At 65.0% G+C, this 210,271-nt stretch carries 182 protein-coding genes and 3 pseudogenes; 114 read left to right on the forward strand and 71 right to left on the reverse strand.

Features of this window, described 5'->3' with window-relative positions:
* A pseudogene (locus H8B02_RS01130) lies at window positions 1-137 on the reverse strand (enoyl-CoA hydratase/isomerase family protein); the annotation flags it as partial.
* A gap of 259 nt (window positions 138-396) precedes the next feature.
* On the opposite strand from H8B02_RS01130, the gene H8B02_RS01135 reads away from it, so the two are divergent.
* The gene (locus H8B02_RS01135) at window positions 397-1,614 is read left to right on the forward strand and encodes an NAD(P)/FAD-dependent oxidoreductase (RefSeq protein ID WP_229164240.1); all 1,218 of its coding nucleotides are present in this window, start codon (window positions 397-399) and stop codon (window positions 1,612-1,614) included.
* A gap of 45 nt (window positions 1,615-1,659) precedes the next feature.
* Here the strand turns inward: H8B02_RS01135 and H8B02_RS01140 are convergent.
* Both H8B02_RS01140 and H8B02_RS01145 read right to left on the reverse strand, forming a co-directional pair.
* A pseudogene (locus tag H8B02_RS01140) lies at window positions 1,660-2,591 on the reverse strand (ribokinase).
* Between the two features lie 21 nt (window positions 2,592-2,612).
* A complete protein-coding gene (locus tag H8B02_RS01145) occupies window positions 2,613-3,506 on the reverse strand; it encodes a sugar kinase (protein ID WP_229164241.1) in 894 nt (297 codons plus the stop codon).
* Between the two features lie 222 nt (window positions 3,507-3,728).
* Between H8B02_RS01145 and H8B02_RS01150 the strand changes: the two genes are divergently transcribed.
* From H8B02_RS01150 to H8B02_RS01195, 10 genes are all read left to right on the forward strand, one after another.
* Window positions 3,729-4,586, forward strand: coding sequence for a VOC family protein (locus H8B02_RS01150; RefSeq protein WP_229164243.1), 858 nt, complete (start codon window positions 3,729-3,731; stop codon window positions 4,584-4,586).
* A gap of 337 nt (window positions 4,587-4,923) precedes the next feature.
* The gene (locus H8B02_RS01155; RefSeq protein WP_229164247.1) at window positions 4,924-5,580 is read left to right on the forward strand and encodes a TetR/AcrR family transcriptional regulator; all 657 of its coding nucleotides are present in this window, start codon (window positions 4,924-4,926) and stop codon (window positions 5,578-5,580) included.
* Window positions 5,581-5,940: 360 nt separating this feature from the next.
* A complete protein-coding gene (locus H8B02_RS01160; protein WP_229164248.1) occupies window positions 5,941-6,750 on the forward strand; it encodes an ABC transporter permease in 810 nt (269 codons plus the stop codon).
* Window positions 6,751-6,809: 59 nt separating this feature from the next.
* A complete protein-coding gene (locus H8B02_RS01165) occupies window positions 6,810-7,802 on the forward strand; it encodes an ABC transporter substrate-binding protein (RefSeq protein ID WP_376711583.1) in 993 nt (330 codons plus the stop codon).
* Window positions 7,803-7,971: 169 nt separating this feature from the next.
* Entirely contained in the window at window positions 7,972-8,820 is an 849-nt protein-coding gene (locus H8B02_RS01170) for an ABC transporter ATP-binding protein (RefSeq protein ID WP_229164250.1), read from the forward strand.
* Window positions 8,821-8,834: 14 nt separating this feature from the next.
* Window positions 8,835-10,238, forward strand: a complete 1,404-nt coding sequence (locus H8B02_RS01175) for an enolase-like domain-containing protein (RefSeq protein ID WP_229164252.1) — start codon at window positions 8,835-8,837, stop codon at window positions 10,236-10,238.
* Window positions 10,235-11,386: a Gfo/Idh/MocA family protein gene (locus H8B02_RS01180; RefSeq protein ID WP_229164254.1), complete on the forward strand. Its 1,152-nt coding sequence runs from the start codon at window positions 10,235-10,237 to the stop codon at window positions 11,384-11,386. The genes H8B02_RS01175 and H8B02_RS01180 overlap by 4 nt, the downstream gene beginning before the upstream one ends.
* Window positions 11,387-11,401: 15 nt before the next feature.
* Window positions 11,402-12,595: a dihydrodipicolinate synthase family protein gene (locus H8B02_RS01185; RefSeq protein WP_229164256.1), complete on the forward strand. Its 1,194-nt coding sequence runs from the start codon at window positions 11,402-11,404 to the stop codon at window positions 12,593-12,595.
* Window positions 12,595-13,458: a sugar phosphate isomerase/epimerase family protein gene (locus H8B02_RS01190; RefSeq protein WP_229164258.1), complete on the forward strand. Its 864-nt coding sequence runs from the start codon at window positions 12,595-12,597 to the stop codon at window positions 13,456-13,458. The genes H8B02_RS01185 and H8B02_RS01190 overlap by 1 nt, the downstream gene beginning before the upstream one ends.
* 113 nt (window positions 13,459-13,571) lie before the next feature.
* The gene (locus H8B02_RS01195; RefSeq protein WP_229164260.1) at window positions 13,572-14,717 is read left to right on the forward strand and encodes an alpha-hydroxy acid oxidase; all 1,146 of its coding nucleotides are present in this window, start codon (window positions 13,572-13,574) and stop codon (window positions 14,715-14,717) included.
* 147 nt (window positions 14,718-14,864) lie between these two features.
* On the opposite strand, the gene H8B02_RS01200 is transcribed toward H8B02_RS01195, so the two are convergent.
* The gene (locus H8B02_RS01200) at window positions 14,865-15,542 is read right to left on the reverse strand and encodes a potassium channel family protein (RefSeq protein WP_224942983.1); all 678 of its coding nucleotides are present in this window, start codon (window positions 15,540-15,542) and stop codon (window positions 14,865-14,867) included.
* 141 nt (window positions 15,543-15,683) lie between these two features.
* On the reverse strand, window positions 15,684-16,865 hold the full coding sequence (locus H8B02_RS01205) for a Spy/CpxP family protein refolding chaperone (RefSeq protein WP_229164262.1): 1,182 nt from the start codon (window positions 16,863-16,865) through the stop codon (window positions 15,684-15,686).
* A 30-nt stretch (window positions 16,866-16,895) separates the two neighbouring features.
* On the opposite strand from H8B02_RS01205, the gene H8B02_RS01210 reads away from it, so the two are divergent.
* On the forward strand, window positions 16,896-17,096 hold the full coding sequence (locus tag H8B02_RS01210; RefSeq protein ID WP_229164264.1) for a hypothetical protein: 201 nt from the start codon (window positions 16,896-16,898) through the stop codon (window positions 17,094-17,096).
* A gap of 545 nt (window positions 17,097-17,641) precedes the next feature.
* Here H8B02_RS01210 and rocD read toward each other — a convergent pair.
* Window positions 17,642-18,856: an ornithine--oxo-acid transaminase gene (rocD, locus tag H8B02_RS01215; RefSeq protein WP_229164531.1), complete on the reverse strand. Its 1,215-nt coding sequence runs from the start codon at window positions 18,854-18,856 to the stop codon at window positions 17,642-17,644.
* A 118-nt stretch (window positions 18,857-18,974) separates the two neighbouring features.
* On the reverse strand, window positions 18,975-20,198 hold the full coding sequence (locus H8B02_RS01220) for a cytochrome P450 (protein ID WP_229164266.1): 1,224 nt from the start codon (window positions 20,196-20,198) through the stop codon (window positions 18,975-18,977).
* A gap of 205 nt (window positions 20,199-20,403) precedes the next feature.
* On the opposite strand from H8B02_RS01220, the gene H8B02_RS01225 reads away from it, so the two are divergent.
* The 6 genes and pseudogenes from H8B02_RS01225 to cnbZ all read left to right on the forward strand — a co-directional run bounded on the left by H8B02_RS01225 (window position 20,404) and on the right by cnbZ (window position 27,694).
* Window positions 20,404-20,937 carry a thiamine pyrophosphate-binding protein gene (locus tag H8B02_RS01225; RefSeq protein ID WP_229164268.1) on the forward strand — a complete coding sequence of 178 codons (534 nt, stop codon included), beginning with the start codon at window positions 20,404-20,406 and terminating at the stop codon, window positions 20,935-20,937.
* Window positions 20,934-21,524 (forward strand): thiamine pyrophosphate-dependent enzyme, encoded by a 591-nt coding sequence (locus H8B02_RS01230; protein ID WP_229164270.1) that lies wholly within the window; start codon window positions 20,934-20,936, stop codon window positions 21,522-21,524. Before H8B02_RS01225 ends, H8B02_RS01230 begins: the two co-directional genes overlap by 4 nt.
* 64 nt (window positions 21,525-21,588) lie before the next feature.
* Window positions 21,589-22,290 carry a TetR/AcrR family transcriptional regulator gene (locus H8B02_RS01235; protein WP_229164272.1) on the forward strand — a complete coding sequence of 234 codons (702 nt, stop codon included), beginning with the start codon at window positions 21,589-21,591 and terminating at the stop codon, window positions 22,288-22,290.
* A gap of 1 nt (window position 22,291) precedes the next feature.
* Window positions 22,292-23,485, forward strand: coding sequence for an efflux RND transporter periplasmic adaptor subunit (locus H8B02_RS01240; protein WP_176532714.1), 1,194 nt, complete (start codon window positions 22,292-22,294; stop codon window positions 23,483-23,485).
* Between the two features lie 174 nt (window positions 23,486-23,659).
* Window positions 23,660-26,760: pseudogene (locus H8B02_RS01245) on the forward strand (multidrug efflux RND transporter permease subunit).
* 190 nt (window positions 26,761-26,950) lie between these two features.
* Entirely contained in the window at window positions 26,951-27,694 is a 744-nt protein-coding gene (gene cnbZ, locus H8B02_RS01250) for a 2-amino-5-chloromuconate deaminase CnbZ (protein ID WP_229164273.1), read from the forward strand.
* 172 nt (window positions 27,695-27,866) lie between these two features.
* Here cnbZ and H8B02_RS01255 read toward each other — a convergent pair whose 3' ends face one another.
* The 12 genes from H8B02_RS01255 to H8B02_RS01310 all read right to left on the reverse strand — a co-directional run bounded on the left by H8B02_RS01255 (window position 27,867) and on the right by H8B02_RS01310 (window position 41,600).
* A complete protein-coding gene (locus H8B02_RS01255; RefSeq protein ID WP_229164274.1) occupies window positions 27,867-28,757 on the reverse strand; it encodes an ABC transporter permease in 891 nt (296 codons plus the stop codon).
* 4 nt (window positions 28,758-28,761) lie between these two features.
* Window positions 28,762-29,703, reverse strand: a complete 942-nt coding sequence (locus H8B02_RS01260) for an ABC transporter permease (RefSeq protein WP_229164275.1) — start codon at window positions 29,701-29,703, stop codon at window positions 28,762-28,764.
* Window positions 29,704-29,734: 31 nt separating this feature from the next.
* A complete protein-coding gene (locus H8B02_RS01265; protein WP_229164276.1) occupies window positions 29,735-31,246 on the reverse strand; it encodes an ABC transporter substrate-binding protein in 1,512 nt (503 codons plus the stop codon).
* A gap of 32 nt (window positions 31,247-31,278) precedes the next feature.
* A complete protein-coding gene (locus tag H8B02_RS01270) occupies window positions 31,279-32,361 on the reverse strand; it encodes an ABC transporter ATP-binding protein (RefSeq protein ID WP_229164282.1) in 1,083 nt (360 codons plus the stop codon).
* The gene (locus tag H8B02_RS01275) at window positions 32,358-33,347 is read right to left on the reverse strand and encodes an ABC transporter ATP-binding protein (protein WP_229164283.1); all 990 of its coding nucleotides are present in this window, start codon (window positions 33,345-33,347) and stop codon (window positions 32,358-32,360) included. The genes H8B02_RS01270 and H8B02_RS01275 overlap by 4 nt, the downstream gene beginning before the upstream one ends.
* A complete protein-coding gene (locus tag H8B02_RS01280) occupies window positions 33,344-34,054 on the reverse strand; it encodes a DUF1028 domain-containing protein (protein ID WP_229164285.1) in 711 nt (236 codons plus the stop codon). The genes H8B02_RS01275 and H8B02_RS01280 overlap by 4 nt, the downstream gene beginning before the upstream one ends.
* 9 nt (window positions 34,055-34,063) lie before the next feature.
* Complete coding sequence (locus tag H8B02_RS01285) at window positions 34,064-35,869, reverse strand: gamma-glutamyltransferase family protein (protein WP_229164287.1); 1,806 nt, start codon at window positions 35,867-35,869, stop codon at window positions 34,064-34,066.
* Between the two features lie 100 nt (window positions 35,870-35,969).
* The gene (locus H8B02_RS01290) at window positions 35,970-36,965 is read right to left on the reverse strand and encodes an ABC transporter ATP-binding protein (RefSeq protein ID WP_207836230.1); all 996 of its coding nucleotides are present in this window, start codon (window positions 36,963-36,965) and stop codon (window positions 35,970-35,972) included.
* Entirely contained in the window at window positions 36,962-37,945 is a 984-nt protein-coding gene (locus tag H8B02_RS01295) for an ABC transporter ATP-binding protein (RefSeq protein WP_229164289.1), read from the reverse strand. Before H8B02_RS01295 ends, H8B02_RS01290 begins: the two co-directional genes overlap by 4 nt.
* Entirely contained in the window at window positions 37,942-38,904 is a 963-nt protein-coding gene (locus H8B02_RS01300; RefSeq protein ID WP_229164291.1) for an ABC transporter permease, read from the reverse strand. The genes H8B02_RS01295 and H8B02_RS01300 overlap by 4 nt, the downstream gene beginning before the upstream one ends.
* Window positions 38,905-38,915: 11 nt before the next feature.
* Window positions 38,916-39,896 (reverse strand): ABC transporter permease, encoded by a 981-nt coding sequence (locus H8B02_RS01305; protein WP_229164293.1) that lies wholly within the window; start codon window positions 39,894-39,896, stop codon window positions 38,916-38,918.
* A gap of 105 nt (window positions 39,897-40,001) precedes the next feature.
* Window positions 40,002-41,600 (reverse strand): ABC transporter substrate-binding protein, encoded by a 1,599-nt coding sequence (locus H8B02_RS01310; RefSeq protein ID WP_229164295.1) that lies wholly within the window; start codon window positions 41,598-41,600, stop codon window positions 40,002-40,004.
* Between the two features lie 421 nt (window positions 41,601-42,021).
* On the opposite strand from H8B02_RS01310, the gene H8B02_RS01315 reads away from it, so the two are divergent.
* The 15 genes from H8B02_RS01315 (at window position 42,022) to H8B02_RS01385 (ending at window position 60,014) form a co-directional block, all read left to right on the forward strand.
* Complete coding sequence (locus tag H8B02_RS01315; protein ID WP_038383850.1) at window positions 42,022-42,276, forward strand: DUF6489 family protein; 255 nt, start codon at window positions 42,022-42,024, stop codon at window positions 42,274-42,276.
* A 65-nt stretch (window positions 42,277-42,341) separates the two neighbouring features.
* Complete coding sequence (locus H8B02_RS01320) at window positions 42,342-43,076, forward strand: esterase/lipase family protein (protein WP_229164532.1); 735 nt, start codon at window positions 42,342-42,344, stop codon at window positions 43,074-43,076.
* Window positions 43,077-43,134: 58 nt separating this feature from the next.
* Window positions 43,135-44,685 (forward strand): WS/DGAT/MGAT family O-acyltransferase, encoded by a 1,551-nt coding sequence (locus H8B02_RS01325; RefSeq protein ID WP_229164296.1) that lies wholly within the window; start codon window positions 43,135-43,137, stop codon window positions 44,683-44,685.
* Between the two features lie 11 nt (window positions 44,686-44,696).
* Window positions 44,697-45,692: an alpha/beta fold hydrolase gene (locus H8B02_RS01330; protein WP_229164298.1), complete on the forward strand. Its 996-nt coding sequence runs from the start codon at window positions 44,697-44,699 to the stop codon at window positions 45,690-45,692.
* Window positions 45,693-45,853: 161 nt separating this feature from the next.
* On the forward strand, window positions 45,854-49,087 hold the full coding sequence (locus H8B02_RS01335) for a bifunctional cytochrome P450/NADPH--P450 reductase (RefSeq protein ID WP_229164304.1): 3,234 nt from the start codon (window positions 45,854-45,856) through the stop codon (window positions 49,085-49,087).
* Window positions 49,088-49,354: 267 nt separating this feature from the next.
* Window positions 49,355-50,029 carry a polyamine aminopropyltransferase gene (locus H8B02_RS01340; protein WP_229164307.1) on the forward strand — a complete coding sequence of 225 codons (675 nt, stop codon included), beginning with the start codon at window positions 49,355-49,357 and terminating at the stop codon, window positions 50,027-50,029.
* Between the two features lie 147 nt (window positions 50,030-50,176).
* On the forward strand, window positions 50,177-51,040 hold the full coding sequence (locus tag H8B02_RS48345) for a helix-turn-helix domain-containing protein (protein WP_229164309.1): 864 nt from the start codon (window positions 50,177-50,179) through the stop codon (window positions 51,038-51,040).
* Window positions 51,041-51,224: 184 nt separating this feature from the next.
* Window positions 51,225-52,346: a maleylacetate reductase gene (locus H8B02_RS01350; protein WP_229164533.1), complete on the forward strand. Its 1,122-nt coding sequence runs from the start codon at window positions 51,225-51,227 to the stop codon at window positions 52,344-52,346.
* A 25-nt stretch (window positions 52,347-52,371) separates the two neighbouring features.
* A complete protein-coding gene (locus H8B02_RS01355; protein ID WP_229164311.1) occupies window positions 52,372-53,274 on the forward strand; it encodes an intradiol ring-cleavage dioxygenase in 903 nt (300 codons plus the stop codon).
* Window positions 53,275-53,309: 35 nt separating this feature from the next.
* The gene (locus H8B02_RS01360) at window positions 53,310-55,100 is read left to right on the forward strand and encodes an FAD-dependent oxidoreductase (protein WP_229164313.1); all 1,791 of its coding nucleotides are present in this window, start codon (window positions 53,310-53,312) and stop codon (window positions 55,098-55,100) included.
* An 80-nt stretch (window positions 55,101-55,180) separates the two neighbouring features.
* Window positions 55,181-56,524, forward strand: a complete 1,344-nt coding sequence (locus H8B02_RS01365; RefSeq protein WP_376711584.1) for an ABC transporter substrate-binding protein — start codon at window positions 55,181-55,183, stop codon at window positions 56,522-56,524.
* 56 nt (window positions 56,525-56,580) lie between these two features.
* Window positions 56,581-57,348 (forward strand): ABC transporter ATP-binding protein, encoded by a 768-nt coding sequence (locus H8B02_RS01370; protein WP_229164315.1) that lies wholly within the window; start codon window positions 56,581-56,583, stop codon window positions 57,346-57,348.
* Entirely contained in the window at window positions 57,345-58,049 is a 705-nt protein-coding gene (locus H8B02_RS01375; protein WP_229164316.1) for an ABC transporter ATP-binding protein, read from the forward strand. The genes H8B02_RS01370 and H8B02_RS01375 overlap by 4 nt, the downstream gene beginning before the upstream one ends.
* 7 nt (window positions 58,050-58,056) lie before the next feature.
* Window positions 58,057-58,923: a branched-chain amino acid ABC transporter permease gene (locus H8B02_RS01380; protein ID WP_229164318.1), complete on the forward strand. Its 867-nt coding sequence runs from the start codon at window positions 58,057-58,059 to the stop codon at window positions 58,921-58,923.
* Window positions 58,920-60,014: a branched-chain amino acid ABC transporter permease gene (locus tag H8B02_RS01385; RefSeq protein WP_229164320.1), complete on the forward strand. Its 1,095-nt coding sequence runs from the start codon at window positions 58,920-58,922 to the stop codon at window positions 60,012-60,014. The genes H8B02_RS01380 and H8B02_RS01385 overlap by 4 nt, the downstream gene beginning before the upstream one ends.
* Window positions 60,015-60,260: 246 nt before the next feature.
* Here the strand turns inward: H8B02_RS01385 and H8B02_RS01390 are convergent, their stop codons facing one another.
* Both H8B02_RS01390 and H8B02_RS01395 read right to left on the reverse strand, forming a co-directional pair.
* On the reverse strand, window positions 60,261-60,656 hold the full coding sequence (locus H8B02_RS01390) for a nuclear transport factor 2 family protein (RefSeq protein ID WP_376711586.1): 396 nt from the start codon (window positions 60,654-60,656) through the stop codon (window positions 60,261-60,263).
* A gap of 190 nt (window positions 60,657-60,846) precedes the next feature.
* On the reverse strand, window positions 60,847-61,767 hold the full coding sequence (locus H8B02_RS01395) for an alpha/beta fold hydrolase (RefSeq protein ID WP_229164324.1): 921 nt from the start codon (window positions 61,765-61,767) through the stop codon (window positions 60,847-60,849).
* Window positions 61,768-61,948: 181 nt separating this feature from the next.
* On the opposite strand from H8B02_RS01395, the gene H8B02_RS01400 reads away from it, so the two are divergent.
* The 16 genes from H8B02_RS01400 (at window position 61,949) to H8B02_RS01475 (ending at window position 76,779) form a co-directional block, all read left to right on the forward strand.
* Window positions 61,949-62,332 (forward strand): hypothetical protein, encoded by a 384-nt coding sequence (locus H8B02_RS01400; protein WP_229164326.1) that lies wholly within the window; start codon window positions 61,949-61,951, stop codon window positions 62,330-62,332.
* Window positions 62,329-63,411 carry a PHA/PHB synthase family protein gene (locus H8B02_RS01405; RefSeq protein WP_229164328.1) on the forward strand — a complete coding sequence of 361 codons (1,083 nt, stop codon included), beginning with the start codon at window positions 62,329-62,331 and terminating at the stop codon, window positions 63,409-63,411. Before H8B02_RS01400 ends, H8B02_RS01405 begins: the two co-directional genes overlap by 4 nt.
* On the forward strand, window positions 63,408-64,004 hold the full coding sequence (locus tag H8B02_RS01410; protein WP_176532683.1) for a GNAT family N-acetyltransferase: 597 nt from the start codon (window positions 63,408-63,410) through the stop codon (window positions 64,002-64,004). The genes H8B02_RS01405 and H8B02_RS01410 overlap by 4 nt, the downstream gene beginning before the upstream one ends.
* A 181-nt stretch (window positions 64,005-64,185) precedes the next feature.
* Entirely contained in the window at window positions 64,186-64,662 is a 477-nt protein-coding gene (locus H8B02_RS01415) for a phasin family protein (RefSeq protein ID WP_229164330.1), read from the forward strand.
* 204 nt (window positions 64,663-64,866) lie between these two features.
* Window positions 64,867-66,150: a DUF445 domain-containing protein gene (locus tag H8B02_RS01420; RefSeq protein ID WP_229164337.1), complete on the forward strand. Its 1,284-nt coding sequence runs from the start codon at window positions 64,867-64,869 to the stop codon at window positions 66,148-66,150.
* Window positions 66,151-66,354: 204 nt separating this feature from the next.
* Window positions 66,355-67,125 carry an esterase/lipase family protein gene (locus tag H8B02_RS01425; RefSeq protein WP_229164339.1) on the forward strand — a complete coding sequence of 257 codons (771 nt, stop codon included), beginning with the start codon at window positions 66,355-66,357 and terminating at the stop codon, window positions 67,123-67,125.
* Window positions 67,126-67,343: 218 nt separating this feature from the next.
* Window positions 67,344-68,213: a phenylacetic acid degradation operon negative regulatory protein PaaX gene (paaX, locus tag H8B02_RS01430; RefSeq protein ID WP_229164341.1), complete on the forward strand. Its 870-nt coding sequence runs from the start codon at window positions 67,344-67,346 to the stop codon at window positions 68,211-68,213.
* 76 nt (window positions 68,214-68,289) lie between these two features.
* Complete coding sequence (paaA, locus tag H8B02_RS01435; RefSeq protein WP_229164343.1) at window positions 68,290-69,282, forward strand: 1,2-phenylacetyl-CoA epoxidase subunit PaaA; 993 nt, start codon at window positions 68,290-68,292, stop codon at window positions 69,280-69,282.
* Between the two features lie 12 nt (window positions 69,283-69,294).
* Window positions 69,295-69,582, forward strand: a complete 288-nt coding sequence (gene paaB / locus H8B02_RS01440; protein WP_021076231.1) for a 1,2-phenylacetyl-CoA epoxidase subunit PaaB — start codon at window positions 69,295-69,297, stop codon at window positions 69,580-69,582.
* A gap of 144 nt (window positions 69,583-69,726) precedes the next feature.
* Window positions 69,727-70,503, forward strand: a complete 777-nt coding sequence (gene paaC / locus H8B02_RS01445; protein ID WP_229164349.1) for a 1,2-phenylacetyl-CoA epoxidase subunit PaaC — start codon at window positions 69,727-69,729, stop codon at window positions 70,501-70,503.
* A complete protein-coding gene (paaD, locus tag H8B02_RS01450; protein ID WP_229164350.1) occupies window positions 70,497-71,000 on the forward strand; it encodes a 1,2-phenylacetyl-CoA epoxidase subunit PaaD in 504 nt (167 codons plus the stop codon). The genes paaC and paaD overlap by 7 nt, the downstream gene beginning before the upstream one ends.
* Window positions 71,001-71,002: 2 nt before the next feature.
* Complete coding sequence (gene paaE, locus H8B02_RS01455) at window positions 71,003-72,079, forward strand: 1,2-phenylacetyl-CoA epoxidase subunit PaaE (RefSeq protein ID WP_229164352.1); 1,077 nt, start codon at window positions 71,003-71,005, stop codon at window positions 72,077-72,079.
* A gap of 213 nt (window positions 72,080-72,292) precedes the next feature.
* Window positions 72,293-72,763 carry a hydroxyphenylacetyl-CoA thioesterase PaaI gene (gene paaI, locus H8B02_RS01460; RefSeq protein WP_229164354.1) on the forward strand — a complete coding sequence of 157 codons (471 nt, stop codon included), beginning with the start codon at window positions 72,293-72,295 and terminating at the stop codon, window positions 72,761-72,763.
* A gap of 19 nt (window positions 72,764-72,782) precedes the next feature.
* Window positions 72,783-74,114, forward strand: a complete 1,332-nt coding sequence (paaK, locus tag H8B02_RS01465; RefSeq protein WP_229164356.1) for a phenylacetate--CoA ligase PaaK — start codon at window positions 72,783-72,785, stop codon at window positions 74,112-74,114.
* Window positions 74,115-74,150: 36 nt separating this feature from the next.
* On the forward strand, window positions 74,151-75,581 hold the full coding sequence (gene iaaH, locus H8B02_RS01470) for an indoleacetamide hydrolase (protein WP_229164357.1): 1,431 nt from the start codon (window positions 74,151-74,153) through the stop codon (window positions 75,579-75,581).
* A gap of 142 nt (window positions 75,582-75,723) precedes the next feature.
* The gene (locus H8B02_RS01475) at window positions 75,724-76,779 is read left to right on the forward strand and encodes a YeeE/YedE family protein (protein ID WP_229164359.1); all 1,056 of its coding nucleotides are present in this window, start codon (window positions 75,724-75,726) and stop codon (window positions 76,777-76,779) included.
* A gap of 408 nt (window positions 76,780-77,187) precedes the next feature.
* Here the strand turns inward: H8B02_RS01475 and H8B02_RS01480 are convergent, their stop codons facing one another.
* Window positions 77,188-77,955 (reverse strand): DMT family transporter, encoded by a 768-nt coding sequence (locus tag H8B02_RS01480; RefSeq protein ID WP_229164361.1) that lies wholly within the window; start codon window positions 77,953-77,955, stop codon window positions 77,188-77,190.
* Window positions 77,956-78,048: 93 nt separating this feature from the next.
* Here H8B02_RS01480 and pdxR point away from each other — a divergent pair, with 93 nt between their 5' ends.
* Window positions 78,049-79,503, forward strand: coding sequence for a MocR-like pyridoxine biosynthesis transcription factor PdxR (pdxR, locus tag H8B02_RS01485; RefSeq protein WP_376711587.1), 1,455 nt, complete (start codon window positions 78,049-78,051; stop codon window positions 79,501-79,503).
* Between the two features lie 210 nt (window positions 79,504-79,713).
* Here pdxR and H8B02_RS01490 read toward each other — a convergent pair whose 3' ends face one another.
* The 5 genes from H8B02_RS01490 to H8B02_RS01510 form a co-directional block, all read right to left on the reverse strand.
* Window positions 79,714-80,934: a bifunctional alpha/beta hydrolase/OsmC family protein gene (locus H8B02_RS01490; protein ID WP_229164364.1), complete on the reverse strand. Its 1,221-nt coding sequence runs from the start codon at window positions 80,932-80,934 to the stop codon at window positions 79,714-79,716.
* Window positions 80,935-81,090: 156 nt separating this feature from the next.
* On the reverse strand, window positions 81,091-81,753 hold the full coding sequence (locus tag H8B02_RS01495; RefSeq protein WP_229164366.1) for a sulfite oxidase-like oxidoreductase: 663 nt from the start codon (window positions 81,751-81,753) through the stop codon (window positions 81,091-81,093).
* Between the two features lie 14 nt (window positions 81,754-81,767).
* On the reverse strand, window positions 81,768-83,090 hold the full coding sequence (locus H8B02_RS01500; protein ID WP_229164368.1) for an MFS transporter: 1,323 nt from the start codon (window positions 83,088-83,090) through the stop codon (window positions 81,768-81,770).
* An 84-nt stretch (window positions 83,091-83,174) separates the two neighbouring features.
* The gene (locus H8B02_RS01505; RefSeq protein WP_229164376.1) at window positions 83,175-84,401 is read right to left on the reverse strand and encodes a cytochrome P450; all 1,227 of its coding nucleotides are present in this window, start codon (window positions 84,399-84,401) and stop codon (window positions 83,175-83,177) included.
* Between the two features lie 75 nt (window positions 84,402-84,476).
* Window positions 84,477-84,683, reverse strand: coding sequence for a ferredoxin (locus tag H8B02_RS01510; RefSeq protein WP_038387982.1), 207 nt, complete (start codon window positions 84,681-84,683; stop codon window positions 84,477-84,479).
* A 177-nt stretch (window positions 84,684-84,860) separates the two neighbouring features.
* Between H8B02_RS01510 and H8B02_RS01515 the strand changes: the two genes are divergently transcribed.
* Complete coding sequence (locus tag H8B02_RS01515; RefSeq protein WP_092125037.1) at window positions 84,861-85,493, forward strand: TetR/AcrR family transcriptional regulator; 633 nt, start codon at window positions 84,861-84,863, stop codon at window positions 85,491-85,493.
* Window positions 85,494-85,499: 6 nt separating this feature from the next.
* On the opposite strand, the gene H8B02_RS01520 is transcribed toward H8B02_RS01515, so the two are convergent.
* Together H8B02_RS01520 and H8B02_RS01525 are read right to left on the reverse strand one after the other, a co-directional pair.
* Window positions 85,500-86,921 (reverse strand): amidase, encoded by a 1,422-nt coding sequence (locus tag H8B02_RS01520; RefSeq protein WP_229164378.1) that lies wholly within the window; start codon window positions 86,919-86,921, stop codon window positions 85,500-85,502.
* Window positions 86,914-87,165, reverse strand: coding sequence for a hypothetical protein (locus H8B02_RS01525; RefSeq protein WP_229164379.1), 252 nt, complete (start codon window positions 87,163-87,165; stop codon window positions 86,914-86,916). The genes H8B02_RS01520 and H8B02_RS01525 overlap by 8 nt, the downstream gene beginning before the upstream one ends.
* 71 nt (window positions 87,166-87,236) lie before the next feature.
* Between H8B02_RS01525 and H8B02_RS01530 the strand changes: the two genes are divergently transcribed.
* Window positions 87,237-87,863: an alpha/beta hydrolase gene (locus H8B02_RS01530; protein ID WP_229164380.1), complete on the forward strand. Its 627-nt coding sequence runs from the start codon at window positions 87,237-87,239 to the stop codon at window positions 87,861-87,863.
* Window positions 87,864-87,969: 106 nt separating this feature from the next.
* Here H8B02_RS01530 and H8B02_RS01535 read toward each other — a convergent pair whose 3' ends face one another.
* A complete protein-coding gene (locus tag H8B02_RS01535; protein ID WP_229164382.1) occupies window positions 87,970-88,746 on the reverse strand; it encodes an SDR family oxidoreductase in 777 nt (258 codons plus the stop codon).
* A gap of 170 nt (window positions 88,747-88,916) precedes the next feature.
* On the opposite strand from H8B02_RS01535, the gene H8B02_RS01540 reads away from it, so the two are divergent.
* On the forward strand, window positions 88,917-89,996 hold the full coding sequence (locus tag H8B02_RS01540) for a tartrate dehydrogenase (protein WP_229164384.1): 1,080 nt from the start codon (window positions 88,917-88,919) through the stop codon (window positions 89,994-89,996).
* 197 nt (window positions 89,997-90,193) lie between these two features.
* On the opposite strand, the gene H8B02_RS01545 is transcribed toward H8B02_RS01540, so the two are convergent.
* The 3 genes from H8B02_RS01545 to H8B02_RS01555 all read right to left on the reverse strand — a co-directional run bounded on the left by H8B02_RS01545 (window position 90,194) and on the right by H8B02_RS01555 (window position 93,426).
* Window positions 90,194-91,105, reverse strand: a complete 912-nt coding sequence (locus H8B02_RS01545) for an NAD(P)-dependent oxidoreductase (protein ID WP_229164385.1) — start codon at window positions 91,103-91,105, stop codon at window positions 90,194-90,196.
* A 30-nt stretch (window positions 91,106-91,135) separates the two neighbouring features.
* Window positions 91,136-92,386 carry a Zn-dependent hydrolase gene (locus H8B02_RS01550; protein ID WP_229164387.1) on the reverse strand — a complete coding sequence of 417 codons (1,251 nt, stop codon included), beginning with the start codon at window positions 92,384-92,386 and terminating at the stop codon, window positions 91,136-91,138.
* A gap of 122 nt (window positions 92,387-92,508) precedes the next feature.
* Window positions 92,509-93,426 carry a LysR family transcriptional regulator gene (locus tag H8B02_RS01555; protein ID WP_176532654.1) on the reverse strand — a complete coding sequence of 306 codons (918 nt, stop codon included), beginning with the start codon at window positions 93,424-93,426 and terminating at the stop codon, window positions 92,509-92,511.
* A gap of 120 nt (window positions 93,427-93,546) precedes the next feature.
* Here H8B02_RS01555 and H8B02_RS01560 point away from each other — a divergent pair, with 120 nt between their 5' ends.
* From H8B02_RS01560 to H8B02_RS01585, 6 genes are all read left to right on the forward strand, one after another.
* Entirely contained in the window at window positions 93,547-94,365 is an 819-nt protein-coding gene (locus tag H8B02_RS01560) for a putative hydro-lyase (protein WP_229164389.1), read from the forward strand.
* 87 nt (window positions 94,366-94,452) lie between these two features.
* Entirely contained in the window at window positions 94,453-95,700 is a 1,248-nt protein-coding gene (locus H8B02_RS01565) for an ABC transporter substrate-binding protein (RefSeq protein ID WP_229164390.1), read from the forward strand.
* Window positions 95,701-95,901: 201 nt separating this feature from the next.
* Complete coding sequence (locus H8B02_RS01570) at window positions 95,902-96,780, forward strand: branched-chain amino acid ABC transporter permease (protein ID WP_176532651.1); 879 nt, start codon at window positions 95,902-95,904, stop codon at window positions 96,778-96,780.
* A complete protein-coding gene (locus tag H8B02_RS01575) occupies window positions 96,780-97,766 on the forward strand; it encodes a branched-chain amino acid ABC transporter permease (RefSeq protein ID WP_229164391.1) in 987 nt (328 codons plus the stop codon). The genes H8B02_RS01570 and H8B02_RS01575 overlap by 1 nt, the downstream gene beginning before the upstream one ends.
* Window positions 97,763-98,497 (forward strand): ABC transporter ATP-binding protein, encoded by a 735-nt coding sequence (locus H8B02_RS01580; protein ID WP_229164392.1) that lies wholly within the window; start codon window positions 97,763-97,765, stop codon window positions 98,495-98,497. The genes H8B02_RS01575 and H8B02_RS01580 overlap by 4 nt, the downstream gene beginning before the upstream one ends.
* On the forward strand, window positions 98,481-99,185 hold the full coding sequence (locus H8B02_RS01585) for an ABC transporter ATP-binding protein (RefSeq protein ID WP_229164393.1): 705 nt from the start codon (window positions 98,481-98,483) through the stop codon (window positions 99,183-99,185). The genes H8B02_RS01580 and H8B02_RS01585 overlap by 17 nt, the downstream gene beginning before the upstream one ends.
* 161 nt (window positions 99,186-99,346) lie before the next feature.
* Here H8B02_RS01585 and H8B02_RS01590 read toward each other — a convergent pair whose 3' ends face one another.
* Window positions 99,347-99,634, reverse strand: coding sequence for a hypothetical protein (locus H8B02_RS01590; RefSeq protein WP_229164394.1), 288 nt, complete (start codon window positions 99,632-99,634; stop codon window positions 99,347-99,349).
* Window positions 99,635-99,667: 33 nt separating this feature from the next.
* Complete coding sequence (otnC, locus tag H8B02_RS01595) at window positions 99,668-100,324, reverse strand: 3-oxo-tetronate 4-phosphate decarboxylase (protein ID WP_229164395.1); 657 nt, start codon at window positions 100,322-100,324, stop codon at window positions 99,668-99,670.
* 174 nt (window positions 100,325-100,498) lie between these two features.
* Here otnC and ltnD point away from each other — a divergent pair, with 174 nt between their 5' ends.
* From ltnD to H8B02_RS01630, 7 genes are all read left to right on the forward strand, one after another.
* Entirely contained in the window at window positions 100,499-101,410 is a 912-nt protein-coding gene (gene ltnD / locus H8B02_RS01600; protein WP_229164396.1) for an L-threonate dehydrogenase, read from the forward strand.
* Between the two features lie 12 nt (window positions 101,411-101,422).
* Complete coding sequence (otnI, locus tag H8B02_RS01605; RefSeq protein WP_229164397.1) at window positions 101,423-102,205, forward strand: 2-oxo-tetronate isomerase; 783 nt, start codon at window positions 101,423-101,425, stop codon at window positions 102,203-102,205.
* Window positions 102,202-103,479 (forward strand): 3-oxo-tetronate kinase, encoded by a 1,278-nt coding sequence (gene otnK / locus H8B02_RS01610; RefSeq protein WP_229164398.1) that lies wholly within the window; start codon window positions 102,202-102,204, stop codon window positions 103,477-103,479. Before otnI ends, otnK begins: the two co-directional genes overlap by 4 nt.
* A gap of 178 nt (window positions 103,480-103,657) precedes the next feature.
* Entirely contained in the window at window positions 103,658-105,349 is a 1,692-nt protein-coding gene (locus H8B02_RS01615) for a methyl-accepting chemotaxis protein (RefSeq protein ID WP_229164400.1), read from the forward strand.
* Between the two features lie 192 nt (window positions 105,350-105,541).
* Window positions 105,542-107,248 carry a methyl-accepting chemotaxis protein gene (locus tag H8B02_RS01620; RefSeq protein ID WP_229164402.1) on the forward strand — a complete coding sequence of 569 codons (1,707 nt, stop codon included), beginning with the start codon at window positions 105,542-105,544 and terminating at the stop codon, window positions 107,246-107,248.
* Window positions 107,249-107,635: 387 nt separating this feature from the next.
* Complete coding sequence (locus H8B02_RS01625; protein ID WP_229164403.1) at window positions 107,636-110,815, forward strand: efflux RND transporter permease subunit; 3,180 nt, start codon at window positions 107,636-107,638, stop codon at window positions 110,813-110,815.
* Window positions 110,802-112,004: an efflux RND transporter periplasmic adaptor subunit gene (locus H8B02_RS01630; RefSeq protein WP_229164404.1), complete on the forward strand. Its 1,203-nt coding sequence runs from the start codon at window positions 110,802-110,804 to the stop codon at window positions 112,002-112,004. Before H8B02_RS01625 ends, H8B02_RS01630 begins: the two co-directional genes overlap by 14 nt.
* A 116-nt stretch (window positions 112,005-112,120) precedes the next feature.
* On the opposite strand, the gene H8B02_RS01635 is transcribed toward H8B02_RS01630, so the two are convergent.
* Together H8B02_RS01635 and H8B02_RS01640 are read right to left on the reverse strand one after the other, a co-directional pair.
* On the reverse strand, window positions 112,121-113,635 hold the full coding sequence (locus tag H8B02_RS01635; protein WP_229164405.1) for an acetyl-CoA acetyltransferase: 1,515 nt from the start codon (window positions 113,633-113,635) through the stop codon (window positions 112,121-112,123).
* A 141-nt stretch (window positions 113,636-113,776) separates the two neighbouring features.
* Window positions 113,777-114,910 (reverse strand): nitronate monooxygenase, encoded by a 1,134-nt coding sequence (locus H8B02_RS01640; protein WP_229164409.1) that lies wholly within the window; start codon window positions 114,908-114,910, stop codon window positions 113,777-113,779.
* A gap of 282 nt (window positions 114,911-115,192) precedes the next feature.
* Here H8B02_RS01640 and yghU point away from each other — a divergent pair, with 282 nt between their 5' ends.
* Window positions 115,193-116,071 (forward strand): glutathione-dependent disulfide-bond oxidoreductase, encoded by an 879-nt coding sequence (gene yghU / locus H8B02_RS01645; protein WP_229164411.1) that lies wholly within the window; start codon window positions 115,193-115,195, stop codon window positions 116,069-116,071.
* A 106-nt stretch (window positions 116,072-116,177) separates the two neighbouring features.
* Here the strand turns inward: yghU and H8B02_RS01650 are convergent, their stop codons facing one another.
* The 5 genes from H8B02_RS01650 to H8B02_RS01670 form a co-directional block, all read right to left on the reverse strand.
* On the reverse strand, window positions 116,178-116,453 hold the full coding sequence (locus tag H8B02_RS01650; protein ID WP_229164412.1) for a GNAT family N-acetyltransferase: 276 nt from the start codon (window positions 116,451-116,453) through the stop codon (window positions 116,178-116,180).
* 9 nt (window positions 116,454-116,462) lie between these two features.
* Window positions 116,463-117,080: a flavin reductase family protein gene (locus tag H8B02_RS01655; protein WP_229164413.1), complete on the reverse strand. Its 618-nt coding sequence runs from the start codon at window positions 117,078-117,080 to the stop codon at window positions 116,463-116,465.
* Window positions 117,081-117,219: 139 nt separating this feature from the next.
* Window positions 117,220-118,494, reverse strand: a complete 1,275-nt coding sequence (locus tag H8B02_RS01660; protein ID WP_229164414.1) for an acyl-CoA dehydrogenase family protein — start codon at window positions 118,492-118,494, stop codon at window positions 117,220-117,222.
* Between the two features lie 174 nt (window positions 118,495-118,668).
* Window positions 118,669-119,046 carry a VOC family protein gene (locus tag H8B02_RS01665; protein ID WP_229164415.1) on the reverse strand — a complete coding sequence of 126 codons (378 nt, stop codon included), beginning with the start codon at window positions 119,044-119,046 and terminating at the stop codon, window positions 118,669-118,671.
* A 503-nt stretch (window positions 119,047-119,549) separates the two neighbouring features.
* Window positions 119,550-120,332, reverse strand: coding sequence for an SDR family NAD(P)-dependent oxidoreductase (locus tag H8B02_RS01670; RefSeq protein WP_229164419.1), 783 nt, complete (start codon window positions 120,330-120,332; stop codon window positions 119,550-119,552).
* Between the two features lie 151 nt (window positions 120,333-120,483).
* On the opposite strand from H8B02_RS01670, the gene H8B02_RS01675 reads away from it, so the two are divergent.
* From H8B02_RS01675 to H8B02_RS01685, 3 genes are read left to right on the forward strand one after another with little or no spacing between them, the layout of a single operon-like run.
* Entirely contained in the window at window positions 120,484-121,278 is a 795-nt protein-coding gene (locus tag H8B02_RS01675; protein WP_229164420.1) for an enoyl-CoA hydratase/isomerase, read from the forward strand.
* Window positions 121,275-122,261 carry a phosphotransferase family protein gene (locus H8B02_RS01680; RefSeq protein WP_229164421.1) on the forward strand — a complete coding sequence of 329 codons (987 nt, stop codon included), beginning with the start codon at window positions 121,275-121,277 and terminating at the stop codon, window positions 122,259-122,261. Before H8B02_RS01675 ends, H8B02_RS01680 begins: the two co-directional genes overlap by 4 nt.
* Before the next feature lies 1 nt (window position 122,262).
* Window positions 122,263-122,637, forward strand: coding sequence for a DUF6285 domain-containing protein (locus H8B02_RS01685; RefSeq protein WP_229164423.1), 375 nt, complete (start codon window positions 122,263-122,265; stop codon window positions 122,635-122,637).
* 97 nt (window positions 122,638-122,734) lie between these two features.
* Here the strand turns inward: H8B02_RS01685 and H8B02_RS01690 are convergent, their stop codons facing one another.
* Entirely contained in the window at window positions 122,735-123,514 is a 780-nt protein-coding gene (locus H8B02_RS01690) for an enoyl-CoA hydratase-related protein (protein WP_229164432.1), read from the reverse strand.
* Window positions 123,515-123,734: 220 nt separating this feature from the next.
* Here H8B02_RS01690 and H8B02_RS01695 point away from each other — a divergent pair, with 220 nt between their 5' ends.
* Both H8B02_RS01695 and H8B02_RS01700 read left to right on the forward strand, forming a co-directional pair.
* Window positions 123,735-125,009 (forward strand): acyl-CoA dehydrogenase family protein, encoded by a 1,275-nt coding sequence (locus tag H8B02_RS01695; protein ID WP_229164434.1) that lies wholly within the window; start codon window positions 123,735-123,737, stop codon window positions 125,007-125,009.
* A gap of 122 nt (window positions 125,010-125,131) precedes the next feature.
* The gene (locus tag H8B02_RS01700; RefSeq protein WP_229164436.1) at window positions 125,132-125,605 is read left to right on the forward strand and encodes a GFA family protein; all 474 of its coding nucleotides are present in this window, start codon (window positions 125,132-125,134) and stop codon (window positions 125,603-125,605) included.
* A gap of 164 nt (window positions 125,606-125,769) precedes the next feature.
* Here the strand turns inward: H8B02_RS01700 and H8B02_RS01705 are convergent, their stop codons facing one another.
* Together H8B02_RS01705 and H8B02_RS01710 are read right to left on the reverse strand one after the other, a co-directional pair.
* Window positions 125,770-127,350 (reverse strand): fatty acid--CoA ligase, encoded by a 1,581-nt coding sequence (locus H8B02_RS01705; RefSeq protein WP_229164439.1) that lies wholly within the window; start codon window positions 127,348-127,350, stop codon window positions 125,770-125,772.
* A gap of 243 nt (window positions 127,351-127,593) precedes the next feature.
* Entirely contained in the window at window positions 127,594-128,469 is an 876-nt protein-coding gene (locus tag H8B02_RS01710) for an SDR family oxidoreductase (RefSeq protein ID WP_229164441.1), read from the reverse strand.
* A 101-nt stretch (window positions 128,470-128,570) separates the two neighbouring features.
* On the opposite strand from H8B02_RS01710, the gene H8B02_RS01715 reads away from it, so the two are divergent.
* The 3 genes from H8B02_RS01715 (at window position 128,571) to ppc (ending at window position 134,104) form a co-directional block, all read left to right on the forward strand.
* On the forward strand, window positions 128,571-129,383 hold the full coding sequence (locus tag H8B02_RS01715; RefSeq protein ID WP_229164443.1) for a crotonase/enoyl-CoA hydratase family protein: 813 nt from the start codon (window positions 128,571-128,573) through the stop codon (window positions 129,381-129,383).
* A 142-nt stretch (window positions 129,384-129,525) separates the two neighbouring features.
* On the forward strand, window positions 129,526-131,070 hold the full coding sequence (locus tag H8B02_RS01720; RefSeq protein WP_229164445.1) for an acyl-CoA synthetase: 1,545 nt from the start codon (window positions 129,526-129,528) through the stop codon (window positions 131,068-131,070).
* A gap of 226 nt (window positions 131,071-131,296) precedes the next feature.
* Window positions 131,297-134,104: a phosphoenolpyruvate carboxylase gene (gene ppc, locus H8B02_RS01725; RefSeq protein WP_229164447.1), complete on the forward strand. Its 2,808-nt coding sequence runs from the start codon at window positions 131,297-131,299 to the stop codon at window positions 134,102-134,104.
* Window positions 134,105-134,239: 135 nt separating this feature from the next.
* On the opposite strand, the gene H8B02_RS01730 is transcribed toward ppc, so the two are convergent.
* The 4 genes from H8B02_RS01730 to H8B02_RS01745 form a co-directional block, all read right to left on the reverse strand.
* A complete protein-coding gene (locus H8B02_RS01730; protein ID WP_229164448.1) occupies window positions 134,240-135,352 on the reverse strand; it encodes an SMP-30/gluconolactonase/LRE family protein in 1,113 nt (370 codons plus the stop codon).
* A gap of 178 nt (window positions 135,353-135,530) precedes the next feature.
* Complete coding sequence (locus H8B02_RS01735) at window positions 135,531-136,445, reverse strand: SDR family oxidoreductase (RefSeq protein ID WP_229164450.1); 915 nt, start codon at window positions 136,443-136,445, stop codon at window positions 135,531-135,533.
* Window positions 136,446-136,619: 174 nt separating this feature from the next.
* Window positions 136,620-137,759, reverse strand: coding sequence for a thiolase C-terminal domain-containing protein (locus tag H8B02_RS01740; RefSeq protein ID WP_229164452.1), 1,140 nt, complete (start codon window positions 137,757-137,759; stop codon window positions 136,620-136,622).
* A 4-nt stretch (window positions 137,760-137,763) separates the two neighbouring features.
* Window positions 137,764-138,177, reverse strand: coding sequence for a Zn-ribbon domain-containing OB-fold protein (locus tag H8B02_RS01745; protein ID WP_024579400.1), 414 nt, complete (start codon window positions 138,175-138,177; stop codon window positions 137,764-137,766).
* A gap of 244 nt (window positions 138,178-138,421) precedes the next feature.
* On the opposite strand from H8B02_RS01745, the gene H8B02_RS01750 reads away from it, so the two are divergent.
* The 10 genes from H8B02_RS01750 (at window position 138,422) to H8B02_RS01795 (ending at window position 148,199) form a co-directional block, all read left to right on the forward strand.
* The gene (locus tag H8B02_RS01750; protein ID WP_092125077.1) at window positions 138,422-139,669 is read left to right on the forward strand and encodes an amino acid ABC transporter substrate-binding protein; all 1,248 of its coding nucleotides are present in this window, start codon (window positions 138,422-138,424) and stop codon (window positions 139,667-139,669) included.
* A gap of 45 nt (window positions 139,670-139,714) precedes the next feature.
* Complete coding sequence (locus H8B02_RS01755; RefSeq protein WP_092125078.1) at window positions 139,715-140,638, forward strand: branched-chain amino acid ABC transporter permease; 924 nt, start codon at window positions 139,715-139,717, stop codon at window positions 140,636-140,638.
* Window positions 140,631-141,551: a branched-chain amino acid ABC transporter permease gene (locus H8B02_RS01760; protein WP_229164454.1), complete on the forward strand. Its 921-nt coding sequence runs from the start codon at window positions 140,631-140,633 to the stop codon at window positions 141,549-141,551. The genes H8B02_RS01755 and H8B02_RS01760 overlap by 8 nt, the downstream gene beginning before the upstream one ends.
* A complete protein-coding gene (locus tag H8B02_RS01765) occupies window positions 141,541-142,272 on the forward strand; it encodes an ABC transporter ATP-binding protein (RefSeq protein WP_038379455.1) in 732 nt (243 codons plus the stop codon). Before H8B02_RS01760 ends, H8B02_RS01765 begins: the two co-directional genes overlap by 11 nt.
* Window positions 142,262-142,981: an ABC transporter ATP-binding protein gene (locus H8B02_RS01770; protein WP_229164456.1), complete on the forward strand. Its 720-nt coding sequence runs from the start codon at window positions 142,262-142,264 to the stop codon at window positions 142,979-142,981. Before H8B02_RS01765 ends, H8B02_RS01770 begins: the two co-directional genes overlap by 11 nt.
* A 110-nt stretch (window positions 142,982-143,091) precedes the next feature.
* A complete protein-coding gene (locus tag H8B02_RS01775) occupies window positions 143,092-144,441 on the forward strand; it encodes an amidase (RefSeq protein ID WP_229164458.1) in 1,350 nt (449 codons plus the stop codon).
* Window positions 144,434-145,120 (forward strand): DUF2848 domain-containing protein, encoded by a 687-nt coding sequence (locus tag H8B02_RS01780; RefSeq protein ID WP_229164460.1) that lies wholly within the window; start codon window positions 144,434-144,436, stop codon window positions 145,118-145,120. The genes H8B02_RS01775 and H8B02_RS01780 overlap by 8 nt, the downstream gene beginning before the upstream one ends.
* Window positions 145,121-145,371: 251 nt before the next feature.
* On the forward strand, window positions 145,372-146,115 hold the full coding sequence (locus H8B02_RS01785; RefSeq protein WP_229164462.1) for a 2OG-Fe(II) oxygenase: 744 nt from the start codon (window positions 145,372-145,374) through the stop codon (window positions 146,113-146,115).
* A 12-nt stretch (window positions 146,116-146,127) separates the two neighbouring features.
* Entirely contained in the window at window positions 146,128-146,781 is a 654-nt protein-coding gene (gene alkB, locus H8B02_RS01790) for a DNA oxidative demethylase AlkB (protein ID WP_229164463.1), read from the forward strand.
* A 203-nt stretch (window positions 146,782-146,984) separates the two neighbouring features.
* Window positions 146,985-148,199: an MFS transporter gene (locus H8B02_RS01795; RefSeq protein WP_229164465.1), complete on the forward strand. Its 1,215-nt coding sequence runs from the start codon at window positions 146,985-146,987 to the stop codon at window positions 148,197-148,199.
* On the opposite strand, the gene H8B02_RS01800 is transcribed toward H8B02_RS01795, so the two are convergent.
* The 6 genes from H8B02_RS01800 to hpaH all read right to left on the reverse strand — a co-directional run bounded on the left by H8B02_RS01800 (window position 148,196) and on the right by hpaH (window position 154,774).
* Window positions 148,196-149,824, reverse strand: a complete 1,629-nt coding sequence (locus H8B02_RS01800; protein ID WP_229164467.1) for a thiamine pyrophosphate-dependent enzyme — start codon at window positions 149,822-149,824, stop codon at window positions 148,196-148,198. The two genes, H8B02_RS01795 and H8B02_RS01800, sit on opposite strands and share 4 nt — an antisense overlap.
* A 24-nt stretch (window positions 149,825-149,848) precedes the next feature.
* Window positions 149,849-150,721: a fumarylacetoacetate hydrolase family protein gene (locus H8B02_RS01805; protein ID WP_229164469.1), complete on the reverse strand. Its 873-nt coding sequence runs from the start codon at window positions 150,719-150,721 to the stop codon at window positions 149,849-149,851.
* Between the two features lie 173 nt (window positions 150,722-150,894).
* Window positions 150,895-151,878, reverse strand: a complete 984-nt coding sequence (hpaD, locus tag H8B02_RS01810; protein WP_229164471.1) for a 3,4-dihydroxyphenylacetate 2,3-dioxygenase — start codon at window positions 151,876-151,878, stop codon at window positions 150,895-150,897.
* A gap of 129 nt (window positions 151,879-152,007) precedes the next feature.
* Window positions 152,008-153,552: a 5-carboxymethyl-2-hydroxymuconate semialdehyde dehydrogenase gene (gene hpaE / locus H8B02_RS01815; protein WP_229164473.1), complete on the reverse strand. Its 1,545-nt coding sequence runs from the start codon at window positions 153,550-153,552 to the stop codon at window positions 152,008-152,010.
* Entirely contained in the window at window positions 153,545-153,943 is a 399-nt protein-coding gene (locus tag H8B02_RS01820) for a 5-carboxymethyl-2-hydroxymuconate Delta-isomerase (protein ID WP_229164475.1), read from the reverse strand. The genes hpaE and H8B02_RS01820 overlap by 8 nt, the downstream gene beginning before the upstream one ends.
* A gap of 21 nt (window positions 153,944-153,964) precedes the next feature.
* Window positions 153,965-154,774, reverse strand: a complete 810-nt coding sequence (hpaH, locus tag H8B02_RS01825; RefSeq protein ID WP_229164476.1) for a 2-oxo-hept-4-ene-1,7-dioate hydratase — start codon at window positions 154,772-154,774, stop codon at window positions 153,965-153,967.
* Between the two features lie 111 nt (window positions 154,775-154,885).
* On the opposite strand from hpaH, the gene hpaR reads away from it, so the two are divergent.
* The gene (gene hpaR / locus H8B02_RS01830) at window positions 154,886-155,419 is read left to right on the forward strand and encodes a homoprotocatechuate degradation operon regulator HpaR (protein WP_229164477.1); all 534 of its coding nucleotides are present in this window, start codon (window positions 154,886-154,888) and stop codon (window positions 155,417-155,419) included.
* A 24-nt stretch (window positions 155,420-155,443) separates the two neighbouring features.
* On the opposite strand, the gene H8B02_RS01835 is transcribed toward hpaR, so the two are convergent.
* Window positions 155,444-156,439, reverse strand: a complete 996-nt coding sequence (locus H8B02_RS01835; RefSeq protein WP_229164478.1) for a GntR family transcriptional regulator — start codon at window positions 156,437-156,439, stop codon at window positions 155,444-155,446.
* Window positions 156,440-156,728: 289 nt separating this feature from the next.
* On the opposite strand from H8B02_RS01835, the gene H8B02_RS01840 reads away from it, so the two are divergent.
* The 11 genes from H8B02_RS01840 to H8B02_RS01890 all read left to right on the forward strand — a co-directional run bounded on the left by H8B02_RS01840 (window position 156,729) and on the right by H8B02_RS01890 (window position 172,588).
* Entirely contained in the window at window positions 156,729-157,874 is a 1,146-nt protein-coding gene (locus tag H8B02_RS01840; protein WP_092125095.1) for an ABC transporter substrate-binding protein, read from the forward strand.
* Window positions 157,875-157,944: 70 nt separating this feature from the next.
* The gene (locus H8B02_RS01845; RefSeq protein ID WP_029082157.1) at window positions 157,945-158,820 is read left to right on the forward strand and encodes a branched-chain amino acid ABC transporter permease; all 876 of its coding nucleotides are present in this window, start codon (window positions 157,945-157,947) and stop codon (window positions 158,818-158,820) included.
* Complete coding sequence (locus H8B02_RS01850) at window positions 158,817-160,589, forward strand: branched-chain amino acid ABC transporter ATP-binding protein/permease (protein ID WP_229164479.1); 1,773 nt, start codon at window positions 158,817-158,819, stop codon at window positions 160,587-160,589. The genes H8B02_RS01845 and H8B02_RS01850 overlap by 4 nt, the downstream gene beginning before the upstream one ends.
* Window positions 160,589-161,317: an ABC transporter ATP-binding protein gene (locus H8B02_RS01855; RefSeq protein WP_229164480.1), complete on the forward strand. Its 729-nt coding sequence runs from the start codon at window positions 160,589-160,591 to the stop codon at window positions 161,315-161,317. Before H8B02_RS01850 ends, H8B02_RS01855 begins: the two co-directional genes overlap by 1 nt.
* A gap of 36 nt (window positions 161,318-161,353) precedes the next feature.
* Window positions 161,354-162,439 (forward strand): malate/lactate/ureidoglycolate dehydrogenase, encoded by a 1,086-nt coding sequence (locus tag H8B02_RS01860; protein WP_229164481.1) that lies wholly within the window; start codon window positions 161,354-161,356, stop codon window positions 162,437-162,439.
* Between the two features lie 39 nt (window positions 162,440-162,478).
* Window positions 162,479-163,255: an HpcH/HpaI aldolase family protein gene (locus tag H8B02_RS01865; RefSeq protein WP_092125098.1), complete on the forward strand. Its 777-nt coding sequence runs from the start codon at window positions 162,479-162,481 to the stop codon at window positions 163,253-163,255.
* A 231-nt stretch (window positions 163,256-163,486) separates the two neighbouring features.
* Window positions 163,487-165,010, forward strand: a complete 1,524-nt coding sequence (locus H8B02_RS01870; RefSeq protein ID WP_229164482.1) for a D-arabinonate dehydratase — start codon at window positions 163,487-163,489, stop codon at window positions 165,008-165,010.
* A 288-nt stretch (window positions 165,011-165,298) separates the two neighbouring features.
* Window positions 165,299-165,751, forward strand: a complete 453-nt coding sequence (locus H8B02_RS01875) for a GDSL-type esterase/lipase family protein (protein ID WP_229164538.1) — start codon at window positions 165,299-165,301, stop codon at window positions 165,749-165,751.
* 143 nt (window positions 165,752-165,894) lie between these two features.
* A complete protein-coding gene (locus H8B02_RS01880; protein WP_229164483.1) occupies window positions 165,895-169,161 on the forward strand; it encodes a transglutaminase family protein in 3,267 nt (1,088 codons plus the stop codon).
* 20 nt (window positions 169,162-169,181) lie between these two features.
* Window positions 169,182-171,713, forward strand: a complete 2,532-nt coding sequence (locus H8B02_RS01885) for a circularly permuted type 2 ATP-grasp protein (protein WP_229164485.1) — start codon at window positions 169,182-169,184, stop codon at window positions 171,711-171,713.
* Entirely contained in the window at window positions 171,710-172,588 is an 879-nt protein-coding gene (locus H8B02_RS01890; RefSeq protein ID WP_229164487.1) for a transglutaminase family protein, read from the forward strand. The genes H8B02_RS01885 and H8B02_RS01890 overlap by 4 nt, the downstream gene beginning before the upstream one ends.
* A gap of 45 nt (window positions 172,589-172,633) precedes the next feature.
* Here the strand turns inward: H8B02_RS01890 and H8B02_RS01895 are convergent, their stop codons facing one another.
* The 3 genes from H8B02_RS01895 to H8B02_RS01905 all read right to left on the reverse strand — a co-directional run bounded on the left by H8B02_RS01895 (window position 172,634) and on the right by H8B02_RS01905 (window position 176,270).
* Window positions 172,634-174,136, reverse strand: a complete 1,503-nt coding sequence (locus H8B02_RS01895; protein ID WP_229164488.1) for a sensor domain-containing diguanylate cyclase — start codon at window positions 174,134-174,136, stop codon at window positions 172,634-172,636.
* A 172-nt stretch (window positions 174,137-174,308) separates the two neighbouring features.
* The gene (locus H8B02_RS01900; protein WP_229164489.1) at window positions 174,309-176,015 is read right to left on the reverse strand and encodes a methyl-accepting chemotaxis protein; all 1,707 of its coding nucleotides are present in this window, start codon (window positions 176,013-176,015) and stop codon (window positions 174,309-174,311) included.
* A gap of 84 nt (window positions 176,016-176,099) precedes the next feature.
* Entirely contained in the window at window positions 176,100-176,270 is a 171-nt protein-coding gene (locus H8B02_RS01905) for a hypothetical protein (protein ID WP_229164490.1), read from the reverse strand.
* 92 nt (window positions 176,271-176,362) lie between these two features.
* Here H8B02_RS01905 and H8B02_RS01910 point away from each other — a divergent pair, with 92 nt between their 5' ends.
* From H8B02_RS01910 to H8B02_RS01925, 4 genes are all read left to right on the forward strand, one after another.
* On the forward strand, window positions 176,363-177,745 hold the full coding sequence (locus H8B02_RS01910; protein ID WP_229164491.1) for an ethanolamine ammonia-lyase subunit EutB: 1,383 nt from the start codon (window positions 176,363-176,365) through the stop codon (window positions 177,743-177,745).
* A 128-nt stretch (window positions 177,746-177,873) separates the two neighbouring features.
* On the forward strand, window positions 177,874-179,460 hold the full coding sequence (locus H8B02_RS01915) for a B12-binding domain-containing radical SAM protein (RefSeq protein WP_229164492.1): 1,587 nt from the start codon (window positions 177,874-177,876) through the stop codon (window positions 179,458-179,460).
* Window positions 179,461-179,464: 4 nt separating this feature from the next.
* Window positions 179,465-180,259: an ethanolamine ammonia-lyase subunit EutC gene (eutC, locus tag H8B02_RS01920; RefSeq protein ID WP_229164494.1), complete on the forward strand. Its 795-nt coding sequence runs from the start codon at window positions 179,465-179,467 to the stop codon at window positions 180,257-180,259.
* A gap of 197 nt (window positions 180,260-180,456) precedes the next feature.
* On the forward strand, window positions 180,457-182,841 hold the full coding sequence (locus H8B02_RS01925; protein ID WP_229164496.1) for an efflux RND transporter permease subunit: 2,385 nt from the start codon (window positions 180,457-180,459) through the stop codon (window positions 182,839-182,841).
* 92 nt (window positions 182,842-182,933) lie between these two features.
* Here H8B02_RS01925 and H8B02_RS01930 read toward each other — a convergent pair whose 3' ends face one another.
* Window positions 182,934-183,437: a hypothetical protein gene (locus H8B02_RS01930; RefSeq protein WP_207836402.1), complete on the reverse strand. Its 504-nt coding sequence runs from the start codon at window positions 183,435-183,437 to the stop codon at window positions 182,934-182,936.
* 405 nt (window positions 183,438-183,842) lie between these two features.
* Between H8B02_RS01930 and H8B02_RS01935 the strand changes: the two genes are divergently transcribed.
* The 10 genes from H8B02_RS01935 (at window position 183,843) to H8B02_RS01980 (ending at window position 194,579) form a co-directional block, all read left to right on the forward strand.
* Window positions 183,843-184,079, forward strand: a complete 237-nt coding sequence (locus H8B02_RS01935; protein WP_097670565.1) for a hypothetical protein — start codon at window positions 183,843-183,845, stop codon at window positions 184,077-184,079.
* Between the two features lie 195 nt (window positions 184,080-184,274).
* Window positions 184,275-185,153 carry a squalene synthase HpnC gene (hpnC, locus tag H8B02_RS01940; RefSeq protein ID WP_229164498.1) on the forward strand — a complete coding sequence of 293 codons (879 nt, stop codon included), beginning with the start codon at window positions 184,275-184,277 and terminating at the stop codon, window positions 185,151-185,153.
* The gene (gene hpnD / locus H8B02_RS01945) at window positions 185,150-185,986 is read left to right on the forward strand and encodes a presqualene diphosphate synthase HpnD (protein ID WP_229164504.1); all 837 of its coding nucleotides are present in this window, start codon (window positions 185,150-185,152) and stop codon (window positions 185,984-185,986) included. Before hpnC ends, hpnD begins: the two co-directional genes overlap by 4 nt.
* Window positions 185,986-187,236, forward strand: coding sequence for a hydroxysqualene dehydroxylase HpnE (gene hpnE, locus H8B02_RS01950; protein ID WP_229164505.1), 1,251 nt, complete (start codon window positions 185,986-185,988; stop codon window positions 187,234-187,236). Before hpnD ends, hpnE begins: the two co-directional genes overlap by 1 nt.
* Before the next feature lie 165 nt (window positions 187,237-187,401).
* On the forward strand, window positions 187,402-189,363 hold the full coding sequence (gene shc, locus H8B02_RS01955) for a squalene--hopene cyclase (protein WP_229164506.1): 1,962 nt from the start codon (window positions 187,402-187,404) through the stop codon (window positions 189,361-189,363).
* A complete protein-coding gene (locus H8B02_RS01960) occupies window positions 189,360-190,115 on the forward strand; it encodes a phosphorylase (protein ID WP_376711585.1) in 756 nt (251 codons plus the stop codon). Before shc ends, H8B02_RS01960 begins: the two co-directional genes overlap by 4 nt.
* A 385-nt stretch (window positions 190,116-190,500) precedes the next feature.
* A complete protein-coding gene (locus H8B02_RS01965) occupies window positions 190,501-191,145 on the forward strand; it encodes a TetR/AcrR family transcriptional regulator (protein WP_229164508.1) in 645 nt (214 codons plus the stop codon).
* Window positions 191,142-192,830, forward strand: coding sequence for an acyl-CoA dehydrogenase family protein (locus tag H8B02_RS01970; protein ID WP_229164510.1), 1,689 nt, complete (start codon window positions 191,142-191,144; stop codon window positions 192,828-192,830). The genes H8B02_RS01965 and H8B02_RS01970 overlap by 4 nt, the downstream gene beginning before the upstream one ends.
* 13 nt (window positions 192,831-192,843) lie before the next feature.
* Window positions 192,844-193,686: a class II aldolase/adducin family protein gene (locus tag H8B02_RS01975; RefSeq protein WP_229164512.1), complete on the forward strand. Its 843-nt coding sequence runs from the start codon at window positions 192,844-192,846 to the stop codon at window positions 193,684-193,686.
* The gene (locus H8B02_RS01980; RefSeq protein ID WP_229164514.1) at window positions 193,683-194,579 is read left to right on the forward strand and encodes a Rossmann-like and DUF2520 domain-containing protein; all 897 of its coding nucleotides are present in this window, start codon (window positions 193,683-193,685) and stop codon (window positions 194,577-194,579) included. The genes H8B02_RS01975 and H8B02_RS01980 overlap by 4 nt, the downstream gene beginning before the upstream one ends.
* A gap of 68 nt (window positions 194,580-194,647) precedes the next feature.
* On the opposite strand, the gene hpnH is transcribed toward H8B02_RS01980, so the two are convergent.
* Both hpnH and ispH read right to left on the reverse strand, forming a co-directional pair.
* A complete protein-coding gene (gene hpnH, locus H8B02_RS01985; protein ID WP_229164515.1) occupies window positions 194,648-195,808 on the reverse strand; it encodes an adenosyl-hopene transferase HpnH in 1,161 nt (386 codons plus the stop codon).
* A gap of 45 nt (window positions 195,809-195,853) precedes the next feature.
* Window positions 195,854-196,780: a 4-hydroxy-3-methylbut-2-enyl diphosphate reductase gene (ispH, locus tag H8B02_RS01990; protein ID WP_092125121.1), complete on the reverse strand. Its 927-nt coding sequence runs from the start codon at window positions 196,778-196,780 to the stop codon at window positions 195,854-195,856.
* Window positions 196,781-197,232: 452 nt separating this feature from the next.
* On the opposite strand from ispH, the gene hpnN reads away from it, so the two are divergent.
* Window positions 197,233-199,848, forward strand: a complete 2,616-nt coding sequence (hpnN, locus tag H8B02_RS01995) for a hopanoid transporter HpnN (RefSeq protein ID WP_229164517.1) — start codon at window positions 197,233-197,235, stop codon at window positions 199,846-199,848.
* Window positions 199,849-199,959: 111 nt separating this feature from the next.
* Here the strand turns inward: hpnN and H8B02_RS02000 are convergent, their stop codons facing one another.
* On the reverse strand, window positions 199,960-200,616 hold the full coding sequence (locus H8B02_RS02000; RefSeq protein WP_212311109.1) for a DUF2147 domain-containing protein: 657 nt from the start codon (window positions 200,614-200,616) through the stop codon (window positions 199,960-199,962).
* 102 nt (window positions 200,617-200,718) lie between these two features.
* On the opposite strand from H8B02_RS02000, the gene hpnO reads away from it, so the two are divergent.
* Window positions 200,719-202,110 (forward strand): aminobacteriohopanetriol synthase HpnO, encoded by a 1,392-nt coding sequence (hpnO, locus tag H8B02_RS02005; protein WP_229164519.1) that lies wholly within the window; start codon window positions 200,719-200,721, stop codon window positions 202,108-202,110.
* 102 nt (window positions 202,111-202,212) lie between these two features.
* Here the strand turns inward: hpnO and H8B02_RS02010 are convergent, their stop codons facing one another.
* The 4 genes from H8B02_RS02010 to H8B02_RS02025 all read right to left on the reverse strand — a co-directional run bounded on the left by H8B02_RS02010 (window position 202,213) and on the right by H8B02_RS02025 (window position 204,915).
* Complete coding sequence (locus H8B02_RS02010; protein ID WP_229164521.1) at window positions 202,213-202,977, reverse strand: anti-sigma factor family protein; 765 nt, start codon at window positions 202,975-202,977, stop codon at window positions 202,213-202,215.
* Entirely contained in the window at window positions 202,974-203,531 is a 558-nt protein-coding gene (locus H8B02_RS02015; RefSeq protein ID WP_173641736.1) for a sigma-70 family RNA polymerase sigma factor, read from the reverse strand. Before H8B02_RS02015 ends, H8B02_RS02010 begins: the two co-directional genes overlap by 4 nt.
* Window positions 203,532-203,625: 94 nt before the next feature.
* The gene (locus H8B02_RS02020; protein ID WP_024579453.1) at window positions 203,626-203,949 is read right to left on the reverse strand and encodes a cupredoxin domain-containing protein; all 324 of its coding nucleotides are present in this window, start codon (window positions 203,947-203,949) and stop codon (window positions 203,626-203,628) included.
* A 12-nt stretch (window positions 203,950-203,961) separates the two neighbouring features.
* The gene (locus tag H8B02_RS02025; protein ID WP_176532574.1) at window positions 203,962-204,915 is read right to left on the reverse strand and encodes a metallophosphoesterase family protein; all 954 of its coding nucleotides are present in this window, start codon (window positions 204,913-204,915) and stop codon (window positions 203,962-203,964) included.
* Between the two features lie 251 nt (window positions 204,916-205,166).
* Between H8B02_RS02025 and H8B02_RS02030 the strand changes: the two genes are divergently transcribed.
* Complete coding sequence (locus H8B02_RS02030; protein WP_229164523.1) at window positions 205,167-205,574, forward strand: GFA family protein; 408 nt, start codon at window positions 205,167-205,169, stop codon at window positions 205,572-205,574.
* Between the two features lie 108 nt (window positions 205,575-205,682).
* Here H8B02_RS02030 and H8B02_RS02035 read toward each other — a convergent pair whose 3' ends face one another.
* From H8B02_RS02035 to H8B02_RS02050, 4 genes are all read right to left on the reverse strand, one after another.
* Window positions 205,683-205,949, reverse strand: a complete 267-nt coding sequence (locus H8B02_RS02035) for a hypothetical protein (RefSeq protein ID WP_229164525.1) — start codon at window positions 205,947-205,949, stop codon at window positions 205,683-205,685.
* A gap of 88 nt (window positions 205,950-206,037) precedes the next feature.
* Window positions 206,038-206,940: an alpha/beta fold hydrolase gene (locus tag H8B02_RS02040; protein WP_229164527.1), complete on the reverse strand. Its 903-nt coding sequence runs from the start codon at window positions 206,938-206,940 to the stop codon at window positions 206,038-206,040.
* 7 nt (window positions 206,941-206,947) lie between these two features.
* On the reverse strand, window positions 206,948-208,567 hold the full coding sequence (locus tag H8B02_RS02045; protein ID WP_229164528.1) for a GMC family oxidoreductase: 1,620 nt from the start codon (window positions 208,565-208,567) through the stop codon (window positions 206,948-206,950).
* A 197-nt stretch (window positions 208,568-208,764) separates the two neighbouring features.
* Window positions 208,765-210,072 carry an MFS transporter gene (locus H8B02_RS02050; protein ID WP_229164529.1) on the reverse strand — a complete coding sequence of 436 codons (1,308 nt, stop codon included), beginning with the start codon at window positions 210,070-210,072 and terminating at the stop codon, window positions 208,765-208,767.
* Window positions 210,073-210,271: the final 199 nt, after the last annotated feature.

Consider the following 210,271-nt stretch of genomic DNA (forward strand, 5'->3'; position numbering starts at 1 on the left):
GCGCCGAGTTGTTCGAGCCTTTTGGCGATCGTCATGTCGATGGCGTTGAACGCGGCCGGCCGGTTCAGCGTGATGGTCGCGATGGCGCCGTCGATGCGGAGCAAGGCGGGGTCATTGGGGGAGGCGGGATCGGGCATTTTAAGGACCTTGGGCTTGTTATTTCCGGACATTTAAGGCCTTGACGGCAGCCGTGGCAATCCGGCCCGGCTTCCGGAGGCGGCTTTCGGGTGCCCAGATTTGCCCGGGACCCCCTTGCATCGGCGCGAGCCATGAGGCCAAATGGCGCGCGCCTTCGGTACGCAGACACGAGCGCTGTGGTGACGGGGCACGCAAGCTAACATCGACAAGAGGAAACGGCATGGGTCACTCCTGCTCGCGCGTATTTGGGTTGTTCCGATGACGGGCTCGGTCATCATCGTCGGCGCCGGACATGCCGGCTTCCAGCTCGCGGCGTCGCTGCGCCAGGCCGGCTTCGCCGAGCGCATTGCCCTGATCAATGACGAGGGCCATTTGCCGTACCAGCGGCCGCCCTTGTCGAAGGCCTATCTGAAGGGGACCGGCGGGCCGGAAACCCTGATGTTCCGGCCCGACAAATTCTACCAGGACAACAAGATCGAGCTGATCACCGATCGCGCCCACGCGGTCGACCGCAACGCACGCAAGGTGATACTCGCCTCCGGCACGTCGCTCGACTATGGCCATCTGGTGTTCGCGACCGGCGCGCGGAACCGGCTGCTCGACATTCCCAACGCAAAGCTCGACGCCGTCCGCTACCTGCGCATCCTGGATGAGAGCCAGGCGCTGCGCGATTTGCTCGCACCCGGCATGCGCGTCGTGGTGATCGGCGCGGGCTTCATCGGGCTCGAATTCGCGGCCACCGCGCGGGCCAAGGGCCTCGAGGTCGACGTGGTCGAACTCGCCTCGCGCGTGATGGCGCGCGCGGTGACCGCGGAGATCTCCGAGTTCTCGCAGTCGCGCCACAGCGCGGCTGGCATCCGGATCCACCTCGGGGTGCAGGTCACGGCGATCGAGGCCGATGGCCCCAAGGTCACCGGCGTCAGCCTGAGCAACGGCACGCACATCCCGGCCGATCTCGTCGTGGTCGGCGTCGGCGTGCTGCCGAATGTCGAGCTCGCGGCGGAGGCCGGCCTGCCGGTCGCATCGGGCATCATCGTCGACGAGCATCTTTCGACCGCCGATCCGAATATCTCCGCGATCGGCGATTGCGCGCTCTACACCAGCAAGCGCTTCGGCGGATCGCTGCGGCTGGAGTCGGTGCAGAACGCGACCGACCATGCGCGCTGCGTGGCGTCACGGCTGACCGGCAAGACCGAGGTCTATGACGGCCTGCCGTGGTTCTGGAGCGACCAGGGCCCCGACAAGCTGCAGATGGCGGGCCTCACCACCGGCTACGACCGCGTCGTGGTGCGCGGCGACCGCGCGCAGGGGGCGTTCTCGGCGTTCTGCTATCGCGGCGACAGGCTGCTCGGCATCGAGTCGGTCAATCGCGCCGGCGATCACATGTTCGGCCGCCGGCTGCTCGGCGCCGGGGGCTCGATCACACCGGAGCAGGCGGCGGATACGAGTTTTGATCTCAAGAGCGCGCTGACGTGACGCCGGCGGTGAGCGGGCCGCTTGCGTGCCGGCTCCCCCCTTGGCTCATCGTGGTCCGTGTCGCTCGGCGGCCAGCACGGACTTGACCTCTTCGACCGTCGGCATGGACGGCGCAGCGCCCATTCTCTGGACACAGATCGACGCCGCGATATTGGCGTATGACATCGCGGCCTGGATCGGCTGTCCGTCCGCGAGCAGGGCCGCGACCGCTCCGACAAAGCAGTCGCCCGCACCGGTGCTGTCGACGGCCTTGACGGCGCGGCCCTGATCGAAGTGCATCTTGCCGTCGACCAGCGCCACAGTGCCGCGTTTGCCCAACGTGACGCAGATCATCTGATCCTCGCGGGCTTGCAGCAATCGCGCGGCTTCCATGAAGGTCTCGTATTTGTCGCCGTCCTTGAGCTCGCGTCCGTGAGGAAGCCTAGCTCGGTCTCGTTGAGGATCAGGACGTCGACGAGATCGAGCAGCGCCTTGTCGGCCTGCTTCGCCGGCGCCGGATTGAGGATCGTGGTGGCGCCAGCGGCGCGGGCGCGTTGGAAGAACGCGGCGATCGACAGCAGCGGAATCTCGAACTGGCTGACCGCGACGTCACCCTTCGCAAGCGCGGGGGCCGCGACATCATCGGCGTCGACCAGCCCGTTGGCGCCCGGCACGACCACGATGGTGTTGTCGGCATTGGCCAGCGTGATGATCGCGGTGCCCGAACGGGTGCCGTCGGTGTCCTTGACCAAGCTGAGATCGACGCCTTGCGCGGCGAGGAACGTTCTCAGCTCCCTGCCGAACGCATCGGTGCCGAGCCGGCCGACCAGCGCGGTTGGTATGCCGAGCTTGGCCGACGCCACCGCCTGGTTGGCGCCCTTGCCGCCGGGAAAATACAGCACGGCCTCCCCGGCGACGGTTTCGCCGACCTTCGGATGGCGCTCGGCGGTCGCCACCACGTCCATATTGATGCTGCCTGCGACGAAGACGCGCCCCATCCCTAACCCCATTCAGCCGTGTCAGGCTTCGGCGCGAAACTCCTGCTTGACCGCCGCGATATCGGCGAGCGTCGGCAGGCCGGCCTCGTTGCCGAGCTTCTGGATCTTGTAGGTCGACGCTGCGCGCGCGAACTCGAAATGCTCATGCCAGGCTTTGCCGGGATTGGCGAGATAGGAATAGATGTAGGCGCCGTGGAAGACGTCGCCGGCGCCGTTGGTGTCGATCACGCGCTTGCGCGGAATCGGCAATGCCGGCAGCGTTTGCACCATGCCCGCCTCGTCGTACCAGAGCAGGCCGCGCTCACCCATGGTGATGCCGCCGACCCGGCAGCCGCGGCTCTTGAGATAGTCGAGCATTTGCTCCGGCGTCTTGTCCATCTGCTCGCACAGCCGTTCGGCGACGATCGCGACGTCGATGAATGCGAGCAGCTCGTGGGTGTTGGTGCGCAGGCCGCCGCCGTCGAGCGAGGTCAAGATACCGTCCTCACGGCAGAGCTTTGCGTAATGGATCGCGGCGTCCGGCTGGTGGCCGTCGATGTGCAGCGCGCGGCAGCCCTTGATGTTCAGCAGCGGAAACGGATGGATGTGCTGGTCGTCGCGGCAGCGGACGATGGCGCGCTTGCCGTCGTTGGGCATGATGAAGGACAGCGAGGAGGAGTTCACCTTGCGGGGATGGAACGAGATGCCGTATTTGTCGGCCATGTCCCAGAACATTCGTCCCAGCCAGTCATTGGCCATGGTGGCGATCAGGTCCGGCTCGACGCCGAGCTTGGCGCAGCAGAACGCCGCGGTCACCGCGTTGCCGCCGAACGACACCGCATAGGCGTCCGCAACGTGCTTCTCGTCGCCGACAGGCATGTGATCCGTGATGAAGGTGACGTCGATATAGGTCTGTCCAATGAAGAGAGCCTGCATTCGCTTCCCGTGATCGCTTGGTGTGGTCCCGGCCGAAGATCAGACTAGCACCGCTGATTGGCCGATATCGCTGAAATTATTCGCAACCCTGCTTGGTTTACAGGTAGAGATGATGGATACCCCGGCCTGTTCTGGTATGCGGCATAATGGCCCGCGGCAGGCCGCGGTTCCGGGATTCGTAAGGAGAAGCACAATGACGGCAGATTCGGGGAGGCCAATGCCATGATTACCGGTCTCGATCATGTCGTCGTCCTCACCGGCGACATTGCTGCCGCCAGCGCCGCCTATGAGACGCTGTTCGCGCGGGCGCCGGCCTGGCGCAATAGCGGCGACGGCGCCGACCGCGTGCTGTTCACGCTCGACAACACGACGCTGGAATTGATGGCGCCGCGCGGCGATGACGATGCCGCCCAGCGCGTCCGCAGCGCGCTCGTCACGCAAGGCGAGGGGCTCGCGAGCCTCTGCTTCCGCACCAGCGATATCGCCAGGACACACCGCAGGCTCGACCGGCTGAACCTGAAGCCCGAGCCCGTCGCCGAGGTCGAGAGCCGCGATGAGACCAGCGGCGCCACGCTGTCGTGGAAGCGGACGCGCGCGGCGACCGATGCGACACGGGGTGTGCGCATGTTCTTCCTGGAGCGGGAGCAGGAGCGGCCGCTGTCGGTGCGCACCACGCCGGCCTCGATCACCGCGATGGATCATGTGGTGGTCTCGACCGCCGACCCGGAACGCGCTGCGGCGCTCTACGGCGCGCGGCTCAGGCTCGACATGGCGCTGGACCGGTCGCATCCCGAGTGGGGCCGGCTGATGTTCTTCCGCTGCGGTGACCTCGTGGTCGAGGTCACGCACCGGCCGGGCAAGGAAAACAAAGCGGAGACGGACGCGCCGGACCGGCTGCGCGGCATCTGCTGGCGCGTCACTGATATCGATGCCACCCGCGCGCGGCTGGTTGCCGCCGGCGTCGACGTCTCGGACATTCGCACCGGCCGCAAGCCCGGCACGCGTGTCATGACAGTGCGCAACGGTACGTGCGGCGTGCCGACGCTCCTGGTGCAGCCCTCGCAGGGAAAGCCAGACTAGGCCGCGTTTCATGCGCGCGTCGTCACGACAGCGTGCACCGCGGGCATTTCCTTGGTCATTCCGGGGCGTGCGTAGCACGAGCCCGGAATCCATCGAGCCACATGTTCTGCGGATGAATGGAATCCGGGCTCGCGCCAAGGGGCGCGCCCTCAGGTGCGCAATTGCGCACCGGGGAATGACGAAAGCTGTCGCTGCGAGAAATATTCCCGCATGGCCGTCACGACAACATTCGTTCTCAAACGCCGCGCGTCATGCTACATTCATTAATCCAGCATCACGGGCGATCGATTTGGCCAAAGCAAAGCGGATACAGAGATGGCAGCGTGACCCCCAGGGGATGCGGCTGCGGATTCTCGAGGCGGCCAAGCAGGAATTCGCCGCCCATGGCCTCGCCGGCGCGCGGGTCGACCGCATCGCGGCCAATGCCGATGCCAACAAGCGCATGCTGTATTACCACGTCGGCAATAAGGAGGATCTCTATCTCGAGGTGCTGGAAGGCGCCTACGAGAAGATCCGCGCCGAGGAGCGCACGCTCGATCTCGAGCATCTCGACCCGTCCGAGGCGATTGGACGCCTGATCGATTTCACGTGGAACTATTTCCTGCGCAACCCCGAGTTCCTGGCGCTGCTGAACACGGAAAACCTCGCCAAGGCAAAACACCTGAAGCGCTCGACCAAGGTCAAGTCGATGCACTCGCCCTTTGTCGAGATGATCCGCACCGTGGTGACGCGCGGGGTCGAGAGCGGCGACTTCCGCGACGCGGTCGATCCGGTGCAGCTCTATATCTCGATCGCCGGGTTGGCGTTCTTCTATCTCTCCAACAGCGCCACGCTGAGCGTGATCTTCGGCCGCGACCTGCTCAAGAAGGACGCCCGCGAGCAGCGCCTCGAGCACATGACCGCGCTGGTGCTGGCGGCGCTGACCGGCAAGTCCACCGCCGCGTTTGGCAGCGCGATGCCGCCGCTGCGCGCGGCGGAACACCGGGTAGTGTGAACGCTGGTGGCCCCGTAGCCCGGATGAGCGAAGCGACATCCGGGACAGACCATCCTCGCGGACGGATTTTTCCCGGATATCGCTGCGCTCCATCCGGGCTACAGCAATCCCTTCGCGACATCGTTCCGCAAAGCGATAGCCTGTAGCCCGGATGGAGCGAAGCGCAATCCGGGGAGCGGCATCCGCGGATAATGCGGTCCCGGATTTCGCTGCGCTTCATCCGGGCTACTGAGCATCAAAAATCTCGCCTGACGAAAGCCGCGTGCCTCTGCGCGATTTTGCTGACTGCGAGGGGCTGGACAGTATTTATCCAACGGGTTAATTTCTGGACGAACAACAGAGACTGCAAGGGAGCGTGACGTGGCGGAGGCAAAGAGCCTTTCGGGCGTGTCGAAGGTGCTGAATGCGGCGTGGGTGCGTCCGTTCCTGTTCCTGGTGGTCATCGTGGTGGCCTGGGACCTCGCGATCCGCCTGTTCCACATCCCGGCCTATCAGATCCCGTCGCCCGGCGACGTCGTCGCGGTGCTGTGGAGCGACTGGCCGGAGCTGCTGCGGCAGTCCTGGCCGACCACCTATGCGACGATCTGCGGTTTCCTGCTCTCGGCACTGTTCGGCATTCCCACAGCGATGCTGATCGCGGGCTCGAAGACGGTCGAGAGCTACGTCTATCCGCTCTTGGTGTTCTCCCAATCGGTGCCGAAGATCGCGATCGCGCCGCTGTTCGTGGTGTGGTTCGGCTTCGGCATCATCCCCAAGGTGATCTCCGCATTCCTGCTCGGCTTCTTCCCCGTCGTGGTCTCGGCGGTGCAGGGCTTCAAGTCGGTCGATCCCGACATGGTCGACCTGGCGCGCGCGATGCAGGGCAGCCGCTTCAAGGTGTTCTGCGCGGTCAACCTGCCGCACGCGATGCCCGCGATCTTCTCCGGCTTGAAGGTCTCCGTGACGCTCGCTGTGGTCGGCGCGGTGGTCGGCGAGTTCGTCGGCTCCAATTCCGGCATCGGCTATGTGATGCAGCGCTCGATCGGCACCTTCGACCTGCCGACGATGTTCGCCGCGCTGGTGATCCTGGCGCTGCTCGGCGTCATCCTGTTCTGGATCGTCGACCGCATCGAGCGGCTGGTGATCCCCTGGCACGTCAGTCAGCGCGACGACATCATCTTCGCGTCCTAGCGCAGCAACCGGACAAGCGGCCCACACAAGGGCCGCGGTACAATAAAGGGAGAACAACCATGAAGCGTTTGATTGCGGTCGCCGGCGCCGCGCTGGCCTGGACCGCGCTTGCGGTGGCTCCAGTGTCCGCGGCCGACAAGGTCGTGCTGATGCTGAACTGGTACGTCTATGGCGAGCACGCGCCGTTCTATTACGGCAAGGCCAAGGGCATCTATGCCACTGAGGGCATCGACCTCGAGATCCAGGAAGGCCGCGGCTCGGCCGCGACCACGCAGGCGGTGGCGGCCAAGACCGCCGATTTCGGCTATGTCGACGTGCCGACGATGATGCGCGCCGCGGTGAAGGGCGCGCCGGTCATCGCCACCGGCGTGCTGCTGCAGACCAGCCCGATGTCGGCGATGGGCTTGGTCGACAAGAACATCAGGAAGCCGGAGGACATCAAGGGCAAGACGGTCGCGATCACGCCGGCGGATTCGATGACGCAGATCTGGCCGCTGTTTCTGAAGAAGACCGGCCTGAAGGAAAGCGACTTCCAGACCGTCGTCGGCGACGGCCAGACCAAGCTCAATGCCGTCATCAACGGCCAGGCCGATCTGTTGCTCGGCTACGTCATGGACCAGTCGATGAAGATCAAGGACGCCACGGGCAAGGACGTCTATCCGATCAAGTTCGCCGACTACGGCATCAACATGGTGTCGTCCGGCATCATCGCGAACTCCGACTATGTGAAGGCCAATGCCGACTTGGTCCGCCGCTTCATGTCGGCGACCACCAAGGCGGTGGAAGCTGCGGAGAAAGAGCCGAAGGCGGCCGCGCAGTCGATCCTCGACGCCAACCCAAAGGGCGGCAAGATCGACACGCTGACGCTGGGTTTTGAGCTGACGATCCCGCTCTATCGCACACCGGAGACCAAGGCCAAGCGGCCGTTCCAGGTCACCGATCAGAACATGACGGAATCGGTCAATCTGATGGTCGAATATGGCGGCCTCGACGCCAAGGCCAATCCGAAGGCGTTCTACACCAATGACTATCTGCCGAAGGGTGACTCGTGAACCGTAAACTCCCGCTGTCGTCCCTGCCGAGTGCGCTATTGCGCACGGAGCAGGGACCCATAACCACCGGCCCTGATTGGTGCGGAAGGTCTCAGCCCGTGTGCCCGAACGAGAGGACACGGCGTATGGGTCCCTGCTTTCGCAGGGACGACGGGTGGAGAGGATTGCGATGAATCCTGCAACCAGACCCGCCGACATCAGCCAGCCCGCCGCGCATCTGCGCCTGGTCTCGGACCGCGCGGCCGGCGCCACGCCGGGCATCAAACTGTCAGGCGTGTCGAAGACCTACCGTTCGCGCGACGGCGATGTGCCGTCGCTGCGGCCGCTCGACTTCACCATCAATGACGGCGAGTTCTTTGTCGTGGTCGGGCCCTCAGGCTGCGGCAAGTCCACGCTGCTCAAGATGATCTCGGGCCTGTTGCCGCCGACGACGGGCGAGGTGCTGGTCGACGGCGAGCCGGTGACCAGGCCGCACGGCAATGTCGGCATCGTGTTCCAGAACGCGCTGCTGCTGCCGTGGCGCAACATCCTCTCCAACGTGATGTTGCCGATCGACATGAAGCAGCTGCCGCGGGACAAGTATCTTGCCCGCGCCAAGGCGCTGCTCAAGCTGGTCGGGCTCGAAGGTTTCGAGAAGAAGCTGCCGTGGCAGCTGTCCGGCGGCATGCAGCAGCGCGCCTCGATCTGCCGCGCGCTGGTGCATGATCCCAAGATCATGCTGATGGACGAGCCGTTCGGCGCGCTCGACGCCATGACGCGCGAGCGGATGAATGTCGAGCTGATGCGGATCCAGCGCGAGACCGGCAAGACCGTGCTCCTGATCACGCACTCGATCCCGGAAGCCGTGTTCCTCGCCGACCGCGTTCTCGTGATGACCGAGCGGCCCGGCGCGATCGCCGCGATCTATGACGTGCCGATGCCACGGCCGCGCTCGCTCGAGACGATGTCCGATCCCGTCTTCACCGAACTGGTGCAGCGGATCCGCAAGCATTTCTTCACGCAGGGGTCGCTGGACTAACACCCGAGTCTCCAATGCCGCTTCGTCTCAAAGTCAACGATATCGCCTTCTTCGAACGGCCGCTGGTGTTCGCCCGGCCGTTCCGTTTCGGCGCGGTGACGATCACCGCGTCGACGCAGCTGTTCGTGCGGGTCGAGATCGAGGTGGAGGGCAAGGGCCGGGCGACCGGCGCCAGCGCCGAAATGCTGGCGCCGAAATGGTTCGACAAGCGGCCGCATCTGACGGAGGCACAGTCGCTCGACGGCCTTCGCCGCTCGCTTGCGGTTGCCCGCGAGCTTTATCTGGCGAACAGGGGCTTTGATACCGCGTTCGGCCTGCACGCCAAGTGTATCGGCCCGCAGGTCGCTGCCTGCGCTGCGGAGGATATTCCACCGCTCGCCGCCGGCTTTGGCCCGGCCGAGATCGACAAGGCGATCCTCGATGGGTTGCTGCGCGCGGCGGGTGTCAACTTCTTCGATGGCATGACCGGCAATATCGCTGATATCGACGCGCGGCTGACGCCGGATGTCGACGACGCGGCCATCGCGCGGTTCCTGTCGACACGTGAGCGGCTCGATCGTGTCGCCGTCCGGCATACGGTCGGGATGGACGATGAGGTTGAAGGTGAGGGCGGCGTCGCCGACGTAGGCGAGAACGCCGGTGCGCGCTATTTCAAGCTCAAGCTGAACGGCGATCCCGCCCATGACGCAGCGCGGCTGGCGCGGATCGGCAGCGAGCTCGCAAGGCTGCCTTACGCCACCAAGGTCACGCTCGACGCCAACGAGCAGTATGCCGACCTTGCCGCACTGAGCGCGCTGGTCGACCGGCTCGACCACGATGCGGCGCTCGAGCCGATCGCGGCGAACCTGCTCTACATCGAGCAGCCGATGCCGCGCGATATCACCAAGGCTTCGCCGCTCGGGGGACTGGCCGCGCGCAGCTTCATCATCGACGAGGCCGACGATTCCTACGATGCATTCCCGCAAGCGCGGGCGCTCGGCTATCGCGGCATTTCTTCGAAATCGTGCAAGGGCATCTACAAGTCGATCATCAATGCGACGCGTGCGGCAGCATGGAGCGCGGATGGCCGGTATTTCATCAGCGGCGAAGACCTGACCTGTCAGGCCGGGCTCAGCGTGCAGCAGGACCTCGCGCTCGGGGCGCTGATCGGCGTCACCCATGCCGAACGCAACGGACATCATTACGTCGACGGCTTTGCCGACACCCCGGCCGATGAGGCCGATGCCTTTCTCGCCGCGCATCCCGATCTCTACACGCGCGCCGGCGGCAAGGTCCGCCTCGCGATCCATGACGGCGACCTGCTGACAGGATCGATCGCCGCCGCGCCGGGCTTTGCCAGTTCGATCCATCCGGACTGGTCCACCATGCAGCCGCTCAAGCGGCCCACACCACGCGTTTCGCAGGAGCAGACAGCATGACGACCAAACGCCTCGGCCTGATCATGAACGGCATTACCGGCCGGATGGGCCTCAACCAGCATCTGATCCGCTCAATCGTCGCGATCCGCGAGCAGGGCGGCGTGCAGCTCGCGAATGGCGACCGCATCATGCCCGATCCGATCCTGGTCGGCCGCGACGCGGAGAAGGTCGCTAGCCTGGCCAAGCGCTTCAACATCGAGCGGCACACCACCGATCTCGATCGCGCGCTGGCCGATGAGGGCGACGCCGTGTTCTTCGACGCCGCCACCACGCAGGCGCGGCCATCGCTGCTGACCAAGGCGATCAACGCCGGCAAGCATGTCTATTGCGAGAAGCCGATCGCGACCAATCTCGAGGAAGCCGTTGCGGTCGTGAAGCTTGCCAATGCCAGGGGACTCAAGCACGGCACGGTGCAGGACAAGCTGTTCCTGCCGGGCCTGAAGAAGCTCGCCTTCCTGCGCGACTCCGGCTTCTTCGGCCGCATGCTCTCGGTGCGCGGCGAATTCGGCTATTGGGTCTTCGAGGGCGGCTGGCAGGAGGCGCAACGGCCGTCGTGGAACTACCGCGCCGAGGATGGCGGCGGCATCATTCTGGATATGGTCTGCCACTGGCGCTACGTGCTCGACAATCTCTTCGGCGAGGTCGAGAGCGTGGTCTGCATCGGAACGACCGATATCCCCGAGCGCTATGACGAGAAGGGCAAGCAGTACCAGGCGACCGCCGACGATTCCGCTTACGCCACCTTCAAGTTGAAGGGCGGCGTGATCGCGCATATCAACATGAGCTGGGTGACGCGCGTCTACCGCGACGACCTCGTCACCTTCCAGGTCGACGGCACCCATGGCTCGGCGGTGGCGGGCCTGACCGATTGCATGATCCAGGCGCGCCAGGCGACGCCGCGGCCGGTGTGGAATCCAGACGAGAAGCGCATGCACGATTTCTATGCCGACTGGCAGAAGCTGCCCGAGAATGTCGTCTACGATAACGGTTTCAAGGAGCAGTGGGAGATGTTCATCCGCCATGTCTGCGAGGACGCGCCCTACAAATACACCCTGCTCGAAGGCGCCAAGGGCGTGCAGCTCGCCGAATGCGCGCTGAAGAGCTGGAAGGAGCGGCGCTGGATCGACGTCGCCCCGATCGTGGTCTGAGAAAGGGCTTTTGTCATGAACAAGCCGGTCCTGCCGATATCGTCGCTGTCGCTGAAGCTGCCGACCGCCGATGGCGGTCTCGAGACCTATCGCGTGGCCGCGTCGCGGACTTTTCCGGCGAAGCTCGAGGGCACGCTGAACCGCGTCGCGTTCTCTGCCGCCCATGTGGTCGCCAATCCGCGCGCCGACGTCGATCCCTGGCTGACGGCCGCGATCGACTGGGACAAGACGATCGCGTTCCGCGAGCACGTCTGGGACCTCGGCCTTGGCGTTGCCGAGGCGATGGATACCGCCCAGCGTGGCATGGGCCTCGATTGGGCGACCTCGCTTGAATTGATCCAGCGCTCGGTGAGAGCGGCGAAGGCAAAAGGCAACGCACTGGTGTTCTCGGGCGCCGGCACCGACCATCTCGCGGTGGAGGACGCCAGGTCGATCGACGACGTGATCCGCGCCTATGAGGAGCAGATCGCGGCGGTCGAGAAAGCGGGGGGGCGCATCATCCTGATGGCCTCGCGCGCGCTGGCAAAGCTCGGCAGGAATGCGGACGATTACGCGAAGGTCTATGACCGTGTGTTGTCGCAGGTCCGCGAGCCCGTGATCATCCATTGGCTCGGCGACATGTTCGATCCGGCTCTGTCAGGCTACTGGGGAACGGCAGACCTCGACAAGGCGATGGACATTGCGATTGCGATCATCAACGCCAATGCCGCCAAGGTCGATGGCGTCAAGGTCTCGCTGCTCGACAAGCAGCGCGAGATCGACATGCGGCGGCGGCTCGATCCGCGCGTCAAGATGTACACCGGCGACGATTTCAACTATGCGGAGCTGATCGCCGGCGACGACAAGGGCTTCTCGCACGCGCTGCTCGGCATCTTCGATGCGATTGCGCCCGCCGCGTCCTACGCGCTGTCGCGGCTGGCTGCGGGTGATGAGGCCGGCTTCCACGACGTGCTGGGACCAACGGTGCCGCTGTCGCGCCACATCTTCAAGGCGCCGACGCGCTTCTACAAGACCGGCATCGTGTTCATGGCCTATCTCAACGGCCATCAGGATCACTTCACAATGGTCGGCGGGCAGGAGAGCGCGCGCTCGACCCTGCATCTCGCCGAGCTGTTCCGGCTCGCCGACAAATCGGGGCTGCTCGCCAATCCGGAAGCTGCGACGCGCCGAATGGCGGCGATCATGGCCACGCGGGGCGTTGACGGCTGATGCGCGACTTTTCCAACGACCACCGCTGGCTGTCGCTCAACACGGCGACCGTCCGCAAGCAGGGCGATCTCTTCGCCATCATCGAGGCCTGCGCGCGCCACGGCATCCGCGCCATCGATCCCTGGCGCGACCAGGTCGCTAGCGTCGGCCTCGACCGCGCCGTGCGTGCAGTGAAAGATGCCGGGCTTGATCTCTCGGGCTATTGCCGCGGAGGCATGTTCACGGCTGACAGCGCGCATCGCAGCGAGCCTCGCGACGACAATCGCCGCGCGGTCGACGAGGCGGCTGCGCTCGGCGCTCCCTGCATCGTGCTCGTGGCCGGCGGCCTGCCGCAATATTCGCGGCCGGGCAGCGCTGCGTCCAAGGACATCGCGACGGCTCGATCCCAGGTGCGCGACGGCATCGCCGAGATGCTGGAGTACGCAAAACAGGCAAAGCTGCCGCTCGCGATCGAGCCGCTGCATCCGGCCTATGCCGCCGACCGCGCCTGCGTGAACACCACGAAACACGCGCTCGACATCTGCGATGCGCTCGATCCCGGCCGCACCGGCGCGATCGGCGTTGCGCTCGACGTCTATCACATCTGGTGGGATCCGGAGCTGAAGACCCAGATCGCGCGCGCCGGCAAGGACCGGCTGCTCGCGTTCCACGTCTGCGACTGGCTGGTGCCGACCAAGGACATCCTCAACGACCGCGGCATGATGGGCGACGGCGTGATCGACATCAAATCCGTGCGCACGATGGTCGAAGCGCAGGGCTTTGCCGGTTATTCGGAGATCGAGATCTTCTCGAATGACTGGTGGAGCCGGCCGCTGGACGACGTGCTGCGGACTTGCATCGCGCGGCACCGCTCGGTGGTCTGACCCAACGACCGGCTCGGTGGACAAGGCGAAGCGTGCCCGTTATTCCGGGTGCTGTGGGTGTGAACGGCACTAGGAGCCGTTTAACTCCGCGGTCCGGACCTTCGGAGCACGACATGCGTTTGAGCGATTGCCACAATTTCCATGACTTCCGCGAACTGGCGAGGCGGCGACTTCCGGGGCCGATCTTCGACTATATCGACGGCGGGGCGGACGATGAGGCGACGCTTCGGCAGAACACCGCGAGCTTCGAGCGTTGCGATCTGGTGCCCAATGTCCTGCGCGGCGTGGAGAACGTGGACCTCTCGGTCACCGTGATGGGCCAGAAGCTTGCGACGCCATTCTATTGTTCGCCAACCGCGCTGCAGCGTCTGTTTCATCATCAGGGCGAGCGGGCTGTCGCCGCCGCGGCAGCGAAATACGGTACGATGTTCGGCGTGTCCTCGCTCGGGACCGTGAGCCTGGAGGAATTGCGCAAGGCCTATGCTACGCCGCAGGTCTATCAGTTCTATTTTCACCGGGACCGCGGCCTGAACACGGCGATGATGCAGCGCGCCAAGCAGGCCGGCGTCGACGTGATGATGCTGACTGTCGACAGCATCACCGGCGGCAACCGCGAGCGCGACCTGCGGACCGGGTTCTCGATTCCTTTCCGGCTGACGCTCGGCGGCATGCTGCAATTCGCCATCAAGCCTGCCTGGGCCATCAACTACGTCACACATGAGAGCTTCAAGCTGCCGCAACTCGACGAGCACGTCGACATGAGCGGCGGTGCGATGTCGATCGGGCGTTACTTCACGGAAATGCTCGATCCCGCCATGACGTGGGACGACGTCGCGCAAATGGTCCGGCAGTGGAACGGCCAGTTTTGCCTGAAGGGCGTCATGTCGGTTGATGATGCCAAGCGCGCGGTTGAGATCGGTTGCACCGGCATCATTCTGTCCAACCACGGCGGCCGGCAGCTCGACGGCTCGCGGGCAGCGTTCGATCAGCTGGCCGAGATCGTCGATGCGGTGGGCGACCGGATCGATGTGATGATGGACGGCGGCATCAAGCGGGGCAGTCATGTGCTGAAGGCGCTGTCGCTGGGCGCCAAGGCCGTCGGCCTTGGGCGCTTCTATCTCTATCCGCTGGCGTCGGCCGGCCAGGTCGGAGTCGAGCGGGCGCTCGGTCTGCTGCAGGCGGAGTTGGTGCGGGACATGCGGCTGATGGGGTGTTCCTCGATCAGCCAGCTCTCCCGCGCAAACTTGCGGTTCAGATAGCCGCCCGATCGCTCAGAGGTCCTGCGTCAACGCGGCGCCGATCTGCTCCAGTGCCCAATCGATCTGATTGCGTGTGGGTTATCGGCCCGGCCGGCTTAAAGGATGCCACGCACCAAATTTGGTCGATCCTGTCAGCGCCGCTGCGCTCTAGGAATCCTGATCGCTGTGCGTGATCTCCAGCGTCACGAGCCGCGCCAGCAGCGTTGCGGGATAGAGCTGGCCGAAGATCGCCTCGAGATTGCATAGGCTGCGTGCGATCGGATGCAGCGGAGCGACGTCGCCATAGCCCGTGGTCGTCAGCGTCATGAAGCTGAAATAGATCAGCTCGTTCGCCAGCGCCGGGCTGTCCTCCATCTTCATCCCGGAAAAGGCTTTCGGCAGCAGCGTGCCGATGAAGGTGTAGAGTGCCGAGAAGATCACGGCAACGGAGAGATAGAGCAAGACGGCGCCGATCACGCGGTGATAGGTCACGCGGCCCGGCGCAAATGTCGCACGAGCCACCGTCACGGCCAGGGTAATGCCGACGATCAGCCACGAGCCCGCGAACAGATTGAGGTCGAGGATCGAGGGCGAGCGCAGCCGCAAGATCCCGCCCGTGACGATCATGGCGAGTGCAACCAGCATCGCGGTGACCGCAATTGCGCTGCCCGACATCAGGAACACGCCGCCGACCAGGAACAGCGCGAGAAACAGCTCGAAGATCTGGAATTCGAACAGGCCGAGCGCCTGCAGGGGCGCCACCACGAACATCATCACAAGGATCAGGATGGTGAGCACGGTCAGCAAGGAATCGCCCCAGCGCTCGCGTAGCTCGCCAGTCCTCATCCAACCGCGCTTCATTCCCGCCCCGTCGTTCGGCATCGCATCAGCATGCTGGTGCCAGACATTGCTGCGCGGCGGCTGCAAAGGCAAGATGGGGGACCGACATCCGGCGCGCCCGGCGATCCAGATCGCCGGACGGCCGTCTCAGGGGCTCGCGACTTGCTGCAGCGTGTTGAAGCGAGCTTTCTGCTCGCTGCTCAGCATGGCATAGAACTTGTCCAGTGCAGGCTCGATCAACTTCGCGGCCTTCTGCATGGCCTCGAGCCGGTGCTGCATCGCCTCCAGGCGGCCGACTGGCGTCAGCGGCACGTCGTTCGGGCAGGCTGCCTGCAGGTCCGCTATGGCTGTTTTGGTCGCATCGCTCAGGCGGTCGAGCGCTTCCTTCTGCTTGCCCGCCGGATGAAGCGAGGCCTCGATCCTGTTGATCGGCAGCTGGGCCAGGTCGGATTTCGAATCGCTGCAATTCCCGGATTGCGCGGTCGTTTGCTGTTGCGGCGAACGCTCGCCGACATGTGGACCGAGCGCATTGAAGCGGGCCTGTTGCTCGTCGCTGAGCGAGCTGTAGAAACTCTCCAGGGCCGGCCGCACGATCTTGATCGCCTCGAGCGTCGCGCTGATGCGGTTTTGCATCGACCGCAAGCGGCCGGCTGGCGTCATGGCATAGCTGTCCGCGCAGGAATCCTTGAAGATATCGGCTGCCTTCGCCGCTGATGTCTTCAACTCGTCGAGGAGCGCGCGCTGCTGCTGGCTCGGCCGTACCGCCCGCGTGATGTCGGCAAGTGGCCAGGCTGTGACGCCCTTGTCCGGCTCTCCGCATAACTGCTTGATTGCCTGCGGACTCGTATCGGCGCGTTGGCGGGACCGATCGCGGCCTGCGGTGGCCGGATAGTCGCCAGGGTTGATGCTGGCATAGGCGGAGTAGGGACTGTTGGTGTCCCAGAACACGGTGTCCACGAAGTCGTCATAGGCGTAGGCCCAATAGCCGGGCTCGTAGGCATAGGACCAGAACGTGTAGTCAAAAATATCCGAATAGGCGTAAGGCAGGAACACCGGGCCAAGCCACGCCACGAACGCCGCGCGGTGGCCGCGTCGCCAGGCATTCCGGGGCGCCCAGCCGCCTTGGCGCATCGCAAGCGCCGCCTGGCTTTGCGCACCTGCCTGGTCGCGGAAGCGTGCGGCAAATCGCTCGCGCTGGGCCGCCTGCGTCGCGGCCGTGGTCGCGGCGGCGGCCCCAACCGTTGTTGCGGCGGACCCAACCGTTGTTGCCGGCGCCAATCGCTGCTGACGGGCAAGGTCGGCTTGCTGTGAGCGCTGCTCGCGCTGCAACAGGCGGCTCTGCGCCTGCAGCGCGCGGTCATGGACACGTTGCGCGCGTGCGCCTTCGACCTTTTGCGATTGCAATTGCTGCACGCGTTGCTGCAGGCGATCGATCCGGGTCTGCCGCTCCGCGGTCTGGTGCGAGAGCGCATCACGCTGCCGCTGCTGCGCCGCCTGCTGGCGTTGCTGGATCAATTGCTGATGCTGCTGCGCGCGCTGTTGAACTCGCTCCGTCGGTGACGGTCGCTCGCTCAAGCGCGACGGTGAGCTCGCGCGTGATGGCGCGGCAATATGCGGAGCCTGACGCTGCAGCGAGACCCCACGACGGAATTCGGGTCGATGCGTTGCGATCCGCGGCGCAGCGATATGGGAGGCTTGGCGCACCGACGGGGCGGCGAAATGCGGTGCCGGGCGCGGCGCCATCGCCGGTCGCTGCGGGGCATGGAACGCGGGTGCTGCCGGCCGTGCCATCGCTGGTGGCCGAGACATTGCAGGTGGTCTCGCCATTGCGGGCGGGGCGGTGTGGACCATCGGCGCGGGACGCGCCATTGCTGGTGGCGCGGCTGGACGTGCGCCGCCGGGCGCTCCACCCTTATGTGGCTGGGCGGCAGCGCCGCTCGCCGCCAGCATCGAGGCACCAACCAAAAGCACAGCAAAACAAATACCGCGGGGAGGCATGAGCATGGCTCTCTGTCCATCCCTGCCCACAAAGCTTCAACGCGCAGACGTCGAAATCGTTCTTGTCGGCCACGGCCGGCGCTGCGGTCTTCCGACGCAGGGAACCGTCAGGAGACGTCCTGCGTAAGGACAGACGCGATCCGCTCCAACGCCCAGTCGACCTGATCGGCCGTGATCACCAGCGGCGGGGCGATGCGAATGGTGTGCTCGTGGGTGTCCTTGGCGAGGATGCCACGCGCCTGCAGCGCCGAGCAGTAGCGGCGGGCACCGCCGGCTTCCGGGTGTAATTCGATCGCCAGCATCAGCCCGCGCCCGCGCACCTCGCGGATCACGTTGGCGCGGATGTCCTGCAATCCGGTGAGAAAGCGCGCGCCCTGTTGTGCCGCGTTCTCGATCATCCCTTCCTCGACGAGCACGCGCAGCGCTGCGCGTGCCACCGCACATGCAAGCGGGTTGCCGCCGAAGGTCGAGCCGTGCTGGCCCGGCCGCAGCGTGCCGAGCACGGCGTTGTTGGAGAGCACCGCCGACACCGGATAGAAGCCGCCCGACAGCGCCTTGCCGAGCAGCGTCACGTCGGCCTCTATGCCCTCGTGCTGCTCGGCGAGCAGCTTGCCGGTGCGGCCGAGTCCGGTCTGGATCTCGTCGAGCACGAGCATCACGTTGCGCGCCGTGCACAGCTCGCGCACGCGGGCGAAATAGCCGGGCGGGGGAATGATGACCCCGGCCTCGCCCTGGACCGGCTCGACCAGGAAAGCCGCCGTGTTCGCCGTGATCGCCTGCTCGAGCGCCGCGGCATCGCCGAACGGGATGATTTTGAAGCCCGGCGCGAACGGGCCGAAATGGTCGCGGGATCCCGGGTCGGTCGAGAAGCCGACGATGCCGAGCGTGCGTCCGTGAAAATTATTTGCGCAGACGATGATCTCGGCCTGCCCGTCCGGCACGCCCTTGACCTCATAGGCCCATTTGCGCACCGACTTGATCGCGCTCTCCACCGCCTCGGCACCGCTGTTCATCGGCAGCACCTTGTGCGAGCCGGTCAGCTCCGCGAGCTCGCGATAGAAGGGGGCGAGCTGGTCGTTGTGGAAGGCACGCGAGGTCAGCGTCAGCCGATGCGCCTGCTCGATCATTGCTGCCAGGATCTTCGGATGACAGTGGCCCTGGCTCACAGCCGAATAGGCGGAGAGACAGTCGAGGTACCGGTTGCCATCGGTGTCCCAGACCCAGACGCCTTCGCCGCGGGACAGCACCACCCCGATCGGCTCGTAATTGTGGGTGCCGAACTGCGCTTCGGTTGCGAGGAAATCAGTGACCGATGCATTCATCATGCGTCACTCCCCCTGCAGCGCACGAGAGCTTACATCAATCCGTGCCTGCAGTTGATTTGGGTATCAGTTCCTCCACAGGGAAGTGGACTTGCCAACCAAATTCGCAGGGGACAATTCATGCGCTGATGCTGCATGGCACGCTGAGGAAGCCACGGAAGCGCACCCGGCCGCCGCGCACCGGCTCGCCGTCGAGTGCGTAGTTCGGGAAGCGCGCCAGGAAGCGCGAGATCGCGATGGCGCCTTCGAGGCGCGCCAGCGCCATGCCTGCGCATTGATGCGCGCCCGTCCCGAAGGCGAGGTGGCGGTTCGGCGTGCGCGCGACGTCGAAGCCTTCCGGGTTGGGGAATTGCGCGGGGTCGCGGTTGGCGGCGCCGATGCACAGCGTGACCAGCGTGCCAGCCGGCATCTTGATGCCGCCGAGCTCGGTCTCCTCCACGATCATCCGGTTGCCGAGCTGGTTCGAGCTCTCGTAGCGCAGCATCTCCTCGACCGCGGTCTTGATCAGCTCGGGTTGCGCGATCAGCCGCTGCTGCTGCTCGGGATATTGGGTGAGCGTCACCAGGCCGTTGCCGATCAGGTTGGTCGTGGTCTCGTGGCCGGCATTGAGCAGGAAGATGCAATTGTGTAGCAATTCCTTCGCGGTCAGCCGCTCGCCATTGTCCTCACCCTGGATCAATCGCGTCAGCACGTCGCGCTCGGGATTGCCCGGCTTGGCGCGACGCCTTTCGACCAGGGTTTCGAGATAGGCCAGGAAGTCCTTCACCGCATCGTTGCCGCGGTCGAACGCGTCCTTTGCGATCACGGGCTCCAGCGCGCCCAGGATCGCCAGCGACCAGTCGCGCAGCGGCTCGCGCTCGTCGTGCGGCACGTCGAGCAGGTTGCCGATCACCTCGACCGGGATTGCAGAGGCGAAGTCGCCGATCAGCTCGAAGCGGTCTTTCGTGGCGATCCGGTCGAGCAGGCTGTCGATTAGCGCGATCAGGTCCGGCTCAATGCCGGCGATCGCTCGCGGCGACAATGCGCCCATGATCAAGCGCCGCACGCGGGTGTGCGCCGGCGGGTCGTTGAAGACGAGGCTGGTCGTGTGGTGCTCGTAGAGCAGCGAGTTGCCGTATTTCGGCAGGAACTCCTTCCTCTTGTCGGAGGAGAAGGTCTTGGTGTTCTTGTAGGCGGCGATGAGGTCGTCGTAGCGGGTGAGAAAATAGCAGCCGTTCGGCAGCCGCTTGACCGGCGCGTGCTCGCGCAGCGCGCGATAGGTCGGGTAGGGGTTCGCGTAGAAGTCAGCCGTAAGCTTTTCCAGGTCGAAGCCGTCAGCAAGCTCTCGCGCGTGCCCGTTCATGGCGGATATCCAACCCACATTAGTTTCATTTGCAACTATCGTAAGCCGCAGGCGGCGGCCGCGCAACAGAATTTGCGTACCGGGAATGGCGCGGCGCACGCCGCGCGATGCGAGTAAATCGCAGAGCCATATGCGGTTTTGCGCTTTGATGAAGCGCGTGCGCCCCTCTACAGTCGCGGCCAAACAATCAAGACCGGAAACGCCGATGCATGCCCGAACCGACACCGCGGCCTCCTGGCCCGAGGAGATCTTTTCGATCTTGCAACGCTTCGAGGTGCGTCAGGTGCCCTACGTACCGGACGCCGGGCATTCAGAGCTGATCGAGCGCGTGCTCGGATCCTCCTCGATGCGCGGTATTGCGCTGACCACCGAGGAGGAAGGCGTGGCGCTGCTCGCAGGCGCCTGGGCCGGCGGCCAGCGCGGCGTGCTGCTGATGCAGTCGAGCGGGGTCGGCAACTGCATCAACATGCTGTCGCTGGTGCAGATCTTCCGCTTGCCGTTCCTCACCCTGGTGACGATGCGCGGCGAATGGGGCGAGTTCAATCCCTGGCAGGTGCCGATGGGCTCGAACACCCAAGGCATTCTCGAATTGGCGGGCATCAAGGTGCTGCGCGCATCGCGTCCGGATGAGGTGCGCGAAGTCGTCGAGGCCGGGGCGGCGCAAGCCTACAACGCCTGCACGCCAACCGCCGTCCTGCTGTCGCAGCGCCTGATCGGGGCAAAGGTCTTCACCAAATGAGCAAAGCCAATCTCCTCGACCGCCGCGCCGTGGTTTCCGAACTGCTCAGGGATCGCAAGGGCGCCTTCGCCGTCGGCGGCCTCGGCGCCTCGACCTATGACATCGCCGCGGCCGGCGACCACGACCGCAACTTCTATCTCTGGGGCGGCATGGGCGGCGCCGTGATGATCGGGCTCGGTCTCGCGCTGGCTCAGCCGACGCTACCGGTCGTCGTGATCACCGGTGACGGCGAGATGCTGATGGGGATGGGGAGCCTCGCGACCGTCGCGCTGCAGCAGCCGAAAAACCTCTCGATCATCGTGCTCGACAACGAGGCCTATGGCGAGACCGGCGGCCAGACCAGCCATACCGGCGGGCCCGCCGACCTCGTGGGTGTTGCCAAAGCCTGCGGAATCGGGGATAGCCGGGCGATCAGCACGATGGCCGAGGTCGAGGCTTTTGCTTCGTCTTTGCAAGACGTTACGGCGGGGCCACGGTTCGCCAGCGCGAAGATCGACGGGGCCAATCTGGAACGCGTGCTGTCCAGCCGCGACGGCACCTACATCGTCAATCGCATCAGAGGGTCGATCGGACACACTCCGATATAAAGTGACTTTCGCGGTGCAATAGAACCTTGACTTTTGGTAAAGTGAGTGATTACTCACGACCCAAATGTCTACCTTACGCATGACGAGTGACTTGCGGCGTCAGTTGATCCTGAGCGCCGCAAAGCGGTGTTTCGCCCGCAACGGCTTTGCCGGCACCACGACAAAGAGCGTGGCGGCTGCGGCTGCCATTTCGGAAGGGCTGCTGTTCAAGCACTTCCCGTCGAAGGCGGCGCTCTACGCCGAAATCCTTGCCGAAGAGTGCGAGGCGGATCCAGATCTCGCGCATCTGCTTGGCCAGGAGCCCTCCACCGCGACGCTGATCGAACTGGTGCAGGGCATGGTCGGCCACTTCATGCAGCTGCGCGACGCGCCCGACCAGGAAGAGGCGCAACGGATGCGGCTGATGGTGACGAGCCATCTCGACGACGGCGAGTTTGCGCGCCTGCTCTACGACAAGGTCGGCAAGCTGATCGGTCCGACTTTCGCCGCCTCGCTCGAGAGCGCGATCGCCGCCGGCAAAGCGACGCGGATCGGTGACGAGCCGCTCAACCTGTTCTGGTTTGCGCACCATACCGTGCTTATGGGCGCGCTGACGCAACTGCCTGCGACACCTTGTCTCCCCTATGGGGATGCCGCGGCGGCCGAACGGCAGCTTTGCCAGTTCATTCTTCGCGGCATCGGACTTACCGAAGCCGCAATTTCAACTCATTTGGGCCGCCAGCCGTCGCCGAGCGCAGGACCGTCGGTAACTGCAGAAAGTGCATGACATGAATATCCAGACCGAAAGCCACATCTCGGGGCAACCGCTCAAGGAAAAGCAAGCCAAGCGCCCCGTCCGCCTGGTGCGTTGGTTCATCATCGTAGGCCTGCTGCTGGCCCTGCTGGTCGGCGCGCTGGTCGGCTTCAACGCCTTCCGCAGCCACATGATCGCGCAGTTCTTCGCCAACAATAAGCCGCCGCCGTCGAACGTCTCGATCGCCGAGGCGAAGACCGAGGTGATTCCGAATCTGCTGACCGCCGTCGGCGATCTCGTCGCCGTGCACCAGGTCAATGTCACGACCGACGTGCCGGGCCGCATCACCGAGATCCTGTTCACCGCCGGCAGCCATGTGAAGGCGGGCACGCCGCTGGTGCAGTTGTTCGACGCACCGGAGCAGGGCGACCTCGCCAGCTTCAAGGCGCAGGCGACCGTGGGCGAGCAGCAGCTCGACCGCGCCAAGCAGCTTGCGTCGCGCCAGTTCGGGCCGCAGTCGACCGTCGATACGGCGCAGGCGACCTACGACCAGGCCAAGGCGGGCATCGCCAAGACTGAAGCGCTGATCTCGCAGAAGCTGGTGCGCGCGCCGTTCGAAGGCGATCTCGGCGTTCGCCAGGTCGAAGTCGGCCAGTATCTGACGGCCGGCACGCAGATCGTGTCGCTGACCGATTTGTCGGTGCTGTACGCCAACCTGACCGTGACCGAGAAGCAGAGCTCGCAGATCAAGGTCGGCCAGGCCGTGCGGGTCGCAGTCGACGCCTATCCGGGCCGCACCTTCGAGGGCAAGATCACCACCATCGAGCCGCAGATCGCGACCGAGACCCGCAACATCCGGGTGCAGGCGACGATCCAGAATCCGGAAAGCATCCTCAAGCCCGGCATGTTCGCGACCACCACGATCGTGCTGCCCGAGAAGCCGCCGGTCGTGACCATTCCCGAAACCGCCGTCGACTACACGCTGTACGGCGACTCGGTGTTCCTGATCACCGAGAAGAAGGGTGAGGACGGCAAGACCAGCCTGACCGCGGACCGCACCTTCGTGAAGACGGGCAACCGTGTCGAAGGCCGCGTCCAAATCCTCAAGGGCCTGAAGGCCGGGGACAGGGTCGTGGCCGTCGGCCAGATCAAGCTGCAATCGGGCATGGCTGTTGCGATCTCGAACGATCCGCAGCCGCCGGTTCCGGCCGAGCCGCCGCGCTACTAAGGCGTTTTCGAGCGAAGTCGACATCGGTTCGCGTGAAGAAAACGCGTCAAGATAAGAAGTTAGAGCTTCGGCAATTCAAGCCGATGCTCTAATCCCGATCATAAAACCCGGAGGGCCGGTTGGCCCTCCGCCACATGTTGCCGCAACCGGCAGACAACACGAATCGAGTTGGCGATGGCCTTCACTGATATTTTCATCAAGCGCCCGGTGCTGTCGGTCGTGGTCAGCCTGCTGATCCTCTTGATCGGCTTGCGCGCGGCGATGGTGCTGCCGATCCGGCAATATCCGAACCTGTCGAATACCGTCGTGACGATCACGACGTCATATCCCGGCGCGTCGCCCGAGCTGATCAACGGCTTCATCACCACGCCGATCGAGCAGGCCGTCGCTTCGGCTGAAGGCGTCGACTACATGACGTCGAACTCGGTGCTCGGCACCTCGACGATCCAGGTCTACGTCAAGCTCAATCACGATCCGAACCAGGCGCTGACCGAAGTGCTCGCCAAGGTCAATTCGGTCAAATATCTGATCCCGAAGGAAGCCTTCGATCCGGTCGTGAGCAAGGCGACCGGTGATACCATCGCCGTGATGTATCTCGGCTTCTCCAGCGAAGAGCTGACCGGATCGGCGATCTCGGACTATCTGACCCGCGTCGTGCAGCCGGTGCTCTCGACGGTCGACGGCGTCGCTTCGGCCGACATTTTGGGCGGCCAGACCTTTGCGATGCGTGTCTGGCTCGATCCGAACCGGATGGCTGGACGCGGCGTGTCGCCCAACGACGTTGCGGCTGCGATCGCCGCCAATAACTTCCAGGCGCCGCCGGCCAGACCAAGGGCTTCTTCATCGTCTCGAACGTCTCGGCCAATACCGACCTTCAGAACATCGATCAGTTCAAGCGGATGATCGTGAAGGCGAAGGACGGCGGCTTCGTGCGCATCGAGGACATCGCGACGGTGGAGCTCGCGGCGCAGTCGACCGACGCGAGCGTCGCCTTCAACGGCGAGCATGCGATCTTCATCGGCATCAAGGCGACGCCGCAAGGCAACCCGCTGACCCTGGTGAAGGGCGTGCGGGCGCTGTTCCCCGACCTCGAGCGCAACCTGCCGCCGTCGATGAAGATGAAGGTGGCCTACGACTCCACCAAGTTCATCCAATCGTCGATCGACGAGGTCCAGAAGACGCTGACTGAAGCGGTCCTGATCGTCGTCGTCGTGATCTTCCTGTTCCTGGCCTCGCTGCGGTCGGTGATCATCCCCGTCGTCACCATTCCGCTGTCGCTGATCGGCGTCTGCATCCTGATGCTGGCCGCAGGCTTCAGCTTTAATCTGCTGACGCTGCTGGCGATGGTGCTGGCGATCGGCCTCGTGGTCGACGACGCCATCGTGGTGGTGGAGAACATCCATCGACATCTCGAGGAGGGCCTGCCACCAGTGCAGGCATCGCTGAAAGGTGCGCGCGAGATCGTGGGCCCGGTCGTCTCGATGACGATCACGCTCGCGGCGGTGTACGCGCCGATCGGCTTCCTCGGCGGCGTGACCGGCACGCTGTTCCGCGAATTCGCCTTCACGCTGGCAGGCTCGGTGATCGTGTCGGGCGTGATCGCGCTGACGCTGTCGCCGATGATGTGCTCGGTGTTCCTCAAGAGCGCGGAAGAGGGGCGTTTCGCAAAACTGGTCAATCGCGTGTTCGGCGCGGTGACGCGTGCCTATGGCCGCCAGCTCGACCGTTCGCTCGACTACCGCCCGATCACGGCGCTGTTCGCCGTGACCATCCTCGGCCTGGTCGGCTTCCTCTATATGCACATCCAGAAGGAGCTGGCGCCGCAGGAAGACCAGGGCATCGTGTTCGCGGTGACCAAGGCGCCGAAATACGCCAACATCGACTACATCGATTTCTACGGCGACAAGATGGACAAGGAGTTCCAGAAGTTTCCCGAGACCGACCTGCGGTTCATCCTGAACGGCATCACCGGTCCGCAGGGCGGCTTCGCCGGCATGCTGCTCAAGCCATGGGATGAGCGCAAGCGCTCGGCTCAGGCGCTGCAGCCGCTGGTGCAGGCCGAGCTGTCGAAGATCGAAGGCGTCAGCGCGTTCGCGTTCAGCCTGCCGCCGTTGCCCGGCGGTCCCGGCGGTCTGCCGGTGCAGATGGTGATCAGCTCGACGGCCGGATTCCAGCAGGTGTTCGACCAGATGAGCAAGCTGAAGGATGCCGCGCGCAAGAGCGGCCTGTTCATCGTCACCGACAGTGACCTCGACTTCAACCAGCCGGTGGTCCGGGTGAAGGTCGATCGCTCCAAGGCGAGCGACCTCGGCATCACCATGCAGTCGATCGGTGGTGCGCTGGCGACGCTGCTTGGCGGCAACTATGTCAACCGCTTCAACCTCGAAGGACGCTCCTATCAGGTGATCCCGCAGGTGCCGCGCGTCAGCCGGCTCGCGCCGGAATCGTTCGACAACTTCTACGTCCCGACCGCGACCGGGCAGCTGGTGCGGCTGTCGACCGTGGTTACGGTCGAGACCGGCGTCGATCCGAACGCGCTGACCCACTACAACCAGCTCAACTCGTCGACCTTCCAGGCGGTGCCGATGCCCGGCGTTTCGATGGGGCAGGCGGTGGAGTTCCTGCAGGGTGAAGCCAAGAAGCTGCCGTCCGGCTTCAGCTACGACTTCCTGGCCGACTCCCGGCAGTACGTCCACGAAGGTAACCAGCTGCTGGTCACCTTCGCGTTCGCCATCATCATCATCTTCCTGGTGCTGGCGGCGCAGTTCGAGAGCCTGCGCGATCCGTTCGTGATCATGATCTCCGTGCCGATGGCGATCGTCGGCGCCCTGATCCCGCTGTTTTTCGGCGTCGCCACCATGAACATCTACACCCAGGTGGGCCTGCTGACGCTGGTCGGACTGATCACCAAGCACGGCATCCTGATGGTGGAGTTCGCCAATGAGCTGCAGCTCAAGGAGGGACTGGACCGCCGTTCGGCGATCGAGATGTCGGCCCGGATTCGTCTGCGTCCGATCCTGATGACGACGGCGGCCATGGTCACCGGCCTGTTGCCGCTGCTCACCGCCTCCGGCGCCGGCGCCGCCAGCCGCTTCTCGATCGGGCTCGTGGTCGTGGCCGGCATGACGATCGGCACGCTGTTCACCCTGTTCGTGCTGCCGGCCGTCTACATGACGATTGCGACCGACCACCAGGCCGCGGCCCGCTCCGAGCGCGCCAAGCAGATCGCCGACTACGAACTCGACGGCCGCGAGGGCGCATTGAAACCGACCTGAGCCCTCCAAGCTCATGCTCGCAGGAAAGGCGGCATTGGCGAAAGCCACTGCCGCCTTTTCTTTGTCTCGCGAGCGCGTTGCCGATGGGCGTGCCGAACACTGCTTGGCTTGACGCGTTTTCTTCACCCGAACCGGGAGACCATTTCGCTCGAAGGCGCTATGCTCCTCACAAGATCTGGAGGAAACAGGCATGGCGAGCGAATTTGCGGCGGGCAATTACCGGTTCATTCCGGCCGTGTTCCAATATTCAAGCGGTGCGCAGGCGAACGCCGGCTATGAGATCGAGCGGGTGCGCTTCGATCGCCTGGTGCCGCTTGCGGAGGGCTTTGCGCGCATTGCGGCCTACATCAAGGACGTCGGCCGGCCGCTGACCTCGTTCTGCGCCTGCGAACTGCGTTCGCCGGCCGCCTTTACCGAGGACGGCTTCCGCGCCTTCAACCAGCACTACGTCAAGACACTCGCCGAATGGGGCCTGTTCGACGGCACGATCAATCCGGTGGCGCGCAGCAATGTCTGTCCCGAGATCGATCCGCCGGCCGAGCCGTCGTTCTACGCGTTCTCGTTCACGCGGCCGAGTACGAGCACGTCGCCGTCCTTCGTGATCGCGGGCGGCGCCGAGGCCCGCAGTGGCACTGCCAGCTATCCCGACCGCATCGTTTGCTACCGCGATCTCAGCCCCGGCGCGTGGCGGGAGAAGGTCCGCTTCACCACCGGCGAGATGGAGCGCCGTCTTGCGGAGTTCAGCTTCGGCTGGGCGGAGACGACAGCGGTGCAGGCTTATACCGTGCACGACATCCATCCCGTGATCGTCGACGAGCTGGTCCGCCGCGGCGCCACGCGCTCCGGCCTGACCTGGCACTTCTGCCGCCCGCCGGTGGTCGATCTCGAATACGAGATGGATTGCCGGCGCGTGCTGCGCGAGGTGGTGATTTAGGTCGAACAGTTTCGCTAGCCGCACGTTGCTTGTCCCGTCATCCTGAGGTGCGAGCGGAGCGAGCCTCGAAGGATGCACGGCCCGGCTGGTGGCCGTCGACCCTTCGAGACGCGCGTTCCGCGCTCCTCAGGGTGACGGGGAAGCATGGCGCGCGTTCGGGACGGCCGACCGGTCACCGCGCCTTCGGATCGAGCGCGTCGCGCAGGCCGTCGCCGACCAGGTTGAACGACAGCACGACCAGGAAGATCGCAAGCCCCGGCCAGACCGCCATCCATGGCGCGCTGGTTAGGAAGCGTTGCGCGGCGTTGAGCATGCTGCCCCAGGACGGCGCCGGCGGCTGCTGGCCGAGGCCGAGGAAGGACAGTGCGGCCTCGGCGATGATCGCGGCCGCGATCGACAGCGTGGCCTGCACCAAGAGAGCCGGCAGGATGTTGGGCAGGATGTGGACCAGCGCGATGCGCCAGCGCGGATTGCCCATGGCGCGCGCGGCTTCGACATAGTCCTCGACCTTGACGCTCATCACCTGGCCGCGGGTCAGGCGGATGAAGATCGGGGTCGCCGAGACGCCGATCGCGATCATCGCGTTGCCGAGGCTCGGGCCGAGGAAGGCGGCGAGCGCAATCGCCAGGATCAGGAACGGGCAGGCCAGCATCGCATCGGTGATGCGGCTGATCAGCGCGTCGATGAAGCCGCCGCGATAGCCGGCGAGCAGCCCGAGCGGCACGCCGATCGCAAGCGCGATGCTGACCGAAATGACGCCGGCAAGCAGCGAGGCGCGGGCGCCGAACACGACGCGGGCGAGCACGTCACGGCCGAGCTCATCGGTGCCGAACCAGTGCTGCATCGACGGCGCTTTGCGGACCAGCGACCAGCTGGTCGCGATCGGATCATAGGGCACGATCAGCGGCGCCAAGACGGCGAGCAGAATGAAGAGCGCGATCACGGCGAGCCCGAGCACGGCACCCTTGCGCCGGATCAGCCGCCGCCCGGCGCGCCGTGCCGGGCTCTCCAGCGTCTCGGCGGCGGCAAGCGAAGCTGATGCTCTGAGTACAGCGTCGGTCATCCGATCAGCCCCTCAGCCGCGGATTGACCAGAATGTAGGCGATGTCGGCGATCAGGTTGAGCGTGATGTAGATCGTCGCCGTGGTCAGTACCACGCCCTGCACGACCGCGTAGTCGCGGTTGAACACGGCATCGACGATCAGCTTGCCGAAGCCCGGGATCGAGAAGATCTGCTCGGTGAGCACCGCACCCGAGAGCAGCGTGCCAAGCTCGAGCGCGCCGAGCGTGATGATCGGCGTCAGCGCGTTGCGCATCGCATGCTTGAGGATCACCGTACGCTCGGACAGGCCCTTGGCCCGCGCGGTCCGGACATAGTCGCTCTCGAGCACCTGCAGCATGGCGCTTCGGGTGTGCCGCATCAGGATCGCGGCGATTGCATTGCCGAGCACGAAGGCCGGCATGACCGATGCGGCGAGGCTCGCGCGCCAGTTTTCGCTGAGCGGCACATAGCCGGAGGCCGGCAGCCAGCCAAGTTCGACCGAGAACAGGAAGATCAGCATGATGCCGAGCCAGAAATTCGGCGTCGAGATACCCCACAGCGCGAACAGATTGGCGCCGTAATCCCAGGCGGTGCCTTTCTTCACCGCCGAGATGATGCCAGCAGGAATCCCGATCAGGAAGGCGACCACGATCGCCATGCCGGCGATTTGCATCGTAACCGGCAGCTTCTGCGCGATCAGGCTCGACACCGGCATCTTGTTGCGCAGGGACTCGCCGAAGTCGCCCATCAGCACGCCCTTGACCCAATAGGCATATTGCACCGGGATCGATCGATCCAGGTGGTATTGCTGGCGGATCTGTTCGATGACGGCCGGATCGCGCTCCTCGCCGGCCATCACGAGTGCCGGATCGCCGGGCAGCAGGTGTTGCAGCGAGAAGATCAGGAGCGAGACGAAGAACAGCGTCGGGATCAGCTGAACCAGCCGCTTGGCGAGGAAGTTCAGCATTGTCGGCCCCGCGTGCCCTGCGCTGTGTCGATCATTTCAATTTCAGCCCGACCACGCGCACCAGTCCATCCGGCATCTGCCGGTAACCCTCGACCTTGGTGGTGTGCGCGATCAGGAGTGTGCGGTGATAGATGTAGATGATAGGCTCGTCGTCGAGCACGATCTTGGTCATCTTCTCGTAGATCGCCTTGCGCTGGACAGGATCGTTGATCAGCCGCGCATCTTCCATCAGCTTGTCAGCTTCCGCGTTGGAATAGCCGCCGTCGTTCTGCGGCGCCTTGGTGTGCAGGAAGACATAGGAATTGCCGTCAGGATCAATCCGGCCGCTCCAGTTGATCTGAAACACCTGAAATTCGCCGGCCTGGGCCTGCTTGAAGGTCGTCGCAAATTCGACCACGCGGATCTTGATGTCGAAGCCCGCTTCGGCCGCCATCGACTGCACGACCTGGGCCACGGCCTCGTTCTCGGCCCCTTTGGGGACCATGTAGTCGATGGCGACGGGCAGCGTGACACCGGCCTCCTTCAGCAGCGCCTTGGCCTTGGCAACGTCGCGTCCCCGAACCGGAAACGCCTTCTGATAGTAAGGATGTACCGGGCTGACCCATTGATTGCCCGGCGTGAACTCGCCGTTGAAGACGACCTGGTTGAGCGCCTCGCGGTCAATCGACAGGTCGAGCGCCTGGCGCACCTTTTCCGACTGGCTGAGCGGCCCCTTGCTCTTGTCGTTGCCGATGTTGATGGTGAGGCCGAGATAGCCGAGTTCGGGTGCGGTCGACAGCACGAGCCGCTTGTCGGCGCGGACGTCCTTGATGTCGGTGGCGAGCACGCGCTCGATCAGATCGAGCCCACCGGATTTCAGATTGGCGAGCCGCACCGTGGCGTCGACGATGGGAAGGAACACGATACGGTCGATGAAGACGCTGTCCTTGTTCCAGTAATCCTGAAATTTCTCGAACACCATACGATCCTGCTGCACGCGTTCGACGAACTTGTAGGGGCCGGCGCAGACCGGATGCAGGCCGAATTTGTCGCCCGCTTCCTTCACCGCCTTCGGCGAGACCATCATGCCGGCGCGGTCGGTCAACTGGGCGATCAGTGGCGAGTAGGGCGTCTTGAGCACCAGTTTGATGGTCTGGGGATCGACGACGTCGACATGGTCGAGCGCGGCCAGTTCCGGTTTGCGAAACGAGGTCGGCAGCGTGAGATGGCGCTCCAGCGAGAATTTGGCGGCTTCGGCGTCGAACGGCTCGCCATCGTGGAACTTGACGCCCGGCCGGAGCCTGATCGTCATCTCCTTGCCGTCGGCCGAGTTCTCGTAGGACATCGCGAGCTGCGGAACGATGTTCAGCTTCGCGTCGATGTCGAACAGCTTGTCGCAGAAGGCCGAAAAGACGATGCGGCCGACATAGGTGCGTCCGACTGAAGGATCGAGGATGTCGGGGTCCTCGGCGAGCCCGATGCGAAGCGTGGTCTCGGCTCGCGCGCTCGTTCCGCACCAGGTCACGAGGGCCGCCATCAGGACCGCCAAGCGCCAAAATTTCATCGCCAACCCCTTAATCCCTGCGCATATGATCCTTACGAAATAACCCCGGGCCGCCCCGAGGCTTCCGCCGCATTGAACGCCGCCACCAGCTTTTCCAGTGTCGGCGAGAACCCGCCATCGGACGGCAGGATCGCTTCCGCGCCGGGCAGCTCGCCCGTCCGGTGACAAGCCGTTGCATATCCGGTGCCATCTTCGCGCAACTGCGGCACTTCGCTGCGGCAGCGCGCGATCACATAGGGGCAGCGGGTATGGAAGCGGCAGCCGGAGGGCGGATTGAGCGCGCTCGGCAGCTCGCCCTCCAGCACGATGCGGCTGCGCCTGGCGCGCGGCTTCGGCACCGGGATCGCCGACAACAGCGCGCGGCTATAGGGATGGCGCGGGGCGGCGAACAGCGCTTGCGCCTCCGCCGTCTCGACGATGGTGCCGAGATTCATCACGGCGACGCGGTCGGCGATGTGCTTCACCACGGCGAGATCGTGCGAGACGAAGATGTAAGCGAGCTTCAGGCGATCCTGCAGGTCACGCAGCAAATTCAGGATTTGCGAGCGGATCGAGACATCGAGCGCCGACACCGGCTCGTCGCAGATGATCAGCTTCGGCTCGACCGCGAGCGCGCGGGCAATCGCGATGCGTTGGCGCTGGCCGCCGGAGAATTCATGGGGATAGCGGCGCGCGAAGCGCGGCTCGAGCCCGACCAGACGCAACAGCTCCTCGACCCGCTCACGGCGGCCCGCCGCCGGGACAAGATTGTGCAGCGCCAGCGGCTCGGTCAGGATCTGGCTCACCGTCATGCGCGGGTTGAGCGAGGCGTAGGGGTCCTGGAAGATCAGCTGCGCGTCGCGGCGGAACGCGCGCAATTGCTCGGCATTGAGCGCGCCGAGGTCGCGGCCCTCGAAGGTGACGCGGCCAGCGTCCGGCTCGATCAGCCGCAGCACCAGGCGGCTGACGGTGGATTTGCCGCAGCCGGACTCGCCGACCAGCGCCAGCGTCTTGCCGGCCTCGACCGTGAAGCTGACGCCGTCGACCGCCTTCACATAAGCGGTCGGCCGTCCGAACACCGAGCGTTCGGCGACGAAATGCTTCACCAGCCCTTCGACCTTGAGCAGCGCGGTCATGACACCAGCCGCTCCAAGGGCGCGCGGATGCAGCGCGAGGCATGGGTCGCGCTCAGCAGCGCGAGCGGCGGCGGCGACCGGGTGCAGGCATCTTCCACGAACGGACAACGCGCGGCGAAACGGCAGCCCGCCGGAGGGTTCGCCATGTTCGGAACCATGCCTTCGATCGTGGCGAGATGGCTGGTGCGGCGGTCGAGCCGCGGGATCGAGCCGAGCAGGCCGACCGTATAGGGATGCTGCGGATTGGCGAAGAGCTCGTCGACCGGCGCGCGCTCGACGATCTCGCCGGCATACATCACCGCAACCTCGTCGCAGACTTCGGCGACGACGCCGAGATCGTGGGTGATTAGGATGATCGCAGCGCCGTTCGCGGCCTTCAGTTCGCGCATCAAATCGAGGATCTGCGCCTGCAGCGTGACGTCGAGCGCGGTGGTCGGCTCGTCGGCGATCAGCAGCTGCGGATCGCAGGCCAGCGCCATCGCGATCATCACGCGCTGGCGCATGCCGCCGGACAGCTTGTGCGGAAACTCGTCGATGCGCTTCTCGGGCGAGGAGATGTGCACGCGGCGCAGCAGCTCGATGGTGCGCTCGCGCGCCGCGCGCCGGGAGCCGCCGCGGTGGCGCAAAATGGTTTCGGCGATCTGGTCGCCGATCGTGAGGCTCGGGTTGAGCGAGGTCATCGGCTCCTGGAAGATCATCGCGAGGCGATTGCCGCGCAGGTCGCGCAGCGTCGCATCCGGCACGTCGAGCAGGTCGAAGCCGTCGAAGCGGATCGCGCCGGAGACCGCGGCCGACTGCTTCGGCAACAGCCCCATGATCGCGAGCGAGGTGACGCTCTTGCCGCAGCCGGACTCGCCGACCAGGCCGAGCGTGGCGCCGTTGGCGACGGAAAGATCCACGCTGTCGACGGCATGCGTCATGCGGCCGTCGTCACTCTGGAAGGTGACACGCAGGCCCTCGATCTCGATCAGCGGGCCGGCGGTCATTCGCGGCTCTTGGATGCCGCTGCGATGCCCGCGTCGATCTTGGTGCGGTCGCTGGTTCCGGCGGGGTTGTTGCGGGTCGGCATGAAGTCCCGGAACGGCACCCAATGTTCGCGGCTGACCGCTTCCAGCCGTTCCAGTTCGCGCAAGGGATCGGCGTGGTCGTCGACCCGCAGGTCGAGCAACGGCCATTGCTCGGTGCCGTGGATCAGAAGGGCCGCCGATTGCTTGCCGCGCTTGTCGCCGCCGGCCGCCTCGCCGGCGAACATCGCCTTGATCAGCCGCTCCGCGAACGGCAGCTTCTGGTTCGCGGCATAGACGCGCGCGGTCTCGTCGAGCACGGCGGGCCCGGCCAGCATGTTGCCGGCGACCGAGAAGCCGTCGCCGGCGATATGGCCGAACCAGTCGATGCAATCCTTGCCGGAATGCGCGGCGATGCGGCCCCCGGCGTCCATGACATGCACCTGCCGGCTCTCGCGGCCGCCGTCACGCGCGAGCAGCGCCGCGATCGCCTCATGCGGGCTCTTGCCGTCGCGTAGCAGTGCGAGGCCGTCGATGCCGTAATAGGGATTGACCAGCGCCTGCGTCGCAATGGCGCCGATCCCCGGTGCAATGTGCGGCACGAGGGCGCCGACCGCGAAGAACCGCGTCGCGACGGCGATGCCGAGCTGGCCGGTGGCGCTGTCGCGGGCGATGATCGACCAGGTCATCCGAAACCTCTAGCGGCCCGCAGCGTAACCCTGCATGCCGCGCGGGTTGGCGGCGGCGCGGCGGCGGGGGCCGACCTTCGAGGCCGCGGTGAGGCGGCCTTCCGACCAATCCGGGCCAATCTCCACCACATGGCCGCGACGTTTCAATTCGTCGATGGTCGATTTCGGCACGCGATTTTCCAGCACCAGCACGCCGGGGCGCGAAGTGCGCGGCCAGAACGAGATCGGGAAATGTTCGGAGTGCCAGGCCGGCGCGTCGATCGCCTCCTGCAAATTGAGCTTGGCGTGGACATGGCGCAGGAAGAACTGCGTGATCCACTGATCCTGCTGGTCGCCGCCCGGCGAGCCCCAGGAAAGATACGGCTCGCGGTCGCGCAGCGCCATGGTCGGCGACAGCGTGGTGCGCGGCCGCTTGCCCGGCGCCAGCGAGGCAGGGTGGTTCTCCTCCAGCCAGAACATCTGGGCGCGGCTGCCGAGGCAGAAGCCGATCTCGGGAATCACCGGCGAGGATTGCAGCCAGCCGCCGGACGGCGTCGCCGAGATCATGTTGCCGGCCTTGTCGATGATGTCGAAATGCACGGTGTCGCCGCGCACCTCGCCGAACCGGCCGACGGTCGGTTCGCCCGCGCCCATGGCGCCGACCGCTTCGCGATGCCCTTCGGCGTGTCGCAGCTTCACGACGCCGCCGAAACCTGTGACCGAGCCGGGGCGGAAATCGAGCGAAGCCTTGTCTTTCGAGATCAGCTTGCGCCGTTCGTTGTTGTAGGCATCGGACAGCAGCGTTTCGATCGGGATGTCCGCGAACTTCGGATCGCCGTAGAATGTCTCGCGATCGGCATAGGCAAGCTTGGCGGCTTCGATCTGCAGATGGATGAAGTCGGGGCCCGCGGGATCGAGCCCGTCGAGCTCAAAACCCTTCAGCAGCGCGAGCTGCTGCAGCATCACCGGACCCTGACTCCAGACGCCGCACTTCTGCACGGTGTAGCGGCCGTAATCGTAGGTCAGCGGCGCCTCGATGGTCGGCTGCCAGCGCGCCATATCGTCGGCCGACAGCACGCCGCGATGCGGCGAGCCGGAGACGTCCATCACCTCCTGGGTGCGGCAGAACTTATCGATCGCTTCGGCGACGAAGCCCTTCGACCAGGCCTGCCGCGCGCGCTCGATCTGCGCCACGCGGTCGCCGCCTGCGCTCTCGGCCTCGGTCAGAATGCGTGCGTAGGTCTCCGCGAGCTTCTTGTTGGTGAAGATGGTGCCGGGTTTCGGCACCTCGCCATCAGGCAGATAGACCTCGGCCGACGTGGGCCAGTATTTCCGGAACAGCTGCTCGACGGTCTTGATGGTGGCCGACGCACGCTCGACCAGCGGATGGCCGTCGCGGGCATAGGCGATCGCGGGCTCCAGCACGTCGCGCAGCTTCATCGTGCCGTAATCGCGCAGCAACAGCATCCAGGTTTCGAACGTGCCGGGCACGCAGGCGGCGAGCAGGCCGGTGCCGGGCACCATTTCGAGGCCTTCGCTGCGATAATGCGCGATCGTCGCCTTGGCCGGCGCCGGTCCCTGGCCGCAGATCACTTCGGTCTTGCCGCGCTTGACGTCGTGCACGATGAGCGGGACGTCGCCGCCGGGGCCGTTCAGATGCGGCTCGACGACCTGCAACGTGAACGCCGCCGCAACGCCGGCGTCGAAGGCGTTGCCGCCTTTCTCCAACGCCGCCATGCCGACGGCGGTCGCGATCCAGTGGGTCGAGGTGACGACGCCGAAGGTGCCTTCGATCTCAGGCCTTGTGGTGAACGGATCGGGGTTGACGTTGCTCATGGGGCTGCGCTTCCGGCTAGGTCTTGTGGCGCGCGCACTTGATCACAGGCCGGCTGGTATGCCAACCGCTTGGTGGACATGGCCGCTCCCATCCGCGTGATCATGCCGGAACGGCGGCGGCAGGGCTGTTGACGGCGTGGCAGGCGACGCCGTCGATCAGTTCCGGCGCCTTCTCGCGGCAGAGATCGAAGGCGAGGGGACAGCGCGGGTTGAACGCGCAGCCCCGTGGCGGATCGATCGGGTTGGGGATCTCGCCCTTGACCGGGATGCGCTGGCGGCCGGACATCGCAAGGTCCGGAACCGCGCCGAGCAGCATCTTGGTGTAGGGCATCCGCGGGTTCTCGAACAATTTCCGGCCCTCGGCGATCTCGACGATGCGGCCGAGATACATCACGCCGATTCTCGTCGCCATGTGGCGGACGACTGCCAGATTGTGGCTGATGAAGAGATAGGTCAGGCCGAACTTGTCCTGCAGGTCGCGCATCAGATTGAGGATCTGCGCCTGCACGGAGACGTCGAGCGCCGAGGTCGGCTCGTCGCAGACGATGAACTCGGCTTCGGACGCCAGTGCGCGGGCGATCGCGATACGCTGGCGCTGGCCGCCGGAAAATTCGTGCGGGAATTTTTGGCCGTCGTCGGGGTGCAGGCCGACCAGCGAGAGCAAGTCGCCGACCCGGGCCTTGATCTCGCGTTCGCCCTCGATCAGGTCGAAGGCGCGGATCGGCTCGGCGACGATGGCGGCGACCCGGTAGCGCGGATTGAGGCTGGCATAGGGATCCTGAAAAACCATCTGGATGCGCCGGCGCAGCCGGCGGCGCGCCTGCGCCTGCCGCGGATCGGTCATCGAGACGCCGTCGATGACGACTTCGCCCGAGCTCGGCGGCAGCAGGCCGACCACCATGCGCGCCACCGTGGTCTTGCCGGAGCCGGATTCGCCGACCAGCGCAAACGTCTCGCCGCGCTTGATGTCGAAGCTGACGCCGTCGACGGCTTTCAGGAATTCGAGATGGCCGCCCTCGATCACGCGGTTGAGCCACGGTTTCGAGACGTCGAAGACGCGGCGCAGGTTCTTGACCTCGATCAATGTCCCGCTCATGCCGCCGTCTCCTTCGCCGGCTCGAACAGATGGCAGGCGACCGATTGGGTGCCCTGCCGGATCGGCTCGGGGCGTTCGACGCGGCAGCGATCGAAGACAAACGCGCAGCGCGGATTGAACGGACACCCGGCCGGAATCGCCGACAGCCGAGGCATCGAGCCCGGGATCTGCACCAGGCGCTTGTCCTCGCCCGCGAGCGTCGGGATCGCGCCCATCAAGCCCCTGGCGTAGGGATGCAACGGGTTGCGCACCACCTCCTGCACCGGGCCGATCTCGGCGATGCGGCCGGAATACATCACCGCGACGCGGTCGCAGGTCTCGGCGATCACGCCCATGTCGTGGGTCACCAGCATCACGGCAGTGCCGTGGTCGCGGCCGAGCCGCTTGATCAGCGTAATGATCTGCGCCTGCACCGAGACGTCGAGCGCGGTGGTCGGCTCGTCGGCGATGATCAGCTCGGGCTCGGCGCAGATCGCAAGCGCAATGACGACGCGCTGGCGCATGCCGCCCGAGAATTCATGCGGGTAGCCGTCGATGCGCTTCTCCGGCGCGGGGATGCCGACCTCGGCCAGCAGATCGATGGCGCGCCGGCGGGCGGCGCTTTCGCTCAGATTGGTGTGGGTGCGAATGGTCTCGATGATCTGGTCGCCGATCCGGTAGAGCGGATTGAGGCTGGTCAGCGGATCCTGGAAGATCATGCCGATCCGCTTGCCCCTGATGCGCCGGATCTCCTCCGGCGGAAGATGGTCGATCCGCGTGCCCGACAGCTCGATCTCGCCGCCGGAGATGCGGCCGGGCGGATCGATCAGCCCGATCACCGCAAGCCCGGTGACTGACTTGCCGGCGCCGGACTCGCCGACCACGCCGAGCACCTCGCCCTTGGCGATGTCGAACGACACGCCGTTGATGGCGCGCAAGGTCGCGCGGCGGGTGACGAATTCCACCTCGAGATTGCGCACGGAGAGAACAGGCTGGGTCATCGGAGCCTTGGGTTCAACGCGTCGCGCAGCCAGTCGCCGAGCAGATTGATGGAGAGGATCAGGCCCGCCAGTGCGATGCCCGGGAAGGCGACGATCCACCATTCGCCGGCAAACAGGTAGTTGTTGCCGATCCGGATCAGGGTGCCAAGCGAGGGCATGGTGTCAGGCATGCCGGCGCCGAGGAAAGACAGCGTCGCCTCGGTGATGATCGCGAGCGCGAGGTTGATGGTGGCGATGACCAGGATCGGGCCCATCGTGTTCGGCAGCACGTGCCGCAGCATGATCTTCGGCGCCGGCAGGCCGATCAGCTGCGCCGCCGCCACATAATCCTTGTTCTTCTCGACCATGACCGAGCCGCGCACGGTGCGGGCATATTGCACCCAGAAACTGAGGCCGATCGCGATGATCAGCACGCCGAACGTGCTCATCTCGTCGAGCCGGTTGCCGAGCAGCGATTTGGCGACGCCGTTGACCAGGAGCGCGATCAGGATCGCCGGGAAGGTGAGCTGGACGTCGGCGATCCGCATGATCACGCTGTCGACCACGCCGCCGAAATAACCGGCGACCAGCCCAAGGGCGATCCCGAGCGCGCCGGCGAAGACCACGCCGGCAACGCCGACCGCAAGCGAGATGCGCAGGCCGTAGAGGATCGCCGAGAGCACGTCGCGGCCCTGCTCGTCGGTGCCGAGCAGGAACGGACTCTGGCCGTCGGCGGTCCACAACGGCGCTATCCGGGAGTTGATCAGCTGCAGCTGCGCCGGATCGAACGGGTTCTGCACCGCAAGTCCTGATGCAAAGATCGCCAGCAGGAAGAACAATAGCGTGATCACGGCGGCGACCATCGTCAGCCTGGATCGGCGGAACGAATAGAGGATGTCGCTGTCGAGCGCGCGCCCGAACCAGCCGGCAGGTGCCTGCGGGTGATCTTCGGAGCGATGGGGGACGACGGCGTCGGACATCGGTTGACCCCTCACGCCGCGCGGCTGATGGTCGAGCGCAAGCGCGGATCGACCACGGTGTAGAGGATGTCGACCACGAGATTGATGGTGACGAAGATCAGCGAGACCATCAGGAGATACGCGGCCATGATCGGGATATCGACGTTTTGCACGGCCTGGACGAATAGAAGTCCCATGCCCGGCCATTGGAACACGGTTTCGGTGATGATCGAGAAAGCAATAACCGAGCCAAACTGCAGGCCGGCGACCGTGATCACCGGAACCAGGGTGTTCTTCAGCGCATGGCCGAAATGGATCGCGCGCGTGGTCAGCCCGCGGGCGCGGGCAAAGCGGATATAGTCGGTCCGCAGCACTTCCAGCATTTCGGCGCGCACCAGCCGCATGATCAGGGTCATCTGGAACAATCCGAGCGTGATCGCCGGCATGATCAGTGCCTTCAGGCCGGAGACGGTGAGCAGCCCGGTGGTCCACCAGCCGAGCTTCACCACCTCGCCGCGGCCGAAGGAGGGCAGCCAGCCCAAGGTCACCGCAAACAGATAGATCAGCAGGATGCCGATCAGGAAGGTCGGCAGCGAAATGCCGATCAGCGATACCGCCTGGAATAATTTGGCGAGCACGGTGTCGCGGCGCAGCGCCGAATAGACCCCCATCAGGATGCCGGCGACCATGGCGAACACCGTGGCGCAGATCGCAAGCTCCAGCGTCGCCGGCAGCCGTTCCGCCAGCAGCGAGGAGACGGGCAGGCGGAACTGGTAGGACACGCCGAACTTGAACTGCAGCGCGTTGATGAAGTAGCGGCCGAACTGCACCAGCACGGGATCGTCCAGGCCGAGCGAGCGCCGGATTTCAGCACGCTGCGCGGCCGAGGTGTCGATCGAGACGATCTGGCTCACCGGATCGCCGGCGAAGCGGAACATCGCGAACGCAATGACGCCTACGGCGAGCATCACGCCGATCGCCTGCAGCACGCGGCGAAGAGTGAAAGCGAGCATCTCTACCTTTCACTGCTTTTGACATCTGGCGCGCGCGGCTTTGCGCGGCCGAAAACCGAGAGGTCCCGGAAGCCTGCGCTTCCGGGACCCAATCCGCTGCAACCACTATTCACCTTGTTTGGTCGCCCAGTAGAGCAGCACCTGGTTGTCCGCGCGCTGGGTCAATTTGACCTTCTTTGACACGCCCCACACCAGCGGTTGCTGATGCAGCGGAATGTAGCCGTAATCCTTGATGACGATCTCGTAGGCCTGCTTGATCAACTGGTCGCGCTTGGCAGTGTCAGTCTCGACCAGAACCTTGTCGGCGATCGCGTCGACTTCCTTGTTGCAGTAGCCGCCGAGATTGGCCTCGCCCCGGGTCGAATCCTTCGGATCGTCACGGCAGCCGAGGATGTCGTGCAGCACGTTGTGCGAGTCGGAAGTCGCAGGCGTCCAGCCCAGCATGAACAACGAGGTCTGGTAGCCGCCGGGCTTCAGCACCTTGGCGAAATACTGTGCCTTCGGCTGCGCCAGCAGGTTCACCTTGACGCCGATGCGGGCCAGCATGCCGACCACCGCCTGGCAGATTGCGGCGTCGTTGACGTAGCGGTCGTTCGGGCAATCCATCGTGACTTCGAAGCCGTTCGGATAGCCGGCCTCGGCCAGCAGCTTCTTGGCGCCATCGGGATCGAGCTTCGGCCGGGTGAACTCCTTCGACAGCGGATAGAGCTCGGGCGCGATCATCAGCGTCGAGGGCGTCGACATGCCGCGCATGACGCGGGTCTTGATCAGCTCGACGTCGATCGTCTTGTAGAAGGCTTCGCGGACCTTGATGTCCTTGAACGGATTCTTGCCCTTGACGTTGGAGTACAGCAGCTCGTCGCGCGCCATGTCCATGCCGATGAAGATGGTGCGGATCTCCGGCGCGGTCATGACGGTGGCGACGCCGCTGGAATTGACGCGCTGGATGTCCTGCAGCGGAACCGGTTCGATGACATCGACTTCGCCCGAGAGCAGCGCGGCAACGCGGGTGGCGTCGGAGCCGATCGGGGTGAAGACGATCTCCTGGAGATTATGCTCGGGCTTGCGCCAATAGCCTGGAAACGCCTTGAACACGGTCTTCACGCCGGGCTGGTGGCTCTCGATCGTGAAGGGGCCGGTGCCGTTCTCGTGCAGCGCCGCGTAGCTCGGCGTGGTCGCGGAGGCCGGCGTCGGTGCGACGGCGTTGTTCTCCTCGCACCACTTCTTGTCCATGATGTACCAGCTATCCCATTGCGAGGTCAGGATGGGATTGGGCGAGTCCAGCGTCACGTCGACCGTGTAGTCGTCGACCTTGGTGAACTTGGCGTCGGCCGGGACATTGCTGAGGAAATTGGAGCCCTTGGCGCGGACGCGGTCGGCAGAGAACAGCACGTCGTCGGCGGTGAAGGGATCGCCGTTGTGGAATTTCACGCCCTTGCGGAGGTGGAAGCGCCATTTGGTCGGGCTCAGCGTCTCCCAGCTTTCCGCCAGTGCCGGAATGATCTTGAGGTCCTTGTCGCGCGCGGTGAGGCCCTCGTAGACGTGGGCGTGGTGCGCGATCGTCGTGGTTTCCTTTAGCGTGTACGGATCCAGCGACTTCAGCTCGCCCTGATTGGCATATTTCAGCGTCTGGGCCGATGCCGGCAAGGCAAGGGCAACCAGCGCGACGGCAGTCGCCGCAAACAAACTCCAACGTACCGACATGTGATCCCGCGTCCCCGTTTTTGTCCGCCGGCTGCTTTGTCCGGCTGGTATTATTGATGCATGTTGCCAGAGTTTACCGGCCGCGCAAGCGCGATTTCCCAAAGGGTTAATCGGTTCGCGCGGGTGCAGCGCAATGAATGCGATAGGAGAGTAGGCGGTTGGTGCGGGCGCCTGACATTCGACTTTCGGAGTGCAGCTTGCCGATCACCGGAATGATCGCCGGCGAGCCGGCAGATGCCGGTCCCGCCAAGCGGTTTGGAGCCGTCGTTCCAAACGGTTTGGAGCCGTCGTTCCAAACGGTTTGGTTGACCATAACGGATGATTGAGGCCGACTATGCATCGGGGCAGGTACGGCTCGCTTGCGTGACCGACCCCGTCCCGGCGATACTGAGGCGGGCCAGGCGCATTTGAGGAGGCGGATATGAAGGTCAACGTCGAGATAGATTGTACGCCCCTTGAAGCGCGGCAGTTCTTCGGCCTGCCGGACGTGGCACCGATGCAGAACGCGGTGATGGACAGGCTGCAGCAGCAGATGCTGTCGAACATCGAGAAGGTTTCGCCGGAAGCGTTGCTGCAAAGCTGGTTCACCTTCGATCCCAAGCTCGCCGAGCGCTTCCAGGACATGTTCGTGACGATGGCCGGCCTCGGCGGCATGGGCAAGAAGGACAAGAAATAGTGGCGGCCGCGAAAGGGAGCGTTGATGCGGCCGAACGCCGGTTGCGTCCACCCAGCCTGTTGCTGATGCTGGCGGAAGCGCGCGGCGTGCTCGAGCTGAATTCGAGCCTGCTGCTGTCGCCGCTGCTGATGCAGGCGCCGAAGGGCGACGGTCATCCGGTGCTGGCGCTGCCCGGCTTCCTCGCCAGCGACCTTTCGATGGCGCCGATGCGGCGCTATCTGAAGGAGCTCGGTTATGACGCCTATGCCTGGAACATGGGCCGCAATTTCGGCGGCATCTCCAGCAGGCGGAGTGCGCTGCGTGACCTGCTGAAACGGGTCCATGAGGCGTCTGGGCGCAAGGTCTCGATCATCGGCTGGAGCCTCGGCGGCGTCTATGCGCGCGACCTGGCGTCGCAGATGCCGGAGCTGGTGCGCTCCATCATCACGCTGGCCAGCCCGTTCGCCGACGATATCCGCGCCACCAACGCGACCCGGCTGTACGAACTGCTGTCCGGCGAGGGGGTGGACGATATTCCCGAAATTCGCGCGGCGATCGCCGGCGACATGCCGGTGCCGGCAACCTCGATCTATTCCCGCACCGACGGCATCGTGAACTGGCGGACCTCGCGGGTGCGGCCGTCGGCGACCGCCGAGAACATCGAGGTGCATTTCGCCAGCCATCTCGGCCTCGGCGTCAACCCCGCAGCGCTGTGGGCGATCGCGGACCGGCTGGCGCAGCCGGAAGGGGAGTTCCGGCATTTTAACCGCTCGGGCCCCTTTGCCATTGCCTATGGGCCGGCAGAACAGGCACTATCCTAATCAGACGACGAGAAGCGCCGCCAAGGCGCCCGCGTGAGTTGGCTCTCGGGAGGAGATCATGAGCGACGCCAAAAAGCTGTCCTCGCTGGACGCATCGTTTCTGTATCTGGAAACTCCGGAAATGCCGATGCATGTCGGCAGCATGGCGATCTTCCGGCTGCCCGACGGCTACAAGGGTGACTTCTTCGAGGAGTTCAAGGCGATGATCGCCTCGCGGCTGCACGTTGCGCCGATCCTCAAGGCGCGGCTGCAGAAGGCGCCGCTCGACATCGATCACCCGTCCTGGGTCGAGGACGACCAGTTCGACATCGACCGCCACATCTTCCGCGCCAGCCTGCCCGCGCCGCGCGACCGCGCGACGCTGGAGCGCATCGTCGGCTGGATGCACGCCAAGCTGTTGAACCGCGCCCGCCCGCTCTGGGAGTTCTACGTCTTCGAGGGCATGAAAGACAACGAGATCGGGCTTTATTCCAAGATGCACCACGCCTGCATCGACGGCGGCGCCGGCGCGGCGCTGACCAGCATGATCTACGACCTGACGCCAGTGCCACGGCAGATCGAGCCACCGAGCGCGAAGAAGGTCGCGCCGGAGCCGCGCGACATCGCGGCCAATTTGATCGACGCCTATCAGCAGCTCTGGACCCAGCCGTTCGAGGCGGCCGCCACCGCGCAAAAGAGCCTGGAACTGCCGCGCTCCGGCAAGAGCGACCTCGGCTCGATCCTGTTCGACAATGCCATGTTCCAGATCGAGAGCGCGGTGAAGTTCGCGGGCTCCATGCCGACCGTGCTCAAGAGCCTGTCCGACGTCGTCGCCAAGATCGCCGATCCGAGGTCGCGCGAGAGTCTGCAAGCGATGTCCTCGCCGCCGACCATCCTCAACAAGGCGATCTCGTCGGAGCGCAGCTTTGCCGGCACCTCGATCTCGCTGTCGCGCGCCAAGGCGCTGGCGAAAGCATCGGGCGGCAAGCTCAATGACGTCGTGCTGGCGCTCGCCTCGGGCGTGGTGCGGCGCTATCTAATCAGCCAGGGCGCGCTGCCGAACAAGTCGCTGACGGCCGGCGTGCCGATCTCGCTGCGCGAGGAAGGCAACGCCGAATCCAACAACCAGGTGTTCGGTATGATCTGCTCGATCGCGACCGACGTCGAGGATCCGAAGAAGCGGCTCGAAACCATCATTGCGCAATCCACCAAGTCCAAGGAGATGTCGCATCCGCTGCGCGCCCTGGTGCCGCAGGTCTCCAACATCTCGCTGCTCGGCGCGCCGATCCTGGTGCAGATCATGGCGCTGCTCTACAGCCGATCCGACCTGTCCAATGTGCTGCCGCCGGCCACCAACATCACGGTGTCGAACGTGCCGGGGCCGCGGCAGACGCTGTACGCGGCTGGCGCGGAGCTGCTGCACATCTTCCCGGTCTCGATCTCGACCCACGGGATCGCGCTCAACATCACCGTGCAGAGCTACCGCGATCAGCTCGATTTCGGCTTCATCGTCGGTGCCAACATCATCCCCCATGTGCAGGTGATGTGCGACATGCTGCCGCTTGAATTCGATGCACTCGAGGCGGCATTCGCGCCTCCGCCTGCCGACATTAAGGGCGCGGCCGAATAGGATTTCCGTCCATGATTGACATGCCACCGCTGCAGTTCGCCGAGACCAACGGCATCCGCATGGGGTTTTACGAAGCCGGTCCCAAGACAGACGCGCCGCCGGTCGTGCTGTGCCACGGCTGGCCCGAGCTGGCGTTCTCCTGGCGCCACCAGATCAAGGCGTTGGGTGAAGCCGGCATCCGGGTGATCGCCCCGGATCAGCGCGGCTATGGCGCGACCGACCGGCCGGAGCCGGTTGAGGCCTACGACATGGAGCACCTGACCGGCGATCTCGTCGGCCTGCTCGACCATCTCAAGATCGACAAGGCGATCTTCGTCGGTCACGACTGGGGCGGTTTTGTCGTCTGGCAGATGCCGCTCAGGCATCCGTCGCGGGTTGCCGGCGTCGTCGGCGTCAACACGCCGCATCTGAACCGCGCGCCGATGGATCCGATCGCGCTGTTCCGCCAGCGTTTCGGCGACCAGATGTACATCGTCCAGTTCCAGGATCCGGCGCGCGAGCCCGACCGCATCTTCGGCAGCCGTGTGGAGCAGACCTTCGACGCCTTTATGCGCAAGCCGGCGGCGCGCCCGCCGGGCATACCGGAGGAACAGCCGATCGCCGGCGTCGGCGCCTCGGCGCGGCTCAACCTGGCGTTCCCGCAGATGATCGCGAACTACGACGCCAAACACGATCCGCGGACGCCGATTCTGTCGGCCGAGGAGAAGAAGGTGTTCGTCGACACCTTCACCAAGACCGGCTTCACCGGCGGCATCAACTGGTATCGCAACTTCACCCGCAACTGGGAACGTTCGGCGGGGCTCGACCACAATGTGCGGGTGCCGTCGCTGATGATCATGGCCGAGAATGATGCGGTGCTGCCGCCCTCGGCGGCCGACGGCATGGAGAGACTGGTGCCGGATCTCGAAAAATATCTGGTCCACGACAGCGGCCATTGGACGCAGCAGGAAAAGCCGGACGAGGTCAGCGCCAAGCTGATCGAGTGGCGTAAACGAAAATTCGGCTAGGCGTCATCCTGAGGTGCGCGCCGGCTTCGGCGCGCCTCGAAGGATGAGAGGGACTGGAGCAAGCGGCCATCCTTCGAGACGCGCGCGGTGCGCGCTCCTCGAGCAATAACGGCAAAGCCGTTATGCAAGATGACGGCGAGTAGTGAGGGGGCACTTCCGAGATGGCGTCCGGCAACAGACTGAGTCCGATTCCGCATCCGCCGACGAAGCCGGTGGTCGGCAACATGCTGTCGCTGGATTCGAACGCGCCGGTGCAGCATCTGGTGAAGCTCTCCAAGGAGCTCGGGCCCATCTTCTGGCTCGACATGATGGGTGCGCCGCTCGTGATCGTCTCCGGTCACGATCTGGTCGACGAGCTCTCCGACGAGAAGCGCTTCGACAAGGCGGTACGTGGCTCGCTGCGCCGGGTGCGTGCGGTCGGCGGCGACGGGCTGTTCACCGCCGACACCAAGGAGCCGAACTGGAGCAAGGCGCACAACATCCTGATGCAGCCGTTCGGCAACCGCGCCATGCAGTCGTATCACCCGAGCATGGTCGATATCGCCGAGCAGCTGGTCAAGAAGTGGGAGCGCCTCAACGCCGACGAGGAGATCGAGGTCGTCCACGACATGACGGCGTTGACCCTCGACACCATCGGGCTCTGCGGCTTCGACTATCGCTTCAATTCGTTCTACCGCCGCGACTACCACCCTTTCGTGGAATCGCTGGTGCGCTCGCTCGAGACCATCATGATGACCCGCGGCCTGCCGCTCGAGGGTCTGTGGATGCAGAAGCGGCGCAAGACGCTGACCGACGACGTCGGCTTCATGAACAAGATGGTCGACGAGATCATCGCCGAGCGGCGCGGCAATACCGACGTGACCAGCGACAAGAAAGACATGCTGGCCGCGATGATGACCGGCGTCGATCGCGCGACCGGCGAGCAGCTCGACGACGTCAACATCCGCTACCAGATCAACACCTTCCTGATCGCCGGCCACGAGACCACCAGCGGTCTGCTGTCGTGCACGATCTACGCGCTGTTGAAGCATCCCGAGGTGCTGAAGAAGGCCTATGAGGAGGTCGATCGCGTCCTTGGGCCCGACGTCGATGCGCGGCCGACCTATCAGCAGGTGACGCAGCTCACCTACATCACCCAATGCCTGAAGGAGGCGCTGCGGCTGTGGCCACCGGCGCCGGCCTACGGCATCGCGCCGCTCAACGATGAGACGATCGGCGGCAAATATAAGTTGAAGAAGAACACCTTCATCACGGTCCTGGTGATGGCGCTGCATCGTGATCCCTCCGTCTGGGGCCCGAACCCCGATGTATTCGATCCCGAGAATTTCAGCCGCGAGGCGGAGGCCAAGCGCCCGATCAACGCCTGGAAACCGTTCGGCAACGGCCAGCGCGCCTGCATCGGCCGCGGCTTTGCCATGCACGAGGCGGCGCTCGCGATCGGGATGATCCTGCAACGCTTCAGGCTGCTCGACGTGCATCGCTACCAGATGCACCTGAAGGAGACGCTGACGGTCAAGCCCGACGGCTTCAGGATCAAGGTGCGGCCGCGCGACGACAGGGATCGCGGCGCGTTCGCGGGCAGCACGGGCGCCGTTGCGGCCGCGCCGAAGGCACCGCGCGCACCGACCACGCGCCCCGGTCACAACACCCCGATGCTGGTGCTGTACGGCTCCAACCTCGGTTCGGCCGAGGAGCTGGCGACCCGCATGGCCGATCTGTCGGAGATCAACGGGTTCGCGGTGCGGCTCGGTCCGCTGGACGACTATGTCGGCAAGCTGCCGGACGAGGGCGGCGTCCTGATCATCTGCGCCTCCTACAATGGCGCGGCGCCCGACAATGCGACGCAATTCGTCAAATGGCTTGAAAGCGATCTGCCGAAGGACGCTTTCGCCAAGGTTCGCTACGCGGTGTTCGGCTGCGGCAACAGCGATTGGGCGGCGACCTACCAGTCGGTGCCGCGTTTCATCGACGAGCAGCTGACCAAGCATGGTGCGCGTGCGGTCTATCCGCGCGGCGAGGGCGATGCGCGCAGCGATCTCGACGGCCAGTTCCAGAAATGGTTCCCGGAGGCCGCGAAGGTCGCGACCAAGGAGTTCGGTATCGACTGGAATTTCACCCGCACCGCCGAGGACGAACCGCTCTACGCGATCGAGCCGGTGGCGCAGGGCGCGGTCAACACCATCTTGACGCAGGGCGGCGCGGTGCCGATGAAGGTGCTCGCCAACAACGAGCTGCAGAACAAGGAAGGCGCCCATCCGTCGGAGCGCTCGACCCGGCATATCGAGGTCGAGCTGCCGGCCAGTCTCAGATATCGCGTCGGCGATCACCTCAGCGTGGTGCCGCGCAACGATCCGACCCTGGTCGATTCCATTGCGCGCCGGTTCGGCTTCCTGCCGGCCGACCAGATCCGCCTGCAGGTCTCGGAAGGCCGCCGCGCGCAACTGCCGGTCGGCAACGCCGTGTCGGTCGGGCGGCTGCTCACCGAATTCGTCGAGCTGCAGCAGGTCGCGACCCGCAAGCAGATCCAGATCATGGCCGAGCACACGCGCTGCCCGGTGACCAAGCCGAAGCTGATGGCCTATGTCGGCGACGATGAAGCTTCCGCCGGGCGCTACCGCACCGAGGTGCTGGCCAGGCGCAAATCGGTGTTCGATCTGCTCGAGGAATATCCGGCCTGCGAGCTGCCGTTCCATCTCTACCTCGAAATGCTGTCGCTGCTGGCGCCGCGCTACTACTCGATCTCGTCATCTCCGGCCGGCGAGGCACAGCGCTGCAGCATCACCGTGGGCGTGGTGGAAGCGCCTGCGAGCTCGGGACGCGGGATCTACAAGGGCGTCTGCTCGAACTACCTGGCGCGCCGCCGTGCCGGCGACACCGTCCACGCCACGATCAAGGAGACCAAGGCCGGCTTCCGCCTGCCTGACGACAACGCCGTGCCGCTCATCATGATCGGGCCGGGCACCGGGCTCGCGCCGTTCCGCGGCTTCCTGCAGGAGCGCGCCGCGCGCAAGGCGCAGGGCGCGGCGCTGGGCCTCGCGATGCTGTTCTTCGGCTGCCGCCATCCGGAGCAGGACTTCATCTATGCGGATGAGCTGAAGGCGTTCGCAGCCGACGGCGTCGGTGAACTCTACACCGCCTTCTCGCGCGCCGATGGGCCCAAGACCTATGTGCAGCACCTCGTCGCCGCGCAGAAGGATCGGGTCTGGGAGCTGATCGAGAAGGGCGCCATCGTCTATGTCTGCGGCGACGGCGGCAAGATGGAGCCCGACGTCAAGGCAACCCTGATGTCGATCTATCGCGAGCGCAGCGGAGCCGACACCGACGCCGCCGCGCGCTGGATCGACGAAATGGGCACCAGGAACCGCTACGTGCTCGACGTCTGGGCCGGCGGTTAGGCTCGGCGCCGGGGACGACCGTGATGCGGTTGAGGGCAGGTTTCTTTCCCCATCGTCGTCCCGGCGAAGGCCAGGACCCGTAACCACGGGGTTGAGTCGTTGAAGAGGGCTGCGGCCCCAGCGGTGCGCAACAATCACCTTCGGTGGTTATGGGTCCCGGCTTTCGCAGGGACGACACTGAGTTTGTTGCGCCATTCGTGAGTCACTATTTCGCATTCTCTGGGCGCTAGCTTCGCCCGCCCTGACGCCCATGTTACAAGCCGCCGCATGATTCCCTGGGAAAAGATCGATACCGCGCGCATTCCCGGCACCGAAGGTGAATTGCGCCTGATGCGGCGCGGCCGCGAATTCTCGATCATGCTCGGCACCAACGAGCTGATGAACAGCCGCCTGTCGGGCTCGGAAGCCGCGCTGGCGACGCTCGCTGCGAAGAAGATCGAGAAGGTCGCACGGCCGCGTTTTCTGATCGGCGGCCTCGGCATGGGCTTTACGCTGCGGGCGGCGCTGACCGTGCTTGGACCCGAGGCGGAAATCGTGGTGGCCGAGCTGGTGCCGGCCGTGGTCGCCTGGGCGAGGGGCCCGATGGCCGAGATCTTCGGCGACAGCCTGACCGATCCACGCGTCAGCATCCAGGAGGTGGATGTCGCCGATGTGATCGAGCGCAGTCCGCGCAGCTACGATGCAATTCTCCTCGATGTTGATAACGGCCCGGAAGGCCTGACCCGCAAGGCCAATGACGCGCTGTATGACATCTCTGGACTGAAGATCGCCCACACGGCGCTGCGGCGCGGCGGCGTGCTCGCCGTCTGGTCGTCCGGTCCGAACGCGAAATTCCCGAAATCGCTGTCCCGCGCCGGGTTCGCCGTCAACGAGATTGCCGTCCGCGCCACCGGCCGTGGTCGCGGCGTGCGCCACGTGATCTGGATCGCGGTCAAGGAGTAGCGGGCGCCGCTATTGCGACGCAGCAAGACCTCCAGCAGCGCCGTTCGGTTCGATTGTGTTGAAAATCGAGGGCCGTTGGGTTTCACTCGATGGCACCGAAGCCTTGAGCCCTTGGTCTGTCGGATGCAGGCGACGTCGAATTTTGGGGTGCAGGAGACGCACGGGATCCTGAACCGCTTCCAGGCCGAATTCCGCGGCTCGAGCGAAGGGCTCGGCTGGTCGACGGCGTTTGCCTCGGTTCAGCGCGAGCGGCCGTTTGACGGGCACTTCCACGCGCTCTCCGACAATCTGATGGTGCTGCACCGGGGTGGCCCGGTCGACATCACCTATGTGATGGACGGCAAGTCGGTTGCCCGGCAGATCCCGCGCGGCGGGGTGTTCTTCCTGCCGGCCGGGCACGCCTGCAACGTGGTGCTGCGCGAGGCGCTGGAATCCACCCACATCTATCTGCGCTCCGATCTGTTCGCGGGCCGGGACGGGGCGGCGAACCTGATCGGCGGGCTCGCGCCGATGCTCGGCGATCAGGATGCCGTGCTGGAGCATCTCGCCGCGGCGATCGGCGATACCATCACCAGCGGCCTGCCGGCTTCGTCGCTGTTCGTCGATCCGATCGCGCAGGCGATCGCCAACCGCTTCGTCGCGATCAATTTCCACAAGCCGAGCGTGGAGGCCGGCAAGCATCCGAACCTGCTGAGCGTCAGGCAGATGGCGCGGATCCGCGAGTTCGTCGACACCAATCTCGATAGCGATATCCGGCTCGACCAGCTGGCGGAGCTGTGCGGCCGCAGCACCGAATATTTCGTGCGCCTGTTCAAGGCGACCAGCGGCGTCTCGCCCTACCAATACGTGCTCAATCTGCGCATCGAGCGCGCACGGGCGCTGCTTGCCGACGAGACGCAGAGCCTGGCGGACATCGCGCTGGCCTGCGGCTTCTCCCATCAGGAGCATTTTACGCGTATGTTCCGCCGCTTCACCGGCGTGACACCGGGGCGCTACCGGCGCAGCCATTAGCTCCCTATTATCGGCGGCCGGGACAGACATGGGCGCCAGCCCGAGCCCGCGGATGATTTTTCCGGTTTCGTGCAGATTTTCTCCGGTTTCGTGCAGGCCCGCCGAGGCCGCCCGCCGCTAGCTTTCTCCCAACAAGACGAGATTGCCGGTTCGCCGGCTTGGGAGAAATGCCATGAGTGTCGCGATGCCGGATGCCGGAGGCGGATCCATTGCGTCCGTTGCGGCCGCCGGTGATGCCGGCCAGGGCGCCTTTGCCTATTGCTCGCAGCAATATCGCGTGGTGTTCGGCACCGGCACCTCGGCGCGGCTTGGCGAGGAAAGCGAGCGCCTTGGCATCAAGCGGGCGCTGGTGCTGACCACGAGCGAGCAGCACGACCTCGGGCGCCGGCTCGGCGCAGGCCTCGGCGACAGGCTCGCGGGGCTGTTTGCCGGCGCGCGCATGCATACGCCGGTCGAGGTCACCAATGAAGCACTTCGCATCGTCGAGTCGCGCGACATCGATGGGCTGGTCGCGATCGGCGGCGGCTCGACGGTCGGGCTCGGCAAGGCGCTGTCGCTGCGCACCGGGCTGCCGCATATCGCGATGCCGACCACTTATGCCGGCTCGGAGATGACGCCGATCCTCGGCGAGACCAGCAACGGCATCAAGACCACGCAGCATTCCCAGGATCTGGTGCCGGACACCGTCATCTACGACGTCGATCTCACCGTCAGCCTGCCGCCGCACATCTCCGCCGCCAGCGGCCTGAATGCGATCGCGCATGCGGTCGAGGCACTCTATGCGCCCGACGCCAATCCGCTGACCTCGCTGATGGCGGAGGAGGGCATCGCCGCGCTCGCCCGCGCGCTGCCGCGCATCATGACGGCGCCGGCCGATCCTGGCGCCCGCCGTGACGCGCTCTATGGTGCCTGGCTGTGCGGCGTCTGCCTCGGCGCGGTCGGGATGTCGCTGCACCACAAGCTCTGCCACGTGCTGGGCGGCATGTTCAACCTGCCGCATGCGGAAACCCACGCGATCGTGCTGCCCCACGCCGCTGCCTACAACGCCGCGGCGGCGCCGGAGGCCATGACCCGCGTGGCGCGCGCACTGCACAGTGCCAACGCACCGCAGGGCCTGTTTGACCTTGCCCGGCAGCTCGCGCTGCCGCGCGCGCTTTCCGACATCGGAATGCCCGAGGACAGCATCGCACGCGCCGCGGAGATGGCGGTGCGCAATCCCTATGCCAACCCCAGACCGATAGATCGCGCCCCGATCGAGCAATTGATCGCGGCAGCGTGGCGCGGCGATGCGCCCGTGCAGCACTGACATCTCAAGATCAAAGGACAACACGATGGCCAATTTCAACGAGCATGACCTCACCGACGAGGTGATCAGCAGCTTCGCCAACACGCCGAACAAGCGGCTGAAGTTCCTCATCGAGGAGACGGTCAAGTCGCTGCACGATCTGGTGCGCCGCACCGAACTCACCTTCGAGGAATGGAATCAGGCGATCGAATTCCTGACCCGCACCGGCCAGACCTGCACGCCGCTGCGCCAGGAGTTCATCCTGCTGTCCGACGTGCTCGGCGTCTCGATGTTGGTCGACGCCGTCAATCACCGCGAGCGCGAGGGCGCGACCGAGACCACGGTGCTCGGCCCGTTCTATGTCGGCGAGCACCGCGTCACACCGCACGGCGCCAACATTTCCGAAGGCATCGACGGTGAGGTGATGTTCGTGCAGAGCCGCGTCACCGACCTCTCTGGCAAACCGCTCGCCGGTGCCGAGATCGACGTCTGGCACGCCGACGACGACGGCTTCTACGATTCGCAGAAGGCGGACTACGCGGCTCACGGCCCGTCGCTGCGCGCGCGCTTCGTCACCGATGCCGACGGCCGCTTCTCGTTCCGCACCATCCTGCCGTGCAGCTATCCGATCCCGACCGATGGCCCGGTCGGCGATCTCATCACGGCCACGCAGCGCCATCCGATGCGGCCGGCGCATGTGCATTTCCTGGTCAAGGCCGAGGGCTATGAGCCGCTGATCACCCACGTCTTCCTCGATGGCGACGAATATCTGCGCAGCGACGTGGTGTTCGGCGTCAAGGACGAGCTCATTGCGCGGGTCGAGCCGCGCAGCGAGCCGATGCTGCCCAACGGCGAGCGCGTCTCCGGCCCATGGCACCTGATGACTTACGACTTCCAGATGAAGCCCGGCGCGGGCCTGGTGCCGAAGCCGATGATGGCCGCGGAATGACGATCGCAACCAACAAGACGACCAAGGAGAGGACCATGACCAGCAAACCGATTGAGACCGACGTCCTTGTCGTCGGCAGTGGCCCGGCCGGCGCGACGGCGGCGGCGCTGCTCGGCACGTACGGCATCAAGCACATCCTGGTGACGAAATATGGCTGGCTGGCTGATACGCCGCGGGCCCACATCAGCAACCAGCGTGCGATGGAGGTGCTGCGCGATCTCGGCCTCGAGGAGAAGGCCGTGGCGCAGGCCGTGCCGCAGCACCTGATGGCCAACAACGTGTTCTGCGAGAGCCTCGCCGGCGAGGAGTTCGGCCGGCTCTATTCCTGGGGCAATCATCCCTCGCGCAAGGCGGACTACGATCTCGCCAGTCCCGCGCGCATCTGCGACCTGCCGCAGAATTTCCTCGAGCCGATCCTGATCGAGGCCGCCGGCCAGCGCGGCACCTCGCTGTGCTTCAACACCGAGTTCGTCGACCTGGTGCAGGATGCCGACGGCGTCACCGCGACGGTGAAGGATCGCCTGTCCGGCGAGACCTACCAGATCCGCGCCAAATACCTGATCGGCGCCGATGGCGGCCGCAGCCGGGTCGCCGAAGTGATCGGACTGCCGATGGAGGGCCAGATGGGCCGCGCCGGCAGCATGAACATCATCGTGCAGGCGGATCTGAGCAAGTACGTCGCGCATCGGCCGAGCGTGCTGTACTGGGTGCTGCAGCCCGGTGCCGAGATCGGCGGCATCGGTGCCGGCCTGATCCGCATGGTGCGGCCATGGAACGAGTGGCTGATCATCTGGGGCTACGACATCGAGCTGGGCGAGCGCAAGCTCTCTAATGACGAGGCGATCTCGATCGTGCGCAATCTCGTCGGCGACGAGACCCTCGAGGTCAAGGTGCGCTCCACCTCGACCTGGACCGTGAACGAGATGTATGCCGGCCATTATTCGTCCGGCCGCGTGTTCTGCGTCGGTGACGCCGTGCATCGCCATCCGCCGACCAACGGCCTCGGCTCCAACACCGCGATCCAGGATTCCTTCAATCTGTGCTGGAAGCTGAAGCTGGTGCTCGAGGGTCACGCGGCGCCGTCGCTGCTCGAGACCTATTCGGCCGAGCGCCAGCCGGTCGGCAAGCAGATCGTGACTCGCGCCAACAAGAGCATCGGCGACTTCCCGCCGATCTTCGAGGCGGTGGGCCTCGTCGCTTCGAGCGACCCGGCCGAGGCGCGCAAGGCGATCGCCGCGCGCAAGGCACCGACCGCCGAGGGCAAGGCGCGCCGCAAGAAGCTCTATGAAGCCATCGCCAACAAGAGCTACGAGTTCAACTGCCACGGCGTCGAGCTGAACCAGCGCTATGGGTCGACCGCCGTCGTGTCGGACGGCACGCCGATGCCGGCCTTTACCAGGGATCACGAGCTCTATTATCAGGCCACCACCTGGCCCGGCGCGCACCTGCCGCATGTCTGGGTCGAGCATCACGGCCAGCGCAAGTCGACGCTCGATCTCACCGGCAAGGGCCGCTTCACGCTGCTCACCGGGATCGGTGGCGACGGCTGGAAGACGGCCGCAGCCGCGGTCGAGAAGGCCTACGGCCTGCCGGTCGATGTGGTGACGATCGGCCCGCAAGGCTGCGATGCGCTCGACATCTATGCCGACTGGTATCGCCAGAGCGAGGTCGATGAGGACGGCTGCGTGCTGGTGCGGCCCGACATGTATGTCGCCTGGCGCGCCAAGGAGGCGGCGGCTGACGCCTCCGATGTGCTGCGCGACGTGTTCGGCCAGATCCTCGGCCGCGGCGCAAAGGCGCAGACGAAGTCCGTCGCCGCCGCGTGATGCGGCGCGACGCTGGTAATTTTCAGAACGGAATGAACGGCAGCCGGCTTGAAAACCGGCTTGCCTCAAGGGAGGGGAAAATGACCAAGGACCATTTGAACGCCAAGGACCACTTGAACGCAATGTCTTTCGATCGCCGCCGCGTGCTGCAAGGTATTGCCGGTGGTTTTGCCGCCGCCGGCAGCACGACGTTGTTCGCGCCTTCCGTGCGGGCGGCCAACAAGCCGATCAAGATCGGCTATGTCTCGCCCAAGAGTGGCCCGCTCGCTGCCTTCGCCGAAGCCGACGATTTTGTGCTCGGCGAATTCAGAAAATTCATCAAAGATGGCGTCAAGGTCGGATCGCAGACCTATCCGGTCGAGGTGGTGACCAAGGACAGCCAGTCGAATCCAAACCGTGCCGCCGAAGTCGCCAAGGAACTGATCACCCGCGACAATGTCAGCCTGATCGTGGTCGGCGCCACGCCCGAGACCAACAATCCGGTGGCGACGCAGTGCGAGCTGGAGCAGGTGCCGTGCATCTCCTCGGTCGCGCCGTGGCAGACCAACTTCATCGGCCGCCAGGCCAACCCCGGCGATCCCAAGAGCTGGAAGCCGTTCGACTACACTTTCCACTACTTCTGGGGGCTCGAGGATGTGATCGGCGTCTTCACCAGCATGTGGAGCCAGGTCGCGTCCAACAAGTCGGTCGGCGCGCTGTTTCCGAACGATGCCGACGGCAACGCCTGGGGCGACACCACGATCGGCTTTCCGCCTGTCATGGCCAAGCAGGGCTTCAAGCTGACCGATCCCGGCCGCTTCCAGAATCTCACCGATGATTTCAGCTCGCAGATCGCCGCCTTCCGTGGCGCCGATGCCGAGATCATCACCGGCGTGATCATCCCGCCCGACTTCACCACGTTCTGGAACCAGGCGCGGCAGAAGGGGCTGAAGCCGAAGGTCGTATCGGTTGCGAAGGCGCTCCTGTTCCCCGCGTCCGTGCAGGCGCTCGGCAAGGGTGGCAACAATATCTCCACCGAGGTGTGGTGGACGCCGACGCATCCCTACAAGTCAAGCCTCAGCGGCGTCAGCGCGGCCGATCTCGCCAAGGGATACGAGCAGGCCTCCGGCAAGCAATGGACCCAGCCGATCGGCTTCGTGCATTCGCTGTTCGAGGTCGCGATCGACGCGATCAGGCGCTCCGGCGATCCGGCCGATGGCGCGGCGCTGGCGAAGGCGATCGGCGCGACCAAACTCGATACGATCGTGGGCCAGGTCGCGTTCGGCTCCAGCGCGGTGCCGCCGTTCGCGGCGAAGAACATCGCCAAGACGCCGCTGGTCGGCGGCCAGTGGCGGCTCAACGGTGACAAGTACGACATGGTGATCACGGACAACAAGCTGGCGCCGCAGATCCCGCTCGGCGGCGACATGCAGGCGTTGAGCTAGCGCAACTCGGCGTTTCATCGCAGGCAAGAATCGAAGGCAAGAATCGCAGGCAGGAGATGCGTGGCATTGCCGCGCATCTTCTCTCCGCCGCAATCATTCAGTGGGCGACCATGCTCGAACTCCATGCCATCTCGAAAAGGTTCGGCGCCATCGTTGTTGCCGACGCAATCGACCTGACGCTCTCCTCCGGCGAGGCGCTGGGCGTGATCGGGCCGAACGGTGCCGGCAAATCGACGCTGTTCAACCTGATCACCGGGCTGCTGCGGCCGGATGCCGGCCGCATCGTCCTCGACGGCGTCGACATCACGGCTCTCTCTCCCGAAGCGCGCTGTCGGGCGGGCATCGGGCGCTCGTTCCAGATCCCGCAGCCGTTCGATCACCTCTCGGTGTTCGAGAATCTTGCTGTCGCGGCCTCGTTCGGTGGCGGCCTCTCGGAGGCCGATGCGGTCCAGCATTGCGGCCGCATGCTTGATCTGACCGGCCTCGAGGCCAAGGCCAACCGGCTCGCCGGCAGCCTGCCGCTGCTCGATCGCAAGCGGCTCGAACTGGCGCGGGCGCTCGCCACCAAGCCACGCACGCTGCTGCTCGACGAGATCGCAGGCGGCCTCACCGATGCCGAATGTCATGAACTGGTCGAGACCATCCGCACCATCCATGCCGAAGGCGTCGGCATCATCTGGATCGAGCATGTGGTGCACGCGCTGCTCGCGGTGGTGCAGCGGCTGGTGGTGCTGAACTTCGGCAAGGTGGTCGCGCAGGGCGTGCCGGCCGAGGTGATGCGCTCGCGCGAGGTCGAGACCATCTACATGGGAGTGCCGGCATGACCGCGCTGCTCAATGTCACGGCGCTCGATGCGTTCTATGGCGACTTCCAGGCGCTGTTCGGCATCGATTTCGAATTGGCGGAGGGCGAGGCGGTCGCAGTGATCGGCGCCAACGGCGCCGGCAAGTCGACCATGCTGCAGTCGCTGGCCGGGCTCGTGAAGAGCCGCCCCGATGCGATCCGCCTCGGCGGACGGGCGATCGGCGATGCATCCGCCGCCAGCATCGTGCGGCTCGGGCTTGCGCTGGTCCCCGAGGGCCGCCAGCTGTTTCCCTCGCTGAGCGTCGAGGAGAACCTCTTGATCGGCGCCTATGGCGGCGAACGCAGCGCGCCCTGGGATCTCGCGGCCGTCTACCGGATGTTCCCGGTGCTGAAGGAGCGGCGGCGCGGCGCCGTCACGGCGCTGTCGGGCGGTCAGCAGCAGATGGTGGCGATCGGCCGCGCGCTGATGTCGAACCCGCAGGTCCTGCTGTGCGACGAGATCAGCCTCGGCCTCGCGCCGATCGTGGTGGAGGACATCTACCGCATGCTGCCGCAGATTCGCTCGGGCGGCACCGCGGTCGTGCTGGTCGAGCAGGATATCGCCCGCGCACTGCGGGCCGCCGATCGGTTCTATTGCCTGCGGGAGGGACGGGTGACGCTGAGCGGACGGCCCAAGGATGTGGATCAGGACACGATCCGCGCAGCCTATTTCGGAGCATGAGGGAGCCATGAGCGGGTTCGATACCATCATCGAGGGCGTGCTGCTCGGCGGCGTCTATGCGCTGTTCGCGCTCGGCCTGTCGCTGATCTTCGGCATCATGCGCCTCGTCAATCTGGCGCATGGCGACCTGATCCTGCTCGCGGCCTATCTGGTGCTTAGCGCGACCACGGCGCTCGGCCTGCCGCTTGCGGCCGCAGCCCTCTTGGTCGTCGTGACGATGTTCGTGCTCGGCTTCGTGCTGCAGCGGCTGGTGCTGGAGCCCGTGCTCGGCGACGACATCCTGCCGCCGCTGCTCGTCACCTTCGGCCTGTCGATCGTGATCCAGAACGGACTGCTGCTCGGCTACGGCGCCGACAGCCGGCGGCTGCAGGCAGGCGCCTTCGAATCCTCGTCGGTGACGCTGGCGCCCGGCCTGAGCGTCGGGCTGGCGCCGCTGACGGCGCTGGTGACGGCAATCGCCGCCGTCGCGCTGCTGCAGGTCATTTTCTATCGCACCTCGCTCGGCCGCGCCTTCCGTGCCACCGCCGACAATCCCGCGATCGCGCAATTGATGGGCGTCAACGAGCGCAATGTCTACGCGATCGCGGTCGGGCTCTCGCTCGCGGTGTCGGTGATCGCCGCTGTCGTGTTCGGCATCCGCGCCAGCTTCGATCCGTCGATCGGCCCGGCGCGGCTGCTCTATGCGTTCGAGGCCGTGATCATCGGCGGTCTCGGCAGCCTGTGGGGAACACTCGCGGGCGGCATCGTGCTCGGGCTGGCGCAGGCGATCGGGGGGCGGATCAATCCGGAGTGGCAGATCCTGGCCGGCCATCTGGCCTTCCTTGCCGTGCTCATGGTGCGGCCGCGCGGTCTCTTCCCGGCGAGGCGGACATGAGCGTCGAAAGCATCCATGTCCCGGCAAGCCGGGAGCAACGTCCGGCGGATCTGCCGGTCTGGCAAGTTCGGATCGGCACGCGGTTGTCACGCGCTGCCGCCGTGGCCGGCATCGTATTGGTCGCGGTGCTTGCCGCGCTACCGGCGATTGCTTCGCGCAATTTGATCCAGGATCTGATCTTCGTCTTCACCATGCTGACGCTGGCGCAGCTCTGGAACGTGCTGGCTGGGTGGGGCGGGCTGGTGTCGGTCGGGCAGCAGGCGTTTGTCGGGCTCGGCGCCTATGCGCTGTTTGCCGCCATCGTGATGGCCGGGCTCGATCCCGTTGCGGCGATTCCGCTGGCCGGGTTGTTCGCGGCGCTGATCGCGGCGGTGCTCGGCCCGCTGCTGTTCCGGCTGGAGGGACCGTATTTCGCGATAGGCAGCTGGGTGGCCGCCGAGGCCCTGCGGCTGATCTGCGCCCAGTTCAAGTCGCTCGGCGGCGGCACCGGGATGTCGATCTCGCCGAGCGAACTGTCGCAGATGTTCGGGCTGAAGGCGGTGCAGGCGCTGCTCGGCCTGCGTCCGGCGGCCGCGCGCGACGTGCTGGTCTACTGGCTGGCGCTGCTGCTCGCCGTGCTGGTCACGCTCGGCATCTACGCCTTCATCCGCTCGCGCCATGGCCTCGCGCTGGCGGCAAGCCGCGACAACGCGGCGGCGGCGCGCAGCGTCGGCGTCCGCACCGCGCGGATTCGCCATCTGCTGTGGATCGCGGTCGCCTTCGCCACCGGCATGGTCGGCGCGGTGGTCTATCTGCAGAAGGCGCGCATCTCGCCCGACGCCGCCTTCAGCGTCACCGACTGGACCGCCTATGTGATCTTCATCGTCGTGATCGGCGGGGTGCGCACCATCGAAGGCCCGATGGTCGGCGTGCTCCTGCTGTGGGGGCTCGTCACCTATCTCGCCCAGTATGGCAGCCTGTATCTGGTCGTGCTCGGCACGCTCGCCATCCTGATCATGCTGTTCATGCCGCAAGGCGTGTGGGGCGCGGCGGCGCGGCGCTGGCAGGTACAACTGTTCCCGACACAGCGCTGGCTCGGTCGCAGTCGGTAGCTCCGGCTGCGCGATCCCACGCCCTCACACCGTCATCCCCGCGCAAAGGCTTTGCCTTTGTCGCTGGAGGCGCGAGCTCTGCGAGCCTCGAAGGATGAATCGGCCCGACTTTTGGCCGTTCATCCTTCGAGGCTCGCCGAAGAGGCTCGCACCTCAGGATGACGGGACTAACGGCGACGCGTCGTTTTGGATTTCGCCAGGGCGACGTCGGACTTTTGTCTCGCTATCGCCTGTGCTCTTGAAGCCTTAGAACATCGTGTTGCTGTTAGCCGGAGTTTCCGGAACCGGCTGCACCACGTCCCAGTGCTCGACGATCTTGCCGTCCTCGAGCTTGAAGATGTCGACGATCGCGTTGCCCCGGGTGCCGGGCTCGCGCACCGCGTGGACGTGCAGGATCACGTAGTCGCCGTCGACGAACGAACGCTTGATCTCGCTGTGCGAGTTCGGAAATTTTTCGCGCAGGAAGCCGATGAACTTGCGGAAGCCGTCGGGACCGTCGGCCGCGCCGGGATTGTGCTGCACATAGCGGTTGCCGACATAGGCGAGTGCCGCGTCGGCGTCCTTCTGGTTCAGCCCCTTCTCGTAGAAGGCCAGCACCGCCTTGCGGTTGGCTTCCTGCTGCGCGTCGCTGGTCGCGGCCATCGCGGCAGAAGACGCGAGCGCGAGGAGGAGAGCGGCGACGGCTGTCCGCGGCCGGAGAAGGGTCTTCATCTGGTGACTCCCGGTGGCTGATGGCGCGCGACCCGCGCAGTGCATCGCGCTGTCTACAGCCTCCGCGCGCCAGCCGGAAGAACGCACCCCTGGCTCACATGGTCACCGGAAGATACCTGCCTCACGCCGCCTTCACCGCCGCCCCATGCGCGTGCTTGTCGATGGCGTCGATGATCTGCGGCCACATCGGGATCGGCAGCGCGTGGCCCATGCCCTCGATCATCAGGAGCTTTGCGCCGGGGATCGAGACCGCGGTGTCCTTGCCGCCTTCGGGATGCACCAGCGGATCGACGGTGCCGTGGATCACCAGCGTCGGTGCCTTGACGCTGCGCAGCCGCTCCTTGCGGCTGCCCGAGGCGAGGATCGCGCGGAGCTGGCGGCCGACGCCCTCCGGATTGAGGCCGCGCTCAAAGGTGCGCCGCGCACGTTCGGGGTCCAGCGCCTCATCCTCAGGGAACGAGCCGTTGCGCAGCACCTTCCAGGTCTGGCCGAAACGCACGAAGTACTCCTCCTTGCTCTTCGGCGGCGGCGCCATCAGCACTGCGGTCGCCTCGCGGGTCGGCCCCGGTATCTTCGGATTGCCCGTGGTCGACATGATCGAGGTCAGGGAGCGCACGCGCTCGGGGAAGGTGATCGCAACCTCCTGCGCGATCATGCCGCCCATCGAGGCGCCGACCAGATGCGCGGTGCGGATGCCGAGCGCATCCATCAATCCGATCGTGTCCCGCGCCATGTCGGCCAGCCGGTAGGGCGCTGCGACCGGAATCTTCAGAAAGCGCAGCTTGAGCAGCTCAAGGGCGGTCAGCCGCTTGCCGCCGCTCATGCGGGAGGACTTGCCGATATCCCTGTTGTCGAACCGGATCACGCGAAAACCGCGCGCGGCAAGCTGGCGACAGAATTCGTCGTCCCAATGGATCATCTGGGCGCCGAGGCCCATGATCAAAAGCAGCGGCTCCGCATTCGCATCGCCAAAAATCTCGTAGCAGATGTCTATGCCGTTGGCGCGGGTTAGTTGCGGCAACTGATGGGCGAGCGTGGTCACGGGCGTCCTCTCCTGGATTCGCGGTCAGGAACCTGCATGCTGCCACGGATTGACGCAGCGCAGAAGAGCGCCAACGTCGCCGGGCGCGCCGCACTGTTGACCGATCAGCGGCAACAGTGTCGTATGGCACAAACAAACGGAAGCGCGACAAGCGCTCGGAATTGACGTGGAGGAGGGCCTCATGGCCGACAAGGGCAACGACCCTGCCGTGATCTGGCAGACGATGATTGGCGAGATGGAGAAGGGGTTCAACTCCTTCGGCAACCAGTTGATGAGCTCGCCTGAATTCTCCAAGGTGATGAATCAGGCCGGCAGCGCCACGGCGGGCGCGCAGAAGCAGCTCGGCGAGCTGATGGAGAAATATCTGCTGGCGATGAACCTGCCGAGCCGCGCCCAGCTCGTCGGCATGGCCGAGCGCCTGCAATCGATGGAGACCCAGCTCAACGAGATTAAGACGCTGCTGCAGCAGGTGCACCACAATTCGCTGGCGCCGGACGACGGCTATGGCGCAACGCCACGGCCGCCGCGCACCAGGCGCCCGCCATCCGAGGGAGACAGCAAATGAATGCTCCCACCGGGTTTGATTTCGCCTCGATCTCCGAGCGAGTCCAGTCCGAGGTGCAGCGTGCGATTCAGCGCAGCATCAAGGGCGTCGAGTATTTCTCCAGCTCCGGCCCCGAGCTCGGCTCGACGCCGAAGGACGTGCTGTATTCGCGCGGCACCATGAACCTCTATCACTACCGGGCGCAGGCCGACGAAGTCTATCGCGTGCCGGTGCTGATCGTGATGGCGACCACCAACCGCGGCTACATCCTCGACCTGGTGCCGGGGCAGAGCTTCATCGAGTTCCTGCTGAAGCGCGGCTTCGACGTCTACATGCTGGACTGGACCGCGCCGAAGCCCGAGGAGAAATCGCTGCGCATGGAGGACTACGTCCTCGACTTCATTCCGGAATCGGTTCGCCGCGTGCAGCAGGATTCCGGCGAAAAGGAAGTCTCCGTGATCGGCTATTGCTTCGGCGGCGTATTGTCGCTGCTCTATGGCTCGATCTTCAACGACGGGCCGATGAAGAACCTGATCTGCTTCACCACGCCGATCGATTTCCGCGAGATGAAGCTGTTCTCGAATTTCGCCGACCGCCGCTACTTCGACGTCGACCGCCTGATCGACAGCACCGGCAACATGCCGCCCGAACTGATCCTGCAATCGTTCGACATGTTGCGGCCGGCCGCGCGCGTGGTCGGCCAGATCCAGCTCTGGGACAACATCTGGAACGACGACTTCGTCAAGTCGTACCGGATGTTCGATCGTTGGGCGACCGACACGCTACCGCTGGCGGGCGAATATTTCCGCGCCATCACCAAGGACCTGATGTGGGACAACAAGCTCTACAACGACACCATGACGGTCGGCGGCCGCGCGGCCAGGCTCGCCGACATCAAGGTGCCGATTCTGCACGCGGTCGCCGAGCACGACCACATCGTGCCGTATGATGCGGCAAAGCACCTGATCACCAAGATCGGCTCCGAGGACAAGGAGGAGGTGATGCTGAAAGGCGGTCACGTCTCGCTGGTCGCCGGCGCCAATGCAATCAAGCGGCTGTGGCCGAAACTGGACTCCTGGTTGAGCAAGAGATCGACATGACCGAACAACGTTCCTATCCGCGCCACGTCAAGACCGAGGCGGGCGACATCGAGTTTCGCCTGATGAAGCGGGCCGACGAGGCCGCGGTGCTGGCCTTCGCGCAGAAGCTGCCGACGCATGATCTGCTGTTCCTGCCGCGCAACATCAGCCAGCCGAAGGTGCTGTCGGCCTGGATCAACGAGATCGAGCGCGGCGACATCACGAGTCTGCTTGCGATCAAGGACGGCAAGGTGGTCGGCTGCGGCACCCTGGTGCGCGATCCGCATTCCTGGTCGCCGCATGTCGGTGAGATCCGGATGGTGGTGTCGCTCGACGTGCGCGGGCAGGGCGTCGGCCGGGCGCTGTCGCAGGAGACCTTCGCCATCGCGCTCGGCGCCGGGCTGGAGAAGTTCTCGGTGCAGATGACAGTCGACCAGCGGGCGGCGATCGCGCTGTTCGAAAGCCTCGGCTTCAAGGCGGAGGCCCTGCTGCGCGACCATGTCCGCGACGTCGAGGGCAAGACTCACGACATCGTCGTGCTCGGGCACAACGTGGCGCAGGTCCGGGCGCAGATGGAGGCATACGGGGTGTCTGAGGCAGTTGGCGGTAATTAGAGACCGTTAGACGTCGGTTCCTTAGGCAATCTGCCGGATATTCTTGCTGTTCACAGGTTCGTGATATCGCGCTGCAGCATTGATGTTGCGGCGCAACATGAATTGTGACACAACAGCCTTGCCCCGGGCCAATCCGGACGGGGTGAGCCCATAGCTCAAACCCGAGGATGGAGAGACCCCAATGACCACCGAAACCAATTCCGTGCTGAACAGCGTCAAGGAAGCCTTCGCGCCCGTCACCGAGGCGTTCACCAAGCTCCAGAACATGGAAGTTCCGGAAGCCGCCCGTGAGTTCGTGAAGAAGCAGGCCGAGGCCGCCAAGACCCGCGCCGCCGATGCGTATGCCGGCTCCGAGAAGGTGACCAGCGTGATCGAGACCGCCGTTGCCGGTTCGGTGACCGAGGCCGCCAAGATCAGCCGCAACATCCAGCAGGCGTTCTACCAGGACGCCGAGGCGTTCTTCGCCGGCATCGACAAGCTCGCTTCCGCCAAGTCGCTGAGCGAAGCCGCCCAGATCCAGTCGGACATGGTCCGTGCGCGTGGCGAACTGTTCGTCTCGCGGGCGAAGGCCACCACCGAGTATCTCGGCAAGCTCGTCACTGACGGTGCGAAGACCGCGCAGGACAACTTCGCCAAGGTCTACAGCAAGACCGCCTGATCGCGCTTGCGCTGACCACTGCCCTTTTCGAAGGCCCGCCATTTTGCGGGCCTTCTTTTTTGGGGCGCACTCCCATACATCACCTCATGGTGAGGAGGCGCTCTTGCGCCGTCTCGAACCATGAGGCCACCATGCGGGCCTCATCCTTCGAGATGCGCTTCGCGCTCCCTGAGGATGAGGGTCGTCGTTCAGTCGAAAGCCCCCATGACCCTTCCCGCCGCCCTCATCGCAACGCCCATCGATGCCGAACGCGCGGCCGAGCTGCGGCGCGTGAAGTGGCTGGCGACCGGCGTGCTGACGGCAACCCTCATCATCTTCATCGCATCGAAGGCGCTGCTGCCGGTGCATCCCGCCTTCGGCTTCATCGCGGCATTTGCCGAGGCCGCAACCATCGGCGGGCTGGCCGACTGGTATGCCGTCGTCGCCCTGTTCAAGCGGCCGCTGGGGCTGCCGATCCCGCACACCGCGATCATCCAGAGCAATCAGGAACGCATCGCCGAGAAGCTCGGCGAATTCATCGAGAACAATTTCCTGGAATCCGGGCCGGTCGAGGCCAAGCTGCGCGAGATCGATTTCGGCAGCTTCATCGCCGACTGGCTGCGCGACCGCAAACGCTCGGAGGATCTTGCCCGCTTCGTGCTGCGGATGCTGCCCGAAGCGTTTGCTGCGACCGAGAGCTCGGGCCTGATGCAGTTCATCAGCCGCCGCGTCACGACGCAGGTGCTTTCGATCGACCTCGCGCCGCTTGCGGCCGGCGCGCTGCGCGGCTTCGTGCAGGAGGGCAAGCATGGCGGCCTGCTCGACGATATCCTGCGCGTGCTGCACCAGACGCTGACGCAGCAGGAGACCATGGCCGTGATCCGCGATAAGGTCCGCGCGGAGATGCCGACGCTGTTGAGGCTCTATCGCGCCGACAAGTTCGTGGTGAACCGGATCATCGCCTCGGCCACGAAATTCTTCGAGGAAGTGCGCAACGATCCGCAGCATCCGTTCCGCGGCGAGTTCGATCGCATGCTGCTGTCGTTCGTCGACCGGCTCGGCAGTGACAAGACATTCGCCGATCGCATCGACGGCCTCAAGCGCGATCTGATGGCGCGGCCGGAGCTCGCCAATCTCGGGCGCACCATCTGGGCCAACGTCAAGGATTTCATCGAGCGCAGCGCCTCGGGCGAGTCGCAGGTGCTGCAGCATCAGCTGGCGCGAATGTTCGTCGAGGCCGGCGACGCGCTCGACGGCGACGCTGAGCTGCGCGCCGAAATCAACCAGGGCCTGGTCGCGGTTCTGCGCACGGTCGTTGCCGAGCAGAAGAGCGGTGTCTCGACCTTCATTGCGGATCAGATGAAGAGCTGGGACATGGAGCAGCTGATCTCGTTGATCGAGGTGAATGTCGGCAAGGACCTGCAATACATCCGCTTCAACGGTTCGCTGATCGGCGGGCTTGCCGGGCTGGCACTTTACACGCTGGAATACGTGCTGCGGCTGCTGTGACCGATTGGGCACGGAGGTCACTTTAGTTGTGGCAAGTGTGACCTGGGCCGCTTGCACGAAAGTGACCGGTTCCCTAGCTTTTCAAGGTTGATTGTTGCGTTGCGGAACGATTCCGCCGGGTTTGCGTCAATCTTGTTGACCCATCCCTGTTGATTCCATTGCCGGCCGCCGAGACGTCAGGGGCCGTGCCGAAGAGGAGTTGAAATGTCCGTTGCTGCGCAGACGCTACGCCCGCCGTCCAGGACACTGATGTTCCTGGAAGGCCGCGCCATTCACGAGCTTGGTGCCTTTCTTGGTGCATTGCCGCTGCTGAGCCTCGCGCCGCGCGGCGATGGGCATCCGGTGCTGGTGCTGCCCGGGCTGATTGCCTCCGACATGTCCACGCGCCCGCTGCGCGACGTCCTCAAGAGCAAGGGCTATGCCGTCAGCGGCTGGCGCCAGGGCCGCAACCTCGGGCTTCGCGCCGGCGTGCAGGACGGGATGGTCGATCTGCTGCAGGAGATGAATGAGACCAGCGGCCGCAAGGTCTCGGTGGTCGGCTGGAGCCTTGGCGGCCTCTATGCGCGCCAGCTCGCCAAGATGATGCCTGAGCGCGTGCGCCAGGTGATCACGCTCGGCAGCCCGTTCGCCGCGGGTCCGAAGGCGACCAACGCCTGGCGCGTCTACGAGATGGCCAGCGGTCGCCGTGCCGACGAAGAGGACCAGCGTTTCGGCGGCTCGCTCGCCAGCGCACCGCCGGTGCCGACCACCGCGATCTTCAGCCGCACCGACGGGGTCTGCGCCTGGCAGGGCTGTCGCGAGCAGGCCTCGTCGATGACCGACAGCATCGAGGTCGAGAGCAGCCATTGCGGCATGGGCCATCATCCGGCCGTGGTTTACGCGGTCGCCGATCGCCTCGCGCAGAAGGACGGCGAGTGGGCGCCGTTCGATCGCAGCGGCTGGCGCAGCTTTGTCTATCCGGATCCCAATCGGTAGCGACGCGCGCTTTCCTTACCTCGCCCCGCTTGCGGGGAGAGGTCGGATCGCATCGCAGATGCGATCCGGGTGAGGGGGAGTCTCCACGCACTCACGTCTGTCCAATTTGCGGAGGCAGCCCCTCACCCCAAACCCTCTCCCCGCAAGAGCGGAGCGAGGCAGCGGAGACACCGCACCCCGCATTGTCGTGAATCGACAAAACGCGCTATGCGTTGGGCATGCCACAGCCGCTTGCCCGCATCGTCGACCAGTTGAAGCGCGAGCCGTCACGCACCGGCTCGATCATCATCACCGTGTTCGGCGATTCCATCGTGCCCCGCGGCGGCTCGGTGTGGCTCGGCACGCTGCTCGAGTTCTTCAAGTCGCTCGACATCGACGGCAATGTGGTGCGCACCGCGATGTCACGGCTTGCTGCCGACGGCTGGCTCGAGCGCAGCAAGGTCGGCCGCAACAGCTTCTATCGATTGAACGCGAAGGGCCGGCAGACCTTCGACACCGCAACGCGGCACATCTACGATCCGCCGCCGTCGGACTGGACCGGCCGCTTCGAGCTGCTGTTGATCGGCAATGCCGAGGACCGCGACGCCGCGCGCGAGGCGTTGAAGAATGCCGGCTTCGGCAGCCCGCTGCCCGGCGTGTGGGTTGCGCCATCGGGCGCGCCGATCCCCGATGAAGCGTCGCGCGCGATCCGTCTCGAAGTGTCGGCGGAAGACGACAGCGGGCGCAGGTTGCTCAGCGAGAGCTGGCCGCTCGATCGCACCGCGGACGCCTATCTGAAGTTCATGAAGACGTTCGAGCCGCTGCACGGCTGGATCACCAGGGGCGAGAAGCTGAGCGATGCCGACGCCTTCACCGCGCGCATCCTGCTGATCCATCATTATCGCCGAGTCGTGCTGCGCGATCCGTTGCTGCCGTATCAGCTGCTGCCGAAGGACTGGCCGGGCAGGGCGGCCCGCAAACTCTGCGGCGAGATCTATCGCGGGCTGCTTCCGTCGTCGGAACAATGGCTTGACGACCGTGCGACCAACGAAGACGGGCCGCTGCCGAAGCCCAACGGGGCCGTGGCGCGCCGTTTCGAGGGCATCTGAACATATTACAAAAACTTCTTGCATTCTGAAATTTATGTTATATATTACTGCCTGACAACACACTGGGAGGTCGGCCATGTATACGCAGGCGCTCAATTCATCCGATGGCGACGATCGTGGCGTCGAGGATGTCGTCCGTGCCAATCAGTTCCAGGCCCGCATCGATGCCGACGAGCGCATCGAGCCGAACGACTGGATGCCTGCGGCCTACCGCAAGACGCTGACCCGGCAGATTTCCCAGCACGCCCATTCCGAAATCGTCGGCATGCTCCCCGAGGGCAACTGGATCACCCGTGCGCCGTCGCTGCGCCGCAAGGCCGCCCTGCTCGCCAAGGTGCAGGATGAATGCGGCCACGGGCTCTATCTCTACGCCGCCGCCGAGACGCTCGGCACCTCGCGCGAGGAGCTCGTCGACGGCATGCTCTCGGGCAAGGCGAAATATTCCTCGATCTTCAATTACCCGACCCTGACCTGGGCCGACATCGGCACCATCGGCTGGCTGGTCGATGGCGCCGCGATCATGAACCAGATCCCGCTGTGCCGCTGCTCCTACGGCCCTTATGCGCGCGCGATGATCCGCGTCTGCAAGGAAGAGTCGTTCCACCAGCGCCAGGGTTTCGAGATCATGGTGACGCTGTGCCGTGGCACCGCGGAGCAGAAGGCGATGGCGCAGAACGCGCTCGATCGCTGGTGGTGGCCGGTGCTGATGATGTTCGGCCCGCCGGACCAGGTCAGCCGGCACAGCGATACCTCGACCAAGTGGAAGATCAAGCGCTTCTCCAACGACGAGCTGCGCCAGAAATTCATCGACGCCACCGTGCCGCAGGCCGAGTTCCTCGGGCTGACGATTCCCGACCCCGGCATGAAGCAGAACGAGAACGGCAATTGGGAACACAGCCCGATCGACTGGGACGAGTTCAAGCAGGTGCTTGCCGGCAACGGCCCCTGCAACCGCGATCGCCTCGCCGCGCGCCGCAAGGCGCATGAGGAAGGCGCCTGGGTCCGCGAGGCCGCGATGGCCTATGCCGAGAAGCGCAAGAGCCGCCAGCTCGCGCAAGCCGCAGAATAAGGGAGCGCCGCCATGGCCACGCCGAACGTTCCGCTCTGGGAAGTCTTCATCCGCAGCCGCAACGGCCTTGCACACAAGCATGTCGGCTCGCTTCATGCGGCGGACTCGACGCTCGCCCTGCAGGCTGCGCGCGATATCTACACCCGCCGCGGCGAGGGGCTGTCGATCTGGGTGGTGCCGTCGAATGCGATCACCGCGTCCGATCCCACAGAGAAGGGCATGATGTTCGAGCCTGCGGAATCCAAGATCTACCGCCACCCGACCTTCTACGACGTGCCCGACGAAGTCGGACATATGTGAATTTCACCCGTCATGGTGAGGAGGCGCGCAGCGCCGTCTCGAACCATGACGCCCCGATCGTAACCGCGGCCATCCTTCGAGACGCCTGCTGCGCAGGCTCCTCAGGATGACGTCGAGCAAGTGGATGCAGGTGGAATAGAGAACATGGCAACCGCCAATATCGAAGTCTCCGAAACGCCGCTGGTGCTCTACGCGCTGCGCCGCGCCGACGATGCGCTGATCCTCGGCCATCGGCTGTCCGAATGGTGCGGCCATGCGCCGGCGATGGAAGAGGACATGGCGCTCGCCAATATGGGTCTCGACCTGCTCGGCCAGGCCCGCGAGCTCTACACCTACGCGGCCAAGGTCGAAGGCAAGGATAACGACGAAGACAAGTTCGCCTATCTGCGTGACGTGAGGCAGTACCGCAATCTGCTGCTGGTCGAGCAGCCGAACGGCGACTTTGCCCGCACCATGGTGCGGCAGTTCTTCTATGCGGCATTCGCCGATCTCTACTGGCGCGCGATGATGGCCTCGTCCGATCCGACATTCGCCGCGATCGCGGCGAAGTCGGAGAAGGAGAGCGCCTATCATTTGCGGCATTCGTCGGAATGGATCGTCCGTCTCGGCGACGGCACCGAAGAGAGCCATCGCCGCGCGCAGGATGCGATCGACGACCTCTGGGCCTATACCGGCGAGATGTTTGTGGTCGACGACAGCGAGCGCGGCCTGATCGACGCCGGCATTGCGATTGATCCTGCCGCTTTGCGCCCCCGCTGGCTCAGGACCGTGACCGGTATCATCAACGAGGCGACGCTGGCGTTGCCGAAGAGCGACTGGATGCAGCAGGGCGGCCGCGTCGGCAGCCATAGCGAGCATCTCGGCCATCTGCTCAGCGAGCTGCAATCGCTGCAGCGCACCTTCCCGGGGGCCACATGGTGACTGTGGCACTCAGCGACGCCGATCTGCGCCGGCGCGCCTGGAGCGCAGCTGCGCAGGTGGTCGATCCGGAAATCCCGGTTCTCACCATCGCCGATCTCGGCGTGCTGCGCGATGTCGCCGTCCATGACGGCCATGTCGAGGTCGCGATCACGCCGACCTATTCCGGCTGCCCGGCGATGAACATGATCGTGCTCGAGATCGAGCTCGCGCTGGAGCGTGAGGGCATTCATCGGCCGAAGGTTCGCACGGTGCTGTCGCCGGCCTGGACCACCGACTGGATGAGCGAGGACGGCCGCCGCAAGTTGAAAGAATACGGCATCGCGCCGCCGCTGCCGGGCTCCTCGCGCCGCGCGCTGTTCGGCGAGCAACAGGTAGCGTGCCCGCAATGTGGCTCTGATGATACCGAGTTGCTGTCCGAATTCGGCTCGACCGCCTGCAAGGCGCTGTGGCGTTGCAAGAGCTGCCGTGAACCCTTCGACTACTTCAAGTGTCATTGACCATGTCGACCCCACGATTCCACCGTCTGTCCGTCAGCGACCTGCGCCGCGAGGCGTCGGATGCCATCTCGATGACCTTTGCGATCCCTGACGATCTGCAAGGCGACTACCGCTTCACGCCGGGCCAGTATCTGACGCTGCGTACCACGATGGACGGCGAGGAAGTCCGCCGTTCCTACTCGATCTGCTCCGGCCCCGACGATGGCGAATTGCGCATCGCGGTGAAGAAGGTCGATGGCGGCGCATTCTCGAACTGGGCCGCCGACGAGCTGAAGACCGGTGATGAGCTCGACGTGATGACGCCGACCGGCCGTTTCGGTGTCGTCCATGCGCCCGGCGAGGCACGGACTTATGTCGGCTTCGCCGCCGGCAGCGGCATCACGCCGATCCTCTCGATCATCAAGGGCGTGCTGGCGCGCGAGCCGGACAGCCGCTTCTTCCTGTTCTACGGCAACCGCTCCACCGAGGGCATGTTGTTCCGCGAGGCGCTGGAGGAGTTGAAGGACCGCTTCATGCAGCGGCTCTCGGTGTTCCACGTCATCTCGGGCGAGGAGCAGGACATCCCGATCCTGCACGGCCGGCTCGATGGCGAGAAGGTGCGGGTGCTGCTGCGCTCGCTGGTGCCGGCCGCGACCGTCGATCATGTCTTCGTCTGCGGCCCGGCCGCCATGAGCGAGACGATCGAGGCGACCTGCCGCGAGATCGGCATCGCCGGCGAGCGCATCCATGTCGAGCGTTTCGTGTCGGAATTCGGCGGCAAGCCGCGTCCGAAACTCATCGTTGCCGCCGGCGCACCGCCGAAGGCGATCGCCGGACTGATCATCGACGGCAAGCGCCGCGAGGTGCCGGTGGCCGACGGCGAGTCGATCCTCGACGCCGCGCTGCGCGCCGGCATGGACCTGCCGTTCGCCTGCAAGGGCGGCATGTGCTCGACCTGCCGCGCCAAGCTCGTCGAAGGCGAGGCGCCGATGGATCTGAACTATTCGCTGGAGCCGTGGGAGCTGAAGGCGGGGTTCATCCTCACCTGCCAGGCCAAGCCGTGTTCCGGCAAGGTCGTGGTGGATTATGATCATGTGTAATTGTCATTCCGGGGCATCGCGAAGCGATGAGCCCGGAATCCATAACCACCATCGTGAGTATGGATTCCCCGATGCGCAGTGCGCATCTGAGGCCTGCGCCTTACGGCGCATCCCGGAATGACGAAGCGAGCGTTGACACCCCCGGTGTCGCGCCCAACACCGATTTAACACCAAGAGGCCCGTGGCAACGGGCCCGCGCACAGGGAGTTCGACGTGAACGTGAAGGCCACGCTATCGCCCGAGGACATGACGCAGGAAGATTTGGCCCGCGCCTGCGCGGATGCGATGTGGAAGGAAGACGACGCCAGCAAGGGTCTCGGCATGGAGCTCGTCGAGATCAAGCCGGGGCAGGCAGTGATGGCGATGACGGTGCTGCCGCACATGGTCAATGGCCAGCGCATCTGCCATGGCGGCTACATCTTCGCGCTCGCTGACTCAGCCTTCGCCTTTGCCTGCAACAGCCGCAACGATCGCGCGGTGGCGGCGCAGGGCAACGTCACATTCATCCGGCCCGGCAAGCTCGGCGATCGTCTGGTGGCCACCGCGCGCGAGATTTCGCGCAGCGGCCGTTCGGGAATCTACGACGTGCGCGTCACCGCCGGCGACGGCGTGATCGCCGAATTCCGCGGACATTCGCGCGTGATACCCGGCAGCTGGCTGCCGGACACGGACATCAAGGCATAAGGCTTCAGGGGAAACGTCGATGGCAACGGCAAAGCTCAAGGTCAAGGACGGCGGTTATCACGCCGAGCTCGATGCGGCCGAACGCGCCTCGCGCGACGAGATCATGGCGCTACAGACCAGGCGGCTCGCCTGGTCACTCAAGCATGCCTATGACAATGTCGCGCACTACAGGAAGGCGTTCGACGCCGCCGGCGTGCACCCGTCCGCTTTCAAGCAACTTGCAGATCTCGCAAAATTTCCCTTCACGGTGAAGACGGATTTGCGCGACAATTATCCCTTCAACATGTTCGCGGTGCCGCGCGAACAGCTGGTGCGGGTCCATGGCTCCTCGGGGACAACAGGCAAACCGATCGTGGTCGGCTACACCAAAGGAGACATCGACACCTGGGCGGACGTGATGGCGCGCTCGATCCGCGCCGCCGGCGGCCGCACCGGCATGCTGATGCACAATGCCTATGGCTATGGCTTGTTCACCGGCGGTCTCGGCGCGCATTACGGCGCCGAGCGGCTCGGCTGCACCGTGATCCCGATCTCCGGCGGCATGACCGAGCGGCAGGTGCAGCTCATCAATGATTTCCGGCCCGACATCATCACGGTGACGCCGAGCTACATGCTGGCGATCCTCGACGAGTTCAAGCGGCAGGGGCTCGACCCGCGCAAGTCGTCGCTGAAGTTCGGCATCTTCGGCGCCGAGCCGTGGACCAACGCGATGCGCGTCGAGATCGAGCAGGCCTTCGACATGGATGCGACAGATATCTACGGCCTGTCGGAGGTGATCGGCCCGGGCGTCGCGCAGGAATGCGTGGAGACCAAGGACGGCCTGCACATCTGGGAAGACCACTTCTATCCCGAGGTGATCGATCCCCTGACCGGCAAGGTGCTGCCCGACGGCGAGAAGGGCGAACTGGTGTTCACCTCGCTCACAAAGGAAGGCTTCCCGATCATCCGCTACCGCACCCGCGACCTGACGCGGCTGTTGCCCGGCACGGCGCGGCCCGGCATGCGGCGGATGGAGAAGGTGACCGGCCGCTCCGACGACATGATCATCCTGCGCGGCGTCAACGTGTTCCCGACCCAGATCGAGGAAGCGCTGCTGGCGACCGACTGGTGCGGCGGCCATTTCGTCATTGAGCTGACCCGCGAAGGCCGCATGGACGAGATGACGGTGCTCGCCGAAGCCCGGCCCGAGAGCTGGGACGGCGAGGGGCTGACCGCGCACGCCGAGAAGGTCTCGGCCTTCATCAAGAACACGATCGGCATCTCCACCCGCGTTCGCGTCGTCGCCCCCGAGACGCTGGAACGTTCGCTCGGCAAGGCGAAACGTGTTTACGACAAGCGGCCGAAAGAATAGCCTCTCGCCCGCAATGCTGGAGGGCGCGGGGTTTCCATGGCCGATACCAATGAAGCAACCGCAGCCGAGATCGTGGCTGATATCCGCGACGGGAAGGTGACGGCGGTCAGCGTCGTCGAGGCGGCGCTCGATCGTGCGGAGCGGCTCAAGCATCTCAACGCCTTCATCGTGCTGAATCGCGACGGTGCGCTGGCGGCGGCGCGCCAGGTCGATGCCGGCACGCGCACCGGCGTGCTGGCCGGGCTTCCGATCGTCGTGAAGGACAACATCAACACATCAGACCTGCCGACATCGGGCGGCACCCCGGCGCTGCAACACGCGCGGCCTGCGCGCAATGCGCCGTCGCTGCAAAAGCTGCTCGATGCCGGTGCTGTGGTCATCGGCAAGACCAATCTGCACGAGCTCGCCTTCGGCATCACCAGCACCAATCTCGCGCCGTTCGCGGGACCAGTGCGGAATCCCTACGACACGACCCGGATCCCGGGCGGCTCGTCGGGCGGAACATCGGCGGCGATCGCCGCACGTATCACTACCTCTGGCCTCGGGTCGGACACCGGCGGCTCGACCCGCGTGCCCGCGGCGCTGACCGGGACCGTGGGCCTCAGGCCTTCGGTCGGCAATGGCGGCGCCGAGCGGCGCTACCACGACGACAACCAGGTGGTTCCGATCAGCCATACGCGCGATACCGTCGGCCCGATGGGACGCACGGTCGCCGACGTCGCGCTGCTCGATGCCGTGATCACAGGCACGCCGCTCGCAACGAGCATTCCGCTACGCGGCGTGCGTCTCGGCATTCCCGCCTGTTTCTGGAGCGGCCTCGATCGCGATGTCGAGGCCGTTGCCCGCGCAGCCGGCGCCCGGCTTATGGCGGCGGGCGCGCTGCTGGTCGATGTCGATATGCCTGACCTGTTCGAGCAGAACGGCAAGGTGTCGTTCGTGGTCGCGCTGCATGAACCGATCGCCGATATCCCGGCCTGGCTGGCCGCCTCCGGGATCGAAGGGATCACGCTGTCCGACATCGCGGCCGGCGTCGCCAGCCCCGACGTGGTCGGCGCTTTCGGTGCCATCACCGCGGACGCCTTTGGTGCCGCCTATGATGATGCGATCAAGGTGCAGCGGCCGGCGTTGCAGGCGATCTATGCGGCGTATCTCAGGGACAACAAACTGGATGCCATCCTGTTTCCGACCACGATCGCGCCTGCGCCTGTGATCGACGAGAAGACCGGGTCCGGCGACATGTCGGTCAATGGCGGCGAGCCGGTGCCGACCTTCGGCACCATGATCCGCAACACCGATCCCGGCAGCAATGCCGGCCTTCCCGGGCTGTCGCTCTATGCCGGCATGACGCCCGATGGCCTGCCGGTCGGGCTGGAGCTCGACGGTCCGGTCGGCAGCGATGCCAGGCTGCTCGGCCTCGGCCTGTCGATCGAAGCGATCCTGGGCACGGCCCCGCCACCGAAGCTCTGAGCAGGCCTCCCGCAACAAGCCCCTTGAATTGATCGGCCAGTCGACTAGTCATGGCCTGAGACCACCTGGCCGCCACGATCCGCGCGCCTTGCGGCGCGCTTTTCCCTTCGCCCGCAATGGCGAAGGCAATTGAAGGATTGTCATGGACCCCGCCACGATCGTCATCCTCGCCGCCCTGATCATCGGCCTGATCTATGGCTCGGTCGGGCTCGTCAGCGGCTTCTGCATGATGAGCGGCCTGCGCGGCTGGTGGGCGGACGGCGATGGACGGTTGGTGCGCACCTACGCACTGGCGACGGGCGTTGCGATCGCGGCCTCGCAGCTGCTGGCGGCGGCGGGCCTCGTCGATCTCGGCAAGTCGATCTATCTGCAACCGTCGTTCTCGGCGCCGGTGATGTTCCTCGGCGGGCTCTTGTTCGGCTACGGCATGGTGCTGTCGAACGGCTGCGGCTCGCGGGCGCTGGTGCTGCTCGGGCGCGGCAATCTGCGTTCCTTCGTGGTCGTGATCGTGCTCGGCATCTTTGCCGAGATGACGCTGAAGGGCCTGATCGCGCCACTGCGGATCGCGATGGTGCAGGCTTCGCAGGCCACGGTGTCAGCCAATTCGGCGCCGGCGCTGTTGGCAAGCATCGGCCTCGGCGCGGTGCCGGCGCGGATGGTGGCGGCCTCGGTGCTGTCAGCCGTCCTGATCATTTTCGCCTTTGCCCATGCACCGTTCCGCAAGTCGCCGGGCCAGATCGCGGCCGGCCTGATCGTCGGCGTGCTGGTGGCGGGAGGCTGGTACGCGACCGGCTATCTCGGCGCCGATGATTTCAATCCGGTACCGGTGACGTCGCTCACCTTCATCGCGCCGATCGCCGACGCCCTGCAATATGTGATGCTGTCGACCGGCTCGACGCTCAATTTCGGTATCGTCACCGTGTTCGGCGTGTTTGCCGGCAGCCTGGTCACGGCGATCGCCACCGGGCGCTTCCAGCTCGAAGGCTATCGGTCGCCGCAGCACATGCTGCGTTCGGCAGGCGGCGCCGCGCTGATGGGCGCGGGCGGCGTGATGGCGTTCGGCTGCTCGGTCGGGCAGGGGCTGACCGGCTTGTCGACGCTGTCGCTGTCGTCCTTCATCGCAATCGCCGGCATCATGCTCGGGACCGGCGCCGGCCTGCGCGGCGCGCTGCGGGTCAGGCCGCTCGCGACGGCTTGACTTTCTTGGAGCATAATCTCCGCGCAAACGCGTTCCGCGTTGTCGCGCGTGAAAACTGCTTCACACTTTTCCGGATCATGCTCCAAAGCGCGATGAGATTAGGTTGAGCTGGAACGGCGTCGAAGGATCACCTCTCCCTTGGGAGAGGTCGATTTGCGCAGCAAATCGGGTGAGGGGTTACGGTCTATCGAGAGAGCAAGAGCCCTCACCCGGATTGCTTCGCAATCCGACCTCCCCGACGGGGAGAGGTGAAACGAAACCGCCGCAAGCCGATTCAACCAAGACTCATCCCGCTTCAGGCCCGCGACGGCGCATCCGCGAGCGAACTCAGCCCAATCCCGCCGACGATCAAGGCCGCGGCAACCGCCAGCGAGAGGTCGATCGGTTCGCCGAGCAGCAGCGCCGCGGTCACGATGCCGACGATCGGCGTCGCGGTGGTGCCGACAGGCTCTTGTTGACCATCGACATCGCCCAATAGGCCAGCGCCGTGCCGATGAAGCCGGAATAGAGGAACAGCAGCACGAGGTGCGGCGACCATTTCACCGCGGGCACGCCTTCGGTGACCAGCGCCGTCGTGGTCAGCACCACCGTCGCGACCAGCACCTGCCACAGCAACAGCTGCAGCGGCGTCGCGATCCAGCGGTGCGAGCGGATATAGATGATGTTCGCGGCCCAGCAGATCGCGGCGATGATGATCATGCCGGCGCCGGCGATGACATGCAAATTGCTCCAGTCGAGCGATGCCGGGTTAAGGATCACGCAGAGGCCGGCGAGTCCCAATGCGACCCCGACGAGCTTCAGCGCGCCGAGCCGTTCGGTGCGCGCCGCGCCCGCGACCAGCGCGACCCACAGCGGCGTGGTGTAGCCGAGCACGACGCCCTTGCTGGCCGGCAGATAGCGCAGGCCGGCGGCGACCAGGGTCGAGAAGAACGTCATGTGCAAGAGCGCGACGCTGAGTACGACCGGGACATCGGCGATCCGCGGAATGATCAAATTGCCGCTGGCGCGCAGGATCACCAGCAGGGCGATCAGGGCGACCCAGCTGCGGATCGATGCGGTCCACAGCGGCGGCACTGCCTCGACCAGCGATTTCGTCACCGACCAGTTGATGCCCCAGGCCAGCACCACGACGATGAACAAGGCGGCGGCTTTGGCGGAGGAGAGCGATGGGTTCACGGGCGGCATCCTTGCAGGCGATATCGCTTGTGAATAGGATCGGACTGGCTCTATCGAAAGAGCCAGATTTGACAGATAAGAGGAGCCAGATTGATCCTCGCCGAATTGCTCGCGCTGAAGCGTGCCGATGATGCCGGGCTGACCACGCAGCTGACGCAGCAGCTGCGCGCGCTGATGGCGAGCGGCCGGATCAGGAGCGGGGCCGTGCTGCCGTCGAGCCGCACGCTTGCGGCCGAGCTCGACGTGTCGCGCAACACGGTGACGCATGCCTATGATCAGCTCGCGGCCGAAGGGTATCTGCGCGTCGCCGCGCGGCGGCGGCCGGTGGTGTCAGACGATATCGAGGCGCGCTTCGCCAGGGCGGTGCCGGCCCCGCGGGGCGATGCCGCCCGCAAGCCGCTGCTGTCGCCCTGGGCCCTGCAGCTCTCCGACACGGATTGGCCGCTGTCCTACCAGGCCGGCTTCCGGCCGCTCCGTCCTGGACTAGCGGATGCGCGCGAGTTTCCGCACGAGATCTGGGCGCGCTGCCTGCGCCGCAGCGCATTGCGCCGCCGCTTCAACGACCAGACCGTGATCAACCGGCCGAGCCTGCGCGAAGCCTTACGCGACTACCTCGAAATCAGCCGCGGCGTGCGCGCCGAGGCCGATCAGATCCTGATCCTGCCGACGGCGCAGGCGGCGCTGACGCTGATCGCCGCCACCACCATCGTTGCCGGTGATGCGGTGTGGACCGAGGATCCCGGCTATCCCGGCGCCGCGGCGGCATTTCGCGCCGCCGGCGCCGCCGTCGTCGGTGTCAGGCTCGATCAATGGGGCATGATGCGGACGCGCGAGGCGCGCGCGCCGAAGCTGATCTTCACGACGCCGTCGCATCAGCACCCGACCGGGCGGGTGATGCCGGTTGCGCGCCGCACCGAGCTGTTGGCGGCGGCCGAGCCCGGCATCACCTGGATCGTCGAGGACGATTACGACGGCGAGTTTCACTATGACAGCCGTCCGATGCCGGCCCTGCAAGGGCTCGATCGCGAGGGACGCGTGCTCTATCTCGGCACCTTCGCCAAGGCGATGACCGCCGATATCCGCATCGGCTATCTGGTGGTGCCGCCACAACTGGCGCGGACGATGGAGATCGCGCAGCGCCATCTCGGTCTGATCGCCTCCGTGCACGTCCAGGAGGCGCTGGCCGGCTTCATGGCCGACGGGCACTTCCTGGCGCATGTCAGGCGGATGCGGCGGATCTATCGCGCGCGCCGTGACCACCTCGCGGCGGCGCTGACACGGCACCTCGAGCCGGTGCTAACGGCCGAGATCCCGCCGGGCGGCATGCAGTTGATCGCGCGTTTCAGGGATGGCGCCGCGGACCAGAGCGCCGTGACGCGGCTGGTCGCGGCCGGGGTCGAGGTGCGCGCGCTGTCGAGCCTTGCGCTGGAGCGGCCGCACGACCACGGCCTGCTGCTCGGCTTCGCCGCCTGGCGCGAGAATGAGATCGGCGCCGCGGTCCGCATCATGGCGAATTGCCTGACCGGCAAGCGCCCGGCGCGCGGGTAGAGGGGCGCTCGCACGATTTCGGAATATTGGAATAATGTCCCTGAGTTGCCCGACGTGTCAAGTTGCCTAGTCGAACGCCGGCGGCCGCCGGCTACTTTGCATGGGGTTGTTTTCGATATTTTTCAGCGCGCCCCTGCGACGGCCGCGCAAGCGGGAGGGGATGCAGCTGGCATGCTGCTTCGGCTCGGCCCGTCTCGCTGCGTCGCAGGCTCACTCCGCCGCCTTGGTGACGATCCGCACCTCCGACGTCAGCGTCTTGTGCACCGGGCACTTGTCGGCGATCTCCATCAGCCGCCTGCGCTGGTCGGCGTCGAGGTCGCCTTCGATCCTGATCACACGGTCGATCTGGTCGAGCATGCCCTCGTGCGTCTCGCACTCCTCGCAATCCTTGGCATAGATCTTGTTGTGCTGGAGCGTTACGGTGATGCGATCGACCGGCAGCGACTTGCGATCGGCATACATCCGCATCGTCATCGAAGTGCAGGCGCCGAGACCTGTGAGCAGGAAATCGTAAGGCCCGGGGCCGGAATCCTGGCCGCCGACGGCAACCGGTTCGTCGGCCAGCATGCGATGCGGACCCGTCGTGACGGTCTGCTGGAATTTGCTGGCGCGGGTCTCCTGCACCACGACGTTGCGCGGCGCGCTGCCGGTGTCGGCCACCGGCTGCGGTGCCAGATCGACGTAGCGTTCGGCCCAGGCGCCGATCACGTCGGCGACATAGGCGGCATCCTGCTTGCCGCTCAGGAGATGATCCGCGCCCGCAAGCGAGACGAAGCTCTTGGGATGCTTGGCCGCAATGAAGATATTGGTGGCGTTGTCGATGCCGACGGTGTCGTCGGTCGGCGAGTGCATGACCAGCAACGCCTTGTGCAGCTGCTTTACCTGCGTCATCAAATTCTGCTCGGCGACGTCGTCGAGGAATTCGCGCTTGATGCGGAAGGGCCGGCCGGCGAGCGACACTTCGCCTTCACCCTGCGCGCGGATGTCCTCGATCCGGTCCTTGAAGAAATGCGTGACATGGACGGGATCAGACGGCGCGGCGATGGTGGCCACCGCCTTCGCCTCGGGAATCTGGCCGGCGGCCGCGAGGATCGCGGCGCCGCCGAGGCTGTGGCCGATCAGGATCGCGGGCGCCTCGCGTGTCTCGCGCAGATGGTCGGCGGCGCGGACGAGATCGGCGACGTTCGACGAGAACGTCGAATTGGCGAAATCGCCTTCGCTGGAGCCGAGGCCGGTGAAGTCGAAGCGCAGCGTGGCGATGCCCTTGGCTGCGAGCGCGACCGCGATGCGCTTGGCCGCCAGCACGTCCTTGCCGCAGGTGAAGCAGTGCGCGAACAGCGCATAGGCCTTGATCGGGCCGTCGGGCGTATCAAGCGCGGCGGCAAGCTGATGGCCGCCCACACCGGTGAATTGAAAGCGTTCGTGCGGCATCTTTTGCTCCGGATGGTTCTAAACCTCTCCCATAGGGAGAGGTCGAATTTCGAGCATAGCGAGAAATTCGGGTGAGGGGTTACGCTCCATCCAGGGACCGCGCCCCCTCACCCGGCGCTTCGCGCCGACCTCTCCCCATGGGAGAGGTGAGGAAAGTCAGTCGCCAGAATAGCGCTGTTCGGCCCAGGGATCACCGCGATTGTGGTAGCCGCGGACCTCCCAGAAGCCCGGCGCATCTGCGGTCAAGAACTCGATGCGCTGCAGCCATTTTGCGCTCTTCCAGAAATAAAGATGCGGCACCACCAGCCGCACCGGGCCGCCGTGCTCCTGCTCGAGCGGCGTGCCGGACCAGCTATGGGCGAGCAGCGCGTCCTCGGCGGCAAAATCCTCGAGCGGCAGGTTCGTCGTATAGCCGTCATAGGATTGCAGCACGACGAAGCGCGCATCCTCGCGCGGCCTGCAGGCAGCGAGCAGGTCGCGGGTGGCAAGCCCTTGCCACTGGTTGTCATAGCGCGACCAGGTCGTGACGCAGTGAATGTCGGAAACAAACTGCGTCTGCGGCTGCGCCATGAATTGCGGCCAGGTCCAGTAGATCGTCTGCTCGACCGCACCGTAGACGTCGAGCCGCCAGCGTTCTCGCGTGACGTTCGGCATCAGCCCGAGATCGAGCACCGGCCAGTCCGCCGTCAGATGCTGGCCCGGCGGCAGGCGCTGCTCCTCCGGCCTTGTGACCTTGCCGGTGAGGAATTTGCCCTCGCGCGCCCAGCGCTGCTTGCTGCGCGTCAGCTTGCTCTCGGGTGGCTCGGCGTCGTCGGTCATCGGTGTTGCGCCAATCATTCGTGGCGATGCATCGCGGAGTCGTGCTTGGTGTCGCGCATGGTCGAGTAGATCAAGAGCGACAGGAAAATCATGCCGCTGAGATAATAGTAGAACCAGTCCTCATGCCCGATGCTCTTGAAATAGAGCGCGACCGCAGGCGCGGTGCCGCCGAAGATCGACACCGTGATGGCGTAGGGCAGGCCGACGCCGAGCGCACGGACATTGGTCGGGAACAGCTCGGCCTTCACGATCGCATTGATCGAGGTGTAGCCGGCGACGAAGATCCAGGCGCTGCAGATCAGAAGGAAGGCGATGAAGGGCGACTTGGTCTCCTTCAGGGCGGTCAGGATCGGGATCGTCGCCAGCGTGCCGACGACGCCGAAGAAGATCAAGAGCGGCTTGCGGCCGATACGGTCCGACAGCGCGCCGTAGATCGGCTGCAGGAAGGTCGCGAAGATCAGCGAGCCGAAGATCACGAAGGTGGTCTGGTCCTCGGTGAGGCCGACCGACAGTTTCACGAAAGTCTGCATGTAGGTGGTGAAAGTATAGAACGCCGCGGTGCCGCCGGCCGTGAGGCCGACCACCAGCAGCAATTCGCGCGGGTAGTTCAGGAGGCCGACGATCGAGCCGGTCGGCTTGGAGACCTTCTTGGCCTCCTCGAACGCCTCGGTTTCGTGCAGGCCGCGCCGCATCACCGCTGCGAAGATCGCGAGCATGGCGCCGATCACGAACGGAATCCGCCAGCCCCAGGCCTTCAGTTCGTCCGGCGTCAGGAACACCTTTTGCAGCAACAGCAGCACGATGATCGCGGTGAGCTGGCCGCCGATCAGCGTGACGTACTGGAAGCTCGAATAGAAGCCGCGATGCTTGGCGTCGGCGACCTCGCTGAGATAGGTGGCGCTGGCGCCATACTCGCCGCCGAGGCTCAGGCCCTCGATGATGCGGGCGAGTGCCAGGATCGCCGGTGCGGCAATGCCGATGGTGGCATAGGTCGGCGTCACCGCGATGATCAGCGAGCCGAAGCACATGCAGACCACCGAAAGTGTCAGCGACAATCGTCGGCCATAGCGGTCGGCGATGTAGCCGAACAGCCAGCCGCCGAGCGGGCGCATCAGGAAAGTCGCGGCAAACAGCACGGCCGCATTGAGCTGCTGCACCACCGGATCGCTGTGCGGGAAGAACGCCGGCGCGAAATACAGTGCGAACGCGGTGTAGGCGTAGAAATCGTACCATTCGACGAGATTGCCGACCGAGCCGATGAAGATCGCCTTGACCCGCCGCTCGACGTCACGGATGTCGAGATGGTCGCTCGCGGATTGAGCGGTTTGTTCGGACATTGGCAGGCCTCCCCGGATTCTCTGGCGCGATTCCGGGGCAACCTATCTCATTTGCGTGGGGCGATGTAACTGCTGTCCTGTTCCTCAGGCGTTCTTGCTGAACAGAACGGGCAGTTGACGCGGGCCGCGCACCGTGCCTTCCGACCAGGTGACCTTGCCGGCCGGGTCGAGGCGGAAATCCGGAATCCGCTTCAGCCATTCCTCGATCGCCACCTGCATCTCCATCCGGGCCAGGTTGGAACCGACGCAGCGGTGGATGCCGAGGCCGAAGGCGGCGTGGCGGTTTTCCTTGCGGTCGATCACGACCTTGTCCGCATCGGGGAACATGGCGGGGTCGCGATTCGCCGCGGGGAAGGACAGCAGCACCATGTTGCCGGCCTTGACCGGGCAGCCGGAGATCGTGGTCTCCTTCATCACCTCGCGCGCCATCGTCACCGGCGAATAGGCGCGCAGGAATTCCTCGATCGCGGTCGGGATCAGCGCCGGCTCCGCGACCAGGCGCTCGCGATCGGCGGGCGTCTTGGCGAGGTGCCAGAGCGAGGAGCCGAGCGCGCTCCAGGTGGTGTCGATGCCGGCGATCAAAAGCAGGCGCAGCGAGCCGAGCACGTGCTCGTCGGTCAGCGGCTGGCCGCCGGGGCCCTTGGCCCGCAGCAGCTGCGAGATCAGATCGTCGCCCGGCTCAAGCTTGCGCTGCTCGAGATGGGCCATGAAGTAGCCGGTCATCTCGCGCACGCCGCTCATCATCTCGTTCTCGTCCTTGATGCCGAGCTCGAGGATCTGGTGGATCCACTTGATGAAGAGGTCGCCGTCCTTCTCGGGGATTCCCAGCATGTGCGCGATGGCGCGCACCGGGATGTGCTTGGTGTAGCGCGCCGCGGCGTCGCAATGGCCATCGGCGATGAATTCGTCGATCAGCTCGTTGCAGATCGCGCGCACGCGCGGCTCCAGCCGCTTCATCGCGTCCGGCGTGAAGGGCGGCAGCAGCACCTGCTTGGCGGGCTTGTGCTCCGGCGGATCGGAGGTGATCGGCGGCGCGCGGGCGGAGATCTCGGGGCGGACGTCGCGCACGATGACGCGGCGCGAGGAGAAATGCTCGGTGTCGTAGGCGATCTCCTTCACCGCCTGATAGGTGGTCGGCATGTAGCAGCCGAGGAAGCGCTCGGTATGCACGACCGGCGAGGCCGCGCGCAGCGTCTCCCAGATCGGAAACGGGTCGTCGGTCCAGACCGGATCGGTATGGTCGAAATCATGGACCCAGTCGGTGACCGGGGGATGTTCGGGCAGATAGGTTGCGGACGGGGAATCGGACATCAGCTCGTTTCCTTCTCGTTCGATCAAAACGCTGGCCGGCTCAACGGGAGGCCACGCAGCCATCCCTGCTGGCCGCTATTCCTCGGTGACTTCGATCGCGATTTCCGGGCAGTTGGTTTGCGCGAGCCAGGCCTTGTCCTCGAGCCCGGCCGGAACGGTCCCGTCGCCGACTTCATGGGCGTTGCCATATTCGTCGAGCTCGAACAGTTCAGGGGCGAGCGATTTGCAGCGGGCGTGACCCTGGCACTTGTCCTGGTCGACGCGGATTTTGAGCTTGGACATGCAAGCACTCTCCCTCGGCTCTGGCGCACAGGTAGGGCGCGCCGGGTTCCTCATTTTAGTTTATGCAAGTTCCAGCTTGCTTGGGCGGCCGGCCTCTTAACCGGATCACCAAGTTATAGTATATTACATTATCGTCGTGCTTGCGCGTCAAGCGAAAATTCAGCGATCATTGCCGCAATGGGACAAATCGTTCGTAAGCCGTTGAAAACCTACCACCATGGCGACCTTCGCGAAGCCCTGATTCAGGCGGCGTTACGCGAGGTCGAACTCGGTGGCCCCGAAGCGATCAGCATCAAGGCGCTGGCCAGGCAACTCGGCGTCTCGCAGCCGGCGCCGTACCGGCATTTCGCCGACCGCGAGGCGTTGCTGGAGGCGGTGACCGCGGAAGCATTCCGGCAGTTCAATGTGATCATGCGCGAGGCGATCGAGCAGCCCGGCAAGGGCTCGAAACTGTCGCGCTTCGCCCAGGCTGCGCTGGCCTTCGGGCTCGAGCGCCACGGCATCTACCGGCTGATGTTCGCGTCCAGAACCATGGCCTGCGCGCCTGTCGGCAGCGAACTGCACGTCGCGGCGATGGAAACGCTGGCGCTGTTGATCGAGTCGTTCGAGGCGCCGGCCGTCGGGCTGTTGCGCGAGCGGCAGGCGCTGAAGATCTGGGCCGGGCTGCACGGCATCGTGATGCTCGCCGAGCAGGGCCTGCTCACCGGCGAGGTCGGCCAGATCAGCCGCGAGGAACTGATGGACGAGATCGTCGAGCAGACCAAGCTCGCGCTCACCGTCGCGCTGCATGCGACGGAGGAAAAGGCGTAGGACGCTTTATCTCGGCGGCCGCGGATCGATCGGGGTGGTGCCGCGCACGCCCAGAATGTCCTCCAGCACTTTCGCGCCGGCGAGAAGCTGCGCCTCGGCGCGCGGCTTGGCGACCATCTGCAGGCCGACCGGCAGGCCCGACGCCGTGAAGCCGCAGGGCAGCGACAGCGCCGGACAGCAGGCCAGCGTGATCGCATAGACGATGCCGAGCCATTCGACGTAATTGTCGAATGTCTTGCCGTCGCATTCGGCGACATAGCGGTTCTCGACCGGGAATGGCGGCACGATGGTCGCGGGCGCCAGCAGCAGGTCGTATCTCTCGAAGAATTCGAGCGCACGCGCGGTCATCGCCACACGCTGCGCCTCGGCGCGCTCGAGCTTTTCGACGGTGAGCTTCAGCCCTTCCTCGATGTTCCAGATCACTTCGGGCTTGAGCAGGTCGCGCTTGGTGCGCAGCAATTCGGCCTTGCTGATCGCGAAATCGAACGCGCGCAGCACGTGGAAGCATTCATGGGCCTCGCGGAAGTCGGGATGCGCCTCCTCGACGATCGCGCCGGCTTCCGCGAACCGCTCCGCGGCCTTGCGGGTCACGGCCTTGACCTCGGGATCGACGGGCGTGATGCCGAGATCGGGCGAATAGGCGATGCGCTTCGGCTTCTGGTTCGAGCGCGCCGCAGACAGGAACGAGGTCGGCAGCACCGGCAGCGACAGCGGATCGGCAGCATGCTCGCCGCTCATCGCGTCGAGCAGCAGCGCGAGGTCCTCGACATTGCGCGCCATCGGTCCCTGCACGCCGAGCGTGCGGTCGACCCCGAATTTCGGCGTGTGTGCGACCCGGCCGATCGACGGCCGGAGGCCTACGACGCCGCAGAAGCTCGCCGGGTTACGCAAGCTGCCGCCCATGTCGGAGCCGTGGGCGAGCCACGCGGTGCCGCTGGCGAGTGCCGCCGCGGCGCCGCCGGAGGAGCCGGCGGCTGAGCGCGATGTATCCCAGGGATTGCGTGTCGGACCGAACACCTCGTTGAAGGTGTTGGCGCCGGCGCCGAATTCCGGGGTGTTCGACTTGGCGTAGATCACGCCGCCTTTCTGTTCGAGGCGCTCGACCAGGATGTCCGACTTCGCGGGGATGTTGTCCTTGAAGATCGGCGAGCCCAGCGTGGTCAGCACGCCGGAGACGGCGGTGAGGTCCTTGATCGGGACGGGAAGACCCGCGAGCAGGCCGCGCTCGCTGGCCGGCTTCTGCATCAGGGCCTTGGCGTGGGTGCGGGCGCGATCGAAGCAGAGCGTCGGCAGCGCGTTGACCTTGCCGTCGACCTCGGCGATGCGCTTTTCCAGCACGTCGAGCAGATCGAGCGGCGTGACGTCGCCGGCTTTCAGTTTCTCGACGACGGCACACGCCGTTTCCTTCACCAAGCCCTGATCAGCCATGCGCCGTTGCTCCTATGTCTTCCGTTTGCTTGTGCTGTAGAACATTTCCTGCCGTCGTGGCAATGCGACGAGAACCGAAGGGGCAGGGATGGCAGCGTTGTTTTCCGCGCTGGACTGGCGCGCGATGAGCCAGCAGGAGCGGGACCTCGGCTTGAACAATGGTGTTGCCGTCAAGGGCAGCGCCGAGATCGCCGCCGGCTGGGAGCAGCGCTCCGCGGCGCTGCGGCAGAAGCATCCCGACCATCTCGACCTCCGATACGGTCCGCGTGAGCGCAACCGGATCGATTTCCTCAAAGCCCGCGATGGCGCGCGACGTTGCTGTTCGTCCACGGCGGCTATTGGCAGACCCGCGCCAAGGAGGTGTTCACGATCTTTGCCGAGGGGCCGCTGGCGCACGGCATCAATGTGGCCCTGATCGGCTACACGCTGGCGCCGGATGCGACGCTCGATGACATCGTCGCCGAGATTCACGCAGGCATCGATTGTCTTGCCGGGCAATTGCCCGCGCTCGGTGCCGTTGCCGAAGGCATCGTCGTGTCGGGCTGGTCGGCGGGCGGCCATCTGACATCGATGGCGTTGTCGAACGCCCATGTCCGGGCCGGCATGGCGATCTCGGGCATCTATGACCTCGAGCCGATCAGGCATTCCTACCTCAACGAGAAGCTCAGGCTCGACGAAGCCGCCTCACGGCGCAATTCGCCCATGATGCAGCAAGGCGGCACGGCAAAGCCGCTGTCGCTCGTGGTCGGCAGCGCCGAACTGCCGCTGCTGCGCAAGCAGACCGCCGATTTCGCCGGCCATCGCGCCCGCTACGGCTTGCCGGTGACCTATGAGGAGATCGGCGGCGCCGACCACTTCTCGATCATGAACCAGATGCTGGCGCCGCAGGGCCGCATCACCACGCTGATCCGGCAGTTGTTCGACCGGACGGCGTCATCCTGAGGTGCGAGCGAAGCGAGCCTCGAAGGATGACGCAGCCCGTGGCCCATCCTTCGAGACGCCGCGCAAGGCGCGGCTCCTCAGGATGACGTCAAATAAGTGGCAAGGCCTACCCCCACCCCGACGTCAGCCCGCCATCCACCGTGTAGATCACGCCCGACGTATAGCCTGCGCGATCGGACGCCAGGAACGCCATCAGGTCGCCGATCTCGCGCGCATGCGCGGGGCGGCCGAGGGGCAGGCCCTTCTGGAATTCCTTGTAGCGGTTCTCGTCGCCGAACTGGTTCTTGGCGCGGGTCTTGAGCAGCGTGACGTGGCGGTCGGTGCCGACAGGGCCGGGGTTGATGCCGACGACCCGGATGTTGTCGGCGAGGCTCTTGCCGCCGAGCGCGCGGGTAAACGACATCAGTGCCGCATTGCCGGCGCTGCCGCAGATGTAATTGGCGTCGAACTTCTCGCCGGCCGCGCCGATGTCGTTGACGATCACGCCGCCGCCACGCGCCTTCATCTGGGCATAGATCGCACGCGTCAAATTGACATAGCCGAACACCTTGAGCTCCCAGGCGTGCCGCCAGGTCGCCTCGTCGATCTTGTCGATCGAGCCGCCCGGGATGTCGCCGGCATTGTTGACGAGGATGTCGATATCGGCGGCCTCTTTTGCCAATCGCGCCAGATCTTCGGATTTGCGCAGGTCGACGACGCTGATCGCCGCATCGATCTGATGCGCGGAGCGCAGCCGTTCGGCGAGCGCCTTCAATTGCTCGCCGTTGCGGGCGGCGAGCAGCAGATTGGCGCCTTCCTCGGCAAAGGCTTCGGCGGCGGCCGCGCCAATGCCCTTGGAGGCGCCGGTGATCAGGACACGCTTGCCGCGCAGATGCAGATCCATGGGATGTCTCGCTTTGGTATGAGGAGTGGGATGTCCGCGAAATTGGTGGGGCAGGGTCGCGCCGCGGTCAACACTGCATTGCAGCGTTGCGCTGGCGCGAAGTTTGGTCCATTGCAGGACCATCAGGATAGGCGGCATTGCCGGCCGCGCAAATCACAAGGGTGTTCTCGATGAGCAGCGCAAAAAAGCAGTATCGAATTGCGGTCATTCCCGGTGACGGCATCGGCAAGGAAGTGATGCCGGAGGGCCTGCGCGTCATCGAGGCGGCGGCGAAGAAGCACGGCGTCGACGTGAAGTTCGACCATTTCGACTTCGCCTCCTACGACTATTACGAGAAGCACGGCGAGATGATGCCGGCCGACTGGAAGGACCAGATCGGCAAGCACGACGCGATCTACTTTGGTGCGGTCGGCTGGCCGGCGAAAATACCTGACCATATCTCGTTGTGGGGTTCGCTCATAAAATTCCGCCGCGAGTTCGACCAGTACGTCAATTTGCGCCCGGTGCGGCTGATGCCCGGGGTGCCGTCGCCGCTGGCGGGCCGCAAGCCCGGCGACATCGATTTCTGGGTGGTGCGCGAGAACACCGAGGGTGAATACTCCTCCGTCGGCGGCCGCATGTTCCCGGATACCGACCGCGAATTCGTCACCCAGCAGACCGTGATGACCCGCATTGGCGTCGACCGCATCCTGAAATTCGCGTTCGACCTCGCGCAGTCGCGGCCGAAGAAGCACCTGACCTCGGCGACCAAGTCGAACGGCATCTCCATCACCATGCCCTATTGGGACGAGCGCGTGGAGGCGATGGCCAAGAAGTATCCCGGCGTGAAGTGGGACAAGTACCACATCGACATTCTCACCGCGAACTTCGTGCTGCATCCGGACTGGTTCGACGTCGTGGTCGGCTCCAATCTGTTCGGGGACATCCTGTCCGACCTCGGCCCGGCCTGCACCGGCACGATCGGCATCGCGCCGTCGGGCAACATCAATCCGGAGGGCGATTTCCCCTCGGTGTTCGAGCCGGTACACGGCTCGGCGCCTGACATTGCCGGGCAGGGCATTGCCAACCCGATCGGCATGATCTGGTCGGGCGCGATGATGCTGGAGCACCTCGGCGAGAAGCAGGCAGCTAGTGCCATCGTCGGTGCGATCGAGCGCACGCTCGGCGAACGCACGCTGCGCACCCGCGACCTCGGCGGCAATGCCGACACTACGGCCTGCGGCAAGGCGGTGGCGGAGATGGTGGAGTAGGCTGCGCTGTACCCTCCCGCCTTGTGGGAGTGGGTGGCTCGTCGCCCGACCCCGTGCTGTCGTCCCTGCGAAAGCAGGGACGCATAACCACAGGGTCTTGTTGTTGGGGCTCGCTGTGGCCCCAGCCTTCGTGACAATTTGGAACGGTGGTTATGGGTCCCGGCTCGCGCTTCGCTTGGCCGGGACGACGCCGATGATTACCCCCTCACGATCCGTCGGCAATGCTCCCACGCCGCGTGGATCAAATTCTCGCTCGCCTCGGGCGTGCGGAAGGCGGAATGCGCCGACAGCGTCACATTCGGAATCTTCGTCAGCGGGTGATCCTTCGGCAGCGGCTCGATGTTGTAGACATCGAGGCCGGCGTGGCGGATGTGGCCGGAGTTGAGCGCATCGATCATCGCCTGCTCATCGACGATCGCGCCGCGCGCGGTGTTGATCAGCACCACGCCCTTCTTCATCTTGGCGATCTTGTCACGCGTGATCATCCCACGGGTGTCGTCGTTCAAGAGCAGATGGAGCGAAACCACGTCGCTGTTGGCCAGCACCGTGTCGAGTTCGGTGAATTCGACGCCCGGATGGCTCTTCGGCGACCGGTTCCAGGCGATCACCTTCATGCCGCTGCCGAGCGCGATGCGGGCGACCTCGGCGGCGATGCCGCCGAAGCCGACCAGGCCGAGCGTCTTGCCGGTGAGCTGCATGCCGTCCTCGCGCAGCCAGTTGCCGGCGCGCATCTCGCGGTCCATCTGTGCGATCACCCGTGCCGATGACCACATCAGCGCGATCGCGGATTCCGCCACCGCAGTGTCGCCATAGCCCTTGATCAGATGCACGGAGATGCCGAGCTCGGCGAGCTCTTCCGGATTCATGTAGCTGCGTGCGCCGGTGCCGAGGAACACGACATGCTTCAGGCCGGCGCACTTTTTCGCAATGTCGGTGGGCAGCGCAGTGTGGTCGACGACCGCGATCTCGGCGCCGTCGAGCACTGCAGGATAGTCCTCCGGCTTGATGTCCGGGTTGCGGTTGATCCGCATGCTGGGATCGCCGGGTTTTTCCAGTCGCTCGGTGATGACAGCGAGCGATTCATTGGCGTCGACAAACACTGCGCGCACGAAAGCCTCCATCGAAGGAAGAAAGGGTGATCAGGATGCGACGCCGGCGAGCGCCAGCACCGTATGCATCAGGACGTTGGCGCCGGCGGCGCAATCGGTCTGCGTGGCGTCTTCCAGCTCGTTGTGGCTGATGCCATCCTTGCAGGGCACGAACACCATCGCCGCCGGCATCACCGTGTTGAGGTTGCAAGCGTCGTGGCCGGCGCCGGAGGTGATGCGGCGGTGCGAATAGCCGAGCTGCTGGGCCGCGTTCTCCACCGTGTCGACCAGCTTCGGGTCGAAATGCGTCGGCGCCTTGCGCCAGACCAGGTCGAGCTGGACCTCGACCTTGCGCCGCGCAGCGATCTCGGTGACGGCTCCGCGGAGGTCGCGATCCAGCGCGTCCATGATCGCGGCGTCGGCGCTGCGGCAATCCACCGTGAAGGCGATCTCGCCGGGAATGACGTTGCGCGAGGGTGCTGCGATCACGGCCTCGCCGATGGTGCCGACCGCCTTCGGGCCATGCTTCCTGGCAATGCTTTCCATCGCCAGCACGATCTCCGACAGCGTCGCCAGCGCATCGCGGCGCAGCGGCATCGGGGTGGAGCCGGCATGGCTCTCGAAGCCCGTGATCTTGCCGTCGTACCACAACACGCCCTGGCCGGAATCGACCACGCCGATGGTCTTGCCCTCGGCCTCCAGGATCGGGCCCTGTTCGATATGCAGCTCGACGAAGCTGGTGAACTTCTGGCGGCCGACCGGGGCATCGCCACGATAGCCGATCGAGTCCAGCGCCTGCGCCACCGTGATGCCCTCGGCGTCCTTGCGCGACAGAATGTCGTCAGTGGTGAAATCGCCGACGTAAGCGGCCGAGGCCATCATCGCCGGCGCAAAGCGCGAGCCTTCCTCGTTGGTCCAGTTGCAGATGCAGATCGGCAGCTCGGTCTCGATGCCGGCATCGTTGAGCGTGCGCACCATCTCGAGCGCGGCCAGCGTGCCGAGGATGCCGTCATATTTGCCGCCGGTCGGCTGGGTGTCGAGATGCGAGCCGACGCCGATCGGCGGCTTCGACATATCCCGCCCTTTCCGCAAGCCGAACATCGAGCCGAGCGCATCGACCTGCACCTCGAGGCCGGCGTTCTCGCACGCCTTGCGGAACCAATCGCGCACCTGCTTGTCTTCGGCGCTGAGGGTCAGCCGCCGCACGCCGCCCTTTGGCGTTGCACCGAACTGCGCGGTTTCGTGGATGGTGCCCCAGAGGCGGGCGGAATCGATCTGCAGGTTGGTGGCCGCTCGGCTCATGTCGTCAGTCCATTTCAGCTGTCTTTCCGGGGCGATGCGTCAGCATCGAACCCGGAATCTCGAGATCCCGGGTCTGGTCGTTCGGACCATCCCGGAATGACGTTTGATTATCCGGCACTCGTTCAATGGCGCGCCGCTTCCATCGCGTCAACCGCTACGCTCGCCTGCGCGATCTGCCTGGCGAGATGGGCGACGCGCTCGATGGCGACCGCATCGGGCGAAGCGAGCCAGCTTGCGGTGAAGGTGAGGGGCGGCAGCTTGAGGTCGGTATCGAGCAGTTGCAACCGGCCGTCGGCGAGCTCGTTCTCGACGATCGCCGATGGAATGACGGCAATGCCAAGGCCTTCATTGGCCATGTGGATCACGGTCGCGAGCGAGGTCGAGGCGTGCAGCCGGATCGGCGGCAGGTCAGGGGCGTTGAACAGCGCGCGCACGGTCTCATAAGGCTGGGTCTTGCGCGGAAATGTGATGATCGGAAACCGCGCCAGATCCCGCCGCGCCACCGGGCCGGAGCCGAGGCCGAGCGAGGGGCTCGCCAGGAAACCGATCGGGTAATCGCACAGCACATGGTTGTGCGCGCCCGATGCCGAGACCGGTCCGAGCACGAAGGCGAGCTCGATCTCCTGCGCCAGCAGTCGCGGGGTCAGGTTCGGCGTGATGTCGACCTCGATCTCCAGCGACAAATTCGGGTAGATCTCGTTGACGCTCTTCACCAGCCGCGGCAGCCAAGTGTGCACGATGGTCTCCGCGACACCGAGCCGCAGTGCGCCGCGCATCGCCGAACGGTCGCCGACCTCCGCCATCATCTCCGAACGCAGGCCGATCAGCTTCTCGGCGTAGGTCATCATCAGCCGTCCGCTCGGCGTCGGCGACGCCACCCGGTGATCGCGGTTCAACAGCTTGACGCCCATCTCGCGCTCGAGTTGGGCGATGCGCTGGGAGATCGCCGGCTGGGTCGTGTTGAGCCGCTGGGCGGCGCCGCGGAAGCTGCCGAGCTTGACGACCCAGAGGAACGTTTCGATCGAGCGGAAGTCCGTCATTGGAAGCATACTCCCGATCGATAAATCCTATTTATCGATTTTGATTAGAAAGGACGATTAGACATTATATCACGCTTGGTGTTGGTTTGTCCTTGTCGAGATTATGGGCAGGAGAATCCCATGACTGTTTTTGCGGCAGTGCAGCGATCTCAGGGGGAGCCGGTGTTGGCGAGCGTTGAAGCGCGGCGCGCCAGCCGCAACGGCATGGCCTCGGCCACCACGGCCGGGCTCGCCAACGGTTTCGTCCAGGGCAATCTGGCGATCCTGCCGGAGAAACTCGCCGGCGCCTTCCACCGCTTCTGCCAGCTCAATCCGAAGCCGTGCCCGATCATCGGCATGTCCGACGTCGGCGATCCCAGAATCCCCGCACTCGGCCTCGACCTCGACATCCGCACCGACGTGCCGCGCTACCGGGTCTGGCGCGACGGCGAGGTGGCGGACGAGCCGACCGACATCACCAAATATTGGCGCGACGATCTCGTCACCTTCGTGCTCGGCTGCTCCTATTCGTTCGAGGAGGCGCTGCTGGAGGACGGGCTGCCGATCCGTCACATCGAACGCAACCTGCGTGTGCCAATGTACCGGACCAACATCGCCTGCCAGCCGTCGGGGCCGTTCGCGGGACCGATGGTGGTGTCGATGCGCCCGTTCAAGCCGGCGGATGCGATCCGCGCGGTGCAGATCACCTCGCGCTTCCCGTCGGTGCATGGCGCACCGGTCCATCTCGGCCACCCGCATGCGATCGGCATCAAGGATATCGCCAAGCCCGACTATGGCGATGCGGTGCCGGTGACCGATGACGAGATCCCGGTGTTCTGGGCCTGTGGCGTGACGCCGCAATCGGTGATCGCAAGTGCGAAGCTGCCGTTTGCGATCACGCATTCGCCGGGCCTGATGCTGGTGACCGATCTCAGGAACAAGCAGCTGGCTGTGCTCTGAGTAGGCAATTCGTGCAATTCATTGAGGCTTTACTGCGCGCTACAAGCATCACATCGATAATAACAAGCTGACCTAAGGGGAATTTCGATGACGATCTCTCGCCGTAACGTGTTGCTGGGTGCCACTGCCGCCGCTGCGCTCGGTCCAATGGCCGCGCGCGCGCAGACAAGCGAAGTTGCAATCGGCGTGATCTATCCGCTGTCCGGCTCCAGCGCCGCGATCGGCGTCGACGCGCAGCACGCCTTCAATACCGCGGCCGAGATCATCAACAAGAACTATGATTTCGCGCTGCCGCTCGCCAAGGGCGAGGGCCTGTCCGGCCTCGGCGGCGCCAAGGTCCGCCTCGTGTTCGCCGACCACCAGGCCGATCCGCAGAAGGGCCGTGCCGAGACCGAGCGCCTGATCACGCAGGAGAAGGTCTGCGCCGTGGTCGGCACCTATCAGAGCGCGGTTGCCGTCACCGTCAGCCAGACCTGCGAGCGCTACGGCGTTCCGTTCATCTCGGCCGACAATTCCTCGCCGAGCCTGCATCGCCGCGGCCTGAAATACTATTTCCGCGCCTCGCCGCATGACGAGATGTTCTCGGCCGCGATGTTCGACTTCTTCGATGCGATGAAGAAGAAGGGCCAGAAGATCGAGACGCTGGCGCTGTTCCACGAGGACACCATCTTCGGCACCGATTCGGCGAACGCTCAGACCAAGCTCGCCGGCGAGCGCGGCTACAAGATCGTGGCCGACATCAAGTACCGCGCCAACTCGCCGTCGCTGACCGCCGAGGTGCAGCAGCTCAAGGCGGCGAATGCCGACGTGCTGATGCCGTCGAGCTACACCACCGACTCGATCCTGCTGGTCAAGACCATGGCCGAGCTCGGCTACAGGCCGAAGAACATCATGGCGCAAGATGCCGGGTTCTCGGAGAAGGCGACCTATGACGCGGTCGGCGACAAGCTCGAGGGCGTGATCTCGCGCGGCAGCTTCTCGCTCGACCTGGCGCAGAAGCGGCCGATGGTCGGTCTCATCAATGAGATGTACCGCGCCAAGTCCGGCAAGGACTTCAACGACTATTCGTCGCGCCAGTTCATGGGCCTGATCGTGATGGCCGACGCCATCAACCGCGCCAAGTCGACCGACGGCGAGAAGATCCGCGAGGCGCTGGTCGCTACCGACATGCCGGGCGACGTGACCATCATGCCGTGGCGGCGCGTCAAGTTCGACGAGATGGGGCAGAACAATTTCGCCGATCCGGTGCTGCTGCAATATACCGCAAAGAACTTCGTGACGATCTTCCCGGAACAGGCCGCCGTCTCCGAGGCGATCTGGCCGATGAACAGCTGATCGCTCGGGCGCGTCCCTACGTCGTCCCGGGCAAGCGAAGCGCGACCCGGGACCCCCCGCGCGAGTGCGTGCACTCATCGCGTAACACAGGCAGGCGTTTTGCGATGATTGGTTGTTGGTCCTTCTACCGATGCATTTGTGATTATGGGTCCTGGCCTTCGCCAGGAGACGCGGGAGACACATGTTGACTGGGGCGCAGCGGTGACAGCCGAGACCATTATCCAGAGTTTGGCGAGCGGCCTCCTGATGGGGCTGCTCTACGGACTGATCGCCGCCGGCCTCGCATTGATCTTCGGATTGATGGACGTCGTGAATTTCGCGCACGGCGAATTCCTGATGATCGCGATGTACGCGACCTTCTTCCTGTTCGCGTTCTTCGCGATCGACCCCTTGCTCGCGGCGCCGCTGGTCGCCGCGGCATTGTTCGTGTTCGGCGCGGTGGTCTACCTGCTGGTGGTCCGCTTCGCGATGCGCGCCAAGGCCAATGCCGGCATGGTGCAGATCTTCTCCACCTTCGGCCTTGCGATCGTGATGCGGGGTCTCGCCCAGTTCTTCTTCACGCCCGATTACCGCAGCGTCACCAACTCCTGGGTCGGCGGCAAGACGATCTCGATCGCCGGCATCTATCTGCCGGAGCCGCAGCTGATCGGCGCGATGCTGTCGATCGCGGCCTTCGTCGCGCTCTACTTCTTCATCAATCGCACCGATTTCGGCCGCGCGCTCGAGGCGACGCGCGAGGACGCCGGCGCGGTGGCGCTGGTCGGCATCGACAAGAACCGGGTGTTCGCGCTCGGCTGGGGCCTTGGTGCCGCGCTGGTCGGCCTGGCCGGCGCCATCATGGCGATCTTCTTCTACGTCTATCCCGACGTCGGCGCGTCGTTTGCGCTGATCGCCTACGTCACCGTGGCGCTCGGCGGCTTCGGCAGCGTGTTCGGCGCCTTTGCCGGCGGCATCATCGTCGGCCTGGTCGAGGCGACCACCGCGATGATCCTGCCGCCGTCGCTGAAATCGGTCGGCATCTATGCCGTCTATCTCCTGGTCGTCTTCATCCGCCCGCGTGGCCTGTTCGGATCGATGTGATGGACACCCACTTCGCCCAACGCCGCAGGCGTGACCTGATCGTGGCGGCCTGCCTTGCGGTGATCGCCGCGTTAGTGCCGCTGTTCGTCAAGGACGTCTACATCCAGAACATCATGGTCTTGACCCTGATGTATGCCGCGCTGTCGCAGAGCTGGAACATCCTGTCCGGCTATTGCGGACAGATCTCGCTCGGCCATGCGCTGTATTTCGGGCTCGGCGCCTACACCACCGCGCTGCTGTTCACCAAGTTCGGCGTGCTGCCGTGGTTCGGCATGCTGGCGGGCGGGGCGATCTCCGCCGTGATCGCGATGGCGCTCGGCTATCCCTGCTTCCGCCTGCGCGGGCACTATTTCGTGATCGCGACCATCGTGATCGCCGAGATCGCGCTGCTCTTGATCCAGAACTGGGATTGGGCGGGCGCAGCCCTCGGCATCGATATCCCGGTGCGCGGCGACAGCTGGCTGAAATTCCAGTTCACCCGCTCGAAGCTGCCGTACTTCTATTTTGCGCTGGCGCTGGCCTGCATCGCCTGGCTCGTCACCTGGTGGCTGGAAGATTCCAAATGGGGCTATTGGTGGCGCGCGGTGAAGGATAATCCCGATGCGGCCGAAAGCCTCGGCGTCGTCGTGTTCAATTCCAAGATGGGCGCGGCGGCGGTCTCCGCCTTCCTCGTCGCCGTCGGCGGCAGCTTCTACGCCCAGTTCGTCTCCTATATCGATCCTGAGAGCGTGATGGGCTTCCAGTTCTCGCTGTTGATGGCGCTGCCCGCGGTGTTAGGGGGCATCGGCACGCTGTGGGGGCCGGTGCTGGGCGCCGTGATCCTGATCCCGCTCACCGAGCTGACGCGGTCCTTTGTCGGCGGTTCCGGCCGCGGCGTCGACCTGATCGTCTATGGCGCGCTGATCGTCGCGATCTCGCTCGCACTGCCGAAGGGACTCGTCAGCGTGTTCGGCATGCTCTCCGGGCGCAAGGGGGCCGCGCGATGACGGCCCCGCTCTTGGAAACCCGCGGCGTCTGGCAGCGCTTCGGCGGCCTCGTCGCCAACAGCGACGTCTCGATCTCGGTCGGCCGCGGCGAGATCGTCGGCCTGATCGGCCCGAACGGCGCCGGCAAATCGACGCTGTTCAATTTGATCGCGGGCGTGCTGCCGCCCACCCAAGGCTCGATCATGTTCGACGGCGAGGACGTGACAATGCTGCCGGCGGCGGAGCGCTGCCAGCGCGGCGTCGGCCGCACCTTCCAGGTGGTCAAGAGTTTCGAGACCATGACCGTGATCGACAACGTCATCGTCGGTGCGCTGATCCGCAACACCAAGATGCGCATCGCGCGGCAGAAGGCCTATGAGGTCCTGGAGTTCTGCGGACTTGCGGCGCGCGCCGACAAGCTTGCCGCCGACCTCGTCCCGTCGGAGAAGCGCCGGCTCGAAGTCGCCCGTGCGCTGGCCACCGAACCGAAGCTGCTGCTGCTCGACGAAGTGCTGACCGGGCTGACGCCGGTCGAGGCGCAGACCGGCGTCGATCTGGTGCGCAAGGTGCGGGCCACCGGCGTCACCGTGCTGATGGTCGAGCATGTGATGGAAATTGTGATGCCGCTGGTCGACCGCGCCATCGTTCTCAATCTCGGCAAGGTGCTGGTCGAGGGCAAGCCGACCGAGGTCGTCCGCAATCCAGAAGTCATTTCTGCCTATCTCGGGGATCGTCATGCTGTCGGTGCGTGAAGTCACCACCGCCTATCAGGGCCTGGTTGCGATCTCCTCGGTGTCGATCGACGTCACCAAGGGCGAGATCGTCTGCGTCGCCGGCGCCAACGGCGCGGGCAAGTCGACGCTGCTGAAATCGATCGCCGGCGCCGAACGGCCGCGCGCTGGCACCGTCACCTTCGACGGCAAGCGGATCGACGGCCAGCCGCAGCACGTCATCACCGCTGATGGCATCGCCTTCGTGCCGGAGAACCGCCGGCTGTTTCCGCGGCTCTCGGTGCGCGACAATCTGCGGCTCGGCAGCTATCTCTATCGCAGCCGATCCGACCGCGATGCGCCGCTGGATCTGGTGTTCAATCTGTTCCCGCGGCTCGGCGAACGGCTGGAGCAACGCGCGGAGACCTTGTCCGGCGGCGAGCAGCAGATGCTCGCGATCGGCCGCGCGCTGATGACGCGGCCGCGGCTTCTGATGCTCGACGAGCCGTCGCAAGGCATCATGCCGAAGCTGGTCGACGAGATCTTCCAGGCCGTGAAGCGCATCCGCGACGCCGGCATGACGGTCCTGATCGTCGAGCAGCGCATGGCCGAATGCCTGGAGATCGCCGATCGCGCCTACATCCTGCAAACCGGCCGCGTGCTGATGCAGGGCACCGCCGCCGAGATCACCGGCAATCCGGATGTGCGGAAGGCGTATCTGGGGCTGTAGCGCTAAGCGTTCACTCCGCGCACTCTGACGTCATCCTGAGGTGCGAGCGGAGCGAGCCTCGAAGGATGGGCCCCGCGCGCCCGTGGCCATCCTTCGAGGCGCGCCGAAGAGGCGCGCACCTCAGGATGACGCCGGTATCCGTGGCGAGCGGTCGCCCTATTTCATCGTTTGGGCTGGTCCGAATGGGGGACGACCTCGACCTTCGCGGCAAGATCCGGCACGCGGCTGACGCGGTAGGTCGCGTTGCTGCAGGTCAACGTCCAGGCCTCGTTGTCGGGCTTCGAGAGCTTGTCGTCCCGTTCGGCCTTGAGCGGCTTGTCGCAGGCATAGCCTTGCGCGCGCAGCTGTACCGCCAGCAGGTCCGGCAAGGTCTGCTCGGCCCGTGCAGTCGATCCTGCCAGACTAATGACGAACGGAACCGCGAATGCCACGCCTGTGAACCTCATCATGACTGTTCTCCGCATATCTCACCTTTGCTTGATCTAGTGAGGGTGATCCGGCAGCACGAGCCCGAACGTCCTGGTCAAATCCGCCACCTGTTCGGGCGAGAGATAGCGCGGGTTCAGCCCGCGCAGCAGCAGATAGAGTTTGGCGGTTTCCTCCAGCTCCTCGGTCGCGAACACCGCGGCTTCCAGCGTGTCGCCGGAGACGACGGGGCCGTGATTGGCGAGCAGCACCGATGAATATTTCCCGGCCAGTCCTCTGATCGCATCCGCGACCGCGGGGTCGCCGGGGCGATAATAGGGCACCAGCGCGGTCTGGCCGCATTTCATGACGTAGTAGGCCGTCATCGCCGGCAGCGCGGCGCGCGGGTCGATCTCGGGCAGCATCGAAAGCGCGACCGAATGGGTCGAGTGCAGATGCACCACGGCGCCGGCGCTGGTCCGCGTCTGGTAGAGCGCGGTGTGCAGCGGCACTTCCTTGGTCGGGGCATCGCCGGAGACGAGGCGGCCATTGCCGTCGAGCCGCGACATTTTTGCCGGATCGAGGAAACCGAGCGAGGCGTTGGTCGGCGTCACCAGCCAGCCGCCGTCGTCGAGCCGGACGCTGATATTGCCCGAGGAGCCCGGCGTCAGCCCGCGCTCGAACAGCGAGCGGCCGAAGCGGCAGATATCCTCACGAAGTCTTGTTTCGCTCATCCGCTTTTGCCCACCCGGTTTCGCCCGCCTGTTTGTCTTGGCGCTATCCGTTTTCCGCTTTGTCTCATGCTTTGGCAGCACGGCCAAGGCGTGATAGGCAAGCAGCAACGCGCATGGTCCGGAAGAGTGGAAACCGTTTCATGTGCAATCAAGTAAAAATTTGAGGATCGCCGCATGTCCAGTTCCGCAACACCGCACGTCGCCGTCATCGGGCTGGGCTCGATGGGATACGGCATGGCGACTTCGCTCAAGCGCGCCGGCCTTGTCGTGACCGGCTGCGACGTCTCGGCCGATGCCGTCGCGCGCTTCGTGGCCGACGGCGGCAAGGGTGCCAAAACGCCGGCCGAAGCGGCCAAGGATGCCGACATCGTCGTCAGCGTCGTCGTCAATGCGGCGCAGACCGAAGCCATCCTGTTCGGAAAGGACGGCGCCGCCGAGACCTTGGCCAGGGACGCGGTCTTCATCTCCTCGGCGACCATGGATCCCGATATCGCGCGGCGGCTCGCGAAACAGCTCGAGGCGACCGGCCGGCACTATCTCGATGCCCCGATCTCCGGCGGCGCGCAGCGCGCGGCGCAGGGTGAATTGACGATTCTTGCCTCCGGCAGCGCGGCGGCGTTCGCGAAGGCGCGGCCGGCGCTGGATGCGATGGCGGCAAAGCTCTACGAACTCGGCGACGCCGCAGGGCAGGGCGCCGCGTTCAAGATGATCAACCAGCTGCTGGCCGGCGTGCACATCGCGGCCGCCTCGGAGGCGATCGCCTTTGCCGCCAAGCAGGGCCTCGACATCAGGAAGGTCTATGAGGTGATCACGGCCTCCGCCGGCAATTCCTGGATGTTCGAGAACCGCATGCCGCATGTGCTCGACGGCGACTATGCGCCGCGCAGCGCGGTGGAGATTTTCGTCAAGGACCTCGGCATCATTCAGGACATGGCGCGCAATGCGCGCTTCCCGGTGCCGGTCTCGGCCGCGGCGCTGCAGATGTTTCTGATGACATCGGCGGCCGGCATGGGCCGCGACGACGATGCATCGGTGGCGCGGATGTATGCGCAGGTCACCGGCACCAAGCTTCCCGGCGCGAAATAAGAGGATCCTGCGATGCCCCACTTTGCCGCCAACCTCACCATGATGTTCAACGAGGTCCCGTTCCTCGACCGCTTCGAGGCGGCAGCGAAAGCGGGCTTCACCGCGGTCGAGTTCCTGTTTCCGTACGACCATCCGGCCGAGGAGGTCGGCAAGCGGCTGAAGGCCGCCGGGCTGACGCAGGCGCTGTTCAACCTGCCGCCGGGCGATTGGAACGCCGGCGAGAAGGGTTTTGCCGCGCTGCCCGATCGTTTCGCCGATTTGCAAGCGAGCCTGAAGACCGCGCTACCTTATGCGCAGGCGACCGGCGTCAAGCGCGTGCATCTGATGGCCGGGATCGCCGACCGCAGCGATGCCAAAGCGGTTGCTGCGTTTCGCAAATCGGTCGCGTATGCCGCCGAGTTCTTCGCGCCGCACGGCCTCGACGTCGTGATCGAGCCGATCAATCCGCGCAACGTGCCCGGCTACTTCCTCAACGACTTCATCTTCGCGCGCGACCTGATCAACGAGCTTGATATCGCAAACCTGAAGCTGCAGTTCGACATCTATCACTGCCAGATCATCCATGGCGACGTCACCATGCGGCTGCGCGAGATGATGCCGATCATTGGCCACATCCAGATCGCCTCGATCCCCTCGCGCAACGAGCCCGACGGCGAGGAGCTGAACTATCCGTTCCTGTTCGACGAGCTCGACCGGCTCGGTTACGGCGGCTTCGTCGGCTGCGAATACAATCCGCGCGGCAAGACCACCGACGGCCTCGCCTGGTTCAAGCCCTATGCCGGAGTGAAGCCGTGACACTCGCACTCGGTTGCATCGCCGACGACTATACCGGCGCCTCCGACCTCGCCAACACGCTGACCCGCGCCGGCCTGCGCACGGTGCAGACCATCGGCGTGCCCGCCGACGATCTCGCGCTGCCGGAGGTCGACGCTGTCGTGGTGTCGCTGAAGAGCCGTTCGATCGAGGCTGGCCTCGCCGTGACGCGTTCGCGCGCCGCGGAGAGCTGGCTGCGCGGCCGCGGCGCAGGGCATATCCTGTTCAAGATCTGCTCGACCTTCGATTCCACCGATGCCGGCAATATCGGACCGGTGATGGACGCGCTGCGCGCCGACTCCAAAGACAATATCGTGCTGGTGACGCCGGCCTTCCCGGAAACCGGCCGCACCGTCTATCAGGGCAATCTGTTCGTCGGCTCGGTGCCGCTGAACGAGAGCCCGTTGAAGGACCATCCGCTCAACCCGATGCATGATTCCAATCTGGTCCGCGTGCTGGCGCGCCAGAGCACGACCGGGATCGGCCTGGTCGATCTGGCGACGCTGAGCCGCGGCACCGAGGCCGTTCGGGCAAAGCTCGCCGAGCTTGCGCGCAGCGGCATCGGCGCTGCGATCGTCGACGCGGTGTTCGACCGCGACCTCGAAACCATCGGGCAGGTGGCGCTGGATCACGGTCTCTCGGTCGGCGCCTCCGGCATCGGGCTTGGATTGGCGCGGGCGCTGGTCGCCGAAGGCAAGGCCAAATCGGCTGAAGTGAATGCCGTGACCAGCGCTGCGATCGGCGGGCCGGCCGCCTGCCTCGCCGGCAGTTGCTCGCAGGCGACCCTGCGCCAGATCGCCAGCGCCGAGAAGGTGATGCCGGTCCTGCACCTCGACCCCGAGCGGGTGATCGCCGGCAGGGACGAGGCGCAGCGCGCGCTCGCCTGGGCCAAAGAGCGGCTCGGCACGGGTCCAATCCTGATCGCCAGCAGTTCGACTCCGGAGGAGGTGGCTGCTCTGCAATCCCGTCATGGCCGTGATGCCGCCGGACATGCGATCGAGCAGGCGATGGCCGACCTCGCGGAAGGGCTGGTGCGGTCCGGCGTGCACAGGCTGGTGGTCGCCGGTGGTGAAACTTCAGGCGCCGTGGTCGATCGGCTGGGTATCCCGGGATTCCTGGTCGGGGCGGAAATCGCTGCGGGCGTGCCGGTTCTGCGCGCGGTCGGCGCTGGAAAAAGCGAGATGGTGCTTGCCCTGAAATCAGGCAATTTCGGCGGGCCGGAGTTCTTCTCGGACGCGCTGGCATTGATGCCTTGATGCGCCTGTCGCGCATCATGACGGGCTGATGACTGATATCTCCGTAGTTCAACGGTGAAGCAAATTAACCCTACTTAAGGAGGGGGGCTGGCTTTGATATCCGCGGCGCACCGCCGCGCCATCAGTCTTCTTTCCGCATGAACGGGCCTCGCGAGCCCGGCACCCATGAGACCCCACGATGTTCGCCAAATTCTCGATCCGCGCCAAGATCATTGCCGCGGTTGCGTTCCTGCTCGTCGCACTGACGGGCATGGGCCTGCTTGCAGTCTGGAATATGCGGGCGATCAACGCCAGCACCGTCGACATCACGACCAACTGGTTGCCGAGCGTGCGCGTGCTCGGCGAGCTGCGCGCCGGGGTCATCACCTATCGCAACGTGATCCGCGAGCACATGCTCTCGGAAACGCTCGAGGAGAAGCAGGCGGCCGAAAAGACACTCGCCAGCGTCGTCGAGATGACCGCCAAGACGCGGGTCAAGTACGAGCCGATGATCACTTCACCCGAAGAGCGGGCGCTCTACCGGCAGTGGTCCGACACCTGGGACAAGTACCGCAAGGGCACCGAGGAGGTGATGAGCCTGTCGCGCAAGGAAGCCGGCAAGCTTCCGCATGAGGCGCACGAGCTCAACACCAAGGTCGTGAACAAGATCGGTCTCGAGGCGGACGAGATCCTGAACAAGGACATCGATTTCAACAACGCCGGTGCCGACAAGGCCGCGCAGGACGCTGCGAACAATTACAGCTCGGCCCTGATCATGGTGGCGGCGATCCTCGGCTTTGCCATCCTGATCGCGGTCGGCGTCAGCCTCTACACGGTCCGCGACATCTCGTCGGGCATCGCCTCGATCGTGAGCCCGATGCAGGCGCTGGGCCGCGGCGACCTGACGGCCGAAGTGCCGCATCGGGGCGAGAAGACCGAGATCGGTGCCATGGCTGATACATTGCAGGTGTTCAAGGAGGCCCTGGTCGCCAAGAAGGCCGCCGATGAGGCCGCCGCCGCCGACGCCGAGGCCAAGATCGAGCGCGGCCGCCGGGTCGATACCATCACCCGCAATTTCGAGCAGATGATCGGTGAGATCGTGCAGACCGTGTCGTCGGCCTCGACCCAGCTCGAAGCCTCGGCCAGCACGCTGTCGTCGACCGCAAGGCGTTCGCAGGAACTGACCACCACGGTCGCCGCTGCGTCCGAGGAAGCCTCGACCAACGTGCAGTCGGTGGCGTCGGCGACCGAAGAGCTGTCGTCGTCGGTGACCGAGATCAGCCGCCAGGTCCAGGAGTCGGCGCGGATGGCCGGTGACGCCGTCGGCCAGGCGCGCACCACCAACGATCGCGTCAGCGAGCTGTCGAAGGCCGCCGCGCGCATCGGCGACGTCGTCGAACTGATCAACACGATTGCCGGCCAGACCAATCTGCTGGCGCTGAACGCCACCATCGAGGCGGCGCGCGCCGGTGAAGCCGGCCGCGGCTTCGCGGTCGTGGCGTCCGAGGTGAAGGCGCTGGCCGAGCAGACCGCGAAGGCGACCGGCGAGATCGGCCAGCAGATCGCCGGCATCCAGACCGCGACCCAGGAGTCGGTCGGCGCCATCAAGGAAATCTCGTCGACCATCGAGCGGCTGTCGGAGATCTCGTCCACCATCGCCGCTGCAGTCGAAGAGCAGGGTGCGGCGACGCAGGAGATTTCCCGCAACGTGCAGCAGGCGGCGCAGGGCACCCAGCAGGTCTCGGCCAACATCACCGACGTGCAGCATGGCGCCAACGAAACCGGCTCGGCTTCGACCCAGGTGCTGTCGGCGGCCCAGTCGCTCTCGGGTGACAGCAACCGCCTCAAGCTCGAGGTCGGCAAATTCCTCGACGCCGTCCGCGCGGCCTGACGGCGGCCGAATCTCTGACCATCGAACAATGCCCGGTCGAAAGGCCGGGCATTTTTCTTTGCCTGGATGCGGTGCTCAGTAGTTCCACTGTATGTGTGATTAACGAACCGTAGTTCCGCGCGCGGTAACCTGCTGTGGCGCGACGCGACCACCCGCACAGAATCGCGAAATCCATTCCAAACGAGGCACCGGATGATGTTCCTGGCGAGATTCCGCATTCTCACGAAGATATTGGCGATTGTGGGCGGTCTCTCGATTATCGCCGGGATGCTCGCCTATCTCGGGATCTCCTCGTTGAAATCGCTCAGCGAACGCGGCGTCATCACTGCGCGCGCTGCGGAACGCGCGTTGCTGTCGGCTGAGGCCAACCAGAACGTGCTCGCGATCAATCGCGCCGAATTCCGCAGCGCGCTCGATCCGCGCGACGAGAACCGGCTTGCGGCACGATCGCTGATCGATGAGCAGTTCAAGTCGCTCGAGGAGCGCCTCGCCACGATCAGCAAGACGCAGGACCCGCAAACCATCGCGCTGCTGCCCGGCGTGCGATCGGCGCTGTCGGCCTATCGGGCCCAGCTGAAGCAGACACTTGACGCGGTCGAGAGCGCGAAGGCGGCCGACCTGACCCAGTCCGCCGAGAAACTGCGCGATGTCGCGATGAAGAGCCGCGCGGCCGCGGAAGAGCTTCAGGCCAGGGTTCGGGCCGTCGCTGACCGCCAGGACGAGCGGGTCAGGGACAACGTCAAGGCCAATGAGCAGGAATACGTATCGACCTCGGAGCTGTTGATCCTGCTTGCTGCTTCTGGGGTCTTGCTCGGGTTGCTGTTCGGCTTCGTCGTTGGGCAGTACGGTGTCGCCAAGCCGATCCGTGCCGTCGTCGCGATGCTGCAGCAGATTGCCAATGGCCAATATGACATCCCGGTGCACGGCACCCATCGCCGCGATGAGGTCGGCGACGTCGCCAAGACCGCGCTTGTGTTCAAGGACAACGGCCTTGCCAAGGTCCGGATGGAGCGCGAGCAGAAGGAAATCGAAGCGCGCGCCGCCGCACAGCGCCGCATCGACATGCTGCAGCTGGCCGATGGGTTTGAGCGCGCGGTCGGTGAGATCGTCGAGACCGTCGCATCCGCCTCGACCGAGCTCGAAGCGTCGGCGACCACGCTGACCTCGACCGCCGAGCGTTCGCAAAACCTTGCCACCACCGTCGCCGCTGCCTCGGAGGAGGCCACCACCAACGTCCAGTCGGTAGCGTCCGCAACCGAGGAACTGTCATCTTCGGTCAACGAGATCAGCCGGCAGGTGCAGGAGTCTGCCCGGATGGCGGGCGATGCTGTCAACCAGGCCCGTGCGACCAACGACCGGGTCGGGGAGTTGTCGAAGGCTGCCGCCCGGATCGGCGACGTGGTCGAACTGATCAACACCATCGCCGGCCAGACCAATCTGCTGGCGCTGAACGCCACCATCGAGGCGGCGCGCGCCGGCGAGGCCGGACGTGGCTTCGCGGTGGTGGCCTCGGAGGTGAAGGCACTCGCGGAGCAGACCGCAAAGGCGACCGGTGAGATCGGCCAGCAGGTTTCCGGCATCCAGGCTGCGACCGAAGACTCCGTGACCGCGATCCGCGCCATCGGCTCGACCATCGAGCGGCTGTCGGAGATCTCGTCCGCCATTGCCGCCGCGATCGAGGAGCAGGGCGCGGCGACGCAAGAAATATCGCGAAACGTGCAGCAGGCGGCGCAGGGCACCCAGCAGGTCTCGGCCAACATTACCGACGTGCAGCACGGCGCCAATGAGACCGGCTCGGCGTCGACCCAGGTGCTCTCGGCGGCGCAGTTGCTCTCGGGCGACAGCAGCCGCCTCAAGCTCGAAGTCGGCAAGTTCCTCAACGCCGTCCGCGCCGCCTGATCGGGCGCCGCCGGTTCGGCCATACAGACATCGTTGTCGGGGCAACCGATCCCGGCGTGGCGAGCCGGCCGGCTCACCACGCTCTACATTTTCGCAGAGCAGCGATGCGCTAGCCTCGTGACGGCCGAAACGGCGTGCTCGGCCAGCGCATATTCGCAGCAGAGCCGTCTCTTTTTTGACGATGATACGAGCGCGATCGGCGGCACTGCGTCCGGCGTACCCGATCGGAGTGCACGGCTTCACGTACTATGCCAAGGAAGTGAAGGCCGCCGCGGCTCCGCCGGTTGGCGTTTTGCCCGTCATCGGGTAAATCGGCCGCTGCGGAACGGCTTTTGCAATGTCGATTCCTCTGCCCGGGGCGGGCTTCATTTCGGGAATGCTGCTTTTATGATCGCACTGGTCCGTATCGCGCTGAGCCGGCCATATACTTTCGTCGTGCTCGCGATCCTGCTCTTGATCATCGGACCGCTGGCGGCGCTGCGCACGCCGACCGACATCTTTCCCGACATCCGTATCCCCGTGATCGGCGTGGTCTGGCAGTACACCGGTCTGCCGCCCGACCAGATGGCCGGCCGTATTACTTCGCCGTTCCAGCGCGCGTTGACCACGACGGTCAACGACATCGAGCACATCACCGCCAACTCGTATAACGGGTTCGGCATCATCAAGATCTTCTTCCAGCCCAATGTCGACATCCGTACCGCCAACGCGCAAGTCACCGCGATTTCGCAGACCCTGCTCAAGCAGATGCCGCCGGGCGCGACGCCGCCGCTGATCCTGAACTACAGCGCCTCGACGGTTCCGATCATCCAGGTCGCATTGTCGGGCGAAGGCCTGACCGAGCAGAACCTCGCCGACATCGGCATCAACCAGCTGCGCACGCCGCTGGTCACGGTGCCCGGCGCCGCGATCCCGTATCCGTTCGGCGGCAAGCAGCGCCAGGTCCAGATCGATCTCAATTCGACCGCGCTGCAGGCGCGCGGCCTGTCCGGCCAGGACGTCGCTAACACGCTCGCGGCACAAAACCTGATCACGCCGGTCGGCACGCAGAAGATCGGCAATTTCGAATACACCGTAAACCTGAACAACTCGCCGCTCCGGATGGAGGAACTCGGCGATCTGCCGATCAAGCAGGTCAACGGCGCAATGGTCTATGTGCGTGACGTCGCCACCGTCCGCGACGGCAACCCGCCGCAGACCAACATCGTCCATGTCGACGGCAACCGTTCGGTGCTGATGATGGTGCTGAAGGCCGGCGCCACCTCGACGCTCGATATCATCTCCGGCATCAAGCAGAAGGTGATCGACGTCAAGGACCAGATGCCGGACGCGCTGAAGATCGGCTTCATCGGCGATCAGTCGGTGTTCGTCCGCGGCGCGATCACCGGCGTCGCCTTCGAGGGCGTGATCGCGGCGCTGCTCACCAGCGTGATGATCCTGTTGTTCCTCGGCAGCTGGCGCTCGACCGTCATCATCGCGGTGTCGATCCCGCTGTCGGTGCTCGGGGCCATCATCATGCTGTCCCTGATCGGCGAGACGCTGAACATCATGACGCTCGGCGGCCTTGCGCTCGCGGTCGGCATCCTGGTCGACGACGCCACGGTGACGATCGAGAACATCAACTACCATCTCGAGCAGGGCAAGCCGGTCGAGCAATCGATCCTCGACGGCGCCAACCAGATCGTGACGCCGGCCTTCGTCTCGCTGCTCTGTATCTGCATCGTGTTCGTGCCGATGTTCTTCCTGACCGGCGTGGCGCGCTTCCTGTTCGTGCCGATGGCCGAAGCTGTCATGTTCGCGATGATCTGGTCGTTCATCCTGTCGCGCACCTTGGTGCCGACCATGGCGAACTATTTGCTGCAGGCGCATGTCCATCACGACGGCGCGCCGCCGAAGTCGCGCAATCCGCTGGTCTGGTTCCAGCGCGGCTTCGAGGCGCGGTTCGAGCGCATCCGCGGCGGCTATCGCGGGTTGCTCGAGATGGCGCTCGGCCACCGCAAGGTGTTCGTCGGCGGCTTCCTCGCGGTCGTCGCCGCGTCGTTCGTGCTGGTGCCGTTCCTGGGGCGCAACTTCTTTCCGTCGGTCGACGCCGGCAACATCCTGATGCATGTCCGCACCCAGGTCGGCACCCGCGTCGAGGAGACCGCCAACCAGCTCGCCGACATCCAGAAGGCGATCCGCAAGCTGGTCCCCGGCGAGATCGAGACCATGACCGACAACATCGGCATGCCGATCTCCGGCATCAACATGACCTACAACAACACCGGCGTGATTGGTCCGCAGGACGGCGACATCCAGATCCGCCTGAAGGAAGGCCACAAGCCGACCGAGCAGCATGTCCGCACGCTGCGTGAGCAGTTGCCGCGGCTGTTCCCGGGCACCAGCTTCGCGTTCCTGCCGGCCGACATCGTCAGCCAGATCCTGAACTTCGGCGCGCCGGCGCCGATCGACCTGCAGATCCGCGGCGCCAACCTCGACGCCAACTTCGCCTACGCCAACAAGCTATTGGCGAAGATCAAGCGCATCCCCGGCATCGCCGACGCGCGGATCCAGCAGTCGCCGAACAATCCGACCTTCAACATCGATGTCGACCGCACCCGTGCGCAATATGTCGGCCTGACCGAGCGCGACGTCACCAACTCGCTGGTCGTCAACCTCGCCGGCTCCTCGCAGGTCGCGCCGACCTACTATCTCAATCCCGATAACGGCGTGTCCTATTCGATCGTGATGCAAACGCCGCAATATCAGATCGACTCGCTGAGCGCGCTGCAGACGCTGCCGATCACCGCGACCGGCAACACCCAGGCGCCGATCCTCGGCGGCATCGCCGACATCAAGCGCGCGACCTCGAGCGCGGTGGTGTCGCAATACGACATCCAGTCGCTGGTGCAGATCTACGCCACGACGCAAGGCCGCGATCTCGGCGGCGTCGCAACCGACGTGCGCCAGCTGATCGCCGACACCGCCAAGGAAGTGCCGAAGGGCTCTTCGGTCGTGCTGCTCGGTCAGGTGCAGACCATGAACTCGGCCTTCACCGGCCTGCTGTTCGGCCTGCTCGGCGCGGTCGTCTTGATCTACTTCCTGATTGTGGTGAACTTCCAGTCCTGGTCGGATCCGTTCGTGATCATCACGGCGCTGCCCGCAGCACTTGCCGGCATCGTCTGGATGCTGTTCACGACCCAGACCACGCTGTCGGTTCCGGCGCTCACGGGCGCCATCATGTGCATGGGCGTCGCGACCGCCAACAGCGTGCTCGTGATCAGCTTTGCCCGCGAGCGCTATGAGGAACTCGGCGATCCCGTCGCGGCCGCGCTGGAAGCCGGATTTGTCCGCTTCCGCCCGGTTCTGATGACCGCGCTCGCCATGATCATCGGCATGGCGCCGATGGCGCTGGGGCTCGGCGAGGGCGGCGAGCAGAACGCGCCGCTGGGCCGCGCCGTGATCGGCGGCCTGATCTTTGCAACCTTCGCGACGCTGATGTTTGTTCCCGTGGTATTCAGTATGGTACACAAGAAGCAAGGCGCCAAAGCCGCCGCCTCATCGGAGATTCCGCATGCCGCCCACTGAACAGCGCCCACCGGTGTCTCGCCGGAAATTGGGCATATTCGGCGTGGTCGCACTGGTCGGCGCGGGGCTGATCGTCGGCACCGGAATCCGCGCCCGCGAGGAGCAGGACACAAGGCTGAAGGAATGGACCGACGACCAGGCCATTCCGACCGTCGCCGTGGCGCTGCCGAATGCCAAGGCGCTGAGCCCCACGATCGACCTGCCGGGTCGGCTCGAGGCCTATTCCCGTGCGCCGATCTTCGCCCGGGTGTCCGGCTATCTCAAGAACTGGGACGCCGACATCGGCGCCCGCGTCAAGGCCGGCCAGGTGATCGCCGAGATCGAGGCGCCCGACCTTGATCAGCAATTGCTGCAGGCGCGCGCCGATCTCGCCAGCGCCCAGGCCTCGGCCAAGCTTTCAGAGGCCACGCTGACCCGGCGCAAGACGCTGGTCGCCTCGAACTTCGTCTCCGCCCAGGAGATCGACGAGCGCACCGCCGACCTCTCCAACAAGAACGGTGCGGTCAGGTCCGGCCAGGCCAATGTCGAGCGGCTGGAAGCGCTCGCCGGTTACAAGAAGATCACGGCGCCGTTCGACGGCGTGGTGACCTCGCGCGACACCGACGTCGGCGCGCTGATCAACGCCGGTGGCAACTCGGGTCCCGCGATGTTCACGATCTCGGACATCACCAAGCTGCGCGTCTACGTCAACGTGCCGCAGAACTACGTTCCGGCGATCAAGATCGGCGCCAAGGCCTCCTTGGTGATGCCGGATTACCCGAACCGCACGTTCCAGGCGACAGTGGAAGCCTCCTCGCAGGCGGTCGATGTCGCCTCCGGCACCACGCGGATGCAACTCGGGCTCGACAACTCCTCCGGCGAGCTGATGCCGGGCAGCTATGCCAGCGTGAAGCTCAATTTGCAGCGCGAGGCCGCGCCGCTCAGCATTCCGGCCAGCGCGCTGATCTTCAACGGCAACGGCCTGCGGGTCGCCACCGTCAACCCTGATGACAAGGTGCTGTTCAAGACCGTGAAGATCGGTCGTGACCTCGGCAAGGAGATCGAGATCGCCTCGGGCCTCGCCCCCGACGACCGCATCATCACCGCCCCGCCGGATGGCCTCGCCGACGGCGATCATGTCCGCGTCACCGGCGTCGGCGCCAAGGGCAAGCCGACGACCGCGTCGGAAAAGCAGGATGTGAAGGGGTAGGGCGTAGCCCCGCTCATCACGTTATGCCCGGGCTTGACCCGGGCATCCACGACTTCCTTTTGCTCCGCCAAGACGTGGATGGCCGGGTCAAGCCCGGGCATGACGGTATTGGTGGTTCAAGCTACCCGCCATTCCCGCACGCCGTCGCCGGCGGTGACGATGTCGCCCGTGGTGCCGACCGGCGTGCGGTCGAGGTTCTGCAGATAGGTCAACGTCGCCGTGTCGCTTGCCGGGATGCGGCCGAGCGTGCGCCTTCCGTCCTCGGTGCGCAGCATGGTGACGCCATGCTCGACCTCGCCATTGGCGCGATAGATCACGGTGAAGGCCTCGACCTTACCTTTCCCTGTCGCCTCCGCAGTGAAATCAGGCACGTTGCGACGGTGGCGATCGGCCTCCGTCTGCACGCTGGTCTCCTGCTTGAGTGCCGCCGTCGGCGCGGCGCGCGACAGCACGAGGCCATGGTGCTTGGTGACGAAGCCGCCCTGGCCATAGAGCAGGCCGAGTGTGCCGCCGCTGCGCAGCTTGCGCACCATCGCGCAGGCCGAATGCGTCATGTAGGTGTTCAGCGGCGCGCCGAAGAACGTCAGACCGCCGGTCACGGTCGGCTGCACGTCGACGCCCAAGCCGAGCGTCCGGCGCGCCATCTTCGGCACGCAGGGGAAGCAGCTATAGAGCTCGATCGCGTCGAACTTCCTGCCGTCGCCGCCGACGAGGTCCATCACCGCCTTCAGCACCGCATTCTGCGCGTGGCTCTCGACGAACTGGTCGCGGATCAGATAGTCGCGCGGCTCTTCGGCCGAGGCGCCCCCGAGCGGATAGATCAGTTTGTCCTCGGGCACGCCGGCGGCGCGCGCTTTCGCCAGGCTGGTCAGGATCAGCGCGCCGCCCATGTTCACCGTCGGGTTCGCCACCATCAGTTTTGTATACGGCCAGGCGATCATCCGGTTATCGGGCGTCGCAGTCGTGATCTGCTCGCCGCTGAAGCGCTTCTTGAGCCAGGAGTTCGGATTGTCGGCGGCGACGCGCGCATAAGTCGACCACAACTCGCCGGACTCGTTCAGCGCCTCGCGCGGCGTCTGACCCCAATGCGCTGAGGTCGCGGACTCATAGAGCGGATAGACCGTGATCGGCCGGAACACGCCGAGCGCAACCGCAAGCGGCTTCTGGAATGCGGCGCCGCGCTTCGGCTCCTCCACGTCGTGCGCGAACGGCGTCCACGGCAATTCGACGCCGGCGCGCTGCGCCTTGGTCGCGGTCGACTGCGCCTCCGCGCCGCAGACCGCGGCGACGCTGCATTCGCCGCGCGCGATGCGCTGCGCCGCCTCGTGCAGATAACGGATCGGGCTCTCGCCGCCGACCGGGCCGTAGTAGAGATGCGCCGGCGCAATGCCGAGTCGTTGCGCCAGCTGCTTCTCGGGATCGCGGTAGCGCCAGCTCAGGAAGTTGACGACGTCGAGCGACTGCACATCGGAGAGCAGCTTTGCGCCGCTGTCGGCCTCGGCGCGCTTCAGCGCCTCTTCCAGCAGGGTAAGCGGCTCGAGGCCGGCGGCGATGTCCTTGGGACGATCGACGATCTCGCCGACGCCGACGATGACGGGAATGCGGTCTTCGGGGATATGAGATGTGGTCATTTCTTCTTGCTTTGCTTTCTTTGGTACGCCGCCGCCCTTCGAGGCTCGCTGCGCTCGCTGCGGGCACACCGTCATCCTGAGGTGCGAACTCTGCGGCGCGTCAGCGCCGTTGGGCGAACCTCGAAGGATGGGCCACGTATTCTACTCCGCCACCAGCGCGTTCATGTGCTCGACGGCTTCGACGAAATCTTCCTTGAACTCCTGCACCACGGCGCCGGCGGACTTGACGCTGTCGACCAGGCCGACGCCCTGGCCGACGAAATAGCTGACGAGATCGCGCGCCTTCTCGTTGCCTGCCGCAGCCGCGCGGTCGATGGCGTTGAAGGCGTCGCGGCTGATGATGCTTTGCAGCGGCATCGGCAGCGCGCCGGGGCTGTCCGGCGAGCGGTCCCAGGCGTCGGTCCAGACCGAGCGGAGCTGCCGCGCCGGTTTGCCAGTGCGGCCCTTCGAGCGGATGGCATCGCGCGAGGATGCCGCGATCATCTTCTCGCGGAAGATCTCCGAGGTCTCCGACTCCACTGTCGCAAGCCAAATCGAGCCGGTCCAGGCGCCGGCCGCGCCCATCGCCATACAGGCCGCCATCTGGCTGCCGGTCATGATGCCGCCGGCAGCGAGCACCGGCACGTCGCGAATCTTCCTGACCGCCTTGATCACCTCGGGCACCAGCACCAAGGTCGAGACCTCGCCGCAGTGGCCGCCGGCCTCGGTGCCCTGCGCAACCAGAATGTCGACGCCGGCCGCGACCTGACGCAGTGCATGTTCTTTGGAGCCGACCAGCGCCGCCACCGGCACGCCGTGCTTGCGGCCCATCTCGATCATCGCCTTCGGCGGCACGCCGAGCGCGTTCGCGATCAGCCGGATCGGATGGCGGAACGAGACCTCGAGCAATTGCAGCGCGGTCTCGGCATCGAACGGCTGCGGCTGGTTGTCGGCGACACTCTGCGTCGTGAGCTCGATGTTGTATTTCTTGAGGAGATTGCGGGTGAAATCGCGATGCTCCTGGGAGACGCGTTTTTCAAGGCTCTTCCAGGTGACGTTCTTCTCACCCGCGGTCGAGATGTTTTCGGGGATCAGCACGTCGATGCCGTAGGGCTTGCCGTCGACGTGATCGTCGATCCATTTCAATTCCTGCTCCAGCGTCTCCGGCAGATACCGGGTCGCGCCGAATACGCCGAAGCCGCCGGCGCGGCTGACCGCCGCCACCACGTCGCGGCAATGGCTGAAAGCGAGCAGGGGGAATTCAATTCCCAGCATGTCGCAGATCGGTGATTTCATGGGTCGGTTTTCTCCCGGCAGCCGTTTTTTGTGCTTGTTGGCATCAGGCTTCCGCGACGCTAGCGCATCATGGATGGTCAAGCCAAGCTGGTTTCCACTACGGCGATCTTGCGTGCAGGCGCTGCTCTGGCAGCATCCCTCGCGATGCATTCCGCAAGGTAGAAAATGCGAGAGTACGGGCTGGGCAAAGCCGAGCGCGCCCACCATCTAGTGCGAGCATGCGGATGGGCACGACGGTCGCCGGCCCAGCCTTTGGAAAAACGTAAACCGGGAGCCAACGACGTGACTGACACCTCTGCCTACGAGCCGCCGAAAGTCTGGACCTGGAACAAGGAGAGCGGCGGGCGCTTCGCCAGCATCAACCGGCCGATCGCCGGCCCCACCCATGACAAGGAATTGCCGGTCGGCCGTCATCCGCTGCAACTCTACTCGCTGGCGACGCCGAACGGCGTCAAGGTCACCGTGATGCTGGAGGAGCTGCTGGCGGCGGGTCACAAGGGCGCAGAATACGACGCCTGGCTGATCAAGATCGACGGCAACCAGTTCGGTAGCGGCTTCGTTGCGGTCAATCCGAATTCGAAGATTCCGGCACTGATGGACCGCAGCGGACCGGAGCCGATCAGGGTATTCGAGTCGGGCTCGATCCTGGTCTATCTCGCGGAAAAGTTCGGCGCGTTCCTGCCGACCGAGGTCAAGAGCCGCGCCGAAACCTTCTCCTGGCTGTTCTGGCAGATGGGCTCGGCGCCCTATCTCGGCGGCGGCTTCGGGCATTTCTATGCCTATGCGCCGACCAAGATCGAATACGCCATCGATCGCTTTGCGATGGAGGTCAAGCGCCAGCTCGACGTGCTCGACCGCCGCCTCGCCGACAACGAATATCTTGCGGGCGACGTCTACACCATCGCCGACATGGCGGTGTGGCCGTGGTACGGCAGCCTCGCCAAGGGCCTGCTCTACGGCGGCGGTGAATTCCTCTCGGTGCAGGATTACAAAAACGTGCAGCGCTGGACCGACGCAATCGCGGCACGGCCCGCGGTGAAGCGCGGCCGCATGGTCAACCGCACCTGGGGCGAGCCGTCGAGCCAGCTCCACGAGCGGCATGACGCCAGCGATTTCGAGACCAGGACGCAGGACAAGATCGGCGAGCAGGCGGCGTCGTAATTTGCGTAGCTGCGTAGGGCGGATTAGCCGAAGGCGTAATCCGCCATCATGCGCGGACGGGTCGGCGGGTTACGCCTTCGGCTAACCCGCCCTACGCGTCCGTGCTTCACCCGAGTAGATCGTCGTACTCCGGATGCTTCTTCATGAAGCCCTGGATGAATTCGCATTTCACGACGAGCTTGATGTTCTGCGCGCGGACGGCGTCGAGCGTCGCGCGGGCGAGTATTGAGCCGATGCCGCGGCCGCCGAGCTCCGCCGGCACCTCGGTGTGAACCAGCGTGATCGTATCCGGCGTCTTGCGGTAGACCACGAAGGCGGTGGCGCCATCGACGGCGAGTTCGAACCGGCTCTGTGCCGGGTTGTCGTGGAATGCTTCGCTCATTGTCTTGTCCTATTTCTTCTTTGCGCCCTCGGCCGCGGGAAACACCACGCGGTCGTCGGTGCGGCAGTAGCGGTCGGCGAACATGCGGCCGATCGGGTGGTAGCGCTCCATATGGACGCGCATCGCTTCACGATCCCACAATTCGTCGCGGATGTGGAAGTGGATGCCTTCGCCCATGATCAGCTGGCGGTCGCCGTTGACGTCGATCAGCTTCCAGGTCTTGCACTCCATCGCGAACGGCGCGTCGGCAAGCCGGGGCACCGCGATCCTGCTGGAGGGCGCGAGCTTCAGGCCGAGATAGTCGGGCTCGCCGATCTCGGGCGGGAAATCGCCCGAAGTCTCGTGCATCGCACGCGCCAGCGGCTCGTCGGTGAGGTTGACCACGAACTCGCCCAGGCGCTGGATATTGACCAGCGTGTCCTTCTCGCGACCGTCCGGCCTTCGGTTGACCGCGAACATGCAGAGCGGCGGGTCCTCGCAGAACACGTTGAAGAACGAGAACGGCGCCGCGTTGACCACGCCGTCCGCGCCCAGGCTCGTCACCCAGGCGATCGGCCGCGGCAGCACGAAGGAGGTCAGCACCTTGTAGCGTTCGCGCTGGCTGAGGTCGCTTGGGGAATATTCCATGGGGTGTCCGAAAACGTGGGGCGGGCTAGCGAAGCGTAACCCGCCGCGAGCGGACAAGAAGGCAAAAGGCGGGTTACGCTTGCGCTAACCCGCCCTTCCGCTTGTTCGCCTCCCCGCACGCGGGGAGGAGACGACAAGCTTACGTCATGCTCAGTTCGTGGCGGCCGACCACCATCCAGTGCACCTCGTCCGGACCGTCGGCGAAGCGCAGATGGCGGACGTCCTGGTACATTTCGCCGAGCGGGGACCATTGCGAGATGCCGGTGGCGCCGTGCATCTGGATTGCCTGGTCGATCACCTTGCAGGCGCGCTCGGGCACCATGGCCTTGACCATCGAGACCCAGACGCGGGCTTCCTTGTTGCCGAGCACGTCCATCGCCTTGGCCGCCTTCAACACCATCAGGCGCATCGCTTCGATCTCGCAGCGCGCCTGGGCGATGATCTGCATGTTGCCGCCGAGATGGGCGATCTTTTTGCCGAACGCTTCGCGGGTGAGGCCGCGCTGCACCATCATGTCGAGCGCCTTCTCGGCCTTGCCGATGGTGCGCATGCAGTGATGGATGCGGCCCGGTCCGAGCCGGACCTGCGAAATCTCGAAGCCGCGGCCTTCGCCGAGCAGCATGTTCTCCTTCGGCACCTTCACATTGTTGAAGCGCAGATGCATGTGGCCGCGCGGCGCGTGATCATGGCCGAACACGTGCATCGGGCCCAGGATCTCGACGCCGGGGGTGTCGATCGGCACCAGGATCTGCGACTGCTGCTTGCTCGGCGCCGCGTCCGGATTGGTCTTCACCATCACGATCATGATCTTGCAGCGCGGGTCGCCGGCGCCCGAGATGTAATACTTCTCGCCGTTGATCACCCACTCGTCGCCGACCAGCTTTGCGGTGGTCGAGATGTTCTTGGCGTCGGAGGAGGCGACGTTCGGCTCGGTCATCGCATAGGCCGAGCGGATCTCGCCGTTGAGCAGCGGCTTCAGCCACCTCTCCTTCTGCGCCTTGGTGCCGACGCGCTCCAGCACTTCCATGTTGCCGGTGTCGGGCGCCGAGCAGTTCATCGTCTCGGAGGCCAGCGGGCTCTTGCCGAGCTCGGCGGCGATATAGGCGTAGTCGAGGTTGTTGAGGCCGTCGCCGGTTTCGGCGTCGGGCAGGAAGAAGTTCCAGAGACCGACCTCCTTCGCCTTGTCCTTGGCCTTCTGCAGGATCGCGAGCTGTTGGTCCGTGAAGCTCCAGCGGTCGGTCTTCTTCTCGCCGGCGCGATAGAACTCGACCGACATCGGGTCGACCGTGTCGCGGATGAACTGCTTCACATGGTCGTAGAGCGGGCGGACCTTCTCCGACATGCGGAGGTCGTTGAGCTCGTCGCCCGGATTGAGCGTGTAGTTCGTCGTGCGCGGCACATAGGCATGCTTCATTGTCGTTTCTCCCGTCGCGAAGGCGCGTTTCGCGGCGGACAATAAACGCGTGCGGCGCGAAGCGCGAGTACCGATTTTCCGATCATCTCTACCGCATCGCGGAATATCGCGACGGCGTTTCAAACGTTGTTTGAACGCCGCCGCGTACAGCGTGAAAGAGTCAGCGCACGCCGGCTAGGTCATCCGGTGCATGGCGCAGATCTTGTTGCCGTCGAGGTCACGCAAATAGGCGAGGTAGAGCTTGATGCCGTTACCCTCGCGCACGCCCGGCGGGTCCTCGCAGGTCTTGCCGCCATTGGCGATGCCGGCCGCGTGCCAGGCGTGGACCTGCTCCGGCGAAGAGCAGGCGAAGCCGATCGTGCCGCCATTGGCGTGGGTCGCCGGTTCGCCGTTGATCGGTTTGGAAACCATGAAAATGCCGGCCTTGGTGAGATACATGATGCGGTGACCGTCGACCCGGGCCGGCCGGACATCGAGCGTGCCCAGCAGCGCATCATAAAACGCCTTGGTCTTGTCCAGATCGTTGGTGCCAACCATCACGTGTGAAAACATCTGAAATATCCTCCCTGTCGTTGACCAAAGCCGCTTTGTCGCGTGCTTGCCGCTCGAACGCTTAGCAGCAGTTTTGCCGCGACGGAAGCGACGCTGCGTCGCGCCGCGCACTCTCCTTTCGTCATTCCGGGGCGTGCGAAGCACGAGCCCGGAATCCATTCATCCACCTTTTGCTCGGGGCCCATGGGTGCGATCGGCACCCGGCATTCCCTGCGCCCTCTGTTCAATCAGAGGAGCAAGTTAACGCAAGACTCGAACGCGCCAGCGCCGCGAGGATGCGGATTATGATTCAATCTGGCACCACATATTCGATGTCGTCCCGGGCAAGCCAACGGGTCGGCGCGAAGCGCCGCCCGATGACAGGCTCCGCGCGACCCGGGACCCATAACTACCGTTGCTCATTGCGTTACGACGCTGTGGCCAGCTTGCTTCAACAACGGCGTCCTGTGGTTATCGGTCCCTGCATTCGCAGGGACGACACCGGTGATGCGGCAAGAGTCAGGCTAGAACGCGGTGTACCCGCCGTCGATCACGAAGCAATCCGCCGTATGATAGGACGACGCCTTGCTCATGAGGTAGACGGCGATGCCGCCGAAATCGCTCGGCTCGCCGAAGCGGCGTACCGGGATGCGCGGCATCACATTGGCGACGAACTTGTCGTTGGCCATGATGCCGGCGGTCATGTCGCTCTTGATCCAGCCGGGCAGGATTGCATTCGCGGTGACGCCGTGGCGGGCGAGCTCGACGCCGAGCGCGCGGCACAGCGCGTTCAGCGCGGCCTTGGTGCCGGCATAGTGCTCGTTGCGCGCGGTGCCGAACAGCGAGGCGAGGCTCGAGGTCGCGACCAGCCGGCCGAACTTGTCGCCGGCCTCGGCGCGCTCGGTCATGTGGCGTGCCGCAGCCTGGAATACGTGAAACACGCCGTCGAGATTGGTCGCGAACATCCTGCGCCATTCCTCCTCGGTACGGTCGATGAAGGAGCGGCGTCCGCCGCCGCCGATGCCGGCATTGGCGAAGCAGCCGTCGACGCGGCCGAAGGTGTCGAGCGTCGCCTTCATCGCGGTCTTGACCGAGCCGGGATCGGTGACGTCGCAGAATTGGGTTGCGACCTTGCCGGGCGCGGCCTTCATCGAGGCCGCGGCGTTGGCGTTTTTTTCCGCGTTGCGGCCCCAGATCGCGACGTTGCAGCCGGCGGCGTTCAACGCCTGCGCGATGCCGAGGCCGATACCGCCATTGCCGCCGGTGATGACAGCGACGCGGCCGGTGAGATCGAAGATGCCACTCATTGGGGTTTCCATTTGGTTTGGTGCGCGCTAATCACGCGTTCACGGATGGGCTTGCCGCCGACCATGGACAAGCCCGGCACAAAAATCAAATATGGGTCGAAGCATCGACCTACCGCGGTACCAACCGCCGCGACAACGTAAAGAGGAAACCATGCAGTTCAAGCACGTCACGCTCGACTTCGACGGATCGGTCGCGATCCTCAAACTCGACCATCAGGAAGTCATGAACGCGGTCTCGATCGACATGCTGGGCGGCCTTGCCGAGGCGCTCGATGCGATCGACGACAGGCGCGACGAGGTGCGCTGCCTGGTGATCACGGGCGCGGGCAGGGCCTTCTGCACCGGCGCTAATCTGCAGGGCCGCAACCAGCAGCAGAAGCCCGGCAAGAGCAACGCCGGCGCGGCGCTGGAGACCGCGTTCCACCCGTTCCTGCGCCGATTGCGTAAGCTGCACTGTCCGATCGTGACGGCGGTGAACGGCCCGGCCGCCGGCGCCGGCATGAGCTTCGCATTGATGGGCGACCTCATTCTGTGCGCGCGCTCGTCCTATTTCCTGCAGGCGTTCCGCCGCATCGGCCTGGTGCCGGATTGCGGCTCGACCTGGCTGCTGCCGCGGCTGATCGGCAAGGCGCGCTCGGTCGAGCTGTCGCTGCTCGGCGAGCGGCTGCCGGCCGAGAAGGCGCTGGAATGGGGCCTCGTCAACCGCGTCTATGACGACGGCGCGCTGATGGAGGAGACCATGAAGCTGGCGCACGATCTGGCCAATGGCCCGACGGTCGCGCTGTCGCTGATCAGAAAACTGTATTGGGACAGCCCGGAGAATTCGTTCGAGGAGCAGCTCAACCAGGAATTCGAGTCGCAGCGGATCGCGGGTGGTGCCGAGGATTTCAAGGAAGGTGTCACCGCGTTCCTCGAGAAGCGGCCGGCGAAGTTCAAGGGCAAATGATCGAGACCGAGCTCACCCGCTGCGTCGCCTCGTTTCATCCTGGCGCGACCGGCGTCACCGGCGCCGCAAAACTATCCGGCGGCGCCAGCCAGGAGACCTGGACGTTCGACATCGTGCACCCGAACGGCAATGTCGGCGCGATCCTGCGCCGCGCGCCGCCGGGCTACGGTGCCGCGCCCGGCCGCGCCGCCGGCCTAGATGCCGAGGCGACGCTGATGCAGCTCGCGCATGACGCGGGCCTGCCGTCGCCGAAGGTGATGCATGTCTTGAGCCCGGAGGACGGCCTCGGCCGCGGCTTCATCATGGCGCGGGTCGAAGGCGAGACCATCGCGCGCAAGATTTTGCGCGACGAGGAATTTGCCAAGGCGCGGCCGATCCTGGCCCGCCAGCTCGGCCGCGTCATCGCCGGCATTCATGGCCTGCCACAGGCAAAACTGCCGCAGCTGCGCAGCCTGACGGCGACCAAGGAGATCGAGGATCTCGCCCGTGAATATCACAGCTTCAACTGGCCGCGGCCGGTGTTCGAACTGGCGCTGCGCTGGCTGCGCGATCACGATCCCGGTCCGTCGTCCGAGGTGACGCTGGTGCACGGCGATTTCCGTCACGGCAATCTGATCGTCGGCCCCGACGGGGTGCGCGCGGTGCTCGACTGGGAGCTCGCGCATACCGGCGATCCGATGGAGGATCTCGGCTGGATCTGCGTCAATTCGTGGCGCTTCGGCGAGATCGACAAGCCGGTCGGCGGCTTCGGCTCCCGCGAGGACCTGTTCGCGGGCTATGAAGAAGCCGGCCGCAAAGCCGACCCCGACCGCGTGATGTTCTGGGAAGTGATGGGCACGCTGCGCTGGGGCGTGATGTGCTGCGGCATGATGCAGCGCTTCCGCTCCGGCCCCGATCACTCGATGGAGCGCGCGATGATCGGGCGGCGCGCGTCGGAGACCGAGATCGATCTGCTTAGGTTACTCGTACCGAGAGGTCGTTGAGATGCAGGATGAACCGACACCCACCGAACTGATCAAGGCCGTCGCCGATTTCCTGCGCAACGAGATCGCGCCTGCAATCAAGGGGCACAATAGCTTCAAGCTGCGCGTTGGCATCAACGCGCTCGATCTGGTGACGCGGCAGCTCGCGCTCGCCCAGGCGGATGATGCGACCGAGGCCGCGCGGCTGAAGCAACTGCTCGGCGCGGACGGCACGCTGATGGAGCTCAACCGCGCGCTGTCGGAGAAGATCGCACGCGGCGAGGTCGATCTGACAACGCCGGGGCTATCGGAGCATCTCTGGCAGAGCACGATGGACAAGCTCGCCGTCGATCAGCCGAACTACGCGTCGTACAAGAGGGAGTTGGGGAATACGTAGGATGGGTAGAGAGCTTCGCTCTATCCATCCTACAAGCTGTCATTCCGGGGCGCCGCAAAGCGGCGAGCCCGGAATGACGGGTGAAGGAAGGTTGTTGCTACCGCCCCAGCCACTTCGGCGGGCGCTTCTCCGAGAACGCCTTCGGGCCCTCGATGTAATCCTGCGAAGCGGCCATCGCCTTCACCGCCGGATATTCGCGCTGCTCGGCGAGCGCCTGCTCGAGCGAGACTTCGAGGCCCTTCTGGATCGCCTGCTTGGAGGCGCGGATCGACATCGGCGAGTTCTTGGCGATGGTCTCGGCCCAGCGCTCGGCTGCGGCCAGCGCCTCGCCATGCGGCACCACCTCGTTGACGAAGCCGAGCTCGAGCCCTTCCTTGGCGCTGACATGGCGCGCGGTCAGGATCATGCCCATGGCGCGCTTCAGCCCGATCTGGCGCGGTAGCCGTTGCAGGCCGCCGGCGAGCGCCGCGAGGCCGACGCGCGGCTCGGGCAGGGCGAAGGTCGCGTTCTCCGAGGCAATGATCAGGTCGCAGGCCAGCGCGACCTCGAACCCGCCGCCCATCGCGACGCCGTTGACGGCGGCGATGATCGGCTTGTCGCAGTCGAAGCGGGTGGTGAGCCCGGCAAAGCCGCCCTTGTCCCAGCCGCGCTTGCCGCCCGCGGCCTGCCATTTCAGGTCGTTGCCGGCGCAGAACGCCTTGTCGCCGGCGCCGGTGACGATCGCGACCCACTGCTCGGGATCGGCGGAGAAGTCGTCGAACACCTTGTTGAGCTCGAAATGCGCGTCGATATGCAGCGCATTGTAAACCTCGGGCCGCGACAGCGTCACGATGGTGATGGGACCCTTGCGCGTCACCTTGGAGAATTTCAGATCCATGTTTGCTCCCGTCGATTTTCTGCGGCGAAGAATATGGCTGATATCCTACCGCCTGCGGCTCGTTCCGCGCCATCCAATTACGCAACGCGACCGCGCGCGCAAGCCTCATCGGCCTGCTTGACTTGGCCGCGTGCTTCTCACCTTAATCGGTTCGACTGCGGATGCGCGATAGCGCCTAAACGCAAAACCAGAATCAACAATATCTTCGGGAGAGACCGCCTTGGATTTCAATCTGCCGGCCGACCTGACAGCCTATCTCGCCGAGCTCGATCGCTTCATCGAACGCGAGATCAAGCCGCTGGAAGCGGCTGACGACAACATCCGCTTCTTCGATCATCGCCGCGAATGGGCGCGCACCGATTTCGACAAGGGCGGCCTGCCGCGCCGTGAATGGGAGCTCTTGCTGCGCAAGGTCAAGAACCTGGCCGACGCCGCGGGTCATCTGCGCTTCGCGATCCCGAAGCGTTACGGCGGCAAGGACGGCTCCAACCTCTGGATGGCTGTGATCCGCGAACATTTTGCCTCAAAGGGTCTCGGCCTGCACAACGATCTGCAGAATGAGCACTCGATCGTCGGCAATCTGCCCATCGTGACCATGCTCGACCGCTATGGAACCGACGAGCAGAAGGCGATGATCGACGGCTCGATCACCGGCAAGTACCGCATCACGTTCGGTCTCACGGAGCCCGAGCACGGTTCCGATGCAACGCATATGGAAACCAGGGCGGTGCCGGCGACGCGTGACAACGTCAAGGGCTGGATCATCAACGGCGAGAAGATGTGGACCACCGGCATGCATGTCGCGACCCATTGCGCGCTGTTTGCCCGCACCTCCGGCAATGACGGCGACGCGCGCGGCATCAGCTGCTTCCTGGTGCCGGCGAAATCGCCGGGTGTGAAGGTCGAAGAGTATATGTGGACCTTCAACATGCCGACCGATCATCCGCGGGTCAGCTTCACCGACGTGTTCGTGCCCGAGGATGCGCAGTTCGGCGAGGTTGGCCGCGGCCTGTCGCTGGCGCAATGCTTCGTGCATGAGAACCGCATCCGCCAGGCGGCGAGCTCGCTCGGCGCTGCGGTCTATTGCATCAACGAGAGCGTGAAGTATGCCCGCGAGCGCAAGCCGTTCGGCAAGGCGCTGGCGGAGAACCAGGCGATCCAGTGGCCGCTGGTCGAGCTCGCGACCCAGGCCGAGATGCTGCGGCTGTTGATCCGCAAGACCGCCTGGGAGATGGATCAACTGACCCAGGCGCAGGTCGAGCACACGCTGTCGGACCGAGTCTCGATGTGCAATTTCTGGGCAAACCGTCTGTGCTGCGAGGCCGCCGACCGCGCGATGCAGGTGCATGGCGGCATGGGCTATTCGCGCCACAAGCCGTTCGAGCACATCTATCGTCACCACCGCCGCTATCGCATCACCGAAGGCAGCGAGGAGATCCAGAAGCGCAAGGTGGCGGGCTTCCTGTTCGGCTACATGGGCGCCGGCAAGCATTGAGACGCCAGAGCGTTTTCGAGCGAAGTGGATACCGGTTCGCGTGAAGAAAACGCGTCAAAAATGAATCTGGAGTTCCGTTCCGATTCCTCGGAACGGAACTCCAGCCGGGGAGGTGGCACGACATGGAAGGTGGATGCACCTGCAGAAACGTCCGCTACCGCCTCACTGGCAGGCCGCTGATCGTGCACGCCTGTCACTGCACCTGGTGCCAGCGCGAGACCGGCACCGTGCATGCGCTCAACGCGATGTACGAGGCCGAGCGGGTCGAGCACATCGCAGCCGAGCCCGAGATCGTGGACACGCCGTCGGCGAGCGGCAAGGGGCAGAAGATCGCCCGCTGCCCGCGCTGCAAGGTCGCGGTCTGGAGCAATTATCCGGGCTCGGGACCGGCGGTGCGCTTCGTCCGCGTCGGCACGCTGGATGATCCGAACCAGTGCCCGCCCGATGTCCACATCTTCACGTCGTCGAAGCAGCCCTGGGTGACGTTCCCCGCTGGCGCAAAAGTGTTCGCCGAGTATTACGATAGGAGAGAGGTCTGGCCGAAAGAGGCGCAGGAGCGCTGGCGGGTCTTGCGCGAGAGGATGAAGAAGACGTGATGGACGCTTGTCTCACCAGCGTCGTCCCTGCGAAAGAAAGCAGGGACCCATAACCACAGTCGGCTATTGGTTGAACGAGATGTGGCCCCAGCGTGTTACCACCGCGAACAACGGTGGTTATGGGTCCCGGCTCGCGCTTCGCTTGGCCGGGACGACAGAGAGGGCTAGTTCACCTGCCGGTCCTTGCCCACCCAATACGGTTCACGCAGGCTTCGCCGCAGGATCTTGCCCGACGGGTTGCGCGGCAGCGCCGGGATGAAGTCGACCGATTTCGGCGTCTTGTAGCCCGCGATCCGTTCGCGGGTGAAGTTGATGATGTCGGTCGCCGTCGCGCTCTTGCCCGGCTTCATCACCACCACCGCCTTGACCGCCTCGCCCCATTTGTCGTCGGGAATGCCGATCACAGCGGCTTCCGCGACGTCAGGGTGATCGCACAGCGCGCTCTCGACTTCGGCCGGATAGATGTTCTCGCCGCCGGAGATGATCATGTCCTTGATGCGGTCGTGGATGTAGAGATAGCCGTCACGGTCCATGTAGCCGGCATCGCCGGTGCGCAGCCAGCCGTCGCTATCGATCGTGCGCGCGGTGGCCTCGGGCAGATTCCAGTAGCCGGCCATGTTGGAGCCGGAGCGGGTGGCGATCTCGCCGACTTCGCCCGGCGGCAGCGGCTTGCCGTCCGGATCGAGGATCGCAAGCTCGATGCCGGGCAGCGCCTTGCCGGCGGAACGCATGCGGTCGAGCCCCTCGATGTGATCCTCCGGCGGCAGCGCGACAATGGTGCCGGTGGTCTCGGTCATGCCGTACATCTGCACGAAGCCGCATTTGAAGACCTCGATGCACTCCTTCAGCAGCGCCGCCGGGATCGGGGAAGCGCCGTAGAGCATGTATTTCAGGCGCGAGAAGTCGACCTGCTGCGCGCGCGGCTGCCGCACCACGAACTGCATCGCGGCCGGCACCATGAACAGCTTTGTGATGCCGGACTGCTCGAAGAAGTCGAGCACCTTGGTCGGGTCGAACTCGCGGGCGATCACGCCGCGGGCGCCGTGATAGAGCCCCATCACGCCCCAGCCGGAGCCGCCGATGTGGAAGATCGGCATCGCGACCAGCGAAACGTCGTCGGTGGTCCACCGGTTCCATTCCGGCTTCTCGGCCTCGTTGCCGCTCTGCACCAGATTGAGGAAGTTGGCGTGCGACAGCATCGCGCCCTTCGGCTTGCCGGTCGTGCCCGAGGTGTAGAGCTGGATCGCGATATCCTTCGGCTCGATCGCAATGCGTGGGTCGTCGCCGCTCTGCGCGTCGCGCCAGGCGAGATAGTCGGGCCATTCCGGCGCGCCGCCCTCGGTCGTGATGATGGTGCGGACGCTCGGCAGTTTGTCCCTGATGTTGCGCGCCTGCGTAATGAACTCGGGACCGACGAACAGGATAGGAGCCTTGCAGTCCTCGACGATGAAGGCGACCTCGGGGCCTGCGAGCCGCCAGTTCACCGGCGCCATCACCACGCCGGCCTTCATCGCGCCCATCAGCAATTCAAAATAGAAGTCGCTGTTCTTGCCGAGATAGGCGATGCGCTCGCCTTTCTTGATACCCATCTCGATCAGGGCGTTGGCGACGCGGTTGGTCTTGACGTCGAATTCGGCGAAGCTGGTCTGCCGGCCCTCGAACTCATAGGCCAGCGCATCGCCGCGGCTCCTGGCGCGGTCTCGCACCATGTCGGCAAGGTTGCTCAGTTTCGGCGCGTCGGACATGTTTCCCCCGTGACGTCTTATTTTGGTTGCGCAGAGTGTGGCGGCATCCGGCAGCAAAGACAATACGGGGGAAGTGGCCGCGATGTTTCAACATCGTCGTCCCGGCGGAGGCCGGGACCCATTGCCACAAATGTTGGTTTGGCGCGACGCTGGGGCCACAGCGTGCGCCGCCGCAGAGAGCGGTGGTTATGGGTCCCGGCCTTCGCCGGGACGACAGTGGTGGTTGAGGCGCAAGCGCGGGCTTCAGCCCCGCGCCGCGCGATCCTTCTCGTTCTGCGCCTTGATCGAGTCGCGCGCCTTGGTCCAGTCGTCGTCGCTCCAGTCGCGGAGTTGGTAGAAATTGCCGCCCATCGCGAGCGCCTGCGCGCCGTCCATGGCAATGGTCTCGCCGTTGATCCAATCGCAGCCGCCGGAGATCAGGAACACGGCGAGGTTCTGCAACTCGTCCATGGTACCGACGCGGCCCATCGGGTTCATCGCCTTGGTGCGCGCGCCGGCCTCGTCGCCGGGCTTGATGCGCTTGCTCATGCCCTCGGTCGGGATCTCGCCCGGCGCGATGGTGTTGAGGCGGATGCCGTGGCGGCCCCATTCGATCGCGAGCGACATGGTCATGGCATGGATCGCCGACTTGCTCATCGCCGATGGCACCACGTAGGGCGAGCCGTTGCGCACCCAGGTCACGGTGATCGACACCACGTTGCCGCGATGCCCGCCGGCGATCCAGCGCCGGCCCACTGCGTGCGTCACATAAAACGTGCCGTGCATCACGATGTTGGCCACTGCATCAAACCCGCGCGCGGAGAGCTCTTCCGAGCGCGAGATGAAATTACCGGCGGCGTTGTTGATGAGATCGGTGAGCGGACCGCTGGTGGTCCAGATCGCCTCGATCATCTCGTCGACCGCCATCGCGTTGCGGATATCGACGCCGTGGCTGACCACGCGTCCGCCATGCTCGGCCATCAGCTCGGTGGCGGTTTCGTCGCAAACGCTCTTGCGGCGGCCGCAGATATGCACCTCAGCCCCGAGCTGCAGGAACCGCGAAGCCATGGCCTTGCCAAGGCCGGTGCCACCACCGGTTACCAGTATGCGCCGCCCGGCAAGAAGCTGATCAGAGAACATCGTTTCCTCCACGGGGGTTGTCAGTTAATTGGTCGATTGACTAAAAGCGGACAACGGCCTTTGTGTAAAGCGCCAACTCAAGGAACAAAGCGGAGGGAATGATGGAAGATCGCGTTTCGATATCGATTTCAGACGGTATCGCCGATGTCCGCCTGGTGCGGGCGGACAAGATGAACGCGCTCGATGCCGCGATGTTCGAGGCATTGGTCGCCGCAACCGACCGGCTTTCCAAGGAAAAAGGCGTTCGGGTCGTCGTGCTGTCCGGCGAGGGCCGGGCCTTCTGCGCCGGCCTCGACATGGGCCGGTTCGCCGCCATGAAGGACGGCGGTAATGGGGTACCCGGCGGCGAGAACCGTGACCTCACCATCCGCACCCACGGCAAGGCCAATTTCGCGCAGCAGGCGGTCTGGGGCTGGCGCCAGCTTCCGGTGCCCGTGATCGCCGCGGTCCATGGCGTCGCGTTCGGCGGCGGCTTCCAGCTCGCGCTCGGCGCCGACATGCGCTTCCTGTCGCCGGATGCGCGGATGTCGATCATGGAGATCAAATGGGGCCTCGTCCCCGACATGGCCGGCACGCCGATCCTCGCGAGCCTGGTACGCGACGATATCCTGCGCGAGCTCACCTACACCGGCCGCATCTTCTCGGCGCAGGAAGCCCAGAGCTATGGCCTCGCCACCCGCGTCTGCGACGATCCGCGCGCCGCCGCGCTCGAAGTCGCGCGCGAGATCGCCGGTAAGAGCCCGGATGCGATCCGTGCCGCCAAGCGGATGCTGAACAATCTGTCGGTCGATCCGGCCGCCGCGCTGCTTGCGGAATCCGTCGAGCAGCAGAAGTTGCTCGGCAGCCCGAACCAGACCGAATCCGTGCGCGCCAATCTGGAGAAGCGGGCGCCAAGGTTTGCGGATGTGGGGTGATCCTTCCGTCATTCCGGCGCGATGCGCAGCATCGAACTATGGTGCGCAATTGCGCACCAGGGAATCTCGAGATTCCGGGTCTGGTCCTTCGGACCAACCCGGAATGACCACGTAACCCGACGAGAGATCGGATCAAGACAAAATGGAAACGTCCCAACCCTTCCTCGGCATCATCAGCGGTGGTCGCCGGCGCGATCACGCTGCGGTCGCCGGGCGCACTGAACGCATTGCCAGCGGCCTGAACAAGCTCGGCGTCAAACCGGGCGACAGCGTCTGCATGCTGATGCGAAACGACATCGCCTTCATCGAGGCGGCCTATGCGGCGATGCGGCTCGGCGCCTATGGCGTGCCGATAAACTGGCACTTCAAGCCGGAGGAGATCAACTACGTGCTGACGGATTCCGGCACGCGCGTCCTGATCGGCCACACCGACATGCTGCACCCGCTGCGCGGTGCGATCCCGCCCGATGTCACCGTGCTCAGCGTGCCGACGCCGCCGGAAATCCTCGCCAACTACAAGATCAATCCCGATCATCTCGCGACGCCCGATTTCGCGATCGATTTCGAATCCTGGCTGGCGCAATTCCCGCGCTATGACGGCCCTGTGGTGCCGCAGCCGCAGAACATGATCTACACCTCGGGTACCACGGGCCATCCGAAGGGCGTGCGCCGCTTCGCGCCGACGCCGGAACAGACCGCCAATGCGGAAGCAATGCGCGGGATGATCTACGGCCTGAGGCCGGGAGCACGCGCGATCCTGCCGGGACCGCTCTACCATTCGGCGCCGAATTCCTTCGGGCTGCGTTCCGGCAAGCTGGGCGGCGCGCTGGTGCTGATGCCGCGCTTCGACGCGGAGGAATTTCTGCACCTGATCGAGCGCGAGAAGATCGACACCATCTTCATGGTGCCGACGATGTTCATCCGCCTGATGAAGCTGCCGGAGGAGGTGCGCCGGAAGTACGACATGTCGTCGCTGCGCCACATCATCCATGCCGCCGCGCCCTGTCCGCCCGACGTCAAGCGCGCCATGATCGAATGGTGGGGGCCGGTGATCTACGAATTCTACGGCTCGACCGAGTCAGGCGCCGTGACGTTCGCCACTTCCGAGGACGCGCTGAAGAAGCCCGGCACGGTCGGAAAGATCTCGCCCGGTGCCGAGCTTCGCTTCGTCGGCGACGACGGCAAGGAGGTGCCGCAGGGACAGATCGGCGAGATCTACTCGCGGATCGCGGGCAATCCCGATTTCACCTATCACAACAAGTCCGAGAAGCGCGCCGAGATCGACCGGCAGGGATTCATCACCTCGGGCGACGTCGGCTATATCGACGCCGACGGCTACGTCTTCATCTGCGACCGCAAGCGCGACATGGTAATATCAGGCGGCGTCAACATCTATCCGGCCGAGATCGAGGCCGTGCTGCATGCGGTGCCCGGCGTGCATGATTGCGCGGTGTTCGGCATTCCCGACGCCGAGTTCGGCGAGGCGCTGCTGGCGGTGGTCGAGCCGCAGCCCGGCGTGACGCTCGACATCGCCTCCGTCCGCGCCCAGCTCAAGACCGCACTCGCCGATTACAAGGTGCCCAAGCACATCGAGATCCAGACCAATTTGCCGCGGGAGGATTCCGGAAAAATCTTCAAGCGCCGGCTGCGCGATCCGTATTGGGAGCGGGCCGGGCGGAGGATCTAGGATCTAGGGCCGCAAACTCGCCGTCGTCCCGGCGAAGGCCGGGACCATAACCAAGAGTGGCAGTGTTGCGCATCGCTGTGGCCCCAGCCGGCCAACCACAGCCGACTGTGGTTCCTGCTTTCGCAGGGACGACGGCCGAGTGTGCAGCGCTTCCAAGTTCATCTTGCGCTGCGGCAAAAAAAGCGCACACTCCGGAGGAACCCGGCAGCCTCTGGAGTAGTCCGCCATGTCACCCCAGACCATGCCTTCCGAGACCGACCTCGGTGCCAGGAGTGCCGCAGAAGCCAGTCTCCTTGAGAAGGCGGCACAAGAGGAGGATGCCCGGCTCCGGAACGACATCCGGCTCCTGGGGCGCGTGCTGGGCGATACGGTGCGCGACCAGGAAGGCGCCGATGTGTTCGACCTGGTCGAGCGGATCCGCCAGACCTCGGTCCGGTTCCATCGCGACGAGGACAAGCTGGCGCGGCGGGAGCTGGAAGGCATCCTCGACGGCATGTCGATCGCCGAGACGCTGCAGATCGTCCGCGCCTTCAGCTATTTCTCCCACCTCGCCAACATTGCCGAGGACCAGAACAACATTCGCCAGATGCGCAGCCGCGGCCCCAGCGGGGCGCCGCGGCCGAGCACGCTGGAGCAGACGCTGGTCCATGCCCGCCAGGCCGGAATCAGCCCGGCCGACCTGCGCAGCTTCTTCAGGAACGCGCTGGTCAGTCCGGTCCTGACCGCGCATCCGACCGAGGTCCGCCGCAAGAGCACGATGGACCGCGAGATGGAGATCGCCGACCTGCTCGACCGCCGCGAGCGGCTGCAGATGACGCCGGAGGAGAGCGAGGCCAGCGACGAACAGCTGCGCCGCGCGGTCGTGACGTTGTGGCAGACCAACCTGCTGCGCCGGACCAAGCTCACCGTGCTCGACGAGGTCGCCAACGGCCTGTCGTTCTACGATTACACCTTCCTGCAGGAAGTCCCGCGCGTGCATTGCGCGCTGGAGGACCGCCTGAACAACGAGGGCGGCGAGGCGGGCGAACTCGCCTCGTTCCTCCGGATGGGAAGCTGGATCGGCGGCGACCGCGACGGCAATCCGTTCGTCACGGCGGAGGTGATGCGCGGCACGCTGCGGCTGCAGTCGAGCCGGGTGCTCAGCTTCTATCTCGAACAGCTGCATACGCTCGGCGCCGAGCTGTCGCTCGCGGCGCATCTCGCCGACATCTCGGACGAATTGCGGATCCTTGCCGAGCGCTCGCCGGACACCTCGCCGCATCGGAGCGGCGAGCCGTATCGTCTGGCGGTATCCGGCATCTATGCGCGGCTCGCAGCCACCGCCATGCGGCTCGAGGTCGAGACCACGCGGCCGCCGGTCGGCAAGGCCGAACCCTATGCGAGCGTGAATGAGTTCCAGGCCGATCTTGACGTGCTCAATCGCTCGCTGATCGCCAACAATTCCGGCGTGATCGCGCGTGGCCGGCTGCGGCAGTTGCGGCGCGCGGTGGATTGCTTCGGCTTCCATCTGGCGCGGCTCGACATCCGCCAGAACTCTGCAGTGCATGAACGCACCATCGCCGAGCTGCTCGACACCGCAAATCCCGGCATGTCCTATCTGGCGCTAGGCGAGGATGCACGCGTCAGCCTGCTGCTCGGCGAATTGCGCAACGCGCGGCCGCTGGCGTCGCCCTTCGTCAAATATTCCGATGAGACGCAGGGCGAGCTCGCCGTGTTCCGGGCCGCGGCCGAGGCCCACGCCAGGTTCGGTCCTGAAGTGATCCCCCAATGCATCATTTCGATGTGCAAGGGCATGTCCGACATGCTCGAGGTGGCGGTGCTGCTGAAGGAGGTCGGGCTGGTCAACCCGTCCGGCCGCAGCGCCATCAACATCGTGCCGCTGTTCGAGACCATCGAGGATCTGCAGGCCTCGAGCGGCATCATGGACCGCATGCTGGTGCTGCACGACTATCGCAAGCTGGTCGACAGTCTCGGCAGCGTGCAGGAGGTGATGCTCGGCTATTCCGACAGCAACAAGGATGGCGGCTTCGTCACCTCGGGCTGGGAACTCTACAAGGCCGAGATCGGCCTCGTCGAGGTGTTCGAACGGCACGGCGTGCGGCTGCGCTTGTTCCACGGCCGCGGCGGCTCGGTCGGCCGCGGCGGCGGCCCGAGCTATGATGCGATCATCGCGCAGCCCGGCGGTGCGGTGAACGGCCAGATACGCATCACCGAGCAGGGCGAGATCATCTCGTCGAAATATTCCAATGCCGAGGTCGGCCGCAGCAATCTGGAGATACTGGCCGCCGCGACGCTGGAAACCAGCCTGCTGCAGCCGCGGCAGAACGCGCCGCGCCCCGAATATCTCAAGGCGATGGAGGAGATTTCCGCGCTCGCGTTCAAGGCCTATCGCGGTCTCGTCTATGAGACCGAAGGCTTCGCCGACTATTTCTGGGGCTCGACCGTCATCAACGAGATCGCGACCTTGAACATCGGCAGCCGTCCGGCCTCGCGCAAGAAGACCCGCGAGATCGAGGACCTGCGCGCCATTCCGTGGGTGTTCTCCTGGGCGCAATGCCGGCTGATGCTGCCGGGCTGGTATGGCTTCGGCAGCGCGGTCGAGACCTGGATTGCCGGGCATCCCGAGCAGGGCATGCCGTTCCTGCAGGAACTCTACAGGGAATGGCCGTTCTTCCGGACGCTGCTCTCCAACATGGACATGGTGCTGGCGAAGAGCTCGATCGCGATCGCCTCGCGTTACGCCGAGCTGGTGCCAGACGTCGCGTTGCGCGAGACGATCTTTGGCCAGATCCGCCGCGAGTGGCATCTCTCGATCGAGACGCTGCTCGACATCATGGGCCACGACCGGCTGTTGCAGGGCAATCCGCTGCTGGAGCGCGGCATCCGCAACCGCTTCCCCTACCTCGACCCGCTCAATCACGTGCAGGTCGAGCTACTCAAGGAGCATCGCGCGAAGGACCCCGACGAGCAGGTGCTGCGCGGGATTCAGATCACGATCAACGGGATCTCGGCGGGGTTAAGGAACAGCGGCTAGCCACAGCGTCGTCCCGGCGAACGCCGGGACCCATAACCACGACTGGACGTGTCGTGAACGATGTGGGCCCCAGCCTTTTCCTGTAATCAACAGCGGTGGTAATGGGTCCCGGCCTGCGCCGGGACGACGGCTAGCTCAGCAGTTGTGCGCGCCTCTTGTCTCCACATAGACCGCGTAGAGCGACTGGCTTGCGGTCATGAACAGGCGGTTGCGCTTCTTGCCGCCGAAGGTGAGGTTGGCGCAGGTCTCCGGCAGCAGGATCTGGCCGATGCGCGCACCGTCCGGCGCGAACACCTGCACGCCGTCATAGCCCGGTCCGACCCAGCCGGCACCGACCCAGATGTTGCCATCGATGTCGACACGCATGCCGTCCGGGAAGCCAGACTTTCCGTCCAGCGTCATGTCGATCAGCGTGCGCGGGTTGGACAACTTGTCGCCGTTGAGGTCGTACTGCCAGACGATGTTCTTCGCGTTCGGATAATGCGTGATGCCGGTGTCGCAGACATAGACCTTCTTGTAGTCGTGGCTGAAGGCGATGCCGTTCGGCTTGAACGGTTCGTCGGCAACCTTGGTGATCTGCCCGGTCACAGCATCGATGCGGTAGACGGCCTCTTTCTGGTAGGGCTGGTTCGAGCCGGTGTTGGCACGCTGGCCCTCGTAGATCGAGATCGCGCCGTAGCCGGGATCGGTGAACCAGATCGACTTGTCGTTGGGATGCACGACCATGTCGTTCGGCCCGTTGAGCTGCTTGCCATTGGCTTGCTCGGCCAACGACGTGACGGTTCCATCGTGCTCGTAGCGCACCAGCCGCGTGCGCTCGGCCGTGATCTGGCGGCCCTCGAAATCGAAGGTCGAGCCGTTGGCCTCGTTCGACGGCTTGTGGAACTGCTCGGAGATGTGGCCGTCATCGTCGAGATAGCGCAACTGCCGGTTGGCCGGGATGTCGCTCCACACCAGATACTGGCCCTGCGCGTTCCAAGCCGGGCCTTCAGCCCAGAGGCAGCCGGTGTAGAGCCGCTTGATCGCGGTGTTGCCGACCTTGGCCTTGAAGCGCTTGTCGTCGATCACGACGATGTCGGGATCGGGATAACGCTGCGGCTCCGCGTTGCGGCCGAAGTCGCGCGCTGTAGCATCGGATGCAGCCATCGCAGTTGCAGCAAGCGCGGTTGCGCCGCGCAAGATGGTTCGACGGTCGAACGCCTTCGCGCCGTCGCTCTCGTGTTGCTTCGTGTTGTTTGGATTTGTCACGAAAGTCCTCCCAGGCTTTTTGTTATCGGGAGGACGATCATGCGCCCGCAATTCGGGCACAATGCGGGCGCGCTATGAAGAAACAACCAAAGAGTGTGCCGCCTCGGCCTCGTGCGCGATTGCGCACGGCGTTCGCCGAGGCGACTTTTTCATAAAACTGTCAGATCGGATCCCAAATTCAGATCGGATCCCAGGTGAAGACGTCGGCCGAGCGGTCGAGCTTGGCGAACGATCCCTTCAGCGCCGGCATGCCGTGCTCAGCAATGGTCTCGGGCGTCCAGCCCTCGCCGCGATGAACCGAGCGCACCGGGCGATGCTGGCCGAACAGGAAGATCTCGTTCATGCGCACGCCGAAGATCTGCCCGGTGACGTCCTTGGCGGCGTCCGAGAGCAGATAGGCGCAGACCGGCGCGATCTTCTCCGGGCCCATCTGCTTGATCTTCTCGACGCGCGCCTTCTCGGCGTCGGTCTCGGTCGGGATGGTGCCGATCATGCGGGTCCAGGCGAACGGCGACACGCAGTTCGAGCGCACGTTGAAGCGGCCCATGTCGAGCGCGATCGACTTCGACAGGCCGACGATGCCGAGCTTGGCGGCGGCGTAGTTGGCCTGGCCGTAATTGCCGATCAGGCCGGAGGTCGAGGTGAAGTGCACGAACGAGCCCGACGCCTGCTCGCGGTAGATGCGCGCCGCGGCGTGGCTGACATAGAACGAGCCCATCAGATGCACCTTGATGACGGCCTCGAAAGCTTCCACGCTCATTTTGTGGAAGATCATGTCGCGCAGGATGCCGGCATTGTTGACGACGCCGTCGAGCCGGCCGAAATGATCGGTCGCGGTCTTCACGATCTTGCTGGCGGGAATGGCCTCCGCCACCGACTCGAAATTGGCGACGGCGGTACCGCCGCGCTTCTTGATCTCCTCGACCACCTCCTCGGCGGGCGCCGCGCTCGAGCCGCCACCGTCGGCGGCGCCGCCGGGATCGTTGACCACGACCTTGGCACCTTCCGCCGCGCAAAGCAGCGCGATCTCGCGGCCGATGCCGCGGCCCGCGCCGGTGACGATGATGACTTTATCCTGCAGTGATTTTGCCATGTGGGTTCTCCTTGTGTCCGATTCTCGGAATGAGCGATTTTCTTTTCGTCATTCCGGGGCGGAGCGAAACGACGAGCCCGGAATCCATAACAACGATCGGGAGTATGGATTCCGGGCCTGCGCCTCAGGTCGGCTATTGCCGACCGAAGGCGCATCCCGGAATGACGGAGGTTGCTACTTTTCGTTCGTAAAGATGATCGTGCCTGACGCAGCGAACATGCCGCCGACGCCGTGGCAGACCGAGATCTTCGCATTCGGCACCTGCGCCGGCGCGATGCCGCGCATCTGCCGCACGCTCTCCTGCAGTGCGTACATGCCGTACATGCCGGAGTGCATGTAGCTCAGCCCGCCGCCATTGGTGTTGAGCGGCAGCTTGCCGCCGGGGCGGGTGTTGCCGTCGGCGATGAACTTGCCGGTTTCCTCATGCGGCATGAAGCCGAGGTCGCCGAGGCCGTAGAGCGGCAAATGCGCGAAGGCGTCGTAGATCATCAGGTGATCGACGTCCTTGTGGGCGATGCCGGCTTCCTTGAAGGCCAAGGGGCCCGCCACCTTGAAGGCGCGCGATGAGTCAAACGTCTTCATCTGGCTGACCATCGGTGTTTCGACGCTCTCGCCGGTGCCGAGAATGTAGACCGGCTTCTGCGGGAAATCCCTGGCGCGATCGGCGGAGGTGAGGATCAGCGCGCCGCCGCCGTCGGTGACGAGACAGCATTGCAGCAGCCGGAACGGATAGGCGATCATCCGCGAGTTCAGCACGTCGGCGACCGTGATCGGATCCTTCATGGTCGCGCGCGGGTTCTTCGCCGCCCATTCGCGCTGCACGACGGCGACCATCGCGAGCTGCTCATGCGTGATGCCGTGCGTCTTCATGAAGCGCAGCACCGGAATCGGGAACATGCTCGGCGGCCCGTAGACGCCGAACGGCGACTCGAACTGGCCGTTGAGGCTGTCGGGTGCGGTGAAGCGCGGCTGCTTGCCGATCATCGACTTGCCGCTCTCGGCATGGGTGATCAGCACGGTCTTGCAGAGGCCGGCCTCGATCGCCGCAGCCGCGTGACGGACATGCAGCATGAAGGAGCAGCCGCCGACCGAGGTGCCGTCGACCCAGGTCGGCGTGATACCGAGATAATGGGCCATCTGCTGCGGAGTCTCGACCGCGGTGGCAAAGCCGTCGATGTCGGACAGTTTTAAGCCGGCGTCCGCGATCGCATTCAGCGCCGCATCCGCGTGCAGCTGGATCTGCGACATGTTCGGGATGACCCCGAGTTCGGTGGTTTCGGCCGCACCGACGACGGCAACCTGGTTCCTGCGCATCACATTACCCCTTTGCCGGGCGGAACAAAGGAAGGGTGATCTTGTCGTCGAGTGCCTCGAAGGCGACCTCGAGCGGCATGTCGAGCTCGAGCGCTTCCGGCGTCTGCGGACAATCGATGATGTTGCTCATCATGCGCGGACCTTCGTCGAGCTCGACGATGGCGATCGCATAAGGCGGCGTGAAGCCGGGCGCGGCGGGACGATGATTGATGACGTAGCTGTAGAGCTTGCCCTTGCCGGTGGCCTTGAAGACCGAGACCTTGCGCGAGGCGCAGGAGGGGCAGAACGGCCGCGGCGGAAAGTAGACATTGGCGCAGGCGTCACAGCGCTGCAGGCGCAGTTCGCCGGCCTTGGTGCCGTCCCAGAAATGCTGGGTCTCAGGTGTCGGTTTTGGTTTCGCGCGCGCGGGCTCGGCCATGTCTGATGTCTCCTCCCGAAATCGTTGCAGTCTTGATGCGCCATTGGACCAACGGCCGTCAACGGTTCATCCACGCCCCGCGCAGCGGCCTGTGTCCCGCGCATGCCGCATATTCCGCCCCTCGCACAATTGCTAAGGCCGCGATGCTTGTGTCGCTCCGGTCCGGCGCGTAGAAGGGCCGCGGTCCAAGATGTGTCGAAGACCGGTCCACAAGACGTCCAAGATACCCGGGAGGAATAATATCATGCTGAGGATCATCGGCGCGGCACTCGCTGCCAGCCTCGCATTTGCCACGCAGGCGATGGCCGCCGACGCACCGTCGGAGATCAAGATCGGCACGCTCTACGCGTCCTCGGGGCGCTACGCCTCGATCTCGATGCCGGTCTACAGCTCGCTCAAATTGTGGGTCGAGCAGAAGAACGCCGAGGGTGGCGTCTTCGTGAAGGCGTTCGACAAGAAGATCCCGATCAAGCTCGTCTCCTATGACGACCAGAGCAACACCGCGACCGCCTCGACGCTTTATAATCAGCTCGTCACCCAGGATAAGGTCGACCTCCTGGTCGCCGATTCCGGATCGGTGCTGACGGCGCCCGCGGTCGCGATCGCGCGCGACCACAAGATGTTCCTGTTCGACCAGACCGGCACCGGCGCGAGCTTCTTCTCCAAGGACAATCCCTACATCGCGCTGATGGCCGATCCCGTGTCGACGGTCTGGCCGAAGCCGGTGGCGGATTTCATCAGCCATGACGGCCCTGGCCTTGGCATCAAGAAGATCGCCATCCTCTACGCGACCAACGAGTTCACGGGCACCCAGGCCAACGCGTTCCGCAAGTTCGTCAAGGAGTCCGGCGCGCCGATCGAGATCGTCTACGACCAGGGCGTTCCGACCGAGACCACCAATTACAACGTCATCATCAACAACATCAGCAACACCAATCCCGACGCGGTGATCCATTTCGGCTACGCGCCGAACGACATCGCCTTTCTGCGCAACGTCCAGGACGTCGGCACCAAGTTCAAGATGCTGTTCGCGATCTATGCCGGCCTCGAGACCGAGTTGCTCGAGAAGAACGTCGGCGCCAAGGGCCTCGAGCACGTCTGGACCTATGTGCCGCCGTCCGAGCTGGACTATCCCGTCAATTTCGGGATGACCATGAAGGACTTCCGCGCCGCGTGGCTGAAGAAGTACAACGACGGCAAGATGGAGTTCGGCTTCAACGCGGTGGCGGGCTACACCACGGCGCTGGTGATCGAGAAGACGCTGTCGGTTGCGACCAGCCTCGACCAGATGGAGCTGCGCCGCGCGGTGTTCTCGCTCAGCGGCCAGCTCAAGACCCTGGACGGCACCTTCGCGCTGGATGAGACCGGCGGCCAGATCGGCGAATTGACGCCGCTCGGCCAGCTCACAGTCGACGAGCACGATCACATCAAGTTCGTCTCGATCTATCCGCACGAGACCGCCACCGGCAAGCCGATCTATCCGGCGCCGTGATGCAGGTGAGTGCGGCAGGCGTAACCTTCGGCGGCGAGCGGTAGCATGACCTATGCGCTCGTTGCCGGCGTGCTGTTCGGGCTGTATTTCAGCCTGGTCGGCATCGGTCTCAATCTCGTGTTCGGCGTCATGCGCATCGTCAATCTTGCGCATGGCGACATCCTGATGCTCGGCGCCTTCATCGCGCTCGGAGTGGTCGGCATTGCCGGCATCGACCCGCTGTTCGCGGTGCCGCTGGCCTTCATGGTCTTCGTGCTGGCGGGCGTGCTGCTGTACTGGGTGCTGGTGCCGCGGCTGCAGGGCTCGGCCAACCCGGAAATGCTGTCGATCATCCTGTTCTTCGGCCTGTCGCAGGTAATCGAAGCCGTCACCACGATCTTCGCCGGCACCAGCGAGCGCTCGATCCAGAGCCGGCTGCTCGGCACCGTGTTTACCACGATCAAGGTCAAGTGGTTCGGCGGCAAGGCCGGCGGGGCAGGGCCGATCCAGATCTTCGGCCAGGGCTTTCCCGCGCCGTGGGTGATCGCAGCCTGCACCAGCCTTGTCGCGATCGCGCTGGTCTACCTCTATCTCTACCACACGCGGCTCGGCACCCTGACCCGTGCGGTGATGTCACGCCGCGACGAGGCGCTGGCGACCGGCATCGATGTCGATCGCGTCTCGGCGGCGGCGTTCGGCATCGGGCTCGGCATCGCGGCCGTCGCCGGCGTGTTCGCGCCCTTCATGTTCGGCTCGGTGACGCCGGCGTTCGGCGCCGATGCGACGGTGACGTCCTTTGCCATCGTCGTGCTCGGCTCGCTTGGCAACCCGCTGGGCACCGCGCTCGGCGGCGTCGTCTACGGCCTCTGCTATATGCTGGTGCAGACCTATCTCAGTTCCTGGGCCGACTTGCTGCCCTATGTGTTGTTGATCGTGATCCTGTTGTTGCGCCCGAGCGGTCTGCTCGGAAGGCGGGTGCGCGTTGCCTAACGCCTCGAAACACCTGCTGTTCATCCTTGCGCCGCTGGTGGTGGTGTTCGCACTGCTGCCCGGCGTCTATCAGAACCATCTGCTGCTGTTCAACTTCGTGATCTTCCTGATCCTCGCGCAAGGCGTGAACATCATCTATGGCTTCACCGGCTATCTGCCGTTCGGCTATGTCGGCTTCTTCGGTGCCGGCGCCTACGGCTTTGCCATCATGGTGATGCATCTGCAGACGCCGGCGCCGCTGGCCGTACTGGTCGGCGGCGTCGTCGCGGTCGCGCTCGGCCTGTTGCTGACGCCGCTGCTGCGGCTGTCGGGCGCGTATTTTGCGATCGCCAACCTCGCGGCCTCGCTCGCCGTGCTGCACTTCGTCGCCAACCCCGCGCTGGAGGGGATCACCAAGGGCCCGTACGGCGTGTCGCTGACCGGCACGTTCAACCCGACCCATGCCTATTATGCAGCCGTCGTCGTCATGGCGCTGACGGTCGGCGCGGTGATCTATCTCAAGAACTCGCCATTCGGCCTGGCGCTGCAGGCCGTGCGCGAGGATGCGGTGTCGGCCTCGATGGCCGGCGTCAACATCATCAAGATGCGGGTGATTGCCTGGCTCGCCTCGGCGCTGGTCGCCGGTCTCGCCGGCGGCATCTACGCCTGGTACGTCTCGGTGTTCTATCCCGACAACGTGTTCTCCGGCGAGTTCAGCATCTTCGCGATCGTGTTCGCGCTGTTCGGCGGGGTTGCCACCATCACCGGACCGATCGTCGGCGTGCTGATCCTCTACGGCATCTACAATCTGATCGGCTTCACCACGCCGCAATATTTCCAGCTGATTTATGGCCTCCTGATCATGGGATTGGTCTTGTTCCTGCCCGCAGGCCTGGTGTCGCTGGCAACGCGCAGGGGGTGGCATGTCCCCTGAGCAAAACTCCATCCTCAAGGTCTCGAAGCTGGTCAAGCGTTTCGGCGGCTTCCACGCGCTCGATGGCTTGAGCTTTCATGTAGTGCCCGGCGAGATCCTTGGCCTGGTCGGTCCGAACGGCTCCGGCAAGACCACGGCGATCAACGTGATCTCGGGCCTTTACGCGCCTGACGGCGGTGAGGTCGTGTTCGACGGCGCATCCTCCGGCGGCGTCGCCTCGCACAAGCTCGTTCACCGCGGCATCAACCGCACCTTCCAGGTGCCAAAGCCGTTCCTGTCGCTCACGGTGCGCGAGAACATCCAGGTGGCGCTGGCCTATGGCGGCGCGACCGGTACGCCACCGTCGATCGCCGAGTTGCTCGAGGATTTCAGGCTGAAGGAGGTCGCCGACCGCCCCGCAGCCGATCTCAACAGTGCGCAGCAGAAGATGCTCGATCTCACCCGCGCGCTCGCCACGCGGCCGCGGCTGCTGCTGCTCGACGAGCTCGCCGCCGGTCTCAACCCGGCGGAGCTCGACTGGATCGCCGGCCGCATCAAGGCGCTGGCCGCGACTGGCATGGCGATCATCGTGGTCGAGCATCTGATGGGCTTCATCGAGCAGATCACCGACCGCGTCATCGTGCTCAATGCGGGCAAGGAGATCTTCGAAGGTACGCTCGCGACCGCGGTGCGCGAGCCACAGGTGATCGAGGTGTTCCTGGGAGGCGAGCATGCCCACTGATGCAGCGTCGCTTCTGGACGCCAGCGGCGTCGATGCCGGGTACGGCACCATGCAGGTGTTGTGGGGCGTCGATCTCGACGTCCGCCCCGGCGAGACCGTGCTGCTGCTCGGCGCCAATGGCGCGGGCAAGACCACCTTCCTGAAGTCGCTGGTCGGCCTGATCGAAGCCCGCAGCGGCCACATCAAGCTCGGCGGCGAGGACATCACCAGGATGCGATCGTCCGACCGCATGAAGCGCGGCATGACCTACATGTCGGAGCTCGCGGTGTTTCCCGATCTGTCGATCGAGGAGAACATCCGGGTCGGCGCGCAGGCGCTCGGCCATGCCAATCCGGGCGCGCGGGTCGACGAACTGTACGGCCTGTTTCCGGTGCTGCGCGACAAGCGCCGCGATCCGGCCTCCAGCCTGTCCGGCGGCCAACGCAAGATGCTGGGCATCGCCAAGGCGCTGTCGGCCGAGCCGAAGCTGCTGGTCATGGACGAGCCTTCGGCCGGGCTGTCGCCGCTGTTCGTCAAGGAGGTGCTTCGCGCCTTGTCGAGCCTGCAGGGCCGCGGCTTGGCGCTCTTGATCGCCGAGCAAAATATCGGTTTCCTTGAGATTGCCACCCGCGTATTCGTGCTGGAAGGCGGGCGGATCCGCTTCTCCGGCTCGGTTGCCGAGATGAGCGGCAATGAAGAACTGCACCGGGCCTATTTCGGGCTGAAGTGATGCCGGCGCACCGGTCTGGAAATCGGCGCCGGTTCGCGCGACAATCAACCGCAAGACCTTTTGAATTGCCAGCCAGCAAGCCGTGAAGTGCAAGCCGTAAAGTGAAAGCCATGCCCAAAAATCCGACACTCGCCTCCCTTGCCGCCGACCTCGCCAGCGGCGCGACCTCCGCCCGCAAGCTCGTCGAGCAATGCATCGCCAGGATCGCCGATCCGGCGGGCGAGGGGCAGCGCACCTTCATCCGTGTCGACCGCGACGCCGCGCTGGAGGCCGCCGACGCCATGGACCGGCTGCGCAAGGCCAATGCGGCGCCGTCACCCTTTGCCGGCATCCCGGTCTCGATCAAAGACCTGTTCGACATCAAGGGGCAGGTGACGCGCGCAGGCTCCCGGGCGCTGGATGATTCCGCGCCGGCGGATGCCGATGCGCCCGCCGTGGCGCGGCTCAAGCGCGCCGGCTTCATCGTGATCGGCCGCACCAACATGACCGAGTTCGCCTATTCCGGCATCGGCATCAATCCGCATTACGGCACGCCGAAGAGCGCCTGGAACCGGAGCGTCGGCCATGTGCCCGGCGGCTCGTCCTCGGGCGCTGCGGTCTCGATCGCCGACGGCATGGCGTTCGGCGCGCTCGGCACCGACACCGGCGGCTCCTGCCGGATTCCGGCCGCCTTCAACGGCATCGTGGGCTACAAGCCGACGCAGCGCCGGATTCCGCTCGATGGCGGCGTGCCGCTGTCGTTCACGCTCGACAGCTACGGCCCGCTGGCCAATTCAGTCGCCTGCTGTGCCGCGCTCGATGCGGTGCTGGCCGACGAGCCGGTGACGCCGGTCACTCCGCGGCCGGTGAAGGGCATGCGGCTCGCGGTACCGACCACGGTCGTGCTCGACGACCTCGACGATGCCGTCGCAAAGACCTTCGAGCGTGCGCTGGCGACGTTGTCGCGCGCCGGCGCCTTGATCGAGCGGATCGAGGTGCCCGAACTGCTCGATGTCGGCGTGATGAACACCAAGGGCGGGTTTTCCGCGGCCGAGAGCTATGCCTGGCACCGTTTCCTGCTGGCCAGCAAGGGCGACATCTACGATCCGCGTGTCGCGGTGCGGATCCAGCGCGGCGAGGGATTTCTTGCCGCCGACTATATCGACATCATCAACGCGCGGCGGTCGTTCATCGCCCGGACCGAGGCGCGGATCGCGCCCTATGACGCGATGGTGCTGCCGACCACGGCGAACCTGCCGCCGACTATCGCCAGCCTCGCCGACGACAAGGCGTTCGCCACGGAGAATTTGCGAGCGCTGCGCAATCCCTCGCTGATCAACGTGCTCGATGGCTGCGCCATCTCGCTGCCCGCGCATCGCGAGGGCGAAGCGCCGGTTGGCCTGATGCTCGCCGCCGCGGGCGGTTCGGATCGCCATATCTTCGAGCTTGCCGCCGGAATGGAGACTGTCATCCGTGTTTGATCTCACCTTCAATGTCGATGACAAGGGCGTCGCGACGCCGCTCACGCTCGAAATCAAGCAGGCCGTGATCGCCGGCTGGACCGGCCGCGATCCGGTGGCGCGCGACAAGCACATCGCCGAGCTCGAAGCGCTCGGCATCGCACGGCCCGCGACGACGCCGATCTATTACCGCTGCTCGGCGCGCCGGCTGACCTTTGCCGACACCATCGAGGTCTGCGGCGAGGATTCGAGCGGCGAGGTCGAGTTCGTGCTGATCGGCTGGCAGGGCCGCACCTTCGTCGGCTGCGGCTCCGATCATACCGACCGCAAGGTCGAGAGCTACAGCGTCACGGTGTCGAAGCAGATGTGCGACAAGCCTGTCGCGTCAGAGCTGTGGGAACTCGAGGACGTCATCGATCATTGGGACCAGCTCATCCTGCGGTCCTGGGCCACAATTGGCGGCCAGCGCGTGCTCTACCAGGAGGGCACGCTCGATCACATGCTGCCGGTGAAGGACCTGATCGCGCGCGGCTTCGACAAAGGTGCGCTGCCCGACGGCTGCGCCATGTTCGGCGGCACCTTCGCGGCCAAGGGCGGCATCCGCCCCGCCAGCCGCTTCGAGTTCGAGCTGGAAGACCCGGTGCTGAAGCGGAAGATCAGCCACGGCTACGACGTGGTGACGCTGCCGGTCAGGGGCTGATTTCCTTCCGCGCGTGATCCTGTCGAAAGCTAGTCGGCACTTCCTCCGCACGTCGTCCCTGCGAAAGCAGGGACCCATACGCCGCTGCTTTCGTAAGGGGCACGCGGCCGGACGGCCTTCTTACAACCGGCACCTGTGGTTATGGGTCCCTGCTTTCGCAGGGACGACACCGTGATTGTGGCACCGTTCTCGGCATATTTAGATCGGAAATCGGGTGGCGCCAGCTGCGCTCAAGGGCCAGATTCCGCCCCATGACAGCAACAGCCAGAACCATCACCCGCCCGACCACCAGCATTCCCGCCCGCGTTGACGCGCTCGACTGGGACCAGATCACGACCGACCTCGACGGACAGGGCTGCGCGGTCCTTGGCGGCCTGCTGAAGCCAGAGGAATGCGATGCCATCGCCGCGCTCTATCCCGATGACGGCCGGTTCCGCAGCCGGGTCGTGATGGGCCGCCATGGCTTCGGCCGCGGCGAGTACAAGTACTTCTCCTATCCGCTGCCGGACCTGATCGCGGAGCTGCGGCCGGCGCTGTATGCGCGGCTGACCGCCACCGCCAATCGCTGGAACGAGACGATGGGGATCGAGATCAGCTATGCGCCGTCGCACGCGGCGTTCCTGAAGCGCTGCCATGAGGCCGGGCAGACGCGGCCGACGCCGCTGCTGCTGCAATATGGCGAGGACGACTATAATTGCCTGCACCAGGATCTCTATGGCGAGCACGTATTCCCGATCCAGGTCGCGATCCTGCTGTCGCAGCCGGGGCGCGATTTCACCGGCGGCGAGTTCGTGCTGACCGAGCAGCGGCCGCGGATGCAGTCGCGGCCCGAGGTGGTGCCGCTGACCAAGGGCGATGCGGTGGCCTTTGCCGTGCATCATCGTCCGGTGCAGGGGACGCGCGGGCCGTATCGTGTCAATCTGCGCCACGGCGTCAGCCGGATCAGGTCCGGCCATCGCCACACCGTTGGTGTGATCTTCCACGACGCAAAGTGAGTGTGCAGAGGCGTGGCTGCTGATCTGTTCGAGACCATTGGCGATGCACGGCCGCCGCGCGAGACCATCGCGGACGGCGCGGTGCTGTTGCGCGGCTTTGTCCGGGCGTTCGAAGCCGAGCTGATCCCGGCCTTGCGCGTCATCGTCAAGCAGGCGCCGTTCCGGCATCTGATCACGCCGGGCGGCCACCGGATGTCGGTAGCGATGACCAATTGCGGCAGCGTCGGTTGGGTCTCCGACGCGAGCGGCTATCGCTATGATCCAATCGATCCTGACACCGGACAGCCCTGGCCGGCGATGCCGGAGGTGTTGCGCAGGCTCGCCGCCGATGCGGCTGACGCGGCCGGCTTCAACGGCTTCGCGCCGGAGGCCTGCCTGATCAACCGCTACGTCCCCGGTGCGAAACTGTCTCTGCATCAGGACAAGGACGAGCTTGATTACGGCGCGCCGATCGTCTCGATTTCGCTCGGGCTGCCCGCGATTTTCATGTTCGGCGGCCTGAAACGCAGCGATACGCCGCGCCGCTATCGGCTCGAACATGGCGACGTCGCGGTATGGGGTGGACCGTCACGGTTGTTTTATCACGGCGTGGCAGCGCTCGCCGAGGGCGAGCACAGCATGCTCGGCCGCCAGCGCATCAATTTGACTTTCCGCAAGGTGCGCTAGCTATTGTGCGGCGACGGCGGTTGCATTATTTCGGAATAATCAAAATATACTTCTGATTTGCCCGACGCGTCAAGCGCTATTCCGAGTGCCAGTGGCCGGCTGCTCCTTTGCATGGGGTTGTTTTCGATATTTTGGCAGCGCGTACCTTTGCTTGGTCGACCAAAGGCCTCCCGCAAATGGGAGAGCTGGTCTAAACTTCGCCCATGACCATCGAGGCCGACCGCGCCGTCAACCGCACCGGCGTCTATCTCGCGGTGCTGCAGCTCGTATTCACGCTGGGCTGGACGACCTATCTGATTTACCTGCCAAAGCTGTGCGCCGAGGTCGGCATAGCGCCCACAACCGTGATCCTGATCCTGATGCTGGATCAGGGCATCTTCACCATCACCGACACCGCGATGGGCATGGCCGCCGACAGGATCTCGCTTCTGATCGGACGCCTTGGCGTGTTTGTCGGCGTGCTCGCGGCGATCTCCTGTGCCGCCTTCGTCGCGCTGCCTTACGTGGCCGGCAGCGGGCCGGGCGCAAAGGCCTGGCTGATGGCGTTGATCGTGATCTGGGCGATCACGTCGTCGGCCTTGCGCGCGCCGCCGTTGACGTTGCTCGGAAAATATCGCGCGCAGCCGTCGGTTCCGTTCCTCGCCGCGCTGGCGATGCTGGGCTACGGCATCGCCGGTGCGGTCTCGCCCTATCTCGCCGTCGTGCTGCGCAACCAGGATGCGCGGCTGCCGTTCGTGCTGTCGGGCGCCGTGCTGCTGTTGACCGCGGTGGCGTTCTCAGGGATCGAGCGCCGCGTCGCGGAGGAAGCGCAGCCGGAGCGCCTGGCGCCACCGGCAAAGCGGCTCGGGGCGGTGCCGATGTTCCTGATCGCGTCGATGGTGCTGCTCTCGCTCGGCTATCAGCTGCACTTCAACATCAACAGCGTCCCGTTCTACTTGCACTTTGCCAAGCCGGACAGTCTGCAATGGCTGATGCCGGTGTTCTGGATCGGCTTCAACATCGCGATGTTTCCGGCAAGCATCGTCGTCAAGCATCGCGGCGGCCTGATCGTGATGGGCGCGGCGGGGCTGCTCGGCGCATTCGCCATCGTCGGCGCGGAGATCGCCGGAAGCCTCAATGCCCTGATCGTGGCGCAATTCATGGCGGGAGCCGCCTGGGGCTGCATGCTGATGAGCGCAGTGTCCGCTGCGCTTGCGATCGGAGAGACCGGCGCGGAAGGCAAGGTCACCGGGCTCGTGTTCTCCGCGCTGGCGCTCGCGACCTTTGCGCGGATGGCCGCGGTCGCGGGCGGCCTGCAGAAGATACCGGACTATGCGCCGCTGGTGCATTGGGCGCCGGTCGCCTGCTGGTCGGTCGCCGGCGCCGGCCTGCTCGTGATCGCCGCGTCGCGGCTGCAACGCGGCGTGAAAAATGCCTAATTGTTCCTCGCGGGATGGATGAACGCCCAGGGGCTGACTTCCGAATCCGTCGGCACTTCCACCGAGATCACATAGGGGCCGCCATCGGCCAGCGCCTTCTCCAGTACGGGTCGGAAATGATCCGGCGAGGTGACGCGCGCAGCGCCGACACCGAAGGACTCCGCGAGCTTGACGAAATCAGGATTGACCAGGTCGGAGGCAACGACACGGCCGTCGAAGCGCTCGCGCTGGTCGCGGCGGACATTGCCATAGGCGTTGTTGTTGAACACCAAGGTCACCACGCCGATCTTGAACTGCACGGCAGTGGCGAGCTCCTGCACGCCGAACATGAAACCGCCGTCGCCGGTGATCGCGACCACCGGTTTATTGGGGTTGGCGACCTTGGCGCCGAGCGCGGTCGGGAAGCCCGAGCCGAGCGTGCCCTGATAGCCCGACGTGACGAAAGTGCGCGGCTCGTAGATCGGAAAGCCGTACCAGGAGGCGAAGCCGACTTGCGACAGCTCGTCGGTGACGATGGCGTTCGCCGGCAGCACCTCGCGCAGGATCTTCAGATAGGCCATCTGCGGCTGGATGCGCTGGATCTCCTGGGCGGTGGCCGCGGTCGCCTCGCGGATCGCGGCGCGGCGGCCGGAGGTCTTGCTGTAGCCCGCCTTGCGCACGGCCGCGATGAGGTCGGCGGTGCCGGCCTTGGCGTCCGCGATCACGCCGGCGTCGGCCGGCCAGCGGCGCAGCTCGACCGGATCGATGTCGATGCGCACGCATTTCAGGCCGGCCGGCTGATAAGGCCAGCGCGACATGGTCGGCAGCTCCATGCGCGTGCCGATGCCGATCATCAGATCGGTCTTTGGCCATAGCTTGTAGGCCGCGGCCATGGTGAGCCCGAGTTCATGCGCGTTGGAGACGATGCCGCGGCCGCTGCGGAAAGCGACCACTGGCGCATCGATCATCTCGGCGAGCTCGAGGATCTCCTCGCGGGCCTCGATAGCGCCGCTGCCGACGAAAATCATCGGCGCCTTGCTGCCGGCGATCAGATCGGCGGCAGCCTTGACGCGGTCAGGATCGGGCTGCGGCGCAGGCAATGGATCGAACGGTTTGACCGGGGCAACCTGGGTGCGCTGGGTGAAGACGTCCCAGGGCATCTCCAGCGATGCGGGACCGCGCCGGCCCGACAGCATTTCCTGGAATGCACGCGACACCATCGCGGGTGCGTTGTCAGGATATTCGATCCGGTCGGCCCATTTCACGAAGGTGCGCAGCGTCGCAAGCTGGTCCGGCATCTCGTGCAGATGGCCGCGGCCCTTGCCGAGAAATTGCGTCGGTACCTGGCCGGTCAGGCACAGCACCGGCTCGTTGCAGCCGAATGCGGTCAGCAGCGCCGCCGAGGCGTTGAGCACGCCGGGACCGGGCACCACGCTGAACACGCCGGGCTTGCCAGAGGAGCGGGCATAGCCGAACGCCATGTAGCCGCAGGCCTGCTCGTGCCGGGCGCCGATCACCTTGAGCTGCGCCTGGTGGAAGGCATCGAACAGGCCATAGATCTGCGCGCCGGGCAGGCCGAACACGGTGTCGACGCCGTGGGCGACGAGGCCGTTGACGATCGCTTTGCCGCCGGATGTTGAGGTCATGGCACTGTCCACTTGCTTGTGAGGTTAGGTGGCTTCGTCGACGACGCCGTTGCGCAGGATGCCGACGCCTTCGGCCTCGACCTCGACGACATCGCCGGGCTTCAGATAGCGCGGCGGATCGAACCGCGCACCTGCGCCAGTCGGAGTGCCAGTGACGATGATGTCGCCGGGAACCAGCGTCGTGAAGGTCGAAATGTAGTTGATGAGGTAGCGGAAGCCGAAGATCAAGCGCGAGGTGCGGTCGTCCTGCCTGACTTCGCCGTTGACCCGTGTGGTCAGCTTGATATCGGCGATCTGCGCCTCGCTGGTGTAGGGCACGATCCACGGGCCGAGACTGCCGGTGGAATCGAAATTCTTGCCCTGGGTGACGTTGAACTTGGCGTGGCGCACCCAGTCGCGGATGGTGCCTTCATTGCAGAGCGTGATCGCGGCGATGTGATCGAGCGCGGCGCTCTCGGGGATATGCCGGCCGGCCTTGCCGATCACCAGCACCAGCTCGCCCTCATAGTCGAGCTGCGGCGAGACGCGCGGCCGCACCACCGGCGTGTTGTGACCAACAAAGGAGCGCGGCACCCGCAGGAACATGCTCGGATATTTCGGCGCGTCCGAGCCGTCCTTGTACTCGGCATTGCGGTCGGGATAGTTGACGCCGATGCAGATGATCTTGTCCGGCGCCGGGATCGGCGGCTGCCAGGTGACCGCGTCCAGCGCGACGTCGGGCGCGCGCTTGGCGGCGTCCTCGACAAGCCTGGTCAGTGCGCCGGCGGCAATCGCCTCGCGCAGCGTCGGATAGTCCTTGGCGAAGCGCGACGAGAGGTCGACGATGCCGGTGTCGGTGACGGCGCCATATTGCGAGGCGCCGTTGACGGAATAGGTGGCGAGGCAAGGGGCTGACATTAGCTATCCAATTCTTGATGTCGTCCCGGCGAAGGCCGGGACCCATACGCCGCGGCCATCGGAATGGGTACGCGGCTAGACATTCTTTCGGCAACCCTATCCGGTGGTTATGGGTCCCGGCTCCGTGCGCAATCGCGCACTCGGCCGGGACCACGTGTGAAGGGAGGCGTGCACTAGTCTGCAACCAGCACGTCGGCGACGAAGCGGGGCTCGCGCACCGCCTGGCCGGCGAAGGTCGAACCTTCCTCGAACCAGGAGCGCGGCGCCGGTGCGCCCCACAGCGTCTGGCGGCGCGGATCGCGCAGCGACCAGCGCAGCGGCTCGTGGTCGTGATCGCCGGTGAAATAGTCGCTGGTGTAAAGCTCGATGCGGTGGCCGTCGGGATCGCGAATGTAGAGGAAGAAGGCGTTGGAGATGCCGTGCCGGCCCGGCCCGCGCTCGATGTTCGCGAGGAAGCCTGAGGAGGCCATCACGTCGCAGAGATGCACGATGTTCATCGCGGTCGGCACCCAATAGGCGATGTGATGCAGGCGCGGGCCACGGCCGTTGGTGATGGCGAAGTCGTGGACATTGCCCTTGCGATGCATCCAGGCGGCTGCGATGCGGCCGTTGTCGCCGTCCTCCTCGGCATATTCGGTGAGGCGGAAACCGAGCCGGGCGTAGAAGTCGACGGTGTCCTGCACTTCGGCGGCGAACACGTTGAAATGGTCGAGCCGCTGCGGATGGCAGCCCTTGTAGAGATCGTAGCGCCGCAACAGATGCGGGCGCTTCTCCATCGTGGCGTAGAGCTCGATCTGGAAGCCGAACGGATCGGTGAATAGCAGCGTGCGGCCCTGGAACGGCTGGTCGACGAAGGCATAGGCGATGCCGTTCTCGGAGCAGAACGCCGCCGCCTTGTCGAGGTCGCCGTCATTGCCGACCTTGAAACCGAGGCGGTTGCAGGCAGCCTTCGCCGCCTTGCGCAGCACCACCGAGTGATGCTGGTGCTCCTCGCTGGCACGCAGATACACCGATTTGTCGTCGCGGTCCTCGATATGGAGGCCGACGGTCTTCTCGTAGAAGGTGGCGCTCTTCTCCAAATCCGTGACGTCGAGCACGGCGTGGCTGCAGCGGATGATGTTGAACGGTGGATCGAAAACGTGGGTCGGAGCGGGCATCGGTGTTTCCTCAATTTGGCTCGTCATTCCGGGATGCGCCTCTTGGCGCAGGCCCGGAATCCATACTCACGATCGTGGTTATGGATTCCGGGCTCGCCGCTACGCGTCGCCCCGGAATGACAGTGCTGGCTAGATTCCCAGTTTCTGAATCTTGTGCGTCCCGCGAGCGAGCGAGACGTGCTTGGTTTCCATGTAGAAGTCGAACGAGTAGTCGCCGCCGTCGCGGCCGATGCCGGAGGCTTTCATGCCGCCGAACGGGGTCGGCAGGTGGCGGACGTTTTCCGAGTTGAGCCAGATCATGCCGGCTTCGAGCGCATCCGCGACGCGCAGCGCGCGGCCCATGTCGCCGGTCCAGACATAGCCGGTCAGGCCGTATTGCACGCCATTGGCGATCTCGATGGCGTCAGCCTCGTCCTTGAACGGGATCACGGTCAGGAACGGTCCGAACACCTCTTCCTGCGCGACGCGCATGTTTGCGTTGGCGCCGGTGACCAGCGTCGGCTGCACATAGTGGCCGCCGCCGGGGCCGTCATGCGGCTTGCCGCCGACCGCGATCGTGGCGCCGTCCTTCTTGGCGACGTCGAAATAGCTGCAGACCTTGGCCAGATGCCGCTCATGGATCAGCGGGCCGATTTCGGTTGCGGGATCGAGCGGGTGACCGACCTTGAGCGCCCTGACGCGCGCAGTCAGCTTCTCGACGAACTTGTCGGCAACACTCGCTTGAACCAGCAGCCGGCTCGACGACGTGCAGCGCTCGCCATTGAGCGAGTAGATCATGAACACAACCGCATCGAGCGCGCGGTCGAGATCGGCATCGTCGAACACGATCACCGGATTCTTGCCGCCGAGCTCGAAATGCACCCGCTTCAGGGTCGGCGCACCCTGCGCCATGATTGCCGAGCCCGTCGTGCTCTCGCCGACGAAGCCGATCGCCTTGATCGCGGGGTGCTCGGTCAGCGCCTTGCCGGCGTCCTCGCCGAAGCCGTGCACGGTGTTGAACACGCCATCGGGCAGACCGGCGTGCCTGGCCAGCTTGACCAGCAGGTCGGCGGTCACCGGCGACCATTCCGCCGGCTTGTGCACCACCGTGCAGCCCGCGGCCAGCGCAGGCGCGATCTTCCAGGTCGACAGCATGAACGGCGTGTTCCACGGCGTGATCACGCCGACCGGACCGATCGGCACGCGGGTCGAGATGTTCCAGTGCTCGTCCGATGGCGTGTTGAAGCCGTCGCGGGCCTCCCCGCATTTGTCGGCGAAGAAGCGGAAATTCTCCGCCGCGCGGATCGCGGCCTTGGCCATGAAGCGGTGCGCCTGGCCGGTGTCGATGCATTCGAGCACGGCGATGTCGTCGGCGCGCTCCTCGATCGCATCGGCGACGCGATGCAGCACCTTGCGGCGCTGGGCTGCCGGCATGTCACGCCAGCCCTTGAAGGCCTTGGCCGCCGCGGTTGCCGCGCGGTCGATATCCTCGGCATTGCCGCGCGCCACGGTCGAAAGCACCGTGCCGTCGATCGGTGATTTCGTCTCGAAGGTCTGGCCGGAGGCCGCCGGCACGACCTTGCCGTCAATCACATGGCCGATGCCTTCTGCTTTCAACTTGGCGAGCAGCGGGCCCGCGCGATCGCGATTGGCCTGGAACACGTCGGCTGATGATTTCGCTGTCGCTTTATCCATTGACCGTCTCCACCTTCAGTGCGTCGTGGATGTTGTTGCGTTTCCAGCTGGTTTCCTTGTCGTTGATCTGCATGTCGAACGACAGAGCGAACTTGCTGTTGGCGAATACCGGATCGAGATGGGCCGACAGCGCCTTGAAGATGTGCTCGCCGGCCTTCTTGCGCGCGGCGAGGTCGCGGCCTTCGCCGAGCCGCAGCATCATGTCGAGGAAGCCGTAATTCTTGCGGCCGTCGGCGATCGCGTAGTGCTCGCATCTGATGGCGCGCACGCGGATGCCGCCGAGCGGGAAGATGCCGGTCTCGACCGCGGCCTTGCGGACCAGTTCGACCGTCGCGCCCATGTCGACGAGGTCGTCGAGATTGGCGGAGTATTCAATCGTGAAATGCGGCATGCAGCGCTCCTGCTGAGTGCGTCAGGCGAAGTAGCAGCTCACGGACCCGTAAGGTCCGTAGTCGGCCTGGATGGTGTCGCCCTTGCGGGTCTCGATCGGGCGGATGAAGGAGCCTGCCAGCACGATTTGTCCGGCCTCCAGCGCCAGCCCGTTCGGCGCGATCTTGTTGGCGAGCCATGCCACCGCGGTCGCCGGATGATTCAACACGCCGGCGGCCAGACCGGTTTCCTCGAGCTGGCCGTTTCGGAAGCAGAGCGCGCCGATCCAGCGCAGATCCGCTTCCAGCGGGCGGATCGGCCGGCCGCCGAGCACAATGCCGGCATTGGCGGCGTTGTCGGCGATGGTGTCGAAGATCTTGCGCGTCGCCTTGGTCTCGGGGTCGACGCGCTCGACCCTGGTATCCAGGATCTCCAGGGCCGGCACCACGAAGTCGGTGGCGTTGAGCACGTCGAACAGCGTGCAGTTCGGTCCCGCCAGGCGATGCTTCATCACGAAGGCGAGCTCGGCCTCGACGCGGGTTGCGATGAAGCGGTCGGTGGTCGGCACCAGGCCGCCATCGGCAAAGAACATGTCGTCGAGCAGGATGCCTGAATCCGGCTCGTCGATATTGAGCGCGCTCTGCATCGCCTTCGAGGTCAGGCCGATCTTGTGGCCCTTGACGACGCGCCCCTGCGCCACCTTCATCTCGACCCAGGCCTTCTGAATCGCGTAGGCGTCTTCGAGGGTAATGCGGGGGTACTCCAGCGAGAGCTGGCGGATTTGCTTGCGGGTCGTTTCCGCGTTGTCGAGCCGTTGGGCGGCAGCGCGGATATCGTCCTTGGAGAGGGCCATGCGTGATACACAAAAGTGGATGCCGGGGAGATGATTAACATGTTAAGTGAATTCCCGCAAACTGAATCAGGGCATGTTGCAACGCAAAATTTTGTTGCGGTGGATTAGGCGATGGCGCGCAAGAAATTGGATGAGACCCGGCAGGGGCAGGGCGACGACGCGTCGTCGCGACGGACCCCGATGCGCGAATTCTCGCGCTCGCTGCCGATGTCGCTGCTCCGTGCGCGCGAGGCAGTGATGCGGCAGTTCCGTCCGTCGCTGCGCAATCACGGGCTGACCGAGCAGCAGTGGCGGATTTTGCGTGCGCTCACCGCGGTCGACGAGATCGAGGTCACCGAGCTCGCCCGCGTGGCGTTCCTGCTCGGCCCGAGCCTGTCGCGTATCCTGCGCGATCTCGAGGCCCGCGCGTTGATCGAGCGCAAGGCGGCGGAGAACGACGGGCGGCGCGCGGTGGTCTCGATCTCCGCCAAGGGGTTGAAGCTGATCGAGGCGGTGGCGCCGACGTCGGAGGCGATCTACGCCGAGATCACACGACGATATGGCGCGCGCAAGCTTGCCGAGTTGCACGAAATGCTGGGCGCGCTGGAGGCAAGCCTCGCCGGAATGGGCTCGGCCGATGACGCCGAGGTCGAGACTGACGAGTAGCACGACGATGCGCGGCAATGCCGCTCAGGCCATGTAGGGCACGCGCGAGATCACGTTGATGGCCCGGAATTCGGCGATCCAGCCCGCGACCTTGGAGTGGGACCATTCGATATGGCGGCGCAAGGTCGCGGCGGCCGCGTCGCCGTCGCGGGCGCGCAAGGCTTCGATGATCACCAGATGCTCGTCCATGAAGGAATCGATCTGCGGCGCGGTCAGCGCGACCTGGATGTGCTTGCCGATCACGAAGGCGCAGTGGGTGCGCTTGAGCGCTTCGACCATCTCGCGATTGATGCCGTAACCCAGGCAGCGGATATGGAGGTCGCCCTCGATCTCATCGAGCTCGCCGACGCCGACGCGGCTGCGGAATTGGATGCCCTCGCGCAGCCGCTCCGCCATCCGGTCAAGCAGTGCGGTCGGAATCCTCGTTGCAGCGGATTTGAGGAGCAGCGGCTCGAGGGTTGCGCGCACCTCGAAGATGTCGCGCAGGCGATCCTCATCGAGCGGCACGACATACCAATGAGCCTTCGCGCCTTTCTCCAGGATTCCGATCGCCTGCGCACGTAGCAGCAAATTGCGCGCAACCGTGCGCCCGACTCGGAAGTGCCGCGCCAATGCGAGCTCGCTGACGCGGAAGCGTCCGAACAGCGACCGGTAGATGATCTCGCGTTCGAGCTTGTAATAGAGCGTATCCCAGGCGTCGCTGCGCACCGCCTCGACGGGGCCGTCGGTCAGCCCAAACATCTCCGGCGTGATCGGGACGCGCCGCGGGTCAACCTTGCGCCTGCCGGCGATGACGCCGCGGCCATCGAAGCGGCGCACCAGGCCGATGTGCTCGAGCTGTTCGAAGGCCTGCCGTACCGGCGAGCGGCTGGAGCCGAACAAGGTCGCGATCGCCGATTCGGAGAGAACCGTGCCGGGTGGCACGTCACCGGCCCGGATGTGCTTCGCCAATGCGCTCTTGATCAGCGCATAGGCCGGCTGTTTTCGTCTGGTCTGCGATTTCGCTCTTGGAATCGACATCGGATGACTGCCCGCCGGTCACACTATCACGTGAACCCGTCAAGGTCGCTGGTAGCAGGCATTTACGCACCGTTGCCAGCGAACTTTTGACTATTGCGTGCAATGTGCAATCATGTTTAGCTACCTCAAACGCCAGATCGATGGCCGCCGTTGCGCGTCATTTGCGCTGCAGCGGCGCTCACGTTTGTTCGCCGCGCCGATTGATGGCTGCGGATAGGGCAGCAGATCGACGCGTCAGCTCGTTTCAACGCAGCCGATATGCAAGTCGGCGCACCAAAGGGAGGATTGAATGAAACTGACGAGGCGTGAGTTTTCCGCCGGCTTGGCGGCAGGTCTCGCTGCTCCCGCGCTGATGCGCAGCGCTTGGGCGCAGGGAGCGACCATCAAGATCGGCATGTGCGTGCCGGTGACCGGACCGGCAGCGGAGCAGGGCCTGTGGGCCCAGAACGGCGCCAAGCTGGCACTGGCCGCGGTCAACAAGGCCGGCGGCGTGCTCGGCAAGCAGGTCGAGCTCGTCATCGAGGACGACCAGACCACCAATCCGGGCATCGTGCTGGCGTTCTCCAAGCTTGCCGCGCAATCCGACATCGTTGCCTTCCTCGGCTCGATCCGCTCGACCCAGGTGCAGGCGATGGCGCCCGATGTGATCAAGGTCGGCAAGCCGGTGATGATCGGCGGCACCAATCCCGATCTCACCCATTCCGGCAATCCGTGGCTGTTCCGCTTCCGCCCGAACGACAATTACTCCGGCCGCGTGATTGCCGATTTCGGCGTCACCACGCTCGGCAAGAAGAAATGGGCGATCGTCCATTCCACCGACGCCTTCGGCACGGCGGGCGGCAAGGCGCTCACCGAGGCGCTGACCAAGCTCGGCGCGCCGCCGGTGCTGGACCAGGGCTACGCCAACCAGAGCCAGGACTTCACCCCGGTCGTGCTGGCCGTGAAGCAGTCCGGCGCCGACGTGCTCGGCACCTACTTCACCTTCGAGAACGATCTCGGCATCTTTGCCCGGCAGTTGCGCCAGCTCGGCGTCAACATCCCCTGGGTCGGCTCGCCCTCGGTGGTGGCGGTCTCCTCGACCAAGCTCGCCGGTCCGGCGCTGTTTGGCACCTACGGCGTCGCCGACTTCGCCGAAGACTCGAGCGATACCGCGAAGGCGTTCGGCAAGTCCTATCGCGATGCCTACAAGACCGCGCCCGACAACCAGAGCGCCTGGCCGTACGACGCGATCACCATCCTGTCGGCGGCGATCAACAAGGCCGGCTCGACCGATCCGAACAAGATCCGCGACGCCATCCTGGCGACGCAGAAATTCGCCGGTGCCGAAGGTGAGTATAATTTCGACAAGAACGGCGACGGCCTGCACGGCTACAACGTCGTGAAGAACGACAAGGGCAAGATCGTCTACGACAAGCACATCGACTTCAACGATTGATCGCGGATCGGTCTCGCCGGCGAAACCGGCGGGCCGATCTTCCGCGCACACTGACTGATCGAGCGCTGTCATGGATCTGGTTCTACAACTGCTGTTCACGGGAATCGGCATCGGCGCGGTCTACGCGCTGGTCGCGCTCGGCTTCGTGCTGATCTTCCGCGCCACCAACGTGGTGAACTTCGCGCAAGGCGAGTTCTCGATGGTGGCCGCCTATCTGATGGTGGTGTTCTCGGTCGATCTCGGCTGGCCTTACTGGCTGTCGTTCCTGATCGCGCTCGCCGGCATGGCGCTGTTCGGCGTCATCTTCAATCTCGGCGTCTACTATCCGTTGCGCCACCGCACCTACCTGCCTGTCATCATCGCCACCATCGGCGCCTCGATCCTGTTGTCGAACTCGGTGCTCGCGATCTACGGCCCGCAGCCGCAGGTGCTGCAGGGCTGGTTCGATACCCCCGGCATCCAGCTCGGCCCGGTCTATCTCGACAGCCAGTATCTGTTGATCATCGGCGTCACGATCCTTCTGGTGCTGTTCAATTTCTGGTTCTTCGAGAAGACGCTGCTCGGCAAGAAGCTGCAGGCGACCTCGCAGGACAAGGAAATGGCCTCGCTGCTCGGCATTTCCGTCTCCACCATGATCATGATCACCTTCATCTATTCGGCCGTGCTCGGCGGTCTCGCCGGCATCCTGGTGGCACCGGTGCTGTTCGTCTCGATCCAGATGGGCTCGACGATTGCGCTGAAGGCGTTTGCCGCGACCATCATCGGCGGCTTCGGTGACGTTGCCGGCGCCATCGTCGGAGGCCTCGCGCTCGGCGTCATCGAGACGTTCGGCGCCGCCTATATTTCGGTGCCGTACAAGGACGGCTTTGCCTTCCTGGTGCTGATCGCTTTCCTGGTGTTCCGGCCGCAGGGCATCTTCGGCGAACGCGTCGCGGAGAAAGCATGAGCGCCAGCGACAACATGATTCCGGCGCCGGCCGTGCGCTCGAAACCGCTGATCATCCGTCATCTGCCGTATTTCATCGGCGCCGCGGTGCTGGTGGCGCTCGCCGCCGGCATGCAGTTCGACGGCTACATCCTCAACATCCTGCTGCAGGCAACGACCTTCTCGATCGCGGTGTTCGGGCTTTCGGTCGTGCTCGGCCTGTGCGGCCAGATCAACCTGGCGCAGGCCGCGTTCTTCGGGTTCGGCGCCTATGCCGTCGGCCTCGGCACCGCCGACCTGCATCTGAACTTCTGGCTTTGCCTGGTCGGCGCCTGCGCGATCACGCTGGTTGCCGGTGCATTCCTCGGCATGTCGACGCTGCGGCTCGGCGGGCACTACCTTGCGATGGTCACGATCTCGTTCCAGCAGATCGTGACGCTGGTCATGATCAATGCGGTCGGCGTGACCCACGGACCGGACGGCGTCGCCAACATTCGCCGGCCCGAGCTGTTCCAATCCTCGCAAAGCTATCTGGCTTTCTGCGTCGCGATGCTCGCCATCGTCGGCTATCTGGTCTGGCATCTGCCCGACACCAAGCTTGGCCGTGCCATGCGCGCGGTGCGCGACAATGAGCTCGCGGCCGGCGTCAACGGCATCGACGTGTTCCGCACCAAGGTCTCCGCCTTTGCGGTGTGCGCGGTGCTCGGCGGCCTCGCGGGTGGCCTGTTCGCAGGCGGCTTCGCTTATGTCAGTCCGGACCAGTTCTCGTTTGCGGAATCGATCCAGTTTCTGACCATGTCGCTGCTCGGCGGCGTGGCCTCGCCGATCGGCTCGGCGATCGGCACCGGGCTGTTGATCCTGATTCCGGAATGGCTGCGCTTCCTGAAGAGCGTGCCCGGTCTCTACCTCGCGATCTACGGCCTGTCGGTGATCCTGATCATCCGCTTCATGCCGGACGGCATCTGGGGCTTCGTGTCCGACGCGTTCACACGCTGGCGCGCGCACACCAAGGCGCCGCCGGTCGCGGGAGCGCTCCTGCTCAAGCCTGCGACGACCGGCGGCGACATCGTGCTCGAAGTCACCGGGCTCTCGAAGCATTTCGGCGGCCTCAAGGCGGTCGATGGCGTCGACATCGCGGTCAAGCGCGGCAGCGTGCATGCGCTGATTGGACCCAACGGCTCCGGCAAGACCACGACGCTGAACGTGCTGTCCGGTCTCTACAAGGCGACCGCGGGCAGGATCGTGCTCGACGGCACCGACATCACCGGCATGGCGCCGCATCAGCGCACCGCGGCGGGGCTCGGACGCACCTTCCAGAACATCCGCCTGTTCCGCTCGATGACGGCGCTGGAGAATGTCGAGATCGGCGCCGAGCGGCCCGGCAACACCATGATCGGGAAGGGCGACGACGCGCTGACCGAGCGCGCGATGGAGGCGCTGACCTTCGTCGGGCTCGGCAACCGGGCCAACGAGCTGATCTCGAGCTTCTCCTACGGCCATCAGCGGCTGATCGAGATCGCGCGCGCGCTGGCCTCGAACCCGACGCTGCTGCTGCTCGACGAACCGGCCGCCGGCCTCAACTCGACCGAGAAGCTGGAGCTGCATGAGCTGCTCAAGCGCATCGCCGCGCAAGGCCTCACCATCCTGATCATCGATCATGATATGACGCTGGTCTCGGAAGCCGCCCAGCACATCACCGTGCTGAACTTCGGACGCCGCATCGCGGACGGCGAGTCCATGGCGGTGCTGCGTCATCCCGACGTCGTCTCCGCCTATCTCGGGAGCGAATGATGCCGCTGCTCGAAATCCGCAATCTCGTGGTCCGCTACGGCGAGATCGAGGCGCTGCGCGGCGTCACCATCGCCGTGGAGCAGGGGCAAGTGGTCACGCTGCTCGGCGCCAACGGCGCCGGCAAGTCGACCACGCTGCGCGCGATCTCCGGCCTCGCCAAGCCTGCCTCCGGCGACATCCTGTTCGACGGTCACTCGATCGCGGGCCTTGGGCCGGAAGCGATCGTGCGGCTCGGCATCTCGCATGTACCGGAAGGCCGCCGCGTGTTTCCGGGTCTCAGCGTGAAAGAGAACATCATGCTCGGCGCGTCGAACCGGAAGGTCGGGGCGTCGCAGATCTCGCGCGAGGCCGACGCGATGTTCGACCTGTTCCCGGACATCCGCGCCTTCTCCAACGCACTCGGCTGGACGCTGTCCGGCGGCCAATTGCAGATGGTCGCGGTGGCGCGCGGCCTGATGGCCAAGCCGCGGCTGTTGCTGCTCGATGAGCCCTCGCTCGGGCTGGCACCTGTGATCGTGCAGGCGGTGTTCCGCATCATTTCGCAGATCAGGAAGGACACCACGGTCTTGCTCGTCGAGCAAAATGCGCGCATGGGACTTTCGGTCGCCGATCACGGCTTCGTCCTGGAAACCGGGCGGATCGTGCTGGGCGGCAAGCCCGACGAATTGTGGGGCAACGAAGCCATCGCCGCGGCCTATCTCGGCGGCCACGCCAAAACCCACGCCTGACAACGCACTGTGCTTCATCGAGCGAGCGAGTTTTTCATGGTCACCATCAAGGTCGATAATCTCATCAACTTCGTGTCCGAAGTGTTCTCCCATTCGGAGTCCTCTCCGGAAGAGGCGAAGCGCATCGCGACCTATTTGACGACCGCGAATCTGACGGGCCATGATAGCCACGGCGTGATCCGCGTGCCCGTCTATGTCCGTTGGAAGAAGATGGGCTCGATCGTGCCGAACCAGACCCCCGAGGTCGTGGTCGACACGGCCTCGCTCGCGGTGGTCGACGGCAAGTTCGGTTATGGCCAGACCGTTACGCCGGTTGCAGTGAGGCTCGGCATCGAGAAGTGCAAGAAGGCGGGGCTTGCTGCGGTCGCACTGCGCAACTCCGGCCACCTCGGGCGCGTCGGCGACTGGGCCGAAATGGCTGCCGCCGAAGGGCTTGTGTCTGTTCATTTCGTGACCGCGGCGGGCTCGTTGCTGGTGGCGCCTTATGGCGGCGTCGAGAAGCGGCTGTCGACGGCGCCCTATTGCGTCGGCATTCCGCGCCAGGGCCAGGATCCGATCGTGCTCGATTTCGCGACCTCGGTCGTTGCCGAGGGCAAGTGCCTGGTAGCAAGCCGCGGCGGCAAGAAGCTGCCGCACGGCGCGCTCGTCGATGCCGACGGCACGCTGAGCGAGGATCCGCACGTGCTGTATGGCCCGTACACGCCAGACGGGCCGCGCGACCACACCAAGGGAACCGGCGCGATCCGCGCCTTCGGCGATCACAAGGGCTCGGGTCTCGCCTTCATCTGCGAGCTGCTCGGCGGTGCACTGACCGGCACCGGCGCGACGTCGTCGGACCGCCGCTTCGCCAACGGCATGATGGCGTTCTACATCGACCCCAAGGTGATCGACACCAGCAACTTCTTCGATGGCGAAATCACCCGCTACACCGATTTCATCCGCGCCACCAAGCCGATCGCGGGCACGGAGTCCGTGCTGGTTCCGGGCGATCCCGAGCGGAAAACCCGTGCCGATCGCACCAGGAATGGCATCCCCTTGCCTGACGACACCTGGGCAGCGATAGTGAATACCGCACGCGAAGTCGGCGTCAGCGAAGTTTCGATCCAGCGGGCGACCAGCTGAGGCTCGTCCCCCAATAAACCGCAAAGGGAAACGCGATCAATGGCAAACAAGGTCAAGCAAGTCTGGGCATCGGGCAAGGCGGTGGTGAACGCGTGGCTCGCGATCCCCTCCGGGTTCTCGGCCGAAGTGATCGCGCAATGCGGCTTCGACAGCGTCACCGTCGACATGCAGCATGGCGTGCAGGATTATCAGTCGATGGTGCAGTGCTTCCAGTCGATGCATGCCCATCCGGTCACGCCGATGGTCCGCGTGCCCTGGAATGAGCCGGGCATCATCGGCAAGGTGCTGGACGGCGGCGCCTACGGCGTGATCTGCCCGATGGTCAACACGCCGCAGGAAGCCAAGAACCTGGTTTCCTACGCCAAGTATCCGCCGAAGGGCGTGCGCTCCAACGGCCCGATCCGCGCCGGCATGTACGGCTCGGCCGGCACCTATCAGCAGACGGCCAACGACGAGATCGTGCTGCTGCCGATGATGGAAACCAAGACCGCGGTCGAGAACATGGAAGCGATCCTCGATGTCGAAGGCATCGATGGCGTCTATATCGGTCCGTCCGATCTCGGCTTCTCCTACGGTCTGGTGCCGAAGCTCGATCGCGACGAGCCCGAGATCCTCAAGATCTACGAGAAGATCATCAAGGAGTGCGGCAAGCGCGGTCTCAACCCGGGCATCCACTGCTCGGGTGCGGAGGGCGCCGTGCGCGCGATCAACATGGGCTTCAAGCTCGTGACGCTGTCGAACGAAGTCGGCCTGATGCAGGTCTATGCCAGGATGCAGGTCAACCAGACCCGCGAGAAGTCCGGCGGCAAGGCGTAAGGACTGTCCGCAATGTTAGCTCTGCTTCCTCGCCCTGCTCTCATGTCCGCCGAAGCCCGCCTTCTGGCGAAGGCGGATGCGGGGAGAGGGTTGGGGTGAAGGGCCTCCATCCGGCGAGTACTTTGTTTGCGATTGCGCGTGTGCCTTGCCCCTCACCCGAATTCTCGCTGTGCGAGAATTCGACCTCTCCCCGTAAAGGACGGGGAGAGGTGAAGACGAAGGAGAACTCCCATGGCCTCGGCACAAGTGATCCGTCTGCACGCCGACGACAGCGTCCTGATCGCGCGCGCGAGCCTGCCGCCGGGGCTCGAGGTCACCGACGGCGTCACCACCGTCGATCGCATTCCCGCGGGCCACAAGGTCGCGATCAAGCCGATCGCACAGGGCGAGCCGATCCGGCGCTATGGTCAGATCATCGGCTTCGCGACACAGCCGATTGCGCCCGGCCAGCACGTGCATACGCAGAACTGCGGCATGGGCGATTTCGCCAAGGACTATGCCTACGGCGTCGACGTCAAGCCGGTGCCGAATTTCGATCTGCCGGCGACGTTTGAGGGCATCCGCCGCGCCGACGGCCGCGTCGCGACGCGCAATTATATCGGCATCCTCACCTCGGTGAATTGCAGCGCCCATGTCGCCGGAATCGTCGCCGACATGTTCAAGAAGAATCCGTTCACCGGCGACAACCCGCTGGCCGATTTCCCGAATGTCGACGGCGTCGTCGCGCTGACCCACAAGACCGGCTGCGGCATGACCCAGGACGAGCCATTGGCGCTGCTTCGCCGCACGCTCGGCGGCTATGCGCGCCACGTCAATTTCTCCAACGTCATCGTGCTCGGCCTCGGCTGCGAGGTGAACCAGATCGGCGGCCTGATGGCCGAGCAGAAGCTCGCCGGCCGTCTGCGCGCGATGGACATCCAGGAGGTCGGCGGGACGCGCAAGACCGTGGAAGCCGGCGTTGCCTTCGTGAAGGAAGCGCTCACCGACGCCAACAAGGTCAAGCGCGAGGCGGTGCCGGCGAGTGAGTTGACGGTGGCGCTGCAATGCGGCGGCTCGGATGGCTATTCCGGCGTGTCGGCCAATCCGGCGCTCGGGGCCGCGAGCGATCTGCTGGTCCGTCACGGCGGCACGGTGATCCTGTCGGAGACGCCGGAGACCTACGGCGCCGAGCATCTGTTGACCCGTCGCGCCGTCAGCCGCGAGGTCGGTGAGAAGCTGGTCGGCCTGATGCGCTGGTGGGAGGAATACACCCAGCGTGAGGGCGCCGAGATGAACGCCAATCCGAGCCCCGGCAACAAGGCCGGCGGCCTCACCACGATCCTTGAGAAGTCGCTCGGCGCGATGGCCAAGGCGGGCAGCACCAATCTCGTCGACGTCCTGCACTACGCCGAGCCCGTCACCAAGAAGGGTTTTGTGTTCATGGACACGCCCGGCTACGACCCGGTCGCCGCGACCGGGCAGGTGGCCGGCGGCGCCAACCTGGTCTGCTTCACCACCGGCCGCGGCAGCGTGTTCGGCTGCAAGCCCGCGCCGTCGATCAAGCTCGCCACCAACACGCCGATGTACAAGCGGATGGAAGACGACATGGACGTCAATTGCGGCACCATCCTCGACGGCGAGGAGAGCGTACAGGAATGCGGCCAGCGCATCTTCGACCTGATCCTCAAGACCGCCTCGGGCCAGCCGACCAAGAGCGAGAGCTTTGATTTCGGCGGTGCCGAATTCGCGCCGTGGGTCTTGGGCGCGACGATGTAGTTTAGGGCTACGATCCAGCCTTACACTCCGCTGTCGTCCCTGCCGAGTGCGCAATTGCGCCCGGGAGCAGGGCCCCATAACCACCGGCCGTAGTGATGTGCAAGGCGTCTGCCACCGTTTTTCATCGATGAATCACGCGGTATGGGTCCCTGCTTTCGCAGGGACGACGAGTTCTGTTGACATGGTCTCCCGGATTACGCTTCGCTCCATCCGGGCAACGGACTGAACGGAGGCAAGGTGCGCGCGGGTCGATTGGGAATCATTGGATGCCTCGCATTCCTGGCCGCCTTGAGTCTTGGCGTCGGTTCGGCTGACGCCGCAACCATCGTGGCACTTGGCGCGAGCAATACCTACGGCAAAGGCGTGGCGCGCAACCAGGCCTATCCCGCGCAGCTCGAAGCGATCTTGCGGGCGAAGGGTTTGAACGTCCGTGTCGTGAACGCCGGCATCAATGGCGACACCACGGAAGGGATGCTGCAACGTCTGGACCGTGCCGTCCCGAACGGGACCCGTGCGGTGATTCTACAGCCGGGCGGCAATGACCGGCGCAAGGGCAGCCCTGACCGGACCGCGGATATCCAAAGTCGACTGAGCGCCCGCGGCATCGCGGTGATCATGCTTCCTAACGGGATGCTGGGCGGGCTCCCGCATCAGCCCGATGGCCAGCATTTGACTCCCGAGGGCTATCACACGCTCGCCGAGCAGCTCGCTTCGCAGGTATCCGGCGCGATCGGCCGCTAGCGGGTGAGGCTAACCAGCCACGCCAGTTGCTGAGGTCGGGACAACGCGGCGGATAATTCCTGGGCAGTCGCTGCCCGTTGTTAGTGCTTGATGTCGACCGGCAGCAGTGTTCTGCTCAAAAAAGCTGCTGGAGTCCTCGGTCCGTGTCGATCTTCGTCGCACTGCATCACGTCACGCACTACAAATACGACCGGCCGATCGATCTCGGGCCCCAGACCATTCGGCTCCGGCCCGCGCCGCATACCCGCACGCCGATTCTGAGCTACTCGCTCAAGGTCACGCCATCAAACCACTTCGTGAACTGGCAGCAGGATCCGCAGGGCAACTGGCTGGCGCGCTACGTGTTTCCGGAGAAGGCGACCGAGCTCAAGGTCGAGGTCGACTTCACCGCGCAGATGACCGTGGTCAATCCGTTCGACTTCTTCGTCGAGCCCTATGCCGGCAGCTTTCCATTCGAATATCCCGGCGATCTCAAGACCGAGCTCGCGCCTTATCTTGAAACCGAGGTGCATGGGCCGTTGCTCGCGGCTTATCTGAAGGACATTCCGCGCAAGGCCGACTCTACCGTCAATTTCCTGGTCGAGCTGAACGCGCAGCTGCAGAAGAAGATCGGCTACGTGATCCGCATGGAGGCCGGCATCCAGACGCCGGAGGAGACGCTGGCCGCGGGCTCCGGCTCCTGCCGCGACTCGGCGTGGCTCTTGATCCAGGCGCTGCGCCATCTCGGGCTCGCCGCGCGCTTCGTCTCGGGATATCTCATTCAGCTGCGGCCCGACATCGATCCGCTCGAGGGGCCGCGCGAGGTCGAGAGCGATTTCACCGACCTGCACGCCTGGGCCGAGGTTTATCTGCCGGGTGCGGGCTGGATCGGGTTCGACGTCACCTCCGGCATGCTGACGGGCGAGGGACATATCCCGGTCTGCGCCACGCCACACTATCGCTCGGCCGCGCCGGTGACCGGCACCGCAGGCTTCGCCAATGTCGAGTTCGGCTTCGAGATGAGCGTCAAGCGGATCCGCGAGGCGCCGCGGATCACCAAGCCCTTTTCGGATGAATCCTGGGCGCGGCTCGACCGGCTCGGCGAGCAGGTCGATGCAGATCTAAATAAGGACGACGTGCGGCTGACCATGGGCGGCGAGCCGACCTTCGTCTCGGTCGACGATCTGGAATCGCCGGAGTGGAACGTCGCCGCGGTCGGTCCGACCAAGCGCGGGCTTGCCGACGAGTTGATCCGCAAGCTGCGCACGCGGTTCGCGCCCGGCGGCCTGCTGCATTACGGCCAGGGCAAATGGTATCCCGGCGAGAGCCTGCCGCGCTGGGCGTTCGGCCTCTATTGGCGCAAGGACGGCAAGCCGATCTGGAACAATGCCGACCTGATCGCTTCAGTCGAAAATCCGGGCAAGGCTGAGATCGCCGATGCGGAGCGCCTCGCAATCGGCATCGCCGCGCGGCTTGGCCTGAACGCTGACTACGTCATGCCGGCCTTTGAGGACACTGCGTTCTGGCTCGAGCGCGAGGCCGGCTTGCCGGCCAATGTCAGCCCTGCGAATTCCAAATTGACCGATCCGGAAGAGCGCGCGCGGATGGCGCGGGTGTTCGACGAGGGGCTGACCACGCCGAAGGGTTACGTGCTGCCGATCCAGCGCTGGAGCCCGCTCGGCGATCGCGTGCCGGCGCGCTGGCGCAGCGAGCACTGGAAGATCAGGCGCAGCCATTTGTTTCTCTTTCCGGGCGATTCCCCGCTGGGCTTGCGGCTTCCGATCGCTTCGCTCGAACACGTCCCGCCCGAGGATTTTCCCTACGTCATCGAGCAGGATCCGATGGCGCCGCGCGATGCGCTGGGGGAGATCGATCCGGAGCTGACGCGGGCGCTCAAGGACATTGAAGAGCCGCTGCCGGTGCGTACCGCGATGTCGATCGAGGTGCGCGATGGCGTGCTGTGCGCCTTCATGCCGCCGGTGGAGAAGGTCGAGGACTATCTCGAGCTGATCGCCGCGATCGAAGCCGCCGCCGAACAGCTGCAGCTGCAAGTCCATGTCGAAGGCTACGCGCCGCCGTTCGATCCGCGGATCGAGGTGATCAAGGTGACGCCGGATCCCGGCGTGATCGAGATCAACGTGCAGCCGGCACAAAGCTGGCGCGAAGCCGTCGACATCACGCTCGGTCTCTATGAGGACTCCGCGAAGACGCGGCTCGGGGCCAACCGTTTCCTGATCGATGGCCGCCACACCGGCACCGGCGGCGGCAACCACATCGTGGTCGGCGGCAGCAAGCCGGAGGATTCACCGTTCCTGCGCCGGCCCGATCTGTTGAAGAGCCTCGTGCTGTACTGGCAGCGGCATCCGTCGCTGTCCTATCTGTTCTCCGGCATGTTCATCGGCCCGACCAGCCAGGCGCCGCGCATCGACGAGGCGCGGCATGATGGACTCTATGAACTCGAGATCGCGCTGTCGCACGTTCCGCCGTCGGGCATGGATGCGCCGCTGTGGCTGGTCGATCGCCTGTTCCGGCACATCCTGGTCGATATCACCGGCAACACCCATCGCGCCGAGATCTGCATCGACAAGCTGTATTCGCCCGATGGCCCGACCGGCCGGCTCGGCCTGGTCGAATTCCGCGCGCTCGAAATGCCGCCCGACCCGCGGATGTCGCTGGCGCAGCAGCTCTTGATCCGGGCGCTGATCGCAAAGCTGTGGCGCGAGCCGCAGCAGGGCAAGTTCGTGCGCTGGGGCACCGCGCTGCATGACCGCTTCATGCTGCCGCATTTCCTCTGGGAGGATTTCCTGGGCGTGCTCGCCGAGCTCAAGCAATCCGGCTATGACGTCGAGCCGGAGTGGTATCAGGCCCAGCTCGAATTCCGCTTCCCCGCGTTCGGCCGCATCCACCACGGCGGCGTCGGCCTCGAGCTGCGGCAGGCGCTCGAGCCCTGGCACGTGCTGGGCGAGGAGGGCACCGCCGGCGGCACCGTGCGCTACGTCGATTCCTCGGTCGAGCGGCTCCAGGTGAAGGCGACGGGATTCGTCGAGGGCCGCCACGTCATCACCTGCAACGGCAGGCGGATGCCGATGACCGAGACCGGCCGCGCCGGCGAGGCAGTCGCCGGCGTGCGCTTCAAGGCCTGGCAGCCGGCCTCCGGCCTGCATCCGACCATTCCCGTGCACGCGCCGCTGACATTTGACCTGATCGATACCTGGAACGGCCGCTCGCTCGGCGGCTGCGTCTATCATGTCGCCCATCCCGGTGGCCGCAACTACGAGACCAAGCCGGTCAATTCCTACGAGGCCGAGGCGCGGCGGCTGGCGCGCTTCCAGGAGCACGGTCATACCCCCGGCAGGATCGAACCACCGCCGGAGGAACGCACAATTGAGTTTCCCTTGACCCTCGACTTGCGGACGCCGCTCCTGCAGTAATTGGATGCAGGGGAAGTGCAATGACCGCATCGGGTGGCCAAGGAAGCAGTCAAGAGAGCAGGGCCCGTCCCGGTCAGCGCCGGATGGCGCAGTGGACCCGCGACTATATCCGGCTCCCCGGCATTCCCGATGAATATATTGCCGAGAACGGCGCGCCGCGGCCGGTCTGGGCGCGCTTCTTCGATGCGTTTGCCGGGCTGTCGCCGGCCGACATCGAGCGGCGCTTTGCCTCCGCCGATCGCCATCTGCGCGAGGCCGGCGTCACCTACCGTGCGCCCGGCGACACCTCGGACCGGATCTGGCCGCTCAGCCATCTGCCGCTGATCATCGACGCGGCCGATTGGCGGCAGCTCGCCGCCGGCGTCGCACAGCGCGCGCAGCTTTTGGAAATGGTGCTGGCCGATCTCTACGGCGACGGCCGTCTCGTCGCAGAGGGCGCGATTCCCGCCGCGGCGATCGCCGGCAGCAGCGAGTATCTGCGCGCGGTCAGCGGCATCAAGCCGCCCGGCGGCCGCTATCTGCATCTCTATGCCGCCGACATCGGCCGCGGGCCTGACGGCCGCTGGTGGGTGCTCGGCGATCGCACGCAGGCGCCATCGGGCGCGGGCTATGCGCTGGAAAACCGCCTGGTGCTGTCGCGCGCCTTCTCCAACCTCTACAAGTCGATGAATGTCGAGCGCGTCGCGCCGTTCTTCGAAGCGTTCCGCGATTCACTGCGCGCCAGCGCCGATCGCGACGAGCCCCGGATCGGCCTGCTGACGCCGGGCGCGTTCAGCGAGACCTATTTCGAGCATGCCACGCTCGCGCGCTATCTCGGCTTCCTGCTGGTCGAAGGCGACGACCTCGCGGTCTCCGGCGACCGCATCCATATCCGCACCGTCGCCGGATTGAAGCGGCTCGACGTGCTGCTGCGCCGGGTCGATTCCAACATGCTCGATCCGCTCGAGCTCGACGCCTCCTCCTATCTCGGCGTGCCCGGGCTCGTCGAGGTGCTGCGCAAGAGCGGCGTCGTGGTCGCCAACATGCCGGGCTCGGGCGTGATGGAGGCGAGGGCGCTGCTCGGCTTCCTGCCCAGCCTGTGCCGGCGCCTGCTCTCCGAAGACCTGATGATGCCGCACATCGCGACCTGGTGGTGTGGCCAGAAGTCCGCCCGCGAGCAAGTGCTCTCGCGGCTCGACGAATTCGCGATCGAAGGCGCCTATGGCTGCGGCGTTGCGGATTTTCCAGGCCACGGGCCGGTGCTCCCGGGCGAACTGTCGGCCGCGGACCGCGACCGCCTGAAGGATGCGATCAGCCATCGCGGCATCGACTACGTCGGACAAGAGCTGGTGCGGCTGTCGACCACGCCGGTGTGGGAGAACGGCCGCATTGCGCCGCGTCCGTTCGTGCTGCGGGTGTTCGCCGCGGCGACGCCGAACGGCTGGACCGTGTTGCCCGGCGGCTTCTGCCGGATCGCGGATCGGGCGGATGCGCGCGCGGTGTCGATGGGCGATGGCGCAGTGTCCGCCGACGTCTGGGTGGTCTCCGACAAGGCGGTTGCGACCTCGACCCTGCTGCCGGCGGTCGACACCGTCCGAATCCGCCGCATCGCCGGCGTGCTGCCGAGCCGCGCCGCCGACAATCTGTTCTGGCTCGGGCGCTATCTCGAGCGCGCGGAAGCCACCATTCGCTTGATCCGCGCGCTGTGCACGCCGCTGCGCGATCCGGCGCGGGCGAATTCGACCGGCTCGACGCCGGCGATGCATTCGGCCGAGCGCATCCAGCGCATGCTGGTTACCTGGGGCGCGGCCTCGCAGACCGCGCGCGCCAATCCCGCCAAGGTCGCGCTCGAAGCGTTGCAGAACGAGGAGAAGTTCGGCTCGGCGCTGTCGCTGGTGCGATCGGCGCAGCGCACCGCCACCTCGCTCCGCGAGCGGCTGTCGCCGGACGCCTGGCAGGTCATCACCGAGATGGCCGATCGGCTCGCGATCGAGGTTCACGACGATGACGGCGTCGTCAGCGCCGCCGAGCTGACCTTGCAGGAGCTCGCAAGCTTCGCCGGCCTCGCGCAGGAGAACATGAACCGCGCGGCCGGCTGGCGCTTCCTCGAGATGGGCCGCCGTGCCGAGCGCGCCATCAACACCACGCGCTTTGCCCGCCAGTTCGCCTATGACGAAGCCGGTGACGAGGATCTCGACGTCCTGCTGACGCTGGTCGATTGCCAGATCACCTATCGCTCGCGCTATCTGGTGCAGCCGCTGCTCACGCCGGTGCGCGATCTCGCCGTGCTCGATCCCTACAATCCGCGCTCTGTCGCATTCCAGGTCGCCGCGCTGAACGAGCATATTGCCGCGCTGCCGAGCCTGAAGGAGCACGGCCTGATCGAGCGGCCGCAGCGGCTCGCGGTTGCGGTCGAGGCGATGTTGACGACGGCCGAAGCCGGCAGCCTCGACGTCAAGACGCTGTTTGCGCTGGAGCAGGACCTGCTCAACCTCGCCGACTCGGTCGGGCTGCATTATTTCCCGCACGGGCCGAACGCCAGCCGGCCGGAGAAGCTCACGGGGCTGGCGTGATCTACGACATCCGTCACGTCACGACCTACAGCTATGAGACCCAGGTCAGCTTCGCGCGCTGCGCGCTGCGACTGGAGCCGATCACCGGCGACGGGCAGGAGCTGGTTTCCCATTCGGTCGAGATTCGTCCGAAGCCCGCGGAGCGCACCGCGCGGCGCGACTTTTTCGGCACGCTGACCGAAAGCGTCCTGATCGAGACCGCGCATCGCAGCCTTCGCATCGATTCCCGCTCGCGGGTCTCCGTGGCGCGGCAGCCGCCGCTCCGTGACGCGGCGAGCCCGTCCTGGGAGTGCGTGCGCGACAACGCGTTCGAGGCATTGAGCCTCGATGCGGGCTCGCCGGTCGGCTACGTCTTCGCCAGCGCGCTGGTGCCGGTGCTGCGGCCGGTGACGGCCTACGCTTCCGCGAGCTTTTCGCCCGGCGGCGGCATCCTTGCCGGTGCGGCCGACCTGATGCGTCGCATCCGCGGCGACTTCAAATACGATCCGAAGGCGACCGTGATCTCGACGCCGCTTCGCGACGTATTCGAGAAGCGCCACGGCGTCTGCCAGGATTTTGCCCATGTGATGATCGCGGGGCTTCGCGGCCTCGGTCTCCCGGCGGCCTATGTCAGCGGTTACCTGCGCACCATTCCGCCGCCGGGTCAGCCGCGGTTGCAGGGCGCGGACGCAACCCACGCCTGGGTGTCGGTCTGGTGCGGTAGCGAACTCGGCTGGGTCGGGTTCGATCCGACCAACGATCTCATGGTCGCCAACGACCACATCATTCTCGCCATCGGCCGCGACTTCGCCGATGTCTCGCCGGTCGACGGCGTCATCGTCGGCGCGCGCAAGCAGAAGCTCAGCGTCGCCGTCGACGTGCTGCCGGTGGAGTGAGCCGAGGGGACTGGCGCGCGTTCGGCCGCGCCGCCGCGATCTCGATCAGGCGACCTGCCGCTTGCCCGATTTGTCCCACCCGATCGGGCTGATGATGACGCGGTCGCGGCCTTCATGCTTCGCTTGATAGAGCGCGAGGTCCGCGGCCTTGAGCAGGTCGCGCGATGTGCGCTCGTGATCCGGGACGAGGCAAGACAATCCGATGCTGACGGTCGGCAACTCATGCTCGGATTCGCGCGCCGCGGTCAGCTTCGCGCGAATCTGCTCGGCAACCTCCAATGCACCCGCTTTGCCGATGCCAGGCAGCAACACCGAAAACTCCTCGCCGCCATAGCGCGCGCCGAGATCGGTTGCGCGCTTGGTGCTAGTGGCGATGCACCGTCCCACAGTGGCGAGCACGGCGTCGCCGGCCTGATGGCCGTACGTGTCGTTGAAGGTCTTGAAATGATCGACGTCGATCATCAGAAGCGATACCGGCGACTTTGCGCGCATGCCACGACGCCATTCGAAGTCAAGCGTATCGTCGAGGCGGCGGCGGTTGGCGAGGCCCGTCAGCGCATCGGTGTTCGCGAGGTGCGCGAGCCGGCCTTCCGCGACGGCCCGCCGTTTGAGAGCCGCCAGCAGATAGAACATCAAAACGATCGAGAAACCGCAGAGCGCCGCCACCACGCTTCCGATCAGCCAGAGCTGTTGCCACCAGTCGGCATAGATGCCGTCGAGCGCGAGGCCCTCGGCGATCAGTAGGGGATGGTGTCCGACCGCCTGAAAAACATAGAGCCGGCTGACGTGATCGACGACCGACTTCGTGATGTAGAAGCCGGATTGCCGTGCCGGGAACTGCCTGAAGACCTGTGAGTCCCTGATGCTTTGCCCGATCTTGGCGATGTCGAACGGTGCTCGCATCAGCATGACGCCATCGGTGTTGAACAACGCCATGCTATCGCCGAGGCCGAAGCTCAGCTTGCGAAACAGATTGTGGAAATAGCTGAGCCGCATGCTGCCTGCGACCACGCCGGCAAAGGATCCGTCGTCATTGCTGATGCGCCGGCTCAGGCTGATCAGATATTCGCCGTCTGAAGTCACCCAGGGAGCGCTAATGAACAGCCCGCTGTCGGCTCGCGCCTGATGCACCCGGAAGAAGTCCCGATCGGCGAAGTTAGCGGTCCGCGGCGTCAATGTCCGGGAATCGAGCGTGACGTCTCCCGCCGTATTCAGCACGAGGATCGAGCCGAGATCCTTGGCGGTGGCGGCGCGGTCGAATAGCACGACCTGGCGAAGCTCCGGGCTGATCTTGCCCAGCTCCGGCAGCTTGACGCCGTCCGCGACGGCCTGCAGCGACAGGTCATAGAGCTCGATGTTGCGGTCGATCTCGCTGGCGATGGAGGCGACGAGGTTGGTCGCGCCCTCCTTCGCATGCTGATAGTCCTTGCCGGCCATTTCCCAGAGAATGGACGCGCAGATCGCCGAAAAGCACAAGACGAGACCGATCCCGAGCGCGAGGAGCCGTTTGGTCGGCACCGCTTTCGGCTTTGGCAACAGTCCGTTCATTGCTCGCTTCCACTTCCCCGCGCCCCCCGCGCACTTTGAGTTTCTATAGGGGCATCAAATTGAGAAAGGCGACCGCAAGCACAGGCAATTTGCGCCCGTGCGTTGCGATATTCTTAACCATTCCAGGTCGGTCGGAACCCGTCGCGGGGGCCGGACAGATCGGCTGATCCGTTCAGGTTCCGGTCCGTCGCAGGTCCTCGGCGGCGTCGCTGCGCAGGTTGCGGAAGAACTGCTCGACCTCGCGCGATAGCGTCTCGGCGGTTGCGGTCAGATCGTTCGATGCCGCGAGCACCGATTCCGCCGCCTTGCTGGTCTGGTCCATGTCGTCGCGGAGCGAGCCGACATTCGTCACCAGGGTTTCGTTGCCCTGGGCGGCCATCTGCGCGTTGGCGGAGATTTCGCGCGTGGCTGCATCCTGCTGGCCGATCGCGCTTGCGATGTTGGCGGTGACGTTGCTGATCTCGCGCACCGCCTGGCCGATCTCGCGCACGGCGGCCACCGAGTTGCGGGTCGAGGCCTGGATCAGGCCGACATTCTCGCTGATCTCGGCGGTTGCCTTGGCGGTCTGCCCGGCCAGCGCCTTGACCTCGTGCGCAACGACCGCGAAGCCGCGGCCGGCATCGCCCGCGCGGGCGGCTTCGATGGTGGCGTTGAGCGCGAGCAGGTTGGTCTGCTCGGCGATCGCCTGGATCAGGTTCAGCACACCGTCGATGCGCTGCGTGGTGGCGGCAAGGCTCTCGATCTCGGTGATCGACCGGTCGGTGCGCGCACCCGCCTGATCGACCGCCCCCGACGACTGCTTGACCTGGCGGCCGATCTCCTCGACCGAGGCGGAGAGCTCTTCGGCTGCGCTTGCCACCGCAGACACGTTGCTCGAGGCCTGTTCGGTCGCGCCTGCCGCCGCAACCGTCCGGCCGCTGGCGTCCGCCGCGACGGTTGCGATGGTCTGCGCGGTTTGTCGCATCGTGGCAGCGTTGTCGTGCACTGCGCGGAGCACCTCACCGATGGTGCCGCGGAACGTCTCGACGAAGCTTTCGATATGCCGGCCGCGGGCATCGCGAGCCTCGGAGTCTTGCACGACTTGCGCGTTCAGGCTGCGATTGCGGTCCATCGCCTCCTGGAAGACCTTGATGGCGCGTGCCAGTGCGCCGATTTCATCGCTGCGCCCGACGTGCGGCACGTCGACATGGTCGGCGCCCTCGGCGACGTGCTTGATGGTCGTGGTGATCTGCGACAGTGGCCGCGCCACCGAGCGGGCGATGATCAGCACGCCGAGCACCACCACGATCAGGGCCGCCGCGCCGAGCCCGGTCAGCAGCAGCGCCAGTTCGCGGTTGGTGTCGGTCTGCTGCGCCAGTCTCTTGCTGCGCTCGGCGTAGACCTTGGAAAGCGCCTCGAGGTCCTTGTTCAGTGCGGTGCGCACGTCGCGATTGGCGTCGTTGTCGCCCCACTCGCGCCCGGCAGCGGCGCCGATTTCGATGCCGCGGCGGACCAGCTCTTTGCGGAATTCGATGAATTGCTCGATGCGCTTCTTGAACACCGCGAACTGCGCGGCGTCGTCGGCCTGCACCAGGGTCTCCCAGTTCCTCACCACGCCGAGGATGCGGTCGTTGAACGCCAGCAGCCCGTCGCCGTATTTCTTCACCGCCGCAGGTTCGGTCGACATGTAGATGCCGCGGGATTCCATCACCACCGCGTAAACCAGCGAGTTGACCCGCTCGACATTGAGCGCGGCGCGGCTTGCGAGGTCGACGGCCGCGGTCAGCTCGGCATTGCGCCGCGCGTTGTAGTCGGACAGGACGGTGATGGCTGCGGTCAGCGCCGCAATCAGCGCAAACGTCGAGTACAGCCTGGCAGCAAGCGAGAATCGGGATGCCATTGGAGGCCGGGATGTGGAGATGGGGGATGTGACGGGGGACGGCATTGCGGGCACTCCAAGAGGCCGGGGAGTACCTTCGGCCAATTAAAGCTTATGCAAAATCTTCATGGACAATTTCTTAACGCGTGCGTTCTGTGCCGCCGCAACCGTTAAAATCTCTAAATAATACCAATGTCTTATGAGATGCTCCGAGGCGACCGGATGGCGGCGGCTTGCCGCCGTGTTGAATGACGGACCGCCATCATCATCATTCATCAACATCCCCCGGCGCACCGGGCGAAGCTGATGGCACGACTTTCGCAAAGAGGTGCTAGGTTACGCCGTCCCCAGCCTCGACGCGAATCCCCATGCTCTATCGTCACACCATCGACGCCACCAATTATGCATTCGACGATCTGCGCATCCTGCTTGCCAAGGCTTCGCCGCCGCGGTCCGGCGACCGTTTGGCCGGCATCGCGGCCGACAGCGCCGCGGAGATGATCGCCGCGCGGCTCGCGCTTGCCAACGTTCCGCTCAAGCAATTCCTCGATGAGCCTGTCATCCCCTATGAGGACGACGAAGTCACCCGCCTGATCCTCGACAGCCACGACGTTGCCGGCTTCCTGCCGGTGTCGTCGCTCACCGTCGGCGGCTTCCGCGACTGGCTGCTGTCGGATGCCGCCACTGGAGACGCGATCAACCGGATCTCGCGCGGCATCACGCCGGAGATGGTGGCGGCGGTGTCGAAGCTGATGCGCAACCAGGATCTGATCCTGGTCGCGAAGAAATGCGAGGTGACGACCCGCTTCCGCAACACCATCGGCTTGCGCGGGCGAATGAGCACGCGGTTGCAGCCGAACCATCCGTTCGACGATGCCAAGGGCATCACCGCCTCGATCCTCGACGGGCTGCTGCTCGGATCGGGCGACGCCTGCATCGGCATCAATCCGGCGAGCGACGATCCGAACGTCATCGGCACCCTGTTGCGGCTGCTGGACGACGCCATCACCCGGCTCGGGATTCCGACGCAGGGCTGCGTGCTGACCCATGTCACGACCACGCTCGGCCTGATCGGGCAGGGGCTGCCGGTCGATCTCGTGTTCCAGTCGATCGCAGGCACCGAGGCGGCCAACCGCAGTTTCGGCGTCGACCTCTCGTTGCTCCGGGAGGCACGCGAAGCCGGGCTGTCGCTCCGCCGCGGCACGGTCGGCGACAACGTCATGTATTTCGAGACCGGGCAGGGCTCGGCACTGTCGGCCAACGCCCATCACCAGGTCGACCAGCAGACCTGCGAGGCGCGGGCCTATGCAGTGGCGCGGGCGTTCGATCCGCTGCTCGTCAACAGTGTGGTCGGCTTCATCGGTCCGGAATACCTTTATGACGGCAAGGAAATCATCCGCGCCGGGCTCGAGGATCATTTCTGCGGCAAGCTGCTCGGCCTGCCGCTCGGGATCGACGTCTGCTACACCAACCACGCCGAGGCCGATCAGGACGACATGGACAATCTCCTGACGCTGCTTGCGGCGGCCGGCGTGAACTTCATCATGGGCGTGCCGGGCGCCGATGACGTGATGCTGAACTATCAGTCGACATCGTTTCACGATGCGCTCTACATCCGCGACCTGTTCGGCCTGAAGCGGGCGCCCGAATTCGACGATTGGCTGGCGCGCGTCGGCCTTGCCGGGCAGGATTTCCGCCTCGTTGCCGATGCGGGGCAGCTGCCCGACCTCGCCGCCAAGCTGTTGACCTGACGGGATAGCGAAATTCTGCAGAGCAACTATCTCACCGTTGTGACGTTGGTAAGCGCCACAATGTTGAAGAATTTCTGGCCCAGCGTTCCACGCTATGGTTAGATTTGCGGGTGCTTCGGGGTCGATTGATGAGAGCTGAGGGCATAAAGACAGCACGGCGTATCCTCTGCGTCTTTCCGCGCTATACGTCGTCCTTTGGGACCTTCGAGCACTCCTATCCTCTGACCGACGGCGTCAAGGCGTTCATGCCGCCGCAGGGCCTGCTGCTGATCGCCGCATACCTCCCCGAGAACTGGCCGGTCCGCTTCGTCGACGAGAATCTGCGTCCGGCCACAGCGGAGGATTTCGAGTGGGCGGAAGCCGTGTTCGTCAGCGGCATGCACATCCAGCGCCAGCAGATGAACGATATCTGCCACCGCGCGCATGACCGCGACCTGGTGGTCGCGATCGGCGGCCCATCGGTCAGTGCCTGTCCGGACTACTATCCCTCATTCGACTACCTTCATGTCGGCGAGCTCGGCGATGCGACCAATGAGCTGATCAAGCGTCTGGAGCAGGACACCAGCCGCCCCGACGAGCAGGTGGTGCTGAAGACCATCGACCGCCTGCCGATGACGGAATTCCCGCTGCCGGCCTATGAGCTTGCCGAAACCAAGAAGTACTTCCTCGGCAGCATCCAGTTCTCCTCGGGCTGCCCCTATCAGTGCGAGTTCTGCGACATCCCCGGGCTCTATGGCCGCAATCCGCGGCTGAAGTCGCCGCAGCAGATCATCGCCGAACTCGACAAGCTGCGCGCCTGCGGCGCGACCGACACTGTCTATTTCGTCGACGACAACTTCATCGGTAACCGCAAGGCGGCGAGCGAGCTGCTGCCGCATCTGATCGAGTGGCAGAAGCGGACCGGCTATGTCACGCGCCTTGCCTGCGAGGCGACGCTCAACATCGCCAAGCGCCCCGAGATCCTGGAGAAGATGCGCGAGGCCTTCTTCGTGACGATCTTCGTCGGCATCGAGACGCCCGATCCCGACGCGCTGAAGGCCATGCACAAGGATCAGAACATGATGGTTCCGATCCTGGAGGGCGTGCGCACCATCAACTCCTTCGGCATGGAGGTCGTCTCCGGCATCATCATGGGGCTCGATACCGACAAGCCCCAGACCGCTGACGCGCTGCTCTCCTTCGTCGAGGAGTCCCGGATTCCGCTTCTGACCATCAACCTGCTGCAGGCGCTGCCGAAGACGCCGCTGTGGGATCGGCTCGAAAAGGCAGGAAGGCTGGTCCATGACGAGGGCCGCGACTCCAATGTCGAGTTCCTGCTGCCCTACGAGGACGTGGTCAGTTCCTGGCGCAAATGCATGGAGATCGCCTACCAGCCCGAGAAGCTGTTCGAGCGCTATTTGCATCAATGCAACTACACCTACGCCAACCGCATCAAGGTGCCGGTCAGCCCGGAGATGAAGAGTTGGGCCAACATCCGGCGCGGCCTGATCATGCTGCGCAACATCTTCTGGAAGGTCGGCGTGCTCGGCGACTACAAGCGCGTGTTCTGGAAGTTTGCGCTCGGCCGGCTCAAGCGCGGCGACATTGAAGGATTGATCTCGGCGACGCTGGTTGCGCATCATCTGATCACGTTTGCGCGCGCAGCCTCCAGCGGCCGGCAGAACGCCTCGAACTACTCGATCCGGCTGCGCGAGGCGTCCGTACCCGCCGAATGACAGCATGACGACACCGCCGGCGCCATCGTCCCCGTCGCTTCCCGATCTGCGCGACCTCACGCCGGCGCGCGTCGGTCTCGGCCGGTTCGGGGCCAGCCTGCCGACCGATGCGCTGCTCTCGTTCACGCTCGACCACGCCCGCGCTCGCGACGCCGTTCACGCACCCTTCGATGTCGGCGGCATTACGGCCGGTCTTGCCAGCCTTGGCATCACGCCGCGCGAGGTGTCGAGCCAGGCGCCCGGCCGGCGCGACTATCTGCGCCGGCCCGATCTCGGACGCATGCTGGACTCCGCATCGCGACGGTCGCTGGAAGGGTGCGGCATCACCGCATGCTCCTGCGCGATTGTGATCGGCGACGGCCTGTCGCCGACCGCGGTCAATGTGCACGCCGTTGAATTGATCCGGCACCTCGTGCCGCGGCTTGCAGCCGACGGGATCGACACCGGTGCAGTGGTCGTCGCGTCAGGCGCGCGCGTCGCCCTCGGTGACGAGATCGGCGCCATCATCGGTGCACGCATGCTGGTGATGCTGATCGGCGAGCGGCCCGGCCTGTCCGCGCCCGACAGCCTTGGCGCCTATCTCACCTTCGCGCCGCGGATCGGCCTCACCGATGCCGACCGCAACTGCATCTCCAACATCCACCGTGCCGGGCTGAGCTATGCGGAAGCTGCACTCAGGATCTCGTGGCTTGTGCGCGAGGGGCTGGCACGCCAGATCACCGGGGTCGCGTTGAAAGATGAAAGCGGCGGTGGATCGTCACAGAATGCGCTACCGGGGTGTGACAAATCAGATACTTAATAGCGGGGATCGGCGGTTCCCCGCGCATTTGGTTCTACCCTCGCGCTTGCGAGCAAAGGTGCAGACAGGTAAAACACGCGCCGGTCAATATTCGCGTGTTTTCAAGGACTAGCGCCGATAAGCCGCGCTCACCCGCCTCATTCGCGCCCCTCGACCCAAGCTAGATAGATTGAGCCGTTTTCAGAACTGGACAGGGCATGCTCGAAAAGAACTCCGAAAGTCAGGTCCACGTCGAGAAGGTCGAAGAGCCGCGGTCGGGGACCAGCATCGCATTCGGGCTGGAGCGTATCGGCCTGATCGCGATCAAGGCGCCGATCCTGTCTGTGGTCATCCTGCTGGCGCTGATGGTTGCGGCCGTTTTCGGCATCGAGCGCATCAAGATCGACGACTCGCTCAGCCAGTTGTTCCGTTCCAATTCCAAGGACTACAAACAGTACGAAGCGGTCACCAAACGCTTCCCGGCAACCGAGTTCGACGTGCTGGTCGTGATCGAGGGCAAGACACTCCTTGCGCGCGAGAACCTCGAAAAGATCCGGGACACGGTCACCGACCTGCAGCTGGTCGAGGGCGTGCGCGGCCTGGTGTCGCTTTTTTCGGCGCGCCAGGCGCCCGAGCCCGGCAAATTGCCGGCCGCGCTGTTCCCCTCCGAGCTGCCGCAAGGCGCCGCCTACGACAAATTCGTCGAGACCGTCAAATCCAACGAGATCATTCGCGGCAAGCTGTTGTCCGAGGATGGAACGCTAGCACTGATCGTGTTGTCGCTCGAGCCTGAGGTTGTCGGCAGCAACAAGCTCACCAAGGTCGTCGCGGACATGAGAAAGATCATGGCCGATGATCTCAGCGGGAGCGGGCTCAACGCCCAGCTCTCCGGCGTTCCGGTCATGCAGCTCGAAATCCGCAACGCGGTCAAGCGCGACGGGCTGACCTACAATATCCTCGGCATTCTGGCTGGCTGCATTATCGCCATCATCTTCTTCCGCAAGATATCATTCATGGTGATCGCCGCGTTCCCGCCGATCATTGCGATCCTTCTCGCGCTAGGCGGCCTCGGCTGGGCCGGCTTCAATCTCAACATGTTCCTGAACGTGATGACGCCGCTCATCATGGTGATCAGCTTCTCCGACTCGATGCAGCTGACGTTCGCGGCGCGAGACCGCCTGATCGCCGGCCAGGACAAGTACACGGCGTTCAGGAACGCGGTGATGGTGGTCGGCCCGGCTTGCGTGCTTACACATGGCACCGCCGGCATCTCGTTCATCGCGCTGCAATTCTCGGATTCCGACCTGATCCGCAAATTCGGTGAAGCCGGGCTCGCGGCCACGATCATCGCGCTAATTGCGGTGCTCTCGCTGGTGCCTGCGTTCGGAGTGCTTCTGGTACGCAACGAAAAAGTCTTCGCGGTAAAATTCCAGGGCGCTGACGCCGGTGTGCAGGCGTTGCGCAATTTCTGCTACTGGATCGCGGTGCGCATGGTGGGCCGGCCCGGGCTGTTCAGTCTGATCGCAGTGATCGTGGTCGGCGGGCTCGGCATCATCTATGCCAATCTCGAGCCGCGCTACCGGCTCGCCGACCAGGTTCCGGACAAGCGGCAGGCGGTGGCGGCGTCGAGCCGGCTCGACGCCAAGCTGACCGGCGCCAATCCAGTCGATGTGCTGATCGAATTCCCCAAGGGCCAATCGCTCTACTCGCCGGAGACCTTGAAGACGATCGCCGAAGTCCACGCGATGGTCGAAACCGCGGCGGGCGTCGGCAACGTCTGGTCGCTGGAAACCCTGCGCCGATGGCTCGCTGAAAAGGCCGGCAGCAATGACGTCGCGACGCTGAAGGAATATGTCGGCGTGATCCCCGAGCATCTGGTGCGCCGTTTCATCTCGGCGGATCAGGATGCGGTCGTGGTATCGGGCCGGGTCCCGGATCTCGACTCGAGCCAGCTGCTTCCGGTCGTGAACAAGCTGGACAGCTCGCTGGACAAGGTCCGCGTCGAGCATCCCGGTTACGAGATCGCGGTCACCGGCCTGTCGGTGATCGCCGCGCGCAACAGCGCCAACATGATCGAAAAACTTAACCGTGGCCTGACCGTCGAATTCTTACTGGTCGCGATCTTCATCGGGCTCGCGTTCCGCTCGGTCGTGGTGATGTTCTCCTGCATCCTGCCGGGCATCTTCCCCGTGGTGCTGTCAGGCACCGTGCTGTGGCTGCTCGGGGAAGGGCTGCAATTCGCCAGCGTGGTGGCGTTGACCGTGTCGTTCGGCCTCGGGCTGAGCGCCACCATCCACTTCCTCAATCGCCTGCGGCTGGAGACCAAGCCGGGCGTCACGCCGGAACTTGCGGTGGAGCGTGCCACCGTACTGGTTGGGCCCGCGCTGATCCTGACCACGGTGGTGTTGGCCTGCGGCCTCGTCGTCACCGTGTTCTCCGACCTGCCGTCGTTGCGCCTGTTCGGCTGGCTCAGCGCGTTCTCGATGGTCGCAGCCCTGGTCGCGGACCTCTTTATCCTGCGGCCGACCTCGATGTTCCTGATCAACCTGTCGCAGAAGCTCCGCGGCAAGGGCGGGCAGCCGGCGCCGATCGAAAAGGCCTGATCGACGGGCAACAAAGACTCGCAACAAAAAGCCCGGTTCCGAAGCGCTCGGAACCGGGCTTTTTTGTTTGCCTGCCAAATCGGCCGGAGGCGTCAGGTCTTCGTCATCGTGATCGTGACGCCGCGGATCTCGCCCTTGGAGTCGATCTGCACCACCTGCTTGGAGCCGTTGGTCTGCAGGTTCAGGTTGGCGGCAAAGCCGGAGGCCTCGACGAACACGTCGATCCGCCCGCCGCCTGCGGTGCCCTGCAAATTACCGAAGATGTTGCGGCTGGCCTCGCTCCAGTTGCCGGAGATCCGGTCGCCCTGGCTGGTGACGTCGCTGGAGAGGTCGAACTTGTAGCTGTCGCTGGCGCAATGCAGCGACTGCTTCAGGTTCATGCCCGATGGCGCTACCTTGTAATCCGCCTTGCAACGAATCCGTTCGGTCGTGCCGTTGGACAACGCCACCGTGCCCGTTCCGGTCCACGAGCCGGCAAAACCGGCAAATGGACCGTTGGCCTGGGCATGGACTGCGGAGGCAGACAGCATCAGTGCGGCACCGACGCCCACAGCTCTGAGGGCCTGACCATAAAGGCTGGAACCAAACAGTTTCATTGTGAATTTTCCCATCAAAATCAACGCCTCTTTCGCAAGAAAGCGTCTCGCCGCATCGAAGGTTTAGTGTCACCCAAGAATGTTAGGTTCAAACGACAGAAGCGGCGCGCGCGAGCCCTGTTGTCATCGAACAGAATCAGAAACCATTGGCCTCATGATGGCATGTAGCTTTGCGCGAGTGTGATCCGCAATACCCAAACGCGACAAAGTGATGGCATGAATCGCTATGTTAAATCAATGGCTTAAGCGGGGGTTTACAGCGCCGCAAATTTAGCCGCATTTAGCAGTGCTTGTCGTCGGTCCGTTGCCGCGTTACGTGGCGTCTGCAATCCCCAAAATCCGTCCCGGCCATGCCGAAACGCGTTTCGGGAACAGATTTTCTGCTGTCGGAAATGAAGGAATACGATGCGTAAATTTCTCCTGGCTGTTGCCGTGTTGTCGATCCCGCTCTCGTCCAGCGCCTTCGCCCAGCAGCAAGGGCGCGGTACGCCCGATGAGCAGAAGGCCTGCACGCGTGACGTGCAGCGTCACTGCCGTTCCGTGATCGATCAGGGCGACTTCACCATCCTCGCCTGTCTGCAGCAGAACCGCAGCAAGATCAGCGCCGCCTGCGACCAGGTGCTGAAGACCCACGGCCAATAAGACCGAATTCAGGTCTCAGGGACCGCTATCAATGCCGCGGCTGGCAGCCATGCCGGCCGCGGTCACATATGCTGGCGGTCACAGATAGCATTGGTTTTGGTGGCGTATTCCCCTATATGGGGCTCGCAAATCCCCCGCATGCGCCTGACCGTCCGCGCCTGCGTCGTGCCATGACCAGTGTAGCCCAAATTTCCCATGACCACCGCGAGCGACCTGCGATCCGGAAAGACCCACCGCGACGAGAATTTTCCGGTCGCGTCGTGGATCATTCATCCGCGGCATCGTGCCTTGATCCTGGCTTTCTATAATTTCGTCCGCACCGCCGACGATATCGCCGATCACGCCACGCTGCCGGCCGAGGAGAAGCTGCGGTATCTCGACCTCATGGAGGCCGAGCTGCTCGGCAATGGCGATAGCCAGAAGGAAGCGGTCAGCCTGCGCCGTGCCTTCGCCGAGCGCGGCATGCCGCCGCGGCATGCGCTCGACGTGCTGGTGGCGTTCCGCCTCGACGTCACCAAGCTGCGCTACGAAAACTGGGACGACGTGATCGACTACTGCCGTTACTCGGCGATGCCGGTCGGACGCTTCATGCTCGACGTGCATGGCGAGGATATTTCGACCTGGGCGGCGTCGGACGCGCTTTGCGCCGGATTGCAGATCAACAACCATCTGCAGGACTGCGGCAAGGACTACCGGAACCTGAACCGCGTCTATCTGCCGCGCGATGCGTTGGCCGCTACGGGTGCGACCGTCGAGATGCTCGGCGAGGCGAAGTCGCAGCCGGCCCTGCTCAAATGCCTGCAGGCGCTCGCGCTGCGCACCGCGGCGCTGCTCGACCAGAGCAAGTCGCTCGCCGCCGAAGTGAAGGATTTCCGGCTCGGGCTCGAGATCTCGGTGATCCAGGCGTTCGCCGACAAGATCGTGAACATACTGAAGGTGCGCGATCCGCTCAGCGAGCGCGTGCATCTGAGCCCGGTCGAATTGCTGTTGCAGAGCCTTGGCGGCGTCGCCGGCGAGACCGCGCGGCGGGCGATCGGACGGCGTGCGGTCTCCAAGACGGCGGCAGGGGCATGAGTGCTGAGGCGGCGGCCAACGCAAATTACGGAAGCACCGCGTCGGGCAGCTCGTTCTATGCCGCGATGCGCATCCTGCCGCACGCGCAGCGCGAGGCGATGTTCCAGATCTACAGCTTCTGCCGGCAGGTCGACGACATCGCCGATTCCGACGGTCCGCGGCCGGAGCGCCTGGCCGCCTTGCAGCAGTGGCGCGACGATATCGACGCGCTGTATGCGGGGCATCCGCCGGAGCGGCTGAGGGACTATGTCGCGTCGGTGAAGGCCTTCGGCCTCAAGCGCGAGGATTTCGTCGCGATCGTCGACGGCATGGAGATGGACGTGCCGCAGGACATCCGCGCGCCTGATCTCGCGACGCTCGACCTGTATTGCGATCGCGTCGCGAGCGCGGTCGGCCGGCTATCGGTGCGCGTGTTCGGCCTGCCCGAGGAGGACGGCATCCAGCTCGCCTACCATCTGGGCCGCGCGCTGCAGCTCACCAACATCCTGCGCGACATCGACGAGGATGCCGGTCTCGGCCGGCTCTATCTGCCGCGCGAATGGCTCTGGCACGCCGGCATCACCAACAACGACCCGGCCCGCGTCACCGCCGACCGCGCGCTGCCGAAAGTCTGCGCGCCGCTTGCCGAGCGCGCCAAGATGCACTTCCAGAAGTCCGACGAGATCATGAAGCGCAATTCGCGCCGCGCCGTGCGCGCGCCGCGGATCATGTCGAAATACTACCGCGCGATCCTCGATCTCCTGATCGCGCGCGGCTTCGCCGCTCCGCGTGAGCCGGTGCGTGTGTCCAAGGCAGCCAAGATCGGCATTCTTCTTCGTTACGCGATCATCTGATGCAAAAGACCGTTCATATCATCGGTGCCGGTATTTCTGGCCTCTCCGCGGCCGTGCGGCTCGCCAATGGCGGCTACAAGGTTGCCGTCCACGAGGCGACGCAGCAGGCCGGCGGCCGCTGCCGCTCCTATTTCGACGCTGCAACCAATCTCACCATCGACAACGGCAACCATCTGCTGCTGTCGGGCAACCGCCACGCGCTGAGCTACGCGCGTTCGATCGGCACCGAGGCAGGCCTCGTGGGACCTGCGCGCGCGCAGTTTCCGTTCGTCGATCTGGCCTCCGGCCAGCGCTGGCAGCTCGACCTCGGCGATTCCCGCCTGCCTCTGTGGGTGTTCGACGAGGCGCGCCGCGTTCCCGACACCGGCCTGCGCGATTATCTCGCATTGGCGCCGCTGGCCTGGGCCGGCACCGACGCGCTGGTCGGCAACACGATTCCCTGCAAGGGCACGCTGTATGACCGCCTGGTGCAGCCGCTGCTGCTCGCCGCATTGAACGTCGATCCGCCGGAGGGCTCGGCCGGGCTTGCCGGCGCCATCGTGCGCGAGACGCTGCTCGCCGGCGGGCAGGCCTGCCGTCCGCTGATCGCGCGCGACGGCCTGAGCTCGGTGCTGATCGAGCCGGCCGTGAAGCTGCTGCAGGAGCGGGGCCACAGCGTCCAGTTCAGTCACGAATTGCGTACGCTTGGCATATCGGGTGATCGCATCAGTGAGCTCGACTTCGGCGGTGGCGACAAGATCACGCTGGCGGCCGACGATGCCGTGGTGCTCGCGGTGCCGCCGCGCGCCGCGGCAACCCTGCTGCCCGGCCTGAAAACCCCGACCAAATTCCGTGCCATCGTGAACGCGCATTTCCGCGTCGATCCACCGCGCGACGCCGCGCCCATTCTCGGCGTGGTCGGCGGCCTCGTGGAGTGGCTGTTCGCGTTCCCGCAGCGGCTTTCGGTGACGATCAGCAACGGCGACCGCCTGGTCGATATGCCGCGCGAGGAGCTCGCGCAGGCGATCTGGCGGGACATCTGCAAGGCATCCGGCGTTTCCGGCGACTTGCCGCCGTGGCAGATCGTGCGCGAGCGCCGCGCCACATTTGAGGCGACGCCGGAACAGAACGCCCTGCGTCCGGGGCCCGGAACGGCGCAAAAAAACCTGTTCCTTGCCGGCGACTGGACTGCTACCGGGTTGCCGGCAACCATCGAGGGGTCGGTGCGGTCGGGTGATCGCGCCGCAGATCTGGTTCTGGTCAGGCGCTAGATTCGACCGATTGGAGCGTTTTCGAGCGAAGTGGTTACCGGTTCGCGTGAAGAAAACGCGACCAAACAAACGGACAAGAGCGTGATCCGATGCAATCGGATCATGCTCTGGAGCGAGCCGCGGCTTTCGATCAGCCGGCCCGCAATGAAGAGGATATCGAGCGAAATGCTTTCGAGAGATCACAGCGTCGCAGTCGATCCGGTCGCGCTGGAGAAGAGCATCTCCAAGGCAACCGAAGCGCTGCTCGGCTATCGCCAGTCCGACGGGCACTGGATATTCGAGCTCGAGGCCGACAGCACCATTCCGGCCGAGTACATCCTGCTGCGTCACTACCTGGCCGAGCCCGTCGACGCCGCGCTCGAGGCCAAGCTCGGCAACTATCTGCGCCGCGTCCAGGGCGCGCATGGCGGCTGGCCGCTGGTGCATGACGGCCCGTTCGACATGAGCGCCAGCGTGAAGTCGTACTTCGCGCTGAAGATGATCGGCGACTCCGTCGACGCGCCGCACATGGTACGGGCGCGCGAGGCGATCCGTTCGCGCGGCGGGGCTTCGGGCAGCAACGTGTTCACGCGCTTCATGCTTGCGCTCTATGGCGTCGTGACCTGGCGCGCGACGCCGGTGCTGCCGATCGAGATCATGCTGCTGCCGATGTGGTCGCCGTTCCACATCAACAAGATCTCCTACTGGGCGCGCACCACCATGGTGCCGCTGATGGTGCTCGCCGCGCTGAAGCCGCGTGCCAAGAATCCGAAGGGCGTCGGCATCGACGAATTGTTCCTGGAGGATCCGAAATCGGTCCGCATGGCGCCGAAGGCGCCGCATCAGAGCGCGAGCTGGTTCTATCTGTTCCGCTCGCTCGACGCCGTGCTGCGCGTGATCGAGCCGATGTTTCCGAAGCGCCTGCGCCAGCGCGCGATCGACGCCGCGCTCGCCTTCACCGAAGAGCGGTTGAACGGCGAAGACGGCATGGGCGCGATCTATCCGCCGATGGCCAACATCGTCATGATGTATGAGGCGCTCGGCAAGGACGAGAATTTCCCGCCGCGCGCCGTCACCCGCCGCGGCATCGACAAGCTGCTGGTGGTCGGCGAGCACGAGGCCTATTGCCAGCCCTGCGTCTCGCCGGTGTGGGACACCGCGCTGACCTGTCACGCGCTGCAGGAAGCGGGCAGCGACGATACGCTCGCCAAGGCCAAGCAGGGGCTCGACTGGCTGAAGCCGCGCCAGGTGCTGGAGCTGAAGGGCGACTGGGCGGTCAAGGCGCCGGATGTCCGCCCCGGCGGCTGGGCGTTCCAGTACAACAACGACCACTATCCCGATCTCGACGACACCGCGGTGGTCGTGATGGCGATGGATCGCGCGCGGCGTCATACCGGAACCCGGGAGTACGACGAGGCGATCGCGCGTGGCCGCGAGTGGATCGAGGGGCTGCAGAGTCGCGACGGCGGCTGGGCGGCGTTCGACGCCAACAATCTCGAATATTACCTCAACAACATCCCGTTCTCCGATCACGGCGCCTTGCTCGATCCGCCGACCGAGGATGTCACGGCGCGCTGCATCTCGATGCTGGGCCAACTCGGCGAGACCGCGGAGAGCAGCAAGGCGATGGCCGACGGTATCGCCTATCTGCGCCGCACCCAGCTGGCCGAGGGCTCCTGGTACGGCCGCTGGGGCCTGAATTACGTCTACGGCACCTGGTCGGTGCTCTCCGCGCTAAATGTCGCAGGGATCGATCGCAACGACCCGATGATTCGGAAAGCGGTCGATTGGCTGGCGTCAGTCCAGAATCAGGACGGTGGCTGGGGCGAGGACGCCGTCAGTTACCGGCTGGATTACAAGGGTTATGAAGTTGCGCCGTCGACCTCCTCACAAACGGCATGGGCCTTGCTTGGATTGATGGCGGCCGGAGAGGTCGAAAATCCCGCCGTTGCGCGGGGGGTGGAGTACCTAAAGGCAACACAGACGGAAAAAGGGCTGTGGGACGAGCAGCGATACACAGCTACGGGGTTTCCGCGGGTATTTTACTTGCGATATCATGGCTACTCGAAGTTCTTTCCGCTCTGGGCGCTGGCGCGGTATCGGAATTTGAGAAGCACCAATAGCAGGGTGGTAGGGGTCGGGATGTGATTGTTGAGGCGGGGGCCGCCGAGACCGTGGGCAGTAGAATTGATCCTCGGCCGGTATTGATTGTGACTGGATTGGTGCAGGAGGCCCGCATCGCAGCCGGTCCCGGCATGATCGTGATCTGCAGCTCGAGCGATCCGCAGCAGCTGCGTGAATTGCTGGCGACGCTGGATCCGACGAGCTTCCGTGGCGTGATTTCGTTCGGCGTGGCCGGCGGGCTCGATCCGTCGCTGAAGTCGGGCGACGTCGTGGTCGCGACCGAGGTGATGTCCGGCGATACCCGTTTCCTGGCCGCATCCGCCCTGAACGAAGAGATGATCGCCAGCGCCGCGCTGAAGCGCCGCCGGATCGTCCGCGGGGGGCTTGCCGGCGTCGAACAGGTGATCGCGGCGAAGGCCTGCAAGGCCGCCCTGCGCTCGATGACGGGCGCAGCCGCAGTCGACATGGAAAGCCATATCGCGGCAGCCTATGCCGCCAAGGCGGGCGTTCCGTTCGCCGCGCTGCGCGTGATCAGCGATCCCGCGCACCGGGCGCTGCCCGAGCTTGCGAAATCCGCGGTGAAGCCGAACGGCGACATCGACCTACGCAAGGTGCTGCGCGGCATCGTGCGCAATCCGCGGACGCTGCGGGCGCTGGTGTCGACCGGAATCGATTTCAATCGCGCGCTGCGCTCGCTGCGCAGCTGCCGCGGCTTCCTGCTCGGCAGCGACGTGCTGATGCCGGTGGAAGACGTGCTGGTGGCGAAGGCGGCCTGATCCAGCTGTCCCGGTCAGGACGGCGTTGCTCGCCGCACCAGGCTCAAAAACAATCAAGCTCAGAATAGAGGCCCGATCGCATCGCGATCGGGCCTTTTGCTTTGGTGCCTGATGGTTGGTTCGATGCCACGCCGATCGGGGGCCGGGCATTCAGCGGGCGATTTGCCGGGCGTGCATTTGCCGGCTTGCGGGCGGGAGACCCGCGAGGCCTGTTCCTGCCTGCGCGTGGCACGGCAAGTCTCCGACGATCCTGGAAGCCCAGCCACGGCGTCCGCGGGCGGTGTGCGCCGTCCTGCGACCTCGGATCGCCCCGTGGATGCTTGACAGATACCGGCATTCGACCGAATATGAATTATGATCCTGTATTCATGAATTAAGGTTCACTATGGCAATCGCAGCGGTTCGCCTCAACCAACTGGTCGAGACCAAGGCCCGCATTCTGGATGCCGCGAGGGCCGCCGTGGCGCTGAGTGGGTGGAAGGACGCCCAGATCGCCCTGATCGCCTCACGGGCCGGCGTGGCCACGGGCAGCGTGTATCGCTACTTCGACTCGAAGGCGGACCTGTACGCGCAGGTGCTCGCCCTGGTTTCCGAGCGCGAGGTGGCCGTCGTCGCCGCGATTGTCGAGGCGGAGGGATCCGCGTCCCAGTGTCTGGTGGACGCGATCTACACCTTCTCGGTCCGGGCGATGCGCGGCCGCCGTCTGGCCTATGCGTTGATCGCCGAACCCTGTGAGCCCGAGATCGACGCGGCGCGCCTGAAATACCGGGCGGCCCTGGCCGACCAGATCGCAAGGCTGGTTCGGCGCGGCATCGCCAACGGCGAGTTCGTCGATATCGATGCGAATGTCGCGGCATCCTGCGTGGCCGGCGCTTTCATGGAGGCGCTGGTTGGTCCGCTGGCGCCCGAAGCAGCCCCGGACTCCGACGCGGCAAAGGCGATCGCTCAGACGATAGCGGGACTTTCCGCGCGCATGCTGTTTCGCCATCCCGCGCCTGAATTGACTCCTGTATCGAGAGTTTCCGCATGAATGCGCGTGTCCAGCCAGTTGCCGTCGCGGAAGCAAAATCTAGCGCGTTCGCGACCCATGAAGTCCGCAATCAGGCGCGGCCAGCCACAGGCTTCAACGCGTTCGATGACGACCGCGCGTTGAGCGGTCTGCTCGCAAGGATGGTGCCATGGGCGAAAGACAGGCTTTCCGCGCTCGGAGCCCATGCCGGCAGCGAAGCTGTGCAGGAGGCCGCGCGGCTTGCCAATGAGCACGAGCCGAAGCTCTTGACCCACGACCGGTATGGCAACCGCAATGATTGGGTCGAATTTCATCCGGCGTGGCATCAATTGATGGCGCTGGCGTTCCAGAGCGAGGTCCATAGCCTGGCCTGGTCGACGCGCGAGCCGCATGGCCATCTGGCGCGCGCGGCGCTGAGCTATCTCTGGAATCAGATCGAGAACGGTGTCGGTTGTCCGACCGGGATGGCGTATGCCGCGATCGCCGGGTTTTCCGGCAAGCCGCAATTCAGTCTGTGGCGGGAACGAACACTGGCGGCGGATTACGATCCGCGCCGGCTTCCGATCGAGGCCAAGCGTGCGGCGGTGATCGGCTATGCGATGACCGAGAAGCAGGGTGGCTCCGATCTGCGTGAGACCCAGACCACCGCGCGCTTCGTCGAGCGCGGCGCGCATGGCGAGATCTATGCGATCAGCGGCCACAAATGGTTCTTCTCGGTGCCGGTCGCCGATGGATTCTACACGCTGGCGCGCATCCAATCCGGCGTCAGTTGCCTGTTCGTGCCGCGCCTGTTGCCGGACGGCAGCGCCAACCGCATCCACATTCAGCGCCTGAAGGACAAGTGCGGCAACCGCTCGAACGCGTCGAGCGAGATCGAGTACCACGACACGTGGTCGATCCTGGTCGGTGAGGAAGGCCGCGGTATCGCGGAGATCCTTTCGCATGCTCATTTGACGCGGCTGGATTTCGCGGTCGGCTCCGCCGGACTGATGCGGCAGGCGCTGAGCCTGGCACTGAACCACGCACAAACGCGAACCGCGTTCGGCAAGCCGATGGCCGAGCTCCCGATGCAGCGCAACGTGCTCGCCGACCTCGCACTCGAGAGCGAGGCGGCGATGCTGGGCGCATTTCGCGTCGCGCGTGCGACCGACGGCCTGCAGACGAGCGACCACGAGCGGCTGCTGGCGCGGGTCGCCACTCCCGTGGTGAAGTTCTGGAATTGCCAGCGTGCGCCGGCTTTCACCTATGAGTGCCTGCAGGTGCACGGCGGCAACGGCTTCATCATGGAGAATGCGATGGCGCGGCTCTACCGCGAGGCGCCGCTGAATTCGATCTGGGAAGGCACCTCCAACATGATGTGCATGGACGTGCTGCGCGCCATGCAACGGGATGCAAATTGTCGGGACGCGTTCGTCGACGAACTGCGTGCGAGCAGGGGCCTCAATGCGGTCTATGACCGGTGCACGGACGACCTCGCGGATCGCCTGCTGGCACGATATCCGGACGAAGGGCATGCGCGGGCGCTGGTCACCCGCATGGCGCATGCGTTGCAGGCGGCCGAGATGTTGCAGCATGGCGATGCCACCGCGGCCGATCTCTTCGTGCAATCCAGGCTTGGCGCGGACGGGATGCATGTGTTCGGCGCGCTTCCGTCGTCGGAAGGCCTTGGCAATGTCGTCGAACGCGCCTCCGTCATCCGTCACTAAGGGTCCCAGTCATATGCGTCAGACCGAAGTTTGTGCCGTCAACGACGTCAGGGCGATCGTCGGAGAAGAGGAGTGGGCGATGCGGGTCGATCTCGCGGCGTGCTACCGCCTGGTCGCGCTCTATGGAATGACCGACCTGATTTACAACCACATCAGCGCGCAGGTCCCGGGGCATGACGATCGGTATCTGATCAATCCGTACGGCATGCTCTATGAGGAGATCACGGCGTCGAGCCTCGTCAAGATCGACATCGAAGGCCGGACCTTGCTGCAGCCCGACCACGGCTACAACGTCAACGTGGCCGGCTTCTATCTGCATGCCCCGATCCATCGCGCACGGCCCGACGTGAAATGCGTTCTGCATACCCACACCCGGGCAGGGACCGCGGTCAGCACGCTTGCCGAAGGGCTGCTTCCGCTGTCGCAGACGGCGATGCGGTTTCACGGGCGGATCGGCTATCACGACTTCGAGGGACCGGCGATCGACCGCGACGAATGCGACCGGGTCGTCGCCGATCTCGGCCGCAACAACGCGCTGGTGTTGCGCAATCATGGCCTCCTGGTCTGCGGCAACACGATTCCGCAGGCGTTCAATGCGATCTACTGGCTGGAGCAGGCTTGCCGGATCCAGGTCGATGCGCTCGGCTGCGGTCGGCCGCTGCACGCGCCGAGCGAACTGGCGATCGGCAACACGGTGACCTGCTTTGCCGGCACCGAGATCACGCTGGACAATGAGCGCGACACCGATCCGGTGCTGAATGAAGCGGCCCAAAATCTGCAAGCCGGCTACGGGCTGCTGGAATGGCCGGCGCTGCGGCGCAGGCTTGACCGCATCGACGGGAGCTATGCGCAATGAGCGCGTCGCCGGCGTTGCGGATCGGCTTCATCGGTGCCGGCCGCGTGGCGCAGACGCTCGCGCCGGCGTTCGCCCGCGCGGGTCTGAACGTCGCAGCCTTCTACAACCGCGGTCTCGATGCCGCGCAGCGTCTCGGATCCCGCATCCCGTCGGCACGGCCGATGACCGACGCGCAACAGGTCGTGGATTTCTGCGACATGGTTTTCCTCACGGTAAGCGACGACGCGATCCTGCCGGTCTGCCGCGGTCTGCGCTGGGAGCCGCGTCACCGCGTGGTCCATTGCAGCGGCGCGACCGAACTGGCGGCGCTAGATCATGCGCGCTCCGCGGGCGCCGCAACCGGCGGATTTCATCCAATGCAGATGTTTGCAAATCCCGACGTCGCGCTTGAGGGGCTGCGCGGATGCACCGTCGGGATCGAGGCAGAAGGCGACTTCCGGCACGACCTTGAACGGCTCGCCACCAGCATCGGCTGCGAGCCATTGGCGCTGCCGGCCGGCGTGCGGGCGCTCTATCATGCCTCGGCCTACTATGTCGGTCCGTTCCTGATCTCGCTGCTCAAGGAAGGCGTCGAGCTCTGGAAGAGCTTCGGCGCCAGCGAGGCCGACGCGCTGCGCGCCATGATGCCGCTGCTGCGGGGCACCGTCGCGGCCGTTCTCGACGGTGGCCTCGCCAACGGCATGGGTGGCTGCGTGGCGCGTGGCGACGTTGGAACGATCGTCAAGCACCTGCGGGCCCTGGACGAACGCTTTCCTGCCTCGGGCGCGTTGTATCGCGAACTGGCGCTGCGCAATGTCCCGCTCGGGATCGAGCGTGGCACACTCAGCGCTCCGCGCGCCGCAGAGATCGAGCAGCTGCTGTTGCGAACCCGGCAAGAGCAGGCGGCATCCTGATCCACGAAAAAAGGGCCCCGGTTCGCTGAACCGAGGCCCTTCAATTTTGCGTCCGCTCACATGGAGCATCAGGCGGCGCTGGAAGCCTTCTGTTGCTGTTTGGCAGCGGCGGCCGCCGCCTCGTCGCGGCGGATATCCGAGAGCTTCTTCTGGACCTGCTCGGCGAAGATGTACTGCGCCGGACGCTGCTTCGACATGTCGATCTCCGGCGCCATCGGGCCAGTGGTCTTGATGCCGCGCAGCGCGACCCACATCGCCTTCAGCGGATTGTTGATCGCAGCAGTCGCCGCGGTCGGCTCGTAACCGCAATGGGCCATACAGTCGGCGCACTTCTCGTACTTGCCGGTGCCGTAGCTCTCCCAATCGGTGGTGTCCATCAGCTCCTTGAAGGTCTTGGCGTAGCCTTCACCGAGCAGATAGCAGGGCTTCTGCCAGCCGAAGATGTTGCGCGCCGGCATGCCCCAGGGCGTGCACTCGTATTCCTGGTTGCCGGCGAGGAAGTCGAGGAACAGGCCGGAATGCATGAAATTCCACTTCTTGCCCTTGCCGAGCGCAAAGACGTCGCGGAACAGCTTCTTGGTCTTGGTGCGGTTGAGGAAGTGCTCCTGGTCGGGCGCACGCTCATAGGCGTAACCCGGCGACATCGAGACGCCGACGCCGAGCTCGGTGGTGAAGTCGAGGAATTTGGCGATCTCCTCGGCCGGATGGCCGTCGAAGATCGTGGCGTTGACGTTGACCGTGAAGCCGCGCGCCTTCGCCGCCTTGATCGCGGAGACGGCGCGATCGAACACGCCCTTCTGCGACACCGCCTTGTCGTGATGGTCCTTCAGGCCGTCGAGATGTACCGAGAAGAACAGATAGGGCGACGGCTCGAACAGATCGAGCTTCTTCTCGAGCAGCAGCGCATTGGTGCACAGCGAGACGAACTTCTTGCGCGCCACGAGGCCGCGCACGATCTCGCCGATCTCCTTGTGGATCAGCGGCTCGCCGCCCGGGATCGCCACCATCGGTGCGCCGCATTCATCGGCCGCGTCCCAGCATTCCTGCGCGGTCATGCGGCGATTGAGGATCGCATCGGGATAATCGATCTTGCCGCAGCCAACGCAGGCAAGGTTGCAACGGAACAGGGGTTCCAGCATCAGCACGAGCGGATAGCGTTTGCGGCCAAGCAGCTTCTGCTTGATCAGATAACCGCCGATACGCATTTCCTTGAAGAACGGTATAGCCATTAGACGATTTTCTTTCTGCACTTATCAAAGGGAAGTGGGTTCAGATCAGCCCGCAGTCAGTTCGGCCGGCAGCCGGAATTCGATATTCTCTTCTCGGCCCGGAACGACCGAGACCGATACCGGTCCGATGCGCCGCAGGGCCTCGATGACATCGTCGACCAAAACTTCAGGTGCCGATGCACCCGCCGTAATGCCGACGGCCTTCGCATCCTTCAGCCAATCCGGGTTGAGCTCGCTCCCATCGGCAATGAGATAACTCGCGACACCAACCTCGGTGCCGATCTCACGAAGCCTGTTCGAGTTGGAACTATTGGCGGCCCCCACCACCAAAATGACGTCCACCAGCTTACTCAGGTCCCTTACCGCAGATTGGCGGTTCTGTGTCGCATAGCAGATATCCCTGATGTCCGGGCCTTGAATATCTGTAAATTTTGCCTGAAGGGCCGCGATAATGTCCCTGGTGTCGTCCACCGACAGGGTGGTTTGGGTGATATAGGCGACCGGGGCGTCGGTCGGCAGCCGCAATTCCGCCACATCCTGAACGCTCTGGACCAGCAGGACCGGCCCCGGGACCTGGCCCATGGTTCCCTCGACCTCGGGATGGCCGGCATGCCCGATCAGGATCAGGGCGCGGCCCCTCGAGATATAGCGCTTGCCCTGGTTGTGGACCTTGGTGACGAGCGGGCAGGTGGCATTGAGCACGGGCAGGTCGCGGGCCTCCGCCTCCTCCTCGACGCTCCTGGCGACGCCATGGGCACTGAAGACGGTCACCGCCTTGGCCGGCACTTCCGACAGGTCCTCGACGAAGATCGCGCCCTTCTTCTTCAGGCTTTCGACCACGTATTTGTTGTGAACGATCTCGTGGCGGACGTAGACCGGCGGGCCATACTTCTGCAGCGCGCGTTCGACGATTTCGATCGCGCGCACAACGCCCGCGCAAAAGCCGCGCGGCTGGGCAAGAAACACTTCCATAGGTCGTCCGTTACGCAAATTGCACCAATCTCATTCCATGCCCTGCGGCCATTTCGGCAACGCACTCCGCCCGGTCGGACGCCGCAACTTCAGTTGCAATGTCCGCACCATCTCAGGTCCTGCACGTGATCCGCGCCCTCAAGGGCATGGAAATACAGCGATTTGTGGCAAAAAGGTAGCGCTTCGAGCGGATGAGTAGCCAACCAGGTGGAAGGTTTGAGGTAATATAGTGTGGATTTTGGGTCCTGCGACCGTCCGTCTCCTCACTTGTTCGTCACTTTATCGCCCACTCCTGCGGTCTATACCGGCGACTCGTGGCCGTTCCTGTGGTTTGGAACCTCCTCGCCATCTCGTCGGGGAAGATAACCAAAACAACATTAGATCGGTCCCGGGAACTCCGCTACAGAGCGGGCGTTTTCGGCCATGCTTCCCCGAGCTTAGAAAGAAACGAAGTGCTGACAAATATTGTCGTCTCCGTTGTTAGGACCTGTACGCGTTTTGCCCTTCCGGTTGTCATTCTCTCGGTGCTGCTGTCGATCGGCGCCGGCTTCTATACGGCTCGCAACTTCTCGATCAACACCGACATCAACAAGCTGATCTCGCCGGATCTGGATTGGCGCAAGCGCGACAACCAGTTCGAGGAAGCCTTTGATCGCGAGCGGCTGATCCTGGCTGTCGTCGAGGCGGCGACGCCCGAGCTGACCAGCTCGGCCGCGAAGGCGCTCACCGCGAAGCTGCAAGCCGACAAGAAGAACTTCGAGGCGATCACCGCGCTCGGCTCCGGCGAATTCTTCGAGAAGAACGGCTTGCTGTTCCTACCGACCGAAGAGGTCGGCAAGGTCACGGGCCAGCTCGAATCGGCCGCACCGCTGATCGAGATCATGGCTGGCGACCCTTCAATTCGCGGACTGACCGGTGCGCTCGAGACCGGCCTTGCCGGCGTCAAGCGCGGCCAGGTCAAGCTCGACAATGCGGCTCCGCCCTTCAACCTGATCTCCGAGACCGTCGAGACCGTCCTCGCCAAGGGCAACGCGACCTTCTCCTGGCGTGAACTCACCAGCGACAAGCCGCTGACCGATTCGGACAAGCGTGCCTTCATCGAGATCAAGCCGATCATCGACTATTCGGCGCTGGAGCCGGGCAAGGACGCAACCGATGCGATCCGGCAGGCAGCGGCCGACCTGAAATTCCCGACCGAGTATCACGCGCGCGTCCGCCTGACCGGACCCGTGCCGATCGCCAACGAGGAATACGCCACCGTGCAGGACGGCGCGATCCGCAACGGCATCGGCACCGTGGTGATCGTGCTGATCATCCTCTGGCTGGCGCTGCATTCCGGCAAGATCATCTTCGCGGTGTTCGTGAACCTGTTTATCGGTCTTGCCCTCACCACGGCGGTCGGCCTGATGATGGTCGGATCGCTGAACCTGCTTTCGATCGCCTTCGCGGTGCTGTTCGTTGGTCTCGGCGTTGACTTCGGCATCCAGTTCAGCGTCCGCTACCGCTCCGAGCGTTACAAGAACGACAACCTGACGCTGGCGCTGGAAAACGCCGCGCGCCGCTCGGCGGTGCCGCTGTCGCTCGCGGCGATGGCGACCGCTGCCGGCTTCCTGTGCTTCCTGCCGACCGACTACAAGGGCATCTCCGAACTCGGCAAGATCGCCGGCGCCGGCATGCTGGTGGCCTTCATCACCAGCATCACGGTGCTGCCGGCGCTGCTCGACCTGCTCAATCCGCCTGGAGAGAAGGAGCCGGTCGGCTACGCCTTCCTGGCGCCGCTCGATCACTTCCTCGAAAAGCATCGCGTCCCGATCATCGTTGGCACGATCCTGGTCACAGTCGCGGGCCTGCCGCTGCTGCACTACATGAAGTTCGACTTCAACCCGATCAATCTGCGCAACAAGCACGCGGAATCGATCGCGACCTTCCTCGACCTGAGAAACGATCCGAACACCGGCGCCAACGCCATCAACGTGATGACGCGCTCGGAGGCCGACGCCAAGAAGATCCAGGCCAAGCTCGAGAAGCTGCCCGAAGTGTCGCGCGTGATGTCGCTCGACAGCTTCGTGCCTGATGATCAGCCGGCCAAGCTGAAGCTGATCGCGCAGGCCGCCAAGACACTTGGACCCGCGCTCAACCCCGACTCGGTCGATCCGGCGCCGTCGGATCAGGAGAATGTTGAGTCGCTGAAGAGTTCGGTCGACAACCTGCGCAGGACCGCGGGCGACGGCAAGGGGGCGGGCGCGGTTGCCGCGCGCCGGCTCGCCGACGCCCTGCAGAAGCTGGCCGATTCGAACCAGTCCATCCGTGACAAGGCACAGGACGTCTTCGTCGCGCCGATGAAGATCGTGTTCGATCAGCTCCGCAACACGCTGCAGGCCCAGACCGTCACGCTGCAGAGCCTGCCGCCGGAACTGGTCGAGAGCTGGAAGACCAAGGACGGCCTGATGCGTGTCGAGGTCGAGCCGAAGGGCGATCCCAACGACAACGACAATCTGCGCCGCTTTGCCGACGCCGTGCTCGCCGCCGAGCCGACCGCGATCGGCGGGCCGGTCTCGATCCTGAAGTCGGGCGACGTCATCGTGAATGCGTTCATCCACGCCGGCATTCTGGCGCTGGTCACGATCGGCCTGTTGCTGTGGCTGACGCTGCGCCGCGTCGTCGACGTGCTGATGACGCTGGTGCCGCTCCTGGTCGCCGGCATCGTCACGCTGGAGATTTGCGTGCTGATCGGGCTGCCGCTCAACTTCGCCAACATCGTCGCGCTGCCGCTGCTGCTCGGCGTCGGCGTCGCGTTCAAGATCTACTATGTCACGGCATGGCGGCAGGGCAGGACGAACCTGCTGCAGTCGAGCCTGACGCGTGCGATCTTTTTCAGCGCGCTGACCACGGCGACCGCGTTCGGCAGCCTGTGGCTGTCCAGCCATCCCGGCACCGCGAGCATGGGCAAGCTGCTCGCGCTCTCGCTCGTCACCACGCTCGCGGCAGTGTTGCTGTTCCAGCCGGCGCTGATGGGCAAGCCGCGCGAGGCCCTCAAGGAGGAGGATATCGCGAACGACGTCACCTGACGCGCAGACGATCGGGCTTGGCGGCAAGGTGCCGCCGAGCCCTAAATTCAGGCAAGCGTCAACGTCACGAACCAGCCGGCATGCGCGCGCGGCGCCGCCGGCTGGCCTTTGTCAATGCGTCGGTCGCGCGATGTCCGGCAGCAGGCAGATATCACCCACGACGTCAGCAGACGCATTGGCGTTGCCTGGGGCAGTGGTTGCCTGCTTTTGCCCCGGCTTGGTGGCAGGCGCCACGACGCCGGTGGTCTTCTGCGGCGCTGCCGATTTGGGCAGGGCACCCTTCGCCGCCGGGCTGCCCGCGGCAGGCGGGTTGCCGGCGGCGCTGACGGGGATCGGCGGACCGACGCGGGTCCAGGTCTCGCCGCCACAGAGGAAGCCGAGCACGCAGCCCTGGATCTCGAGCTGATCGGTGCCGACGGGCTTGATGGTCGAGCTGTAGAGCTGGCCGTCCTTCGCGTTGTAGACTTGGCCTTCCCACGCGTCGGCGCCGGCCTTCTTCTTCATGTCGATCAGGATCGGCATGCCGAGTGTCGGCCTGCTTTGCTTCGCCGGATCAGGATTGTTCTTATCCTTGCCGCCGGGGGTTTTTTCCCAGGACACCGCACCCCACATGTTGCCATTACACTGGGCGACGCGGATGGTGGCGACACCATCTGCGACCTTCCAGTCGCCGGTCGGGTCCGCTGCAAGTGCCGGCGATAATACGGTGGCCAAAAATAAACCTGAAAAGGCTATTGTACGCGCGAAAGTTCTTGGGCAGTGCAACATGGTCCAAACCTGTGCTTAACTAGACGATCCGAGCGGGGGTCAAAACGCCGCTAGCGAGCGTTTTAAGTTGACGAGATGGCCATCAACCGACGTATGTAACGAATGGTAAGTTCCAATTTAGACGTTTCCGAGATTTTTGTGGAGCGCGAGGGGCAGCGCGGTGCCATGCACACGCGTCACCTCAACGAGCAGCTCGTTCGCGTCCTCAAGACCATCGGCTATGACGTCGGCTTCCAGAAGGGGCAAGGCCAATACCTCTTCGATCGTCAGGGGGCTCGTTACCTCGATCTATTGAGCGGATTTGGCGTTTTTGCGATTGGTCGCAATCATCCGGACCTGCGCAAGGCGCTGAAGAGCGTGCTCGATGCCGATCTGCCGAACCTGGTGCAGCTCGACGTTTCGACGCTCGCCGGCGTGCTCGCGGAACGGCTTCTGGAATATGTCCCATATCTGGACAAGGTGTTTTTCGCCAATTCCGGTGCCGAAACCGTCGAAGCGGCGATCAAGTTCGCGCGCGGCGCGACCGGCCGTCCCGGCATCGTCTACTGCGGGCATTCGTTCCACGGCCTGTCCTACGGCGCGCTGTCGCTGACCGATGATTCGAATTTCCGCAGCGGCTTCGAGCCGCTGCTGCCGGGCTGCACCGCGATCCCCTACAACGATCTCGAGGCGCTCGAAAAGGCGCTGTCGTCGCGCCAGGTGGGCGCTTTCATCGTCGAGCCGATCCAGGGCAAGGGCGTCAACATGCCCACCGACGAGTTCCTGCCCGGCGCACTGGCGCTGTGCCGCAAATACGGCACGCTGTTCATCGCCGACGAGATCCAGACGGGCATCGGCCGCACCGGCAAGTTCCTCGCGATCGAGCATTGGGGCATCGAGCCCGACATGGTGCTGCTGGCGAAGGCGCTCTCCGGCGGCCACGTGCCGATCGGCGCGCTGCTGACACGCAAGAACATCTTCGACAAGATCTTCAACCAGATGGATCGCGCCGTCGTGCACGGCTCGACCTTCGCCAAGAACGATCTGGCGATGGCCGCCGGCATCGCCACGCTCGATGTCATCAAGGCCGAGAAGCTCGTCGAGAACGCCGCCAAGCGCGGCGCAGAGCTCCGCCTTGCACTGACGCGCATGGTGCCGGGCTATGAACTGATGAAGGAAGTCCGCGGCAAGGGCCTGATGATCGGGGTCGAGTTCGGTCCGCCGAAATCGCTGCGGCTCAAGGCGTCGTGGAATCTGCTGGAGACCGCCAACAAGGGTCTGTTCTGCCAGCTGATCACGGTGCCGCTGTTCAAGGATCACAAGATCCTGACCCAGGTCGCCGGCCACGGCCTCCACACCATCAAGCTGCTGCCGCCGCTCGTGATCACCGAAGAGGACTGCAGCTGGATCGAGAAGTCGTTCGACGACGTGATCGCCGGCAGCCACAAGGTGCCCGGCGCGATCTGGTCGCTCGGCAAGACGCTGGTCGACAACGCGGTGCGCAAGTCGGCGTAGTCTCGGACCCGTAGCCCGGATGCAGCGAAGCGAAATCCGGGGTTCTCGATCCTTGCGAGACTGTTCCCGGATTTCGCTTCGCTTCATCCGGGCTACAAGTCCTCACCCCTCCTTGTTCGCACGCATCGCGCCCTCGAACTTGTCGCCGAACTCCGTCAGCTCGTCGGCGCCGAGATCGCTGACCGCCCAGTAATTCAGGCCGCGGTCGCTCCAGCGCCGGATGTTGAAGCCCTGGAGCGTCGAGATCTTCGCGGACTTCCGGTCGGTGCTCGCCGTTTGCGCCACGAACAGGTTGATGACGTGCTGGCGCCGCTTGTAGACCACGGCGCCGATCTCGCGGGCGTTGACGTAGTCGAGCCGGCCGCCGATCAGGGTAAAGCCCTGCGCAGTGAGATCGATCACCGGCGGCGAGACGTCGAGCTTGCCGTTGAACCAGGGCTTGACCGTATGCTGATCGGTCGAGACCACGTCGATGAGGTGGCCGGCCTGCAGCGAGCGCAGATGCGCCGACACCACCTCGTTCTCGATCCGCTGCTCGTCGTCATTGCGCAGCACGATCGCGACGAGGCCGGTCGCGGCCATCGCCGACACCGCAGAGCCCATCGCGAAGCCGCGCAGCACCGAGCGCCGGCTCGGCGCCGCCTGCGGTTGCGGCAACGCCTTCTCGATCTTGCGGCGCAGCTCGAGCGGTGCCTTGTAGCGCACGTCGCTCTCGGCGATCGCCTGGCGGATCTCCTGATACTCCTTCATCAGGGCGGCGCAATGCGCGCAACCCTCGATATGGGCTTCCACTTCGCGCGCATGGCCGGCATCGAGTTCGCCGTCGATCAGCGCGTGGACCAGCACTTCGGCTTCCTCGCAATTCATTTCACTTGCTCCTGTTCCGCAAGCCAGGCCGATCGCAGCATGGCGCGGGCGCGTGCGAGGCGGGACATCACGGTGCCGACAGGCACGGCGGCGACATCGGCGATCTCGCGGTAAGAAAGATTCTGGATTTCCCTGAGCACAAAGGTCTCGCGGAACGGCTCGGCGAGCGCCGCGACCAGCTTGCGCACGGTGTCGCCGTCGAAGCGACGCAGCAGCTGCTTTTCCGGGGTCTCCGGCGCCTCGTTCCACAGCGGGGTCTGATCGCCACCCTCGGGCAGCTCCTCGACCGCGGTGGGGGCGGTCTTGCGGCGGGCATATTCGGCGCGGCAGACATTGCGCAGGATCGCAAACAGCCACGGCTTCATCGCAGGTCCACGGTAGCTGTCGAAATGCTTGTAGGCGCGCAGATAGCATTCCTGCACCGCATCCTCGGCGTCGGCGGCATCGCGCAACAAATAGCGTGCCAGGGTATAGGCGTCGTCAAGGTACGGCAGCGCGGCTTCGCGGAAGCGCCGCGCCTTTTCGGGATCGTCTTGCGACGCTTTGACAACCATCGTGTCCTGCCCGGCATGTCGAGAGACGGCTTGTGCCCGGCCGGGGGCGGAGGGCCACCGGCCGGGCATCGCTATGATTGTTTGGGTGGTCACGTTACCCAACCTTGATACTGCCTGTCATGTGCGGATGCAGCGAGCAGAAATACTTGTACTCGCCGGGCTCCGTGAAGGTGAACGAGAAGGTGCCGTCGGTATCCATGGTCTTGGAGCGGAATTTGCCCGCACACACCACGGTGTGCGGGATGTCGTCGCGGTTGGTCCAGGTCACGGTGGTGCCGACCTTCACGTCGAGCGGGTTCGGCGCGAACGAGAAGTTGTCGATGTGGACCGCGACGTCTTCGGCGCGGGCCGCCGTGACAGGAAGCAGCATGGTCGCGACCACGGCTATACCGAAATCGCGTCGGTTGATCGAACTCATCGGTCTCGTCCCTCAGCCCTGCAGCGGCGTGTCGATGATCGCCAGCGGCTGGCTGTTCTGCTTGAAGTTGATGCTGGCGACGCCGAGCATGCTGCGCAGCTTGGCATCCTCGACCTTCATCGGGCCGGGCGAGGGGGCGGCACCCGGCGCCGGCTGCGGGAAGGCCGTCGAACGCGCGGTGTGGAAGGTGACGTTGCCCTCGACCTTCTGCATCACCTGGTGGATGTGGCCGTTGAGCACGGTGACCGAGCCGAAGCCCTTGACGTACTCCAGCGCGCGGGCGCCGTCCTCGGTACCCCAGCCCCATTGCGGATAGACCGTCCACAGCGGGATGTGGGCGAACAGCACGATCGGCGTCGACTTCGAGCGGCCTTTGAGGTCGTTCTCGAGCCATTCCAGCTGCTCGTTGCCGAGATTGCCGAGGCCGCCGCCCTTGAGGTCGACGACATTGACGAGACCGACGAAATGCACGCCGCCGGCGTCGAAGGAGTAGTAGCCCGGACCCTTGGTGCCCTTGCCGTAGCGTTCCTTGTAGAGCTTGACCTCCTCGTCGATGAAGTCGTGCTCGCCCGGCACGTAATGCACGTCGAGCTTGGCCTGCGAGATGATGCGATCGGCGTCGTCGAATTCGGACGCCTTCGACAGATGCGTGATGTCGCCGGTGTGGATCATGAACGACGGCTTGACCTGCATCGCCCGGACCTTGTTGATGGCTTCCTCAAGGGTGCCGATGGCGTTCGGGTTGGCCGGCTTGTCGAAGCCGACATGGCTGTCGCTGATCTGCATGAAGGTCATGCCGGTGGTCGCTTCGGCTGCGGCTGCTGAGCCGACGATGCCGAGCGAATGCGGCACGCCGCCGGTAACCGTCCAGAGGACGCCGGTGCCGGCCCAGGTCATGCATTCCAGCACCTTGCGTCGGCTGACGCCCTTCTCTTCATCGTGATGGTCGTGATCGTGTCCGCTCATAGCAAGTCTCCCGTTGGGCCCAGGGATTGGGTTTCCGGGAAGGTGATCGGCGGGCCTAAGGGTTTATTCCCGGGGCTTTGGAGGGGGTTGAGAGCCGGGATGACGATTTCGTGAGAGCCGGAAAGCCGGCCTCGACATGAGCAGACATGCGGCCGGCGCGACAGGTGGACGCAAGGGCAAGATGTGCCATTGAAAGTTTGGGGCCTGCAACGCTATCGACCCGGCAAACCACTGATCGGTCGGAGGAAAACATGGCTGGCGTCACCGGCGGCTGTCATTGCGGCGAGATTCGCTACGAGGTGACCGGGGAACCGGTCGTCCATGCGCTGTGTCATTGCACCGATTGCCGGCGCCATGCCGGCGCACCGATGGTCGGCTGGGTGATGGTCGCTGACGGCATGGTCAAGGTGACCAAGGGGCAGCCGAGCATCTACCGGTCCTCCCAGCATGGCCGGCGGCATTTTTGCGCGACCTGCGGCACCGGGCTTTTCTACACCAATGGCAACATGTTGCCCGGGTTCATCGACATCCAGAGCGGCACCTATGACGATCCCGATGCGGTGCCGGCCACGATGCGTATCCAGGTCGCGGAGCGGCTGCGCTGGATGGAAGCGGCGCATGAGCTGCCGACCGTCGAGCGCTTTCCGTCGCCGGAATAAGCGGTGGCCGATGGGCGCAGCGGCGCTGATGCGCGCCGCAACATGGCGAGGTCCCGCAACATAGATGAACAACCGCAACAAAGCTGTCTTGCAGCCGTCAGCATAATGTCAGCGCTCCTGCATAAGAATGGTGAACTTCACTCGCCACACCGGGAGATCTTCATGAGCGACCACGCAGGCGTTGAGCATCATCACAAGGCAGCTGAGCATCACGAGCACGCGGCGCGTCATCACCGCGAAGCCGCCAAGCACCACGAAGCCGGCGATCACCACAAGGCGGCGCATCACGCGCACAGCGCCCATGGTCACGCCAGCCATGCCCAGCATCACCACACCGAGGCGAGCCGGCATCACGCCGAGCACCACGGCGAACACTAATAAACGTTCCAGTACTGCGTGAGTGGCTTCCGCCGTCCCCCGCAAGGGGACGGCGTTTTCTTTTGGCAGGCGTCCCGTGCCGACGCTAGCCGGTTCGTGCGTCAAACGTCCTGAGCGCCGCAACCATCAACGCCGGCGCCTCCTGCGCGACGCAGTGCCCGACGTTTTCGAACGTCCAGCGGCTGGCGTGCGGGATCAGGGCGGCGGCGCGGTCGGCCATCTCCTTGTAGACCGGCCATGACTGCTCAGCCGTGGCGATGCAGACCGGGCAGGCGATGCCGGAGAACCACGGGAACGGATTGCCGCGCGCATCGCCGGTGTAGATCTGCTCCATGGCCTGGAAGATCGGTCCCAGCAGCGCCGACTCGATCTCGGGCGTGCAAAGCAGCTGCATGCGGCCGTCGTCGAGCCGCGCAAAACCGTGATGGACATAGGCCCACAGCGACGGCTCGGTCCACGGCGCGAACGCCGGCGCGGCGCGCAATCGCCGGAACAGATCGTCGGCATTGTCGAATTCGGCGCGGCGGCGCAGCACCCCCTGCACCGATGCGTTCGCGATCTCGCTCAGGCCGCCGCTGCGCGGCGCGCGCGGATCCATCGCGGTCGGCTCCGTCACGAACAGCCGCGCGAAGCGATCCGGCATCAGCTTCGTTGCGAGCATCAGGTCGGTCGCGCCGGCGCTATGACCGATGCCGTAGATGTCATGGAGATCGAGGCGTTCGACCACCATGCAGACGTCGTCGGCGAAATCCTGGAACTGATAGCGGTCGGCCGGCGGCTTGTGGCTCAGGCCGTGGCCGCGGCGGTCGAGTGCATAGACGGTGTAGTCGGCGGCCAGCGCTTCGGCGACCTCGGTCCACACTTCGGCGACGAAGCCGGTGCCGTGCAACAGCAGCGCCGGCGGCTTGCCGGAGGCCGGCTCGCCCCATCGTGCCAGCGCGATCTGCGCGCCGGCATTGCCAACGAGAATCCGCTGCGGCTGCGTCATCGGCTGTTTATCGTGCATCCTGCACGATCATCGCCGCGGCCTTCTCGGCGATCATCGCGGTCGGCGTGTTGGTGTTGCCGGAGGTGATGGTCGGCATCACGGAGGCATCCGCGATGCGCAGGCCGTTGAGGCCGTAGAAGCGCAGGCGCTCGTCGACCACGGCCATCGGATCGTTGGCCGTTCCCATCTTTGCGGTGCCGACGGGGTGGAAGATCGTGGTGCCGATATCGCCGGCGGCCTTGGCGAGCGAGGCGTCGTCATCGCCAACCGAGGGGCCGGGCAGGAATTCCTCGGGATGATATTTCTCCAGCGCCTTCTGCTTCATCAGTCTGCGCGTGGTGCGGATCGCGTCGGCCGCGACCTGGCGGTCGTCCTCGGTCGACAGGTAATTCGGCGCGATCGACGGCTTGTCGTCGGGCGCGGTCGAGCGGATCCGCACCGTGCCGCGCGAGGTCGGCTGCAGATTGCAGGCGCTCACCGTGATCGCGGGGAAGCGATGCAGCGGGTCGCCGAATTTGTCGAGCGACAGCGGCTGCACGTGGAACTGGATGTTGGCGCGCGAGCGCGTCGCATCCGAGCGCGTGAAGATGCCGAGCTGCGACGGCGCCATGGTCAGTGGCCCGCGGCGGCGGAATGCGTAGTCGAGGCCCATCAGGCCGCGGCGCACGAGGTTGTAATAGGTCTCGTTCAGCGTGCGCACGCCCGATACCTTGTAGATCGCGCGCTGCTGCAGATGGTCCTGCAGATTGTGGCCGATGCCCTGCACGTCAGCCACGATGTCGATGCCGAGCGGCGACAGCCATTCGGACGGGCCGATGCCGGAGCGATGCAGCACCTGCGTGGTGCCGATCGAGCCGGCGCAGAGAATTACTTCGCCCTTGGCCCGCGCTTCTACCGTCTCGTTGCCCTGACGGAACTCGACGCCGGCGGCGCGGCCGCTCTCGATGATCAGGCGGTCGACCAGCACGTCGGTCTCGAGCCGCAGGTTGCTGCGGTTCAGCACCGGCTTGAGAAAGCCGCGCGCCGACGACCAGCGCCGCCCGCGCTTCTGGTTGACGTGGAAGTAGCTGGTGCCCTCATTGTCGCCGGTGTTGAAGTCGCCGATGCGCTTGATGCCCATCTCCTCGGCGGCATCGCCGACCGCATCGAGGACCTGCCACGACAGCCGCGGCGCCTCGATGCGCCAGCCGCCGCCGACGCCGTGATGCTCGCTCTCGCCGAGGAAGTGATCCTCCAGCCGCTTGAATGCGGGCAGCACATCGCTGTAGCTCCAGCCGGTGAGGCCGAGCTGCCGCCAGTGATCGTAATCCGCGGCCTGGCCGCGCATCGAGATCATGGCGTTGATCGCCGACGAGCCGCCGATCACCTTGCCGCGCGGATAGGCGAGCGCACGGCCGTTGAGACCGGGCTCGGCCTCGGTCTTGAACATCCAGTCCGAGCGCGGATTGCCGATCGCGAAGAGATAACCGACCGGGATGTGAAACCAGATCCAGTTGTCCTTGCCGCCGGCTTCCAGCAGCAGCACGCGCTTCTTCGGATCGGCCGACAGGCGGTTGGCCATGATGCAGCCCGCCGTGCCCGCGCCGACGATAATGTAGTCGAAATCACCCTCAAGCCTTCGCGGCATGCCCTCGTTCCCGGCAAGCGTCTCTTGTTAACGTCCTTCTATAGCGTTTTCGAGCGAAGTGGAGCCCGGTTCGCATGAAGAAAACGCGTCAATACAAGAAAATAGAACTCGGTTCTGACAGAGTCAGAATCGAGTTCTATCCAGACGCAGCCGGCCGAGACAAGCCCGGCCGACGGCGCCGGGCGTGCGCTGGATGATCAGGGACGGCTGGGTTCGGCGAGTGCGACGTCGGGTCCAGGCTTCGGCACACAGAGAATCAGGGTCAGCATACCGATCGCGAGCAACGCGCCAACGAGGGCGAGCGGTGCGTAGATGCTCCCGGTTGCGATATTCATCCAGCCGACCAGGGCAGGGCACACCGCACCGCCGAACGAGCCGATCGCGCTGATCAGCGCGATACCGCCGGCCGCGGCGCTGCCTTCCAGCATCGCGTTCGGAATGGTCCAGAACAGGGAGAGAATCGCGAAGATGCCGATCGAGGCGATGGCGAGCAGGGTTACGGTCAGCAGGATGCTGCCTTGCGCGGCCTGCAAGGCGATGAAGCACGCCGCTGCGACGAGACCGCAGCAGACCACGTGCCAGCGCCGTTCCCGCGTGCGATCGGAGCTGTTGCCGATCGCGACCATGCCGATCGCCGAGGCGACCGAGATCGCGCCGCTCAGCCAGCCGATCTCGGTGGTGGTCGCCACGCCGACGCGCTTGAGCAGCGTCGGCGTCCACAGCAGGATGGTGTTGAGCGAGCAGAAGAACGCGAAATAGATGAAGGACAACAGATAGACGCGCGGCTCGCGCAGCGCCGCCGCGAAGCTGCGCGTGGTGCCAGGAGCGGCGGCGCGGTCGCGGGCGAGATCGCTTGCGACCAGCCGTCGCTCGTCGGCGCTGAGCCAGTTCGCGGCCTGTGGCCCGTCGGCGAGACGAAGATAGGCGGCGATGCCGAGCAGCACGGCGGGAACGCCTTCGAGGATGAACAGCCACTGCCAGCCATGCAGGCCATGGACGCCCTGCATATGATCCATGATCAGGCCCGACAGCGGCCCTGCGATGACGCCGCCGAGCGGCACCGCCATCACGAACAGGCTCGTCATGCGGCCGCGCACGCGGTCCGGAAACCACAGCGTCAGGTAATACAGGATGCCGGGAAAGAAGCCGCCCTCGGCGGCGCCGAGCAGGAAGCGCAGCAGATAGAGGTGATACTGGTTCTGCACCAGCGCGAGCAGCACGGTCACGGCGCCCCACAGCACCATGATCCGCAGCAGGGTCTTGCGGACGCCGACCCTGACCAGCAGCAGGTTGCTCGGCACTTCGAGCGCGACATAGCCGACCGAGAAGGCGCCGGCGGCAAGCCCGAACACCGCGTCATCGATGTCGAGGTCGTGCAGGAATTGCAGCTTGGCAAAGCCGATGTTGAAACGGTCGATGATCGCAACCGTGTAGCACGCCAGCAGGAACGGGATCAGGCGCCAGGCGATCCGTCCATAGAGCCGCGATTGGGCCGCATCCTGCATGAAAGTCTCCTCAGTGATTATTTTGATGTTTGTTGGTGTGGCGACGACGGTGCGCTCCCTCGCCCCGTTCTTACGGGGGCGAGACGTGCGAAGCTCGCTCTGAGAGGGTTGGGGTGAGGGGCTGCCTCCGCATACACGGTGATGGCTGTGCTCGCGGAGGCTCCCCCTCACCCGGAACGCATCTGGCGATGCGTTCCGG

This window comes from Bradyrhizobium altum (genome assembly GCF_020889705.1).
Lineage (GTDB): Bacteria > Pseudomonadota > Alphaproteobacteria > Rhizobiales > Xanthobacteraceae > Bradyrhizobium > Bradyrhizobium altum.

Coding starts and splice junctions, on each gene's coding strand:
- H8B02_RS01805 (WP_229164469.1), bottom strand. CDS start 150,721: ATGTCAGCCCCTTGCCTCGCCACCTATTCCGTCAACGGCGCCTCGCAA.
- hpnC (WP_229164498.1), top strand. CDS start 184,275: ATGACCACCGCGAGCGACCTGCGATCCGGAAAGACCCACCGCGACGAG.
- H8B02_RS01325 (WP_229164296.1), top strand. CDS start 43,135: ATGAGCGACGCCAAAAAGCTGTCCTCGCTGGACGCATCGTTTCTGTAT.
- H8B02_RS01265 (WP_229164276.1), bottom strand. CDS start 31,246: ATGAAATTTTGGCGCTTGGCGGTCCTGATGGCGGCCCTCGTGACCTGG.
- hpaE (WP_229164473.1), bottom strand. CDS start 153,552: ATGGATAAAGCGACAGCGAAATCATCAGCCGACGTGTTCCAGGCCAAT.
- H8B02_RS02025 (WP_176532574.1), bottom strand. CDS start 204,915: ATGAGCGGACACGATCACGACCATCACGATGAAGAGAAGGGCGTCAGC.
- paaC (WP_229164349.1), top strand. CDS start 69,727: ATGGCAACCGCCAATATCGAAGTCTCCGAAACGCCGCTGGTGCTCTAC.
- H8B02_RS01145 (WP_229164241.1), bottom strand. CDS start 3,506: ATGCAGGCTCTCTTCATTGGACAGACCTATATCGACGTCACCTTCATC.
- H8B02_RS01860 (WP_229164481.1), top strand. CDS start 161,354: ATGGTCACCATCAAGGTCGATAATCTCATCAACTTCGTGTCCGAAGTG.
- H8B02_RS01735 (WP_229164450.1), bottom strand. CDS start 136,445: ATGGCAAAATCACTGCAGGATAAAGTCATCATCGTCACCGGCGCGGGC.
- H8B02_RS01700 (WP_229164436.1), top strand. CDS start 125,132: ATGGAAGGTGGATGCACCTGCAGAAACGTCCGCTACCGCCTCACTGGC.
- H8B02_RS02050 (WP_229164529.1), bottom strand. CDS start 210,072: ATGCAGGATGCGGCCCAATCGCGGCTCTATGGACGGATCGCCTGGCGC.
- H8B02_RS02020 (WP_024579453.1), bottom strand. CDS start 203,949: ATGAGTTCGATCAACCGACGCGATTTCGGTATAGCCGTGGTCGCGACC.
- H8B02_RS01240 (WP_176532714.1), top strand. CDS start 22,292: ATGAATATCCAGACCGAAAGCCACATCTCGGGGCAACCGCTCAAGGAA.
- H8B02_RS01475 (WP_229164359.1), top strand. CDS start 75,724: ATGGACCCCGCCACGATCGTCATCCTCGCCGCCCTGATCATCGGCCTG.
- H8B02_RS01630 (WP_229164404.1), top strand. CDS start 110,802: ATGCCGCCCACTGAACAGCGCCCACCGGTGTCTCGCCGGAAATTGGGC.
- H8B02_RS01870 (WP_229164482.1), top strand. CDS start 163,487: ATGGCCTCGGCACAAGTGATCCGTCTGCACGCCGACGACAGCGTCCTG.
- H8B02_RS01525 (WP_229164379.1), bottom strand. CDS start 87,165: ATGGTCGGGATGCTTCTGCCGCAGCGCCGCGGAGCGCTGCTCCCAGCC.
- H8B02_RS01425 (WP_229164339.1), top strand. CDS start 66,355: ATGTCCGTTGCTGCGCAGACGCTACGCCCGCCGTCCAGGACACTGATG.
- paaB (WP_021076231.1), top strand. CDS start 69,295: ATGGCCACGCCGAACGTTCCGCTCTGGGAAGTCTTCATCCGCAGCCGC.
- H8B02_RS01680 (WP_229164421.1), top strand. CDS start 121,275: ATGATCGAGACCGAGCTCACCCGCTGCGTCGCCTCGTTTCATCCTGGC.
- H8B02_RS01190 (WP_229164258.1), top strand. CDS start 12,595: ATGCGCGACTTTTCCAACGACCACCGCTGGCTGTCGCTCAACACGGCG.
- H8B02_RS01420 (WP_229164337.1), top strand. CDS start 64,867: ATGACCCTTCCCGCCGCCCTCATCGCAACGCCCATCGATGCCGAACGC.
- H8B02_RS01585 (WP_229164393.1), top strand. CDS start 98,481: ATGCTGTCGGTGCGTGAAGTCACCACCGCCTATCAGGGCCTGGTTGCG.
- H8B02_RS01895 (WP_229164488.1), bottom strand. CDS start 174,136: ATGAACGGACTGTTGCCAAAGCCGAAAGCGGTGCCGACCAAACGGCTC.
- H8B02_RS01715 (WP_229164443.1), top strand. CDS start 128,571: ATGGAAGATCGCGTTTCGATATCGATTTCAGACGGTATCGCCGATGTC.
- H8B02_RS01285 (WP_229164287.1), bottom strand. CDS start 35,869: ATGAGCAACGTCAACCCCGATCCGTTCACCACAAGGCCTGAGATCGAA.
- H8B02_RS01555 (WP_176532654.1), bottom strand. CDS start 93,426: ATGACGGACTTCCGCTCGATCGAAACGTTCCTCTGGGTCGTCAAGCTC.
- H8B02_RS01670 (WP_229164419.1), bottom strand. CDS start 120,332: ATGAGTGGCATCTTCGATCTCACCGGCCGCGTCGCTGTCATCACCGGC.
- H8B02_RS01635 (WP_229164405.1), bottom strand. CDS start 113,635: ATGACCACATCTCATATCCCCGAAGACCGCATTCCCGTCATCGTCGGC.
- ltnD (WP_229164396.1), top strand. CDS start 100,499: ATGTCCAGTTCCGCAACACCGCACGTCGCCGTCATCGGGCTGGGCTCG.
- H8B02_RS01565 (WP_229164390.1), top strand. CDS start 94,453: ATGACGATCTCTCGCCGTAACGTGTTGCTGGGTGCCACTGCCGCCGCT.
- H8B02_RS01405 (WP_229164328.1), top strand. CDS start 62,329: ATGAATGCTCCCACCGGGTTTGATTTCGCCTCGATCTCCGAGCGAGTC.
- H8B02_RS01355 (WP_229164311.1), top strand. CDS start 52,372: ATGGCCAATTTCAACGAGCATGACCTCACCGACGAGGTGATCAGCAGC.
- H8B02_RS01195 (WP_229164260.1), top strand. CDS start 13,572: ATGCGTTTGAGCGATTGCCACAATTTCCATGACTTCCGCGAACTGGCG.
- hpnD (WP_229164504.1), top strand. CDS start 185,150: ATGAGTGCTGAGGCGGCGGCCAACGCAAATTACGGAAGCACCGCGTCG.
- H8B02_RS01335 (WP_229164304.1), top strand. CDS start 45,854: ATGGCGTCCGGCAACAGACTGAGTCCGATTCCGCATCCGCCGACGAAG.
- paaK (WP_229164356.1), top strand. CDS start 72,783: ATGGCAACGGCAAAGCTCAAGGTCAAGGACGGCGGTTATCACGCCGAG.
- H8B02_RS01155 (WP_229164247.1), top strand. CDS start 4,924: ATGCGGCTGCGGATTCTCGAGGCGGCCAAGCAGGAATTCGCCGCCCAT.
- H8B02_RS01310 (WP_229164295.1), bottom strand. CDS start 41,600: ATGTCGGTACGTTGGAGTTTGTTTGCGGCGACTGCCGTCGCGCTGGTT.
- H8B02_RS01315 (WP_038383850.1), top strand. CDS start 42,022: ATGAAGGTCAACGTCGAGATAGATTGTACGCCCCTTGAAGCGCGGCAG.
- H8B02_RS02000 (WP_212311109.1), bottom strand. CDS start 200,616: ATGTTGCACTGCCCAAGAACTTTCGCGCGTACAATAGCCTTTTCAGGT.
- ispH (WP_092125121.1), bottom strand. CDS start 196,780: ATGGAAGTGTTTCTTGCCCAGCCGCGCGGCTTTTGCGCGGGCGTTGTG.
- H8B02_RS01200 (WP_224942983.1), bottom strand. CDS start 15,542: ATGAGGACTGGCGAGCTACGCGAGCGCTGGGGCGATTCCTTGCTGACC.
- H8B02_RS01900 (WP_229164489.1), bottom strand. CDS start 176,015: ATGGCATCCCGATTCTCGCTTGCTGCCAGGCTGTACTCGACGTTTGCG.
- H8B02_RS01280 (WP_229164285.1), bottom strand. CDS start 34,054: ATGACCTGGTCGATCATCGCCCGCGACAGCGCCACCGGCCAGCTCGGC.
- H8B02_RS01720 (WP_229164445.1), top strand. CDS start 129,526: ATGGAAACGTCCCAACCCTTCCTCGGCATCATCAGCGGTGGTCGCCGG.
- H8B02_RS01560 (WP_229164389.1), top strand. CDS start 93,547: ATGACTGTTTTTGCGGCAGTGCAGCGATCTCAGGGGGAGCCGGTGTTG.
- H8B02_RS01175 (WP_229164252.1), top strand. CDS start 8,835: ATGCCGCTTCGTCTCAAAGTCAACGATATCGCCTTCTTCGAACGGCCG.
- H8B02_RS02040 (WP_229164527.1), bottom strand. CDS start 206,940: ATGACGCAGCCGCAGCGGATTCTCGTTGGCAATGCCGGCGCGCAGATC.
- H8B02_RS01270 (WP_229164282.1), bottom strand. CDS start 32,361: ATGACCGCGCTGCTCAAGGTCGAAGGGCTGGTGAAGCATTTCGTCGCC.
- H8B02_RS01410 (WP_176532683.1), top strand. CDS start 63,408: ATGACCGAACAACGTTCCTATCCGCGCCACGTCAAGACCGAGGCGGGC.
- paaA (WP_229164343.1), top strand. CDS start 68,290: ATGTATACGCAGGCGCTCAATTCATCCGATGGCGACGATCGTGGCGTC.
- H8B02_RS01665 (WP_229164415.1), bottom strand. CDS start 119,046: ATGTTTTCACACGTGATGGTTGGCACCAACGATCTGGACAAGACCAAG.
- H8B02_RS01390 (WP_376711586.1), bottom strand. CDS start 60,656: ATGGCCGCGACCAGCGACGCGCAGCAGGAAGCCAACCGCAAGGCGGTG.
- H8B02_RS01755 (WP_092125078.1), top strand. CDS start 139,715: ATGACCTATGCGCTCGTTGCCGGCGTGCTGTTCGGGCTGTATTTCAGC.
- H8B02_RS01180 (WP_229164254.1), top strand. CDS start 10,235: ATGACGACCAAACGCCTCGGCCTGATCATGAACGGCATTACCGGCCGG.
- paaD (WP_229164350.1), top strand. CDS start 70,497: ATGGTGACTGTGGCACTCAGCGACGCCGATCTGCGCCGGCGCGCCTGG.
- H8B02_RS01490 (WP_229164364.1), bottom strand. CDS start 80,934: ATGCCGCACGAACGCTTTCAATTCACCGGTGTGGGCGGCCATCAGCTT.
- H8B02_RS01260 (WP_229164275.1), bottom strand. CDS start 29,703: ATGCTGAACTTCCTCGCCAAGCGGCTGGTTCAGCTGATCCCGACGCTG.
- H8B02_RS01785 (WP_229164462.1), top strand. CDS start 145,372: ATGACAGCAACAGCCAGAACCATCACCCGCCCGACCACCAGCATTCCC.
- H8B02_RS01495 (WP_229164366.1), bottom strand. CDS start 81,753: ATGACCGACGACGCCGAGCCACCCGAGAGCAAGCTGACGCGCAGCAAG.
- H8B02_RS01655 (WP_229164413.1), bottom strand. CDS start 117,080: ATGGAATATTCCCCAAGCGACCTCAGCCAGCGCGAACGCTACAAGGTG.
- H8B02_RS01255 (WP_229164274.1), bottom strand. CDS start 28,757: ATGACCGACGCTGTACTCAGAGCATCAGCTTCGCTTGCCGCCGCCGAG.
- H8B02_RS01415 (WP_229164330.1), top strand. CDS start 64,186: ATGACCACCGAAACCAATTCCGTGCTGAACAGCGTCAAGGAAGCCTTC.
- H8B02_RS01690 (WP_229164432.1), bottom strand. CDS start 123,514: ATGGATCTGAAATTCTCCAAGGTGACGCGCAAGGGTCCCATCACCATC.
- H8B02_RS01230 (WP_229164270.1), top strand. CDS start 20,934: ATGAGCAAAGCCAATCTCCTCGACCGCCGCGCCGTGGTTTCCGAACTG.
- hpaR (WP_229164477.1), top strand. CDS start 154,886: ATGGCGCGCAAGAAATTGGATGAGACCCGGCAGGGGCAGGGCGACGAC.
- H8B02_RS01220 (WP_229164266.1), bottom strand. CDS start 20,198: ATGAACGGGCACGCGCGAGAGCTTGCTGACGGCTTCGACCTGGAAAAG.
- H8B02_RS01295 (WP_229164289.1), bottom strand. CDS start 37,945: ATGACCCAGCCTGTTCTCTCCGTGCGCAATCTCGAGGTGGAATTCGTC.
- H8B02_RS01185 (WP_229164256.1), top strand. CDS start 11,402: ATGAACAAGCCGGTCCTGCCGATATCGTCGCTGTCGCTGAAGCTGCCG.
- H8B02_RS01770 (WP_229164456.1), top strand. CDS start 142,262: ATGCCCACTGATGCAGCGTCGCTTCTGGACGCCAGCGGCGTCGATGCC.
- H8B02_RS01305 (WP_229164293.1), bottom strand. CDS start 39,896: ATGCTCGCTTTCACTCTTCGCCGCGTGCTGCAGGCGATCGGCGTGATG.
- H8B02_RS01930 (WP_207836402.1), bottom strand. CDS start 183,437: ATGAAACTGTTTGGTTCCAGCCTTTATGGTCAGGCCCTCAGAGCTGTG.
- H8B02_RS01340 (WP_229164307.1), top strand. CDS start 49,355: ATGATTCCCTGGGAAAAGATCGATACCGCGCGCATTCCCGGCACCGAA.
- H8B02_RS01820 (WP_229164475.1), bottom strand. CDS start 153,943: ATGCCGCATTTCACGATTGAATACTCCGCCAATCTCGACGACCTCGTC.
- H8B02_RS01625 (WP_229164403.1), top strand. CDS start 107,636: ATGATCGCACTGGTCCGTATCGCGCTGAGCCGGCCATATACTTTCGTC.
- hpnH (WP_229164515.1), bottom strand. CDS start 195,808: ATGGCTATACCGTTCTTCAAGGAAATGCGTATCGGCGGTTATCTGATC.
- H8B02_RS01170 (WP_229164250.1), top strand. CDS start 7,972: ATGAATCCTGCAACCAGACCCGCCGACATCAGCCAGCCCGCCGCGCAT.
- H8B02_RS01705 (WP_229164439.1), bottom strand. CDS start 127,350: ATGTCCGACGCGCCGAAACTGAGCAACCTTGCCGACATGGTGCGAGAC.
- H8B02_RS01510 (WP_038387982.1), bottom strand. CDS start 84,683: ATGTCCAAGCTCAAAATCCGCGTCGACCAGGACAAGTGCCAGGGTCAC.
- H8B02_RS01910 (WP_229164491.1), top strand. CDS start 176,363: ATGCTCTATCGTCACACCATCGACGCCACCAATTATGCATTCGACGAT.
- H8B02_RS01580 (WP_229164392.1), top strand. CDS start 97,763: ATGACGGCCCCGCTCTTGGAAACCCGCGGCGTCTGGCAGCGCTTCGGC.
- H8B02_RS01915 (WP_229164492.1), top strand. CDS start 177,874: ATGAGAGCTGAGGGCATAAAGACAGCACGGCGTATCCTCTGCGTCTTT.
- paaE (WP_229164352.1), top strand. CDS start 71,003: ATGTCGACCCCACGATTCCACCGTCTGTCCGTCAGCGACCTGCGCCGC.
- hpaD (WP_229164471.1), bottom strand. CDS start 151,878: ATGCCCGCTCCGACCCACGTTTTCGATCCACCGTTCAACATCATCCGC.
- cnbZ (WP_229164273.1), top strand. CDS start 26,951: ATGGCGAGCGAATTTGCGGCGGGCAATTACCGGTTCATTCCGGCCGTG.
- H8B02_RS02015 (WP_173641736.1), bottom strand. CDS start 203,531: ATGGTTGTCAAAGCGTCGCAAGACGATCCCGAAAAGGCGCGGCGCTTC.
- H8B02_RS01375 (WP_229164316.1), top strand. CDS start 57,345: ATGACCGCGCTGCTCAATGTCACGGCGCTCGATGCGTTCTATGGCGAC.
- H8B02_RS02010 (WP_229164521.1), bottom strand. CDS start 202,977: ATGAATTGCGAGGAAGCCGAAGTGCTGGTCCACGCGCTGATCGACGGC.
- H8B02_RS01290 (WP_207836230.1), bottom strand. CDS start 36,965: ATGAGCGGGACATTGATCGAGGTCAAGAACCTGCGCCGCGTCTTCGAC.
- H8B02_RS01365 (WP_376711584.1), top strand. CDS start 55,181: ATGACCAAGGACCATTTGAACGCCAAGGACCACTTGAACGCAATGTCT.
- H8B02_RS01850 (WP_229164479.1), top strand. CDS start 158,817: ATGAGCGCCAGCGACAACATGATTCCGGCGCCGGCCGTGCGCTCGAAA.
- H8B02_RS01640 (WP_229164409.1), bottom strand. CDS start 114,910: ATGAAATCACCGATCTGCGACATGCTGGGAATTGAATTCCCCCTGCTC.
- H8B02_RS01520 (WP_229164378.1), bottom strand. CDS start 86,921: ATGGCTGATCAGGGCTTGGTGAAGGAAACGGCGTGTGCCGTCGTCGAG.
- H8B02_RS02045 (WP_229164528.1), bottom strand. CDS start 208,567: ATGCCGCGAAGGCTTGAGGGTGATTTCGACTACATTATCGTCGGCGCG.
- H8B02_RS01360 (WP_229164313.1), top strand. CDS start 53,310: ATGACCAGCAAACCGATTGAGACCGACGTCCTTGTCGTCGGCAGTGGC.
- H8B02_RS01965 (WP_229164508.1), top strand. CDS start 190,501: ATGGCAATCGCAGCGGTTCGCCTCAACCAACTGGTCGAGACCAAGGCC.
- H8B02_RS02030 (WP_229164523.1), top strand. CDS start 205,167: ATGGCTGGCGTCACCGGCGGCTGTCATTGCGGCGAGATTCGCTACGAG.
- H8B02_RS01275 (WP_229164283.1), bottom strand. CDS start 33,347: ATGACCGCCGGCCCGCTGATCGAGATCGAGGGCCTGCGTGTCACCTTC.
- eutC (WP_229164494.1), top strand. CDS start 179,465: ATGACGACACCGCCGGCGCCATCGTCCCCGTCGCTTCCCGATCTGCGC.
- H8B02_RS01575 (WP_229164391.1), top strand. CDS start 96,780: ATGGACACCCACTTCGCCCAACGCCGCAGGCGTGACCTGATCGTGGCG.
- H8B02_RS01980 (WP_229164514.1), top strand. CDS start 193,683: ATGAGCGCGTCGCCGGCGTTGCGGATCGGCTTCATCGGTGCCGGCCGC.
- H8B02_RS01165 (WP_376711583.1), top strand. CDS start 6,810: ATGAAGCGTTTGATTGCGGTCGCCGGCGCCGCGCTGGCCTGGACCGCG.
- H8B02_RS01620 (WP_229164402.1), top strand. CDS start 105,542: ATGATGTTCCTGGCGAGATTCCGCATTCTCACGAAGATATTGGCGATT.
- H8B02_RS01225 (WP_229164268.1), top strand. CDS start 20,404: ATGCATGCCCGAACCGACACCGCGGCCTCCTGGCCCGAGGAGATCTTT.
- H8B02_RS01135 (WP_229164240.1), top strand. CDS start 397: ATGACGGGCTCGGTCATCATCGTCGGCGCCGGACATGCCGGCTTCCAG.
- H8B02_RS01855 (WP_229164480.1), top strand. CDS start 160,589: ATGCCGCTGCTCGAAATCCGCAATCTCGTGGTCCGCTACGGCGAGATC.
- H8B02_RS01800 (WP_229164467.1), bottom strand. CDS start 149,824: ATGACCTCAACATCCGGCGGCAAAGCGATCGTCAACGGCCTCGTCGCC.
- H8B02_RS01150 (WP_229164243.1), top strand. CDS start 3,729: ATGATTACCGGTCTCGATCATGTCGTCGTCCTCACCGGCGACATTGCT.
- H8B02_RS01685 (WP_229164423.1), top strand. CDS start 122,263: ATGCAGGATGAACCGACACCCACCGAACTGATCAAGGCCGTCGCCGAT.
- H8B02_RS01385 (WP_229164320.1), top strand. CDS start 58,920: ATGAGCGTCGAAAGCATCCATGTCCCGGCAAGCCGGGAGCAACGTCCG.
- H8B02_RS01765 (WP_038379455.1), top strand. CDS start 141,541: ATGTCCCCTGAGCAAAACTCCATCCTCAAGGTCTCGAAGCTGGTCAAG.
- H8B02_RS01775 (WP_229164458.1), top strand. CDS start 143,092: ATGCCCAAAAATCCGACACTCGCCTCCCTTGCCGCCGACCTCGCCAGC.
- H8B02_RS01400 (WP_229164326.1), top strand. CDS start 61,949: ATGGCCGACAAGGGCAACGACCCTGCCGTGATCTGGCAGACGATGATT.
- H8B02_RS01840 (WP_092125095.1), top strand. CDS start 156,729: ATGAAACTGACGAGGCGTGAGTTTTCCGCCGGCTTGGCGGCAGGTCTC.
- H8B02_RS01710 (WP_229164441.1), bottom strand. CDS start 128,469: ATGTTCTCTGATCAGCTTCTTGCCGGGCGGCGCATACTGGTAACCGGT.
- H8B02_RS01740 (WP_229164452.1), bottom strand. CDS start 137,759: ATGCGCAGGAACCAGGTTGCCGTCGTCGGTGCGGCCGAAACCACCGAA.
- H8B02_RS01675 (WP_229164420.1), top strand. CDS start 120,484: ATGCAGTTCAAGCACGTCACGCTCGACTTCGACGGATCGGTCGCGATC.
- rocD (WP_229164531.1), bottom strand. CDS start 18,856: ATGAATGCATCGGTCACTGATTTCCTCGCAACCGAAGCGCAGTTCGGC.
- H8B02_RS01380 (WP_229164318.1), top strand. CDS start 58,057: ATGAGCGGGTTCGATACCATCATCGAGGGCGTGCTGCTCGGCGGCGTC.
- H8B02_RS01795 (WP_229164465.1), top strand. CDS start 146,985: ATGACCATCGAGGCCGACCGCGCCGTCAACCGCACCGGCGTCTATCTC.
- H8B02_RS01210 (WP_229164264.1), top strand. CDS start 16,896: ATGGACACGTTGCGCGCGTGCGCCTTCGACCTTTTGCGATTGCAATTG.
- H8B02_RS01590 (WP_229164394.1), bottom strand. CDS start 99,634: ATGATGAGGTTCACAGGCGTGGCATTCGCGGTTCCGTTCGTCATTAGT.
- H8B02_RS01970 (WP_229164510.1), top strand. CDS start 191,142: ATGAATGCGCGTGTCCAGCCAGTTGCCGTCGCGGAAGCAAAATCTAGC.
- H8B02_RS01540 (WP_229164384.1), top strand. CDS start 88,917: ATGAGCAGCGCAAAAAAGCAGTATCGAATTGCGGTCATTCCCGGTGAC.
- H8B02_RS01235 (WP_229164272.1), top strand. CDS start 21,589: ATGTCTACCTTACGCATGACGAGTGACTTGCGGCGTCAGTTGATCCTG.
- H8B02_RS01835 (WP_229164478.1), bottom strand. CDS start 156,439: ATGTCGATTCCAAGAGCGAAATCGCAGACCAGACGAAAACAGCCGGCC.
- H8B02_RS01975 (WP_229164512.1), top strand. CDS start 192,844: ATGCGTCAGACCGAAGTTTGTGCCGTCAACGACGTCAGGGCGATCGTC.
- hpaH (WP_229164476.1), bottom strand. CDS start 154,774: ATGGCCCTCTCCAAGGACGATATCCGCGCTGCCGCCCAACGGCTCGAC.
- H8B02_RS01935 (WP_097670565.1), top strand. CDS start 183,843: ATGCGTAAATTTCTCCTGGCTGTTGCCGTGTTGTCGATCCCGCTCTCG.
- H8B02_RS01350 (WP_229164533.1), top strand. CDS start 51,225: ATGCCGGATGCCGGAGGCGGATCCATTGCGTCCGTTGCGGCCGCCGGT.
- H8B02_RS01515 (WP_092125037.1), top strand. CDS start 84,861: ATGGGACAAATCGTTCGTAAGCCGTTGAAAACCTACCACCATGGCGAC.
- H8B02_RS01500 (WP_229164368.1), bottom strand. CDS start 83,090: ATGTCCGAACAAACCGCTCAATCCGCGAGCGACCATCTCGACATCCGT.
- H8B02_RS01845 (WP_029082157.1), top strand. CDS start 157,945: ATGGATCTGGTTCTACAACTGCTGTTCACGGGAATCGGCATCGGCGCG.
- H8B02_RS01650 (WP_229164412.1), bottom strand. CDS start 116,453: ATGAGCGAAGCATTCCACGACAACCCGGCACAGAGCCGGTTCGAACTC.
- H8B02_RS01535 (WP_229164382.1), bottom strand. CDS start 88,746: ATGGATCTGCATCTGCGCGGCAAGCGTGTCCTGATCACCGGCGCCTCC.
- H8B02_RS01750 (WP_092125077.1), top strand. CDS start 138,422: ATGCTGAGGATCATCGGCGCGGCACTCGCTGCCAGCCTCGCATTTGCC.
- iaaH (WP_229164357.1), top strand. CDS start 74,151: ATGGCCGATACCAATGAAGCAACCGCAGCCGAGATCGTGGCTGATATC.
- shc (WP_229164506.1), top strand. CDS start 187,402: ATGCTTTCGAGAGATCACAGCGTCGCAGTCGATCCGGTCGCGCTGGAG.
- hpnE (WP_229164505.1), top strand. CDS start 185,986: ATGCAAAAGACCGTTCATATCATCGGTGCCGGTATTTCTGGCCTCTCC.
- H8B02_RS01300 (WP_229164291.1), bottom strand. CDS start 38,904: ATGTCCGACGCCGTCGTCCCCCATCGCTCCGAAGATCACCCGCAGGCA.
- H8B02_RS01550 (WP_229164387.1), bottom strand. CDS start 92,386: ATGAGCCGAGCGGCCACCAACCTGCAGATCGATTCCGCCCGCCTCTGG.
- H8B02_RS01865 (WP_092125098.1), top strand. CDS start 162,479: ATGGCAAACAAGGTCAAGCAAGTCTGGGCATCGGGCAAGGCGGTGGTG.
- H8B02_RS01505 (WP_229164376.1), bottom strand. CDS start 84,401: ATGTCCGATTCCCCGTCCGCAACCTATCTGCCCGAACATCCCCCGGTC.
- H8B02_RS01745 (WP_024579400.1), bottom strand. CDS start 138,177: ATGGCCGAGCCCGCGCGCGCGAAACCAAAACCGACACCTGAGACCCAG.
- H8B02_RS01925 (WP_229164496.1), top strand. CDS start 180,457: ATGCTCGAAAAGAACTCCGAAAGTCAGGTCCACGTCGAGAAGGTCGAA.
- otnC (WP_229164395.1), bottom strand. CDS start 100,324: ATGAGCGAAACAAGACTTCGTGAGGATATCTGCCGCTTCGGCCGCTCG.
- H8B02_RS01330 (WP_229164298.1), top strand. CDS start 44,697: ATGATTGACATGCCACCGCTGCAGTTCGCCGAGACCAACGGCATCCGC.
- otnI (WP_229164397.1), top strand. CDS start 101,423: ATGCCCCACTTTGCCGCCAACCTCACCATGATGTTCAACGAGGTCCCG.
- H8B02_RS01615 (WP_229164400.1), top strand. CDS start 103,658: ATGTTCGCCAAATTCTCGATCCGCGCCAAGATCATTGCCGCGGTTGCG.
- H8B02_RS01660 (WP_229164414.1), bottom strand. CDS start 118,494: ATGAAGCATGCCTATGTGCCGCGCACGACGAACTACACGCTCAATCCG.
- H8B02_RS01885 (WP_229164485.1), top strand. CDS start 169,182: ATGACCGCATCGGGTGGCCAAGGAAGCAGTCAAGAGAGCAGGGCCCGT.
- paaX (WP_229164341.1), top strand. CDS start 67,344: ATGCCACAGCCGCTTGCCCGCATCGTCGACCAGTTGAAGCGCGAGCCG.
- ppc (WP_229164447.1), top strand. CDS start 131,297: ATGTCACCCCAGACCATGCCTTCCGAGACCGACCTCGGTGCCAGGAGT.
- hpnO (WP_229164519.1), top strand. CDS start 200,719: ATGGTAAGTTCCAATTTAGACGTTTCCGAGATTTTTGTGGAGCGCGAG.
- H8B02_RS01320 (WP_229164532.1), top strand. CDS start 42,342: ATGCTGGCGGAAGCGCGCGGCGTGCTCGAGCTGAATTCGAGCCTGCTG.
- H8B02_RS01905 (WP_229164490.1), bottom strand. CDS start 176,270: ATGAATGATGATGATGGCGGTCCGTCATTCAACACGGCGGCAAGCCGC.
- H8B02_RS01370 (WP_229164315.1), top strand. CDS start 56,581: ATGCGTGGCATTGCCGCGCATCTTCTCTCCGCCGCAATCATTCAGTGG.